The 230,686-nt window shown below is 41.4% G+C and carries 183 protein-coding genes, 1 tRNA gene and 1 pseudogene (1 of these 185 cut by a window edge); 78 read left to right on the top strand and 107 right to left on the bottom strand.

Annotation, left to right across the window (positions count from 1 at the left end; translation table 11 throughout):
* Positions 1–40 precede the first annotated feature (40 nt).
* Positions 41–1,225 carry a FecR family protein gene (locus J3P37_RS03115; protein ID WP_256009537.1) on the bottom strand — a complete coding sequence of 395 codons (1,185 nt, stop codon included), beginning with the start codon at positions 1,223–1,225 and terminating at the stop codon, positions 41–43.
* A gap of 75 nt (positions 1,226–1,300) precedes the next feature.
* Complete coding sequence (locus J3P37_RS03110; RefSeq protein WP_256009536.1) at positions 1,301–1,888, bottom strand: RNA polymerase sigma factor; 588 nt, start codon at positions 1,886–1,888, stop codon at positions 1,301–1,303.
* 173 nt (positions 1,889–2,061) lie between these two features.
* On the opposite strand from J3P37_RS03110, the gene J3P37_RS03105 reads away from it, so the two are divergent.
* From J3P37_RS03105 to J3P37_RS03080, 6 genes are all read left to right on the top strand, one after another.
* Positions 2,062–3,216, top strand: coding sequence for an acyl-CoA dehydrogenase family protein (locus J3P37_RS03105; protein WP_256009535.1), 1,155 nt, complete (start codon positions 2,062–2,064; stop codon positions 3,214–3,216).
* Positions 3,217–3,226: 10 nt separating this feature from the next.
* Complete coding sequence (locus tag J3P37_RS03100) at positions 3,227–4,687, top strand: sensor histidine kinase (protein ID WP_256009534.1); 1,461 nt, start codon at positions 3,227–3,229, stop codon at positions 4,685–4,687.
* Positions 4,688–4,864: 177 nt separating this feature from the next.
* The gene (locus J3P37_RS03095; protein ID WP_256009533.1) at positions 4,865–5,290 is read left to right on the top strand and encodes a lipocalin-like domain-containing protein; all 426 of its coding nucleotides are present in this window, start codon (positions 4,865–4,867) and stop codon (positions 5,288–5,290) included.
* Positions 5,291–5,488: 198 nt separating this feature from the next.
* A complete protein-coding gene (locus tag J3P37_RS03090) occupies positions 5,489–6,685 on the top strand; it encodes an ATP-binding protein (RefSeq protein WP_256009532.1) in 1,197 nt (398 codons plus the stop codon).
* A 201-nt stretch (positions 6,686–6,886) separates the two neighbouring features.
* Positions 6,887–7,525, top strand: coding sequence for an HAD family hydrolase (locus tag J3P37_RS03085; protein WP_256009531.1), 639 nt, complete (start codon positions 6,887–6,889; stop codon positions 7,523–7,525).
* A gap of 102 nt (positions 7,526–7,627) precedes the next feature.
* Positions 7,628–7,933: a phosphoribosylpyrophosphate synthetase gene (locus J3P37_RS03080; RefSeq protein ID WP_256009530.1), complete on the top strand. Its 306-nt coding sequence runs from the start codon at positions 7,628–7,630 to the stop codon at positions 7,931–7,933.
* A gap of 121 nt (positions 7,934–8,054) precedes the next feature.
* On the opposite strand, the gene J3P37_RS03075 is transcribed toward J3P37_RS03080, so the two are convergent.
* Positions 8,055–9,257 carry a proline dehydrogenase family protein gene (locus J3P37_RS03075; protein ID WP_256009529.1) on the bottom strand — a complete coding sequence of 401 codons (1,203 nt, stop codon included), beginning with the start codon at positions 9,255–9,257 and terminating at the stop codon, positions 8,055–8,057.
* 167 nt (positions 9,258–9,424) lie between these two features.
* On the opposite strand from J3P37_RS03075, the gene J3P37_RS03070 reads away from it, so the two are divergent.
* The 8 genes from J3P37_RS03070 to J3P37_RS03035 all read left to right on the top strand — a co-directional run bounded on the left by J3P37_RS03070 (position 9,425) and on the right by J3P37_RS03035 (position 16,605).
* Entirely contained in the window at positions 9,425–9,598 is a 174-nt protein-coding gene (locus tag J3P37_RS03070; protein ID WP_256009528.1) for a hypothetical protein, read from the top strand.
* The gene (locus J3P37_RS03065) at positions 9,595–9,801 is read left to right on the top strand and encodes an RNA-binding S4 domain-containing protein (RefSeq protein WP_256009527.1); all 207 of its coding nucleotides are present in this window, start codon (positions 9,595–9,597) and stop codon (positions 9,799–9,801) included. The genes J3P37_RS03070 and J3P37_RS03065 overlap by 4 nt, the downstream gene beginning before the upstream one ends.
* Positions 9,802–9,803: 2 nt before the next feature.
* Positions 9,804–10,868 carry a 3-dehydroquinate synthase gene (gene aroB, locus J3P37_RS03060; protein WP_256009526.1) on the top strand — a complete coding sequence of 355 codons (1,065 nt, stop codon included), beginning with the start codon at positions 9,804–9,806 and terminating at the stop codon, positions 10,866–10,868.
* A gap of 451 nt (positions 10,869–11,319) precedes the next feature.
* Positions 11,320–12,150 carry a prephenate dehydratase gene (locus J3P37_RS03055; RefSeq protein ID WP_256009525.1) on the top strand — a complete coding sequence of 277 codons (831 nt, stop codon included), beginning with the start codon at positions 11,320–11,322 and terminating at the stop codon, positions 12,148–12,150.
* A gap of 281 nt (positions 12,151–12,431) precedes the next feature.
* Positions 12,432–13,535 carry a bifunctional 3-deoxy-7-phosphoheptulonate synthase/chorismate mutase type II gene (locus J3P37_RS03050; protein ID WP_256009524.1) on the top strand — a complete coding sequence of 368 codons (1,104 nt, stop codon included), beginning with the start codon at positions 12,432–12,434 and terminating at the stop codon, positions 13,533–13,535.
* Position 13,536: 1 nt separating this feature from the next.
* Positions 13,537–14,799, top strand: a complete 1,263-nt coding sequence (aroA, locus tag J3P37_RS03045; protein WP_256009523.1) for a 3-phosphoshikimate 1-carboxyvinyltransferase — start codon at positions 13,537–13,539, stop codon at positions 14,797–14,799.
* Positions 14,800–14,879: 80 nt separating this feature from the next.
* Positions 14,880–15,971: a chorismate synthase gene (aroC, locus tag J3P37_RS03040; RefSeq protein WP_256009522.1), complete on the top strand. Its 1,092-nt coding sequence runs from the start codon at positions 14,880–14,882 to the stop codon at positions 15,969–15,971.
* A 346-nt stretch (positions 15,972–16,317) separates the two neighbouring features.
* Complete coding sequence (locus tag J3P37_RS03035; protein WP_256009521.1) at positions 16,318–16,605, top strand: GIY-YIG nuclease family protein; 288 nt, start codon at positions 16,318–16,320, stop codon at positions 16,603–16,605.
* Between the two features lie 586 nt (positions 16,606–17,191).
* On the opposite strand, the gene J3P37_RS03030 is transcribed toward J3P37_RS03035, so the two are convergent.
* Positions 17,192–18,031, bottom strand: a complete 840-nt coding sequence (locus J3P37_RS03030; protein WP_256009520.1) for an aminotransferase class IV — start codon at positions 18,029–18,031, stop codon at positions 17,192–17,194.
* A gap of 25 nt (positions 18,032–18,056) precedes the next feature.
* Complete coding sequence (locus J3P37_RS03025; RefSeq protein WP_256009519.1) at positions 18,057–19,097, bottom strand: RluA family pseudouridine synthase; 1,041 nt, start codon at positions 19,095–19,097, stop codon at positions 18,057–18,059.
* 126 nt (positions 19,098–19,223) lie between these two features.
* Here J3P37_RS03025 and J3P37_RS03020 point away from each other — a divergent pair, with 126 nt between their 5' ends.
* The 3 genes from J3P37_RS03020 to lat all read left to right on the top strand — a co-directional run bounded on the left by J3P37_RS03020 (position 19,224) and on the right by lat (position 22,857).
* The gene (locus tag J3P37_RS03020) at positions 19,224–20,300 is read left to right on the top strand and encodes a DUF6588 family protein (RefSeq protein ID WP_256009518.1); all 1,077 of its coding nucleotides are present in this window, start codon (positions 19,224–19,226) and stop codon (positions 20,298–20,300) included.
* Positions 20,301–20,377: 77 nt separating this feature from the next.
* Positions 20,378–21,283 carry a 1-aminocyclopropane-1-carboxylate deaminase/D-cysteine desulfhydrase gene (locus J3P37_RS03015; protein ID WP_256009517.1) on the top strand — a complete coding sequence of 302 codons (906 nt, stop codon included), beginning with the start codon at positions 20,378–20,380 and terminating at the stop codon, positions 21,281–21,283.
* 239 nt (positions 21,284–21,522) lie between these two features.
* The gene (gene lat, locus J3P37_RS03010) at positions 21,523–22,857 is read left to right on the top strand and encodes an L-lysine 6-transaminase (RefSeq protein ID WP_256009516.1); all 1,335 of its coding nucleotides are present in this window, start codon (positions 21,523–21,525) and stop codon (positions 22,855–22,857) included.
* 384 nt (positions 22,858–23,241) lie between these two features.
* Here the strand turns inward: lat and bshB1 are convergent, their stop codons facing one another.
* Together bshB1 and J3P37_RS03000 are read right to left on the bottom strand one after the other, a co-directional pair.
* Positions 23,242–23,967, bottom strand: a complete 726-nt coding sequence (bshB1, locus tag J3P37_RS03005; protein ID WP_256009515.1) for a bacillithiol biosynthesis deacetylase BshB1 — start codon at positions 23,965–23,967, stop codon at positions 23,242–23,244.
* 133 nt (positions 23,968–24,100) lie between these two features.
* A complete protein-coding gene (locus J3P37_RS03000; protein WP_256009514.1) occupies positions 24,101–24,730 on the bottom strand; it encodes a DUF4294 domain-containing protein in 630 nt (209 codons plus the stop codon).
* Positions 24,731–24,859: 129 nt separating this feature from the next.
* On the opposite strand from J3P37_RS03000, the gene J3P37_RS02995 reads away from it, so the two are divergent.
* From J3P37_RS02995 to J3P37_RS02980, 4 genes are all read left to right on the top strand, one after another.
* Complete coding sequence (locus tag J3P37_RS02995) at positions 24,860–27,091, top strand: RelA/SpoT family protein (protein ID WP_256009513.1); 2,232 nt, start codon at positions 24,860–24,862, stop codon at positions 27,089–27,091.
* Between the two features lie 101 nt (positions 27,092–27,192).
* On the top strand, positions 27,193–27,666 hold the full coding sequence (locus J3P37_RS02990; protein ID WP_256009512.1) for a Fur family transcriptional regulator: 474 nt from the start codon (positions 27,193–27,195) through the stop codon (positions 27,664–27,666).
* Between the two features lie 16 nt (positions 27,667–27,682).
* Positions 27,683–28,954, top strand: coding sequence for an adenylosuccinate synthase (locus tag J3P37_RS02985; RefSeq protein ID WP_256009511.1), 1,272 nt, complete (start codon positions 27,683–27,685; stop codon positions 28,952–28,954).
* A gap of 51 nt (positions 28,955–29,005) precedes the next feature.
* The gene (locus J3P37_RS02980; RefSeq protein ID WP_256009510.1) at positions 29,006–30,268 is read left to right on the top strand and encodes an anthranilate synthase component I family protein; all 1,263 of its coding nucleotides are present in this window, start codon (positions 29,006–29,008) and stop codon (positions 30,266–30,268) included.
* Between the two features lie 210 nt (positions 30,269–30,478).
* Here J3P37_RS02980 and J3P37_RS02975 read toward each other — a convergent pair whose 3' ends face one another.
* The 3 genes from J3P37_RS02975 to nadC are packed head-to-tail and all read right to left on the bottom strand — an operon-like array spanning position 30,479 to position 32,861.
* Complete coding sequence (locus J3P37_RS02975; RefSeq protein ID WP_256009509.1) at positions 30,479–31,267, bottom strand: M48 family metallopeptidase; 789 nt, start codon at positions 31,265–31,267, stop codon at positions 30,479–30,481.
* A gap of 22 nt (positions 31,268–31,289) precedes the next feature.
* Positions 31,290–31,952 (bottom strand): glycerol-3-phosphate 1-O-acyltransferase PlsY, encoded by a 663-nt coding sequence (gene plsY / locus J3P37_RS02970; RefSeq protein ID WP_256009508.1) that lies wholly within the window; start codon positions 31,950–31,952, stop codon positions 31,290–31,292.
* Positions 31,953–32,009: 57 nt separating this feature from the next.
* Positions 32,010–32,861: a carboxylating nicotinate-nucleotide diphosphorylase gene (nadC, locus tag J3P37_RS02965; RefSeq protein WP_256009507.1), complete on the bottom strand. Its 852-nt coding sequence runs from the start codon at positions 32,859–32,861 to the stop codon at positions 32,010–32,012.
* A 125-nt stretch (positions 32,862–32,986) separates the two neighbouring features.
* Here nadC and gpmI point away from each other — a divergent pair, with 125 nt between their 5' ends.
* The 3 genes from gpmI to J3P37_RS02950 all read left to right on the top strand — a co-directional run bounded on the left by gpmI (position 32,987) and on the right by J3P37_RS02950 (position 35,728).
* Positions 32,987–34,507, top strand: coding sequence for a 2,3-bisphosphoglycerate-independent phosphoglycerate mutase (gene gpmI / locus J3P37_RS02960; RefSeq protein ID WP_256009506.1), 1,521 nt, complete (start codon positions 32,987–32,989; stop codon positions 34,505–34,507).
* A gap of 1 nt (position 34,508) precedes the next feature.
* Positions 34,509–35,048, top strand: coding sequence for a hypothetical protein (locus J3P37_RS02955; RefSeq protein WP_256009505.1), 540 nt, complete (start codon positions 34,509–34,511; stop codon positions 35,046–35,048).
* Between the two features lie 125 nt (positions 35,049–35,173).
* Entirely contained in the window at positions 35,174–35,728 is a 555-nt protein-coding gene (locus tag J3P37_RS02950) for a CAP domain-containing protein (protein WP_256009504.1), read from the top strand.
* A gap of 114 nt (positions 35,729–35,842) precedes the next feature.
* Here J3P37_RS02950 and J3P37_RS02945 read toward each other — a convergent pair whose 3' ends face one another.
* A complete protein-coding gene (locus J3P37_RS02945) occupies positions 35,843–36,484 on the bottom strand; it encodes a tetratricopeptide repeat protein (protein WP_256009503.1) in 642 nt (213 codons plus the stop codon).
* A gap of 325 nt (positions 36,485–36,809) precedes the next feature.
* On the opposite strand from J3P37_RS02945, the gene lon reads away from it, so the two are divergent.
* Entirely contained in the window at positions 36,810–39,272 is a 2,463-nt protein-coding gene (lon, locus tag J3P37_RS02940) for an endopeptidase La (RefSeq protein WP_256009502.1), read from the top strand.
* A 380-nt stretch (positions 39,273–39,652) separates the two neighbouring features.
* Complete coding sequence (locus J3P37_RS02935; protein ID WP_256009501.1) at positions 39,653–40,690, top strand: lipid A deacylase LpxR family protein; 1,038 nt, start codon at positions 39,653–39,655, stop codon at positions 40,688–40,690.
* Positions 40,691–40,697: 7 nt separating this feature from the next.
* Here the strand turns inward: J3P37_RS02935 and arfB are convergent, their stop codons facing one another.
* A complete protein-coding gene (gene arfB / locus J3P37_RS02930; protein WP_256009500.1) occupies positions 40,698–41,111 on the bottom strand; it encodes an alternative ribosome rescue aminoacyl-tRNA hydrolase ArfB in 414 nt (137 codons plus the stop codon).
* Positions 41,112–41,176: 65 nt separating this feature from the next.
* On the opposite strand from arfB, the gene cmk reads away from it, so the two are divergent.
* Complete coding sequence (gene cmk / locus J3P37_RS02925; protein WP_256009499.1) at positions 41,177–41,869, top strand: (d)CMP kinase; 693 nt, start codon at positions 41,177–41,179, stop codon at positions 41,867–41,869.
* Positions 41,870–42,183: 314 nt separating this feature from the next.
* The gene (locus J3P37_RS02920) at positions 42,184–43,416 is read left to right on the top strand and encodes a glycosyltransferase (RefSeq protein WP_256009498.1); all 1,233 of its coding nucleotides are present in this window, start codon (positions 42,184–42,186) and stop codon (positions 43,414–43,416) included.
* A 53-nt stretch (positions 43,417–43,469) separates the two neighbouring features.
* On the opposite strand, the gene J3P37_RS02915 is transcribed toward J3P37_RS02920, so the two are convergent.
* Positions 43,470–43,658 carry a hypothetical protein gene (locus J3P37_RS02915; protein WP_256009497.1) on the bottom strand — a complete coding sequence of 63 codons (189 nt, stop codon included), beginning with the start codon at positions 43,656–43,658 and terminating at the stop codon, positions 43,470–43,472.
* A 179-nt stretch (positions 43,659–43,837) separates the two neighbouring features.
* Here J3P37_RS02915 and rpsA point away from each other — a divergent pair, with 179 nt between their 5' ends.
* From rpsA to J3P37_RS02865, 10 genes are all read left to right on the top strand, one after another.
* Positions 43,838–45,793, top strand: a complete 1,956-nt coding sequence (gene rpsA / locus J3P37_RS02910) for a 30S ribosomal protein S1 (RefSeq protein ID WP_256009496.1) — start codon at positions 43,838–43,840, stop codon at positions 45,791–45,793.
* Positions 45,794–45,966: 173 nt separating this feature from the next.
* On the top strand, positions 45,967–46,509 hold the full coding sequence (gene pyrR, locus J3P37_RS02905; RefSeq protein WP_256009495.1) for a bifunctional pyr operon transcriptional regulator/uracil phosphoribosyltransferase PyrR: 543 nt from the start codon (positions 45,967–45,969) through the stop codon (positions 46,507–46,509).
* Positions 46,510–46,587: 78 nt separating this feature from the next.
* A complete protein-coding gene (locus J3P37_RS02900; protein WP_256009494.1) occupies positions 46,588–47,523 on the top strand; it encodes an aspartate carbamoyltransferase catalytic subunit in 936 nt (311 codons plus the stop codon).
* Between the two features lie 146 nt (positions 47,524–47,669).
* Positions 47,670–50,696, top strand: coding sequence for a tetratricopeptide repeat protein (locus J3P37_RS02895; protein ID WP_256009493.1), 3,027 nt, complete (start codon positions 47,670–47,672; stop codon positions 50,694–50,696).
* On the top strand, positions 50,683–52,386 hold the full coding sequence (locus J3P37_RS02890; RefSeq protein WP_256009492.1) for a porin family protein: 1,704 nt from the start codon (positions 50,683–50,685) through the stop codon (positions 52,384–52,386). Before J3P37_RS02895 ends, J3P37_RS02890 begins: the two co-directional genes overlap by 14 nt.
* Positions 52,387–52,427: 41 nt before the next feature.
* On the top strand, positions 52,428–53,579 hold the full coding sequence (locus tag J3P37_RS02885; protein WP_256009491.1) for an SPOR domain-containing protein: 1,152 nt from the start codon (positions 52,428–52,430) through the stop codon (positions 53,577–53,579).
* Positions 53,580–53,584: 5 nt separating this feature from the next.
* Entirely contained in the window at positions 53,585–54,277 is a 693-nt protein-coding gene (locus tag J3P37_RS02880; RefSeq protein WP_256009490.1) for a MotA/TolQ/ExbB proton channel family protein, read from the top strand.
* Positions 54,278–54,343: 66 nt separating this feature from the next.
* Complete coding sequence (locus J3P37_RS02875) at positions 54,344–54,739, top strand: ExbD/TolR family protein (RefSeq protein ID WP_256009489.1); 396 nt, start codon at positions 54,344–54,346, stop codon at positions 54,737–54,739.
* A 1-nt stretch (position 54,740) separates the two neighbouring features.
* A complete protein-coding gene (locus tag J3P37_RS02870; RefSeq protein ID WP_256009488.1) occupies positions 54,741–55,559 on the top strand; it encodes an energy transducer TonB in 819 nt (272 codons plus the stop codon).
* 39 nt (positions 55,560–55,598) lie between these two features.
* Entirely contained in the window at positions 55,599–56,924 is a 1,326-nt protein-coding gene (locus J3P37_RS02865) for a bifunctional folylpolyglutamate synthase/dihydrofolate synthase (protein ID WP_256009487.1), read from the top strand.
* A 59-nt stretch (positions 56,925–56,983) separates the two neighbouring features.
* Here the strand turns inward: J3P37_RS02865 and J3P37_RS02860 are convergent, their stop codons facing one another.
* Both J3P37_RS02860 and J3P37_RS02855 read right to left on the bottom strand, forming a co-directional pair.
* On the bottom strand, positions 56,984–58,078 hold the full coding sequence (locus J3P37_RS02860; protein WP_256009486.1) for an agmatine deiminase family protein: 1,095 nt from the start codon (positions 58,076–58,078) through the stop codon (positions 56,984–56,986).
* A gap of 8 nt (positions 58,079–58,086) precedes the next feature.
* On the bottom strand, positions 58,087–58,956 hold the full coding sequence (locus tag J3P37_RS02855) for a carbon-nitrogen hydrolase (protein WP_256009485.1): 870 nt from the start codon (positions 58,954–58,956) through the stop codon (positions 58,087–58,089).
* Between the two features lie 137 nt (positions 58,957–59,093).
* Here J3P37_RS02855 and cmoA point away from each other — a divergent pair, with 137 nt between their 5' ends.
* Positions 59,094–59,852 carry a carboxy-S-adenosyl-L-methionine synthase CmoA gene (gene cmoA / locus J3P37_RS02850; protein WP_256009484.1) on the top strand — a complete coding sequence of 253 codons (759 nt, stop codon included), beginning with the start codon at positions 59,094–59,096 and terminating at the stop codon, positions 59,850–59,852.
* Between the two features lie 3 nt (positions 59,853–59,855).
* A complete protein-coding gene (locus J3P37_RS02845; protein ID WP_256009483.1) occupies positions 59,856–60,578 on the top strand; it encodes a methyltransferase family protein in 723 nt (240 codons plus the stop codon).
* Positions 60,579–60,661: 83 nt separating this feature from the next.
* On the opposite strand, the gene J3P37_RS02840 is transcribed toward J3P37_RS02845, so the two are convergent.
* Positions 60,662–62,077, bottom strand: a complete 1,416-nt coding sequence (locus J3P37_RS02840; protein ID WP_256009482.1) for an APC family permease — start codon at positions 62,075–62,077, stop codon at positions 60,662–60,664.
* Between the two features lie 168 nt (positions 62,078–62,245).
* Between J3P37_RS02840 and J3P37_RS02835 the strand changes: the two genes are divergently transcribed.
* Both J3P37_RS02835 and J3P37_RS02830 read left to right on the top strand, forming a co-directional pair.
* On the top strand, positions 62,246–64,465 hold the full coding sequence (locus J3P37_RS02835; protein WP_256009481.1) for a sodium-translocating pyrophosphatase: 2,220 nt from the start codon (positions 62,246–62,248) through the stop codon (positions 64,463–64,465).
* Between the two features lie 107 nt (positions 64,466–64,572).
* A complete protein-coding gene (locus tag J3P37_RS02830) occupies positions 64,573–66,033 on the top strand; it encodes an amino acid permease (protein WP_256009480.1) in 1,461 nt (486 codons plus the stop codon).
* A gap of 107 nt (positions 66,034–66,140) precedes the next feature.
* Here J3P37_RS02830 and J3P37_RS02825 read toward each other — a convergent pair whose 3' ends face one another.
* Positions 66,141–66,632 carry a D-glycero-alpha-D-manno-heptose-1,7-bisphosphate 7-phosphatase gene (locus J3P37_RS02825; protein WP_256009479.1) on the bottom strand — a complete coding sequence of 164 codons (492 nt, stop codon included), beginning with the start codon at positions 66,630–66,632 and terminating at the stop codon, positions 66,141–66,143.
* A gap of 82 nt (positions 66,633–66,714) precedes the next feature.
* Here J3P37_RS02825 and J3P37_RS02820 point away from each other — a divergent pair, with 82 nt between their 5' ends.
* Positions 66,715–67,281: a 2'-5' RNA ligase family protein gene (locus tag J3P37_RS02820; RefSeq protein WP_256009478.1), complete on the top strand. Its 567-nt coding sequence runs from the start codon at positions 66,715–66,717 to the stop codon at positions 67,279–67,281.
* A gap of 92 nt (positions 67,282–67,373) precedes the next feature.
* On the opposite strand, the gene J3P37_RS02815 is transcribed toward J3P37_RS02820, so the two are convergent.
* A complete protein-coding gene (locus J3P37_RS02815; protein WP_256009477.1) occupies positions 67,374–67,862 on the bottom strand; it encodes a hypothetical protein in 489 nt (162 codons plus the stop codon).
* A gap of 121 nt (positions 67,863–67,983) precedes the next feature.
* Here J3P37_RS02815 and smc point away from each other — a divergent pair, with 121 nt between their 5' ends.
* Positions 67,984–71,526: a chromosome segregation protein SMC gene (smc, locus tag J3P37_RS02810; RefSeq protein ID WP_256009476.1), complete on the top strand. Its 3,543-nt coding sequence runs from the start codon at positions 67,984–67,986 to the stop codon at positions 71,524–71,526.
* Between the two features lie 49 nt (positions 71,527–71,575).
* Positions 71,576–72,490, top strand: coding sequence for a M28 family peptidase (locus J3P37_RS02805; RefSeq protein WP_256009475.1), 915 nt, complete (start codon positions 71,576–71,578; stop codon positions 72,488–72,490).
* A 17-nt stretch (positions 72,491–72,507) separates the two neighbouring features.
* Here J3P37_RS02805 and J3P37_RS02800 read toward each other — a convergent pair whose 3' ends face one another.
* From J3P37_RS02800 to J3P37_RS02785, 4 genes are all read right to left on the bottom strand, one after another.
* Positions 72,508–74,169 (bottom strand): S41 family peptidase, encoded by a 1,662-nt coding sequence (locus tag J3P37_RS02800; protein WP_256009474.1) that lies wholly within the window; start codon positions 74,167–74,169, stop codon positions 72,508–72,510.
* Positions 74,170–74,338: 169 nt separating this feature from the next.
* On the bottom strand, positions 74,339–74,950 hold the full coding sequence (locus J3P37_RS02795) for an HAD family hydrolase (RefSeq protein ID WP_256009473.1): 612 nt from the start codon (positions 74,948–74,950) through the stop codon (positions 74,339–74,341).
* Positions 74,950–75,414, bottom strand: coding sequence for an ATP-grasp domain-containing protein (locus J3P37_RS02790; RefSeq protein ID WP_256009472.1), 465 nt, complete (start codon positions 75,412–75,414; stop codon positions 74,950–74,952). The genes J3P37_RS02795 and J3P37_RS02790 overlap by 1 nt, the downstream gene beginning before the upstream one ends.
* The gene (locus J3P37_RS02785; RefSeq protein ID WP_256009471.1) at positions 75,411–76,073 is read right to left on the bottom strand and encodes an ABC transporter ATP-binding protein; all 663 of its coding nucleotides are present in this window, start codon (positions 76,071–76,073) and stop codon (positions 75,411–75,413) included. Before J3P37_RS02785 ends, J3P37_RS02790 begins: the two co-directional genes overlap by 4 nt.
* 199 nt (positions 76,074–76,272) lie before the next feature.
* Here J3P37_RS02785 and sucC point away from each other — a divergent pair, with 199 nt between their 5' ends.
* A complete protein-coding gene (sucC, locus tag J3P37_RS02780; RefSeq protein ID WP_256009470.1) occupies positions 76,273–77,466 on the top strand; it encodes an ADP-forming succinate--CoA ligase subunit beta in 1,194 nt (397 codons plus the stop codon).
* Between the two features lie 51 nt (positions 77,467–77,517).
* On the opposite strand, the gene J3P37_RS02775 is transcribed toward sucC, so the two are convergent.
* The gene (locus tag J3P37_RS02775; protein ID WP_256009469.1) at positions 77,518–78,285 is read right to left on the bottom strand and encodes a hypothetical protein; all 768 of its coding nucleotides are present in this window, start codon (positions 78,283–78,285) and stop codon (positions 77,518–77,520) included.
* A 327-nt stretch (positions 78,286–78,612) separates the two neighbouring features.
* Here J3P37_RS02775 and J3P37_RS02770 point away from each other — a divergent pair, with 327 nt between their 5' ends.
* Positions 78,613–79,875 carry a phage integrase SAM-like domain-containing protein gene (locus tag J3P37_RS02770; RefSeq protein ID WP_256009468.1) on the top strand — a complete coding sequence of 421 codons (1,263 nt, stop codon included), beginning with the start codon at positions 78,613–78,615 and terminating at the stop codon, positions 79,873–79,875.
* A 60-nt stretch (positions 79,876–79,935) separates the two neighbouring features.
* A complete protein-coding gene (locus J3P37_RS02765) occupies positions 79,936–81,180 on the top strand; it encodes a phage integrase SAM-like domain-containing protein (protein WP_256009467.1) in 1,245 nt (414 codons plus the stop codon).
* Positions 81,181–81,208: 28 nt separating this feature from the next.
* On the opposite strand, the gene J3P37_RS02760 is transcribed toward J3P37_RS02765, so the two are convergent.
* A tRNA-Arg gene (locus tag J3P37_RS02760) sits at positions 81,209–81,283 on the bottom strand.
* A 257-nt stretch (positions 81,284–81,540) separates the two neighbouring features.
* On the opposite strand from J3P37_RS02760, the gene J3P37_RS02755 reads away from it, so the two are divergent.
* From J3P37_RS02755 to J3P37_RS02745, 3 genes are all read left to right on the top strand, one after another.
* Complete coding sequence (locus J3P37_RS02755) at positions 81,541–82,710, top strand: DUF5623 domain-containing protein (RefSeq protein WP_256009466.1); 1,170 nt, start codon at positions 81,541–81,543, stop codon at positions 82,708–82,710.
* Between the two features lie 144 nt (positions 82,711–82,854).
* Positions 82,855–83,442, top strand: a complete 588-nt coding sequence (locus J3P37_RS02750; RefSeq protein ID WP_256009465.1) for a hypothetical protein — start codon at positions 82,855–82,857, stop codon at positions 83,440–83,442.
* A gap of 64 nt (positions 83,443–83,506) precedes the next feature.
* Positions 83,507–84,277, top strand: a complete 771-nt coding sequence (locus tag J3P37_RS02745; RefSeq protein ID WP_256009464.1) for a hypothetical protein — start codon at positions 83,507–83,509, stop codon at positions 84,275–84,277.
* A gap of 29 nt (positions 84,278–84,306) precedes the next feature.
* Here J3P37_RS02745 and J3P37_RS02740 read toward each other — a convergent pair whose 3' ends face one another.
* From J3P37_RS02740 to J3P37_RS02635, 23 genes are all read right to left on the bottom strand, one after another.
* Positions 84,307–84,564, bottom strand: a complete 258-nt coding sequence (locus J3P37_RS02740) for a hypothetical protein (RefSeq protein ID WP_256009463.1) — start codon at positions 84,562–84,564, stop codon at positions 84,307–84,309.
* A gap of 264 nt (positions 84,565–84,828) precedes the next feature.
* Positions 84,829–85,098 (bottom strand): AAA family ATPase, encoded by a 270-nt coding sequence (locus J3P37_RS23015; protein WP_369414043.1) that lies wholly within the window; start codon positions 85,096–85,098, stop codon positions 84,829–84,831.
* A gap of 483 nt (positions 85,099–85,581) precedes the next feature.
* Positions 85,582–86,433 carry a hypothetical protein gene (locus tag J3P37_RS02735; RefSeq protein ID WP_256009462.1) on the bottom strand — a complete coding sequence of 284 codons (852 nt, stop codon included), beginning with the start codon at positions 86,431–86,433 and terminating at the stop codon, positions 85,582–85,584.
* Positions 86,434–86,488: 55 nt separating this feature from the next.
* Complete coding sequence (locus J3P37_RS02730) at positions 86,489–87,256, bottom strand: DUF4099 domain-containing protein (RefSeq protein ID WP_256009461.1); 768 nt, start codon at positions 87,254–87,256, stop codon at positions 86,489–86,491.
* 54 nt (positions 87,257–87,310) lie between these two features.
* The gene (locus J3P37_RS02725) at positions 87,311–89,278 is read right to left on the bottom strand and encodes a type IV secretion system DNA-binding domain-containing protein (protein ID WP_256009460.1); all 1,968 of its coding nucleotides are present in this window, start codon (positions 89,276–89,278) and stop codon (positions 87,311–87,313) included.
* 6 nt (positions 89,279–89,284) lie between these two features.
* A complete protein-coding gene (gene traN, locus J3P37_RS02720) occupies positions 89,285–90,121 on the bottom strand; it encodes a conjugative transposon protein TraN (protein WP_256009459.1) in 837 nt (278 codons plus the stop codon).
* A gap of 10 nt (positions 90,122–90,131) precedes the next feature.
* The gene (gene traM, locus J3P37_RS02715; protein ID WP_256009458.1) at positions 90,132–91,328 is read right to left on the bottom strand and encodes a conjugative transposon protein TraM; all 1,197 of its coding nucleotides are present in this window, start codon (positions 91,326–91,328) and stop codon (positions 90,132–90,134) included.
* A gap of 2 nt (positions 91,329–91,330) precedes the next feature.
* Positions 91,331–91,714, bottom strand: a complete 384-nt coding sequence (locus J3P37_RS02710) for a hypothetical protein (protein WP_256009457.1) — start codon at positions 91,712–91,714, stop codon at positions 91,331–91,333.
* Positions 91,692–92,312 carry a conjugative transposon protein TraK gene (gene traK / locus J3P37_RS02705; RefSeq protein WP_256009456.1) on the bottom strand — a complete coding sequence of 207 codons (621 nt, stop codon included), beginning with the start codon at positions 92,310–92,312 and terminating at the stop codon, positions 91,692–91,694. The genes J3P37_RS02710 and traK overlap by 23 nt, the downstream gene beginning before the upstream one ends.
* 43 nt (positions 92,313–92,355) lie before the next feature.
* Positions 92,356–93,495, bottom strand: coding sequence for a TraJ family protein (locus J3P37_RS02700; RefSeq protein ID WP_256009455.1), 1,140 nt, complete (start codon positions 93,493–93,495; stop codon positions 92,356–92,358).
* 2 nt (positions 93,496–93,497) lie between these two features.
* Positions 93,498–94,274: a hypothetical protein gene (locus J3P37_RS02695; RefSeq protein ID WP_256009454.1), complete on the bottom strand. Its 777-nt coding sequence runs from the start codon at positions 94,272–94,274 to the stop codon at positions 93,498–93,500.
* On the bottom strand, positions 94,271–94,942 hold the full coding sequence (locus J3P37_RS02690; RefSeq protein ID WP_256009453.1) for a hypothetical protein: 672 nt from the start codon (positions 94,940–94,942) through the stop codon (positions 94,271–94,273). The genes J3P37_RS02695 and J3P37_RS02690 overlap by 4 nt, the downstream gene beginning before the upstream one ends.
* The gene (locus J3P37_RS02685) at positions 94,939–95,595 is read right to left on the bottom strand and encodes a hypothetical protein (RefSeq protein WP_256009452.1); all 657 of its coding nucleotides are present in this window, start codon (positions 95,593–95,595) and stop codon (positions 94,939–94,941) included. Before J3P37_RS02685 ends, J3P37_RS02690 begins: the two co-directional genes overlap by 4 nt.
* On the bottom strand, positions 95,592–96,254 hold the full coding sequence (locus tag J3P37_RS02680; RefSeq protein ID WP_256009451.1) for a hypothetical protein: 663 nt from the start codon (positions 96,252–96,254) through the stop codon (positions 95,592–95,594). The genes J3P37_RS02685 and J3P37_RS02680 overlap by 4 nt, the downstream gene beginning before the upstream one ends.
* 10 nt (positions 96,255–96,264) lie before the next feature.
* On the bottom strand, positions 96,265–98,730 hold the full coding sequence (locus J3P37_RS02675; protein WP_256009450.1) for a TraG family conjugative transposon ATPase: 2,466 nt from the start codon (positions 98,728–98,730) through the stop codon (positions 96,265–96,267).
* Positions 98,731–99,009: 279 nt separating this feature from the next.
* On the bottom strand, positions 99,010–99,321 hold the full coding sequence (locus J3P37_RS02670; RefSeq protein WP_256009449.1) for a DUF4134 domain-containing protein: 312 nt from the start codon (positions 99,319–99,321) through the stop codon (positions 99,010–99,012).
* A gap of 90 nt (positions 99,322–99,411) precedes the next feature.
* The gene (locus tag J3P37_RS02665; RefSeq protein ID WP_256009448.1) at positions 99,412–99,777 is read right to left on the bottom strand and encodes a hypothetical protein; all 366 of its coding nucleotides are present in this window, start codon (positions 99,775–99,777) and stop codon (positions 99,412–99,414) included.
* Complete coding sequence (locus J3P37_RS02660; protein ID WP_256009447.1) at positions 99,774–100,121, bottom strand: hypothetical protein; 348 nt, start codon at positions 100,119–100,121, stop codon at positions 99,774–99,776. Before J3P37_RS02660 ends, J3P37_RS02665 begins: the two co-directional genes overlap by 4 nt.
* Positions 100,118–100,753, bottom strand: coding sequence for a ParA family protein (locus J3P37_RS02655; protein WP_256009446.1), 636 nt, complete (start codon positions 100,751–100,753; stop codon positions 100,118–100,120). Before J3P37_RS02655 ends, J3P37_RS02660 begins: the two co-directional genes overlap by 4 nt.
* Before the next feature lie 14 nt (positions 100,754–100,767).
* Entirely contained in the window at positions 100,768–101,916 is a 1,149-nt protein-coding gene (locus tag J3P37_RS02650) for a relaxase/mobilization nuclease domain-containing protein (RefSeq protein WP_256009445.1), read from the bottom strand.
* 3 nt (positions 101,917–101,919) lie between these two features.
* A complete protein-coding gene (locus tag J3P37_RS02645; RefSeq protein WP_256009444.1) occupies positions 101,920–102,288 on the bottom strand; it encodes a plasmid mobilization protein in 369 nt (122 codons plus the stop codon).
* 523 nt (positions 102,289–102,811) lie between these two features.
* Positions 102,812–104,002, bottom strand: coding sequence for a DUF8464 domain-containing protein (locus J3P37_RS02640; RefSeq protein WP_256009443.1), 1,191 nt, complete (start codon positions 104,000–104,002; stop codon positions 102,812–102,814).
* A 40-nt stretch (positions 104,003–104,042) separates the two neighbouring features.
* Positions 104,043–104,321 (bottom strand): hypothetical protein, encoded by a 279-nt coding sequence (locus J3P37_RS02635; protein WP_256009442.1) that lies wholly within the window; start codon positions 104,319–104,321, stop codon positions 104,043–104,045.
* Between the two features lie 222 nt (positions 104,322–104,543).
* Here J3P37_RS02635 and J3P37_RS02630 point away from each other — a divergent pair, with 222 nt between their 5' ends.
* Genes J3P37_RS02630 through J3P37_RS02620 form a run of 3 tightly spaced genes read left to right on the top strand, consistent with a single transcriptional unit; the run spans position 104,544 to position 109,540 of the window.
* On the top strand, positions 104,544–108,014 hold the full coding sequence (locus tag J3P37_RS02630; protein ID WP_256009441.1) for a tetratricopeptide repeat protein: 3,471 nt from the start codon (positions 104,544–104,546) through the stop codon (positions 108,012–108,014).
* Positions 107,995–108,450: a response regulator gene (locus J3P37_RS02625; protein WP_256009440.1), complete on the top strand. Its 456-nt coding sequence runs from the start codon at positions 107,995–107,997 to the stop codon at positions 108,448–108,450. The genes J3P37_RS02630 and J3P37_RS02625 overlap by 20 nt, the downstream gene beginning before the upstream one ends.
* Positions 108,443–109,540 carry a PleD family two-component system response regulator gene (locus J3P37_RS02620; RefSeq protein WP_256009439.1) on the top strand — a complete coding sequence of 366 codons (1,098 nt, stop codon included), beginning with the start codon at positions 108,443–108,445 and terminating at the stop codon, positions 109,538–109,540. Before J3P37_RS02625 ends, J3P37_RS02620 begins: the two co-directional genes overlap by 8 nt.
* Positions 109,541–109,989: 449 nt before the next feature.
* Here J3P37_RS02620 and J3P37_RS02615 read toward each other — a convergent pair whose 3' ends face one another.
* Positions 109,990–111,102 carry a hypothetical protein gene (locus J3P37_RS02615; protein WP_256009438.1) on the bottom strand — a complete coding sequence of 371 codons (1,113 nt, stop codon included), beginning with the start codon at positions 111,100–111,102 and terminating at the stop codon, positions 109,990–109,992.
* Positions 111,069–111,344, bottom strand: coding sequence for a hypothetical protein (locus J3P37_RS02610; RefSeq protein ID WP_256009437.1), 276 nt, complete (start codon positions 111,342–111,344; stop codon positions 111,069–111,071). The genes J3P37_RS02615 and J3P37_RS02610 overlap by 34 nt, the downstream gene beginning before the upstream one ends.
* Positions 111,345–111,803: 459 nt before the next feature.
* Here J3P37_RS02610 and J3P37_RS02605 point away from each other — a divergent pair, with 459 nt between their 5' ends.
* The 3 genes and pseudogenes from J3P37_RS02605 to J3P37_RS23010 all read left to right on the top strand — a co-directional run bounded on the left by J3P37_RS02605 (position 111,804) and on the right by J3P37_RS23010 (position 113,580).
* Entirely contained in the window at positions 111,804–112,217 is a 414-nt protein-coding gene (locus J3P37_RS02605) for a hypothetical protein (RefSeq protein ID WP_256009436.1), read from the top strand.
* An 18-nt stretch (positions 112,218–112,235) separates the two neighbouring features.
* Positions 112,236–113,399: pseudogene (locus tag J3P37_RS02600) on the top strand (transposase); the annotation flags it as partial.
* The gene (locus tag J3P37_RS23010) at positions 113,335–113,580 is read left to right on the top strand and encodes an ATP-binding protein (protein WP_369414042.1); all 246 of its coding nucleotides are present in this window, start codon (positions 113,335–113,337) and stop codon (positions 113,578–113,580) included. The pseudogene J3P37_RS02600 and the gene J3P37_RS23010, both read left to right, overlap by 65 nt.
* 530 nt (positions 113,581–114,110) lie before the next feature.
* On the opposite strand, the gene J3P37_RS02590 is transcribed toward J3P37_RS23010, so the two are convergent.
* The 10 genes from J3P37_RS02590 to J3P37_RS02550 form a co-directional block, all read right to left on the bottom strand.
* Positions 114,111–114,959, bottom strand: a complete 849-nt coding sequence (locus tag J3P37_RS02590; protein ID WP_256009435.1) for an RteC domain-containing protein — start codon at positions 114,957–114,959, stop codon at positions 114,111–114,113.
* 213 nt (positions 114,960–115,172) lie between these two features.
* Positions 115,173–118,016 (bottom strand): ATP-binding response regulator, encoded by a 2,844-nt coding sequence (locus tag J3P37_RS02585; protein WP_256009434.1) that lies wholly within the window; start codon positions 118,014–118,016, stop codon positions 115,173–115,175.
* On the bottom strand, positions 117,988–118,971 hold the full coding sequence (locus J3P37_RS02580; RefSeq protein WP_256009433.1) for an NAD-dependent epimerase/dehydratase family protein: 984 nt from the start codon (positions 118,969–118,971) through the stop codon (positions 117,988–117,990). The genes J3P37_RS02585 and J3P37_RS02580 overlap by 29 nt, the downstream gene beginning before the upstream one ends.
* Before the next feature lie 84 nt (positions 118,972–119,055).
* Positions 119,056–119,208: a JAB domain-containing protein gene (locus J3P37_RS23005; RefSeq protein ID WP_369414050.1), complete on the bottom strand. Its 153-nt coding sequence runs from the start codon at positions 119,206–119,208 to the stop codon at positions 119,056–119,058.
* Positions 119,163–121,493 (bottom strand): GH92 family glycosyl hydrolase, encoded by a 2,331-nt coding sequence (locus tag J3P37_RS02575; protein ID WP_256009432.1) that lies wholly within the window; start codon positions 121,491–121,493, stop codon positions 119,163–119,165. The genes J3P37_RS23005 and J3P37_RS02575 overlap by 46 nt, the downstream gene beginning before the upstream one ends.
* A gap of 48 nt (positions 121,494–121,541) precedes the next feature.
* Positions 121,542–122,834, bottom strand: coding sequence for an alpha-L-fucosidase (locus tag J3P37_RS02570; protein WP_256009431.1), 1,293 nt, complete (start codon positions 122,832–122,834; stop codon positions 121,542–121,544).
* Positions 122,835–123,134: 300 nt separating this feature from the next.
* Positions 123,135–124,790: a sodium:solute symporter gene (locus J3P37_RS02565; protein WP_256009430.1), complete on the bottom strand. Its 1,656-nt coding sequence runs from the start codon at positions 124,788–124,790 to the stop codon at positions 123,135–123,137.
* Between the two features lie 50 nt (positions 124,791–124,840).
* On the bottom strand, positions 124,841–125,989 hold the full coding sequence (locus tag J3P37_RS02560; protein ID WP_256009429.1) for a glycoside hydrolase family protein: 1,149 nt from the start codon (positions 125,987–125,989) through the stop codon (positions 124,841–124,843).
* A gap of 68 nt (positions 125,990–126,057) precedes the next feature.
* The gene (locus J3P37_RS02555; RefSeq protein ID WP_256009428.1) at positions 126,058–127,287 is read right to left on the bottom strand and encodes an enolase C-terminal domain-like protein; all 1,230 of its coding nucleotides are present in this window, start codon (positions 127,285–127,287) and stop codon (positions 126,058–126,060) included.
* 12 nt (positions 127,288–127,299) lie between these two features.
* On the bottom strand, positions 127,300–128,121 hold the full coding sequence (locus J3P37_RS02550; RefSeq protein WP_256009427.1) for an SDR family NAD(P)-dependent oxidoreductase: 822 nt from the start codon (positions 128,119–128,121) through the stop codon (positions 127,300–127,302).
* 308 nt (positions 128,122–128,429) lie between these two features.
* Between J3P37_RS02550 and J3P37_RS02545 the strand changes: the two genes are divergently transcribed.
* The 16 genes from J3P37_RS02545 to J3P37_RS02475 all read left to right on the top strand — a co-directional run bounded on the left by J3P37_RS02545 (position 128,430) and on the right by J3P37_RS02475 (position 156,744).
* Positions 128,430–129,332: an AraC family transcriptional regulator gene (locus tag J3P37_RS02545; RefSeq protein WP_256009426.1), complete on the top strand. Its 903-nt coding sequence runs from the start codon at positions 128,430–128,432 to the stop codon at positions 129,330–129,332.
* 528 nt (positions 129,333–129,860) lie between these two features.
* Positions 129,861–133,130, top strand: coding sequence for a SusC/RagA family TonB-linked outer membrane protein (locus J3P37_RS02540; RefSeq protein WP_256009425.1), 3,270 nt, complete (start codon positions 129,861–129,863; stop codon positions 133,128–133,130).
* A gap of 21 nt (positions 133,131–133,151) precedes the next feature.
* On the top strand, positions 133,152–135,065 hold the full coding sequence (locus J3P37_RS02535) for a RagB/SusD family nutrient uptake outer membrane protein (RefSeq protein WP_256009424.1): 1,914 nt from the start codon (positions 133,152–133,154) through the stop codon (positions 135,063–135,065).
* A 29-nt stretch (positions 135,066–135,094) separates the two neighbouring features.
* A complete protein-coding gene (locus J3P37_RS02530; RefSeq protein ID WP_256009423.1) occupies positions 135,095–136,336 on the top strand; it encodes a DUF5000 domain-containing lipoprotein in 1,242 nt (413 codons plus the stop codon).
* 24 nt (positions 136,337–136,360) lie between these two features.
* A complete protein-coding gene (locus J3P37_RS02525; protein ID WP_256009422.1) occupies positions 136,361–137,578 on the top strand; it encodes a DUF4998 domain-containing protein in 1,218 nt (405 codons plus the stop codon).
* Positions 137,579–137,724: 146 nt separating this feature from the next.
* Complete coding sequence (locus J3P37_RS02520; protein ID WP_256009421.1) at positions 137,725–139,770, top strand: alpha-galactosidase; 2,046 nt, start codon at positions 137,725–137,727, stop codon at positions 139,768–139,770.
* A gap of 66 nt (positions 139,771–139,836) precedes the next feature.
* Positions 139,837–140,853 carry a GntR family transcriptional regulator gene (locus tag J3P37_RS02515; RefSeq protein ID WP_256009420.1) on the top strand — a complete coding sequence of 339 codons (1,017 nt, stop codon included), beginning with the start codon at positions 139,837–139,839 and terminating at the stop codon, positions 140,851–140,853.
* 290 nt (positions 140,854–141,143) lie between these two features.
* Complete coding sequence (locus J3P37_RS02510; RefSeq protein WP_256009419.1) at positions 141,144–143,039, top strand: SGNH/GDSL hydrolase family protein; 1,896 nt, start codon at positions 141,144–141,146, stop codon at positions 143,037–143,039.
* A 272-nt stretch (positions 143,040–143,311) separates the two neighbouring features.
* The gene (locus J3P37_RS23000) at positions 143,312–143,662 is read left to right on the top strand and encodes an HPP family protein (protein WP_439648949.1); all 351 of its coding nucleotides are present in this window, start codon (positions 143,312–143,314) and stop codon (positions 143,660–143,662) included.
* A 256-nt stretch (positions 143,663–143,918) separates the two neighbouring features.
* Positions 143,919–144,494 (top strand): TetR/AcrR family transcriptional regulator, encoded by a 576-nt coding sequence (locus J3P37_RS02505; RefSeq protein ID WP_256009418.1) that lies wholly within the window; start codon positions 143,919–143,921, stop codon positions 144,492–144,494.
* Positions 144,495–144,895: 401 nt separating this feature from the next.
* Complete coding sequence (locus J3P37_RS02500; protein ID WP_256009417.1) at positions 144,896–145,789, top strand: NmrA family NAD(P)-binding protein; 894 nt, start codon at positions 144,896–144,898, stop codon at positions 145,787–145,789.
* 237 nt (positions 145,790–146,026) lie between these two features.
* Positions 146,027–147,148, top strand: coding sequence for an efflux RND transporter periplasmic adaptor subunit (locus J3P37_RS02495; protein ID WP_256009416.1), 1,122 nt, complete (start codon positions 146,027–146,029; stop codon positions 147,146–147,148).
* 32 nt (positions 147,149–147,180) lie between these two features.
* Entirely contained in the window at positions 147,181–150,336 is a 3,156-nt protein-coding gene (locus tag J3P37_RS02490) for an efflux RND transporter permease subunit (protein WP_256009415.1), read from the top strand.
* 43 nt (positions 150,337–150,379) lie between these two features.
* The gene (locus J3P37_RS02485; protein WP_256009414.1) at positions 150,380–151,765 is read left to right on the top strand and encodes a TolC family protein; all 1,386 of its coding nucleotides are present in this window, start codon (positions 150,380–150,382) and stop codon (positions 151,763–151,765) included.
* 390 nt (positions 151,766–152,155) lie between these two features.
* Positions 152,156–154,492: a glycoside hydrolase family 95 protein gene (locus J3P37_RS02480; RefSeq protein WP_256009413.1), complete on the top strand. Its 2,337-nt coding sequence runs from the start codon at positions 152,156–152,158 to the stop codon at positions 154,490–154,492.
* 41 nt (positions 154,493–154,533) lie between these two features.
* Positions 154,534–156,744 (top strand): alpha-galactosidase, encoded by a 2,211-nt coding sequence (locus J3P37_RS02475; protein WP_256009412.1) that lies wholly within the window; start codon positions 154,534–154,536, stop codon positions 156,742–156,744.
* A 567-nt stretch (positions 156,745–157,311) separates the two neighbouring features.
* Here J3P37_RS02475 and J3P37_RS02470 read toward each other — a convergent pair.
* Both J3P37_RS02470 and J3P37_RS02465 read right to left on the bottom strand, forming a co-directional pair.
* On the bottom strand, positions 157,312–158,067 hold the full coding sequence (locus tag J3P37_RS02470) for a helix-turn-helix domain-containing protein (protein ID WP_256009411.1): 756 nt from the start codon (positions 158,065–158,067) through the stop codon (positions 157,312–157,314).
* Positions 158,068–158,288: 221 nt separating this feature from the next.
* Entirely contained in the window at positions 158,289–159,107 is an 819-nt protein-coding gene (locus J3P37_RS02465) for an SDR family NAD(P)-dependent oxidoreductase (protein ID WP_256009410.1), read from the bottom strand.
* 284 nt (positions 159,108–159,391) lie between these two features.
* Here J3P37_RS02465 and J3P37_RS02460 point away from each other — a divergent pair, with 284 nt between their 5' ends.
* Positions 159,392–159,619: a hypothetical protein gene (locus tag J3P37_RS02460; protein WP_256009409.1), complete on the top strand. Its 228-nt coding sequence runs from the start codon at positions 159,392–159,394 to the stop codon at positions 159,617–159,619.
* Positions 159,620–159,908: 289 nt separating this feature from the next.
* Here the strand turns inward: J3P37_RS02460 and J3P37_RS02455 are convergent, their stop codons facing one another.
* The 39 genes from J3P37_RS02455 to J3P37_RS02265 all read right to left on the bottom strand — a co-directional run bounded on the left by J3P37_RS02455 (position 159,909) and on the right by J3P37_RS02265 (position 214,076).
* Complete coding sequence (locus J3P37_RS02455; protein WP_256009408.1) at positions 159,909–160,382, bottom strand: JAB domain-containing protein; 474 nt, start codon at positions 160,380–160,382, stop codon at positions 159,909–159,911.
* 1,096 nt (positions 160,383–161,478) lie between these two features.
* A complete protein-coding gene (locus tag J3P37_RS02450; RefSeq protein WP_256009407.1) occupies positions 161,479–164,265 on the bottom strand; it encodes a M16 family metallopeptidase in 2,787 nt (928 codons plus the stop codon).
* Between the two features lie 63 nt (positions 164,266–164,328).
* Entirely contained in the window at positions 164,329–165,726 is a 1,398-nt protein-coding gene (locus J3P37_RS02445; RefSeq protein WP_256009406.1) for a RagB/SusD family nutrient uptake outer membrane protein, read from the bottom strand.
* A gap of 12 nt (positions 165,727–165,738) precedes the next feature.
* Entirely contained in the window at positions 165,739–169,428 is a 3,690-nt protein-coding gene (locus J3P37_RS02440; protein ID WP_256009405.1) for a SusC/RagA family TonB-linked outer membrane protein, read from the bottom strand.
* A gap of 122 nt (positions 169,429–169,550) precedes the next feature.
* Positions 169,551–170,651, bottom strand: coding sequence for a FecR family protein (locus J3P37_RS02435; protein WP_256009404.1), 1,101 nt, complete (start codon positions 170,649–170,651; stop codon positions 169,551–169,553).
* A 55-nt stretch (positions 170,652–170,706) separates the two neighbouring features.
* The gene (locus tag J3P37_RS02430) at positions 170,707–172,983 is read right to left on the bottom strand and encodes a Gldg family protein (protein WP_256009403.1); all 2,277 of its coding nucleotides are present in this window, start codon (positions 172,981–172,983) and stop codon (positions 170,707–170,709) included.
* Complete coding sequence (locus tag J3P37_RS02425; RefSeq protein ID WP_256009402.1) at positions 172,980–173,918, bottom strand: ABC transporter ATP-binding protein; 939 nt, start codon at positions 173,916–173,918, stop codon at positions 172,980–172,982. Before J3P37_RS02425 ends, J3P37_RS02430 begins: the two co-directional genes overlap by 4 nt.
* A gap of 88 nt (positions 173,919–174,006) precedes the next feature.
* Entirely contained in the window at positions 174,007–174,591 is a 585-nt protein-coding gene (locus J3P37_RS02420; RefSeq protein ID WP_256009401.1) for an RNA polymerase sigma factor, read from the bottom strand.
* A 1,557-nt stretch (positions 174,592–176,148) separates the two neighbouring features.
* Entirely contained in the window at positions 176,149–177,051 is a 903-nt protein-coding gene (locus tag J3P37_RS02415; RefSeq protein WP_256009400.1) for a helix-turn-helix domain-containing protein, read from the bottom strand.
* A 61-nt stretch (positions 177,052–177,112) separates the two neighbouring features.
* Complete coding sequence (locus tag J3P37_RS02410; RefSeq protein WP_256009399.1) at positions 177,113–177,523, bottom strand: nuclear transport factor 2 family protein; 411 nt, start codon at positions 177,521–177,523, stop codon at positions 177,113–177,115.
* A 1-nt stretch (position 177,524) separates the two neighbouring features.
* Positions 177,525–177,797, bottom strand: a complete 273-nt coding sequence (locus tag J3P37_RS02405; protein WP_256009398.1) for an MSMEG_0570 family nitrogen starvation response protein — start codon at positions 177,795–177,797, stop codon at positions 177,525–177,527.
* Positions 177,790–178,755, bottom strand: coding sequence for a sll0787 family AIR synthase-like protein (locus J3P37_RS02400; protein ID WP_256009397.1), 966 nt, complete (start codon positions 178,753–178,755; stop codon positions 177,790–177,792). The genes J3P37_RS02405 and J3P37_RS02400 overlap by 8 nt, the downstream gene beginning before the upstream one ends.
* 28 nt (positions 178,756–178,783) lie before the next feature.
* Positions 178,784–180,049, bottom strand: a complete 1,266-nt coding sequence (locus J3P37_RS02395) for an MSMEG_0569 family flavin-dependent oxidoreductase (RefSeq protein ID WP_256009396.1) — start codon at positions 180,047–180,049, stop codon at positions 178,784–178,786.
* A 51-nt stretch (positions 180,050–180,100) separates the two neighbouring features.
* Positions 180,101–180,694: an MSMEG_0567/Sll0786 family nitrogen starvation N-acetyltransferase gene (locus J3P37_RS02390; RefSeq protein WP_256009395.1), complete on the bottom strand. Its 594-nt coding sequence runs from the start codon at positions 180,692–180,694 to the stop codon at positions 180,101–180,103.
* Positions 180,695–180,726: 32 nt separating this feature from the next.
* The gene (locus J3P37_RS02385; RefSeq protein ID WP_256009394.1) at positions 180,727–181,833 is read right to left on the bottom strand and encodes an MSMEG_0568 family radical SAM protein; all 1,107 of its coding nucleotides are present in this window, start codon (positions 181,831–181,833) and stop codon (positions 180,727–180,729) included.
* Entirely contained in the window at positions 181,830–182,801 is a 972-nt protein-coding gene (locus tag J3P37_RS02380; protein ID WP_256009393.1) for a Nit6803 family nitrilase, read from the bottom strand. Before J3P37_RS02380 ends, J3P37_RS02385 begins: the two co-directional genes overlap by 4 nt.
* A 36-nt stretch (positions 182,802–182,837) precedes the next feature.
* Complete coding sequence (locus J3P37_RS02375; RefSeq protein ID WP_256009392.1) at positions 182,838–183,320, bottom strand: MSMEG_0572/Sll0783 family nitrogen starvation response protein; 483 nt, start codon at positions 183,318–183,320, stop codon at positions 182,838–182,840.
* A 586-nt stretch (positions 183,321–183,906) separates the two neighbouring features.
* A complete protein-coding gene (serC, locus tag J3P37_RS02370) occupies positions 183,907–184,980 on the bottom strand; it encodes a 3-phosphoserine/phosphohydroxythreonine transaminase (protein ID WP_256009391.1) in 1,074 nt (357 codons plus the stop codon).
* Positions 184,981–185,403: 423 nt separating this feature from the next.
* Positions 185,404–185,649, bottom strand: a complete 246-nt coding sequence (locus J3P37_RS23230) for a hypothetical protein (protein ID WP_500793322.1) — start codon at positions 185,647–185,649, stop codon at positions 185,404–185,406.
* Between the two features lie 453 nt (positions 185,650–186,102).
* Entirely contained in the window at positions 186,103–186,357 is a 255-nt protein-coding gene (locus J3P37_RS02360) for a response regulator (protein WP_256009390.1), read from the bottom strand.
* Positions 186,324–188,006: a sensor histidine kinase gene (locus J3P37_RS02355; RefSeq protein WP_256009389.1), complete on the bottom strand. Its 1,683-nt coding sequence runs from the start codon at positions 188,004–188,006 to the stop codon at positions 186,324–186,326. The genes J3P37_RS02360 and J3P37_RS02355 overlap by 34 nt, the downstream gene beginning before the upstream one ends.
* Before the next feature lie 98 nt (positions 188,007–188,104).
* On the bottom strand, positions 188,105–191,050 hold the full coding sequence (locus tag J3P37_RS02350) for a PAS domain-containing protein (protein ID WP_256009388.1): 2,946 nt from the start codon (positions 191,048–191,050) through the stop codon (positions 188,105–188,107).
* A 122-nt stretch (positions 191,051–191,172) separates the two neighbouring features.
* Positions 191,173–191,757, bottom strand: a complete 585-nt coding sequence (locus J3P37_RS02345) for an RNA polymerase sigma-70 factor (RefSeq protein WP_256009387.1) — start codon at positions 191,755–191,757, stop codon at positions 191,173–191,175.
* A gap of 236 nt (positions 191,758–191,993) precedes the next feature.
* Positions 191,994–193,265: a ComEC/Rec2 family competence protein gene (locus J3P37_RS02340; protein WP_256009386.1), complete on the bottom strand. Its 1,272-nt coding sequence runs from the start codon at positions 193,263–193,265 to the stop codon at positions 191,994–191,996.
* Positions 193,266–193,310: 45 nt separating this feature from the next.
* The gene (locus J3P37_RS02335; RefSeq protein WP_256009385.1) at positions 193,311–194,657 is read right to left on the bottom strand and encodes a Gfo/Idh/MocA family protein; all 1,347 of its coding nucleotides are present in this window, start codon (positions 194,655–194,657) and stop codon (positions 193,311–193,313) included.
* A gap of 17 nt (positions 194,658–194,674) precedes the next feature.
* Positions 194,675–196,558 carry a glycoside hydrolase family 35 protein gene (locus J3P37_RS02330; protein ID WP_256009384.1) on the bottom strand — a complete coding sequence of 628 codons (1,884 nt, stop codon included), beginning with the start codon at positions 196,556–196,558 and terminating at the stop codon, positions 194,675–194,677.
* A gap of 22 nt (positions 196,559–196,580) precedes the next feature.
* Positions 196,581–197,432: a glycoside hydrolase family 16 protein gene (locus J3P37_RS02325; protein ID WP_256009383.1), complete on the bottom strand. Its 852-nt coding sequence runs from the start codon at positions 197,430–197,432 to the stop codon at positions 196,581–196,583.
* 106 nt (positions 197,433–197,538) lie between these two features.
* On the bottom strand, positions 197,539–198,429 hold the full coding sequence (locus J3P37_RS02320) for a LamG domain-containing protein (RefSeq protein ID WP_256009382.1): 891 nt from the start codon (positions 198,427–198,429) through the stop codon (positions 197,539–197,541).
* A 78-nt stretch (positions 198,430–198,507) separates the two neighbouring features.
* Positions 198,508–201,621: a glycoside hydrolase domain-containing protein gene (locus J3P37_RS02315; protein WP_256009381.1), complete on the bottom strand. Its 3,114-nt coding sequence runs from the start codon at positions 201,619–201,621 to the stop codon at positions 198,508–198,510.
* Between the two features lie 225 nt (positions 201,622–201,846).
* Positions 201,847–202,209 carry an SGBP N-terminal domain-containing protein gene (locus tag J3P37_RS02310; protein ID WP_256009380.1) on the bottom strand — a complete coding sequence of 121 codons (363 nt, stop codon included), beginning with the start codon at positions 202,207–202,209 and terminating at the stop codon, positions 201,847–201,849.
* A gap of 17 nt (positions 202,210–202,226) precedes the next feature.
* Positions 202,227–203,921 carry a RagB/SusD family nutrient uptake outer membrane protein gene (locus J3P37_RS02305; protein WP_256009379.1) on the bottom strand — a complete coding sequence of 565 codons (1,695 nt, stop codon included), beginning with the start codon at positions 203,919–203,921 and terminating at the stop codon, positions 202,227–202,229.
* 11 nt (positions 203,922–203,932) lie between these two features.
* The gene (locus tag J3P37_RS02300) at positions 203,933–207,241 is read right to left on the bottom strand and encodes a TonB-dependent receptor (protein WP_256009378.1); all 3,309 of its coding nucleotides are present in this window, start codon (positions 207,239–207,241) and stop codon (positions 203,933–203,935) included.
* Between the two features lie 295 nt (positions 207,242–207,536).
* Positions 207,537–208,757, bottom strand: a complete 1,221-nt coding sequence (locus tag J3P37_RS02295) for a FecR family protein (protein WP_256009377.1) — start codon at positions 208,755–208,757, stop codon at positions 207,537–207,539.
* A gap of 143 nt (positions 208,758–208,900) precedes the next feature.
* Entirely contained in the window at positions 208,901–210,070 is a 1,170-nt protein-coding gene (locus J3P37_RS02290) for a hypothetical protein (RefSeq protein WP_256009376.1), read from the bottom strand.
* A 121-nt stretch (positions 210,071–210,191) separates the two neighbouring features.
* Positions 210,192–211,394, bottom strand: a complete 1,203-nt coding sequence (locus J3P37_RS02285; protein ID WP_256009375.1) for a hypothetical protein — start codon at positions 211,392–211,394, stop codon at positions 210,192–210,194.
* A complete protein-coding gene (locus J3P37_RS02280; RefSeq protein ID WP_256009374.1) occupies positions 211,391–211,954 on the bottom strand; it encodes an RNA polymerase sigma factor in 564 nt (187 codons plus the stop codon). The genes J3P37_RS02285 and J3P37_RS02280 overlap by 4 nt, the downstream gene beginning before the upstream one ends.
* A 123-nt stretch (positions 211,955–212,077) precedes the next feature.
* Positions 212,078–212,593: a hypothetical protein gene (locus J3P37_RS02275; protein WP_256009373.1), complete on the bottom strand. Its 516-nt coding sequence runs from the start codon at positions 212,591–212,593 to the stop codon at positions 212,078–212,080.
* A 31-nt stretch (positions 212,594–212,624) separates the two neighbouring features.
* Positions 212,625–213,308, bottom strand: coding sequence for a DUF4397 domain-containing protein (locus J3P37_RS02270; RefSeq protein ID WP_256009372.1), 684 nt, complete (start codon positions 213,306–213,308; stop codon positions 212,625–212,627).
* 150 nt (positions 213,309–213,458) lie between these two features.
* Positions 213,459–214,076, bottom strand: coding sequence for a YceI family protein (locus J3P37_RS02265; protein WP_256009371.1), 618 nt, complete (start codon positions 214,074–214,076; stop codon positions 213,459–213,461).
* A 271-nt stretch (positions 214,077–214,347) separates the two neighbouring features.
* Here J3P37_RS02265 and J3P37_RS02260 point away from each other — a divergent pair, with 271 nt between their 5' ends.
* Together J3P37_RS02260 and J3P37_RS02255 are read left to right on the top strand one after the other, a co-directional pair.
* A complete protein-coding gene (locus J3P37_RS02260; RefSeq protein WP_256009369.1) occupies positions 214,348–215,397 on the top strand; it encodes a sensor histidine kinase in 1,050 nt (349 codons plus the stop codon).
* A gap of 4 nt (positions 215,398–215,401) precedes the next feature.
* The gene (locus tag J3P37_RS02255; RefSeq protein WP_256009368.1) at positions 215,402–216,184 is read left to right on the top strand and encodes a LytR/AlgR family response regulator transcription factor; all 783 of its coding nucleotides are present in this window, start codon (positions 215,402–215,404) and stop codon (positions 216,182–216,184) included.
* A gap of 50 nt (positions 216,185–216,234) precedes the next feature.
* Here the strand turns inward: J3P37_RS02255 and J3P37_RS02250 are convergent, their stop codons facing one another.
* The 7 genes from J3P37_RS02250 to J3P37_RS02220 all read right to left on the bottom strand — a co-directional run bounded on the left by J3P37_RS02250 (position 216,235) and on the right by J3P37_RS02220 (position 226,676).
* Positions 216,235–217,551: a DUF4982 domain-containing protein gene (locus J3P37_RS02250; protein WP_256009367.1), complete on the bottom strand. Its 1,317-nt coding sequence runs from the start codon at positions 217,549–217,551 to the stop codon at positions 216,235–216,237.
* On the bottom strand, positions 217,520–218,491 hold the full coding sequence (locus J3P37_RS22995) for a sugar-binding domain-containing protein (RefSeq protein WP_256009366.1): 972 nt from the start codon (positions 218,489–218,491) through the stop codon (positions 217,520–217,522). The genes J3P37_RS02250 and J3P37_RS22995 overlap by 32 nt, the downstream gene beginning before the upstream one ends.
* A 193-nt stretch (positions 218,492–218,684) precedes the next feature.
* Positions 218,685–220,163 (bottom strand): glycosyl hydrolase 53 family protein, encoded by a 1,479-nt coding sequence (locus tag J3P37_RS02240; protein ID WP_256009365.1) that lies wholly within the window; start codon positions 220,161–220,163, stop codon positions 218,685–218,687.
* Positions 220,126–220,680 (bottom strand): glycosyl hydrolase 53 family protein, encoded by a 555-nt coding sequence (locus J3P37_RS02235; protein WP_256009364.1) that lies wholly within the window; start codon positions 220,678–220,680, stop codon positions 220,126–220,128. Before J3P37_RS02235 ends, J3P37_RS02240 begins: the two co-directional genes overlap by 38 nt.
* Before the next feature lie 256 nt (positions 220,681–220,936).
* Positions 220,937–222,064, bottom strand: a complete 1,128-nt coding sequence (locus tag J3P37_RS02230; RefSeq protein WP_256009363.1) for a hypothetical protein — start codon at positions 222,062–222,064, stop codon at positions 220,937–220,939.
* A 45-nt stretch (positions 222,065–222,109) separates the two neighbouring features.
* Positions 222,110–223,582 (bottom strand): RagB/SusD family nutrient uptake outer membrane protein, encoded by a 1,473-nt coding sequence (locus J3P37_RS02225; RefSeq protein WP_256009362.1) that lies wholly within the window; start codon positions 223,580–223,582, stop codon positions 222,110–222,112.
* Positions 223,583–223,595: 13 nt separating this feature from the next.
* Positions 223,596–226,676, bottom strand: coding sequence for a SusC/RagA family TonB-linked outer membrane protein (locus J3P37_RS02220; protein WP_256009361.1), 3,081 nt, complete (start codon positions 226,674–226,676; stop codon positions 223,596–223,598).
* A 303-nt stretch (positions 226,677–226,979) separates the two neighbouring features.
* On the opposite strand from J3P37_RS02220, the gene J3P37_RS02215 reads away from it, so the two are divergent.
* Together J3P37_RS02215 and J3P37_RS02210 are read left to right on the top strand one after the other, a co-directional pair.
* Positions 226,980–227,912 carry a glycerophosphodiester phosphodiesterase family protein gene (locus J3P37_RS02215; protein WP_256009360.1) on the top strand — a complete coding sequence of 311 codons (933 nt, stop codon included), beginning with the start codon at positions 226,980–226,982 and terminating at the stop codon, positions 227,910–227,912.
* A gap of 118 nt (positions 227,913–228,030) precedes the next feature.
* Positions 228,031–230,686: the 5' portion of a hybrid sensor histidine kinase/response regulator transcription factor gene (locus J3P37_RS02210; protein WP_256009359.1), read on the top strand. 1,373 nt of this gene lie beyond the right edge of the window; only the first 2,656 of its 4,029 coding nucleotides appear in the window; its start codon is at positions 228,031–228,033; its stop codon lies beyond the right edge, outside the window.

Genomic DNA, 230,686 nt, shown 5'->3' with positions numbered 1-230,686 from the left:
GGGTGCTCGAACACTCCTGATTTTTTATTTTAGATAAATCTTACTCCATAACGATCACCCTCCTTCCTTCGATCTTAAAATGTACGACACCTGTAAGTTCTATGGTTTTCAGAAGTTTCCCGATATTTTTAAAGCGCGCTATGGTTCCGCCGATTTTTTTGTCGGCCATATCCCCCTGGTACTCGACCTCGATATCATACCATTGTGCAATAGTTTCCATCACCTCCTTTATGTTTTGGTCGCGAAACAGGAAATACCCGTTACGCCAGGCTATAGCGTCGGCAGCGTCTACATCCTGTACAAAGATTCCCTTGCCGTCACTAATTACGGTAGCCTCCTGGTCGGGCCTGATGACCACCTCGCGCGCTGCTGCCGATACTTTGACGGATCCTTCCAGCAAAGTTGTGATGGCTTTTGCCTGCGGGTACGCGCTGATGTTGAAGTGGGTACCTAATACTTGTACCTTGCTCAGGGCAGTGCTCACGATAAAAGGTTTTTTCTCATTCCTGGCGACCTCAAAATAAGCCTCACCGGTTACTTGCACTTCTCTTACAGCACCGGTAAAGGCAACCGGGTAGGTAAGAGATGAATTGGTGTTTAACCACACCCTGGTACCATCTGCCAGCACTACCTGGTAATTGGAGCCTTTGGGTGTAGCGATGGTATTATAAACGATGGCTTCCGGCGACTGCGCGGGTGTATCCTGATAGTACAAAGCACCAGCTTCCTGCGTGATGCTATAATCGCCCTGACGGGCTATAGTGCCCGAAGAATCCTTATCCAGCAGTACGCGTGAACCGTTAGCCAATACCAGGATCGCCCTGTTGCTTCCCATATCTATCTTATCGCCTTTGGTGTCAACGGCGATAGTGTTTTTTGCGTTTTTAAGGGGTGCGTCTTTGCTGAGGTAAAAAGAAAGTCCCAGGCCAAGTATGATGACAGCTGCAGCAGCATATTTCAGGAACGGGGGCCTAATTACTCGCCCCCGTTGTAAATCTGAAGAATGTATACCGCCAGCATTGATGATCTGATCATATAAGCGATCCTTTTCTTCAGCAGGCCTTACTGCAGGAGGTATAGCCAGTCCGGCTTCTTCAATAAGATCCAATAAGTCCGGTTCGGCAGACACATCATGCATGTAGTATGATAGCTCGTCCAGTTCATCCGAAGTTATACGGTTCTGTAAATATCTGTTAAGAAGGAAGGTTATTCGCTGTCGGTCCATGATCGGCTTTATATAGGGAATTCGCGTGTGCCGCTAACAAGGACTAGTGCTCTTGAATTTTTTTTTAATTATTGATCAGCGGGTGATGATCAAGAGCCACATGCATAGCAATCCATGCTCATTTAGTTGCAGTCGCAGATTTTTCAAGGCGGCCACCAGGTGATTTTTAACGGTATTTCGCGATAAGTTAAGCCTGTCGGCTATTTCATCAAATGAAAGTCCTTCGACGCGGCTTAATTTAAACACCAACTGTTGCTGAGGCGGCAAACGTTCAATGGCTGCATTGGTGATCTGTAAAGCGTCATGATACAGCACAGCTTCCTCGGTATCATTAGCCAGTTCCGACATCCTGGACATTAATTGCTTTTTTAACGCTGTCGTACTCGTCATCTTCCGGAAATGATCAAGTATCCTGCGACGGCATACCGTAAATAAAAAAGGTTCGATAGCCTTTGCTGTATCAAGCGAATCCTTTTGCATCCAAAGCGCCACAAAAGTTTCCTGCAGCACTTCTTCGCATAGCTGCTTTTCTTTTAAAAAGGAATATGCAAAACCATACAGCCCGGGATAACACTGTTCATACACGAACCGGAACGCAGATTCATCGCCGTTCTTTAAACGCAGAATAATATCAACATCCGGTTTAAATGTTTTTGAATACATCAATAAATGGTTAGTTAGGGCATGTGGCTGCCCAAATGTATTTAATATGTTACTTAAAACAAAAAATTGAAAGAATAATTTTGACTGCGGGGGATTGGCACACTCTAGAGATATCACATTACTCATCCGCTGTGCTTGTTAAACATTCATCCCGTTTTTCGTATTCTTATAGTATGACTGTTGAACAACTCTTAATAAAGGCAACAACGATAGCAAACGAAGTTGTGGTGCGGGAAGCTCCCAGGGCTGATAAAGAAGGCCTTTGGCTGGCAGAAACTATGCAGGCTCTTAAAGAAAGCAAGCTAACGGGCCTGGTTGTTCCCAAATCATGCGGTGGCCATGGCCATGGTTTATATGCTCTGGCCCGGCTTTCAGAGGAGCTGGGAAAAGCCTATTCTTCTGCAGGATTGTGTTTTGGAATGCATTGTGTTGGCTCCGCTGTGATCGCAGCAAAAGCCACCGCGTGGCAAAAAGAGAGTTATCTGGAACCTATTGCCCAGGGTAAACATATTACTTCGCTGGCTTTAAGTGAAACGGGCACCGGTGCTCATTTTTACTTTCCCCAGACCTCGCTGATTGCGGTTACAAAAGACGAGTTTATAATTAACGGATCAAAAACATTCGTTACTAATGGCAGCCATGCCGATTCGTACGTGGTTTCCACCATGGGTGCCAGCCATGATGCCGATCCGGATCAATTTTCCTGTGTTGTATTAGATGCTGATAAGCCTGGTATGGACTGGGGAAGAGAATGGGATGGCTTAGGCATGCGCGGTAACTCATCAAGAAGCCTGCTTTTAAACGATGTTCATATAGCTGGAAAGAGCATACTGGGAGAGCCAGGCGACCAGCTTTGGTATGTATTTAACGTGGTGGCACCATATTTTCTAATTGGCATGTCGGGCACCTATCTGGGTATAGCCGAAGCCGCACTAAAAGAAGTGATCCGCATTTTATCCCGCCGTTCTTACTCCTACAATGGAACAAATCTTTCCTCTGTTTCCATCGTTCAGCACCGTTTGGGTACTATTTACACAAAAGTGGAGCGTACCCGTCGCTTAGTATATCATGCCGCTGTAGCTGGTGATAACGGCGACGCTGATGCCTTGCTTGCTATTATGAGTGCAAAGGCCGACGTTGCCGACTGCGTAGTGGAAGTGGTGAACGAAGTAATGACTTTGGCCGGGGGGATAGGTTTTCAAAACAATTCCTATTTAGGAATGCTTTTAAGAGATGCTCGCGCTGCCCATGTGATGTCTCCCACCACAGATCTGCTTAACACCTGGATAGGAAGAGCTTTATTGGAACAACCCATTTTGGGTGATTAACTGTAAAGATTTGAAAATTTCTTATATAGGCTTTGGTGAACTAATTGACAGCCTGGAATCAAGATTTAAAAAAGCGGCTATCCAGGCAGTGGATTTCGTGGAGTTTGTAGATTCTGGTGTTAACACTGAGACGCTTAAAGAGTCGGACCTACTCCTGATTGGACCGCTGGCAGTGAACCCCGTAAAAATAATACACAATATCAGTCGCCATGATAGGTTATTAGCTATCGTGATACTACCTTTTCCGGAACAACTGGTAAAGGCAAAGCAAGCCATTTTGTTTAGCCCGGGAATCGGCACCAATGTTCTCATAACAGCTTATTCGGCGGACGATTCTGTTATTGCTGTATTGCAAAATGCGGCCCGAAAAACTGCTCAACGGAGAAGTTTTAGCCGTGTCCAGCAGCACATCAGCATGCCCGCACCTACCCAGGTAAACCACTTTCCGGTGAAGAACCTTGAAGTGTTTTTTGAAAAATTGCCGGTATGTGCGGTGATCTATGATGAAAATGAGGTGATTCTAAGTTTAAACTCGTGTGCTAAAGAGGTATTAGGGAAACATTTAACCCATTCGGACAAACATTATTTACATGAGTTTTTGTCTGTAAACCAGGATAAAGCCAATCCCGGGCAGTATGAACCAGTGGAGATCAACGGCAGGTTCCTGGATATTAAAGTAACCTCATTTAGTGATGAAAACAAGGAACGCTTTAACATTATGCTTCTTAACGATCTCACCGATAAGAGACTGACGGAACAAAAACTACACGAGCGGATAAACCTGCTCGAAATTGCAAACCAGGATATGGAGCAGTTTATCAATGTGGTGTCGCACGATTTCAAAACACCGATCACGTCCATATCTCTGTTAACTGAACTTATCTTAAAAGGGGGCATGCCCCAGGAAAAACAACTTGAGTTTATTAAGAAGATCAGACAGTCATCTGATAACCTGAAAGCTCTGCTACAGGGGCTGATAGTGCTTATCGATACCAAACGCGTTCCCTCTGATAAGCTTGAACACTTAAAGTTTGAAGACGAGCTGCTTTTTATAATGAAGCAATATGAAGATCTGCTGCAGGAAATAAACGCAGAAGTGGTATACGACTTTTCGGGTCGCGAAGAAATAATCTACCTGGAAGCTCATTTAAAAAGCCTGATCAGCAATATGTTGAGCAATGCGGTAAAATACCGGAGCGCAGAAAGACAGTTGCGGATAGTGTTTAAAACGCGTCAGGAGAAAGGATACGTAGTATTGAGTGTCAAAGATAATGGGATAGGAATTGACCTGAAAAAGAATATGGACAAATTATTCAATCCCTTTAAACGCTTCACTAACCAGGCTTCGGGAACCGGTCTGGGTTTAAGCCTGATCAAAAGAATGATTGAAAGGAACGGCGGCTATGTGGAAGTGTTGTCAAGTCCCGGTGAAGGAACTGAATTCATTATTTTCTTAAAAGAATACACCTAACCGGGGGTATGTTAGTGCTGTTTGTTCTGTTGGTTGTGCTAATTCTGTTGATTGTTTGAGGTGAACTTTGTCGTGAATTGACGTGAAAATACCGAAATGTGGGTATATAGAAAGCGGGAATAATGGTGTATCATTGCACCTTCGTTTTAGAATGATAATTTTTAACTAAAAAACACAATGAAAAAACAGAATTTCCTATTTCTGATGTTTGTTGCCGTGACGGTGGCTTTCTCTTCTTGCAAAAAAGATGACGATGAAAATAACAGTGCGAAAATCGTTGGAAAGTGGAACCTTAAGAAAGAGGTTGAGAAAGAGTATAAGAACGGTCAGTTAATCGAAACTGATGAGTATTCTTATGAAGCTGGAGCTTATGTAGAGTTTAAAAGCAACGGTACTGTGGATTGGAATGACGATGGATCTGATCCGGAAATTTATTCTTACCGTGTTGATGGGAACAAATTAACGCTTATTGAAGATGATGATACGGATGTTTATACGATTGAAGAACTAACCTCTTCGAAACTTGTTATATCTGAAAGTGATGAGTATACCGAGGGTAATGATAAGATAAAAGAGGTGTATCAGTACGTTATGGAAAAGTAATTGATTAAATTATTTATAGATAATAATGACAAAGAACGGGCGCCTGAATAAGGGGCCCGTTCTTGTTTAAAAGCTTAAAATGTATAGGCCTGCGAGGTAAAGACGTTCAAGGGGCAAGGACTTGCTCAAATAAAGCATTCATTATTTTGCACTTATTTAATTCAATTTTACTGTATTTTTGCACGAAATAAATGCAAAATGGAGACATTGCAAATTAAATCTAATATTGTAATTCAGGATCAGTCAATGGATATTATCCGGGAACAGGGCCGGCTAATAGACTGGAATGACCGTTTAATCGGCATTGTGGGCGCGAGAGGTACCGGCAAGACTACGCTGATGTTGCAGCGCCTTAAAGAACAATACGGCTTTAACAAGGAAGCTTTATATATCACAATGGATGATATATATTTCACTTCCCATACTTTGTCTGACCTCGCTGTTACGTTCAGGCAACAAGGAGGGAAAATACTATTTATTGACGAGGTACATAAATACCCCGACTGGGCGAAAGAAATTAAAAACATTTACGACTTCTACCGGGATCTGAAAATTGTATTTACAGGCTCTTCGGTGATTGACATATCGAGGAAAAATGCTGATTTAAGCAGACGTGCTGTCCAGTATGAATTAACAGGTCTTTCATACCGTGAATTTTTACAGTTTTCCGGAATCGCCGCTCCTAAAAGGAGCTCTTTAACTGACCTTCTGAAACACCATGTGGAGATCGCCCATGAACTCATGAAGGATTTTAAGCCTCTGAAACATTTCGGCGACTATCTCAAATTTGGCTATTATCCTTTCTTTATTGAAAACATTCACACTTATCACATGCGTATTGAAAGGGTGGTACGATTGATCATTGAAGAGGATCTGCAGTTTATAAGTGGCTTTAACCCCCACCACTCCAGGAAAGTCTATCAACTTTTATATATTCTGGCTACCAACGTTCCTTTTAAACCAAATATCTCGAAACTGGCAGAAAAGACCGGTATGAGCCGGAATATCATTGTAGAGTATTTGTACTACCTGGAAGGTGCTCGTTTAATTAATACGCTATCTGCTGCCGGGCGTAGTACAAGTATTTTACAGAAGCCAGATAAGGTATTCCTGGAAAATACAAATCTTTCTTATGCGTTAACACCTGAAAATGCAGACAGGGGAACAATCCGCGAGGCTTTTTTTATGGGGCAGCTTAAGAACTCCAAACACGATATAAAACTTCCTTCAAAAGGGGACTTTTTGGTTGATGATAAATATACTTTTGAAATTGGAGGAAAGGCAAAATCAGGCAACCAAATCAATGGCATTGAAGAGTCGTTTATTGTTGCGGATGATATAGAGGCTGGAATATCGAATAAGATTCCGCTCTGGCTATTTGGGATGTTGGGCTGAGGAGGGTGTTGAAGTGCCAGGGAGTCTGGAGACTCCTTTCATTTAAGAATCCTTAGACACCGCTGCGCTGAAGTCTAAGGACAGGGTTTAAGTGAGGAACAACGAGGACAGGGGGTGAGACAAGGGTGAGACCGGGCTAAATTTAAAATTTAACTTTAAAATTTAGCTTTAAACCTCAACTTCCCCCCTACCTTTGCCGTTATGAATTTCATTAAAAACATCATCTTCGATTATGGGAACGTAATCTTTAACATAGACTTCAATAAAACACAGCATTCTTTTACTGAATTGGGTATTAAAAATGTGGAACGTTTCTTTGCTCATGCAGGCCATGATCCTATTTTTAATGAATTTGAGAAGGGCAATATATCTTCGGCTGAGTTCAGGGATGGTGTGAGGCGCATAAGTGGGGAGCCCGGTTTAACTGACGATCAAATCGACAATGCCTGGAACACGCTGCTGATTGGGGTGCCTCCTGTTAACCATGAAATTTTGCTGAAAGCCAAAAAGCAATACCGCACCTTCCTGTTAAGCAATATCAATGAGATCCATATGGATTATATTAATGATTACCTGAACCGGGAATATCATATTGAGTCGAACGATGTATTTTTTGAAAAGGTTTACTACTCTCATCTTATCCGAATGCGCAAACCCGACCGCGAGATCTTTGAGTTTGTTGCAAGGGACAGTAATCTGATTCCTGAAGAAACCCTTTATATTGACGATAGTCCGCAGCATTTAAAAACTGCTCAAGAGATGGGTTTCAATACTTATTTGATGACAAAGGATGATAGTCTTGAAAAATACATGTACCGTGAAGGATTGTTAACAAGCTGATTGTCTTCAGTGAACTGAAAGACTCCCAGATAATGTGGAGGTCTTTGCTGCTTGATTTGAACGAGTGATAAACAAATTTCCTTCAAGCGATGTTATTTTGTCATGGAGAACTATCAAACAGTATCAGAAGCTCTAACCGATCTAAAGAATCGTGGCTTCAATTTGGATTTTAATCTTGCAAACGGGGTATTACATAGCAGCTCAGAAAATATATATCTTCAACCTGACGATTTTACCATTTCGGAACTGTACAGATTTGAAGGCATGTCTGATCCCGGAGATAATTCTATTGTGTATGGAATAGAATCTGACAAATATAATGTAAAAGGGGTATTTGTTAATGCTTATGGGGTGTATTCGGACGATATTTCTGAAGAATTGCTTAAAAAACTGAATACTCCAGGGTAGGTTTGGGAGTTAAAAGTGAAAAGTGATCACTCACAAGTTGAATACGTAAAATCATTGTGATTGGTATTCAAGTTGTGAGTGGTAGTTCTGAGCGGGACTAGTTTTTTCTCGTAATGGGAAATCAAATTCCCCTCCTTTTTCTCTCAGCAGCCAGCAGGCTAAGTTCACGTCCCATGTGTCCGGCAATAGCTGTGTTTTCTTCTGCCCTTCTGAAAAGATAAGGCAATACCTGCTTCACTGGGCCGTATGGTACGTATTTTACCACGTTATAGCCGAAATACGAAAGGTTAAAACTGAGGTTATCGCTCATGCCCAGAAGCTGAGCAAAGTAAATATGCGGATGATCTTCAGGCAGCTGCTGTTTTTTCATCAGCTCTGTCAGGATCATGCAGCTGGCTTCATTATGCGTACCTGCTACAATAGCAAGGTCATTGATATTTTCCAGACAAAATTCAAGCGCGTCATTATAGGCTTTATCGGTGGTGTCTTTGTTTTCCTGAATGGGCGAAGGGTAATTTAACCTCGCGGCCCGTGCCCGTTCTTTATCCATATAGGCGCCTCTTACCAGTTTGGCTCCCATAATGAACCCTTCGGACTGGGAGCGGTAATAATGCGATTGCAGGGATGACAACATGCCCTCGCGGTAAAGCTGGTAGGTGTTATAGACGATGGCCTTGTCGCGGTTGTACATCCGCATCATTTCCAGCGCCAGGTTGTCGACAGCGGGTTGAATCCAGGATTCATCAGCATCAATCATGAGGGGCACATCCATATCATAAGCGGTTTTGCAAATATGATTTACCCGTCCTTTTACTTTGAACCACTCTACCTGTTCTGCATTATCAAGTATTTTCCCTAAGCTGACCTTTTCCAGTAACTTAAACCGGGCTACTCCGCTGGGTTTGAACACGGCAAAGGGAACCCTGGGATCGTCTTTGGCCCTGGTGATGGTCCGCACAACTTCTTCTGCGGTATGGGTATAGGCGTTGCTGTTGAGGGCTCCTTCTACGGAATAATCGAGAATGGTGCCTACATAGGCTTTGGCAAGCGCTTCAATGGTGGTTTCGCATTCTTCGATGGTTTCGCCGCCGCAAAACTGCTTAAATAAGGTTCTTTTGATGAGGGCGCTTACAGGCAGGCCTATTTTTAAAGCGGACTGGGTGATGGATGGTCCTATTTTGGCGAGCGTACTATTGCTCATCAGCTTAAAGAGCCGGTAAGAGGCTTTTAGCTCTGCATCGGTTTTGCCTTTGAATGCAATTTCTGTATTATCAAAATCCAGCAAAGTGCTGTTAGTATGGAATTCGCCCGTCTTTTCTGCCATTAAGCAAACTTAAGGAAAATTGAAGAGGATTCAATGAGGCAGGGGCAGAGCCGGGTTGAGCTGTCGTCATGCCGAACTGGTTCGGCATCTCTTGAAGTATGCTTGCAAGACAAGTTCAGGCAAGAGGTCCTGAAACAAGTTCAGGATGACGACGAAACAAGTTCAGGATGACGACGAAACAAGTTCAGGATGACGACGGAAACGAATTTTGGAGGAGGACGGAACAAGTTCAGGATGAGGACGGAAACGAATTTTGGATGTCACTTTCAATTCATGTGCCCCTTACATGTATGGGCCGTCCTATAGCAGAAACAAATTTCTTTAGTAACTTCGCGGCATGATTGAATTTAAGCTTGAGGGTGAGTACATTCCTTTGATCCAGCTGCTGAAGGCGACAAATCTTGTGGAGACGGGTGGTCATGCTCAGATTGTGGTTACTGAAGGGCTTGTAAAATACAATGGCAAGGTGGATACCCGGAAGCGCTTGAAAGTAAAGAGCGGAGACATAGTGGAATTCGATAACAATAAAATTTTGGTTAAATAATTATGCTTCCTATACAAAGCAACGGCTATTCTGTATTTTTCGATACTGATCTTGGCGGCCTTAAAACTCTATTGGCTGAGTCAAACTATACGAAGATCTTTTTCCTTACTGATATTAACACTTCTGAACACTGTTTGCCGGTAATTAAGAAGTACTTGCCTGAACTTGACACTTATGACATCATTGAGGTTGATCCGGGTGAGGAAAATAAGAACATTGACTACTGTATCGGGGTATGGCAGAACTTGCTGGATTTTGGGGCCGACCGCAATAGTTTGATGATAAACCTTGGTGGAGGTGTGGTCACCGACCTTGGGGGCTTTGCTGCTTCTACTTTTAAGCGGGGGATTGACTTTGTTCAGATCCCAACCACGTTATTATCGCAGGTGGATGCATCGGTAGGCGGGAAAACGGGTATCGATCTGGGTAGCGTTAAAAACATTGTTGGAACGTTTGCACAGCCAAAAGCGGTTTTCATTTCTACGGAGTTTTTGCAAACGCTTGATCAGAGGCAACTGGTTTCAGGTTTTGCGGAGATCGTAAAACATGGATTTATAGCGGATAAAGATTACCTCGATAAATTAAAGGGCGTTAGTCCGGAGAATATTCCTGCTGAGATCATTTATCATTCAATTGAGATAAAAAACCATGTGGTAACCACTGATCCGTTTGAAAAAGGATTACGGAAAACGCTGAATTTCGGTCATACCATTGGCCATGCTGTGGAGAGCTATTCGCTGAAGAATGACAAGAATCCCTTACTGCATGGCGAGGCTATCGCTATTGGAATGATCTGCGAGGCTTATTTATCGCATAAATATAATTCGCTTAGTGAAGAGGGGCTGAATGAGCTGGTTGAGATTGTTAGGGGCATCTTTCCGGATTATAAGTTATCACCTTCGATGTATCCTGCGCTTATTGAGTTTATGAAGAATGATAAGAAGAACACGTCGGGGAATATCGGCTTTGCTTTGTTGAAGCGATTGGGGGAATGTGATTACAACAATTACCTGGAGGAGGATAAGATTGTGGAGAGTTTGGATTTTTACCGGGAGCTTGTTGCTTAGGTAAAGGCGAGCGGAGAGTCGGAGACTCTCTTTTATTTGGGAATCCGTAGAGCCGCTGGGGCGAACTCGACGGACAGGATGGGGAACTCGACGGACAAGATGGGTTCGTCAGCAATGAGTGGTCTGGAAAACTAGTTAACTGGCACGCGTGCGCCAGCAGCGGGGCTATGTTAGCGAATGCTAGCGCACGCGCGCCGTGTGCTTTAGTTCTGTACATCAACTTGCGAAACCAACATGTAAAGAACCCGGCTCGAAAATTATTTTAAAAATTAATTTTAAAATTCAGTTTCAGAATCTTACTTTTGGAACAGCAAAAAGAAATGACAAAAAACACTACATATTGGTTCGGTTACTTTTACTACTATCAGTAAGAGCCGGGACGAATATGTTTTGACAAAAAGAACTCATATATAAAGTCCCGGCCCAAAAGCCGGGACTTTTTTTTTAACCAATGGAGAAGAAAAGAGTAGCAATACAGGGAATTAAGGCTTCGTTTCACGAAGAAGCTGCCTTGAAGTTTTTTGGAGTGGACATCGAGACGACAGAATGTAACTCCTTTAAAGAAACTTGCGAAGTGCTTAAAAATAAGAAAGCTGACTTCGTAGTGATGGCTATTGAAAATTCCATTGCCGGCAGCCTGCTTCCTAACTATACGCTACTGCGCGACTACCAGTTTTGCATTATTGGTGAGGTTTACCTGCATATTCAGCTGAACCTGCTTGCTTTGCCAGGTGTTAGGTTTGACCAGATCAAAAAGGTGGAATCACACCCGATCGCTATCCGCCAGTGCGATGACTTTTTTAACGAGTATCCACATTTGAATGTAGTGGAGAGCACGGATACTGCGGCTTGTGCTAAAAAGATTCGCGACGGGCAATTAACTGATACTGCTGCAATTGCGAATAAGCTTGCGGCCCAACTATACGGACTGGAGATTATGGAGCGCCGTATTGAAACGAATAAAAAGAATTATACGCGTTTCCTGATACTCAGCGATAATAAAGACCTGGCGATCGAAAATGCCAATAAGGCTTCTCTTTCTTTCCAGGTAAGCGACGAGGTGGGTTCACTTTCTAAAGTGCTTACGGTGTTTGCAGAACATGAGGTGAACCTGAGTAAAATCCAGTCAATGCCGGTGTTAGGGAAACGGAACCAGTATAATTTCTATGTAGATATTGAGTGGGATAATCACAAGAATTATGAAGAGGCGATCCGGAAAGTACTTAGGCACACGGTGAATTTTACGATACTGGGAGAGTATCTGAAGAATGATACTGTGTAAGGAAGTTGTAAGTTGTAACACGGTCGTTAGGTTAAGCGGTAACACGACCGTCATGCCGTCCTGAATCAAGTTCAGGACGACATTTCGGCATCTCTTGAACTATGTTTAACTCAAGAGGTCCTGAAACAAGTTCAGGATGACGAAGAAAGCGAGTTGGGGATGACGAACCGGAGTTCAGGATGACGAAGAAACAAAGTCAGAGTGACGAAAAACCGGATTTGGAAAGCTTCATTGAAATATATAAGAACATTAATTTTGCACATTAAATAGAATAAAATAGTATGAAACTGAACTTGAATATAGAGCCATTAAGCGCGTGGTTAAAAGCATCTCATCAGCCTTTAGTAATTGCTGGTCCTTGCAGCGCTGAAACAGAAGACCAGTTATTGTCTACTGCACACCTTCTTGCTAAAACAGGCAAAGTATCTGTTTTACGTGCAGGTATCTGGAAACCACGTACCCGTCCGGGAGAATTTGAAGGTATCGGAAGCATCGGATTGGAATGGTTAAAACGTGCGAAAACTGAAACCGGCTTACCTACAACTGTAGAGGTTGCTAACGCAAAACATGTTGAAGAAGCTTTAAAAGCTGGTGTGGATATCCTTTGGGTTGGAGCACGTTCAACAGTTAACCCTTTTACCGTTCAGGAAATTGCTGACGCTCTTAAAGGTGTTGATATCCCTGTAATGGTTAAAAACCCTGTAAACCCTGATCTTCAACTATGGGTTGGTGCATTAGAGCGTTTCAATGGTGCTGGTATCACTAAACTGGCTGCTATATCACGTGGTTTCTCATCTTACGAAAAGTCTGCTTTCCGTAACGAACCAATGTGGGAACTTACTATTCAGCTTAAAACTTTATTGCCTCACTTACCCGTGATCTGCGATCCAAGTCACATCTGCGGAAACCGCGAATTAATTCCTTACATTTCTCAAAAAGCATTAGACTTAGAGATCGACGGATTAATGATCGAGTCGCATATTGACCCATCTGTAGCGTGGACTGATGCGAAACAACAGGTTACTCCTGCTGCTTTATCCGACCTGATCGACAACCTTACTGTTCGTCACCCGGAGGCTACTAACCCTGCGGTGTCTGATAAACTGGCTGAACTTCGTAAGCAGATCGATAAAATTGACGATCAATTGATCCAGAAACTTTCTGAAAGATTGAAGATCGTGGAGAAGATTGGTGAGTACAAAAGGGATAACGATATTACTATCCTTCAGCTTAACCGTTGGGACGAGATCATTCAGAAACGTGCCAGCTTTGCAAAAGCATTAAGCTTAGATGAAGAGTTCACTACTAAGTTCTTAGAGCTGATTCACGCTGAATCGATCAAGAAACAAACTGCTATCATGAACGCTAAACAAGTTGTTCAGTAAGATGGCGGAAGCATTAATCCTTTCAAAGCCCATTAAAGACACTTCTTGCACCATACAGCTTACTGGTTCGAAAAGTGAAAGCAACAGGGCTTTGATCTTAAATGCCTCCAGCAAAGGAAAGGTTGAGGTTAGAAACCTTTCCTCTGCTGATGATACGGTTACCCTTAACGGGATACTGGAAGGGCTAAGACCGGTAAATGGGGCTGCGGTTGCTTCGGTTTCTGAAGTACCTACTGTCAATATCGGTCCTGCCGGAACAGCCATGCGTTTTCTTACTGCTTATTTTGCCACAACCGGGCAGGAGGTAATTCTTACGGGAACGGAAAGGATGAAGCAACGTCCGATAGGGATCCTGGTAGATGCGGTGAAGCAATTGGGTGCAGAAATTGAATATGTTGAAAAAGAGGGTTTCCCTCCGTTAAAGTTCAAGCCTTCTTTTGAGCAAAAGACCAACAAGGTAAGCATTAAAGGAAACATCAGTTCGCAGTTTATCACTGCCCTGCTGTTGGTTGCCCCTTCCCTGCCTCAGGGATTGGAACTTACGATCGAAGGTGAGCTTACTTCCAGTCCGTATGTTCAAATGACCCTGGCTATGCTGGCTGAAGCAGGCATTAATCACACCTGGGATGGATCTGTGATCTCGATACCGGCGCAGGCGTTTCAACCTTCAGTGATTACGGTAGAACCAGACTGGAGTGCTGCTTCGTACTGGTATGCTATTGCTGCATTGTCTGATAAAAGTGAGATAAACCTTCCCTTCTTAAAGCAAAACAGTTTGCAGGGCGACAGCCGCATCAGCAACATCATGACAAGCTTCGGCATAACCACCGCATTTACGGATGAGGGATTGGTCCTGGTGAAATCAGCTTCAGAAATCAATGGTGACTTCTTTGATCTGAAAGATTGTCCTGATCTGGCCCAGACCGTGATCGTTGTAAGTGCAGCATTAGGTCACAATGCTACGTTTACAGGCCTGGAGACTTTGAAGATCAAGGAAACCGACCGTGTAGCGGCTTTGCAAAATGAGCTGGCTAAGATCGGGGTGAAACTGATCGAAGAAAATGAGCTATACCATCTGGATTGTTCCGGGCTTCATTTTCCTGATAAGATCACTATCAAAACTTACGAAGACCACAGAATGGCGATGGCTTTTGCCCCTCTGGCTTTGAAGATCAATCAGCTCGAAATTGAAGAACCTGAAGTTGTAGGAAAATCCTACCCTTCATTCTGGGAAGATCTTAGGAAAGCAGGCTTCGTTTTTTGAGTGACGAATGATGAGTGATGAATTTTTGACTCTGAACTTCCAACGCTAAACATAATAATACTTAGAATTTAAACTCTATAATGGCAGGTAACTCATTCGGACAATTGTTCCGCATTACAACTTTCGGAGAATCACACGGTGTGGCTATCGGTGTGATCATTGATGGTTGCCCTCCTAATGTTGATCTTGATCTGGAATTTATTCAGAGCGAGCTGGATAAACGTAAGCCAGGTCAGTCGAAGATCACTACCCAGCGTAAGGAGAGTGATAGCGCTCAGATCTTGTCGGGGGTTTTCGAAGGCAGAAGTACCGGTACGCCGATCGCTTTGCTGATCCCTAACGAAGATCAGAAGTCGAAAGATTACGATCATAACAAAGATATTTTCCGTCCTTCTCATGCTGATTATACCTACCAGTCGAAATACGGCATCCGGGATCATCGTGGCGGAGGCCGCTCTTCCGCTCGTGAAACTGCGGCTCGGGTGGCTGCGGGTGCTGTAGCGAAGCTTTTCCTTAAGCAGAAAGGCGTTGAGATCTTTGCTCATGTTTCTTCTGTTGGAACTATTGATGCTCCTAATATCGATACCAGCGCATTAGGTGAATTGCTGGAAGTTCGGGAGAGTAATATTGCGCGCTGTGCGGATCCGGCGACGGCGAATGAAATGATCGACTTCATTGATTCGGTTCGGAAAGCCGGGGATACTGTTGGCGGGAAGGTTTCGTGTGTGATCCGCAACTGTCCGGTTGGCCTGGGTGAACCGGTGTTTGATAAACTTCATGCTGATCTGGGCAAGGCTATGCTTAGCATCAATGCCGTACACGGTTTTGAGTATGGCTCTGGTTTTGCCGGTTCGGAAATGCGGGGTACACAGCATAATGATGTTTTTGTGCCGGCATCTGAAGGAAAAGGTGTTAGTACTTTAAGCAACTTCTCCGGAGGGATACAGGGTGGTATTTCAAATGGAATGGATATAACGTTTAAGGTAGCGTTCAAGCCTGTTGCCACCATCATGCATAACCAGGATACTGTTGATAAGACAGGTAATGCTGCAGAAATTAAAGGTAAAGGCAGGCACGATCCATGTGTTGTACCAAGGGCAGTAGCGATAGTTGAAGCCATGGCTGCATTGACCATTGCTGATCATTATTTGAGGCAGAACAGTTATTTGTAAGTAATATTAGCCAGTAACCTATTACTGGCTAATATATCAACCGGGCTCCCCATCCCGAATTCAGTCTCCTGGTCGTCATGCCGGATTCAGTATCCTGGTCGTCATCCCGAATTCAGTCTCCTGGTCGTCATGCCGAATTTATTTCGGCACCTCTTGAGCTATCCATAGAAACATTGTTAGGCAAGAGGTCCTGAAACAAGTTCAGGATGACGGAGAAACAAGTTGAGGATGACGAAGTAACAAGTTCACCATTCATCATTTGATTTTATACCGGCTGAAAGATACCCTTCTACGTCATTGACTGGTCGTAAGAAACATCCTTACTTTGAATCGCTAGATCCCAATTATGACAAAAGTAGGATACGTTTACATAGTTTCCAACATTCAAAGGAGTGTTTTTTACATAGGTGTTACCAGTGACCTAAGGCAGCGAATATTTGAGCATAAGGAGGAAAAAGGCTCAAAATTCACTTCTAAATACAGATGCACTTATCTTGTTTATTATGAAATCCTTGGGGACATAAGTTTCGCGATAGAGCGAGAGAAGCAGTTGAAGAACTGGCATCGAAACTGGAAAATAAACTTGATAAAGTCTATGAATCCAGATATGAGGGATTTGTACGAGGAGGTTTGAAGCTCGATAAACCGACTGAGATACTTAGAGTGACGCCCACTTAGGCAAGAGGTCCTGAAACAAGTTCAGGATGACGAGGAAACAAGTTCAGGATGACGACAAAGAACAAGTTCAGGATGATGAAGAAACAAGTTCGGGATGAACAAGTTCAGATGACGGACAAACTAATCTTATCTATGCTCCACGTCATGCCGAAGGATTTCGGCACCTCTTGAACTATGCTTAGGCAAGAGGTCCTGAAACAAGTTCAGGATGACAAGGAAACAAGTTCGGGATGACGAGGAAACAAGTTCGGGATGAACAAGTTCAGATGACGGACAAACTAATCTTATCTATGCTCCACGTCATGCCGAAGTATTTCGGCACCTCTTGAACTATGCTTAGGCAAGAGGTCCTGAAACAAGTTCAGGATGACGAGGAAACAAGTTCAGGATGACAAAGAACAAGTTCAGAATTACGAAGAAACAAGTTTAATATGACAAGGAAACCATCTGTGGATCGTGGATCAAATTTAGGAACTGGAAGTTTCAGCGGGCTTGAGGGAATTATAGTAAAAATACCCTCTTCAGGGCACTTTTACTATGTTTTAAACGATAATACTGTTCAGCTTATCAAGCAGCATTTTTGAGGTTTCGTTGAAATAACGTTTGTTATTAAATCCCATCACCCACTGTATTCCGCGGCTGGTATTGGTTAGGAACACTTCTTCCGCTATATTCAGGATATCGGGGTTTATTTGGGCTTCAACAATGGGGAGCCCGTTTTCTTCTGCCAGGTTCATGACTACGGTTCGCATTACCCCTTCTATACAACCTTCACTTAAAGCGGGGGTGTACAGCGTGTTATTATAGAGCACAAAAACGTTCGAACTCATGGACTCGCATAAAAAACCATGCTGGTTAAGGAGAAAAACCTCATCGAGATTATTCTGCTTGCGGTATATCCCTGCCATAACGAATAACAGGGAGTTGCAAGTTTTGAGATTGGAAAGGTAATTTACCGGCTTAGTCAGTTCATCAAAAACATCAACGATCAGTCCCTTGGCATTACTTAAGTACTGCGACTCCTGCAGTTCGCTCATCTCAAATGCATAACCCGCCCGGTTACCTGAAGGGCTGTATAAGCCTTCAGCATCCCTGAACACTGTTAAGCGCAAACGGGCATTATTTCTATATTGGTTACGGTGTAAAAGTTCCGCAGCTTTTGTCCTCAGGAAATTTTCATTAATTGCGGCAGCTCCATCAATCTTTAAAGCTTCCATTCCGCGTTTAAGCCTGTCGGCATGCAGATCTGCAAACATCAGCTTCCCATCCTTTAAGCGCATCGACTCAAAAAGTCCATCGCCATATTTGAAACCACGGTTGCCCACTGTCAATACCGCCTGATTTGCCGGCAGGATGTCACCGTTATAATTAATGAAATTCATAGATGTTGTACAGAATTTTATAACCTTAAATTATCGGGCTTGTTTGCTTAACGTAATTGCGCCATTTTTCGAGCACCCCGCTGAAATCGTCGGGCAGGCTCGATTCAAAGTAGATATGCTTTTTCGTTGTAGGATGTTCGAAACCAAGCGACAAGGCATGCAGCGACTGGCGCGGCATGATCTCAAAGCAATTATCTACGAACTGCCTGTATTTGCTGAATACGGTTCCTTTTAAGATCTTGTCTCCCCCATAGGTTGCATCATTAAACAAAGGATGTCCGATATGCTGCATATGCGCCCTGATCTGGTGCGTGCGTCCTGTCTCTAACTGGCATTCAATCAAAGTAACATAACCGAGCCGTTCCAACACTTTGTAGTGGGTAACAGACCACTTACCCCTGGTCTCATCATCATAAATGTCCATTACCTTGCGATCCCGTACACTCCTGCCGATATACCCTGTCACAGTGCCGTCTTCTGTAATATCGCCCCAAGCGAGTGCAATATATTTCCGGGCAATGGTATGTTCGTAGAACTGCTTAGCGAGGTAAGCCATCGAACGTTCATTCTTGCTGATCAGAAGCAGGCCGGAAGTGTCCTTATCTATACGATGGACTAAACCGGGGCGACCGTCGTTCCCTGGCAATTGGGGCAATTGCTGGAAGTGAAATACCAGTGCATTCACCAGGGTACCGGTATAATTGTTATACCCCGGATGAACAACCATGCCCGCGGGTTTATTCACTACCAGCACATCCTGATCTTCGTATACTATATCGATGGGAATGTCTTCCGGATAAACTTCCGTATCGCGGGGCGGGTGCGGAAGCACGACAGAGATCACATCAAAAGGCTTGACTTTATAGCTTGACTTGATGGGTTTTTCATTTACCAGGACGCTTCCGGCTTCGATAGCGTTTTGTATGCGGTTACGGGTAGCATTTTCGACACGGGTCATCAAAAACTTGTCTATACGAAGCAGGGACTGCCCTTTATCTACCACCAACCGTAAATGTTCGTATAAATCTTGTTCTTCCTGCTCAAGGATGCCTGTATCTTTTGACATGCCTGCAAAATTAATCTTTCATTTTTGAATTATACACAATTTTACAATTCAGCAGAATACCCAGAAATAGGTATTTTTGTTTTGATTATTTTTTCACAATTTTAAAAATTGAAATAAAACAGACATATGAGGATTTTTACAAAATTAAGTGCATTATTTTTAGTGGGTGGAATGACGTTTTCTAACGCCACTTTTGCCCAGGATGAGATAGGGGAATTGCTAGTTGGATCAAAAGACGATGCAACCCTTTTGACTAAAGCATACCTGGAACCTTTCTTCAAAGGATTTGGCTTGGGCTTAAACTCTGGCTGGACTAATACCGGAACAACAAAAAAATTGGGACGTTTTGAAATTCGTGTGGGAGCAACCGGCGCTTTGGTTCCTAACAGTGCAAAGTCGTTCGATGTCACAAAATTGGGCTTAACTTCTCTGAGACCAACTTCATCAAGCAATGTTATAGCACCAACAGTAGCAGGTGAAGAAGTAGATGGTCCAGAAATGGTCCTCTATAAGGATGGCTCACCAGTCGAAGGAACTGAATTTAAACTTCCTCAGGGCTTGAACCCTCCTGCAATTCCAGCTCCACAATTGCAAGCATCGATTGGTTTGATCAAGGGATTCGAGGTAACTGCCAGGTATGTACCTGAAATTGATGGAGGTGACGATTTCGGAAAGATAAGCATGGTAGGTGGAAGCGTTAAATTCCAGCCTTTACGCCTGATTTCTAAAAAATTAAATAAAGCAATGCCGTTTGACCTTGCAGTAGCTTTAGGATATAGTAAGCTGAAATACTCTTACAACCTTGATGTACAGCCGGAAGACGCTATCGCTAAAAACCCGACTGACGTTACTAAAGATTTTTCAAACCAAAAGTTTGAAGCAACTTTTTCTGGTATCAATGCAGAAGCAATCGTATCTAAAAAATTATTATTCTTCGTTCCCTTTGTTTCTGTTGGATACATGACATCTACAACTGATTTAGGTTTGAGAGGTAATTACCCAGTTACTACTGGTTTCAACGGTGTTTCTAAAACTTACGAGGTTTACACCAACCCAGTAAGCATTGACCAAAAATATGTAAACAACTTAAGAGCAAGTGCTGGTTTTGGGATCAACTTATTCCTTTTACATATCTACGGTTCATATAACGTTTCAACGTACAACTATGTTAACGTAGGCTTAGGTATTGGTTTCGGAAAATAAAGTATTTTTTATCTATCTAGGTATTTTAAAAGCTCCTGAAAAGGAGCTTTTTTTGTGAACGTTCAATTTCAAGGGAAATGCACAGCTTCAAGATCCACAGCCCAGTAGACGAGATTTCCACTCCGCTGCTTTCAGAAAAAAAAATCAGGTTATTCTTAAAAAGGGATGACATGATCCATCCCTTTATTTCGGGTAATAAATGGAGAAAGCTAAAGTTTAACCTGATCAAGGCTGAGCAGGAAGAAAAAACAAATCTGGTTACTTTCGGCGGTGCCTGGTCTAATCATCTATTGGCAACAGCCTGTGCAGCGGCAAGCTATGGCTTTAAGAGCACCGCATTTGTGAGGGGTGAAGATGTAAATAACGAAGTACTCTTTTTGTGCCGGATGTTTGGCATGGAGCTTCGGTTTTGCGATCGGGAAAGCTATCGTGATAAACGAAGGCTTTTTGAGGGTCACTTTGCAAATGATCTGCAGGCTTTTTTTATTGATGAAGGCGGAGCAGGTGCTGAAGCGGCAAAAGGATGTGCCGAACTGATTGAAGAACTAGACCGGCCTTTTGATCATCTCTTTTGTGCAGCAGGCACCGGCACTACAGCGGCAGGCATTATTAATGGAGCTGCGTTGGGACAAGCTGAAGCTGAGGTGCATGTGGTTCCGGTGTTGAAAGGAGCTGGATTTTTACGGGATGAGATTGATAAGTTATTGCTTAAAGAGCAGGACTATCATCCGGAGTATCATCTACACCTGGATTATCACTTTGGTGGTTATGCAAAGACCACACCAGGGCTGTTGGATTTTATTCGGGGATTTAGTGCTTCTACGGGTATCTTGCTTGATCCGGTATATACAGGCAAAATGATGTATGCGGTTTTTGATCTGATTGAGAAAGACAGGTTTCCTTCCGGAACTTCGGTTCTGGCTGTTCATACCGGTGGCTTGTTTGGTTTGCTGGGAATGAAGGAGAAGTTTAAGCTGGCTTGAGGATATGTTTTCAGAACTTAATTAGAGGGGCCCAAAAAAGCTTGTTTCTTAAAATGCAGGTTAGCTACACCTCTCAGTACATCCTCTATCTTGTTGAATAACACCCAACACCTGTACCATGTCTTTGTCTTCAGAATACATATAGAATGTCTTGCCATACATTTCTTAAGTGTTGCCGAAATAAATTCGGCATGACGCCCGGACATACTTATTTTTGTATTAAATAAATAAAAGCACCCATGTACAAGTTATCTGTTTCTGCTCAGGATGTTCATAAAGTATTGGGCAAACATATTCTCGCCGATGGCTACAACCTTACTTACGACATTGAGAAAAGCAGAGGCGTATACATGTACGATTCTAAAAACAAAAAGAATCTTCTCGACTTCTTCACCTGCTTTGCTTCGGTTCCTCTGGGCTACAATCACCCGGATATGCTGAATGATGAAGAGTTTAAGAAGAACCTGTTGCTGGCTGCTCTTGCTAATCCTTCAAATTCTGATATCTACACTCAGCAGTATGCCGAATTTGTTGAGACCTTTGCACAAATCGGTATCCCGGACTATTTACCTCATGCCTTTTTTATTGCCGGAGGCGGTCTGGCTATAGAAAATGCCCTGAAGACTGCTATGGACTGGAAAGTTCAGAAGAACTTCCGCAAGGGCTATACTCGGGAACGAGGGTTTAAGGTGATACACTTCGAACATGCGTTTCATGGTCGTACGGGATATACGCTGAGCCTTACCAATACTCATCCTGACAAAACGAAATGGTTTGCTAAGTTTGACTGGCCAAGGATAAGTATTCCGGCAATTGAGTTTCCACTTACGGATGCAAATACTGCATCTTTGATTCAACGGGAGGAGGCTTCGCTCGCACAGATCAGACAGGCTTTCGCTGATAACAAAGATGATATCTGTGCGATAATTATTGAACCAGTACAGGCTGAAGGTGGAGACAAACATGTCCGTAAGGAGTTTCTGGAGCAGCTGCGAGTGTTAGCTGACGAAAATGAATGCTTCCTGATCTACGATGAGGTGCAGACTGGTGTGGGATTATCGGGCAAATTCTGGTGTCATGAGCATTTCGGGGAACAGGCACGGCCTGATATTCTGGTGTTTGGAAAGAAGATGCAGGTTTGCGGAATCCTGGTGGGGAGAAAAGTAGAGGAGATTGAACATAATGTTTTCCAGGTGCCGTCGAGGCTTAATTCTACCTGGGGCGGGAATCTGGTGGATATGGTGAGGGCATCGCAGATACTGCGCATCGTGCAAAAAGATGGGCTTGTTGAGCATGCTGCGAAGGTGGGTGCGTACCTGCAGGCCAGGCTGACTGAGCTTTCTGAGAAGTATGGGCTGATATCTAACGTGCGGGGCCGGGGATTGCTGACTGCTTTTGATTTTCCGGATAAGATTAAGAGAGATAAGTTTATCAGGAAGGGTTTTGAGAATGATGTTATGTTTATTGGTTGTGGCGTTAGTACGATACGGTTTCGGCCTGCGCTGATTCTACAGGAGGGTGATATTGATAAGGGTATTGAGGTGATGGAGAGGGTGTTGGGGGAATTGGGTTAGTGGCGAGTCTGGAGACTCGCTTTTATTTGTGGATCCGGAGTTGAAAACTCCGGACAGCGAGTGAGTTAGGGGCAAGAGGTGCCGAAATAAATTCGGCATGACGGGCTAGTGACGACGAGCTAGTGACGTCGTGCTAGCGACGCCGTGCTAGTGATGACGGGCTAGTGATGACGAGCTAGCGACGTCGTGCTAGTGATGACGGGCTAGTGATGAGGGGCTAGTGACGACGGGCTAGTGACGTCGTGCTAGTGATGACGTGCTAGTGATGACGGGCTAGCGACGTCGTGCTAGTGATGACGGGCTAGTGACGACGGGCTAGTGATAAGCTGATCAAGACCTTTAAAAGTTCACCGCGATATTCTGTGAGCCATTTTATTAATTCTACTACCTCAGATTAAACAGATCATCCACCCCTAAGATCTTTTTGGAGACGAAACCTTCAGCAAAGGTAACTCCTATGTGTTTGCCGAATTCGCGGGCACGGCCTTCAACAACTTTAACAAATGCGGGAGTGGATATATAGGTCTGCTCCTCTCCTGTTTCTTCGTTGCCGGGACTGTAGAATTGAGTTTTGTAAGCCTGGATGGAAGCCATTTTCTGATCCCAGAAGTCGGTAACGTCTATTACAATGTCTGGTTTGATATAGGCATCCTGAATAAACTGCAGCAGTAAACGGGGCCTCCATGCTTTCTGATTTTCGCCATCCAGGTTTGTTTCGATCTTTGGCAAGCCTGATAAAAAAGCAGCGTCGTTAATTAAAGCCCCAGCCTTACCATGATCCGGATGGCGGTCGAACGGAGCGTTGCCAAGAATGATCTCCGGTTGGTACTGGCGGATCTTTTTGATCAGCTGCAGCTGATGTTCTTCATCGTTTTTAAAAAAAGCATCACGCATACCTAAGTTTTCGCGGATGTCGAGATTCAAGATATCTGCAGCAGCGGCGGCTTCTTCTTTCCGGGTGTCGGCCGTGCCACGGGTTCCCAGTTCTCCCCTGGTCAGATCAATTATACCAATCTTTTTTCCCTGGGCCTTATATTTAAGTAATGTACCTGAACATCCTAGTTCTGCGTCATCAGGATGAGCGGCGATGACTAATATGTCTAATTTCATTTAGAATGATGAGTTATGAATGATGAGTTATGAATTACTGCTCAACATTTTCAGTCGCAAACATAGCTATTGCCAGCTGCTAGAATGTCATGAAAAGATAAAACGAAGAAGTGATTGGGATATTACAAGTTTATTACATTCGTGCGGCGGCGTAGTAACCATACATCTGTATGATGTTCTCGATGTCCCTCTCCTGGTTAGGATCGTAGTGCTGTTTGAGGTTGTGACCTGCTACACGGGCTACAGACTGGTAGAAAAACGCTGTGAATCCGCCCTTCAGATCTTTCACCAGATCATAGGTACTGTTTCCGGTCTCGCGGTCTATCAGCTTGATCAGGATCTCGCCCTGAGTGATCGACATGTTCTTAATTTCGCGGTTAAACATGTCTTTTATTTCTTTTTCGCAAGCTTTAACCAATTTTTTCTGTTCTTTGCGGTTGCTGGTTTTGGTAAGCTCTTCGTTCAATCGCTGATACCGCTCGCGGGCAAATCTTGCATAAGGCAAAACTTTAAGTACATTATAACGAAGCCTGTTATATTTCATACGTGCCTCAGTACTTGCAAAAGTTCGCCTTCCATAGATATTGACATCTCTTAAAGGAATCCAGGGCATTAAATTTCCAAATTCATCACGTGTCACGGCCACACGAATGGTATCGTTTTTGCCCTTAACTTTTGGATCGAATGTATCCGCAGTATCCTGGGCAGACAGGGAAAAGCTGAAAAACAAAGAGAAAATAGCTAACAGCAAATAATTTTTCATAATTTAGAAAGTGTAATATTACACCTTATTTCGTATATAATTAATATCCAATATACGAAATTGTAACCCTAAAGGATATAAGAAATTTAAGTTTCAGATTTTTTATGACAGGAAACTTAAGAATTGACTATGAAGGAATTAGTGATTGATCTTGAAGCGGAGAAGAAAGAAATACTTAAACGGTACCGCGCCTTACTTAAAGCAAGCAAAGCCACCTTACAAAAAGGCGACAAACGCATGATCAGGCAGGCTTTCGACATGTCGCTCGATAGCCATAAAGACATGCGCCGTAAATCGGGTGAGCCATATATATATCATCCTATTGCCGTAGCTCAGATCGCAGCGGAAGAGATTGGCCTTGGAACCACCTCTATTGTATGCGCGTTGCTGCATGATGTGGTTGAAGACACTGCCATTACATTGGATGACATTGAACGGGAATTTGGGAAAAAGGTAGCCCGGATCATCGATGGACTTACAAAGATCTCCGGCGTATTTGACTATAACAGCTCCCTGCAGGCAGAGAACTTCAGAAAAATGCTGCTTACGCTTGCAGATGATGTAAGGGTGATCCTGATTAAACTGGCCGACAGACTGCATAATATGCGGACCATGGAGTTCATGCCCCGCGACAAGCAGCTTAAGATATCTTCCGAAACGGTATACTTGTACGCTCCTCTGGCGCACCGCCTGGGACTATACGCAATGAAGTCTGAACTGGAAGACCTTTCCATGAAATACATGGAAACGGAAACCTACAAATTCATTGCCCGCAAACTGAATGAGAAAAAAGCGGAACGTGAATTATATGTAAAGACTTTCGTTGAGCCGATAAAGGACATTTTAAAAGAACAGGGATTGCATGCGGAAGTCTATGGAAGGCCAAAATCTATCCATTCTATATGGAATAAGATGCGCAAAAAAGGAATTCCATTCGAAGAGGTGTACGACCTTTTTGCGATCCGTATCATACTCGACAGTAAGATTGAGAATGAGAAAGCCGACTGCTGGAAAGCGTATTCTATTGTGACAGACCTGTACCGGCCAAATCCTGACAGGCTTCGCGACTGGGTGTCATCGCCTAAAGCGAATGGCTACGAATCTTTGCATACTACGGTTATGGGACCTAAGGGACAATGGGTAGAGGTGCAGATCCGTACGCAACGCATGAATGAAATCGCTGAAAAAGGCTTTGCTGCGCATTGGAAATACAAAGAATCATCCTCAGACAGCGGACTGGACCAGTGGATCCAGAAAGTTAGGGAGATGCTGAAAAACCCTGAGTCGAATGCCCTCGACTTCCTTGACGATTTTAAAATGAACCTCTTCTCTGACGAGATCTTCATTTTTACACCGAAAGGAGCACTTATGCAGCTGCCTACGGATGCTACTGCCCTCGATTTTGCTTTCGAGATCCACTCAGACCTTGGTGCTAAATGTATCGGTGCAAAAGTGAACCATAAGCTGGTTCCCCTGGCGCATAAGCTTCAAAATGGCGACCAGGTGGAGATCATCACCTCCAGCAAACAAACTCCTAAGGAAGACTGGCTGAACTTCGTGGTAACGGCCAAGGCGAAGTCTAAGATCAAGTCGAGCTTAAAGGAAGAAAAGAGAAGAGTAGCTGAAGAAGGTAAGGAGATCCTGGAGAGAAAACTTAAATCACTCAAGATCACCTACAATTCAGACAATATAAACAAGATTGCCTTTCACTTCAAGTTCCATAATACGCTTGATCTGTTCTATAATGTAGCTATCGGCAAAATTGACCTGAAAGACCTGAAGGATTTCCAGGCCGCGGATAAAATACCCGAGAACCGCAGTCCTGAACGTATCGAGGCCAATCAGCTGGAAGGTATTATTAACAAGGTTAAAACCAAAGACAGCGATACCCTGCTGATCGGCGAAGACCTTCAAAAGATAGATTACAAACTTTCTACTTGTTGTAATCCTATTCCGGGCGATGACGTTTTCGGCTTCATTACCATCAACGACGGTATTAAGATCCATCGTACCAACTGCCCTAATGCCACTAAATTAATGGCAAATTATGGTTACAGGGTAGTGAAGGCGAAATGGACTTCGCAAAAAGAACTTGCATTCTTAACGGGGCTACGTATAACCGGCATTGATGAAGTGGGATTGATCAATAAACTTACAACGGTTATTTCAAACGACTTCAAGGTAAATATGCGTTCTATAATAGTTGACAGCAATGAGGGTATCTTTGAGGGTTCGATCATGGTTTATGTGAATGATACACTCCACCTGGAAAACCTGATCAAAAGATTAAGGCAAATTAAAGGTGTTACTTCTGTTACCCGTTTTGATTCAGAACCGAAGGGCCTGGTAAAGGCCTCTTAAGCTATTTTGAGAGGGAGCGGCGTCATATTAATGGCAGCAAATTCATTTAGTTTGATTTATTCTTATTTTTTTGGATAAATTTGGAGGCTGTTAACAAGCTTATGCCCGTACAAGAAACAATAGCAATGGTTAAGAAGATTTTCGAGGCTTACCTTGAAAATAAGAGTCTTAGAAAAACTCCCGAACGTTTCGCTATACTTGAAGAAATCTATTCCAGGACAGACCATTTTGATGTGGAATCTTTGTATATCCATATGAAAAATAAAAAGTACCGGGTAAGCCGGGCAACGGTCTATAATACCCTGGAGCTGTTGGTTTCATGTGATCTGGTGACCAAACACCAGTTTGGCAAGAACATGGCCCAGTTTGAGAAATCCTACGGATACAAGCAGCACGACCATATTATCTGCATTGATTGCGGTAAGGTAGTAGAGTTTTGCGACCCGCGCGTAGGACAGATCCAAAGCATGATGGGCGAGCTCTTGAAATTCGAAATTAAACACCACTCTCTAAACCTTTACGGTAACTGCAGCAGACTTAAAGCAGGACACTGTGAATCATATTTAAAAAATTAATAATTCCTAAATTATAATGGCTGTTGATGTACTCTTAGGGCTCCAGTGGGGCGATGAAGGTAAAGGAAAAATTGTTGATGTATTAAGTCCGAAGTACGACTTAATTGCCCGGTTCCAGGGGGGACCAAATGCAGGGCATACCCTTGAGTTCGACAATCAGAAGTATGTTTTAAATACTATTCCTTCAGGGATCTTCAACGATAAAACCATGAACCTGATCGGTAATGGTGTAGTGATCGATCCTATTATCCTGAAACGTGAACTGGATAACTTAAAGAAAAGCGGGTTTGACCCTGTAGCCGACGGTAAGCTGGTTATCGGTCGTAAAGCTCACCTGATATTACCTACCCACCAGCTTTTAGATGCGGCATCCGAAAGTAAAATGGGTGAAGGTAAGATTGGATCTACCTTAAAAGGTATAGGTCCAACCTATATGGACAAAACAGGCCGTAACGGATTACGTGTTGGCGATACGCTGCTGGTCGACTTCAAGGAAAAATACGATCGTCTGGTTAATAAGCATAAATCAATTCTTAGCCATTACGGCGAAATCCCTGATTTCTCTGAAAAAGAGCAGGCATTTTTTGAAGCAATAGAATACCTGAAGAGCATTCCTCAGGTCGACAGCGAACATTTTGTTAATCAATACCTGCGTGAAGGAAAATCTGTTTTAGCAGAGGGTGCTCAGGGAGCTATGCTTGATGTAGATTTCGGATCTTACCCCTTTGTTACATCATCGAACACTACTGCTGCCGGAGCCTGTACAGGTTTAGGAGTTGCCCCGAATAAGATCGGTGCGGTTATCGGTATTTTTAAGGCTTATTGCACGCGTGTTGGTGGTGGCCCCTTCCCTACTGAACTTTTTGATGAGACCGGCGAAGAACTGCGTAAGATCGGTCATGAGTTTGGGGCTACTACTGGTCGTGCCCGTCGTACCGGCTGGATCGATCTTCCTGCTTTAAAGTATGCGATCATGCTTAACGGCGTAACTGAACTGGTAATGACAAAAGCTGACGTATTGAGTGGCTTTGAAAAGATCTATGCTTGTACTCATTATCAGTATAATGGCGAAAAGATCGATTACATGCCTTACGATATCTGCTCGGTAGAAGCTAAACCGGTATATGAGGAGATTGCTGGATGGAATGAAGACCTGACAGGCATTAAGACCATCGGCGAGATTCCTGAAAAACTAAACGCTTACGTTAAGTACCTGGAAGAACAGGTTGGCGTACCGGTTAGGTATCTATCTGTTGGACCTGACAGGGTACAGACGCTGACTTTATAAGTTATAAGTTTTTGAGTTATACGTTCTGGGTTGAGAGTTTAAAGTTCAGTGTTGGAAACAATTAAACATTCTCCGGATGACATTACTCTTTTCAGAAATAAAGCATTGCAATGGGCTGCCTCTTTCGGGACAGCCTGTTGTTTTGATTCCAATTCCTACCACGATCCTTATTCGGCCTTTGATGTTTTGATTGCGGCGGGCGTCAGCTCGTTTATCAGTACAAGTTCACAAAATGCTTTCTCTGAACTTAGCTCGTTTTTAGAAGAAAAGAGCTGGGCTATAGGTTATTTGAGCTATGATTTAAAGAACGGCATTGAAGATCTTAGTTCAGGGAACTTTGATGGTCTGCTGTTTCCAGATCTGTTTTTTTTCAAGCCGCAGCATGTTATCAGGATCAGGGGCGGTATAGCTGAGATCTCGAGTGCCGACAAGGATGTTATCAGGCGGATTGATAGTGTAGAACTCGAAAAGGAAGTGCCGGTATTTCAAAATCAGATAAAACCCCGTTTTACCCAAGAAGAATATGTTGATACGGTTAACCGTATCAGGGAGCATATCCGTCGCGGAGACATCTATGAAATGAATTTCTGCCAGGAGTTCTATTCAGAGAAGACGTCTGTAAATGCATTAGCTCTCTTTAGAGCGCTTACTAAAATCTCCCCTACTCCTTTTTCTTCCTTTTTTAAACATCAGGAAAAATTTATCCTTTCTGCTTCCCCCGAGAGGTTTTTAAGCAGGCGGGGTATAAAACTGATCTCGCAGCCCATTAAAGGAACTGTAAGACGGAGCCCGGTTGAGGAAGAAGATCAGCGACTAAAACAGGATCTAAGGGATAATATTAAAGAGCAGGCTGAGAATGTCATGATCGTTGACCTGGTACGGAATGATCTTACGAAGTGTTCTGTGCCCGGCAGCGTAAGTGTAGAGGAGCTTTTCGGGATATACAGCTTCAGCCAGGTGCATCAAATGATCTCGACGGTGGTTTCCGAAGCTGATCCGGGGATGCCTAATCCGGATATCATTAAACATACGTTTCCAATGGGATCCATGACGGGGGCACCTAAGATCAGGGCCATGGAGCTGATTGAGCAGTTTGAAAGAACAAAAAGAGGGGTATTTTCAGGAGCGTTGGGGTATTTTGATCCTGAGGGTGACTTTGACTTTAATGTGGTTATCAGGAGCATTTTGTATAATGCTGGAAAGGAATATCTGTCTTTTCAGGTAGGAAGTGCTATAACTTTTGCTTCAGTAGCGGAAGAGGAGTATAAGGAGTGTTTGGTTAAGGCTGAGGCGATAATGAAGGTGTTGTCGTAAGGTGCTTTCGTAAGTGGTTCGAAGCACTGTCTGGAGTCTTGTGAGATGGGCCGTGCCGTGGCGGACTACGAATTATCTAATAAAGGCGAGCTCTGACTCGATTCGGCGGCAAGATAGCTAGCGAGTCGGAGACTCTTTTTTATTGATGAATCCGTAGAGACCCCTGCGGGAACTCTACGGACAGGGTTGTGCCTAATAAATATAGTTTAATTATTTAAAGTATCTCCTTGCCTCTGGCAGATTTTTCTGGATATTGGAGATCCGGGTCTGATCGCTGGGGTGAGTACTCAGAAACTCGGGAGGAGTACCATTACTTTCTTTTGATGAGGCCATTCTTTGCCAGAAAGAAACAGCATTATCAGGGTTGTATCCTGCCATAGCCATAAAGATCAAGCCAAGCCTGTCTGCTTCTGATTCCTGGTTACGACCATATTTTAGTAAAGCGAGCTGACCACCTAAACCGTATAACTGAGAGACAGTCTGAGAGCCGGTTGCCGCGCCAACTACTCCACCGATAGCCTGCGCCCCCATTGTTTGTGAATAGCGTTCTTCGGAGTGCCTTGCAATAGCATGAGCGATCTCGTGGCCCATTACGGTAGCTAAGCCTGCATCGGTTTGAGTTACGGGAAGTATGCCGGTATATACCGCTACCTTACCACCTGGCATACACCAGGCATTAATATCTTTGCTTTGTACTACGTTAAACTCCCATTTAAAGTTATATTGGTTGGCATAGCCATTTTGATTCAGGTAGGTTTCGATCGCCCTGGCTATTTTATTCCCAACGTTCCTTACACGTTGTACATCCGCCCCACTGGTGACAACTTTCGTGGAAGGATCGGATAAGAATTGCCTGTAAGCTTGTTCTGCTTCTTGCTGGATGGCCTCTGAGTTGGCGAGGTTTAACTGACGGCGGCCTGTAAGAGGAACGGTCGTACAAGCAGCGATTATAGCAATACAAATTGCTGTACCGATTATTTTCAGACGTTTTGATTTCATTAGTATGTGTTTTTATTCTTGCTTAACAGTTTTCTGAGTCGGCTGTTTTTTTCTTGAAAAAATTAACACGGTTTTCTTTTCCCTTAAGTAATCTCTCTATGTTCTTCTGATGCGTAACTAATATCAGAACACAGATACACATTCCATAAAGCACTATTGATCTCAGAGGTGAGTGAAATATAAATATAATGCTTAGCGGGAAAGTAAACCCTGCCATAATGGAGCTCAGGGATACGTATTTAGAGATAAGAAGCACCACCATAAAGACCAGTATGCATAACAATGCTGCATGTGTATGAACAGCCAGGATCATTCCACAAAGCGTTGCAATTCCTTTTCCACCTCTGAAACCTGCAAATACAGGGAACAGGTGTCCCATAACGGCGGTGATCCCTAAAGCCAGCTGATAATTGGTAAACTGAACAGAATGCAGGGGACCAGTTACGGAAAGTCCAATGAAATAAACAAAATTAGTCGCGGTCCAGCCTTTAACAATGTCGATCAACATCACAGCTATTCCCGGCTTCTTTCCCAGTACCCTGAAGGTATTGGTAGCGCCAGCATTCCCGCTGCCATATTCGCGTACATCAATACCATAAAAGGCCTGTCCTATCCAGACGGCACTTGGTATCGACCCACACAAATACGCCGCTATAAGTGCTCCAATTGAATATATTGATATCATTTAGCTTGCAAGTATACTAAAAAAAGAAAGGTCAGATCAATGTAAGAATTTGAAAACTTAGTTTCTGACGGCTTTAAGACTCATGTCCAGGCTTTTAACCGAATGGGTTAATGCCCCCATAGAAATGTAGTCGACGCCACATCTGGCATATTCGAGCACATTTTCTTCAGTTATGCCGCCTGAAGCCTCTGTAACAAACTTTCCAGCTACCAGGCGAACAGCCTCTTTTAGTGTTTCAAAATCGAAATTATCAAGCAATATCCGGTCCACCTGTCCTGACGCTATAACTTCCTGTAACTCGCCCAGATTCCGTACTTCGATTTCTATCTGAATATTTTTATTCTTTTGCTTTATGTAGTTCTTTGCAGCATCCAGGGCCTGTTTGATACCTCCGGCATAGTCTACATGATTATCTTTAATCAGGATCATATCATACAGGCCGAAACGATGATTAACCCCTCCCCCTATCTTTACAGCAGCTTTCTCGAGAAAACGCATATTTGGGGTGGTTTTCCTGGTATCAAGTACTTTTGTACCGGTGCTGCCGAGCAGCTTAGTGATACGCCGGGTAGTAGTAGCGATGCCGCTCATACGCTGCATGGTGTTCAAAACCAGGCGTTCGGAAGTAAGTATGGAATAGACACTACCTTTTACCTTCAATGCTACATCTCCTGGTTTTACTTCTGCTCCATCGTTTATCAGCACCTCAATCTGCAATTCGGGATCAACGGCTTTGAAGATCTCGAGCCCGACCCCGAGGCCTGCCAGAATTCCTTCTTCCTTGATAAGCAGCTGAGCTTCGCCCTCCATACCCGCCGGAATTGTGGAAAGGGATGTATGATCCCCGTCGCCGATATCTTCAAGTAGGGCATCTTTTATAAATTTTTGAAGTAAGTCTTTTTCTTCCATAAACGCTGCTAAAATAACAAATACATAAAATATTATGGTATTGTTCAAATTTTAAGAAGTGAATTAAAGAATGGAATGTGACTTAGAACATTTGCTGTTTATTAATTCGGTGTATATTTGCCTTCGTGGAAAATAAAAAATTAGCACTTATCATATTAGACGGTTGGGGTTATGGCAGAGCCGACAAGTCTAATGCAATCGTTGCAGCGAAAACTCCTTTTTTTGACAGCCTGATAGCTTCGTATCCCAATTCGAAACTTGAAGCCTCGGGTATGGCAGTTGGACTACCTGAAGGGCAAATGGGAAATTCGGAAGTAGGGCACATGAACCTTGGTGCGGGACGCGTGGTTTACCAGGAGCTGGGAAGGATCCATAAAGCTGTTGACGACGGGGAACTAATATCAAACCCTATTCTGAAGGAAGCTTTTGATTATGCTAAAAGTGAAAATAAAAATGTCCATCTGATCGGGCTGGTCTCCGATGGCGGCGTACATTCACATATAAAACACATCTATGGCCTATGTGATGCTGCGAAAGCACACCAGGTAAGTAACGTATATATTCACGCTTTTCTTGATGGCAGGGATACAGACCCAAACTCGGGAAAAGGGTTCATCGCCAACCTCGAAGCGCAGATCGCCGGATCGCCTGCGAAGGTAGCATCCTTAATTGGCCGGTATTATGCCATGGATCGCGACAATCGCTGGGAACGCGTAAAGCTTGCTTACGATCTGATGGTACTTGGTGCCGGCACACCTGCCACCGACCTGGTTTCTAGTATAGAGCAATCATATAAAGAAGGCGTTACAGATGAATTTATGAAACCGGTTATCAGAGTGGATGAGGACGGTAAGCCCCTGGCAGTTATCGAACCGGGCGATGTAGTGATCTGCTTCAATTTCCGCACCGACAGGGGGCGTGAAATCACCCTGGCACTTACTCAAAAAGCGTTCCCGGAATATAACATGGAGCCTCTTGCTTTGAACTACATCACCATGACAAGTTATGATGATACATTTAAAGGTGTGAAAGTGGTTTTCAGAAAAGATGACCTATCTGATACGCTTGGCGAAGTTCTTGAAAGACATGGAAAAACGCAGGTGAGAATAGCCGAAACTGAAAAATACCCGCATGTTACATTTTTCTTTTCGGGCGGCCGGGAGAAAGAGTTTGTGGGCGAAAAACGACTCCTTGTTCCTTCACCAAAGGTTGCCACCTACGACCTTAAACCAGAAATGAGTGCTGAGGGTATTCGCGACTCTATCTGTGCCTATTTGCCGGAAGGAAAGCCCGATTTTGTGTGTCTGAACTTTGCAAATCCTGACATGGTAGGACATACTGGTGTGTTTGAGGCTGTAGTCAAAGCGGTAGAAACTGTTGATAGTTGTCTGCAAAAGGTAGTTGAAACAGGACTTTCCCTGGGCTACTCGTTCATTGTAATTGCCGACCACGGAAACGCGGATTATATGCTGAACGAAGATGGCTCGCCAAATACAGCACATACCACCAATCTGGTACCTTGTATTTTAGTGGACAAAGACTATAAGCATATTAACAATGGCAAGCTTGGAGATATTGCTCCTACTGTATTGCAAATCTTAAATGTCCCGATCCCCGAGAAAATGACAGGCGACGTGCTCGTTTAACATGAGGATCTTTATCTATCTTCTTTTAACAAGCCTTTATTTACTGACGGCTTGCTCCAATGAGCAAAAAGCTTCTGATGCCGGTATTTATTTCGACATCAGGGGCTTTTTTAAATCGGAGGCAGTCAGATTAACACAGCAGAACTCTTATCTTTATAAAACGGTTTCTCATAACGGGAAGTCAGAGACGCAGCAGCTGATCATTGCGGACTGGCCGAATGAGTTTGCACTGTTCAGCGAGTCGGATCTTAATAAACCATCCTGGAAAAACAGCTACAATATTGCTGAGAAGAGTAAGTTTTTAATTGAGTACTCGGCAAAAGAGGATAAATTACGCACCAGAAAGATCTGCATCAGCAAATCTGCGTCCGGAGAGATCGATCATATCTATATCCTGAATGAAAATTCGAACTTTTTATATTCCTCTGAGGAGGAATTAAACTACTACCCTGATTCTCTTTACCAAATAATCAAGCACCAAAAAGTCAGCTTATTGGGTGCAAATACCTACATCATCTCAGGAAAATTTAAAAAAAACTAAACTTCTAATTATTATCTACGTCTAAGGTTCTTGAGGAGCAAGAGTGCTGGATTAAGTTCAGGATGATGAAGAACTCCATTTGAGTATCGTTCACTTCTGTTTTTTAGATAAGATGTAAGATGAATATGAAGAGTTTTGTGTATGGTTTGATCGTTTTTTTAACATTGTCGTCCTGCTACACTGGCAGGTCTGCTTCCGGCAGCCCCCTGGTTTCGGTAAACAAAAGTAAGGCCGGGCTATCCAGTTTTCAATATGAGTTCCTGGACAGGATCAATCAACTGAGGGCAAGGGGTTGTAATTGCGGCAAAACCTATATGCCACCAGTGCCAGCTTTAAACTGGAACAGTCAGCTTGAAATGGCAGCGTTGGGTCATGCCCAAGACATGAGCCGGAAGAAATATTTTGACCATGTGAGCAAAAACGGAAAAACCCTGAAAGACCGCATATTTGAGACCGGCTATACTTACAACGGTTACCAAAGTTATTTTATTGGTGAGAATATTGCGATGGGACAACGCTCTATAAGAGAGGTGATGGACGGCTGGATTGGCAGTGAGAAACATTGTAAAAACCTGATGAACCCTGATTTTAAAGAAGTTGGAATTGCGGTGGTAAACTCCTATTGGGTACAGGACTTTGGTGCAAGGAATCCTTTTAGTAAGAATTCGGCCAGGCGGTGAGGTCGAGGGCACGCGGCACGTGTTCGCCAGCAAGGGATTTAAAATAAGTTCGGTATGACGAGTAAACAAAAAAGGGCGTCAAAAAAATTGACACCCTTTTTTGTTTACTAGCGACTAATTATCCAGGTTAGCCATATATACTTTTGCTTTCTTCATTTCATCGGCAATATCTTTGCGGGCCGGGTTGACGTCCAGCAAGCGCTGCAAATCATTAATGCATGCCTTGAAGGAACTTACCGCAGCGGCTTTGTCATATAACTTGGGTATTTTCTGACCTTTTAATATCCCGTAGTCCCTGTAAGCGATAGCCCTGTTCTGGTATACTTTTATGTCGTCAGGACTAAGCTCGATGGCTTTGCTAAAATCGCGTATAGCGGCCGACAAGAGCTTTTCGCGCTCGACCGGGGTGAGCGTACTGTTCATTTGTGCTCCCAAAACATTCCGTGCCTTTCCGCGGTAATAATAAGCGGATGTTTCATTCGGACGAATAGAAACTACCTGCCCGAACGTGCTGACTGCTTTTGCATATTCACCTGAATGATAATATGAATAAGCTAACATATACAGTACCTGCGGATTGCTTTTTTCGGCTGGCATAGCTTTCTCTAAATGAATAACTGCCTGTTTGAACTTCCCGTCCATCACCGCTTTTTGTCCTAAACTGACGTAGCTGTTTTGATTCTCGGTCTTTTGCTGAGCATTCGAAAGACCTGTTACTAACAATAAAACAAATAAGATTGATGTACTTAATTTCATCTGAGAATTTTATAATGAACTCACCTATAACGGTCGAAAGGTAATATTATTTCCAATTATTTGGTATATTTAAATATTACGCTCCCTCAAAGATATGATGAGTATTAAGCATTCTAGAACAGCTTTTACTAAGTTTTGTTTAAAGAATTCGACAAGGCCGGTATATTATTTAACACGGCTGACTTTTTAACAGACAAAATTGTAAGTACTTTCGCATTTTGACCGTTTATATGTAATTGGCACAACCATTGCGATATTCGATTTTCTATATAATTTACACGTACTAAAAGTTCAACTGTCAGTATGACGTTGAGAAAGGACATGAATGACTAATTTTGATTTTAATCAATCGTTACCCATAATAAATGAAGATACTGAGTTCTTTCCCCTGATGTCGCAGGAAGACGAAGAGGAAATGAATAAGGAAGAAACTCCTGAAATTTTATCCATTCTCCCTTTACGTAACACAGTACTGTTTCCTGGCGTGGTTATTCCAATTACTGTCGGCAGGGATAAGTCCATCAAACTTATAAAGGATGCGTATAAAGGAGATCGTACCATTGGGGTAGTTTCGCAACGTGATGTGGCTATTGAAGACCCTACCTTCGAACAATTGAATTCGGTTGGAACAGTTGCTCTCATCATCAAGATGCTTCAAATGCCCGATGGAAGTACTACCGTAATTATCCAGGGGAAGCAACGTTTCCGCTTACGGGAAGAGGTCCAATCCGACCCCTATATTAAGGCTACGATCGATAAGTTTGAAGAAATCAGGCCGAAGGCTGATAGGGAATTTAAAGCCATGGTGGCTTCTATTAAGGAGATGGCCATGCAGATCATTCAGTTTTCGCCAAACATTCCGAGTGAAGCTGCCATTGCAATTAAAAATATTGAAAGCACTTCTTTTCTTATAAACTTCATTTCTTCCAACATGAATGCTGACGTACCGGTCAAGCAGCAAATGCTGGAAGTTGCCAATTTGCATGACAGGGCCAAAATGGTTCTGGAACACCTGACCACCGACCTGCAGATGCTTGAGCTGAAGAATCAGATCCAGTCTAAAGTAAGGACTGACCTTGACAAGCAACAGCGGGAGTATTTTCTGAATCAGCAGTTGAAAACTATTCAGGAAGAGTTAGGCGGAAATACACCGGATCTTGAACTTGAGAGCTTAAGAGCCAGGTCTGAAAAGAAGGGATGGAGCAAGGATACCGGAATACATTTTAATAAAGAGCTAGATAAACTTGCCCGCATGAATCCGGCTGCAGCGGATTACTCTGTTCAGGTTAACTACCTCGAATTATTATTGGATCTTCCATGGAATGAAGTAACCAAAGATAACTTTGATCTTAAAAGGGCTGAAAAGGTCCTTGACAAAGAACATTACGGACTAGATAAGGTTAAACGCCGTATTATTGAATATTTAGCTGTATTAAAGCTGAAAAACAATATGAAGGCCCCTATCCTGTGCCTTGCGGGCCCCCCGGGAGTTGGTAAAACCTCCTTGGGTAAATCCATAGCAAAAGCCCTTGGCAGAAAATATGTACGTATCGCACTTGGTGGCATACGCGACGAGGCTGAAATTCGCGGGCACCGTAAAACATATATCGGCGCCATGCCCGGCAGAATAATCCAGTCCCTGAAAAAGGCAGGAGCGTCCAATCCCATCTTTGTGCTGGACGAAATTGATAAAGTTGGCAATGACTTCAGGGGTGATCCATCTTCGGCGCTGCTTGAGGTACTTGATCCGGAGCAAAATAATGCTTTTTACGATCACTATGTAGAACTTGACTACGATCTTTCAAAGGTGATGTTCATTGCAACTGCCAATTCGCTCAGTAGTATTCAGCCTGCGCTGTTAGACCGGATGGAGATCATTGAAGTAAATGGTTATACCATTGAAGAAAAGATTGAAATTGCTAAACAGCATTTGCTTCCAAAGCAGATCGAACAGCACGGTTTGAAGAAAAAGGATGTTGCCCTAAAACCTAATGTCATTGAAAAGATCATTGAGGATTATACACGCGAATCGGGTGTACGGGGCCTTGAAAAAAAGATTGGATCTGTGGTCCGTGGCATAGCTACCAAAATTGCAATGGAAGATGAATATAATTCAAACCTAAACAAGGCTGAGGTTGAAGCTATTCTTGGAGCACCCGTATTTGATAAAGATCTGTACGAAGGCAACGATGTTGCCGGAGTTGTTACAGGTTTAGCCTGGACACAGGTAGGTGGTGATATCCTTTTTATTGAATCGAGTATTAGTCCGGGAAAAGGAAAATTATCATTAACCGGTAACCTTGGTGATGTGATGAAGGAATCGGCCAGTATTGCTATGGCTTACCTGCGTGCGCACTCAGAAAAGTTTGGCATTGATTTCAGGTTGTTTGACAAATGGGACGTCCATGTGCACGTCCCGGCAGGGGCTACTCCGAAAGACGGCCCTTCTGCCGGTATTACGATGCTTACTGCTCTGACATCGGCTTTTACGCAGCGCAGGGTTAAGCAGCACCTGGCAATGACCGGAGAGATCACCCTTAGAGGGAAAGTTCTGCCTGTAGGTGGTATCAAAGAAAAGATACTGGCTGCCAAGCGTGCCAATATCAAGGAGATTATTTTGTCGAAGTCTAATCAGAAAGACATCCTGGAAATTAAGGAGGATTATATTGCGGACCTTACTTTTCACTATGTGAGCGAAATGAAAGAGGTGATCGATATCGCCCTGACAAACGAAAGAGTGAAGGACCCTATTGATCTGACGATAAAGGACCTTTCTGAGGTTATTTAAGGTAGCTTTTGGAATAATCATTCACAATATTAAGGAGACCAAAAAGCGTTTCAAGGCGTCTTGCTGAATTCATTCGGCATCTCTTGAATAAGGTATGGAGCACATTGTCTGGCAAGAGTTCCTGAAACAAGTTCAGGATGACGAAGAAATTCAACTCGGTTACAGACTGTAGCCCACAGACGGTGGTTTCAGCTTCAGGGCTAGCTTTAATCCTCTTTTCGGATATGGGTCCTTTGTGCCTTTCGCTGGTTTAGGCTTCGGGTACAGTTTTTAAGTTGTACATTGCAAGCTTGAAACCTGAGAGGGTAATCCAAAAAGCCTGAGGTCGTCAGGCCCATCCTGAATCAAGCTTAGGAGGACGATCCAGCGACTCTTGAATAATGTATGAAGCACTTTTTAGACAAGAGATCCTGAAACAAGTTCAGGATGACGAAGAACTAACCATTTCTGGAAACCCTCATGCTAACACTACTATGAAAATCATTTATTTCTATCTAACTATCTTCCTTCTCTTACCCGGTCTATCCTATTCACAGCAGGAAAATTTTAGAAATGAATTTGGTTTCAGAAGTGATAACGATGCCTATCTCGCAATGGGGCAGGATAGATATTATACTAACGGACTATTTATCACTTTCCGGCATGCTTTAAGGGAAAAGTACCAGGAAGGAGCAAAAAAAATATGGGAAGCTGAATTGGGGCAATACCTGTATAACGCTGTAAGCGGGAACATTCCATCTCTTAACCTGGTAGACAGGCCATTTGCAGCATATTTATATACCGGGTTTAAAATGAACTGGTTTAAAGGCAATGAAGATCATTTTCAGGCTGGTCTTCAGATAGGAACTATAGGACCGGCTGCATATGGACGGGAAATTCAGCAGACGCTTCATGACATCGTTGGTTTTTACGAGATACGGGGATGGGAATACCAGGTAAAAAATGAGGTTGGGATAAACTCTTCATTTGGCTTCAACAAACTGCTTGTTAGAGGAGGGAATAACGACCTGAGCCTTCGAACTTATGCAAATCTGGGAAACACTTTCACGGGTGCTGGTGCAGGTTTATTATACAGAACAGGCAATATAAATAAGTTTTTCAAATCGGTTAGCGATAATAGCCGGATAAGTAATTCATTGAACGATAGTATTCCCCGGAAGGAAGCTTTTTTTTACGCAAGGCCGATGTTAAACTTCATAGCATATAATGCAAGCCTGCAAGGCGGTATGTTTAAAGAAGATAAAGGGCCTGTGGTTTTCACTCCTAACCGCTTGCTCTTTGCACAGGAACTGGGCGTGATGTATGCGAAGAACCGCTGGTCGCTTAACTTCTCTGTAATTTTTCAGAGCAAAGAACTTAAAGAACAAAGAAAGGCTCACCAATACGGATCGGCCAGTATTTTCTATAGGTTCAACTGATCGTTTTTTATTCGGCTCCCCAATTCCCCTTCCGGCCCAGCTTTTTAAAAGCTTGTTTCTGTTTGTTCAGGAGTCTTTGTTCAACGGCAGATCTGTGTGGTTTGGTAGCTTTTCGAGGCTTTTGGACAACCAGTGCTGCACGTAAAATAACATATAACTTATCTAACGCCCTCTCTTTGTTTTGTAACTGACTACGTGCCTCATCGCTAATAACCTGGATTGATCCGTTGGCAGTCATTCTGTTATTAAGTTTTTCAGCGATACGTTCCTTTTGCTCTTCAGTAAACAGGTCTGCCGAATGAAAATCGAAGTTAAGCTCCGCTTTGCTTGAAACTTTATTTACATGCTGTCCCCCCTTCCCTCCACTTCGGGATGTTTTGAAACTAATGTAAGGAAGCAAGTCTTCTCTGGAGAAAATCATCTGACAAAATAACCGAAATATGCATAGCTTGTTTAAAAATCATCCCGAAATTATACCTTTGTCAGGTGAGGTCAAAAAATATCGTTATTGCTATAGATGGATATTCGTCCTGTGGCAAAAGTACTTTAGCCAAAGCACTGGCTAAAAAACTTCATTTCATATATATAGATACAGGAGCGATGTACCGGGCAGTAACGCTTTATCTTCAACGTAATCGCATCAACTTTGAGGATGTGGAAAAAGTAGAACAAGCTCTGAATGACATCCATCTGAACTTTCACTCACGCGATTATCAAAGCCATATTACCTTAAACGGCGAAGAGGTTTCTGAAGAAATCAGACAGATGTCGGTTTCTGAACAGGTAAGTGAAGTGAGTGCTATAAAAGCTGTTCGCCGGGAAATGGTTAAACAGCAGCAACGAATGGGAAAATCTAAACATGTAGTTATGGACGGGCGTGACATCGGTACTACTGTTTTCCCTGACGCACAGATCAAAATCTTTATGACGGCAGATCCGAAGATCCGTGCAGAAAGGCGTTTTAAGGAACTGGAAGGCAAGGGAGAGGTCGTGACGCTTGAAGAGGTTTTTGAAAACATCGCACACAGAGATTACCAGGATACTACCAGGAAAGAAAGTCCGCTCACCCGTGCCGACGACGCTATTATTCTGGACAATACAGATCTTACAGAAGAGGAACAGCTTAATTTCATCCTCGAAAAGATCAAACGTTTCCTGCTGGAAAATCACCTGGAATAAGTACCATCCCGCCGGTTCTTAGAAAAAATTTGTCAGGTATATGATGTGAGTTCAAATGCATACATACATATATCTGTCAATTTCCTTAAAGTAAAAACTTTGTTCTTTCAATCCCGTTATTGTTCTTACTGTATACTATAGATCGTGAATAATCTTTAGCACTTTATTTGCTGATAGTTCTTGATCTGTTGTGAAGTTTTTGAACAATGAAACCGTCATGTACTATACATATAACCGGAATGAACAAATAATGCTATGCATGATGAGCTCATCGCCTTTAAACAAATTAACCCGATGAAAAACAAATTACTCTGATGAAAATATCCATTTCTACCATTGGAACACGAGGCGATGTACAACCCTATGCTATACTAGGAGAAGCCCTTGCAGCCAGGGGGCACCAGGTAACACTTTCTACGTCTAAAAATTTTGAAGAACTGGTGCGGAGTTATAATATCGATTTTCATCCCGTCAATGTCGATTACCAGGAAATATTGAATTCGGAAGAAGGAAGTAAGATCCTGAAGGTTAACATTTTTGCTATCCAGCGAAATCTAGATCGCCTGATCTATCCTCTGATAGAAAAATCACTCAACGAATGTTATCAGCTGGCTCAGAGCAGCGACCTTTATATCTACAGGCCTAAAACCTTATCAGACGTTTTTACAGGCCGGCTTAAAACTAAATCGATCAGAGCCGCCGTAGTGCCTGCAATGGAAGAAACAGCAGCCTTTGTTAACCCAATTTTCAGCGGTTTCTGGCTTCCACAGTTCCTTAATAAATGGAGCTACAAATTGAACAGTTTCAGATACAAGTTATTGAGCAAACCTTTGAACCAATTCTATCAGCAGAACGGATTGGCAGAATACAAACCGCAAAAAAACACTAACGAACTATCTCTTTACGGCATAAGCGAACATTTCCTGGAAAGACCTAAAGACTGGTCTGCTGACCATCAGCTAACGGGTTTCTGGTTCCCAAAACGTAAGCAGAATACACTTTCACCAGAACTAAGCCGCTTTTTGGATGAAGGCGAGCCTCCTGTGCTTATTACATTCGGAAGCATGCAAGTAAAAAAAGAAGTCGTGTCTATGATCATACACACCGCCTGTGAGATGCCAGACCGCTTCCTTATCGTTTCATGCTGGAGTGACTGGCAGACAGATATCGAAACGGCCGGCAAGGGTGTGATGATCATTCCAAATGCTCCATTCGAGCAATTGTTCCCGAAGGTAAAAGCCATTGTCCATCACGGTGGCATTGGCACAACAGCCGAATCCCTGCGTGCAGGAAAACCTATGTTTGTATGCCCTGTGCTCTACCCTGTAGGAGATCAGTTCTTCTGGGGCGACCTTGCATATAAAAAGAACCTCGCTGTAAAGCCAATACCCCTGCACCGTTTAACAGCATCCATATTCAGGGAAAGGATCTTCCAGCTAAATGAGCCGGGACTTATAAAGAATTGTGAAGAAATGGCTTTGCGTATATCCACAGAAAATGGAGTAGAGAATGCAGTGGATCTGATCGAACGGGCGGTTGAGGAGTGATGAATTATAAGTTATAAGTTGCGGGGGACAACTTATAACTTATAACTTACAACTTACTCTTCCTCAGAGTCCATTCTATCAAACATCTGTTCATCCTGCGGCTGCTGCCATTCCAATTTATGCTTTCTGTTAGCTGTTTTAAAGGCATCGTCAACTGGATTCTCCTTAACCCTGTTGTCGGCTGCATTCGCATCCATCTCATTTTCGTTTGGTTCCCTGTTTCCTTTTGTTTGGTTTTCCATATAAGTAGTTTTTGCTTGAATAGTATAACATAGTCTAACTTATATAGTTTCAGTAAACATATTATTGTAAATGCGCTATATATCAATAAAATAATTGGATATTTTTCTTTTGATTAGAATGAATTTGCATACCTTTGCAGTCCCAATTAGAAGTTGGGAAAAAGGAGATAAATTAATTAATGGCCAAAAAACAAGAAGCAGAAAAGGAGCTACTTGCTAAATCAGCAGAACTCCATGGCGAAGAAACCAACACGGTTACAAAAGAAAGCATTGAGTCAGAAGCTGATTCATTGTCAATTGAAGACATTAAGTCTAAAACCCTGGTAACACCTTCAGGTGATTTCGATTGGGACAACAACGAAAAAGGATTCGGAAACTACAGCAATGAAGAGCGCGCAAAGCTTGAAGAACTGTATGCCGGAACTTTCAACCAGATTAACAAAGGTGAGATCATCACCGGTACTGTTGTTAACATCAACAACAAGGATGTGGTATTAAACATTGGATTTAAGTCTGATGGTATGGTATCATTATCTGAATTCCGTGACACTCCTGATCTTAAGGTAGGCGACACGGTAGATGTTTTCGTAGAATCACAAGAAGACGCTAATGGTCAATTGGTTCTTTCACGTAAACGTGCTAAAACTCAGAAGTCATGGGAGCTTATCAATGAAGCTTTAGAACAAGATAAAATCATCACTGGTTTTGTTAAAAGCCGTACTAAAGGTGGTCTTATTGTTGACATTATGGGTGTTGAGGCATTCTTGCCAGGCTCTCAAATCGATATTAAGCCTATCCGCGATTACGACGTTTACGTTGGTAAAACAATGGAATTCAAAGTGGTTAAAATCAATCACGAGTTCAAAAACGTTGTGGTTTCACATAAAGTTCTTATCGAAGACGATCTTGAAAACCAAAAAACTGAGATCGTTGCTAAACTTGAAAAAGGACAGGTTCTTGAAGGAACCGTTAAAAACATCACAGACTTCGGTGTATTTATCGATCTTGGCGGTGTTGACGGATTACTTCACATCACTGATATTTCATGGGGCCGTATCGAGCATCCGAAAGAAGTATTATCACTTGATCAAAAAATCAACGTGGTTGTTCTTGACTTCGATGACGAGAAAAAACGTATCGCACTTGGCTTAAAACAACTTACATCTCATCCTTGGGAATCTCTTGATACAACTATCGAGGTAGGTTCAAAAGTAAAAGGCAAGATCGTTACTGTTGCTGACTACGGTGCATTCCTTGAAATCACCTCAGGTGTTGAAGGTTTGATCCACGTATCAGAAATGTCATGGTCTCAAAACCTGCGTAATCCTCAGGAATTCCTTAAAGTTGGAGACGAAGTTGAAGCTCAGGTATTAACTCTTGACCGCGATGAGCGCAAGATGAGCCTTGGTATCAAACAACTAACTCCTGATCCATGGAAAGATATCGCTGCTAAATATCCTGTTGGAAGCAAATACAAAGCTGTTGTTAAAAACATGACTAACTTCGGTGTATTTGTTGAAATCGAAGAAGGCATCGACGGATTGATCCACATCTCTGACCTTTCATGGTCTAAAAAGATCAACCACCCTAATGAATTCACTAAAGTTGGTGAAGAATTAGATGTAGTTGTTCTTGAACTTGATGAGGAGAACCGTAAGCTTAGCTTAGGACACAAACAATTAGAAGAAAACCCTTGGGAAACTTTTGAAACTATCTTCACTATGGATTCTATCCATGAAGGAACAGTATTAAAAGTAACTGATAAAGGTGCGATCATTGCTCTTCCTTATGGTGTTGAAGGATTTGCTCCAAGCAAACACACTGTAAAAGAAGACGGCAAAACGTTGAAAGCTGAGGAAACTGCTGAGTTCAAGATCATTGAATTCAACAAAGAATCTAAACGTATCGTTGTTTCTCACTCTCGTATCTGGGAAGAGGCTAAAGCTGAAGCTCGTAACGAAGAGAGATCTCAGAAACAAAAAGACGTTAAAGCTACAACAAGCGCAGTTAAGAAAGTTAAAGACTCAGTTGAAAAATCAACTTTAGGTGATCTAGGCGTGTTGGCTCAATTAAAAGAGCAAATGGAAGGTGCTGAAAGCAAAGCCAAAAAATCAAAAGAAGAAGATTCTGAATAATTAATTCAATGTCATCAAGCCCCGCTATGCAAATAGCGGGGCTTTTTTTGTGGTATGATTCTTATAATCAGCAAACGCACGTGTCACGGTTTCTAAAATCTACGCAGGCTTTTAGCGACTTTTATGTTTTTCAATCAAACATTCTTTTTTTACCTTTGCTCAAATCAAAACTGATGCAGAACTTAACACTCTTAGACGGTCCGAAATTCCAGATAACAATTAAACGACTTTGCCATCAGCTTATTGAAAACCACACTGATTTTTCTAATTCGGTAATTTTAGGTATACAGCCTCGCGGCATTTATCTGGCTGACAGAATTGCGTCTGAGCTAAAAAGTATTCTGCCTCAGGCCAATATTCTGAACGGAAATCTGGATATAACTTTTTTTAGGGATGATTTTAGACGGCGTGAATCGCCGCTGGTACCTAACACCACAAAGATCGACTTCATTATTGAAGGCAAAAAAGTGATCTTGGTGGACGATGTATTATGGACCGGGAGAACGATCCGTTCTGCAATGGATGCCATGATGGCCTTTGGCCGTCCCGAAAAAGTGGAGCTGCTGGTGCTTGTAGACAGACGTTTTTCGAGACATCTGCCTATTGAGCCTGATTATATCGGCATTCAAGTGGATTCTATTAATTCACAGAAAGTGCTTGTGAGCTGGAAAGAAACAGACCAGGAGGATAAAGTAATATTGCTATCTGGAAAATAGCAGAGAAGGAAATTAATAGGGCAATTATAATAAGGGTAATCACGAAACAATTACACATCCGGCAGAATAAAATATACAATGGCAGATAACAATCAGATTCTTGGCACAAGGCATCTTTTGGGTATAAAAGATTTGAATGAAAAAGATATTCAGCTGATTTTTGAAACTGCGGACACATTTAAAGATGTATTAAACAGGCCAATAAAGAAAGTTCCGTCTTTAAGGGATGTGACTATCGCAAATGTCTTTTTCGAAAACTCAACAAGGACCCGGTTATCCTTCGAACTTGCACAAAAAAGGCTTTCGGCCGATACTATAAATTTTGCAGCCTCATCCTCTTCCGTAAGTAAGGGCGAGACTCTGATAGACACGGTTAATAACATCCTTGCCATGAAAGTTGACATGGTAGTAATGCGTCACCCCTATCCGGGAGCAGGTATATTCCTGAGTAAAAAGGTGAATGCACAGATTGTAAACGCGGGCGACGGAGCACATGAACACCCAACCCAGGCCCTGCTGGATGCCTTTTCCATCCGGGAACGATATGGGGATGTTGCAGGGAAAAAAGTGGCTATTGTGGGCGACATCCTGCATTCGCGGGTAGCGTTGTCAAACATTCTTTGTCTTCAAAAGTTAGGCGCAGAAGTGATGGTTTGTGGTCCAACAACCCTGATCCCTAAATACATAAAGACTTTAAACGTCAAGGTTGAATATGATTTGATGAAAGCTTTGCAGTGGTGTGATGTGGCAAATATGCTTCGGATCCAGCTGGAGCGACAAGACATCAGGTACTTTCCTTCGCTTCGTGAATATTCCATGCTTTACGGCTTAAATAAGGAGATCCTGAATTCGCTGGATAAAGAGATTACGATTATGCATCCCGGCCCGATCAACCGTGGCGTAGAGATCACCAGTGACGTAGCCGATAGTAAACAATCTATCATACTTGACCAGGTCGAAAATGGTGTAGCTATTCGCATGGCTGTTTTGTATCTGCTTGCAGGTCAGCGATAAAGTTTAATTTATACTTAATACTTATCAACAAGGTATACCTTTTAGCCTTTCTAAACGTTATTTTAGGCAGATTTTCCACATTTGTTAGTTTCTAACGAGGATGATCCCCTGACTTTTACTGTTAACTTAGCGACAATCAATAAGATATGCTCAAGAAATACATCCTTACAACATTTATACTTTCATCCTCAATTATAATAAGCCAGGCCCAGCACACCGAATGGTATACCCTTAATCGTTCGTATAAATCGGGTCTAGAGCTACTGGAGAAGAGGAAGTTTGCTGCAGCAAGCGAGCAATTCAGTCGTGTTGAAGACTATCACACACTGCCTTCCACGCAGCCTGCAGACAGCCGGCAGGTTTCGTTATTAAAAGAAAACGCTCAATTCTACGTGGCTGTATGCGCCCTGGAACTAGGCAATATGAATGCTGAAAATTTGTTCCTAAAATATATCCGTGAATATCCTGCCAGCGCTAATACCAAATCGGCATATTTTCATGTAGGCCGCTCCTATTTCGACAAAAAGAACTATGAAAAAGCATTGGAGTGGTTTAAACAAATTGATGCAAACGGACTGACAGCTAAAGAAAGCGAAGAATACCGGTTTAAACTGGCGTATTCTTACTTTACTCTCAAAAAGTACCAGGAGGCAGAGCCTCTGTTTGCTAAACTAAAGGATGAGAAAGGTCCTTATAACGAATCGTCAATCTATTATTTTGCGTACCTCAATTACCTGGATGCGGATTACACCACTGCTCTGAGGGAATTTGAGCGCCTGCAAAACTCTGCAACGTACAAATCAAGTTATCCTTATTATATCTCTGCCCTGTATTTTCTTAACAAAAGGTATGATGACGTGATCAGTTATACCATACCGGCGATAGAAACTATCGATCAGAAATATAAGGCCGACATGTACCGTATTGTAGGCGCTACTTATTTTGCAAAAAATGATTATAAAACATCGGTTAGTTATTACCAGAAGTTCCAGGACCTGGACAGAGGTCAAACGCAGAACAACCAGGATAATTACCAGATTGGCTATGCTTACCTGAAACTGGGTAATCATAAAAGGGCTGTTAAGGAGCTGGAAAAAATGGGAAGTCCTGATGTTTTCTACCAGCATGGGATGATCACCCTTGGCGATGCGTTTATCAGGGATGGTAATAAGCAAGCTGCAAGGAATGCTTTCTTCCGTGCGTCGAAGCTCGAATTTGACCCCAAACTGAAAGAAGAAGGCTTGTTTAATTATGCCAAACTTTCATATGAGCTGGAGTTTCACTCTGTAGCCTTAGACGCGGTTCAGGATTTCCTTAAGACCTATCCTAAATCGCCGAAAATTAACGAAGCTAAGACCCTCCTTGGTGAAGTACTGCTTTCTACAAAAAACTACCGGGAAGCTGTTAATATACTTGAAACAATCACTAACAAAAATACTGAAACGAAATCTGTATACCAGCGTGTAACCTATTTCAGAGGTTTGGAGTTTTATAATGAACGTGCCTTTGAGAATAGTATATCCATGTTTATCCGTTCACAAAATAGTGCTGTGGACGAAGAAATTGAAGCGCTTGCTACCTACTGGCTTGCTGAAGCTATGTTTGAGGTGAGAAAATATGGAGAATCGGTTGATCAGTTTGAAAAGTTCCTGGCGATGCCCAGCGCGAAAAAAACTGACGTCTACAACTTCGCAAATTATGCTTTGGGCTATTCGGCATTTCAAAACGACAATTTCGGAAAGGCGGCAAATTACTATGAGCGCTTCCTTGTTGGTAATGATAAAGACAAAAACACCGTCAACGATGCTACGCTCCGGCTGGCAGATTCTTACTTCGTATTAAAACACTACGATAAAGCCATGCAGCAGTATAATAAGATCATTGCCTGGAATGCTTCGGGTGAAGATTACGCATTGTTCCAGAGGGGTATGATCCAGGGCTTGCAAGGTCAGAATGATGCCAAAATTAATACACATCAGTCCCTGCTTGCACAGTATCCTAAATCAAACTATGCGGATGACGCCGGTTTCGAAATTGCTTATACTTATTTTGTAAAGGGAGACCTGGAACGCGCGAAGACCGATTTAACTGCCCTGGTAGAAAAATATCCGCGTAGCAGCTACATTCCAAGAGCCTTAGTTACCATCGGACTGGTACATTATAACCAGGATAAAAGTGATGAAGCTCTGGTTGCTTTCCAGCGCGTTGTAAAAGAGTACTCTACCACGGATGAAGCAAAGCTTGCACTTGAATCTATTAAGAACATATACCTCGACAGAGCAGATGCCGACGGATTTTTAAATTATGCCAACACCACCAGCATAGGTAACCTGAGCACTGCGGAGCAGGATAATATCACCTTCCAGGCAGCTAACAACCGTTTCCTTAAAGGTGACTTCCAGGGTGCATTCGAAGCCATCAATGCCTATTTTGACAAGTTTCCCAAACCGATACATGAGAAACATGCCAGGTTTGTTCGTGCTGAAAGCCTTGTGAAGCTGAACCGTCCCGATGAAGCGATTCCTGATTATACCTTTATTCTAAACGACTGGACCAGCGAATACACAGAGCGGGCCCTGATCAGCATTTCAAAGCTTTACCTGGCTCAGAAAAAATATAATGAGGCTATAGTTTATCTTAAGAAGCTTGAACTTACTTCAGAATATAAAGCTAACTACGGTTTTGCTGTAAACAACCTGATGGAAGCATATTACCACATGGAGATGCATGATGATGTGTTCAAATACGTTAACTTAATTAAAACGTTTGATAAGGCTTCTACTGAAGACAAGTTCAGGGCAAGTCTGTATGCCGGGAAAAGCCATCTGGCAAAAGGCGATACCACTACCGCTTTAAAGGAGCTGACTGAAGTGGCTACCAAGACTACAACCGTTAATGGAGCCGAGGCTAAATATCTTACAGCTCTTATCCAGCACCAGCATAAAGAATATAAAGCTGCTGAAAAAACTGCGTTTGAGCTGATCAACAAAATGCCTTCGCACGATTACTGGGTAGCTAAGAGCTTCATTCTTCTGGCCGATAATTATGTTGCTATGAAGGATACATTCCAGGCTAAGAGTACCCTTCAAAGTGTCATAGACAATTATGAAGGAAAAGACGACATTCTGCCCACGGCTAAAGAAAAACTTAATCAGTTAAATGAGAAGAAATAAAAAAATGAAATTCAGATATATTCCATATACAATCTTTTCCTTGCTGCTAACTGTTGCTGCTCAGGCGCAAACCAAGCCAGAAGATAAAAAAACTGATCCGGCTAAACCGGCCTCAGGAACACTGACTGAAGAAATTGAAGTTGTTCGCCCCTATAAGCCCGTTTTGGCGGATGCTGCTAAGATCAGAAGAAGCCCCGACCTGAATAATCACAAGCCATTCAGGCCCAATCAAACTTATCTTATCTTAGATAAAAGGCTGGAACTGAACAGCGATATAAGACAGCTGGATGCGCAGGAATTAAATGCTGCTCCTGCGCCATTGTTTGAAAATAATTATGCTAAACTCGGCTTCGGCAACTATGGCACCGCGCTAGGCGAACTTTACCTGAATACCGGTAATGATGAGGCCCTGCAGGCTGGCTTTTTTATGAAGCACCTTGGGCAAAGCGGCGACCTCAATAAGCAAAGGGGCACCCGGCAGGAACTGGGTATCTATGGTAAAAGTATCATGGACAAAATCACGGTGAACGGTGAGCTGGGTTTCGACAGACTTTCGACCAATTTTTATGCGGTCAACCCAAATATTTCCAATTTCAATCCTGACCCCAAAAAACAACGGTTCAGCACTATCAGCCTGAAAGGTGAATTACTGAAAAACTACGAGCAGACTCAGTCTTCACTGGACTATGCCTTAAAGGCTGATGCCTACACTCTTTCGAGCAGGTATGGGTCAAAAGAAACCTCATTTGCACTAAGCGGCTTTTTTAACAATACCTACAAACAGTTTAACATCGGTGTAAACAGTTCTATTGACTTCACAAAAACGAAGGACTCTCTGGATATTGGAAACCACATTTTCAGAGCTAACCCCTATGTTAAATTCCAGGGTAAGAATTATAAAATATCCGTGGGCGTCAACTTTGTTCAGGAATTTGGAGAAAACAGCCGCACTAACATCCTTCCTGTTGTTATTGCTGAACTTCCTGTTGTTCCCGGATATGCTACCATTTTCGGAGGCTACACAGGCGATGTGCTAAAGTCGTCACTGAGGAACTTCGCCTATGAGAACCCTTACCTCAGAAAAAACCTGATTGAAAATGCTATCGAAAAAGCCAATGTATATGGTGGTGTTAAAGGTAATGCAGGAGCAGGTTTCGGATTTAAGGCCATGGTTTATTACAAAACCATCCAGAATATGCCTTTATATGCGAACAGCCCCGAAGGCCTTGAACGCTTTGAAATACGATACGATGGTGGTAATAGTAAAGTTATAGGCCTGGAAGGCGAATTAAATGTAAAAGCATCGGAAGTTCTCTCCTGGACAGGAAAGGTTGAGATCAACAAATATGACATGGCCACCGAGGAGAAAGCCTGGATGAAACCAGGTATTCGTTTACACTCAAATGCGCGCTTAGCTATCAACAAAAAGATCAGAATTGACGGTCAGCTAGTGTTAAACGGTGATACCGATGCCCTCACTTATGAATATGTCGAGGGCTTGGATCCTCAACGTCGTATTGTCACAATTAAGAGCTACCTTGACCTTAGTGCAGGTGCAGAATATTTGATCAAGGATAAGTTTGGTGTATTCGTAAGAGTTAACAATCTGTTCGGAAACGAGTACCAGCAATTTTTATATTATCCAAAGTTCGGAATAAACGCCATTGCGGGTCTTAATTATTCGTTCTGATTGTTTTTGCGTAAATTAATTTTTAAAGTATTTTTACCGGGATGGATGTAGGCCTGTATGTTTCTGAATTACTTGATGAGCTTAATGAGGTAAGTTTACCTGGAATAGGAACGTTTTCTAAAAAAAGGACGCCTGCATTCTTTGATAAAAACCAGGACCTGTTCTTCCCCCCGGCAGAAGAAGTAGTATTTGAAGATGGAGATGCAGAGGTTAGCGCCGGTTTAATTAAGCTTATCTGCCGGGAGAAAAATATCTCGGAGCCTTCAGCCAGGTACTTTACAGAGAAATATACAGATTCTATAAAACAATCCCTGCAAATCAAGGGATTTGCGCAGATCGGACCAATAGGCAAAATACGGTCGGGTGAAAACGGTATTATCTTTGAATCAGAAAGCATTGCGGCAACTAATGGTCATGCTTTCGGATTGAGACCGGTGAAAGAAATCAGGCCATATAAGACAGCTGACAAAGTTATACCTGAGGAAGTTAAACGGGACGAAATTACACCTGAGCAAGTTATCCTACAGGATATTGCAGCGGCTGAACCTGAAGTTGTGCCTGTACCACAGAAGGCCTCTCCAGGCACTCTTGACAGCAATACACATAGCGGTGTGAATACTTACACCGATACTGATACCAGGTCATACAAAACAGGGATTATTATAGTCCTTATTTTGCTGATTGCTGCAGCTATTGTAGTAGGTTCTTATTTTTACTACCCTCAGGTGTTCAATCAGATCCGAAGGTCTGATTCGGTGGCTGTTCCGGTTAAGAAGCAGTTACGTGTTGCGGCACCGGTAACTTTGAAGGATTCTATTGCGAAGGCTGATAGTATTATGGAGAAGAATTTTGAGGAGCTAAACGACGAAGCGATCTCCGTTGAGAAGTCAAGAGATACTATAGACATCAGTACTAAGGTTACCCCTATTCCACAGGACACTCTTCAGCCTGTTCCGGGGGTAAGATATGAAATTATTTGTGCTGCCTTTCACCGGCGATCGGAAGCCGAGGAATTTGTGAGGATCACCAGGCAGAAAGGAATAGATGCCAGGATTGTTGTTGATGAACGAAAGCCAAAATATAAAATAAGTTTAGCCAGCTTTAAAGACAATGAAGCGGCACAAAAAGAGAGAAGACGCATTCAGGAAAAGATAGCAAAGGATGCCTGGATTTTAACCATAAAAAACAAATAACACACATGCTTTTATTACAAGATACCATTTTACCTGATACAGTTGCTACTGCGGCCAGCCAATCAGTTCAAGCTGCAGAGGATTTGCGATTTATTGATCTGCTTATCAAAGGGGGTTGGGTTATGGTTCCGCTTGCCATCCTGCTCTTCCTGGGCCTGGTGATATTCATTGAACGTTACATGACAATCAGAAAAGCATCCCGCGATGAGTCGAGCCTCATGGTGCAGGTAAAGCAAAATATACTAAGCGGAAGACTGGATTCAGCAATCGCTATTTGCAGGAACAGTAATACTCCGCTTGGCCGCATGCTTCAAAAAGGACTGCTGCGCATTGGCCGACCGATTAAAGATATTGAAGGTGCAATTGAGAATATAGGAAAACTTGAAGTTTCGAAGCTTGAAAAAAACATCAGCATCCTGGGTATCGTTGCGGGTATTGCACCGATGCTTGGTTTCGTTGGAACTATCGCAGGTGTGATCCGCATATTCTATAATATCGCCCAATCTGATAATATTAGTATGGGATTGATTGCAGATGGTTTATATCAAAAGATGATCACTTCTGCTGCTGGTTTGATCATTGGTATCATAGCCTATGTGGGATATCATATTCTAAACATCATGGTAGATAAAGTGATCCTGAAGCTGGAAACAGATGCCATCGAATTTATTGATTTATTAGAGGAACCAGGAAGGTAATTAAAGCAGCCTGACGGATGAGCTTAACACCCGGGCAAGCTTTAATAAACGTACAAAATATTACAAATGAATTTAAGAAAACGAAAACGTCCCGCAGCGGAAGTACATACTTCAGCGATGAACGACATTATGTTTTTCCTGATGCTGTTTTTTCTTATTGCTTCTACTGTTACCAATCCTAACATCATAAAATTATTGTTACCCAAGTCTGATTCGGGACAATCTGTTTCGAAAAAAACCGTTAGTTTAGCAGTAACCAAAGATCTTGAGTATTATCTTGACAAGCAATTAATCAGACTGGAAGACATCCAGCCAAGATTAACTGCTTACAAACAGCAAGCTCCGGAACTCACCATAATACTTTCGGTTGACCGGACAGTTGCTATACAGGATGTCGTTCAAATTATGGACATCTCAAACAAGATGGGAATCAAACTTGTACTTGCAACAGAACCAAAATAAAATGCAGTACCGCGAAGAAAATAATTATCCCAAGGCACTGGCTTTTTCGGCGGCAACAATGATCCTGTTCCTTCTGATCAGCTATCTGATAAAATTTGCGGCTTCTTTACCCGAGGAAGAGATAGGAATGGGTGGAGTTGTAGTGAATTATGGAACAACAGAGGTAGGCATGGGCGAAGACTTCATGAGTATCGATGAACCTTCCGTAGCTCCGGTGCCTAACAACACACCTGTTACGGAGATTACTCCTACAGAAACAGAACCTACTCCCGCTACGGAAACAAGCGACAGAACTGTTGTTACGCAGGATGCGGAAGATGCTCCGGCAGTAGCTACAGCAAAAACAAATACCAGTAAGTCAGTTGCCCCGACTTCCGAGACCGCGAAACCCAGTAAGCCCACCGTTAATCAGAATGCCCTGTATAAGGGAAAAAAGAATGACGGCAAGGGTGCAGGCGATGGTACAGGAACGACTCCCGGTAACCAGGGAGACCCCGACGGTGATCCTATGGCATCTAATTATGGTCAGGGCGGATCTGGCTTTGGCAATACACAGCTTGATCTGAAGAACAGGAGTTTTGTAAGCAGACCAACAGTACAGGATGACGGACAAAGTTCGGGCAGAATTGCCGTTGAGATCCGTGTTGATAAAAATGGCCAGGTTGTTTATGCCAGGGCAGGAGTTAAAGGTACCACTTTAACAGACCAGGCCTTATACAGAAAGTGCGAACAGGCAGTGTTGGGTTCGAGGTTCAATGCACTCGAGAAGGCTCCTGATGTTCAGATAGGAACAGTGGTGTTTAACTTTAAAGTGAAGTAGATTGAATCAGACCGAAAGGTTTCCCATTCAGCTATCCTGATGACTTATACCGAGACTCTCGACTATCTTTATTCGAAGCTTCCCATGTTCAGTAAGATGGGAGCCCAGGCTATAAAAAAAGATCTCACCAATACCCAGCAGCTCTGCGATGGCCTTGGTAATCCACACCGGCGATTTAAAAGCATTCATGTTGCAGGTACAAACGGAAAAGGCTCTGTTTCGCACATGCTGGCCGCGGTTCTACAATCTGCAGGATATAAAACCGGCCTATATACCTCTCCGCATTTACGCGACTTCAGGGAGCGCATTCGCATTAATGGTGAAATGATTACCGAAGAGGCCGTTATCCGCTTTGTGGAAAGTCAAAGAACTTCAATTGAGCAAATAGAACCTTCATTTTTTGAAGTGACGGTGGCTATGGCCTTTAATCATTTCGCAGAGCAGCAAGTTGATATCGCTGTAATCGAAACCGGCCTTGGAGGGAGACTTGATTCCACCAATATCATCTTGCCAGAGCTTTCGGTGATCACCAACATTGGTTTCGATCATATGAATATCCTGGGCGATACGCTGCCTAAGATCGCCTTTGAAAAGGCTGGGATCATCAAGCCAGGTACTCCTGTGGTTCTCAGTGAAAAGCAGGAGATTACCGACTATGTGTTTATCAATAAAGCAAAAGAGTGCGGTTCTACTATTATTTTTGCTTCTGATGAATGGCAAATTGAAGATATTGGTCCGCAGGCTGAACCTGGTTTGGAACTAAGAGAAATCGAAGTTTCGACTATTGGCAATCAATTTCAAGCTTCAGGCTCATTTAAGATAGAACTTGACCTGACCGGCTATTACCAGTTAAAAAACGTCAAAGCTGTTTTAAGCAGTGTGAAGGTATTGAGGGAGAAAGGTTATGTGATAAGTGAGGAAAGTATTCTGAATGCATTAAAACAGGTCAAAACGCTTACCGGGCTGCAAGGCAGATGGCAAACCCTCAGTAAGGAAGGGCCACTTGTGATCTGCGATACAGGTCATAATGAAGACGGTATCAAAGAGGTGATCAAGAACATTGAGGCCACTTCATTTGAGCAGCTTCATATAGTGATAGGAATGGTGAAAGATAAAGATGTTTCGAAAGTACTTTCACTTTTGCCCACGAACGCCATTTATTACTTTTGCCAGCCGATGATTGAAAGAGCTAAGCCTGCAGCCGATCTGGCGTCGGAGGCTTCTTCATTTAATTTGAAGGGCCATGTTTATGCTTCTGTAGCCCTTGCTTTAGAAGAGGCCAAGAGAAATGCCGCAAAAGGGGATCTGATTTTTATTGGAGGAAGTACTTTTGTGGTTGCCGAAATTGTTCCTACCAGCATCTAAAAACAAAAAGTCCGGCATACAAACTAAGCCGGACTTCCTGTAAAATAGCAGAAAGATTATTAAACAGCCGGCTCCTGCTGACTCAGGCAATGGAAACTCCCCAGCCCCCATATGATATCTGTTGAATCAATGCCGACAACTTCTCTATCAGGAAAGCAGCCTCCTATGATATCAAGAGCCTGCTGATCAAACCGTGACCTGTATGTAGGTACGATCACGTGCTGATTGCTGATATAAAAGTTTGCATAGGATGCAGGCAAGCGCATATCGTCATAAATAACGGCTTCAGGCATGGGTAATTCAACAACATTAAGCTGCTTTCCATTCAGAAGCCGCATCTTACTAAGCGATTTCAGGTTCTGCTGGAGTAAGTCGAAGTTTTCGTCTTTTACATTTGTTTCTACCACAGACAGAACTGTATCTTCATTTACAAAACGGATAGTATCGTCAATATGACCATCGGTATCATCGCCGACGATCCCCTCCTCTACCCATAATACCTGGTCTATACCATAATAATCGGAAAGGTACTGCTCTATCTGCGTCTGATTAAGATGGGGATTCCGGTTCTGATTCAAAAGACAGCAGCTTGATGTAAGGACAGAACCCTTTCCATTGAACTCTACTGAACCACCCTCCATTACTATACCGGGATGAAATACAGGCAGATCAAAGTGTTTACCGATTAATGTAGGAATGACATCATCCAGATCGAAGGGAGGATATTTTCCGCCCCATGCATTGTATCCCCAATCGACAATAATCTTTTTAACACCGGCCGCCGGGTTAAGTAAAAAAGCCGGACCATGATCCCTGCACCAGGCATCATTTGTGGAGTGAAAGAAAAATTCAACCTGACTTAAGTCGACACCTGCTGCCTGCAGATGAACCAGGGCAAGAGCCTTTAAGCTCTCATCAGCGACATTTATCCGTACCTTTTCACTTTGAGTGAGAACTTTAATGAACTGGCAGTAGCTGGCATATATGCTATTCAATTTACCCGGCCAGCTTGCTTCTTTGTGCGGCCAGCTTAACCAGGTTGCTTCATGCCTTGCAAATTCGGCAGGAAAAGAATAGCCGAGCTCTTTCGGTGTTTTTGAAAGATCTATTTTAGTAGAAAAGTCTTTTAACTCTCCCGTTTGAAATGCTGTCATTGAAAATGTTAGTCTTCGTCTATGTAACGTTTGGTGATCGGCGAATAAGAGTCAATCCTTCGGTCGCGTAAGAATGGCCAGTGGGTACGATACCTGTCTGACTTGGACAGGTCTATATCCTGAACGATCAGTTCTTCCTCCGTATGGGAAGCCTGATAAAGCACGGTTCCGAAAGGATTTGCAACAAAAGAACCGCCCCAGAACTTCATAGGTCCCTCGTCTCCAATTCTGTTTACACTTACAACATGCACTCCATTGGCTACAGCATGACTGCGTTGAATGGTCTGCCATGCATTATATTGTTCGGTGTTGGTGTCTACATCCTGTGATGAAGCCCAGCCAATGGCGGTAGGATAGAAAAGGATTTCAGCCCCCATTAATGCAGTGATCCTCGATGCCTCGGGGTACCATTGATCCCAGCAGATCAGAACACCTAAGGTTGCAAATTTGGTTTTAAAGACTTTATATCCCAGATCGCCCGGTGTAAAATAAAATTTTTCATAATAACCAGGATCATCAGGAATATGCATCTTGCGATATTTACCGAGGTAAGATCCATCAGCATCCAGAACAGCGGTAGTATTATGGTATAATCCCTCAGCTCTTTTTTCAAACAAGGAGGCAATAATTACAACTCCAAGTTCTTTCGCAACCGCACTTAATGCATCGCTTGAAGGGCCCGGAATAGCTTCGGCAAGTTTAAAATTATCATAATCTTCTACATCGCAAAAGTAAAGCGAGGTAAAAAGTTCCTGCAAGCAAATGATCTGAGCCCCTTTTGCAGCAATCTCCCTTATCTTAGCAATTGCTTTTTCAAGGTTTTCCTGTTTGTTTGCAGTACATGATGTCTGCACCAATCCTACTTTTACGTTCTTCATCAATTCGGTCTGAGTTTAAACGGCTGCAAAAATAGTTAAAGCAATTGATAGAACATTCACAAAATTTTCAAGTTTATTCAAAGTATTCGTTATTTTAAACCCAAATTCCAAGCATACTATTTCAGGATATACTAAATATGACAGACAAGGTATCAGGTAACGATATAAAACCGAAAGACGAGTTTTTCCGGGAAGAAATAAAGCAAGCTTCCGATTTCAAGTTCGGATCTAAGGTGGCCAACGTTTTTGATGATATGGTTAACCGTTCGGTCCCTTTTTACGGAGAAATGCAAAGAATGATTGCAGAGCTGGCAGCAGACCATGCCCAGGAAGGGACAAATGTTTACGACCTTGGCTGCTCTACTGGCACTACTCTAATCGGCATGAATTCCATGATCTCTGAAGGCATCCGTTTTATCGGAGTTGACGACTCGGGCGAGATGTTGAAAAAGTGCGACGAAAAGTTGCAGGAAGCAGGCTTCAAACGCCCTTATGATCTGATCACCGCCGACTTGCAAACCGGGGTGAAAATAGAAAACGCTTCTGTGGCGGTATTATGCCTTACACTCCAGTTTATACGCCCCATCAGCAGAGAAAAGCTTCTTAAAGGCATATATGACGGACTAAATTCAGGTGGTGTACTTATTTTAGTGGAGAAGATCCTTACGGAAGAGAGCCTGTTCAACAGAGACTTTATTAAGTATTATTACGATATGAAACGCCGGAACAATTACAGCGAAATGGAGATCTCTCAAAAAAGAGAGGCCCTGGAAAATGTGTTGATCCCGTACCGAACTAGTGAAAATATTGTAATGCTAAGGGATGCAGGGTTTTCACATTGCGAGGTCTTTTTTAAATGGTATAATTTCACCGGCATAATCGCCATTAAAAAATAAAAGATGATTGCGATCGGAAACTTTTTCTTCAAATACAGGAACTTTCTTTTTGTGTTCCTATACCTGGCATTATTCATTCCCTCTCCGCCGATCTTCACAGAAGCCCACTTTGGTGAACGGTTCTACATTTTGCCGATAAGCATTGGTTTAATCATCACTGTGGCAGGGCAGCTTATCCGTGGTTTAACCATTGGGCTGGCGTATATCGTTCGCGGCGGTAAAGACAAAAAAGTTTATGCTGACAATCTGGTAACGGAAGGTATATTTAACCATTGCCGCAATCCTTTATATGTAGGTAATATCCTGATGTTGCTTGGCGTTGGAGTACTTGCAAACTCTTTATTATTTGTTGGAATATTGATGCCATTATTTCTTTTTATCTATCAGGCCATTGTGCTTGCTGAAGAAAACTTCCTTAGAGGCAAGTTCGGACAGCAATTTGACGCTTATTGCAGCAGGGTGAACCGTTGGATGATAAGTTTTAAGGGTATTGGCAGTACTTTCGCAAGTATGCGCTTTAATGCTAAACGCTGGGTCCTTAAAGAATACAATACCCAGTTTATATGGTTAACAGGTATCGTTTTATTGCTCTTATTGAATTACCCGGATATTATCAGCACAGACACTGATTTCAGGAACACAGTGGTAGGAATAATCCTTGCACTTCTGCTTATTGTGTACTTCTTTGTGAGGTATCTGAAAAAGTCGGGCAGGATGAGAGAGTAACAGGAATCAGGAACCAGATTACGATTATTGCACACACGGCACGCGTGCACATAGAAAAGGACGGAGCGTTGCTCCGTCCTTTTCTATGTGATTTTATTTTTTCCTTTCCAGAGAAAGTAAACCGGCAAACCGATCAAGACGATAATTAATCCAGGCCAGGTATATAAGGGCTTAAAAATAATGAGCAGCGTGCAGAAGCTTAGGCCCATGATGATATATAAAGCCGGCAATACGGGATACCCAATTGCTTTGTAAGGTCTTTCAGCTGCCGGCATCTTCTTTCGGAGTAAATACACTCCCAGAATAGTGAGAATATAGAAAATCACAGCCACAAAAGATATCATATCTAATAAATCGCCATACTTTCCGCTAATACAGAGGATACAAGCTACCAGACACTGAATCCAAAGCGCAAACTCAGGCACCGCATTTTCATTCAGCTGAGCTGTTTTCCTAAAGAACAAGCCGTCTTTCGCCATGGTATAGTACACCCTGGCTCCTGATAATATTAGTCCGTTATTGCATCCAAATGTCGATACCATGATCATCAGCGCAATAATTGTTGTACCAAGCCCCCCGAAGATCACCTTGGACGCTTCCACGGCGACCCTGTCTTTTTCGGCAGCTGCTATTTCATTTAATGGCAAAACAGCAAGATAAACGACATTGGCCAGTACATAGATCACGGTCACAATAAGTGTTCCCAGGAACAAGCTGAGGCCAATATTCCTTTTAGGGTTATGCACCTCACCAGCAATAAAGGTTACATTGTTCCAGGCGTCGCTACTAAAGATAGATCCTACCATGCCGGCGGCAATAGCTCCCAAAACAGCAATAGAAATATAATCTTCGAAAGAGCCATCTTTATTCAGCTTTCTGATATCCCAGGCATTTGACCAATTGGCATCCCATACATCTGTCTTTAACATAATAAAGCCGAATACGATTAGCCCAAGAAGACTTAGTATTTTCGCCAGGGTGAAGGCTGTTTGTATGATCTTTCCTGTTTTAACTCCCCTGGTATTGATGAACGTGAGGAAAACTATCAGTACAATTGACAGGATTTGTGCTGCGGAAACCTTAAATGTTCCTAGAGTAAGTAAGATGAGGTCTTCACTAACCTGCGGGATAAGATAGGCTGTAAATTTTGAAAAGGCCACTCCTACCGCAGCAATGGTTCCTGTTTGTATGACAGCAAATAGACTCCAGCCATACAAAAAACCGGTTAAAGGATTGTAAGCCTCCTTCAAATAAACATATTGGCCACCAGCTTTGGGGAACATTCCGCTCAATTCACCATAACTCAGGGCAGCTGTCAATGTCATAAAACCGGTGATCAGCCAGATTGCGATAAGCCAGCCGGCAGAGCCCACATTACGCGTAATATCTGCGCTTACGATAAAAATACCCGACCCGATCATACTTCCTGCGACTAATAGTGTACCATCAAGCAAACCGAGTTCGCGTTTCATTGTTAGGTTTTCCTGTGGTTCAGCCATTAAATGATTTAAAGTTCTCCTAATATATTTAAAAATGTTTCGATGTAATGAATTAAATAGTATGACTTTTCCTGAATGTAAATTATTTCTTAAAATAAGCCAACAAATATTTGCTTAAGCCATCTGCGCTTCTATATTTGAAAAACTAACTATAAACTAAAACCCTGTATGAATTTTTTTCTGCATAACAATTTAATCTACCTTATACCGGTATTTGGCCTGGCAGGCATCGCAGTAATGCTTTATAAATCAGCCTGGGTAAGCAAACAGGATGCTGGCGACGAGAATATGCAAACCCTAGCCGGATATATTGCCGATGGAGCTATGGCTTTCCTGAAGGCCGAGTGGAAGATCCTCTCCTATTTTGCTGTGATAGCCGCATTGATACTGGCATATTCAGGAACCTTGGTTGAAACTTCAAGTCCTGTAATTGCCCTTTCATTTCTTGTTGGTGCTTTTACTTCCGCACTGGCAGGATATATCGGCATGAATATCGCTACCAAGGCAAATGTAAGGACCACCCAGGCAGCCCGAACCAGCCTGGCGCAGGCTTTGAAAGTCTCCTTTACAGGGGGCAGTGTTATGGGTCTTGGGGTGGCAGGCCTCGCTGTTTTAGGCTTAGGCTCGCTCTTTATCGTTTTTTATAACATTTATGTAGTTCAAACCGGGGCTTCAGTCAATGGGGCGCAGATGGAAAGAGCATTGGAGGTGCTTGCCGGATTTTCGCTGGGAGCCGAGTCAATTGCCTTGTTTGCCCGTGTTGGCGGGGGTATCTATACCAAAGCCGCGGATGTTGGTGCAGACCTGGTGGGGAAAGTAGAGGCAGGAATTCCGGAAGATGATGTGAGGAACCCTGCAACAATTGCCGATAACGTGGGTGACAATGTTGGTGATGTGGCCGGAATGGGTGCCGATCTTTTTGGCTCGTATGTGGCTACTATCCTGGCAACCATGGTACTTGGCAGGGAAATCAGCTCAGAAGACAATTTCGGAGGCATAGCACCAATCTTGCTTCCCATGCTAATTGCAGGACTAGGCCTGGTATTCTCGATTGTTGCCACCTTCTTTGTAAGGATTAAAAATGAAACAGACAATGTTCAAACAGCGCTGAACATGGGCAACTGGTCGTCTATTGTGCTAACGGCCATAGCTTCTTATTTTGCCGTGACCTGGATGCTTCCGGACACGATGGAAATCAGGGGTTATACCTTTGGAAATCATGATGTATTTTATTCTATTCTGGTAGGGCTTACCGTGGGTACGCTCATGAGCATCATTACCGAATATTATACGGCAATGGGCAAGCGGCCGGTAATTTCCATAGTTAACCAATCCTCAACAGGACACGCTACCAATATTATCGGAGGTTTGGCCGTAGGAATGGAATCAACAATGTTGCCAATACTAGTACTTGCAGGAGGGATTTATGGTTCTTATCATTTCGCGGGTTTGTATGGGGTTGCCATTGCCGCAGCGGGAATGATGGCAACAACGGCCATGCAGCTGGCCATAGATGCATTTGGACCTATAGCTGACAATGCAGGCGGTATTGCTGAAATGAGCCAGCTGCCTAAAGAAGTCAGGAACCGTACAGATAACCTGGATGCTGTCGGCAACACTACGGCTGCCACTGGAAAAGGCTTCGCCATTGCATCAGCAGCCCTAACGTCGCTGGCGTTGTTTGCCGCATTTGTAGGCGTAGCTGGCATAGACAGCATCGACATTTACAAAGCCAATGTTCTGGCGGGCTTGTTTGTTGGAGGGATGATCCCTTTCATTTTCTCATCCCTTGCAATTTCTGCTGTCGGAAGAGCCGCTATGGAAATGGTTCAGGAGGTGCGCCGCCAGTTTCATGAGATCCCGGGTATAATGGAATACAAGGCTAAACCGGAGTACGAAAAGTGTGTTGCCATTTCAACTAAAGCATCCATAAAGGAGATGATGTTACCGGGGGCGATTGCACTTATAGTTCCGGTGATCATAGGCTTCGCTTTCGGCCCCGAGGTACTTGGAGGTTTACTTGCCGGAGTTACTGTATCAGGGGTGTTAATGGGGATGTTTCAATCAAACGCAGGCGGAGCCTGGGATAACGCAAAAAAATCCTTTGAGAAGGGGGCATATATCAATGGAGAAACTTATTACAAAAATTCAGAACCGCATAAAGCTTCCGTAACCGGAGATACCGTTGGAGATCCCTTCAAGGATACGTCGGGTCCGTCGATGAATATCCTGATCAAGCTCATGTCGATCGTGTCATTGATCATAGCCCCACATATTGCTGTAGTACCTGCTCATATGGAGGCAACCAGTATAATTAAGAAAGAAATCAAGGCCACTTCGGCTAAAACAATGGTAGTAGATACAAAAAACAGTGGAAAATTCAAATAAATACGACAAATGAAGGCTTTATACCAAAACACCCTTTCGTTTTATTGCGGAATTCTTTAGGTTTGAAGCAAAAGCGACACATTTCTGCAAAAAATATCTAAATATTTATGTTTTATAAAAAATCCCTGGAACAACTCTTCAAAGAATCCAAGTTTGAAGGAGGATTAAAGCGAACTCTGACAGCAAACAATCTCATCTCACTTGGCATAGGAGCTATAATAGGTGCGGGTATTTTCACACTTACAGGAACGGCTGCAGCTCTGCACACGGGACCTGCCGTGGTGTTATCCTTCGTTCTTGCGGCCGTAGCCTGCGCTTTTGCAGGATTATGCTATTCTGAATTTGCTTCTATGATACCTATTGCTGGCAGCGCATATACATATGCCTATGCAACCATGGGCGAGTTTATTGCTTGGATAATTGGCTGGGATCTCATAATTGAATACCTTTTTGCATCGTCGACTGTTGCTGTTTCATGGTCGGGCTATGTGGTAAGCTTTTTGAAGGACTTTAACATTCACATTCCGGAAAGTATCGCCCAGGCACCATATAACTACGATTCTGCAACGGGAGCCTTCACTCCCACCGGAGCCGTGATAAACTTCCCTGCCATGTTCATCATTGCGATCATTACGACATTACTTGTAATTGGTATCAGTGAATCGGCAAAATTCAACAATGTGATAGTAGTTTTAAAAGTGACTGTTATCCTTTTGTTTATCGGATTCGGAATCTCACATATAGATTCTGCGAACTTGACACCTTTCATCCCGGAAGCTCAAGGCCCCGGACAATTCGGTTTCGATGGCATTGTCAGAGGCGCCGGAATTATTTTCTTCGCCTATATCGGATTCGACGCTGTTTCTACGGCGGCACAGGAAGCGGTTAACCCGCAAAGAGATATGCCGCGGGGGATCTTGGGATCTTTAATCATCTGCACCGTGATCTATATTCTGGTTGGGATTGTAATGACCGGCATGGTTCATTATACAGAATTAAATGTACCGGATCCGATAGCTGTAGCGGTAAATGCAGGCGGGGAAGGGTTGTTCTGGTTACGTTTCCCGATAAAGATTGGAGCCATTGCAGGTTTAAGTTCGGTGATACTAGTAATGCTGCTTGGGCAACCAAGGATATTTTATTCGATGTCGAATGATGGCTTACTGCCAAAGTTTTTCAGTACTATTCACCCCAAATTTAAAACACCTTACATCACTACCATCATCACAGGAGTTATAGCTATGGCACTGGCCGGCTTCGGACCAATCAATCTCCTGGGCGAATTAGTTTCAATAGGAACACTTTTAGCATTTGTGATTGTTTGTGCAGGAGTTTTAGTATTACGATATACAGATCCTGAGATCAAAAGACCTTTTAAAACACCGTTATTCCCCCTGGTACCTATTTTCGGAATATTAGTATGTCTTTACCTGATGGCAGGTTTACCATGGCATACCTGGGAGCGATTGATCATTTGGCTGATCATCGGCATCATAATTTATTTTACGTACAGCCGGCACCATAGTAAAGTAGGAAAAGATCTGCGCGGGCCTCTGGCGGAACACTGAAGAGCTTAGAGCCTAAAGTTAATAAAAAAGCCGCTTTGAAGAAAAGCGGCTTTTTTGTGTGCGCCAAGCAGATTGGTGTGTGCTACAAGTATTTTTTGTGCTGTAGACTAAGCTATCAGATGCAAAACTTCACTTAATGGCTGATCTGAATCAATTAAAATTCCTTTAATGCCCGCAGCTTCGCCGGCAATAACATCCCGTTCACGATCGCCAATGAAGTAAGCTTGTTTCTTATCCACGTTAAAACGGGCAATCGCCTTTTCAAGCATCAGAGAACCGGGTTTGCGGCAAAGACATTTACCGTTATATTCCGGGTGATGGCGGCAGTAATAGATATCTTCTAATCGAATACCGTGCTGTGCATAAGTATCTTTAAGATGATGATGCATCTTACCAAGAGTTTCTTCACTGTACCAGCCTTTTGCTACGCCGCCTTGATTTGTTATGACTATCAATAAATAGCCTCTGTCCTGTAGGTCTTTTAAAGGTTTGAAATTGTGCTCCAGTACATGAAAATCTTCAAAGGTACACACATAATCACCCAGTTCTTTATTAATGACACCGTCCCTGTCAAGGAATACCGCTTTGTTCATATCCATCGTCCCAAACTTAAAAAAAATAATTAGCTCAATAAGAACAATTGAAAAACTAAATTAATTAGCAATTTATATCTTTGTTTGTATGAGTTTATACCTGACCGCCATTCTTCCTCCTACGGCTTTGTCGGAAGAAATAGACGATATCCGCAAGGAAATATCAGCACGTTTTAATGTATTTTCGGCCCTAAAACCCCCTGTTCACATTACATTATTCAGGCCGCTAAACGTAGAAACATCACTTGAAAAGCATCTTATAAAGTGGCTAAAGCCAATTACACTATTGCATAAACCCTTTGCTATTGAACTTGAAAATTTTGATTCATTTAATAACAAAACGCTGTTCGTCCATTGCATAAAAAATCCTTTACTACAAGCTTTGCAAAAAGATATCTCGGGAATTTTCAACACCAACAAAGTTTGCAGAGAAGAATTAAGTGGAAATAACCGGTTCCATCCGCACATTACGGTCGCCTTCAGGGATGTAAAACCAGAAGTATTCGATCAGCTTTGGCTGGAATTCAAAAACCGGAAGCTGAAAAGGAGCTTTATCGCAGACAGAGTAAGCTTGCTGAAGCACGACGGCCGAAAATGGAACCTGATGACGGAATTTATCCTGCAGAAAGGAGACGAGCTTAGGCTTTTTGAGTGATAATTGAAAGAATACTTGGGAACACACCCGGCACGCGTGCGCTAGCAATGGCATGCATGCGTTAGCAGAGGAATTATGAATTGAGTAATATTTTAAAATTTCGGGCGGTTTAGGATTGCTTCTTTAATTATTGCGTCTTTCATATCAAACTCATAAGCCGGGTGCTCTTCTTCGTGCTTTACCTTTGCATTAGCGTGTTTATGGGATGCATGAATCTTTCTGTTTTTAATAGTTTCCTCTGCGGGTTTTTCTCTGTAATAGGGTTCCGCTTCCGGGTATACTTCGGACTGCATACGCTGATAGCTTTCTTCTTTAAGTGCGGGCTTAACCATAGGTTCCTTATACGGATTTTTATACTGTGGTTCATAGCGTTCAGGGGTGTCTCTTTTCTCATCGTATAAGAAAGGCTTAGGTTTAGCCGTATCCTGAGCCTTTGAAGGAAGGGGCTCAGCTTCGGGATCTTGAGGCCGGGCTTGTGATATATTCCGTTTCCGGGTCTTTTCCTGCTCTGTCTTATAATTACTATATGTCTTATATACGAAAAAGGCCAGGCCGATTATTAAGGGAAGAAACTGTTCCATGTTCCAATGTACAAAGAATACGCAAAAACCCTCTATTTTTTTCGTTTATATTTCAATGATAATATATAAATTGCTGATTATTTTAAAGATGAAGTAGGGTTTAAATACCCTTAGAGAGAAGATGCAATTAAACCGGCTGGAAATTAAGGGCTTTAAAAGCTTTGGAGATAAGATTACAATAAATTTTAATGAGGGAGTAACCGCTATTGTTGGACCAAACGGGTGCGGAAAATCAAACGTGGTAGATGCTATCCGCTGGGTTTTAGGAGAGCAAAGTACGCGAATGCTGCGTTCGGAGAAGATGGAAAACATCATTTTCAACGGAACAAAAGCCCGGAAGCCGTCACAGCTGGCGGAAGTTTCGCTCACTTTCGATAATACCAGGAACATACTTCCTACTGACTTTTCCCAAGTCACCATCACACGAAAGTTATACAGAAGCGGCGAAAGCGAATATCGCTTAAATGATGTTCAATGCCGCTTAAAAGACATCACAGACCTCTTTCTTGATACGGGCATAGGACCTGATTCATACTCGATCATAGAATTGAAGATGATCGACGAGATCATTGCCAATAAAGAAGGTTCACGCAGAGCTTTATTCGAGGAGGCATCAGGAATTTCGAAGTACAAACTGCGAAAGAAACAAACACTGCATCGGTTAAAAGATACCGAAACCGATCTTAGTCGTGTTGAAGATCTTCTTTTTGAGATAGAAAAAAACCTGAAAACACTTGAAAACCAGGCTAAAAAGGCGGAGCGTTATTACAAACTCAGAGAGCAATATAAGGCATTAAGCGTTATTCTGGCTTCCTTCAAAATAATCAGCTTCAGAGATGCGCTTGAAACCCTTGAAGAACAGGAACAGCAGCATAATGCTTCAAAAACAGGTATAAGCACCGAAATCGATAAGCTTGAAGCTGCACTGCAACTGTACAAAACCGAAAACATTACCAAGGAGAAAAACCTTTCGGCACAGCAGAAAGCGGCCAATGAATATATTTCGAAGATCAGGGCCTATGAAAGCGAAAAAAAGATCAAAAATGAACAGCTTCGTTTTTTACAGGATAAGGAAAAGCGGTTAAGCGAGGAGCTCGAGAAGGATAAGAATCAACTAAATCATGTTCTTTATAACATCAAACGCTTAAACGAAGAACATCTGCAGGAATCCGAACATTTAGAAACTGTCAAAAACAGTTTGAACGATAAAAAAGAGGAGCTTGACGAATTGCGGCTTCAACAGCAGTCGGCGAAAGCTGGCCTGGATAGTTTTGTTAAACAAAATGGTGAAGTTCAGAACCGGTTATACAAAGTTGAAAAAGATATTGCTGTATTAAATATTCAAAGAGAAGCCCTGGTTCAGGAAAGCAGCCGGAATATCGCAGATACAGAATCGAAGGAGACGGAACTGAACGAATTTAATATAGCTATAGCAGAAGTAGAAGGTAAAGCGCTGGCTAAACGTCAGCAGCTTGAAGATATTATTAAATCCGAAGAAGAGATCGGTAAGAGTCTTGCTGCAACAGAAGAGCTGCTGGCTAAATACAGGGATGAATTATCGGTTGAAAGCCGTAAACTAGATGCAAAGCAAAATGAGTATAATCTCACCAAATCGATGGTCGATAATTTGGAAGGCTTTCCGGAATCCATCCGCTTTCTGAAAAAGAACACTGGCTGGGCTAAGCAGGCACCACTCTTCTCTGATGTTCTTTTTTGCAAGGAAGAATATCGCATTGCCATTGAAAATTACCTTGAGCCGGTTATGAACCACTATGTAGTGGAAACGCAGCATGAGGCGGTACAGGCGATCCGTTTGCTAAGCGACTCCTCGAAAGGCCGGTCCAACTTCTTTATTCTCGATACTCTCAAGAATACAGCAGAATCATCACGTCCGGATATTGTCAATGAGAATCTGATCCCGGCACTAAGCATCATTGATGTTGAAGAGCGTTACAGCCGACTTTGCAGACAACTTCTGCACAACGTGTATGTTTTGAAATCGGGCGACGAGGAAGCACTTAGTAGTGCAATGCCCGACAATAACATCGTCGTCCTTAGCGGTACCGGCAAATTTACTAAAAGTCGTATCAGTATGGCGGGTGGATCTGTTGGATTATTCGAGGGAAAACGTATCGGGCGGGCTAAAAACCTGGAAAACCTTGCCAAAGAGATCAAAGGTCTCGAAAATAAGATCACTGCTCTTAAAAAAGGCATGGATCAGGAGGGACAAAAGATAACAGAGCTAAAAGCGTCTTCAAAGAAACAAGACATCCAGCTTCTTCAACAAGACTGGAACAGGCTCAACAATGAGCTTATCTCACTAAAAACCCGCCAGGAACAGTATATTGCCTTCATTAAAAACAGCCAGAACCGCAAATCAGACATTGAAAATAAAATTCAGTCTATAAATACCGACCTGGCACAGCTTGAACCAAGACTTAGCGAGCTAAAGTCTCAGAAACAATCGATGAGTGATGAGCTTGTGGATAAACAGCAAGCCTATCATGAATTGTCTGAGCTGGTTACTGAAAAGTCAACGGCCTTTAACCAGGAGAACATCCGCCTGCATCAGCAGCAAAATAAAGTATCGGGTATTGAAAAAGACCTCGATTATCGGGAAAGCCAGCAGCGTAATCTTGACGGCCGCATAACCATTAATAGTGCTGATCTGGAAAAAGCAAAAGGCGAAATAGCTGATACCTTGCAGCATGTAGATCATAATGACGAAGGGCTGATAGAGATGTATGCTCAAAAAGAAGCGTTTGAAAATGGGGTTCGCGAATTAGAACAGGAGTACTATGCCTCCAGAGCTTTAATTGCTGAAACTGAAAACAAGATTTCGGTATTACGTAAGAATAAGGAGCAGTCTGATTTTATATCGAACGAAATAAAGGATAAAAAAACCAGTCTGAGACTTGACCTCAACGCATTAAAGGAACGGCTGTCTATTGAATTCTCTATCGACATCAACGATCTGCTTGACACCGAAATTCCGGAAAATGAGAATGAAGAAGATCTTAAAGAAAAAACAGAGCGCCTGAAGCGCCAATTGGACGATTTTGGAGCCATCAACTCAACCGCAATGGAGGCTTACCGGGAAATGAATGAGCGTTATACCTTCATTCAGAACCAGAAAAAAGACCTGCAGGAGGCTAAAGCATCTCTGCTTGAAACTATTAAAGAAATCGACGACAATGCAAAAGGCAAATTTATGGAAGCTTTTCTGCACGTACGTGAAAACTTTATCCGGGTGTTCCGTTCCTTATTTAACGATGAAGATAGCTGCGACCTGATCCTCGACAATCCTGAGAATCCGCTTGAATCCGATATCGACATTATTGCACGGCCAAAAGGCAAAAGGCCGCTGTCCATTAATCAGCTGTCGGGAGGCGAGAAAACATTAACAGCTACGGCCCTGCTTTTCTCCTTATACCTGTTAAAACCTGCACCGTTCTGTATCTTTGACGAGGTAGACGCACCGCTAGACGATACCAACATTGATAAATTCAATAACATCATTCGCAAGTTCTCAAATGAGTCGCAATTCATTATTGTCTCACATAACAAACGTACTATCGCGAGCACCGATATTATTTATGGTGTGACCATGGTAGAACAGGGTGTTTCGAGAGTTGTGGCAGTGGATTTGCGGGAAGTAGCTTAGCTAGTTATAAGTATTATTTGTAGGTGATAAGCTTTAAATCATCACAATTATGAGACGCTGCCTGATCATCCCGTTTTTTTTGCTTGCTATTTCTGCGAGCTGCCAGCCAAAAAAGGCGGGCAAGCCTGATCAGTTAATAGCTGATTTAAAGGAGCTATCCTCGGATAAATATCAGGGAAGGAAAATGGGCAGTGCCGGAAGTCAAATGGCAGCCAGTTATATTTCTGAGCGTTTTGCAGAAATTGGTTTAAAATCTTTTAATAACTCTTATCGGCATAAATTCAGCAACCTCAAAGCTCAGGGAACCAATGTGCTCGGGTATATAGAGGGAAAGAAAAAAAATGAGGTGATCGTGATCTCTGCACATTTCGATCATATAGGAATAATAGACGGTAAAATATATAACGGTGCAGATGATAACGCATCTGGTGTTGCTGTACTACTTTCTCTGGCCAAATACTTTGCCGCACATAAGCCTCAGCAGACCTTAATTTTTGCCGCTTTCGACGGGGAAGAAGCCGGCTTCCTAGGAGCAAGATATTTTGTTGCTCATCCCCCACTCTCACTTAATAAGGTCATTTTAAATATCAACATGGATATGGTGAGCCGGGCCGACAATGGAAAGTTATACGCTGCTGGCGCCTACCATTATCCTAACCTGAAAAAGTATCTGACAAGCACTAACAAAACGATCTCGCTGATAGCGGGTCATGATGATCCTAAGCTAGGGAAGAACGATTGGACAAAGCAGAGTGATCATTATGCTTTCCTCGAAAAAGGCATCCCATTCATTTACTTCGGTGTGGAAGATCATTCAGACTATCACAGCAATACCGACGACTTCGAGCGAATAGACACAAGCCGTTTCTTAAATTGTGCAGCAATTATACAGGAGGTAGTTCTAAAAATAGATGCCGGGCTCAGTCTTCAAAACACCTTCAGGGAAAAATTGATCTCTCAATAGTTCCGGAGAGCGCGTCACTACCGGCGGACAATTATCCTGTCCTCTATCATGCCCTTAAATTCTTTATCTGCTTTATTTAACTTTCCTGGGAGTTCCAGAGCTTTGACCCCATTACTTGAAACGTTGGTTGAAGACTTAGTTGACGCCAGCAAGCTGCCCTGTGTGAGATAGCTGTAAGCAGCTTTTAAAGAAGCTTCCCGAATGTCACCGAAATCATAAGCCGGATTGTCATTGTCGGCCGTTGAATTTCCGGTATCAGGTGTAATCCCTAGAAAATAGCCCCCTTCATTCCTCGCATTACGTGATTCAAACATACTTAAGTACATATCGTAATTATCGAACCGTATGGGGAAAAAGCCTACCGGCTTTCCATAAGTGGTTTCACCAACGATCTTCACATCAAGATAAGGTTCCAAACTATTAATCACAAGCTCACTGGCCGAAGCAGTACTACCAGATACAATGAAGACAACTCTCGATATATTATTTAGTGAACCCTTTTTTGAAAAGTGGCGTGTATTTGAAGCGATATCATAGGAAACATCGGCATAAGTATCAAGTTTTCCATCGTTGTTCGAATCCTGTGATTTCCCAAACGCATCCAGGATAAGCTTCCTGGATAAGATGGTTGCTTTGCCCGCCTGCATCAACTCGTTAAAATGTTCTGCATACATCACTTTCCCATTCAGGCTCGATGGTGCTATAAAATTGATCAGATATTCAGCAGTGGAAACATAACCGCCTCCATTATATCTTAGATCAATAATGAGGTCGGTTACGCCCTGGCTAGCAAATGTATTGAAGACCCTTGTGAACTCAGGCAAAGAATTCGTTAAATTAGAAAATCTGGCATAGGCCATATAACCGATCCTTTGAGAGCCAACGCCATTCAAGATTGCCTCTTTCAAAACAGGGCTGCTTGCATAAGACGTTCTGTTTATGGGTGGTAGGTTAACCTCACCCGATCCATCACCCTTTTGCACTGTAAGAGACACCGATGAAGATGATTCCAGAGAGCTCCAGATAAGATTATATTGGCTGTTATAATTCGTTCCTATTTCAGTCCCATTTATTTTGGAAATGTAGTCGCCCCTTTTCAAGCCCTTCTTAGCCGCGTCCGACCCTGGATAAACAGCTTCTATATACAACTTGTAATTTGTAGCCTCGCCATAGGCATCCGCTCTTATACCAAAATCCAAGCCATTCCCTTCAAGGTCTACAGCACTCTTTTTAGCCAAAGATAATGGAGCTGAAGGGTTCTGATCGTCCGCGTCAGTAAAATAAGAATATTTAGGAATCCCCGTATCAGATCCGTTAGACGCGGGTCTGAATTCGTAAGGTTTATTATTTGCAGGATTGATACCGTACCTTGTTATTGCATAAAGTTCTTCGTCAAGCGCATCGATCGGTGAAGAACCGGTAAATCTGCGAGGTTTAAAAGAATTATAATCTGGTATTTCCCTCCACCAAAGATAGATCTGTCTTGCATACAAAAAAACAGAATCTTTAATCATGTCATTTCGAGATCCGGTTGTGGGAGCAATGTCGACTGGAGTTTCTACACCATCAGTGTTAGTATCCTTATCATTGTCTTTTTTACATGATACGCTAAGAGTGCACAAAAAACCGGTCAGTACCAGCAGATGTATTACTTTAGAGAATGATGATTCACTTTTCATCTTTATAATACGTTAATTATTAATTGTATGTTACCCGTACTTACAGAATAGGGATCACAGTAATGCAATAAACAGACCATAAATATAAGGCTTATCACAATAACGGCAGAAAATGTGATAAGTGGATTTGAAAAGAAAAAACGTTACAATATTACACACTGCCTGCAAGTTACGTATTCTGCACCTTAACAAAATCGACACCTGCATTCATAGCAAAATCGAGGTCTGTTGTGGAAGCGCCGAATACAACAACATCTTCGGCTTTAAGGTTATGCTGCTCCATAATATGCTCTAAAGCATCCGGGGCCGGTTTCTGTGCAATTTCCTCCGTAAAATATACCCTAAGGTATTTCTCAAGACCATTCCATTCAATCTGTTTTATCTTATTAAGCTGCTGCAAAGGGTGGCCTTCAGTAACAATAAAGATCTCTTTTCTATCTACTACTATGTCCTGTAAAAGCGTTAAAACCTCTTTATATAATAGCAATTTTAAAGGAAGCCTTGCCTCAACATGCAGGCGGTCAAAGTTTTCACGATACTTCTCGTCGAAACCAAATACCTCCCTGGCTTTTTCAAAGATCAGTTCTGGTCCATGATTTTCATATGCCTTTTTAAAAAAAGCAGTCAAGTCTGAAGCTGCAGGGAAGGTTTCTATATACTCCAAAAAACTGGCAAAAAGATAATAGACCTGTAACTGGTAATCTTTTTCAGGGAACATCACGTTGTCCAGTTCAAAAACAAAAGCTTTTTTTGCCGGATCTATCTCAGTATAAGTTAGCATTAGTCAACAGTTAGTATTTGAAATTCAGGTTCTGCACCTGTATTAAATAAAAATGCTCCCCTATCAGTGGGGCTCGTCTGGTCTTGAGCACCCCGTTGCTCAGTATCTTTAATGACTACAGTGCCAGTTTTATAAGTTCCGAAATATTGATCCAGGTCTTCCTGTGCCGGAACCATAACCCTTATTCCGTATTCATCAAACAATTGTCTGGCTTCGGCCAAAGCCCTGATCTCTAATTTACGCAGCGGAAACACCCGCCGAATGTCTAAATCGAGACAGGTTGTCAAAAGCTGATGGGAAAAAGAGGCAGATGAGACCTCCGGTATCTTAATAAACTTCCTGCTTTTCAGCATTACAGCAGGTAAGTCAACGGAATCGGCAAATATTATATTGTGGGTCTCCGAAATTTCTTTCTCCAGTTTATATGCTTGTGCACCGGAAGCACCTGTTATTAATACATTCAAAGTGGTTCGTTGATTATCTGTCCATCCTTCATAATTACTTTCCGGTCCGCCATTTCAGCCAGGTCTTCATTATGAGTAACAATTATAAAGGTTTGCGAGAACTTACCCCTGAGCTCAGTAAAAAGCTTATGTAAACTCGCTGCATTTTCGGAATCAAGATTTCCGGATGGTTCATCAGCTAAAATAATAGCAGGGCTATTGATAAGGGCCCTGGCCACAGCTACCCGTTGCTGCTCCCCTCCTGAGAGTTCACTGGGTTTATGATCGGCCCTGTGAAGAAGACCCAACATCTCAAGCAATTCTCTTGCCCGGCTTTCTGCTTCTTTCTTACTTTTTTTAGCGATATAGGCAGGTATACAAACGTTTTCCAGAGAAGTGAACTCGGGCAGCAAATGATGAAACTGGAAGATGAAGCCGATGTGCTGGTTGCGAAACGCACTCAGCTTTTTAGCAGACAGCCTGGAGATATTGACTCCATTCAATATCACCTGGCCACTGTCAGGTTTGTCCAGAGAACCTATGATGTGTAGCAAGGTGCTCTTCCCAGCCCCTGATGCTCCAAGTATAGTCACTATCTCGCCTTTGTGAACGGCAAAGTCAACCCCTTTTAATATCTGTAACTTCCCGTAAGATTTCCTGATTGCATTAGCCTGAAGCATACAGCGAAGATAGTTTTTTACATCAAAAGGTTACAAGCGAATAATATTTTAAATCTCAATCCTTTGTAAAAATAATGGCGATCTATCTTCCGATCTGCAGAAATAATGAATAAGCATAGAATTAAACGCCTAAAACTTGCATAAACTTTTCGAAAGTTAAAGCAAAACCTTAGTTTTACGCTTCGAAACTTTCAAAACAATGAATATTCACGAGTATCAAGGTAAAGCGATATTAAAAAGCTTCGGCGTTAGGGTTCAGGAAGGCATTGTTGCCGATACACCCGAACAAGCTGTAGAGGCTGCTAAAAAGCTAAAAGAAGAATACAATTCAGACTGGGTTGTGGTTAAAGCACAAATTCATGCTGGTGGACGTGGTAAAGGCGGCGGCGTAAAACTTGCCAAAAACCTGGATGAGGTTAAAGAAAAATCAGAGCAAATCATTGGCATGCAGCTGATAACTCCTCAAACAGGTCCTGAAGGCAAAAAAGTGAACAAGGTACTTATTGCGCAGGACGTTTATTACCCTGGCGAAAGTGAAACAAAAGAGTTTTACGTAAGCGTACTTCTTGACCGGGCTAAAGGCCGTAACATCGTCATGTATTCTACCGAGGGCGGAATGGATATTGAAGAAGTTGCAGAACATACTCCGCATCTTATCTTCAAAGAAGAAGTAGATCCTAAGGTTGGCTTACAAGGCTTCCAGGCGCGTAAGATCGCTTTTAATCTTGGACTTAGCGGAGAAGCTTTTAAAGACATGACCAAGTTCATTGCTGCTCTTTACAAGGCTTATGAAGCTACTGACTCTTCTATGTTTGAGATTAACCCGGTGTTAAAAACATCTGATAATAAGATCCTGGCTGTTGATGCAAAAGTTAATCTTGATGATAACGGTTTGTTCCGTCATGCAGATTATGCTGCGTTACGTGATGAAACTGAAGAAGATCCAACTGAAGTTGAAGCAAGCAAATCAAACCTTAACTATGTAAAACTTGATGGAAACGTGGGTTGCATGGTAAATGGTGCTGGTTTGGCTATGGCAACGATGGATATCATTAAAATTGCTGGTGGTGAACCTGCCAACTTCCTTGACGTAGGTGGAACAGCTAATGCACAAACTGTAAAAGCTGCTTTTAACATCATTCTCTCTGATCCAAACGTTAAAGCAATATTGATCAATATCTTCGGTGGTATCGTTCGTTGCGACCGTGTTGCTCAAGGTGTTATTGATGCCTACAAAGAATTAGGAAACGTTCGTGTTCCAATTATTGTGCGTTTACAGGGAACAAATGCTGAAGAAGCTAAAAAGCTTATCGATGAGTCGGGCTTACAGGTTTATTCTGCTATCCTTCTTAAAGAGGCTGCGGAACTGGTAACGAAAGTATTGGCTAAATGAGTAATAAAAGATTTTAAAATAAAAAAGCTATCCTCGGATAGCTTTTTTATTTTAAAATCTTTCGTAACTGTAGGTTTGCTCGTGAAGCTTCGTACCGTCACTTAGTGCATTAAACTGTTTAACAGGAAGATTATTCTGATACTCGTATCGAATATTAACTTCCTGAACTGTGTCTTCGGGATATCTGGTGGTTTTGACCTTGATCAGATTGTTAACGGAATTATACCTGGCATTCCCTAAAGTAGGCATCAGGTTATAGAATGGATTGATTTTATTGTCGTATTTAAAAACTGCATCTTCCTTGAGCGTATTCTCAGGTATTCTAAAGGTTTTTTGCCGGCTGATATTATTGCCCTTATATTCAACAATAACATAGTAAGACGGCACGTGATTAAAATAATTGACGGTAATTTTGTTCAGCACCTCTTCGTTGTAATCGTAGACTTGTTCAAAGACTTTTTCGGCCCCTGTTTCCTTTATTTCGAAATATTCCTGGCGACGGAGTTTATCGCCCTCGTAGATATATTTTGTTTCAGCAACTCTGGCATGAGCTGAGTGCAGGCTGACACTACTTAAATGATTAGCTTCATATTGGTACTGCCTGGATGACATTAAAGCGCCATCATCCCTTCTGTCTTCATCACGGACTAATTGCCCACTTGCATCATAGTAATAATACTGGCGATAATAAGTTCCATCAAAATAATAAAACTTACTTTCCCTGACGCGTGACTGAGGATGAGCAGACTCTGAATCTTCTTTTTGGCAACTTGCTATCAGAACGCACAACAAGGCCCCGAGTATCTTTAGTTTTTTCATAAAAACCTAATATCCCTAATTACGTGAACACGCTCTAAGATGCTACAAAACCGCATCAAAAGAATTTTAAACAGCCAGGTGATTGATGGTGGATAGAAACGAAAAGTGCTCCCGAAGGGATTCGAACCCCTATCGATGGTACCGGAAACTCACATTCTATTCCGTTTTCTCGATTTCTAAATTCTCGGTGAAATCAGAAAATAGCGGACATTCCTATCAAAAAAGCACATTAAAGCTTTCCTTGTAATCTTTTAGCTTTACTTCTTTTTCAAACTTTTTTGCTAAATTTATCGTTATTGTTTTACAAATGTTTTACAAATCCTACCTATGTCAACTACCATTAAAGCTGTCGTCTTAGGGCATCACAAAAAAGGTGATGGAACTTATAATGTAAAAATAAGAATTACCCATCAAAGAGTAAGTCGCTATCTGAATACCAACCACTATGTCACTGATAAGCAGTTAAAAAAAGATTTGTCCATAAAAGATAACATCCTATTAATGAACTTAGACAAGATCATTAATGGCTACAGAAGAAAAATCAGTGAAATAGAGGACAGGCTAGATTATTTCGATTGTAAATCCCTTGTGGAATTTCTGAAAACAGCAGATGAGAAAATTGATATAATAAGCTTTGGCAGGAGCTACATAGACGAACTAAAGAAAAGTGGCAGAACTGGAAGCGCAGCTAACATTGGAAAAGTAGTAAATAGCCTCGAAGATTATTTTGGAAGAGACAAAATTAGCATTACGGAAATAACTGCAAAAATGCTGGAGAACTACGAAAGATTTCTCCGGTCAGATAGAGAGCTGATCAGAAAGCACCAGAACAAGAAGGAGTTTAAAATTCAAAGTAAAGGCCTATCTGATGCCGGATTGCATAATCACATGCGAGACTTGCGTTTGCTATTCAATGTGATAAGAGATCGGTTTAATGACGAGGATTTAGGGATCATAAAAGTAGCTCACTACCCATTCAAAAAATACAAAATTAAACCTCCCGCTGAAACCAGAAAAAGGAATTTAGATATTGATGCTATTCTCAAAATTCGCGATCATAATACAGAAGATAAAGATTCTCGGGTAACATTGGCAAGAGATTTATTTGTGTTATCCTTCTACCTGTGTGGAATAAACTCGGTGGATCTTTATTATTTAAACGAAAGTGATCTAAATAACGGACGTTTAGAGTATAATCGATCAAAAACTAAAGGCAAAAGAAAAGACGGAGCTTTTATAAGCATTAAAGTAATTGCAGAAGCAGAGCCTATACTAAGTAAGTATTTAGGTAAACTTTCCAGTCGATATTCTACTGCCTCAGGTCTTGCTACAGCTCTTGGCTTTGGCATGCGTAAGCTCCAAGAGCAGCTTAATATCTCTGAAGTGACCTTTTACTGGGCGAGACATTCCTTTGCAACCATTGCCAGAAATAAATGTAGAAAATCTAAAGATGATATTGCATTAGCATTAAACCATGTTGATGAAGGTAGAAAAACCACAGACATCTATATTGAAAAAGACTGGAAGATTGTTGATGAAGTTCAGGAAGCGGTAGTTGAACTTCTGAAATTATCAACTAGGAGTGCCTAGCAAACTTTATTGGTCGTTCACACAAGTTTTCCTAAAATATTTCACCCTAACCGTTTTAAAATGTCAACCACTATAAAAGCAACAATCCTTAAACATCACAAAAAAACAGACGGAACGTATAATGTCAAAATCCGTATCACTCATAATAGGATGTCAAGATACCTTGATACTAACCATCATGTAACGGATAAACAGCTAAAGAAGGATTTATCAATTAAGGATAGTGTAATCCTTTTGAGTTTGGATAAGACAATAAACGCCTATAGAAAAAAGATAAGCGAACTCAATGATAGGCTTTATTCTTTTGACTGCGATGCACTTGTTAAACACCTTACAGCTAGGACTGAAGAAATAGACATCATAGAATTTGGGAGGGCTTTTTACGGAAGATTAATAAAAGAAGGAAAACCGGGTAGTGCAGGAAACATTAGAGCTGTTGTATTTAGTCTAATTGATTTTTTCAAAAACGATAGTGTTCCAATAATTAACATTACCTCTAAAATGCTAGAGAATTACGAGAAGTACTTACGCACCGAGCGTAGCCTTACTCGCAATATTCCAGGCCGTAAGTCCTATATCATCAACAGCCCTCCCCTTTCGGATGCTGGTTTGCACAACCACATGAGAGATTTAAGACTTTTATTCAATGCGGCAAGAAATTATTATAATGATGAAGATCTTGGAATTATAAGAGTACCAAACTATCCATTTAAAAAATACAAGATTAAACCAAGACCAGAGACTAAGAAACGTAACCTTACAATTTCAGAAGTTTTAAAAATTAAAAACTTTAAGCCAGAAATGGTTGATGGGCGAGTTGAACTAGCCAAGGACCTCTTTATGCTGTCACTATATATGTGCGGAACTAACTCCGTTGACTTTTACTACCTGACAAGATCAAATATTGTAAATGACAGACTAGAATATAAAAGAGCAAAGACTAAGAGTAAGAGAAAAGATCAAGCTTTTATAAGCTTAAAAATAGTCGATGAAGCTAAGCCGTTAGTAGCGAAATATGTCGGTATACTTTCAGAACGTTATTCTACCCACACGGGCTTGTCTACAGCTTTGAGTTATGGCATGAGGAAACTACAAAAACTACTTGAAATTGAAGAAGTAACTTTTTACTGGGCTAGACATACTTTTGCAACGCTTGCGAGAAACAAGTGTAGAAAAAGTAAAGATGATGTTGCTTTGGCTTTAAATCATGTAGATGAAGGGACTAAGGTAACAGATATTTATATCGAAAAGGATTGGAGTATTGTCGATGAAGTACAAGAGGCAGTTGTAAAGCTATTTAGATGAAAGAAGAGCTTCGCTGGGAGCTCTTCTTTGGTGTTCCCGGAGGGATTCGAACCCCCATCAGTTGAACCGGAATCAACAATTCTATCCATTGAACTACGGGAACAGAGCGACAAAGATAGAAGATTGATTATGTAAAAAAAATAAAAAATTACAAGTCACTCTAACGCTTAAGAAATTTTAAGTGATGTCTATATTAATGGCGATCTTTTCTTATATTTGTTTTAAGCTCTAAACGGGAGCTTGACATTCGTCTTTGCAAAGCTGTTTAAGCACCGTTTTCAACCAAATTTATTGAACGCTTATTCTCGTTTCGGGAAGCGGTAGGCGAATGACGTTTTTCTAGCGAGTTTAGGAGTATCAATGAAAGTCAGAACAAACGTTCCTGATCCGGAGCGCATTAAACGTCAAGCAAAAAAATTACGTAGAACGGTTGAGATGTCCCATATGGAGGCATTAAATCAAGTTGTCAGGGAACATGGTTTTGATAATTGGAACAATTATCAAAACTGCCAGCCAACTAAATCCAGTGGGAAACATGAGATTAAAAGACCCGCAATACCCGCGACTTCCGCGTTAGATTATTATAATGTAATTACCGGTGCTATAATCGATCAACATCCAAACCGAAAGATGTCTGTTAAGAGACATAAAAAAGTAGGAAAATTAATTAAAGAGGTAATGGATGCCGTCGAATATTATAAACGAGCAAACAATGCTATCTTTAGCATACGATCAACTCTCGAAACATGGTTGGGAAATGAATATAACGAACGGGAATTGCCTACTGAAGAATTTAACAAGATTTACCTAGGTCGCAGTGGGCACGGCTTTGAAACTAGTCCTTCAAATACAAGGAAGGCAACACTGAAACGAAACTTAAAGATAGCATGGTCTATTCTCCTACAGTCTTACCATGATTGCAAACCTATGGAGAAACTTGAACATCGTTTTAAATTAGCATTTAAGGCTTTAGACAATTGGCCTGCTAGACTCAGAACTCCTATTTTTTACTATCGAGGTCAGCTAAGACCGGGTACCTTAGTGCGTATAAAAAATGGAAAAAACACGTTGGGTATCGTATTTCACCATGATTATAGGAGGAAACTTGTTGAAGGGTATTCTGACGGGGGAATTTTTCATGCTGCCCGCCACGAAGTAACTATATTGAAGAATCAAAGTACCGCTCGAAATTTCAAACCTATGCGACTTTACCTTCCTTATGGAAAATGGAGATGCGAGAGTGGCAAAGAGGTTTTATTTAACCGAGACTACTCTCCTATTTGGGAACGGTCTCCCAAAGGACGAGTGCGGGTTATATCCCCTAACAAGGAAATAGATTTCCTCGAACAGGAATTCTTCTATGATGATCGTTCGGCGCCCTATTATAACAATGAAGTAACTTTGCAGCGCTGTCAGTCAATTTTGATGGAATGGGGTGTGCATGAAAAAACACCTAAAGTTCTCAACATGTTGACCGAAGCATTGTCAGCTGGAGATGTTAGACTGCTTAGTCCTAAAGGTGTGTCTTAAGATCACTTCAATGCTAAAACTTAAAGAGCTCCACTTCTAACAAGTGGAGCTTTATTACTCATTACAATTGGAAATTATTATGAGATAATTATCTTTACACAATATAAACAGGGGCGCCACCTGGATAAAAACTGGTTATTTTTTATGGCACGTAAGTTTCCAAAATTCTTATGGACCAACCCGGACAATTCCAAGTCTGAAGGTCCATTTCTTATTCATTCCCAAGAACCACGCTTTATTGCTAAACCTAAGTTTACAGAGCAAAGATTTATGCACGAAGTTAGCATAATTGAAATGTGGGATGATTCTTGTGGGCCTTTTGACCCTCAAGTTGAGGAAATAAAAGAAGAAATTATTAAGTGGTTTAATTATTCCGGTAGAGGTACTTCTATTCATCCGGATGACAAAATCATTTGGGCCATTTCCAAACTCCCCTTTCTAAAGGATAATGAGACGGAGTTCTCCGTTGACAATGCCCGGGAATTAATTAGGATTCTATTTCCTTCACAAGCTAAGACAATTTATCAGACAAGTAGTTCCTATACCTTCAAGCACTTATTCGAGCGGATTAGCAGTTATGTCTCAAAGGGCCGTTACAAGTATTGCGGGAATGATACCATGATAACGGCATTCGAACTTGAAGGATTCAAGCTGAGAATGGATGGTCCTAATGCCTACATGAACTTGTTACCACAGGAAGTAGAAACAGCGAGAACATTATACCGCGGTTAGGATGGCCTTTTCTATTGACCAGAGATATTTAAAGCATATCAGTTTTTTAGAACCTCCAGGATGCATGAGGGAAATCCTCCTGCATCCTTTTCAGAGAGACCATTGTATTGAACTAGCCTTGTTTCAAGAGCATCGGTTTGCCTTTTACTATTGGCTAAAATGGACTAATAATTTACTTACTGAAATTCCTTCTTTAATCAGCTATGACTGGCACCAGGACCTGGCACCGCCTTACAAAGATGAATTGGAAGAACTTCAGGAGCTCGATACAACTAACAGGGCGGAGGTTGCTTTGTATACGTGGGCGAAGCTGTCACATTTTAATGATGTTCAAATTAGGGCTGCACTTCTGCTTAATAAATTAAAAGATGTTTACGTCATCTGCAGACAGGACGTCGGAAGAAAAGCGAAAGAAGAGATTAGGGACATCTATGGAAATGTCCATACGATCAATATATTTAGAAGCACGGAGGCCTTCGATGCTTATGTACCTTGCATAGAAGACCAAAAGGTATATTTGGATATTGACTTAGATTTTTTTACGTTCGGAAATCCGACGTCTGGAAAAAGCCCTTTCAACACTAAAGGGTACACTTATATGAAACAGGCTGCGATTAAGGAGCTTTTTTCGGCAAACAGTGAAACTCTGAGATGGATACTGAGACGTTTGGCAGGCTTTACAATCGCTACTGAACCAGAGTTTTGCGGTGGTCTGAAAAAATCCAATTACTTCCTCGGAATTTTGGATAACATCTTTTTTACACCGTCACTATTTCATAGGGACTTGCGTGGTGATGGAACCAAATGGAGGCAAGAAATAATTGACGCGCTATAGATTTTATAAAACTGGCAAACAGTGAAGGCTTATTCTTCAGCGCCATTATCGTCCAAACCCTCCTTTCCATTCCTAGTATAAAATCTTTTGATTATTTTAATTTCGTCTTTAAAACCTTTTTTGTCCAGCAATTCCATTAGTGATTCTCTTTCATACCCACAATTTAATTCTGCAGACTTAAACTTAGAAGTGTTCATCTTCGTAATGAATTCTTTCCCGTCTTTATAAAAATTAGCACTGGTTATATAAACTGCTTTCGGAGTCTTTCCCTTCTTTATCTCCGCCATGTAATCTTTAAACGCAAAAGGTAAGGTCCTCCTAAAAAACCATTTTAAAGAAGATTTTCTATCGATATCGCCAAGAGGAATATGTGCACCCGAATGATATCCTTTCAGTTCTAAAAAAATGATTTCAGGAGGATGTGAACTGTGGATAATATAATCAAACTCATATGTTTCCTTTTCTCCTATGTCATTTACTCTAGATATGATTCTTGACCTTTCAATATGGGAGTTAGGATAATTCTCGTCAATAGTGGGTACATCAGAAATTCAAAAAGAGCACCTCGGAGTCCTTTTAACGCATCTTCCTGGCCTGCTTGTGTAATAGATGTTAATATATCTTCTATTGTTCTCACTAAGCTCATTTTTCAAGTACCTCCCATGTGAGAGGCCAGAAAGAGCCAGATGTATTGCTTCGAGAATTGTTGATTTACCTGCTTCATTATTTCCAACTAAAATATTCAACCCAGCATTCAGCTCAAGGATGGAAGTTTCTTTAAAACATTTAAAATTTGTGATTTTTACTTTACTGAGATGCATGATAAGCGAATAGGATTTGCAGATTTAAATTTAGTAAAAATCGAAGAATTTTGAACTCCTTGGCTAATTTCATCTCCTAGAACTTCGACGAAGTTCTCCTTCCTCGTAGTAAAGAAACAGTCTATCTAACTAGATTTGGATGTCATTTCCATTTTCACTATCTTCATAATACATCATCGCCTATGAAAACCGTCATCCTCTTTTGCATTATTTGCCTCACCGCCACAGGAGCATTTTTATCTGGAATAAGCTCGCATAATCTTTTACCTGGCTTTACTACAGGCTGGTGTTTATGGCTCTTATTCTTTGTCTATATCTTCAGAAAATCAAGAAAAGCTGCTCAAAGGAAGGTACAAGAGAGATATTTCAGTGAGTATTATAGGCATCACAGAAATATGAATTCATGATTTGCAATAAATAAGAAAACCGCCACAGCCTCTTCAGCTGTGGCGGTTTTGCTAACACACGTAGGTGCTACCATTGTTAACGACCAACCTTCTTTTGTTGACCTTCTTCATGTTTTAGATCTGCCTGATGCTCTGAGCTATTCTCAGTAGACCTTGATTGTTGCTTAACTCGTACTTCTTGCGTTGAAGCAGAATCTTGCCATAATCCAGAAGCTTCATTCTTTTCTTTTGCCAGTTCCGGCCAAATGTGATAATCTCGAATGGGCAATAACTTTTTGTCAAATAGATTCACCGCTTTCATCTCGGGATTAGCAGCAATGTAAATTGAAGTCTTTTTACCTTGGAGTTGCAACTCCCCTGCCGCCAAGTCCCCCTTCTTTAAGCGATTGATAAGCTCTTCTTTCTTACTTTCATCGGCCAACTCCTTTACGGGATACTTGGCAAGGCTCTTCTCCAAATCGTAACCGTAATTAGGATAAAAATACCGGAAGGGATGGTTCCCTTTAGCGTCCTTAACATTGAGGTCTATTTTTGCCCAGACGTTAACTTTTTCCGATTGATCATCCCTTCTCAAATCCTTATTAACCGACCTTCCTGAAAGCAGGTTATAAGCTTCTTTAGCTGTAATCCATGGCTTGAATAACTGTTCTCGAGGAGGCGTGTCAGGTTTATTTAAAACAGCTTTAAAATCATTAAGAAAATACATGTCACTATTCTTGCCTTTCGCGAAATTGACCTCGTAAGCAATATGCTCTGCTGCTCCGGCATTTTCTTTTGATGCTCCTGGAGGTGTTACTGTATTGTTTAGACCCAACTTAAAGGCTGGCATTTCATTTCTAATCGCGCTTTCAAGCACCTCATTAAGCTTATCCCCAAAGCCCAGATATTTAAGACTTGACTTAAGGTACTCAAGATTTTTCTCGTTCATAAAATCAAAAAGATAAATGGTAGAAATAGATAGACTGGTAGAATGATAGCTTGAGCTATCTGGATGATGTCCTGGTGTAGCCTCTGCTATATTGCTTACTTTCTAGGTTTTCCGAGACTGAAACTTTTGGATCTTTAGCAAGTTCGAATTCACCTTTCTCGCCACTATCTCGTTTAAGGATATCCTTACCGGTAAAACTGTTTATGCCACGTAGTAGTAAGTACGAAACGCCGCCATCAAGTAAAACTGATAGGGTGAGAGCGGATCGGTCGGATAGCACACCTTTCTTCTCGCCTGCACGATGTTGAATGGAGGTCCCGTCCTCTAACTGAATCATCTCCCCTTTTTGAAAGGCTTCAATCTGATCATTCCGTAATTTTTTACTATTAATTGAATATGGAGGGATGACGTCCGCAGGGTCGTATGAGAGGAACTCTCGTGTTTCAGAATCATATTCAATAATATGCTTCTTCTCAACGCCGTGATCTTTGAAATCCTTTTCGATATGAGATAACTCCCCTTTGATCAATTTCTCAGCTTCAACCTCCGTCAGCAGCGCATGCTGATGGGCTTCTTTATAAATGGGATGAATTAGTACATCTACTTTATTACTTTCGTTCCTAACCAAAGATAGTTTGGCGTCAAGAGAATCAATAGTGATGCCATCCGAACTTAAATTTTTCAGTTTGACAAAATCTGTTCTCCGTCCGGCTAGCAGAGCTTGCTTATCATCCTGATTAAGGTTCAATGTGTCACCATCAACTAGTCCTAATCGTCGCAGCTCATTTAGCGGCAGCTCGCCTTCTTTAAATGCTTCTTTCATAAGTTAATATTTTAATAATGAATAGATAAATAAATTGATATCGATACAGCCGGATTAATTGAAGAGATTTGCAATTTCCATAACCTCTCTATTAATCCGGTCAAAATTCCGGCTTAGTATTTCTGATTTCCTACCTTGAAAGTCGTAGTAGACTGGCAAAGAGGGATAATTTTTCTCTTCTACTCGTATTGCTTCAAGGTCAAGGTTTAAACGGCAGTGAACTGCCGAGGTAGAAAAACGCCCAGTATATCTTTCTTCAACGTCATGAGCTAATAGCCCTACGAGTTCTCCCGCTTTTAAGGAAGCTATTTTTCCTGCAGGGATAAGTGGTTCAAGCTTTTCATTTATGGAAACAGAGGTTCTGGTTCGATCAATGCTTAATCCCTCCCCTTGTTGTTTAATCTTACCAAAAAGACGTTCCAGCCATTCCAGTGTTTCCTTACTCCGGACTGAACCAGCTAATACATTTCCAATAACGGAGGTTATTGTAGAAGCAGTGTCCTTCCCATATTGCTGCTTAAACTGAGGCAACTCTTGCAGCCCTAATAGAACGGCTACTTTATTACTTCTAGCAGTAGCTATCAGATTCTCAATTTTATGCATAAATAAGGTTGGTACTTCATCGATAATCAAAGCTGTCGGATTATTCCCCTTTGAGTTCACCAACCTTGTTAGCCGATTGATAATTACCGAGTAGCAAGCTGAATTGATATTTTGAGTAGCCGGATCATTTGCCAGAACGAGGCTTGAAGGAGTCGCAGGGTTACTGATCTTCAAATCGAAATCATCGCCGGAAAACACCCAGAATGTCTCCTTTGTAGCCATACGGCTTATAAAAATCTTGAGGGTCCCTACCTGACCTTCCAACTGCTCAAATGCCCGTGAATTATAGGCAGTTTTAAAAGGAGATAGAAGGGATGACAGCTCTGGCTCGGAAAATAGTGTATTAAATATCATTTCGTAAGACAGATTTAAAAAGGCTAGTACATGCGGAAGGCTGCTGTACTTCCCCTTATCATACCTGCTAAAGAAATAGATACATGCTGCCAAGAAATTGACCGCAGATTGAGTAAAGAATTGATCGCTCCCGCCTGATTTGTCCCCTTTTTTCAAAGCTTCTACCAAAGCCTCAGCCGTTTCAGATGCATCTGCTAGGCTTGATATAAATTCGCTCTTCCAGGGATTTATTCGTCGGCTCTTTTCAACCTCAATTAAGTTTATAACATGAAACTCATGCTTGCTTTCAAAGTTGTCGCTCTTCGCCTTCAGAAAGTGGGAATACGCAATGCTAGCCAAATCCGGGAATTTGAAATCGTATATACATAGGGAGAAGTTCTTAGCAGACAATTGTCGGATGAAGGTGTTAACCACCCCAAAGGATTTCCCCGATCCAGGAGTTCCGATTAACAACGTTCCTCTAAATATATTGTCCAAATTTATCCAACCATTCCGCACCTTACCCTTATAGTAAAAAAGCATAGGGATATTCACAGATGAAGGCGTTAAGACTGGCTTTACTGGCTGCAGAAATGCTTCCTCCTCAACATTCCATTTGTCCTTACCTAATTTCGAACTAATAATTTTACTGATATTATCCATTGAGATATGAACCAGAATAGCTCCCAGGAACGAAGAAAGAATATATACCGCCTCATATAATACCCCATTTGCGGTTGATCCTTTTGCCTGAAAGTACAACCCGGAGAAAAGGATGGCAAGACCAACGGTGAGCGGATAAATTATACTCGTTTTAGGATCTAGATCCTTCTGTTTTCTACTCAAAGTACCAATCGAAGCCAGGAAGATCAGGAATAAGGTAAACAGTTTGCTATTGAGCAAACTATGGTAAAATGGAAGTCTGGAAAGCCGGTAGCTAAAATCAATCAACAATCGACTGGGTAAGTGTTTAGTAAGGACATTCCCTTCCAAATAAAAGAATAAAAATATCTCGGTAAGTACATGGAAATAGATATAACACTGGAGGAAGCGGAGCAAAGCTTGTTGTCCTTTGGTTTCTTCCATTATTTACTAGTTTGGCGGTAGTACATCAGCTTCCAAAATTTCCTTATAAGGTATTTTGAGTTGGACATTCCTCCCGGAAATTTGCTTTTCGGTAAGAGAAACGTTTAGGATTTTACTTCCAGGATAAGTGAATTTCTTAAACACGAATACGTTACGATAATATCGCTTGAACTTTGAGTTTGGGAACAAGGAAAGGACTGGAGTAATTTCGATTGATTGAGAATTTGTCGCTTTTGTTATTTTCTTATCTTCGATTTTAAAACGCGCTTCGTCAATTTGAAATGGGAGATTAGTTTTATTAGAATAACTTACATCTAGAAAAATATAGTCTCCTACAGAATAGACCTGGTTCAGCTCAGCTTCAAGTTTTTTATGAGATTTTTTTACAATAGGTTTATCCCGTCGATTTCTGAACACCTCGTATGCATACCTTTTAAGTGTAGATGAGGAAAGTTCTATCCGATCTATATCCAATGGAATTGTTTTATCAGGCGTAATTTCTATTCTCGTTGGTAGCGTATCTGTAATTCCTCCCTTATAACACACTTGGTATTGAGTCAAGTAGGATTCTCCGGCGATAGTGATAACAACATTGCCCGGGCTAAAAGGCCACTTCGAGATTGAATCAGGACGGGCACGCAGCCGGAGGATATTTTTTAAAGGGAGATCACCGACAATTTCATTACTGGAAATATCTACATATTGTATGGATTCCGGCGAAATGAAATGTAATGTAGAATTTGGATTAGCTTCCACTAAAGGAAGTTTTTCTAAAGGTCTTGTCTGAGCAAACAACCCAAACACGGCAAAAAGCAAACTGAATGTTAAGACGATACTTTTCATGGTAGGTGATCTAATAGTTCTTTTGATTATTTTTTAATTCGGCGGGATCGACCAAGAAGACTTGTGTGTTGTATTTTATTTCCGCCTTGTTCTGCCTTATCAGCTTAGACAGAGCCGCGGAAGAAGATTGAAACACCTTCTGCATCAAACTCATAAAAAGCTGACTATTATTTTCGATCTGATTCTGAAGGTTTATTCCCTGAACAGAACTGTTTCCAAGTTCCTTTTGAAATTCTCTAAATGCTGATGCCGGCACAAAGAGTCCAGGCATTCCATCCCGATCATAAATCTCCAGCTTAACAGGCAGGATAAGATTATTTACAAGTATGGAATTTATAGTGAGACTCACCCTCTGAGCATTGAAACCAGAAATCTGAGCATAGAGATAAGTCCCTGATTTAACAACTACCCTTCCCACCAGTAAATCTTCCAGTAAGCGAATTCTAAGTCGTGAGCCAGCGTACCCTTTTATATCTTCGTCGACAATAGCGGTGATTAGTGAACGATTTTCGTTGGGCCTAACAGTATTGAAAGCTTGCAATCCTCCTTCATACTTTTTAACCGCCAGTACCTTCTGCTCCTTTTTTTCTTTTTCAGCCAGTTCCACTTGCCGCTTCCTTGCCTGTTCAGCTTTAAACTCAGGATCATTCGCTTTTCCCATACTGTCTATCAACGCCATCTGCTGCCGAAAAACAGCCATTGGATCCTGTTCTTGAGCAGAAGCTTTTAGCTGCTTGTTTTGATTCATTGCTCGAAGCAGTCGTGAAAGCTCATTATTACCGCTGCTTGTCGAGTTATTTCCATTGCCGTAATTCATTCGCGAGCCTTTCCGGCTTGAATAACTTTCTTCAGTTCCCCATCTTGTTTTAATAGACTGGTTAATAGAGTCTAAAAGCCGCTTTTCCTTTTGGCTTTCTAAGTCTGGTAGCGGCGGATCTTTTGAATGCTCATCTTCTTCGATCTCACCTAAGGCAGATAACCCATCACCATCTTTGTACCTTTGCCGGAAGGTCGCTAACTTATCTTCGAGACTTTGCTTCTTGACTTCCTCGGAGACATCCGAGATGTTCTCCTGTAGGGCCACCTTCTTGTTCTTTTTTTCCTCCGGCTTGTCAAAATTTCCTTTGTAGAGATAGAAAAAAATGAAAATAAAAGGCAGCACAATGACTGGCAGCACGTACTTAGGCTGCTGAAAATTAATTTTCATAGCTAACGATATTTTTTAAAAGTGGATTGGATAGAGTGTAATTGGTCGATCGATGACCTGAGTAGCAGAGTATCAGCTACTGTTACTGAATCTTTTGCTTTTATAGCGGAAAGCTGTGACTGAAGATTTATTATTTCTATCAAGGAGGTAAAAGCGTTTATTGGAACATCTCCTCGGGCAAAAGGAAATTCAATTTTTTGTTTAGCTACCGAAGATTCTGTATGAGGATTAACGAAAAAAGACATATAGGCGGATACAAGTAAAACCGCTAACATAAGGCCAATAATCAAATTCTGCTTATTCTGGGTTAGGTTTTTCTTTAGTGGAGCAAACGCCCCTCCAACCTGGCTTGTTAATTTTGATTTAAAAGTTAGTTTTGGGCACATTTTCCAAATCTTTGTTTTCTAGAGTTTTCCAATTAATAATTAAAGTGGCATGAGGATTATTATCCGACCTGACTTCCAAATCTTTCAGATAACCTTCAGTGACAAGTGATCTTGTAATAGTCGAGCTTCTGCGATCAATTTTTTGTTTGCCATAGTATCTGAAATATTTCCTGGCCTCGTTGAGATAAATAGAATCAGTGGTAATGGTAAGTATAGCACTTGAAGATAGGATAGAATTAAAATACCCTTTCTCCTTCAGGTTGTTGTATTGCATAATGCCACTTTCGTCTACAAGATACATTGCCCTCTTCATTTGATATTCGATGTACTTCTCATCTGGAGTTAGAGAAAAAAAGAGCTGATGAAACTGATTTATATGGGATCGATATTCTGCAGCCCGGTTCAACTTGACATCTACCTGTTTAACCAGCAAAGGAATACTGTTAGCATCTAATACATATACCGATTTTCGGGCATCAGCAATTTGACGGAAGGAGAAATAAGAAACGATGGCTACTATAAGCAGAGAGACAAATATGCTTCCAGCCGAGACAAAGGTAGCCAGCCGAATTTTAGATTCGATGTTTTTTATAATCATAGGAGTTGTAGGGACAATGAAATAAATTTAATTACGAACAATATCACTTCATCATTTTGGCACCAATCCTCGTCAAATTGGTTGCGCCTCTGCTAAATGAAGAAACAGCACTGGATATTCCGGAGGTAGATATAACCCAGGTGCTAATACTGGGAACGGTTAGCATTGTCAAAGCACCAATAATAAAGGTTCCTATTACTATTCCAAAAGAGAAAATACCGTTACTGGCGAACGCTCCTAACTTTTCCATACTTGCTCCCGTCGTATCAACCAGCTCTTTATACCTCGTAATCTCAGCTTCCATTGCATAATGCTGCAATAGCGACGAAACATATAATACTAAAAAAGCGATGCCCGAATACAGATTTACTGAAACAAAGCGAGCAATCCATGCAGTAAATGAATCTCGGAATGCCGGAAGAATACTAACAGCAACGCTAAAAGGTCCGAGAATTATTAAAATGGTTGAAAAGATGATTTGAATGATAAAAATGAAGTAAACGCAAATCCTTAAGATCCACAACGCAATAGTCTCCAGCAAGGACGTTGCAAATAGTTGAAGACTTATTTGCATTCGATTTCGAAGATCTATAATAGGATTCCAAACATCGGCAAAGCCTTCTTTTACTGAGGATTTTACTGATTCCCACGCATTTTCATACCAAGTATCCGCTTCGTGCTTGGCGACTTCTGTTTCCGCTTGCACTTTAAATAATTGATCCGCCAACTCAGCCATCAGTTTAGCTCGTTCCAGTCTTAAGGCATCTACATCAGATTGACTATCCTCAAACATTTCTTCCGTTTGTGCCGCAACCAGATCGGTTGGCAAAGCCACTAGTTTAATAAAGCTTCCCCACCAAATAATAATCATTGCTAACCCAAATGGTCTTAACAAAGGCATTACTTCCAGCTTTTTGTCCCCAGCAATCATCTCATATGATCTAATACCAAAATAGATAAGCATGAAAATTGCGGCCAAAGCTTGAGCATCTGCGATAAAGGAATCATAATGAGTCCATACAGTTTCTTTCATCGCCCTTAGAAAGTACATCATACCTTCTTCATAAACAGTACCTCCTTGTAGAAAGCTGAAGGTATCTTTGTAAGAGTCGGAGGCTGCAACCGAAGGCTGATTAAGAAAAAAACCGGCAACGCCGGTTAAGGATTCAAGAGTCAAATTCATACTTACAACTTTGATTTGGATAAAATAGAATTAGCTATATCAATGTCCGACTTCTGGAAATCAGCTCTGGAAAGACTGCCTTCCTTCCCCTTTAGATTCTCATGAATTCTAAACAGATTGAGTTGCTTTCTGGCGTTCTGCTTTTTGGCTTCCCAGGCTGCTAACAACCTTCGATAATCCTTCAGGATTCGATGGTAGGAAATAATCCTAGATCCTCGATCAAAAATAGAAGACCTGGCCAAGTTCAGTCGTTCTTTTAAAATATCAATTTCCTCCAGATACCAATTCAAGCCTCCGTTTCGGGTTAAATAAACCTTAACGTCTTCGCCTGCTCCGTTTAAGACATCTTCGGAAAAATCAGTCAAGGAGCTTAGCTCAGACTGGTAGTACATAAGCCACAAGGGATCAGCATCCGAAAGTAGCGGAGAATAATTCACCGCCTCAGAAATAGCGGTTGTACTTAGCGTATCAGACTCTAACTTATACTGCCTTGCCGTGTTTGCCATTGCGGTTAATAAAGCAAGTCTTTGAGTTTGAGGTCCGACCGGCCCCAAGGGTCTTTTATCCGTCTTCGGGTAGTCTGGATGTAGTCCCCAGGTAAGCCAGTACAGAGGATTTAGTCCCAGGAATCCTTTATCCGGAATAAATTTATCTTTATCCCACTGCTTATAAACCATCCTCTCCTGTTGGTATTTAATCGCCTCATCAAAGATGAGTCTCTGTGCAAAAAGATTAGATACCTGGAGGCATAAAATGCAAGCGCCTAATACCTTTTTCATAAGTTACTTTTTAAAATGTTTTTATCGCGGAGTATTTGGTCGATGAGATATTTATCCCTGTTGATAAAATTCCGGTAGGGATTTGCTGCCTGCAGGATTCCATTTACTTTTGCCCAATACATAGATTTATTGACACTATAGCATAAAGCTCTCATTACTTTAAGCTCCAGAATAGTTTTATTTAAGAGGGCATCCCGTTTCTCATAATTCAATAGGACATCATCCCCTTCTTTGAGGACGATCTCAGATACTTCAGTAACAAGTCTTACTCCTCTGGACTTCAGTTGCCGTGCAGACTCTTCTGCAAACAGCAAGAGATATGGTTCATTACCGGCTGTTTTTAACATCCTACTACCTTCCTCTACAACTTCAGCAGAAATTTGCATAACCTGCTTAATTTGCAGTCCACTTCGTAAAGCCTGATCAATTTGTGTCAGAGATTTCCTAATCATCGATTGTACGAGAATTACAGAAGTGAGATTTAGATTGATATCGTTCAAGCTCCTATCAACGGTCTTCAAATTATTATTATAGTTCATTTCGGCGATGTACCTTGAAATACCGTTTGCAGTCACCGTTTTAAAATGGCCTTCATCAAAAATTACTACCTGGGCTTTGATTGAAAGAGATAGCACAATAGCTGTTATTAGAATACAAAGCGCTTTCATAGATCATTTTTCAAGATTGCTACCTTGTTCATAATACCTTTCACAAACTGTTTATCTTTATTCACAAACTGCCGGAATGGGTTCGGCTCACTTTTGCGATTGCGATTAATGAGACAAATGGAAAGTCCTTTTGAAGTCCCGGATATCTGATTCAGTTCGTCGATCACATGCTCAAACAACTCCTTTCTATCACTTACCTTCATCTGGTTGATATCACCCACACTGATAGTTAAGGCAATCAAAAAGTTAAAAAGAGACTTCGCTCTTTTGATTAAGTCAGCTTCAGAATCAAGGGCAATAGGAAGTAGCAATGGGTCTTTCTCGGCCTCCTGAATAATAGTAGCCTGGTGCCTTACAATGTCATTTACGATTGGATCTGCTCTTACACCTACTTGAGCGGCATCAATTACAACACCCAGAAAATGAAACCGTTGCTGGAGCTCCCGGTAACGACCTTTAAGTTTCCCCAACTTTTGCTTGTTCAATTCCTCCGTCGCAGTCACTTTCGACTGGCGATCCCTTGCTGTTACTTGCTTACCGTGCTCCTCTTTGTTTTCGCTCACCAGCTGGTGCAGCAGTTGCACGTTAATCTGGCACCATCCCTTGTTAATCACGAGAAAGGTGCAAATAAATAGAAAAATACAGTATTTCATCGTTTGAGATATTTCGCGTTTCGAACTATATCTTGGGCAATTCTTTTATCCAAGTTGATATATTTCGCGTAAGGATTTAGTGAATTGAGAACTCCTCTTTGTTTAGCCCAGAACATAGATCTTTGCATGCCATATGCGATACCTCGCAGTATCATCAAGTCGTTCCGGATTCTATTTAACAGCTTAGCTCTTTCACCTGAGTCCATTAAATTATCCTTTCCTCCAAGCAACACAAACGAACTTACTTCTGCGGCTAGGGCTGTTGAACGACTTTTGAATTCCTTCGCTCCCTTTTCGGCAAATAATAGTAGTGCTGGATTTCCTGAAGAATATTGAATTGCTTTATCTACGTCGTCTACTATGTCCAGGCTTATTTCGTAGATATCTTGTACAGCAAGTAAGGATTTTACTGCGCCTGCAACTTCACTTAAACCCTTATAAAGCTTATCCTGAATCTCATTTACGATAATTAACTGTCCCGTCACTGCTAACTGCCCTTTCTGGATAAGTGTAAGATTTTCATTAGTCTTGTTCAACTGGCTATTGATAATGCCAGAATGGGCAGCCATAGCTCCGGCAGTAGTTGGATCAAAATATATTTGTGCAGATACATTATGGCAAAAGCCGATTACAGCGACTGCAAGAAGATACTTTTTCATGCGTAAAGAATTAGGTAAAAATTTGATGACTTGAGGAGTTTATTGTTTTAACAAAGGCTGACAGGTCTAACTTACTTTGCTGAAAATCCTGGATGAATCTCGTGAGCCCCTCCTGATAAGAACTATATCTATCTACGTAACTTTCAACTGCGCTCTTCTCGGGCTTTTCCGTGGTGTAAGTAAGATATTGAAATAATGAGACCTCAATTCCATAAACCTCACCCGTGCTCCCTCTTCGAATATAAACTTCTTTAAAGCGAGCCCTTCCTTCTTTATTATCGAGCGTATTTATTGTAAAAATTTTACGCCTCTCGACTTCGGTAATTGAGAGCAATCGTGCAATCTCATCATAGCTCTCTTTGAATTTGGACTGATCCAGAAGAAAAACTGTGTCGGAGTTATTTAGAATGCTATCTTTAACTATTGTATTCCCTAAAATATCTGAAAGTTCCTGAGTAACCACTATAGCTTCTCCCCAGAACTTCCGGACCGTCTTATAGAGATAGAGAATATAGCCTGCCATCATAGGTGATGCAATAGCCTTCCAGGCTTCCTCAATGATCAATGCCTTTCGTTGATCTTTCCGACGACGCATCTTCTGAATAAAAACATCCATAATGATGAGGGTCACGATTGGAAACAGTATCTTATTCTCCTTAACTGCATCAATTTCAAATACAATAAATCGCTCTGAAAACAAGGAGCTATCAGCCGCCTCATTCAAAATTGGTTCGAATTCACCTCCCCTATAAAACTTTTTTAAAACATATCTGAACTCATCCAGATCGAAGGCTATTCTTTCTTCCTGCTTTATTATTGGGATCCGAGCTAACGCAAATTCATAAAAACTATTGAAGCTTAGCTTTACAAAACTTACTTCACGTTTTGGAGGATTGAAAAAGTTAGAATAATAAGAACTAATCAGATTAGAGATAACATCCCGTTCGACCGAACTCAGCTGGCCATCTACTCCCTTCCAGAGCAATCCAATTAACGTACATAAAAAATCCTTCTTCTCAATATTATACTCCTCCTCCTCGATTTGGAAAGGATTCATCGTGATTGGTTTTTCGTCAGTATAGGTGATGTATTTCCCAGCAAAATAGTCGCATAGACCTGAATAGGAATGACCAGTATCCACAATAACTACATCGGTATTGTAATACATGTACTGTTCAACAAAGGCATTCATTAGGAAGCTTTTTCCAGACCCTGAAGGACCTAATACAAATCGGTTCCTGTTATTGATGCGATTAGTATTAATCGGAAAATCAGAAGGATCAATACCTACGGGAACTCCTTGCCTATCAGTAAAATGTATCAAAAAATTTGAAGGATCATCTTTCACTAACGACTCCTTAAAGAAAAAACAAAGAGCAGCTTCGGGAGTAGTTAAGAACCAATCGTAATGCTTTAGTTCAATTGCATTGCCGGGCAGAAAAGCCCGAAATAATTCAAGCTGATTATAGGCATTGCTCGAAGGTATTATGCCCTGTTGGAAAAGAGCACTTTCAACAAAATTTGCGGCTTTATCAATAAATTCAGGGGCAGCCGATATAAGTATAGAAAAATGAGCATTTACCAATATCTGGCTTTCTCTCGCCAAATCTTCCAAAAGACTTTCTATGTCTTTTACGCAAAAAGCGTTTGCCGGATCAGGAACACCAGAATGACGTTTCTTTTTAAGTTCCAGGTTATTAATAGTAAGCTGTTGAGGAGGAACTTCTATAAGCTGGTTGTAGATCACCACTTCCGTTTCAGGCATCCTGAAAAGACACTCCAAATTGTCCATCGGAAATTCTTTCAAGTTCCTGTTTTCTTTATTGAATATGTACGGACTCACTTTTTCGGGAAGGTCTACCGTTTCAGTATCGACTAGACTAATAATCCTTGTTGAAACGTCCCCGATCTGAAGTTGCCTTTCACCTGACCTAATATTATTTAAAGAAAGGGTTTCCCGTGAGAACTTCATTCCCAACAATTGTATTACAAAAAGATTAATCTCTTCTTTCTTAAGTAATGAAGATGAAATGCCTCCAATGTTTAGAATGTCGGTAATCTTTGCAATAACTTCCAGAAAGTCCAACAAGTGATTCTTGTTAAAAACATAGAAAGCGCTTTTCTTTACCTGGCGTGTGATGGTAAAATAGGTACTTAGAGCTGTATACTTTCGCCCCTGGAAATGTTCGTTATACTTTTGCTTCAAAAACTCTATTGAAGGTTTTGGACAGAATTCTTTTCTAATGAAAACGTCTTGTTTTTGGATGATAAAGCCTTCTCCTAAAATCTTAACCACGTTCAACAATATGTTATGATAGGAATTGTAGGCTTCCGCATCAGCTCCATATTGAAGTACAGGATTTTCAATTTTTAGCACTACTGAATAATCGCCCCTCTTGCTATACAATATTGCCACTCCATCGAGCTCATCGATTCCGGCATATGGGATTTCGAACAGCTTCTTTTTTCGTTTCATAACTAATCTTTAATTTGTTTCCATAGATAAATATTCCGGGTTTTCGGCTCTTTGAGTAAAGACCTCGTTTCTGTGAATAATATGTAGTCACTAACCCGCCTGCTATAAGTGAAATAGTTAATACAGCTCCAGCATACATATTGAAAACAGCTACCGTAACACCCCCAAGAACTAATCCCAGAACAAGCGAAGCTATTCCCCAAACGATAAATCGACCTTTAAAACCTCGAAAAATAAGGGGCTTCTGCAGCCCCTTATAAATGGGATACTTTCCGGCCATTACACTCCAAAGAATGCTTTAATGACCACAGAAACCAACACCAGGAATAAACATGAACCACCCCATGACATGATTTCCTTGTTGATGTCCTGATCTCCCGAGTTCCATTTAATATAAACTCGCACTCCACCAATCAATCCCACTACCGCACCAATAGCGAGAATTAAAGATGAAACAGGGTCTACGTAACTGGTTAAGGAGGAAGTAGCCGCATTAATTCCTGTTGAACCACCGCCTTGAGCAAAGGCATTTGAAGTTGCTATTGAGAGCATAGCAATTCCAGTAAAAAGCTTGTTGTACTTTCTTTTCATAAAAAGTAATTAAGGGTTGAAAAATTAGAGGCAGATACCTCCAGTGAATTTTATAGTGCGGGTATTACTTAGGGTGGTTGTTATTTATTATTAACTGAAGGATATCGGACGAGTCTTATGGATCATATCGGCTTTGACTAGCATGAATATATCCTTCATTACTGTCCCTCCTGTTGATTCAATTTTTAGATAGGGCAGAGAATCCAAGGTAGCCTGAGGTGCTTCTATGGCTGCTACCGTTTCTTCTTTTATTTCTGTAATTGCTGATTGTGACTCAACCACCTCTTGTACCACGGGAACGAGTGTGGGAACAACATCATCGGCAAAGAACAAGGTATCGTCTACCCTCGCTGATTTCCTCCAGCCTCTGGTTTTAATAATATCAATACATATATTAATAGCATAGTAAAATAGGTAGAGCGCCGAAACATTGATTAGAAATTTTGACCAATTCATAATTCTATAGTTTTAAGTGATTCTTTAATGTAGGCAGTAAGTTCAGGCTTACTTTCCAGGAAGGATTTGATAAAAAAGGCAATAGCCTTATTCATATCAATTCCCTTTTGAACCTTTAGCTGCTTTAAAACAAAAACTGTTCTTTCATCCAGTCGGATAAGTATCTTTTCGGTTCCCGTAAGCTGATATTCATCCAACGACTGAAACAGAATTGCCAGATCTCCGTTTACAGCTCCTTGAGATCTGGTATTTTTTCTGGCCTTCGAGGGTTTTAGCTTTTCAGTTGGATTGCCACTTTTAAGACTTTCTCTCAACTCATCAGCAAGACTTTTTATTCCCGTCATACCTCCTCCTCTTTCATCAGATATTGATCATAAATAAGATCCAGTATAGGCATTATGACCGGCGCCAATCCAAGAGGAATATGATTGATGGTAATCCTTTGAAAATCTATCCTATCCGGTATAGCCGGTGTTACCGCACCAAATGTTTGAAGCAACTTATCGACCTCTACCTTGGTCTCATATTTCACAAGCGGCTTAAGACGGTTTGGAATAAATACCAGCGCTGGTTTACTGTTAATTTTCTTAATCACCATACTAAAAAGCACGGTAGAATCAACGGAAAACTCATCATAGGAGAATGGGCAAATAATCAATTCAGCAGCATGAAATATGGGTATTAATTCATCATCATCCATTTTCCCTGGCAGATCCAGCAACACTAATTCCGATGGCTTGCTTTGCATCAATCTGTACATTTCAGGAAAATGGGATAGATCTGCAGGTACAACATCATAGCTTGGCTGTTGAAAGGACTCCTTTTCCTTCTCCGCCTTACCTGCTATCGATTGCTGATAGTCCATATCCACGACTGTTACTTTCCGGTTCCTGATTTGGCTTAAATAATTAGCCAAAAGCAGAGTTAAGGTACTCTTCCCTGCTCCACCTTTCTGGTTTCCAATTAATATTATCATATGAGTTTGATTGATTATCGGGACCTTCCCCCTCTTAATTTCTTCCTTTGCTGCCGGTAGATAATCGCATCATCAGCATCGGGTGTAATTTGAATAGCCAGGAGGTCCGAAACGTTGAGGAATGTATTATCCTGTTCCAGAGTAAAACTATCTGTATTCTTAAAAGAATTACGGGTATTAGCTTTAGTAGTCGGCGCTGTTTGTTCAGTTAAACCAGCTTCTGACAATGCATTAGTAAATACAGCTAATGGCATTACCAATCCTCCTTTCAGCACTTGTTGGTTACGATGATCTATAATAGTATAACCGTAGGGAGGCTGCTTTCCCTTGTGATGAAATATAATTTCAAGTGAAAGTTTTTCCTCCAACGCTTGGCTAAATGGAGAGTAATATTTAACGGCAGGATTCTTCTGATGAGGATTTATTGTTTGAATAACCTTCTGCTGTAACTTCCGATCATAAACTTCTGCATACTTATACAACATCGCTTTAAGCTGCTGCAACCGGTTTTCGTTAACCCGATAAGAGAGAATCTTTCTATCAATAATTGAAGTTTGGATCTCTGCCTGCTTTCTACCATACTTTAATATCTGATACAGTTCTTTCTCTTTAGAAACCTTATAGCCTTTTAATTCTAGGAGCATCTTGAATTGCGCATGAGTCGAAAAGCTGTATTTTAACGCTTGCTGCAAGTGCTTTTTAGCCTGTAGGTCTTGCTGCTTGCCGAGAATTTTATGTAAGATTTCATAGGATCTTATCTTCTCAAATGAATCTGAAATTTTCTTCCCATCTCTTCCAACCCTGGTACTTACCATATGAATATGGTTATTGGCCGTGTCCTTGTGAAAAATTAAGAGATAAGGATTTTCTCCGTATCCCATTTCTCTTAGCCATTGTTCAGCAATAGACAGCAGCTCTTCTTTCGACTTTTCCTTGCCTTTACATGATAACACTGCGTGCAACTGAGGGTATTTGACTTTGGTATTTCCTGCAGAATAAGTCTTTAAATAGTTGATATAATCCTGAGGCTTCAGCTTCTCGATGCCCTGTAATGCACCGAAATTGGCGACCTTCAGCAACTCACCTTTTTCCTTTTCAACCTTGTTTGTGTTATAGCGAACGCCATTGAAAGTAGCAGATCGACTAAGGATCTTTATAATCATCTATCAAATATTTCCCATCAGACGAATAAGGTTTCTCATCAACTTTTCAATCTCCTTCTGTTGTCTGAGGTGATTAGAAAGCAGCTTGTTAAACTCCTCGACAGTTGAAGCAGGAATCAACCCAAGCTTATTCAAAGCATTTGTGTGTTTTGCTAGCTGATTTATATTATTCCCGGACCGACCCATTTCTGTACCGATCTTATCCATTTGCGCCAATAGCTCTCGCCCCTGGACCAATACCTTTCCCGAATCCTGTAGCACTCTACGCCGAACTAATTCCGTCTTGCTTATACCCAGCTCCCTCTCCAATTTCAAAAGTTGCAGGTGCTCGTCTTCTGTGAGGCGAAGCTCAAAACGTTTAATCTTGTTCATTAGCAAATTCTATCGGCTTTCAAGGAGTTGCGAGCTATTTCCTACGGGAGCTGGGCGAAAGGAAAATTGAGTTAAGAGTAATTGGAGTCAGATTTTGAGAGAAATCTGTACGGACAAAGACACAACTTGCAATTAAAAAAATTCAAAATCAGCCCAGGTTAATTAGAGATAAAACTCTTCTTATTTTGCTGTTTGGGAAATGTATACATGTAGATAGTAATCTAGTTGAATAACCACTTGGACAGATAGAGCTATAGGAAAATAGCTGGATAAAACAGTAAGCAGATAGACCGCTATTCATATAGTTGTTTATTCAGCTTGTTCGATAGAAGACTAACGGAAAAACTAACTATTCATATAGCCAACAGTTGAAGTATCCACCTAAATCTTTACCAAGATTTATAAATAGAAACATATTTAAATAGATATATAACTCAATAAAAAAAGCTATTCAGCTATCCATATATTCAACTTAGAAACTAAACCTATAGGTATCTAAAGGATTAGATACCTATAGGTTTAGCTATCTACAGAATCCAACCTTCAATTTAGCCATGAATGGCTCCCTTGGCTCCTGAAGTTTCTCCTGTACCTGGTTCTCGGCTTGAATTTTTTGGTTGTAATCCTGATATCCATAGTAAACATTTGAACAATCAGTAGCTGCAGGGACAGCAGTTAAAAACTTTTTGGTAGCCTCGCGGCCTGCTGTGTCAAAATCAAAGTAAATCGAAATACTCTGATACGATTTCGTACGCCGAATTGCTGCTTCCAAAAGTGCAATGGAGTTAAGAACTAGGATACTATCATTCGCTCCCCGGTTTTCAAACTTCCAGCTAAGAAAATCCATGTACCCTTCAAATATGTGGATATGGTCGCCAAAACCAGGGATCAAAGTTAAACCCTTCCGCCCCAAACACCCTTTAAAGTAGGGATTTCGGACCTCCCATCCCCCGTTCTCATTCTGCCACCCTGCTGAAAAGAAATGCTTCCGTTGTTTCTTCTCATTTTCCACATAGTAGTAAACTTCCTTCAAACCGAAGCCAACCTCCCAAACCCCTCGTTGCTTCAAATATTTAGTGATGGAATAATTATTCCCCAGGTTCTTCACTTCCTGCACTTCATAATTCTGCACTTTCTTTGGGAGGCGAGGTCTGGAAAATTGCGGTAGAGTTTTCCTAACCGCAATATCTTCTGAAATCCCCGAAAGATCTGCAAGACGTTGAAGTACTACATGGAATTCTGTTGGCGTCCAGAGTTTCATGCAAAGATCAATTACATTCCCCCCTTCGCCGGACCCATGATCGTACCATACGCCCAGGTGATCATTCACTGTAAACGATGGCATTGTATCTGACTTTCTAAGCATCGATAAATAAAAATGCTCTTTTCCTGATTTCTTTACCGGCTGAAAGCCCAATCTCGAAAGTAGCCACACAATCGATATTTGATCTTTAATCTCCTTAGCATCAATAAAATTTTTCATAGCATGATTATGTCTTTTATTATTTTGCAGCCGGGGGAGATGAGGAATAGAAACGAAAAAGGGGCTTTCGCCCCAGATATATTGGTAGATAACCTCTGATTCCAATATCAAATTTTCGGGATTACTCACGTCAGTTCGTACGAACCGGGCCATTGCCTGCCAATGCGTTTTCGGTAAATCTTTTTGATCTCCTTCGCAAAATTTCCGGTTCCTCACCGGATAATGCTTCATCCCCAGATGTCAAAGAACTAGTGAAAAGGCAAAGCCTTTCCTATCTTTCCGCCACAGGCAGATAAGTTATTCGGTTGCTGGAATGCGCAATGGCTTCCAACTTAGACCGGTCAATACATTTATAGAGAACTTTGCCATTTGCAGAACGCAAGTGGATGAGACCTTCTTGAACCCAACGATCTACATTAGATCTTCCAAAAAGTCTGTATGCTTCAGATTTACTTATCTGATCTGCTAAAACACCAGCTTGTGTCAGGGCTTTTGCAGCTCCGATGGTTGTGGTGTTTTTGAGGATAGATGTTAGATCTGATAGATTCATAATTCTCCATCGCTGTTTTTCGGTGGCGACGGAGCAAAGGTGGGGAGAAGCTGAAAGCCATTTTGGTGTCTTGTTGGGTGGAGACTAAAATTTAAGATTTTATTTTTTCTTAATACTACTATTTAATTAAATTGACCTGATTTAAGTCACCCATTGCAAATTTCAGATATAAGTGAATGTTATTATTGCTGAATTTGCACGAAAACCAAGAGAAAAAGAGTAATGACTGTAGACGAATATAAGAAATTATTATTTCATCCCAAGACGGACAAACACCAATTGGTGTCGCATCTTAAGGCGGAGAATGATTTTAACAAGATTGTTAAAATTTATAAACATATTTCAAAGTTACCCTTCATTAAATCTCTATTAGCTTCTAACATTAATCCAAAAACTTATAATCAAATTAGAGTTAGTAAGGGAATCCCACCTTCTGGTAGCTTTATTGGAGAGGTTACATGGAATCTTATCGTATTTGAGCAATATGCAGATCTGCTAAGAGACTTTACCCAATCAAAAGAAAACTTTGAGCGTGAACTACTTTTAGCTAATTATGAAAAAGCAGAACAATTGCTCAACAAAATTGACCTAAAATTTGGAAAATCTCTTTGGCTCATTGAAAACCTCCTAATTCTTAAAGAATTAAAAGACGGGGTAAATGAGAACTGGAACGTGTTGAGCCAGCTTTCGATAACGATTCAAAATCCGCTAATTCTCTTTTTTCTTGAAAATTTAAGTAAAAAAGCTGAGTCCAAAATATCTTATTTCAGATACAAAAATATATTTAACAACCAGGTTGATGAGGCTCTATTGCCGTTACCAATCGTTGAATATCTTTTTTTCAGACTCAATTACAACGGTTATGCAGATTATACACATTATGAATCAATAGTCGCATTTGAGAACGAATGGACTTTAATCGACAAATATTTACATGTTAGAGATGTTATCATAGACATATTTAGCAGAAATAGAGTAGCTGAAAAAGATCTGCTTTTACCTGTAATCGAAAAGCTTACTGAATTATTTCCAGATGATAGTCAACTTAATCAAATAAAGGCACTCGATGATCCAAGATACATCAATCGGCTAACGATCTCCTCTGATCTTGAAAATCTTATTGACCAGTATACGCTCGGGAACTTCGATTATTGCATCGAACATGGATTAAGTTACTTGCTAAAAGAACCTACTATAATAGAGGCATATGAGATTTACGCTAAGTCATTAGTCGAAAAAGGAATAGTATTTCCTGACCTTCCAGCAACACCTTTAATTCAAGGAATTATTGAAATTTTTTACAAGGCCCTGATATGTGATATTGACTTCGAACAAGTAATGGACTCTGCCTTAAAGCTGTCAACAACTTTTGGCTCTTGCAGTTGGGCAAAGCAGCTCTTAAGCTTCGTTAAATCTGCATCATTAACACAAGATTCAAAGAATTCAATTTCGATAGCATATATAATTAATTCTCAAGTCCGAAATCCGAGAATTCTTAATTTCTCTTCCCCGACAAAGATCCAAGAATACCACTTCTACATTACAGATAGCAGTCAGAATAAATTAGAAACTTCTACTACATTAATCAAAAACATTTTACAAGGAAATTGTGAAGAAATTGTTGCATCTAATTCGTATGATAAATTAAGGAAACAGGTCTATGTGGGGCGAGCATTAATCAATGCCAATCATCTACCGGAGGCGAAGGCTCACTATGAGAATCTAATTTCGAGGGACGAAATTTCCATATCAACGAAGGAAGAAGCCTTGTCAAATCTTTTCAATTGCTACCTTCATCTTGAAGATTTAGAAAATGCCTGTAAACTATACGTCAGCTACTTTTTGAACAATCCTCAAATTACTAAAAGGTTAGATAAGGAAAGGCTTTTAGCTGCCCTGGAAAAAGAGGGTATTGAAACTTTAGGACATTTAATTGAAATACCGATATTTTATAAAATTACCTCTAGCGATCCATATCAACAGTATGTAGCTTATGATACCTATTTGGAAGGCCTAGAAATAACCCGCCCGAGCCAACTAATCGAGCAGAAAAAAAAGTTTTCTCCGAAAGACTTATTTTTTTTATCTGAAGTTTGTTCGACTGAAATCATGCACTACTCTTATCACTTCATTGGAACGGACGATTTAGAGGATGAACGATTGTTTATTTTAAACAACCTTATTGCAGTTGACTTTCAAAACGAGGATAAATATATTAAGGAACTCTCCGAACTAAACCAAAATGCTCAAATTCGCCGAGCTATTAGGGAGGTTAATAAAGGTCGCATTTCAGTTAACATCCAGCAATTAAGAAATGCTGAAACAGCGAATTTAAAAGAGGCCTTCGCTAGGTTTAAAGAAATTGAATCCTTTAGCAAAAACCGTCCGGTTGTTGGAATTGATTCTTCTATCAACTTATTTTCTGAGATAAATCAAAGTGAGGATTCTCAAAACAAAATCGTTTACACAAGTGACCCTGCGTTTATTTCCTTCAAAGTTATTCTACTTGAGTTACGTGACAAATTTATTCTAAGTAAGGAATTCGGATTAGATGGCTACCTAAGCACGAGAATAAGACATGGGACCTTATTAAACCATATTAGAAGTATTTTTGAAGCCGAGAATATCATTTCACAACGAGATAAAGAGGGTAATTATTTAGAGAACGATCTTTGGAATATACAAATGCCTCATTATATTTCAGATAAAGGAAGTGAAATCCAGAAAGCTATAAAAAGGTTTTCTCGAGCTATCGACGAGTACACCGACTACATTATCCGCGAGTTACTTCAAGTCAAGACCGAAAAATACAACAAGAAGCCCAACGCTCTTTTTGACTATAGCCTTGGAAATCAAGAAATCGGTTCGTTATTTACGGTAGCACGGGAAGATGTGAAAGAATACAACTTTTTCATTAGCTGGCTCCTTGACTTTTTGCAAAAATTCACCGAAAAAGTCTTATCTAAAATTCGAGATACTTTTAATAATGAAATCAAGAACAACTTCAATCAAATATTACAGGACTTCAATACGGAGGTGAAGGAGATAATTGGAAACACTCCTTATCCTGAATTAACCACTTCGATCAATCTATGTGGAACACGACTTCAAAATGAACTCAGGAGCATTTCAGAGTGGTTTTACTTGTCCAGTACTAGTAAAGATTTGGAACTCGACATTCGCGTGCTGATTCAGACGGCAATTCAGATTACCAACGCGATTTACCCGAATTATCAATTAAATCCTAAAATCGTTGAAAAATATGATCCTCCATTAGTTGGTACTATTCATTTGATCTACATATGCAGAATACTTTTGGACAACATAATAAAGCACGCACAGCTAATTTCTAGTGAGCTGAATGTTGAAATTGACTGTGAGCTGGAACATCCAGATCTATTAAAATTGACATTTAGGAATAATCTTTCAGCAGACCTTAATAAGCAGTTATTAATTAATAAATTGATTCAGGTTAAAGAAAAATGGAAAAATGAGTCCAATGATTTTGAAAACGTCAATATTGAAGGAGATAGTGGCTTCGATAAAATCAGGAGAATTATTGTTGTAGACCTAGCGTGCGAGAATTATAGTTTTGACTTTAGTATTGATAAAAATGTGCTCTCTATTTCCATATCAATCGATTTCATAAATGTTTTAGAGTTTAATGAAGATCATGAAAATTTTATTAATTGAAGATGACGAAAAGAAAACGGAGGATATCCGAGAGTTTGTCACGAAAAGTCGATGTGTTTCGAAATTTGAAGTGAAAGAATCTTATCAAAGTGGAATTAAGGAACTATTGCGAGAGAGGTATGACCTTCTATTATTGGATATGAGTATCCCAACTTTTGATAAAAGTTTAGAAGAATCCGGGGGATACTACGAAAAGTTTGGGGGGTACAAAGTACTTAAGGAGGTCTCAAGAAAAAAGAAGGCGATAAAGACCGTGTTAATAACAATGTTTGATGATTTTGGTGAGAGTGATGAATCGGTAACTTTAAATCAAATTGATGCCTCGTTAAAACAAGAATTCCCGGATTTTTTTCTTGGATCAGTATTTTACCACGCAACTGAGAATAAGTGGCAAGAAGAATTAAACAAGATAATTACTATTAATTCTAATGATTAAAGTTCTAATCGTTGATGACAGCAATGATAAAATAGCAAAGGTTATTAAAACTCTTCGGGAAGTGGCCGACAATATTAAAGCTGAGGTTGTGATTGATCTAATCGGCGCTCAAAAAAATTTGCTGAAATCACAATATGATCTCCTAATACTCGATATGAACCTCCCAGTGAGACAGGGAGAATCCCCAAGTACTAATAACGGTAAAAACTTATTATTAGAAATTACACGTAAGAAAACTTTTTTCTCTCCAAGATATATCGCTTTTCTTACACAGTACCCGGAAGAATGTCAAGGCTTGAGCACGGTATGGCCAATTATAAAATACACAGCAGATTCTGATGCCTGGACAACTCCCGTTGTCGAATACTTAACTCATATAAAAAAGACCAAGATACATGAGTTGCAAGAAATTAAAATTCAACCAGCTATTTACCTAGAAGGCAAAACTGATGAAGCTATTATTTTAGAAGCAATAAAACTGCATAGACCGGAACTACTAGAAAAGGTAGAGTTGAAGTCTGAAAAAAGCGGAGGGGCAAGCTGGGTTGCAAGACAAGTTATAGCTTGGTCTCACATGCTCCACAGAACCGACAAAGGAGAAGAAATAAAAAGTGTTGGATTATTTGATGGAGACAATGCAGGAGCCCAAGCGATCGAAGAAATAAACAGAGTGGTAAAATTGAATTCAGCAGAAGGTCGTACCTTTAAAACATTCAAGCTTTCTGCAACTTATGCTAGACATTTAATTCCGATTAAGCAAAAAGGTATTGACCTCCCTGTTTGTTTGGAGGAAATGTTCCCCTTTGAACAATGGAAGTTTGCTGAGGCGCAAGGGTGGGTTGAACAGCGAAATAACGGAGATCATCTTCTTTCTGATCCCAAACAGTGGAACAAATATACAACTACTTTGATCGACCACTTCAACAATTTAGGTTTGACTTCAGAGGAGAAGGTTTTTCTAAATTGTTTCAAACTTGAAAGCAAAGAAAAATTTGCCGAATACCTTTTAAACCTAAATGAAACTAGTAAAATTAAAGCATTTCAATCATTCAAAACGTTGATTGAAGATTTTAACAATTTTCTTTTTTGAGAGTAATATTGGAAATTTTAGTGATTCTGCCCCAGTACTGGGAATACTGCTGCCATATCTGGTTTTAGCGTTCCAAATGTTCAGAGAGGTAAGTATGTTCCACTACGCTTTTCCGGCAGCATTTCTATTGGCCAAATGGCCTTCGTCTTGAATCGTCAGGATTCACGAGTTGCAAAGCGTTCTTTTTTTGAAAGCAAAAGAACGTTGTTATTAAAAGTATTATGGTATTAAGTTCCTCGAACTACCGGACAAATGATTTAGAACTCAAGTGCCAGAAGCCCACTTAACATCAAACTACCGGACAATCTCATTTAAATTTTACTTCCACATCTCCCCTTATCAAACTACTGTACATCACCATCAATTTAACGTACATTAATATCAAAAAACCGAACAAGCAAATCAAAATACAAGACATGCAACTCGAAAAGCCGGACAAGCAAATCAAACTAACGGACATCTATTAGTCGATTAACAAATGACTCCGCTTGAACTAAATCTCTTGCAACAGCAGCAGAAAGCGCTTTAGAGTAAATCTGATAATATACAGTAACCAAAACATTAGCTTTCGATGCTATGTCCACACCCCGACTTGTCAGCCAGCACTGAAAAGGATCTTTCTCGTCTGGCAATCCTATTTTCTGGTGAGCTTTCTGAAAAACGAGAAACATCGCTTCAATCAACCGGCAATAAAAGTTATGTTCTTTTATTAACATAGTCTTCGAGAGACCACCTATGAAAGTCAGTGTAACCATATAACTATCTCGTCCGGTTGGAGTTCGAAAAGTAAACTCAAAAGGAAAGCTACCTTGCGTCTGGAGGTAAGTAAGGGTTCGAATTAGGTTCTGTTTCTTGTGATGGGGCTGTGCATCATTAATATTAGCTAAATAACAAAGCCTATCCAGCGGGATTACGATAGAATTCGTATTATTAACTGAAGTTAATACGTGATTAATTTTTGAAAGGTAAAGCAGTAGGCGCTTTCGGCCGTCGCCTCCCCTACCTTTGCCTACCTTCCGGTAGCATTCTGTGTTTACTGTATAGTAGCGATATAAAAATCCTGTTAGCAATTCATCTGACAGCCGAACATCATATACCTTCTGCTCCTTAGCTTTCCGGTTGAAATTCAGCTTCAGATCCTTTAGTATGGGGAAGTTTTGCATGTGGATCACCTGTCCATTACCCTTTACTTCGTACTTAGTAGAAAAAATAATATTTCTCTCCATCATGCTATACAAAGCAAAGTCAAAAACGGTCGAGAACTCAAAACCTTCAATTTTAGGAGGTTTCCGATCACCTCCAGTGAAATCAGGATGAATAATGGCTAACTCTTGCCTTCGGCGCCCTGTCGCATGACAATATTCCTGAAGGGTAAACCGGGTGTACCCAAACAAGTCTGTTTTGAACTTGCTGGTAATGAAAATAATAAAGTCTTGCACAATGCCAGCCTGACTCCCGAAGGAACGTTCAATATCTTTAATATTATCCGCGACTGCCCTGTCTATTCTACTAATGTTAGGATCAATCATCACAGATATCTCAAGAGTATTTTTGCCCTGCATATTGCTTCTAGTTCCATGCGATCAATTCGCCATGCCGCAGAATCGCTACCATCTTTACGGGGAGTAATCAAACCTCTCTCAATCCACAATTCTACATTCGCTCTTCCATAAATCCGAAAAGCCTCTGACTTCTTAAGGTATGGTTTAACTTTACCTACCTTGGTTAATGCACATAGGGCCCCCATTTCTGAAGCATGTTGCAAAAGCAGCTCCAAATGAAAACTTGATATTTCAATATTCATAGGTAATAACTGTAAGCCTGTTGGTTTAAAGGCAAATCTTAAAAAGAGGTATAGATATATTAGGTGGCGAAATGGGTGGACACCAATTTTTTATATAAAGAAAGCATCGCAAAAAGAAAACGCCATATCGGCCTTGAATTATGGAATCACAGGTGGGCATTCACCTACCTCTTCAAATAAGAGCTCCAGCTCCTCTTCAAAAAATTCACGGTCTTTTCCACTGTCAGGGGCTACCACTACTTTCGCCGTAATTATAAGGAAACGATACAAGCTGTAAACGGAAAATAACAATGTACACGCTTCGGAAAATAAGGATGTACATGATCGGAAAATAAGAATGTACAAATTCTGAGAAATCGGAAAATAAAGATGCATGATTAATTTCTATTGCGGAGCATGCTCCGCAATAGAAAAACGCCACTTTCGCGGCAGATTTAATTTTAAGTTAACTGCCCAAAAATGGATAAAAAAACCATTAATCAATGGATCATATATCATCAAATTCAAAAAATGTTAGTGGAGGGCTCAACCTTCACAGAAGTGGCCAACTATCTTGGCCTGGATCGCAGAACGGTAAAGAAATACGCCGAAATGAGTCAGCAGGAATATGAAGAGTTCCTGTTGGGAATGGATAATCGGCGAAAGCTTCTGGCTCCCTATGTAAGCTTTGTTAGAGACAAGCTGCAAGCGCTACCTTCAGCCAGTAGTGCTCAGATCCACGATTGGCTCAAGGAACATCATCCTGATTTTGCAGCCAACAGTCCCCGCACCGTTTATAACTTCGTGATGTGGGTACGTCAGAAGTACCAGATCATCGTCGAAGAAAAAGTAAGAGATTATTTCAGGGTAGAAGAGTTACCTTACGGAGCATAGGCACAGGCAGACTTTGGGCAGTATATTCTTAGAGGCAATGAAGGCAGGAAGAAGGTATACTTCTTCAGTATGGTGCTCTCAGCCAGTCGTTATAAGTATGTTTATTTCTCGGAACGTCCCTTTACCACTAAAACAGCTATCCAGGCACATGAGGCAGCATTTGAGTACTTTAAGGGACTTCCCAAAGAAATCGTTTATGACCAGGACCGGCTTTTTCTGGTGGATGAAAACCTGGGCAACCTGCTGCTTACCAAAGACTTCAAGGAGTACATCTTTGAGCGGGATTACCAGCCTTACTTCTGCCGTAAGAATGATCCGGAGAGCAAGGGAAAGATTGAGAATGTGATTGGCTACATCAAAAAGAACTTCCTTTACGGAAGGCTCTACCATGATCTTGATATTCTGCAAAGAGAAGCCCTGGCCTGGCTGGAACGAACCGGAAATGCCATGGTACATGGTACTACAGGAGAAGTTCCAATGGAGGAATCGCGACTGGAAAGAGCACATCTTCAGTCCTGGGCACCTATTGGCCTGATGCCAGACTATATCACCGGAATGGTATTGAAAGACAACATGTTCAATTATCAGGGAAACACCTATTCCTTACCCCAGGGAACCTATTCTGCAAGAGGATGTTCAGTTAAGCTTCGGCTGGATGAGAATGGCTCACTGGCTGTCTATGACCAGAATGAGCAACTGCTTTGCAAGCATCAAATTCCGCATGGCAGAGGGAATACGATCATTAATACCGATCATAAACGGGATAAAAGCAGCAGTATACGGGAGCTAATGCGCCAGATAGCCAGCATGTTTGAGGACCAGCAGCAAGCAACCCTGTTTCTGGAGAAAGTACGTGACCAGAAGCCCCGCTACGTGAGGGATCAGCTTTTATCCATACGGGATTCCGCTGGTGGGCATGACCATTCAGCCTTGAGGGCAGCGCTAAAAGAATGCACGGGCCGGGAACTATTTGATGCCATCGCTTTCCGGGAAGTGTTACGCCAGATCAAAGGCAGCACAGAAATATACCCAAAGGAAGCTGTAATCAAGCTCCTGGACCCTGCCAATCTGAAAAAAGCAGCTTTGCAAAGCTCATCTGATTATCATCGACGATATCATGATGATCTCCAATTCAAAGATAGAGGCAAACCTGTTCTTGAACTTTGTAAACGGCTTACATGAAAAGGCATCTTTTGTGATCACCACCAATAAATCTCTAAAGCAATGGGTGGAGGTAATGGGTGATGAGGTAATCACAACTGCGCTTTTAGACAGACTTTTGTATCGCTGCGAAATCATTCAGCTCGCTGGAGAAAGGTACAGGATGCAGAATAGAAAATCAATTTTTGAAACTTCAAGTTAACACCCTACCTTTGCCTTAAATCGAGCATCCTTATTTGCCGATTCTCTCTTATCAGATCAAGCAGGATGTACATCCTTATTTGCCATTAAATGTACATTGCTAATTTCCGATGACATACAAGCCCAGTACTCCCAGTTGCTTAAATCTTTACATTGTAAAAAACGTTAAACTTCATAATTGGAAAATTTGTACCAAAGTCGAAGAAGTTGAGAAAAATGAGAAATTAAGTTTTCAACGATGAGATAGGTTGTAACAAATACAGAAAGCTTTAAATAGAAACAAAAGCTTGTAAACAACCCTTAGAATCTCCTATTTCATGTATTGAAGTCTTTGCCAAGCCTGCGCTCAACATATCCCAAAGATAATCTCGATAGTAAGGTAGGGAAATATTGTTAAAAAGATCTTGGCTCGCTCTTGCAAGTGTGGTTCTAGGCTGCTCGTCCCTTTCTATTATAACCCAGGCGGCTTCTCAATTGTTTTGGGGAAAGAGGCTGCAAAAACAGCCTCTTTTAATTTGATTAATAGCTCAGCTACTTCTTCAAATCTAACTCTCCGTCAATTCTTTGCAAAATCGCTTCCTGCATTTTGTCCAGATGCCTAGTATGGCTTTCTCTCTTCCTTTGTGCTATTTCTGTCCAACGCCTGTGTGCTCTTCCTATCTTCACCTGAAACGAGTCCTCCAAAAACCTTACAATTTCTGAAATACCCGCATTTCCGTTATTGAATTGGCCGGTTAGCCAAATTCCATAAGCAATTTCTACAAGATTAATTGAATCTCCAGTCCACTTTAGGCTTGTCCTGGAATCGCCAGAAGACAATGCCGTTTGATTAGGAGTCTGAAGATTGTGAAGCTTACTAACTATGGTTAATCTTACTTTCTCATAAGCGATAAACTTTGCAAAATGATAATCTAGGCTAGTTGAAAAATCAGGATCGCTTTCAGGTATCTCAAGAGTAAGATTGACAGGCTTAACATTCCTTAAAAAATAGCTATGGTCTAACTCGGTAAAACCTAGTTTGTAGTATTGGTAATAAAAGGAGTACGCTTGAAAGAAGCGCTGTATATACTGTAACTCCGCTTCAAGAAAACCATCCACTGTTTCCGATTTACCCAAGGGCAGGTCCGAGTTTAAAGCATGTAACTCTACTACATAAATTTTATCAGAATAAAATTCAGGCTTTACATGCTTGAAAAACTGTATCTCTTCCTCCACATTCGGGAAACCAGCCTTCGCAATGATTTTCAAATGATCTAGGTTTTTCTGTACTAAATCCAGAGACCCTCGCAGTTTTTGAGTAGGATTAGCGTTTGCATTCTGAATTAGGTTTAGCTCGTCGCGTTGTTGTTCGAGCAAAAAGTCGTAAGGTTGTTGTAACATGTCTTAAATAGGTTTGACTTGCATAGCCGGTTAACTGGCGTTTATTCTCACTCTGCTAACAACAAATGTGAAGGAATTCCACATTTGTGTAAATACGCAAACCTCTGTATTTTCATACGTAAACACTACGTAGACCATTACGAAACCTAATAATCAACACAATAGAAGCAATACGTAAAACAACGTAGGGATATACATAACCTTACGTACTGCCTACAGGCTACCCTGAAGCTTCTTTATCATCTCGAGTCGCCCAGAAACATCCAGCTTTTGATAAATATTATGAAAATGAGTAGTAACAGTACGCTCTGCAATATTTAATTTATCAGCAATTTCAAAACTATTTAATCCATCCATCACTAGAACTGCAATTTCTACCTCGCGCTTAGTAAGGCGATATTTTGTACAATTCTCCTCGAACCGGTCGTAATACCGATCCTGTAAAGTTGATGGTTCCCCAGCAAGTTGAGCTCTTGCCGGAATGGAAATCTTACTGATAATGGCCTCAATCTTGAGCCTTAATTCACCAAAGGAGTATGGTTTATTAATGAAATCTACTGCCCCCAGCTGCAAACCTTTCAGTTTGTCAATTGCTGTATTCTTGGCTGTGAGGAATATAATAGGTATATGAGCTAATCTTTTATTTTCTGACAAAACCTTCGCAAATTCATATCCGTCCATTCTGTCCATCATAATATCAGAAACAATTAGGCTTGGTAGAGCCTCGAGTCCCTGCAAAGTTTTTATAGCTTCCACTCCGTTTGAAGCCGTATGTACGTTATACTCTAGGCTTAGCTTATTATTAAGATAATTCAGCATCAAAACATTATCTTCCACAACTAACAAATTGTGACGATCCTTTTTATGCTCTTGAATGCTAATTTTCAAATTATCCAATAATGGTTCTGAAATTGATCCCGCAGCAATTCTCTCAGAACCTTTAGCTCTTACAGGTGCTTCTACAGAATAAGGTAAAGAAACAGTCACAGTTGTTCCCGCATAGGATGCTGGATTACTATCGATGGCAATTTCCCCCCTTAAACTATCGATCACTTTTTTAACAATTGGTAACCCCAACCCCATTCCTTGAAAACTTTCCTTTTCATGATTGATCTGGTAATAGGGCTCAAATATTTTTTTTTGTAGCTTTCGAGGAATCCCTCTTCCTGTATCCTTAACCGTAAACTCCACCCGGTCTCCAACTTTCAGCAGCAGTACCGAGACCAACCCTTCGTCAAATGAATACTTTATGCCATTATCAATGAGATTGTTAATCAATCTATTCAAAGCAATTGGGTCGGCGGTTATGAAAATATTGGGTTCTATATGTGAGTCGAATCTTAAATTCCGCTTCTTCAGGTAGGGTTCGAAAAGCAACCAGCTTTCCTGCAAAATCTCACTAAAGTTACACTCTTTGTCATGCTTATAAATTTCTAGCCCTCGATTGTAACGTTCAATATCAAAAAGTGCGGTCATGTCCATAGTGAATTTATTTACGGCAGCTTTTATGATCTCGAGCTCTTCAACGCTTCCATATTTTTCGATGTATTCTTCAAGATAATTATTAGCAATTGTTAACGGTGTTCTGGTTTCATGTACCAGATTCACAAAAGTGTTTCTTTGCAGCTCATTTGCCTTTTCTAACTGCTGTGTACGCTCAGCAACTTTCAGTGTCAACGTTTCATTAAGATCATGGATTCGGTCATTGCTCTCTTGTAGATCTTTCACAAGCCTTTCTGCTTGTTCCGCGCGGGCTATAGCATTCTTCTGCTGCATCATAAGAGAATCAAACAGCTTTATTCGTTCTAGCTGATCACTCTTATTTGTTTTTGAAAAAAGCAATATCTGATCCCAAACTTTCCACAAGTTCCGGGCTGAGTTCTTATTTACATAATTAATCCCAAATAAGTTATAGGGAGCATTGAACACTTCACCCTTTTCAACTACAATTCCTGATCTTGGATTTATGGTATCGTAGATGCTATAACTATCGAAAAGCGTTTCATCAACTAAATACACGACAATCCCATCTCTCGATGATATCAAATTATCTAGTTCTCCCTTGTTGACCTGATCTAATTCAACGGGAGAAGTATAATCGTAAATATCCGAGTACTTGTGAAATTTGTAGCTAGCCAGCAGCTTACCCGTTAATTTCGAAGAGGATGAGAAATTAGCATTAACTCCCTTGCGTTTCAATAGCGCCTTATGGGCTAGTTGCTTTCCGTTTACAAAAATCGGTTCAGTTACACCATTTCCAACAGTTACCTTTAAACCTAAATAAGAGTAATCTGCAGTAAGTACTTTGAATAGATCGTATTGATAATAATAAGGCTTTATGTTTCCGAAAACGCCTCTGTTCTTTCTTGCCACCAAACCTGCAAGGGTACCAAAGACTTGAAATTCGTGATCGAAATGAATATCTCTGCTTAAGCCGAAATTATTGATATATTTTGTCTGAATAAGAGTTTCAAAACCTTTATCCAACACTTGAGTAGTAACAGGACGCATAATCATATCGTAATTCATCTTCCTGATCTCCAAATGCATCAACTCAAGACATGATCTTAGATTAACAAGACTTAACCGGATGTTAGCAGTATTAAGGAGGTTATTATTAAGTAAATAAGTGCTTTTACTAATATTAAATATTGTTCTAGGATTTAAATTGCCGTATAATTGCCTCGCTTTCATGGCACAAAGATTAAAGGCTCCCAAATCCACCCACCGGGAACCATTTCGAAGGAAGGCTTTAGTGTAACGTCGGTTATACCGTTCAAGTTCCTGGTAAATTTCTTCATCAAGTCCGTGGCTCTCTGCAGCAACAGAATCACAAATATTAATGATATTCACACTGTTAGTTTGCCTGTCAGGATTCAATCCTCTAACAAAAACATCTTTTGTGATGTCAATTTCGTCTTCATTGACTTCATGAATATCCTTCACAACTACAAACCTCTGTTGAATATCAATTTTTAGATCTGAAAAGGAATAATTGCTTTGTTCGGGATAATTTGTTCTAATAAAGTTAAGAATTGCTTCGTCGCTTAATATCATTGTCAACTACTTCTTTCAGGGATAGATTAAATGGAGGAATTTTATAATTCAGCTCTTGTTGAGCTTTGGTTGAGTCTATAAAAGTAAAATGATTACCGGTGATAAAATTATCGCGAGTTAATATATTCTTTTTAAAAAGCGGGTTCAGGAAGCAATCATTAGCAATGCTTAAAGCATTTAAAACATTGTTCCTGATAACTTTTGTCTGCCTATAGTCCAACTTCTTAAAGCTTGCGAATACATCAATGAACGTCAAGTTGTTACCACCCAAATTAAATATCGCATGTACTTCTCTTGTCAATAATAAATCAATTCCAGAGACATAAGCCTTTGCAACTTCATCGCGAAGAGCAAAGCTTGCCCCCCCCTTTAGTTCCGCCACAAAGCCTTTCTTATAGAACTTGTAAAGTTTCGTAAGTGTAGAAATCAATGTGCCAGGCCGAAAAATTATGTAAGGAATTTCAGAAGCCTGAACAATTTGGTCCGCTAGAAACTTTGATTTTGCATATTCACCTTTATAAACTTGTTCTAAAGAATCCCCCTCCTTGAATATAACCGGATTAGAGGAACTTCCATAAGCAATAGCGGAGCTGGAATGAATAAGTGGTTTCTTGAACTTGTTACAGGCTGATATTATGCTTTTTATACCTTCAACGTTAAGCTTATGCAAACGCCGCTTATCATTTTTCAAATAAGAAACTAAGCCGCTACAGTTTACCACAACATCGGCCCAACTAAACGGTAAAGTCAAATCATCTTTTAAAATATCAGCGATGAAATTTTGGCAACCTAGATCAAGGAGTGGCTTACGCACTAACAACCTAACTTCATACTTATGCTTTTCTTTAAGGAGTTGATCAAGAACGCTACTTCCAAGTTTTCCAGTAGCACCTATTAATAATACTTTAGGTTTAAGTCCAGCTGATGGCCCAGCTAACTTGTTTTCTGCATTCATGGTAAAGGATAGATTCAAAGCAAAAATATGAGAAAAATCATAAGAACACATTTCACAGAGTTTTCTTAGAATAAATAAAAGGGGCTATAGAAGCCCCTCCTCTGCAAAGGAAAGATATCCTTCGGAAGTGAAAATTAGATGATCTAATACTGGTATATCAAAGATGTTACCGTCATCATTAAAATTATAATTTAATAAGCTGTGATTCCTGGCCGATCCCCTTTCCTTGTGCCCCAGTTTCTATTCGGCTTTGGCCCCATTATAAAACTTAATTCTCCCCCTTGCTCAATATCCTTATGCAGTAGAAATGTATGGAAGTAGGGTTTGCCATTTAGTAGAGCCGACTGAATATAAATATTATCCTTGGAAAGACTCGATGCTTTTATAATAAATGTATTGCCATTTGACAATTGGATCTTTGCTTCATCAAACGCTGGGCTACCTATTGAATAAATACCGTTTGCAGGATTTACGGGATAAAAACCCATACTACTAAATATATACCAAGAGGACATTTGTCCACAATCTTCATTGCCCACATATCCCGCAAAATCATTCGTATACAGTTCATTAATTATCTTTGCGACATAGAACTGGGTTTTCCAAGGCTGACCAACATAATTATAGAGATAAGCAACATGGTGGCTTGGTTCATTTCCATGAGCATATTGACCTATAAACCCTGAGACATTTCCGTTCACTTCAGAAGGTTTGGCATTAAGAGTAAAAAATGTATCAAGCTTCGCTCCGAAAGCTCTATCTCCTCCCGTCAACTTTATCAAATCATACACGTCATGCGGTACGTACCAATAATACTGCCATGCATTCCCCTCAGTGAAAGGATTTCCACCATTTGCACCATACTTTATTGGGCTAAACGGTTCAATAAATTTCCCAGCATCACTTTTAGCTCTAAAGAAGTTGATTTTCTTATCATATAGGTTTTGGTAGTATTGTGATCTCTTGGAAAATCTTTCATAATCTTCGATTTTACCAAGTTTCTTCGCTAACTGAGCTACACACCAATCATCGTAGGACATCTCTAAAGTTAGCGAGACGGATTGTGACTGTAAATTTTCCGGCATATAGTGGTATTTTTCCCATGTCGAAAAAGGAGCGTTAATATGGCTGCGAAGGGAGGAATTTCTGATTGCTTCATAAGCTTTTTGAACGTCGATGCCGGGCATATCTTTCATAACGGCATCCACAATTACAGGTATTGCATGGTTACCGATCATACAGTAATTTTCTTGCCCCCACAACTGCCAAATAGGCAAATAGCCATAGTCGTCGTATTGTCGAATCAAATTATTAACAAATTTGATATTTTTATCCGGCTCAATTAATGTATATAAAGGGTGGGTAGCACGATACGTGTCCCAAAGCGAGAATGTCGAATAATGACTATTGTCATTCGCCTTCTTTATGCTAGAATTCACAGCAGCATACTCCCCGTTTACATCAGCTAAATTATTGGGTTGCAGAAGCGCGTGGTAAAGTCCCGTATAGAAAATCTGCTTTTTATGTTCAGACCCGCTAACTTGTATCTTGTTGAGCTCCTTTTCCCAAGCAAGGTCTGCATTCTGAGAAACTAAATCAAAATCCCATCCGGGTATTTCCCTTTCAAGATTCAGTTTTGCATTTTGCGCGCTCACTGTTGATAAGCCAACTTTTACAATTAGAGGACTTGAAGACTTCGATTCAAAGTCTAAAACAGCTCTTAAATCCGTTCCATTTATTGTTTCATCGGAATATTGGTTGTCTCCGTCATAAAGATGTGCTTTTTGTATGCGACTTGAGAACTCAGCATAAAAATACACTCTCCTGAGCTTTACCCACCCCGTAACTAAACGATATCCCTCAATAGCATGATCATTAACGACCCGAAATTGCGAACTAACGACTTTGCGCCATGTAGCTGCATGATTAAGGTCTACAACTAAATGATTACTTTCTGAATTTAAAAAGCTATACCTATGCATGCCTCCATGTTCGGTAGCCGTAAGCTCTGCATTGATGTTGTAATCCAGAAGTTTGGCCTGATAATAACCTGGTCTCGCTTCTTCCTGACTGTGCGAGAATCTCGATCGATAGCCGCTGCCTGGTTTAGAGGCGTCTCCTGGCCTGGTTTTTATTTCACCAGTTGTGGGCATAAAAAGGATATCAAAAAGATCAGCGACTCCCGTACCACTCATATGTGTATGACTAAAACCGACAATTGTATTATCATTATGGTCATACCCTGAGGTTGCGGTCCATCCAGGATCCTCACGCGTATCTGGACTTAACTGAACCATTCCAAAAGGAACGGTGGCCCCCGGGTAGGTACAGCCAGCTAGAGAGTTTGTAAGTGCTCCAGTGCCAATAAATGGATTAACATAGGAGGTTAACTTAGTACTCCTATTTTGAGCGAAAGCGAAATGGGAAACTGAATAAAAGCTTATTACGCTAAAAAAAAAGGTTCTAAAAATTGTGGAAATCATAATAGCATTAATCGTTTTACTATAAGTATCACTAAACATAACTTATTTGAGGTGCAGGCCGATGTAACTACTCACCTCCCGATTGCATTAAAGCTTGATTACACTTAGTTGCCCTGCGTCTCTATCGATATGAATAACAATAACGGTATTCTGTGTAAATGTCGAATTGTCTAAAGCCTTGACTTTGACAGTTTTTCCTTGGATTAGAAATTGTAAGTCCGAACCGTCTAGATTCTGTATTCTCTTTATGCAAACATCTGGTATAGCAGGTAGTTCAATAGTTTTTAGGCCACTCTTAAAAACATGTACATAAATCTTGTCTTTCCTTCTGGTACTCCCGAAAACCTCATTAGGAACGTAAGGTCCTCCTTTCGTATTGAAAATGCTTTCACCATTCTTATGGACCCACTTTCCTACTTGAGATAGCAATTTTATCTGCCTTCCCTCTATTCTTCCATCCATCATTGGTCCTATATTAAATAACAAATTTCCATTTCCACACGCTGATCTAACTAAAGTTTGGATACATTCAACTTCCGATTTAAGCTTGTCGTTTGGTTTCCACGCCCATTGCTGGCCAATTGTAATGCAACTCTCCCATGGTTCGTTCAAATTCAACTGACCGATTCTCTGCTCTGGCGTCAAGAAATCGCCTATGGAGTGCTCGTTTAACACTTCACTCTCTTTCCCCAAACGATTATTAACGATAATATTAGGATCTAAACTTTTAATATATTTATAGATTTCGCGACCATGCTCGTTTGTCCAAGGCTTCTCCCAATAACCATCATACCAGAGTAAATAGGGGTGATAACGATTAATCAGTTCCTTAATTTGCAACTTCATTGTTGCTTTAAAAGCCTCCATATTGCCAGGAACGTTTTTACTTTGATCATTAGGATCTTGAATCGGGTAATTCGGGTCATGCCAGTCAAGTACCGTCATATAAATCCCTAAAGTTATTCCGTGCTTTTTACATGCTCTGGCTAATTCGCCGACAATGTCCCTTTTAAAGGGAGAACTCATGATATTATAACCTGATGAATGGGTTGGCCAAAGGCAAAAGCCATCGTGATGTTTGGCGGTGATCACCAAATATTTCATACCTGCTTTTTTTGCTACCCTCACCCAGGCGTCCGCATTAAACAGCACAGGATTAAATTCCCGGAACAAGCTGTCATAATCCTCTTGACTAACCTCTTTGTTTCTGCTCCATCCAATCTCTGTACCCCTTAATGTTACGGGGCCAAAATGAATGAACATTCCAAACCTCTTACTCATAAAATCAGCTAGTCTCGGATTATCATTGCTTTGAGCTTTACTTGAAAGAGTAATTAATATCAAAGTAAAAAATGCAAAAGTTTTTCTATTAATAATCATAAAGAACTGTTTTGTATAATTATCCTTTTTAGGATTACCTAGGGATAAATTTTAAAGTGGTTATGAATAGTCTACAATATCTTTTGTAGATATTGACTACTGTTTCCTGATAAATTATTGCATGGGAATTTCGACGTAGAACTATACTCGACCCTCTTTGATAATAGAAATTTCAGTTGACAAGCAGGCATATCATCAAAGCAAAAAACGTAATTTTCAGCTATGAACTATGTTGCGTGACTCGTTGCACATCATTTAGTCCGAGTTGCACTTATTTAACCAAATATCCTAGCTTGTAATTTATCTGAAAACGTAAAATAGAAAACCCATGATAACAAGCAATAATACGGAAAGTGCTTTGTAGTTCCCTATACCTGGCCAACCTTTATCAGAAATAGCCTCCAATGGAGAGTTCCAATACAGGGATCGACTTTCAGCCGTGTGTTTCGCTGGATAAAAAACAGAAAAAGAAACTTGGATTAACACACAAACACAAAAAAGGTAGAACGCCATCATCATAAACGGAATATTTCCGAGAATGGAATTTGGAGCCAGCTTGTTTAAAGAAAACACCAAAACGCCCAGAGCAGAGCCAATCCATAAAGTATACTTCGCTGACAAAGCAGAAGCGCGCTTCCAGAATACACCCACCACAAATACACAAGTAATTGGAGGAGCTATGTGTGCTATTATATCATTTAGTCCGTTAAATATACTTTCATAATGATTTAAAAGTGGAAGTAAAGTTAGTGAAACTACCAGAGATATCGCTGCCGCTATTTTTCCTGTTTTTATTAAATGTTCATCAGATGCGTTAGGCTTGTACCGCAGGTATAAATCATAACTAACCATCGTTGATATAGAATTCAAAGCCCCAGATATTTGACTCATTAATCCTGATAGGAGTGCTGCAACGAGAATCCCAATTAACCCAGTCGGCAATAATTGCGTGATCATAAGGGTATATATACCCTTACTGTTCACCAGAGGCTTTCCATTAATTTGGGTAGTAATAGATGAAAGATCGATTTTTCCTGAGGATGCAAGAGTATAGGCAAACAGACCTGGAAGTACGAAAATAAAAACAGGTAATACCTTTATAAAGCCACAGAAAATAGCTCCTACTCTTGCATGGTTTTCATCCCTGGCTCCTAAAACCCGTTGAACAATCGTTTGATCTGCACACCAGTACCAGATACCTAAAACCGGATATCCTAAAAATACCGAGTACCATGGCATCCCACTAGGATCTCCTTCCGACCGCATCATTGACAGCTTATCTAATTGCCCGTTCGCATGTAGTACGTTAACCATCGGTTCCCAGCCTCCCATCTTAATATATGCAGCTACACTTATCACCACTGCTCCAAAAAGTAAAACAACAGTTTGAATTGATTCAGTAACTACAACAGCTGTTAATCCACCCACAATTGTATATATAGCTGTTATGATGGATATCACTATTACACTTGTATACATATTTACTCCAAACAAAGTCTGCAGAACAATACCCCCTGCAAGCAATGAAAAAGAAATATGTATGATTATAGCAGAAACTACAGATACTATAGCCAACCAATCTCTGCTCGCCCGGTCGTATCGTTTTTCTAAAAAATCAGGCAGTGTTGATACGCCTGATTTAATATAAAAAGGAATAAAAAAAAGCGCAAGAAGAATCAGAGTGAAAGAGGCCATCCATTCAAAATTCCCGTTTAGAAGGCCACTATCAAAACCGCTCTGAGCTAGGCTTACCAAGTGTACACAAGATATATTTGTTGCGAAAAGAGCAAGACCAATCATGGGCCACCTCAATGTTTTACCTGCAAGAAAGTATTCTCCAGCACTATTATTATTGAGACTAGTCCTGCGTTGATGTCTTAGACCAGCCCAGAGTCCAATAACAAAGATTCCTATGATGTATATCGCACTTATAGAAAGGTCTAATGAGCCTATCATGATTATTGATTAATTGATTAGTTTGTGGAACCGAGGAAATCAGCTTTAACTCATTTTCCTTTTTGCCAATCTATTTTGAATACATAAGATTCAGAAACCTTTCCTCCATTCACATTCAGATCAGCTGCAGAATAAAAATATGCTGGTTTCCCGTTTTGAAATAATATTGCTGGACGCTCCAATTTACCTGTAGCATCACGAATAAAGTGCCCTGGGGTACCTTCAAGCTTTTTGTGATCTACTTCTGAACCCCAATAATCAAGAATATTACCCATTGCAATTTTAGCATCTGCCAGTTTAAAGTCTAAACCTGTCTTTGATTTCCATAGGATAATATCTCCGTAGATCCCCGTATTACCTCCAAGGTTGTCAGTTGTCAATAAATAATAGTTTTTCTTCCATGCAAACGCCTGTGCATCTTCTAAATAAGAAACATTATCTGTAATAGGAGCATCACACATAACATAAGGGCCTTCTATTTTATCTGACACTGCGTAACCATACTTTGCCTTCATGTGTTCTGGAGTTCCACATTTATAATAGATATAATATTTTTTACCTATTTTCAGAAAAGCAGGGTTATCGGCACCAATTGCAGCTCGGTAAGTCCAATGATTAGGATCACTTGAACGAGTTACCATTATACCTTCATTTTTTCCTCCAAATCTCCATGGCCCGTTTATATCATCAGCTATCATCATACCTGTCCGCTGAGCATACTGACCACTTGGATCCTGGCAGATGTATAACAGTATATATTTTCCATCTACATATTCAATTCGCGGATTATGTGGTCCTGCCATTGTCTTTGGATCAGGAAACATAGCAGTTTTCATAATAGTACGCACAAATTTAAATGGCCCTTCAGGTCTGTCTCCAACAAAATGAGCAATTTCAGCATTAGGCCCAGACCATCCATCCATGCCTTCTACTGCAGGCCATCTACTTGCAAACAGATGTATCTTTTTATCCTTTCCCTCTATAGGAGATATACACCAATAATACCAGTTGGAATCGGCTAAAGCTGCTCCGATAAATTTTGCATTAAGAGCCATTTTGGCATAAGGAACCTTCGTAGGCTTTCCCTTTGCTGTTCGTAATGTTTTATCCGGATCTTTTACCGATTGTGCGCTAACGAAGAGTCCGCACAACATCATTACACAAATAGTAAAGCAAATTTTTTTAAATTGATTTATCATAATATTTATATCTAAGTGGCTAGTTTGAAAACTTATTCAAGCGATTAAAAAGCTTAAAAGATACCTTTCTAATTTAAGCTAAGAAGATCACAGCTGCTACCCGCTTCCATTGGGGTTTGATATGCGCCATTTTCTATTTTTACCGGATGTTTGAAATATTTCTGAAGATGAGGGATATGCTCTAAAAACAAGGCCTCATGACTAAGTGAGATGTGGTTAAATAGAACTAGATGTTGATGTAACTGCCCCATATCTCCAACATGGGGCACAACAGGTATCCCAAACTTTTTACATAGAAGACTTATAGTAATAAATTCGCTCACTCCACCTACCCGCACGGCATCTACCTGAATGAAGGAAGCTGCCCGAGCCTGAAGATAGTTTTTAAAGATAACCTTGTTAGGAACATGCTCTCCTATTGCTACCTTTATCGGTGATATCGCTTCGGCTAAGGTTTTATGTGCAAGAACATCATCAGGATGAGTAGGTTCTTCAACCCAATATGGATTAATGGCTTTAAGTTTATCACAAATACTAAGGGCCTGGGGAAGTGACCATTGCTGATTTGCATCAAGCATTACCTTTACCTTTTCGCCTGCAACTTCCCTAACTATGTTAGCTCGCCTTATATCCCGCTCAGCATCCTTAGACCCAACTTTAAGTTTCATAGCCGTAAAACCCTCCTCGATTGCCTTATAGCAATTCCTTCTAACCTCTTCGTCAGAGTAGTTAAACCACCCTATTGAAGTATCATATCCGGGATAACCGCTTGCAAGAATCGGAAGCCTGTTGGGTTGTGTTAACTTTTGTAAAGAAATGAGCTTAACTGCCTCTTCCCGAGTAAGTACATCCTCAAGATACGATAAATCAAGGGTATTAACCAGCTCTTCTGCTGATAAATCTATTAATAGTTTCCAAAGTGGCAATCCACTGCTTTTTGCCCATAAATCGAAACATGCATTGGTAACAGAAGCGAGAGCTAAATGCACTACTCCCTTATGAGGCCCAAGCCAGCGAAATTGCTGATCGTTCGATAAGTTTCTAAACAAATCACCAAAGCTTGACATTATTTCATAAATGTCCTTCCCTTTTAATTTCTCTGCATAATACTTCGCAGCTTGGCATACTAGATCATTACCCTCCCCAAGAGTAAATGCGAATCCAACTCCGACATTACCTTTTTCGTCATATAATTCCGTTACTGCGTAAGAATATGTAGGATTCAGGTGTACTGCATCACTCCCTGCATTTCCATCTAGCTTGTAACGTTTGTCACTAACTCTAATTTTATGTATCATCGTTCTTAAAAATCAGCTACGGCAAGTATGTTTTTCAACCGTTTGAGCTTGGTGTTCAATAGGCTTGTTTCTTTTATACCCTAATTCGGCTCCCCCAGAAACCGGAAGAATACAACCTGTTATAAATCTTGCGTTGTCTGAGATTAAAAAAAGGCAAGCGTCAGCTATTACATCACCTTCAGGGCAATATCCTAATGGGTGAATATTGTTCAGATAATCTTCAATTGATGAGGAATTTGGCTGATCTAAACTCCAGCTTCTTAACATCGGTGTCCAAACACCTGCAGGCGCTACGGCATTTACCCTTATTCCGAAATAAGAGTAATCAAGGGCCATAGACTTTGTAAGTGCATTTATAGCGCCTTTAGTAGCGCTATAGGCCGCATGGATTTCCTGACCTATTGAACCTACAAGACTTCCCGTATTTAAAATATTTCCTTTTGTTTTCTTTAAAGCAGACAAAGCCGCTTTTGTAGTATTGTAAATACCTTTGACATTCACATCAAAAAGTCGCTGCCACTCCTCTTCTGTCGTTTCATCCAGCCTTTTCGAGGGATTAGAAATCCCTGCATTATTATGAACAACATCCAAACGACCATAAGTTTCCAATGTTTCACTGATAGCTGAATTTACTTGGTCAAAAATAGCAACATCTGCTGCAAGAAAAAGAATGTCATCATTATCAAAGGATTTCTTGGCAAATTCTAAACTCTCTTTAGAATTTGACACAATTGCTAATTGTGCACCTGCTTTTAGATATGCTTTAGCGCATTCATAACCTATTCCCTCCGTGCCTCCGCTTAAAAAAATAACTTTATCTTGTAGTGGTAACATCTTCAATTAATCTGTGATTATCCATATATATTGACGGAGAACTCGAATCAAGAAACTCTCCCTTTTAATTTGGTACAATTCCTTGTACTGATTATTGCAAACAGCCCATTTCCGTTGAATCAAAAGTATGTCTATCCTAATATGTATCCAATGGGCTATTCCTTGGTTTTAATGGACAATACCATTATTGACTTTTTTGCTCATTCAATTATTTTTAATAATATTTGCATGATTTCAAAAATCTTTAGAATGACTGCCTTCTCAATCAAAGCAGCCCGCCAATCATTAATACCAATTTCATAAGAAATATGAATAGTTACATTAAAAGAAGAGATGGATTTGAGGGTGAGAGATTAATAAGCATACCTGAAATGGTCTGGAAAAAAAGTAGTAGGCGCAGTCCCGGTGTTTTCAATCTATATATTAGCCATATAGGCTTTTTTCCGAATGCAAAAAACCATTATCGCGAGCGAAAACGAGGCTGTATTGATAATATCTTGATCTATTGCATCAAGGGAAAAGGTCACTACATTGTGGGGGAAAAAGAATTCACGGTCTCACCGAATCAATTTATACATCTTCCAGCAACCGATGAATACCTTCGCTATTGGGCAGACAAAGAAGATCCTTGGAGCATCTACTGGGTACATTTCACAGGACCAGATGTAAGGAAAATGAATGAATCTCTAAATATTCAATTACTTCAAGGGCCTGTAGATATACCGGTCAATAACAAGATTATAGAAATTTGGAAAAACATTTATAATAGCTTGGAAATGGGATACAGTACTGATAACTTGTGCAACGCAATTTTCTGTCTGTATCATTTAATTGCGATCTTCTTATTCCCTGATAAGCACTTCAAATCGGAAGGTCCTGAAGCAAAAGACATAATTAACGAAACAATAATGAGAATGAGGTCTAACTTACGGCTGAAACTTACCGTAGAAAATATGGCCGAGTGGCACAACTTATCCGCTTCTCATTTCTCAAGCCAGTTTCGTAAAAGTACGGGAATTCCTCCAATAGATTATTTCATCCATCTGAAAATGCAGAAGGCCTGCCAATTATTGTGCAACGAGGATCTCAAGATTAAAGAGGTCGCCTTTAGATTGGGGTATGAGGATTCATATTATTTTTCACGAATTTTCAAAAAAACTATCGGATCCTCACCTGAAGTTTACAGAGCCAAATCGAAGAAGGGAATGTAACCTCCAACATTTCGAAGCAGCTATTCTATATGCCAATAAGCCTCTCTATCGGATGAACGCTGTGTCTGTCCGAGTAATCGTCAGTTAAAGAACAATCTATAATAAATCAATTCACAACCTTAGTTGTGCATATCCAAAGGGAAGGAGTACTAAAAATAAGTCCGTTCCACTTATTGTAAATGCACTAATGATCCAGATTTGGATATCAAAGGCTGTTTATTTTACTCAATTCCTGATTTCAGGTATAAAAACGCCCCCGCATAGAATAATCCATCATGTTTAAGGCTTAGTCCATTTACCTCACGAAAATTCAGACTTAACTTTAATTTTCTAAATAAACCAATTAAAATGCTAACTCACCAGTTCAAAGTATGTACCTATTATGTGGTAGTCTCCCCTTGGAGCGTCAATCAATTTTGCTTTATCAAAAATTTACGCAAAACACAACAATTTAAAGTCTTCAGTCCAATGTTAATACCTAAAAGGATATGCAGTGAGGCTTATCCACATTATCTTAATTAAGCTATTATGAAGTTATTTTGCGAATCTAAAAAAAGTATCGGCCTGGTGTTGCCAACTCGGGGATTTAAACTTTTGTTCGTCCTAATCTTCCTGATAATAAAAGGAGAGCTTTACGCACAAGAAAAAGTTACTGTCACCGGGACCGTCCGTGACACCACAGGAGAAACACTAATAGGAGTGTCAATCACTGCTGTCAATAAAAAGGGAGTGGGAACCACAACAAATGATGCAGGCAAATTCATCCTTGAAGTTGAATCGGGAACTTTATTAAGGATATCCTATGTAGGTTTTAATGAGCAAACAATCACAGTTTCACCTAACAATAGAGTGTTAAATATCGTAATGAAGGATGCCGGAACGCTCGAGGACGTAGTTGTGGTGGCCTATGGAACGAAACAACGTAGAGAGGCCATTGTTGGCTCTGTTACATCAGTACGGCCAGGGGACCTGAAAATTCCTGCAAGTAATTTAACAAATGCACTTGCTGGCCAGGTTGCAGGAGTAATTGCTTATCAGCGTTCGGGGCAACCAGGGCAGGATAACGCAAGCTTTTTTATTCGTGGAGTGACCACTTTCGGTTACAAAAGGGATCCGTTGATACTTATTGATAACGTTGAGTTAACTCCATCTGACCTTGCAAGGCTACAAGTTGATGACATAGAAAGCTTTTCCGTACTGAAGGACGCCAGTGCTACTGCGTTATACGGAGCACGGGGAGCTAATGGGGTTATCCTTGTAAGTACAAAACAAGGAAAAGAAGGGAAAGCAACAATAAGTTTTCGGTTGGAGAATTCACTTTCTCAGTCAGCTCAGACGCTCGAACTTGCAGATCCGATTACATTTATGAGGTTGTTTAATGAAGCTACTGTTACAAGAAACCCTCTAACTCCGCTACCTTTTAGCCAAAATAAGATTAACAACACTTTAGCTACTATAAACCGTAGTCCAGGATACAATGAATATGTTTATCCTGCCGTTGACTGGTTGGATTTGCTATTTAAAAAAAGAGCAGCGACGCAACGAGCAAACTTAAGCGTAAGTGGAGGTGGTGGTGTAGCAAAATATTATGTATCTGGCTCTTATAACGTAGACAATGGAATCCTGAACCAGGATGAGAGGAATAATGCTAATACTAACGTCAAATTTCGTAACTATCAACTTCGCTCAAACGTTAATATAAACTTAACAAAATCAACCGAACTAGTTGTAAGACTGGCTGGTACTTTTAGCGATTACAATGGCCCCATTGCAGCAGATGGAGGATTTTCGACTGACTTATATAATGTTGCGATGCATACTAGCCCTGTTCTCTTTGCTCCTTATTATCCGGCAGATGAAGCAAATCAAAACAGTAAGCATATTTTGTTTGGAAATGTTGGAGGTAACAACTCTATAGAAGTAAACAATCCATATGCACTTCTACTTCGAGGTCATAAAAATTCTACCGAATCCAGAATGTCGGCCCAACTGGAATTAAATCAAAAAATGGATTTTATTACCAAGGGTTTATCTTTCAGAAGTATTTTTAGCACAAATAGATATTCCTACTTCGACTCTCAAATGGCCTATGGACCGTTTTATTACAACATTGGAAATTACGATAAAGCTGCTAATCAATATACTCTTGCCTGGCTAAACCCAAGGCCTAATGACGGATCCGGAGTACCGAATGTAGCACAGGAATATTTGTCGTATTATCCAGGAGAACCAAATTTAAATACATTTCTTTATGGACAAGCAGCCGCTGCCTACGATAGAACTTTTGGAGATCACAATGTAAGCGGCACTATTATAGGAACTGCTCAGCAAACTATCTACTCAAATGCTAGAGATCCGAAGACAAATTCAAGAACTCTACAATATTCGCTCCCTTACCGTAATCTTGGAGTGGCAGGAAGATTAACTTATTCTTTCAAAAATAAATACTTCTTAGAAGCGAACTTCGGCTATAATGGTTCTGAGAGGTTTTCCGAAGATCACCGTTTCGGATTTTTTCCCACAATTGGAGGAGGTTGGGTCTTATCCAACGAACGGTTCTTTGATAATCTAAAGAGTGTAATTGATAGGTTTAAAATCCGCGCAAGCTATGGGCTAGTAGGAAATGATGCAATTGGTTCACAAAGGTTCTTCTATCAATCTGATGTAAATTTAAACGGAGGCGGAAATTACTCATCTTTTGGTACAAACCTCGAATATACACGTACTGGTGTTTTCATCAACAGTTACGAGAACAGAGCTATCACATGGGAAACTTCCCGTCAGACTAATCTAGCCTTTGAACTTTCACTTTTAAGAAGATTCAACTTAACAGCAGAGCTGTACAGGAATTTCCGATATAACATTCTAATGGATCGTTCTTCCATCCCGCAAACCATGGGTCTGGAATCTTTAAGTCCGGTTAGCGCTAACATCGGAACTGCAAAATCTAAGGGAATTGACTTACATCTAGATTATTCCGGAACTATAGGCAGAAAGGTGTCCATAAGGCTATTGTCCAATTTCACGTATTCGAGCAACAAGTATGTGCACTACGAAGAACCGCAATGGGAAGAACCCTATCGTTTTCGTTCGGGACAATCTATTGACCGTAACTTTGGCTATATAGCTGAGCGTTTGTTCGTAGACGACAAGGAGGCCATTAACTCTCCAAAGCAAATTTTTTCTACAGGAGGAACGCCTCCCAAAGGAGGAGATATTAAGTACCGTGACTTAAATGAAGACGGTGTTATTGATGGTTACGATCAAACTTTCATCGGATTTCCTCAAACTCCAGAAATTGTATATGGATTTGGGCTCTCCTCAAGGTTCAAAAACTTTGATCTTGGTGCTTTTTTTCAAGGCCAGGCACGGGTTTCCTTATTTATAAATCCGGGACGCGTTAGCCCTTTTATACAAAGTCCTGATGCAAATATTTATGGCAACACCCAGCTTCTTAAAGCCTTTGCTGATGACCATTGGTCTATCGACAATCAGAACTTATATGCCCTTTATCCACGACTTGGAACTAATGGAGGCGAGATAGAAAACAATCGCCAAAATAGTACTTGGTGGATGCGTAATGGTAGTTTTATGCGATTGAAATCCTTGGAACTTGGTTATACTTTGCCATCGAAGCTATCGAGAAAAATTCAGCTAAGATCAGCCCGAGTATATTTTAACGGATTAAATCTGGTAACCTGGAGTCCGTTTAAATTATGGGATCCTGAACTAGGGGGAAATGGTTTTGCTTATCCAATACAAAAGGTATTTAATCTCGGAGTAAACGTAAGTCTTTAATACCTCACTAAAATAATAAAAATGAAATTATTTTATAAATATCTCAGCATAATTGCTCTTCTCTTCTCTACCGTGTCCTGCAAGAAATATCTGGATATTACTCCTGATAATTTAGGCACATTAGAATATGCCTTTAGAAACAGAAATGAAGCAGAAAATTATCTATTTACCTGTTATGCATACTTACAGCGCCTAAGTGACATTACAGCAAATCCAGCTTTTACCACCTCAGGAGAAATTATTTATCCGGACAATTTAACTTCTTATTCAGATAATACGACAGGTTTCTTCATGCTAAAGGGAACTCAAACTGCGAGTAACCCGGGACTGAATACTTGGGACGGAGCTAATGGAAGTTATAGTTTGTTCAGGTCGATTCGTGCCTGCAATACCATGCTTGAAAATATTGATCAACCAATTGATCTTTCTGCTACAGAAAAAAAACGATGGATAGCTGAGGTTAAATTCCTTAAGGCATACTATCATTACTACCTAATGCGAATGTACGGCCCTATCCCTATTGTAGATGAAAATCTACCAATAACGAGCACAACAGAAGAGGTTCGCGTAAAAAGAGCCCCTCTAAATGAAGTTGTTCAATACATAGTATCATTACTTGACGAAGCAGCTCCGGATCTACCGCCAGTGATTCAAAATCAATCAACTGAATTGGGACGTGTCACCAAGTTAATAGCGCTTGCAGTTAAAGCTGAAGTGTTAGCAACTGCGGCAAGTCCATTGTTTAATGGAAATGCGGATTATGTAGATTTGAAAGATAAAGACGGAGTAGCGCTTTTTCCGATAACATATGACCCTCAAAAATGGAAAGCTGCCGCAGATGCTTGTTTGATTGCTATTAATGAATGCGCAGCACAGGGATTAACTCTTCATCAATTTATACCACCAGCAAACATTTCCCAACTTTCCGATTCTTTGAAAACCGTATTATCTATCCAAACGGCGGTTACGGAAAAATGGGAATTAAATGATGAGTTAATTTGGGCACATGCACCTCTCTTTGGGTGGGAGGGCAGAGCAACCCCGAGATTGACGTCAAGATCAGTGAACAATGCATTTTCCAATCCTGGAACTTTTTCTGTACCCATCCAAATGCAAGAACTATTCTATACAGATAAGGGAGTTCCTATTAATGAAGATCTAACTTGGGATTATAATAACCGCTATACGTTGAAAACAGGAGATCGACAATCTAGATACTTCATTAGAGAAGGATACGAAACAGTCAAAGCTCACTTCGGCAGAGAGCCACGCTTTTATGCTGATGTTGCCTTTGATGGAGGGATTTGGTTTGGTAATGGCATATATGATCAGAATAACGCCTATGCCGTTCAGGCCAGGGGAAGCTCCTCATATGCGGGACCTCACGATTTAATCAGATTCAATAATACAGGATACTGGCCTAAAAAATTAGTTAACTATTTATCCGTTTACGATGACGGATTTCAACCAGTTTACTATCATTTACCAATAATGAGGCTTGCCAGTCTATACCTTTTATATGCCGAAGCTCTGAATGAATTTGAAGGTCCGCAGAATCAAGATATTTTTGAATATATAGACCTTGTACGGGCGCGTGCAGGATTACCAGGAGTTAAACCAGCCTGGAGTACTTATTCAAAGAATCCAAATAAACCTAATACAAAAGAAGGTCTTCGTCAAATTATTCATCAGGAGCGACGGATAGAGTTATGTTTTGAAGCTCAAGCCGGTTGGGATCTTCGAAGGTGGAAGGAATTACAAACAGTTCTAAGTAATCCTTTATTAGGCTGGAGTGTCTATAACGAAGAAGCAATTAATTACTACAGGCCAACTGTCAAGCTTACACCTGTTTTTAGTCTTAAAGACTATTTATGGCCAATTCGAACCGAGGATATTATTACAAATCCAAACTTGGTTCAAAATCCTTATTGGTAATCTTTTATAGGAACCTAGCAATTAACATTATGAAAAGGAATTTACAGTACTCGACAATACGAATATTCTATTTAGCAATATTCCTTCTTACTGCCATTACTGGCTGTAAAGAAGACAATGGATACAATGATCCAGTAACAGGAGATAAAACAAAGCCTGGTACAATCACCAATGTAAAGATAGATAATTTTAATGGAGGAGCTCATATAACCTACGATCTTCCAAACTCCAAAAATTTACTTTATGTACTAGCAAAGTATAAAATTAATGACCAAACGGGCAGGGAAACCAAATCCAGCTATTACTCTGATAGTATAACGGTAGAAGGTTTTGCTAATAACCAGGAGTATGAGATCACTCTCTATGCGGTAACCCGTGCCAATATTATGTCCGATCCTGTTACCGTAAAGGTTCATCCACTTACACCTTATTATAAGCTGATAAAACCTACAGTGATCGCCACACCGGATTTTGGGGGAATAAACATTACTGCTTCAAATCCAAATAGACAACCAGTAGGAATGATTTTGCTAGCATTAGACTCTGCAACTAATACATTGGAGATCGAAGATCAGCACTATACTAATATCGATGACATCAAGTACTCTGTAAGAGGATATTCACCTGTAGATAGGAAATTCGGCGTATATGTCACTGATAGGTTCGGAAACAACTCTGACACAACAGTTGTCACGATTCGCCCCTTGCCTGAATCGCTAATAAACAAGAACTTATTTTTTACCTACCGTCTTCCATCCGACGCTGATCTTTATCCGGGTTGGAATGTTGAAAATCTGTGGAACAATAAAACTGACGATTACTCAGCCGGATGGCATACACAATCATCTTCTAAAGGCTTCCCTATCATTGCCACATTTGGATTAGGTCAATCGGTGAAGTTTAGTCGCTTTTTACTCTTTAATCGTCCTGGTGGCTATTCCTATAGCCATGGTAATCCAAAAGTCTTTACTTTATGGGGCTCAACAAAAAATCAACCCGCAGATACCCCATTGCCTAGAACATCACCAGAAGGTACTGTTGTTGGCGATTGGGTTAATATGGGGAACTTCGAATTCCCAAGTCCCCCTTCCGGACTCGCGCCGGGGGCAGCAAACGCCGCTGACCAAGCCTATGTTGCAGCTGGCGTGGATTTTAATGTTCCGATAAGCAGTCCGGCAGTCAAATTTGTACGATTTGCTGTAGCACAAACATGGGGTGGTGGTGATTTCGCACACACTATGGAACTCACTTTCTATGGCAACCCTCAGTAAAACCTTTAAATTAAAGAGTTAGAGATGAAGAAACATATATTTCATGCAGTTCTCCTATTATTGGTAGGCATGTTTATCACAAGTTGTGAAAAGAAAGACACAGATTTCAAAGAATTCTTTGATAATCAGGAGATAGTATATCCCGGCATAGTGGCCAAAGTAACGGTTCTCCCGGGGAAGAACCGCGTTGGTCTTGCTTGGAATCCTAGTCCCGACCCAAGTATATCAGGCTATATTATTTATTGGAACAATGGCCGTGACTCACTTAAGGTCAATGCTACAACTCATAGTCCCCTGGACACAATCAAGGCTATTGTTCCAAACCTAAATGAGTTCACGTACTCTTTTACTATTTTTTCCTGCGATGCTGACGGTAATAGATCTATTCCCACAATGATTGACAACGTGAAGGTTTATGGTGAAAATTATCAATCACTTCTATTAAACAGACCCTATAACGCAAGTACTCCATACGCTCTTGATGAAAACACAAGTGCGGTAACTCTCAATTTTGACACTCCAGACACCATCAACATCGCGACAGAGATAAGATACACTACCCTTTCAGGGGTACAGGCTACAAAAGAAATCAAACCGACGTCAAGTTCAATAACATTGACAGATTATAAGCCTTCAACAGATATCTTATATCGATCTTCATATATTCCAGCAAAGGGAGCTATTGATACTTTCCAGGTTTCAGACTACGACACTTTTCCGAGAATATTCAGATATGTTCAGTGTGACAAATCACTCTTCCGGGAAGTTAATTTGCCTAATGACGTTGGAACATACAGTTCAGAAACTAGCATTAGCAAACTATGGGATGGTACTACAGGTCCGCAAGGCTTTCCTAATATCTTCCACAGCGACGGAGCATACAACCCGCATGTTCTTACGTTTGATCTAGGCAGATCGTATAGCCAACTCGCCCGGATAGAGGAAACAGGAAGAGATTGTTGTAATAACCCTGACAAATTTGAAGTTTGGGGAATTGAAGATATCACAAACGCTGCTACAACCTTAAGACCCGACAACGCAGGATGGAAAGATGAAGCAATTTCAAAAGGCTGGACCTTGTTGAAAGAGGTCACGAGAACGGATGATGGTAAAGCACCGATGAAGTTTGATCTAACAGATAATCTCCCCCCTGTAAGGTATATTCGCATCAGAGTGTTACATACAACAACGGGATCCGCTTACAGTAATATGAGCGAAATAACATTATGGAATAAAGAATAAAATGAGACGGGAGCTCCAAAAACGCTCCCGTCTTAAGCTAGTGTAAAAGAATCTATTCATTCAAAAACTCTTGCAGAAACACAAATAAATTTAAAAATAAATAGACACGTCCCTCCCTTCCAACAAAATTTAATAGAACTGCACTCATGAAACTATTTAAATTTCTGCACACTATGCTAGTTGCAGGTTTATTGTCATCTTCCATCTCTGGTATTGCCAGCATGAAAATGTCTCCTCAAAACATCACAATTCCCTACGGATCGTCAGGAAACATACAGTATGATCTAAAGTCCGGGAGCTTTCAGGTCCTTCAATTGGGAAATATAATTTTTTCTAACGCTTATTTTCAAGCAAAAAATAACGGATCATTTCTACTATTCAGAGAATACAAGACGAGAACATTTACAAAGAAAATCATTAGGGATAATTTCGGCAGTGGTACTAAAAATGTTATCGAATATAAGTCAGCAGGACTACCAACTTTAAAACACATTATCTACACATATCATGATAAAAATTATTTTCTTATCGAACTTATTTTGGAGGGGAAAAACGTCAGATCAAATTATCTTGCTCCCTTCGTTTCTGACTTCAAAAATATAGATTCAGGCGCCCAACGGTCACTTTTTGTCCCTTTCGATAATGATGCGTGGATAAGATATGATGCAAAAGCATTTAAAGAGGGCGTTGAAAACGTAAGTTCGGAAGTGGGTGCTATTTACAACGAAACATCTCAACAAGCAATAATTGTTGGCTCAATCGAGCACCAAGTTTGGAAGTCAGCTATAAAAACCAAGGCAGAAAGATCCCATAATAAGTTAATTGCTTTTTCGGGTTACACAGATAAAGAGGTGACAAGAGACCAACAAGAGCACGGCTATCTGCAAGGAGACGAGATTCGATCATCAAAGTTTTTGATAGGGTATTTCAGTGATTGGAGATTTGCGATGGAAGAGTACGCTAAAGCCAACCGTATTGCTGAAAGGCCATTTGTTTTTAATTGGACAAACGCAACTCCTGTAGGATGGAACAGCTGGGGCGTGGTGCAGCAAAACATTAATTATTCTAACGCTACTAACGTAGTTAATTTTTTTGCGGATAGCTTGAAGGGTTTCCGCAATGGGAACGACTTTTACGTTGATTTGGATTCTTACTGGGATAGTATGATTAAAGGTGGTTATGAAGGGGATTTTTCAGAACTTAAAAACTTTGCTGATTACTGCTTAAAAAAAGGACTTCAACCAGGAGTTTACTGGGCACCTTTTACCGACTGGGGATTTAAGTCTGGAGGAGAGCGAAGAGCAGAAGGTAGTTCTCACACTTTTAGGGAAATGTGGACAAAGGTGAAGGACGGATATCACGACTTCGATGGCGCTCGAGCATTGGATCCAACTCATCCAGGTACACAGGAACGAATTAAACTGGTAATTGGCAAATTAAAAGAATGCGGCTTTAAGATGATTAAAATAGACTTTCTTGGCCATGCATCTATCGAAGCAGATAGTTTTTACGATAAAAATGTCCACACCGGAATGCAGGCATATAAGGTGGGGATGGAATATTTGCTGAAACAACTGGATGATAAAATGCTGATTTATGCCGCCATTTCGCCAACTATGGCATCAGGGCGATATGTGCATATCCGCCGTATAGCATGTGATGCTTTTAAAGCGATAAACGAAACAGAGTATACATTAAACAGCCTAAACTACGGCTGGTGGCAAACGTATCTATATAATTATGTTGATGCAGACCACGTAGTTCTAGGAACTCAGACTCTTGGCGAAAACCGTGCTAGAACACTTTCAGCAGTTATTACAGGTACCTTTATAACTGGTGACGATTTCTCTGTGTCAGGCCCATGGACATCCAGAGCAAGAGAGCTTTTTCAAAATACAGAGTTATTAAAACTGGTTGCAAAAGGAACATCATTCAGGCCTTTAAATGGAGATAGCGGCAAATCAGCAAGTGAGATATTTTGGAAAAGTGTAGATGGCTTCCTCTATCTTGCCTTGTTTAACTACTCAGATTCCGAGAAGTCAGTAAGGGTTGATCTAACCAAGGCGGGGTTAGCGGCAGAAAGTGAGTACTCCGGTTCTGATATTTTTTCTGGCAATCAATACAAAGTGGGAATGAATCAAGAAAGCCGGATACCAGCTAAAGATGCTGTTATGCTTAAAATTAAATTATAAATTCAAGAATAATGCATGAGATTTCTTTGGATTTTGCTGTCCATTTAAACTACAATCGTACTTTCAATGAGTAATCTATTTAACGAGATAAGAAATCTGGAAGATGTAAACGCCCTTTCAAAGCATGAAAAGCTGGTTCAAGGAGTTATAAATGCAATAGATCAAAAAATAATTTCAAAGGGAGATATGCTGCCATCGGTAAATGAGATGATCAAGGAGTTCACGTACGCCAGGGAAACCATCGCTAAAGCCTATAGGGAATTAATAGCGAGAGGTATCGTTGAATCAAAGAATCGCCAAGGATACTTTGTTTCTACAGAAGATACAGAGCAGCATTTGAAAGTTTGCTTGGTACTATTTGCTTTCGACACTTTTCAGGAAACCTTTTACCAGAGTTTCAGAAGCCATTTAGGTGAGAATGTGCATCTGGATATCTTCTTTCACCACAACAACCTGCAGATCTTGGCAACTATCGTTGAAAGCATTAAGGGTAAATATGGAATGTATGTAGTGGCACCAATTCCGCAGCCTGCTTCTGTTCAATTGCTCGGGGAGCTGCCAATGAACAAATTCCTGATGGTGGACCGTTATATCAAGTTGAAGGAACCCCATTCTTTCATTGTGCAGGAGTTTGAGAAATCTTCCTATAGTGCCTTTGCTTCTCTTGCCGATCGAATCAAGGAATTCGACGAGTTCATATTTTACTTTAAGCCATCTTCGGCAGAGCCCAATGACGTTTTCAAATCTTTCGAGAAGTTTATTAAAGATTTCAAAATTAGAGGGGTAATCAAAAGCAGCTACAAACCCGGAAGTATTGCGGCCGGAAAGGTGTATTTTACTATTCACAATTTGGAACTTTGGCAAATGCTGAAGGATACCAAGAAAAAGGGATTGACTTTAGGAAAGGATCTAGGCATCTTGTCTCACAATGATGATCATGTAAAGGAAATCATCTTTGACGGTATAACCACTTTCTCCATTAACTTCGCTGAAATGGGAAAGAAGGCGGCTGAGTTTGTGCGGAGTAGGCAACCGGTACAAGACGTGATGAAAAATGACCTTTTCAGAAGAAATTCTCTTTAAGTGAACCCAATGATCGGTCTAAGCTTTCTATTTTTCCCTTCTTAACAGCGTTTAACCCATTTCAGAAGTGGTTAGAAAGCGTAGAACCTGGCAGATACCGGCGGTGGAAACACGAACGCCAACATAATTGAAATACTCCGCGAAATAAGTTATAAAAAAAGACCCATGGGTAACACTTTCGTTATGCCCAGTTTAATAAATATTTAAGATATCGAATGTTACGAGGTTTAATTATTTCCTTAATTTGTTGTTTTTGTAACACTTATATTCTTACTGCCCAGCCAATTAAAATGGAGCAGAGAGATCGGTGGAAAGGTTTTCAAAGGGTTAATTTGACACTTGGGAATCATAAGGCCTACTACGTAAAGCCACTAAATCCACTTCCCGGTAAGCCTTGGGTGTGGCGAGCATCGTTCCCGGATTGGCACACAGAAATGGACAGTCTGCTACTTACCAGAGGTTTTCATATTGCTTATGTTAGTGTCGATGACCAGTTTGGTAGTCCTTATGCTATGTATATCTGGGATCAGTTCTACAGTTATCTTACCACTGAAGCACAGTTTGCGACCAAAGCAGCATTGGAAGCAGTAAGTCGCGGAGGATTGTATGCTTACGGCTGGGCAAAAAGAAATCCCGATAAAGTAAGTTGCGTTTATGCAGAGGCCCCTGTTTGTGATTTCCAAAGTTGGCCTGGAGGAAAAGGTAAAGGTTCAGGTGATAAGGAAGAGTGGCTCAAGTTGCAAAATGCTTATAATTTGAATGAGGAGCAACTACCAAAGTTTACTGACAATCCTATCGATAATCTGGAAGGCCTGGCTTCTTTTAAAGTCCCACTTCTACATGTGGTGGGTTATGATGATAAATTAGTGCCATCATCTGAAAATACTTTCATCCTTTTTCAAAGATACGTTGCTTTAGGCGGTCCAGCTTCCGTCTACCCAGTTAACGATGGCCCTCAGCAGTTGAATGGACATCATTTCCCAATCAAAAAGGCGGCAGCCTTTGCTGATTTTATTTACCAAAATTCCTATCCTACTGATAAACCCTTAAGTTATAAGAATTACTTTAATATCCGTGGTGGCATTACTAATGCTTATGAAATATTTACAGCAAAAAAACATGCAACGATAGGATTTGTGGGCGGATCAATTACTCATAATCCTGGTTGGAGAGAGAAGGTAAGCCGATATATCAGCGAACGCTTTCCAAACACTCAATTCCGTTTTATAGAAGCAGCAATTCCATCTTTAGGAAGTTTATCGCATTCCTTTCGTTTACAGCAGGACCTGCTGGATTCGGGTAAAGTTGACCTAATGTTTCTCGAAGCTGCAGTTAACGATCGAGGGAATGGAACAGATAGTATAACTGAAGTTCGAGCTTTGGAAGGAATTGTTCGACGCGCAAAAAAGGCAAATCCATCAATGGATATTATCATGATGTGCTTTGCAGATCCTTATAAAACGGAAGATTATAACAATGGGAAGGTGCCCTTGGAAGTACTTAACCATGAGCTTGTTGCTAATCGTTATAATTTACCTTCTATCAATCTTGCTAAAGAAGTAGCGGACAAAATGAGGAATAAGGAGTTTTCCTGGAATGAGGATTTCAAGGACATTCATCCTTCTCCATTCGGCCAGGAATTATATTTTGCTACTATAAAAAGCTTGCTTGGAGAGTCCTTTAAAGATGACTCGTCAGGAAGAATCGTCAAACATCCAGTTCCTCAGGCATTGAACCATTTCAGTTTTATTAACGGCCATTACTACAACATTAAGAATGCAAAAACCGACAGAAGCTGGGACTACGTTTCGTCGTGGAAACCTTCAGACGGGTTATCAACCCGAGATGGTTTTGTAAATGTACCAATGCTGGTGACAGAAAAAGCCGGCAGTAAACTAACCCTTCCCTTTAAGGGAACGGCTGTGGGAATGGCAATAATATCCGGAGCTGATGCTGGAATAATTTCTTACTCAATAGACGGAGGACAAGCTAAGGAAATTGACCTTTATACTGAGTATAGTACCTGGTTGCATTTACCTTACTACATACTTTTCAGTGGAGATTTAAAGAAAGGTTCGCACACTCTTACATTGAGGATCTCTGATAAGAAAAATAAAATCAGCAAGGGGAATGCATGTAGGATAGTAAACTTTTTTATCAATGAAATAGACTCGAGTAATAAATGAAGTGAGCCCCGTGGAATGCTTAAAGATTGTAGCCTAGTTCAGTAAATTCTATTATTAGAACCATTAAATCCACTAAAGCTACCACAAGGAAGCTTTAAGTAGGACGTAGTTTTGTCCTTCAATGGGATTTTTATTATAACATGGTTGTTATTTGTAAAAAATATGAAAAATTATCTTCTGAAGTTTAAGACAGCGGACAGAACTCCCGGACGTAACAGTTTTCATTTTACTCTGGAATTGGAGGACTACTGGCAATATCTATTATCGCAATAGTGACCGAAAGAACTGCAATTCCGCTCATCATGGCTCCCTTTGGTGCATCTTGTGTGCTCGCGTTTGGTGTTCCGGATAGTCCATTGGCCCAACCAAGAAATATTTTAGGGGGACACCTTATATCAAGCTTAATTGGTGTCTTATGTTATACATACTTTGGTAGTACGTGGTATTCGCTAGTGATAGGAGTTGGTGCCGCTATCTTTATTATGCAACTAACCAAAACAACTCATCCTCCAGCTGGGGCAGACCCGTTAGTAATTATATTCGCAGGAGCATCGTGGAAATTTATTTTAAATCCTGTTTTGTCTGGTTCATTGATCTTGGTTTGCTGTAGCAGTAATTTTTAATAACCTTCACAAGAAACGTAAATATCCGAAGTATTGGAGGTAGCCAACAATTGCGAGTGGAATAATTTAGGGCATACCAATAATTATATCAAGATTCAAAAGTAAGGAAAAGCTCAGGAACTTGAATTCACTGAGGAGTAGATAAATGTTGTGACTGTCAGATTTTTCCCATAATTTATTTAAATAAATATGTCGGCAGGGGATTTTGCCTATATTTGAACCAGTTAGTTCAGAATATAACTTTTGTATTGTAGTTATGGCAAGAAAGATTGCGTTTATACCCGAAGAGAAAGTTTCAGAGGCAATGAATGTGTTTTGGAGTGAGGGATATACAGCGGCTTCACTATCGGATCTAACGGAAGCAATGAAAATTAACAAAAGCAGCCTTTATAATAGTATAGGTGATAAGCATACCCTGTTCAAAGAATGTTTGCAAGCCTACTATAAGATGGTGGAGCAAGATTACTTCATTGCTATACGAAAAGGTAAAGATGCTTTGGAAAAATTAGACAACATTATTGATAAAATTATAGAAGTTACTATTGAAAGAAAGCATACTTGTCTGGGTATTAAGAGCTCATTTGAACTAGCAGGCGAGGACAAAGAAGTAAAAGGAATTATTAAAGCTGCCAATGAAAAAACAATGGCAGTTATAAAATCTCTAATTAAAGAAGCTCAGGTGCATGGTGATATAAACGCCGAGAGAAGTGCTGATATTATGTCTCAATTCTTCTTTTACTCTTTTTCTGGGCTACAACAATCATTTGTTATTCATGACGGCAAATTAGTAAAAAATATCGGGAATGAGTTAAAAGCCTATTTAAGAAGTTAATTCCTGCAGCAGCTTCTAAACTGATAGGGTCCAAATTAATGCTTTGTATTATTATTAAAGTTTGAGAAACATTTATGAAAAAAGTGAAAACTGCATTTCAAGATGGCGAAGCCAAAACTCTTCGCTTTGTTCTCTCCTGCAAGGCGAGTAAATTTGGAACATAAATGGTAAGAAGCTTTGTGAGAAAAAGGTTAAACCTGCTTCAGAATTAATTCTTTCCTCCTATCATTCCATTTTCAAGTTCTGACGAATGCCCCAGCATTGCGGGAGGTCGGTTGGTCAAACACAGAGAGCATCTGAAAACGTGAGACAAAAGCTATTTTTTTTCTTTTTCTGAACCGAGTGGTTTAGAAAAACACACATATTTAATTACATAAAATAACTATCAAACGAACTAAAACATGGAAAAAGAAATTGAAACACCATTAAAAAAAGGTGCGACGAATGCGCCTCGAATCGTTCTCACTGGCACTACCGGTCGCCTTGGATCCAGAATACTTACAAGCATTCTAGAAAAGAAGTTAATTTCTCCTAGTGATTTAATCATCTCATCCTCTAATCCCAAAAACGTTCCTGGTATTGCCAAGGAAAATGGTGTTGAGGTACGTTATGGAGACTTTGCAAACCCTCGCTCCCTCCATTCGGCGTTTGAAGGAGCTTCCGCAGTGTTTATAATGTCACATCCGGACGCTGGTATCCAACGTGTGCAATTTCATAAGAACGCCATAGAAACCGCCAGAACACTTGGAATTAAGACTATAATTTACTCAAGTATGATGCTTGGAGGGGAAACTGGAATGGAAAGCGTAATAGGTATTCAGCAGGGCCATTTGCAAACAATGAAGTATTTACTTTCAAGCGGTCTTGAACATATCATAATCCGCCAAGGGATCTACGCACAAGCTTGGACCCCTTATGCAGGGATCCGCTCAACCGGTGATCCAATGGAATGGGTGATACCTAATGATGGAGCAATCGCTTGGACAGATCTTGACGAACTTGGGGAAGGTAATGCCCTGATTCTTGCCGATTACAGGAAGTACATTAATCAAACTTTACGTCTGACGGGACCACGTGCTACTGCAATAAGTACAATTGCGCAGATTATCGAAAGGAAATTAGGCCGTAAAGTGAACTTGTATTTCACAGGTAACCACGCCAGAGATGGTTGGGGCAGGATATATGAAGGGTTAGCCAATGGAGAAGGAAAGGTTGTAGATCCGCTTCTTGCACAACTTTTAGGCCGACCAGCAAAAGGTATAGAGGAGGTTTTAACGGGATCGTCTACAGAATAAAAAACACTGAAGGCTAAGAAAGATAGCCAAATTTTTTTAGGTATATCTAAACCGATCGGTTCAAATATACCTATTAATAGAGCCTCTGCGTGTGAAACGCATAGCCTGAGCTTCAGAAGAATCTATCAAGAGGTCATATCTAGGGGCAATTGACGAAAACAGGTTACAAGGTCGTTGGGGAGACTACTAGATGATATTTTAATTTTTATAGACAATTTAACCAATAAGTATTATACAATGAAGCATGTATATTCAATTTATCTAATTACAATTGCACTCTTAATTTATTCCTGTCGGCAGAGTGAAACCAAGCAGGGACCGGCACCAGGAGCTGTTAAATTGCCTGTTTACACTGTTTCTGCCGAAAATTCGTTCACTTCTCAGGAATTCCCAGTTAAGCTTGAAGGACATGCTGATATAGAGATACGTTCCTTGGTTGACGGCTATTTGCAGAAAATATACGCAGATGAGGGGGATTACGTATCAGCCGGACGCGCTCTTTTTAAAATAGAAGATCACCGATACCGTGAGGCATTAAATATCGCCAATGGGCAGCTAACCGCAGCCAGCGCCGCAGCGGTCTCTGCTCAACTAGAAATAGAAAAGCTTACTCCTTTGGTAGTCGAGGGAGTCGTATCCGACTACCAACTAAAAACTGCGACGGCAGCGCTTGAGATAGCTAAAGGCAACAAAAAACAGGCAGAAGCAGCCGTAGAAGCAGCTAAAATTAATCTTGGCTACACTATTATTTGCGCTCCTGTAAACGGGTTCATTACTCGTTTACCAAAAAAACAAGGAAGCCTGGTAAGCGCCAACTCTATGGAACCTTTAACAATACTGTCGGATAACAAGACAGTGTATGCATATCTGACTTTAAGTGAACAGGACTTTTCCACATTTAAAGAGCAGTATACGGGCAACACATTAAAAGATAAGATAAAGAAAGTGCCACCGGTTACACTTGTCCTTTCGGGAAACAAAGAATATCAGCACAAAGGACACATTGATATGGTGGATGGCCGCGTGGATAAAAGCACCGGAGCTATAACCTTAAGAGCGACTTTTCCTAATCACAATGGCTTATTGCGTTCTGGAAATACCGGTAGGGTAAAGATAAGCATACCGACGATGGAGTCATTACTGGTACCTCAGGAAGCCACAGTAGAGGAACAGGGGAAAGTGTATGTTTATAAGCTGGACAAGGCGGGGAAAGTAGAAAAAAGCCTTATTTCTATAAACGGTAAAACAGAAACAGCATACCTAGTTAGTGGTGGAGTACAGGATGGTGATTTAGTTGTCTACAAAGGCTTCGAAGGGCTTCAGGACGGCACGTTGATTACACCAGAAAAAGTTAACTAAGGAAGTAGTTGATTACGCAAAATAACTAGAGGATGTTAAGAAAAATTATAGACAGGCCTGTAATGGCTACAGTGATTTCAGTTGTTCTGGCAATTTTGGGAATAATAGGACTTAAAACTTTACCCTTGAGGCAATTTCCCGATATAGCGCCGCCAGCTGTACAAGTCTCTACTCAGTATCCGGGTGCTAACGCTGAAACCGTCTTGCGAGCTGTTGCACCTTCTTTGGAAGAGTCAATAAACGGAGTAGAGAATATGAGTTACATGACTTCCACTGCTAATAATGATGGATCTTTGGCAATCACAGTTTATTTCAAGCTCGGCACCGATCCCGACCAGGCTGCAGTGAATGTTCAGAACAGAGTAGCACAAGCTATGAGCCAGCTTCCTCCCGAGGTCATCCAAGCGGGCATTAATACTAATAAGCTGCAGAACAGTCAGGTGATGGTTATTGATCTTTATTCTGAGGATGAGTCACAATACGATCAGGCTTATATTACCAATTATGCGCAAATCAATATTATTCCTGAATTAAAACGAATACCGGGGGTAGGTCAGGTAAATTCCTTTGGAAGCAGTTGGGATTATTCGATGAGAATCTGGTTGAATCCTTCGCAGATGGCTTCTTACAATATCACGCCGCAGGAAGTAGCGAGAGCCATTCAGCGAAGGAATATTGAAGCTGCTCCCGGGAAATTCGGAGAAAACAGCCAGCAGGCATTTGAGTATGTAATTAAATATAGAGGCAAGTTCAGTAAACCGGAGGAGTATGAAAATATGATTATCAGGTCAAATACTGATGGGAGTATTTTACATCTGAAAGATATCGCACGGGTAGAATTCGGTTCCCGTACGTATAATAATATAGTGCGCGTAAACGGGAAGCCAGGTACGAATATTTCAATCCTACAGCTTCCAGGGTCGAATGCAAATGAAATACAAATTGCAGCGGAGGAGCTGATGAAAAAAGCATCTAAAAAGTTCCCCAGAAACGTGAAGTATGTAATGTTGTATAATACCAAGAATCTGTTGGATATGTCCATTGATCAAGTAAAGCATACCCTCGTTGAAGCATTTATTTTGGTATTTATTGTAGTGTTCATTTTCCTTCAGGATTTTCGATCTACCCTCATTCCTGCCATCGCCGTTCCAGTTGCCTTACTGGGTACATTCTTTTTCATGTCGATCTTTGGTTTCTCAATCAACCTGCTCACGCTATTTGCGCTTGTATTGGCCATTGGAATCGTAGTAGATGACGCAATTGTAGTGGTAGAAGCTGTGCATTCGAAAATGGAACATGCCCGTCTTTCGCCAAAGGCAGCTACTACATCCGCTATGAGTGAGATTACAGGTGCAATTATCTCCATAACGCTTGTTATGTCAGCCGTTTTCCTTCCTGTAGGATTTATGAGTGGATCTACTGGGGTTTTTTATCGTCAGTTTGCTTTCACTCTGGCAATTGCAATTATAATATCAGCTGTGAATGCTCTAACATTGAGTCCGGCGCTCGCTGCATTATTCTTAAAAGAACCCAGCTCATACCAGAAAGCAAAAAAGAGTGGACTTAAGGATCGCTTTTTTGCCGGCTTCAATGTTAGCTTTGAAAAGTTAACCAGGCGGTACATCGGAGGATTGCGTCTCCTGATTAAATTTAGATGGCTGACCCTTCTATCCTTAGCTCTAATTATTTTAAGTACAGTTTGGATGGTGCATAAAACTCCTTCAGGATTTATTCCCAGTGAAGATATGGCTTTTGTTGCTGTATCTGTGTCGTTGCCGGCAGGAAGTTCTCTCGATAGAACTACTAAAGTGATGAAAGAAGTAGAAGATCTGCTGATGCCTATTGAAGCCAGGGATAATCTGATGAGTAGAACAGGTGCAGATATCTTTACAGGCTCCCCGAGCTCCTCAAGTGGCGTAGTTTTTATTAATCTTAAGCGGCAAGAAGATCGGGGCAAAGTAAGCGACATTAATGCTGTAATGGAAGATGCTAGAGCAAGACTTTCTTCTTATAAAGGCGCGAAGTTCTTTGTATTTACCTTTCCTACTGTTCCTGGGTTCAGCTTTGTGGATGCCCTAGACTTTGTTATACAAGACCGCCTTGGCAGACCTTTCAATCAGTTCAGTGAAGTAGGAAGTAAATTTATTGCCGAACTGTCCAAACGACCCGAAATTCAAACAGCTTTTACTTCATTCAGGACAGACTATCCACAGTATGAGATGGAAGTTGACTATGATAATGCAGAACAATTGAACGTTGAATTGGACGACCTGATGCAGACATTGCAGGACTATTATGGCAGTGCTCAAATTAGTGACTTTAATCGCTTTGGAAAATACTATCGTGTAATGATTCAAGCTGACAAAGATTTTCGTGCAACCCCGGAGTCTTTTAGTAAGATCTTTGTAAAAAACAGAAATGGCAAGAGCGTTCCTGTAAATTCTATAGTTAAACTTAACCGCGTTTATGGACCTGAAGTTGTCTCCCGTTACAACTTGTTTAATTCAATTTCTATTAATGCTACGCAAAAACCAGGTTACAGCTCCGGCGACGCCATTAAGGCCGTAGAAGAAGTTGCAGAGCGTTTCCTACCTTCAGGGTATTCGTTTGAGTTTTCAGGTATTACAAAAGAAGAGATTTCATCTGGGGGACAAGCCTTTGTAATATTCAGTTTGAGCCTGATTTTCATATATTTCCTTTTAGCAGCCCAATACGAGAGCTATATTTTGCCACTTGCTGTAATTCTCTCAATTCCGACTGGAATATTCGGTGTATTTGCAGCTATCGGCTTAACCGGTATTGCCAATAATATTTACGTTCAAGTTACTTTAGTCATGCTCATCGGGCTTTTAGCCAAAAATGCCATTCTTATCGTTGAGTTTGCTGTGCAAAGACGAAGAGCGGGTAAATCTCTGCTTTCTGCTTCCCTTGAAGCTGCGAGACTGAGACTGCGACCGATCATTATGACATCGCTTGCCTTTATAGTTGGTCTTATACCAATGATGGGCGCTACGGGACCTTCAGCAGAAGGAAATCACTCAATTAGTATTGGTGCAGCCGGAGGTATGTTATCAGGAGTGGTGCTGGGACTCTTTATTATTCCTGTACTGTTCATTGTATTTCAGTACCTGCAGGAGAAAGTTTCTCCAAAAAGAATCAATACGTCCATTGAGAATGAACATGAATAACCGTAAGAAAATAATGAACAGGTATAGCATATATATAGTAGTGATGATTTTTGTAATTGTATTTGGCTCGTGTGGGGTCTCAAAAGATATAATCGCATCATCACCTATCATTGAGGAGTATAAGAAATCTTTCACTTATAATCGCGATACTGTGGCGACAGTTGCGTGGCAGTGGAAGCACTTTTTTCCGGATTCTAAGCTGCAGAAACTGATTGAGAAAGCTGTTATAGAAAACTATGACATGCAAATAGCCCTGCAGAAAATTGAGATTGCACGCTTACAGTTAAGACAGTCAAAGTTGGGACAAACACCGCAGTTGAATGCCTTTGTGAATAACAGTACAAGTATCCCCTCAGAAAACAGTTTTAACGGGTACAGTATTAATAATTTTCTGGGAAAAAGTCATATCGAAGATTTTAGCTTAGATATATTTTTTTCATGGGAAGCGGATATATGGGGCAAGATTAATAATCGAAAAAAAGAGGCTCTGGCATCTTACCTTCAAACGCAGGAGGCAAAAAAAACAATACAAGCTGATATTGTTGCATCTGTAGCTGTTGGATACTATAATCTGGTAATGTTGGATGCTCAGCTAGAAATTGCCAAACGAAATCAGGCATTGAGTGAAAAAACTTCCCACATTATTTCGCAGCAGTTCAAGGCAGCGCAGGTAACGCATTTGGCAGTAGAACAGGCAGAAGCTCAGCGGCTACAAGTTAAGGGAATAGTTCCGCAGATAGAAAAGGAAATTACATTGCAGGAAAATGTATTAAATCTACTTACAGGCGCTTTACCTGGAAGAATTGAGAGAGATAAAAAGCTTCAAGATATTGTTGAACTTGGCAGCTTACCTACAAGCATACCCTCTTTACTACTAAGTCAGCGTCCTGATATAAAGTCACTGGAGTATGAATTAAATGCCTCAAATGCCCGAGTAGGGATTGCCAAAGCTTCTCTTTACCCGGCATTGAATATTACAGCTACTGGAGGCGTTAATTCACTACTTGCAAGTAGCTGGTTTAATATGCCATCTTCTCTGTTTGGTACTTTAGCATCGAGCATTAGTCAACCTTTGCTTCAGGGGAAACGACTTCGAACAAACTATGAGATAGCAAAAATTGAAAGGGAGAACGTAATACTTGCTTTTAAGAGACAAATATTGGTTGCTGTTAGTGAGGTTTCAGGAACCTTAGTGGAAATAGAAAAACTTAATGAGGAAGCGAGTATTAAAGCACAAAGGGTAACCAATTTACAAAAAGCGGTGGGTAACGCAAACAAGCTTTTTATCAGTGGCCTAGCCACCTATCTTGAAGTAATTACTGCACAAGGTAATGTGTTACAGAGTGAACTGGAATTGGCTGGCATAAAAAGAAATCAATTGGGAGCCCAAGTGAAATTGTTTAAAGCAATAGGGGGCGGCTGGAAGTAAATTAATATGAGAACTTCCCATATAGGTACTTATTGAAATACTGTAATTGCTTTTAAACCCAATACCAAATATATTTCAGCTTGAGTTGTACAAATTTAAGACACAGCAGGGTTATGTAACCAATATTAATGCATCAAGGACATTAACGATAGAATAATCTATTTCTTCCAATGATTTATCCATTGCATATTCCTCTATGGAACGATAGCTTTACAAAATCAAGCTATTAAGAGTTGGTCTAATTGAATCTAGCGTATAAACTTATTGAAAATACTTAAGCACTTAATATTGGTTCGACTGAAAGAAGGGCGCCCATCGCCCTTTTTTTTGGATAGTTCAACTAACAAGGAATATAAATACACACTTAAATATTATAACTAGTAAAATTTTATGAAAGGAAAGCCAAATCTTAAACTTCTTTTTATCTCAGTCTTAGTTATCCAGTTCGCCTTCGCCCAACAACCCTTAAAGTTGAGGTACGACAGGCCCGCGCAGATGTGGGAAGAAACACTTCCTCTTGGGAACGGTCATTTAGGAATGACTCCGGATGGAGGTATTTTCTCCGAAAAGGTCACACTTAATGATATCACCCTATGGTCAGGAAGTCCTCAGGATGCCAATAACTACAACGCTTATAAAGTACTTCCGCAAATACGTAATTTGATCATGGAAGGAAAAAATGACGAGGCACAGGCTCTGGTGAACAAAGAATTTGTTTGCAAAGGCCCAGGATCAGGAGGCCGCCAGTGGGGCAAATTCCAAGTGCTGGGAGAACTACAGATGAATTATGACTACGGTCTGCATTCAACAGGAATCCCTGCCGCAATAGATTATCACAGAGAGCTCGACTTAAACAATGCTGTGGCCACGAGTTCTTACAAAATCAAGGGTGTGAACTACACAAAAGAGTACTTTACAAGCTTTGGCGACGATGTAAGTGTTATTAAAATTACTTCAGACCAGCCCGGCAAACTAAATTTCACACTTGGATTAACCCGGTCCGAACGCTTTGAGACTGCTGTGGAAGACGGAGAACTGGTGATGCGAGGACAGTTAGATAATGGGACAGACGGTAAAGGCATGTGTTACATCGCTCGGGTAAAACTCCGTCTAAATGGGGGAAGCCAAAGCAATACATCCAGCACTCTTGAAATAAAAAACGCAACTGAAGTCGTTATCTATATTTCGGCTTCTACAGATTATAAAAATCCCCGTTACCTAGAGACAGTAGCGAAGTCTATCAATGCTGCTTTAAAAAAGGATTTTGAGGGGCAGAAGCAAAGTCATATTACCGCTTACCAGAAGCTATTCGCGCGTGTAAGCTTGAATTTGGGCCAAGGTGAAAATGGGAACCTGACTACAGAGAAACGGCTAGCTGCGTACTATAATAATCCCCAAGCAGACAAAGGCCTCCCTGCATTATTCTATCAATTTGGGAGATATCTGAGCATTAGCAGTACTTTCGCGGGACTGCTTCCTCCTAATCTTCAGGGTTTATGGGCCAATCAAATCAATACCCCCTGGAATGGGGATTATCACTTGGACGTCAATGTGCAGATGAACCATTGGCCGTTGGAAGTTTCCAATCTATCAGAATTAAATCTGCCGTTAGCAGAATTGGTGCGGGGACTAGTAAAAAATGGAGAAAAGACTGCAAAGGCTTATTACGGAGCTGATGGCTGGATTGCTCACGTTATTACCAACGTCTGGGGTTATACAGAACCTGGAGAAAGCGCTTCTTGGGGAGCATCGAATGCAGGTTCTGGTTGGTTGTGTAATAACCTCTGGGATCATTATGCTTTTACGGGAGATAAAGAGTATCTGAAAAGTATTTATCCGATCATTAAGGGTTCGGCAGAGTTTTATAACGACGCGCTTGTAAAAGAACCTAAAACAGGCTGGCTGGTTACATCTCCATCCGTATCTCCTGAAAACTCCTTTTATCTTCCAAATGGAAAAACTGCGAGCATCACGATGGGTCCAACCATTGATAATCAGATTGTTAGAGAACTGTTCGGAAATGTAATTACAGCTTCAAAAGTATTAGGTAAAGATGAAAGCTTCAGAAAGTTGTTGGAAGCAAAGGTGAAACAACTTCCTCCGGTTGGCCAGGTATCTGCCAACGGAAGGATTATGGAATGGATCGAGGACTACAAGGAGACAGATCCCCAGCATCGCCACATATCACATTTATATGGTCTTTATCCGGCAACGATGATTACACCCAAATCAACCCCCGAATTGGCAGAAGCCGCCAAGAAAACCTTAGAGGTAAGGGGGGATGATGGACCTAGCTGGACGATTGCTTACAAGCTTCTTTTCTGGGCAAGGTTACAAGATGGAAATAGAGCCTTTAAGTTACTTAGAGAAATACTAAAACCAACCCTTAGAACAGACATAAATTATGGAGCAGGAGGAGGCGTATATCCAAATATGTTATCTGCAGGGCCTCCATTCCAAATTGATGGCAATTTTGGAGCTACAGCAGGAATCGCTGAGATGCTTATTCAAAGTCATGACGGATATATCGACCTTCTTCCCTCAATTCCTGACCTATGGAAACCGTTTGGTGAGGTTAAAGGCCTGAAAGCAAGAGGAAACTATACAGTAGATTTCAGCTGGAAGGATGGTAAAGTAATCAGCTATAAAGTCGTCTCTCCTACAGTATCAAAGTTGAAAGTTAAAGTTAACGGAGAGATTAAGGAAATTCATTCAAGAAAAATTTAAAGAGGAAAATAAAAGCCGGATATAACCGGGAGAATCAATTTATGAATTTTAACCAACGAACAACTACAGTTATTCTTGGATTTTCAATAGTCCTATTGTTAAAGGATATTATTGTAACAAAATCCTTTGCTCAAACTCTGATACCCATCGAGACGCAGAACAACGCTTTCGTCCTGGAAGCAGAAAAAGATAAAGACCTAAGCTCAATATACTTTGGTAAAAAGCTAGTCGACATAAACGAATATAAACTCGTTTCGGGATTATACAAGCAAACGGAAGAATATACGGGCTTGGCGAATGCCGCGTATACTCCTTCTGGTTCCAGAAATCTCCTTGAACCAGCGATCACTGTAACACATGCGGACGGCAATAATTCATTAGACTTACGGTACGTTAGTCATAAGCAGGCTAAAGTGAATGATAATGTAAGTTTGTTAAGCATTGTTTTAAAAGATCCAGTCTATGATTTTGAAGTAAAGCTTTACTATAAATCTTACTTCAAAGAAGATGTAGTTGAACAGTGGAGTGAAATTAAACATGGAGAAAAGGGCGATGTGGTATTGCAGAAATATGCATCAGCTAATCTACATTTAAAAGCCAAAAGTTACTGGCTGAACCAGTACCACGGCGACTGGGCAAAGGAAATGCAGCCAGAGGAAGCGCGCTTAACTCATGGAATTAAGACTATTGATTCCAAACTTGGAACAAGAGCCAACTTATTCCAGCCTTCGGTGTTCATGATCTCTCTGGATAAACCCGCAACAGAAGATGAAGGCAATGTATTGTACGGGGCATTAGAATATAGTGGTAATTTTAAGGTGGACTTAGAACTTGATTATCAGGATAACCTGAGAATCATTGCCGGTATCAATAACTATGCTTCACCTTACACTCTAAAACCAGGTGACACCTTTACCACTCCACCCTTTTTATACACCTTTTCAAATCAGGGAAAAGGCAATGCCAGCCGAAAACTGCAGAGCTGGGCTAGAAAGTATAAGTTGCAGGATGGAAACGGTAATCGTCTGACACTCTTAAATAATTGGGAAGCCACCTATTTTGATTTCAATGAGAACAAATTGGCCGAGCTGATCGGAGATACAAAGAAGCTTGGTGTTGACATGTTTCTATTGGATGACGGCTGGTTTGCTAATAAATATTCTCGTAATGATGATCGTGCCGGTTTAGGTGACTGGCAGGAAAACAAAGCGAAACTTCCTAACGGAATCGGTTCTCTAGTTAAAGAAGCAACCGCTAATGGGGTAAAATTTGGGTTATGGATTGAACCGGAGATGATAAACCCGAAAAGCGAGCTATACGAAAAGCATCCAGACTGGGTAATTAAACAACCAAAACGAAATGAACATTACTTTAGAAATCAGTTGGTACTTGATCTAGCCAACCCTCAGGTTCAGGACTTTGTCTACGGGATCGTTGACAGACTATTTACAAAAAATCCAGAGCTAGCTTACCTAAAATGGGATTGTAATGCAGTGATCTATAATGCCCATTCCGCTTTTCTTAAAAATCAGTCACATTTCTATATAGAATACATGAATGGGCTGTATAATGTTTTAAAGCGGATCAGAGCTAAATTTCCCAACGTGCCGATGATGCTTTGTTCTGGTGGCGGTGGCAGGGTAGATTATGGTGCTTTACAATTTTTTACAGAGTTTTGGCCCAGCGACAATACAGATCCAATGGAGCGGATCTTCATCCAATGGGAATACTCCTACTTCTATCCTGCCATCAGCTCATCCAATCATGTAACCGATTGGGGAAAGCAACCTATTAAATTCCGTACCGACGTAGCTATGATGGGAAAACTAGGGTTCGATATTGTAGTAAATAAATTACCGGAGAACGATTTGAAATTCTGCCAGGAGGCAATTAAGAACTACAACGGGTTGAAAGATGTGATTTGGCACGGTGACCAGTATCGCCTTGCAAATCCAAGAGAAGGAAATGTTGCATCGGTAATGTACGTAGACGAAGCTAAAGCTAGAGGGATTATCTTTAATTACCTAGTAAACAACCGCTATGGTTCAAATAGTGCCTCCCCGATCAAGTTGAAAGGCTTAGATCCCCGCAAAAAATACAGAATTACCGAAATTAACTTATTTCCGGGGACGTCCTCTACTCTTGATGTAAAGAAAGTTTTCTCCGGAGATTTTCTAATGAATGTTGGTTTCAATCCGGACGTGAATACGTCCAGGACAAGCGTTGTCCTGGAATTTAAAGAAGTGAAGTAATTAAGGAGCTTATGTCCTGATATTTGTTGATTGTTTGAAAGTTGGAGGCTGTCTCGAAAGATCAGCCTCTTTTTAAAGATCAATAACATTTATAAACAGATACTCTTAAATAACAGGAAATTCTTTTACCTAACCTTCCCCTTTTACTATTAACGAAATATATAAATACTTAAGGATAAATGAAAAGAACAATTAGCACACTCTTTTCTATTGTCTTTGTAACGACTTCAACTACACGGTAAGGAGAAGCATATCGAAACAGGGAAGTATGATTTATGGGGCAAAGCATTACGACCCAGTAATAGCTAGGAGGAATACTATTAATCCTTTTGCTGAGCAATATAGATATTGTTAAAATTATACACTGAGCAATCAATCCCTTTTATTAGCCCTCACACAGTTTTGGCGAGAATTGCGTCTTGAGATTCAACTTTTTTTGCCGGTGAAAATGGTTGTTTCAGTTAGGAAACAACGTGAATGGGAAGAGGCATAAATATAAGGGCCTTCCATTAGTATTGATTAAAACAAAAAAGCTGTCTGAACCAGCTTTGATTCAAAAGAACTGTACTAATTAAGAAACTGCTTCCTGAACTGTAGGGGACTAACGCCAACTTCTTTTTTAAATAATCTTGAAAAATAGGGCGGGTTATCAAAGCCTAACGAATAGGCTGTTTCAGCAACATTACAATCAGACCCTGTTAATAGATTTTTAGCTTCAGAAATCAAGCGGATATGGATCAATTCAATTGCCGTCTTCCCTGTTTCCCGTTTCAATAGATCGCTTAAATAACGCGGCGAAAGGTGGAGTTGTTCAGCCATAAACTTAACGGTAGGCAAGCCATTGGCTGGTACATCTCCCTTTTCCAGGTAGGCCGAAAGTATCTCGATGAATTTAGAGACGGTTTTACCTGTAGCCGTATACCTGTCTTCGAACTGTCGTTTGTAAAAGCGTTGTGAGTATTTAAGTATAGAATCAATATGACCGATGATAATATCGCGCGTGTACTCGTCTTGATTATTGTAATATTCAAATTTGATTTTACTATGTAAGTCCCAAATGATCTTTTCCTCTATTGAAGACAGATGTAGCGCTTCATTGACTTCGTATTCGAAAAAACCATATTTCTTAATCTCGGAGTGAAGCGGGTGCCCGTTTAAAAAATCCTCGTGAAAGAAAATGAGGAAGCCGTCTTCCTCAAAATCCAGGTTCTTCATTTCCACCACCTGCCGCGGCTTAACAAAAGACATCGAGCCTGAATTATGATCGTACTTAGTACGGCCATACAAAAACACACCGCTCCTAAGCTTCTTTATCCCAATCATATAAAAATCAGTCGTAAATACCCGGTCGCCAAGTGGGCAGGTTTTATTGCACTGAAAGATGCTCACTAAAGGATGCTATGGAGGCGGCATTCCGTTTGATCGGTTCAGGTCGGCCATGCTTTTGAAATGCTTCATCGTACAATTTTTTAACTGCGATATCGATACTATAAAATTACAGAAACCACAGCATAATCAAATCCTGCTATTGTAATTAATTTAGCTTACTTTCCGTGAGCGATAGCCGCTACCTCAGCCCATTCTTCCCATTCGGCTAATCGACCTTGATACACTTGTTTAATCCATGGCAGTGCAAGCTTCCCCAAAAATAACCGCAATGGAGGGTGGTTAGAATCTATAAGTTTGAACATAGCAGCGCTTGTTGCTTCTGGAACTCCAAACGCATCGGATTTAAGGCTGGCTTTAAAAGCATCTTTTACCGGATTATAAGCTTCAATCCCGGTAGTTTGTACAGCGGATGTACCTGCCCAATCTGTTTCGAAGCCGTTTGGTTCGAGTAGTGTAACGTTAATACCGAAGCCCTTAACTTCACTCGCAAGAGTTTCGCTTAAGCCTTCCACGGCAAATTTAGACGCGTTATACAACCCTAGTATCGGTAGAGTAGCTATACCTAAAATGCTCGATACTTGTATAATATGGCCATGGCCTTGTTGCCTCATAATTGGTAATACTGCTTGAGTAAGCCATAGCAAACCAAAGAAGTTTGTTTCAATTTGGTCGCGCGCTTGCTGTTCACTGGTTTCTTCAACGGTGCCAAATAATCCGTACCCCGCATTGTTAATTAGCACATCGATAGTACCGAAATGTTCTTTTGCTTTCTCAATAGCTGCAAAATCAGCATCACGATCGTTTACATCTAGCTGAATAGGCAATACTGCCTCGCCGTAAGTCTGAATTAGATAATCGAAGTTTTCAGAGTTTCTCGCGGTTGCTATAACATTATCGCCTCGTTTTAAAAATGCTTCTGCCCAAATTTTTCCAAATCCGCGTGAAGAGCCTGTAATGAAGATTGTTTTTGACATTGTTTTAATCTGTAATATTGTCCAAAATTATCAGACTCATCTCGGAAAAATTTATACATAAGTACCGAATACTGATACATATCACGTATTCTGTATTCTAGTTGCGAAACAAACACCTATAGCTCCTGAACTACATTTTGCTGAGACATACATAAGTTAAACTTAAGTATTCAAAGCGCAAAACGAGCGTTTGCCTTATATATCTGTTTCCTTCAGGTTAAAGAGACCGCCGCATTAGGACGTTATTTTACCAGAACGAACTCTTTTTCATATTTTTGCCGCTTATGAGTTTGCCACTAAGAACTACTTTTGGAAACCGGGACTATACTTACAGGATACTTACCAGGGTGATTAATAAAGAGACGACCAGTATCAAGTTTAGCCTGGAAGAGGAAGAGTTTACAATGGAAAAGGGCGGGAACGGTAATTGGCAAATCAGGGAAGCTTCTTTAGGAGATTATCAGTTACTTGAAGCAGTAGCTAAATCCATCTGCAAACGTTACGCGATCTGAGAAAAAAGAAACGTTGTCCAAAACGTTGTCAAATTACACCTTTCAGGTGAAATCACTTTTATCACCTTTGCCTCCGAGATACAAGACAGGTAAATTAAAAATATCCTGGAGGAGTCAGAGGGGCAGCCTTCTGGCTTTTTTATGCTTTTCCCCTTTCGCAAACAACAGTCTGAAATAGATTTTTCTTATAGGGTATGGCGAAAGCATACCATTTACATTGGCGACAATGTTGACACGGCAAGCCCTGCAGACAGATATAACCTGGTCAATTTAGTAAAAGAATAAAGGGCTATAAAAGCCCCTCATCTGCAAATGAATAATAAGAATCCTCAGGAGAAAGTATAATATGGTCTAGAACGGCTATATCAAGCAGCATCGCTCCTTCTTTAATCTTACAGGTAAGATTAATATCAGCCTGACTCGGTTTAAGGTTTCCTGAAGGATGATTATGGGCCAGAATAATTCCTGCGGCATATCCCTTCAAGGCAGCTGCAAAGATCAACTTAGGATCAGCTACTGTGCCTGCCATACCACCTGAAGATACCTCATAAATTCCAAGCACTTTATTAGCTCTGTTTAATAACAGGATCTTGAACTGTTCCACTAACTGAATTCTGTTCATATCCCAACTTTGACGAAAAACGTTAAATACATCTCTCGAACAGCTTACCGAAAATCTTTCTGAAGCCTTTATCTTTGGCTGATAAATAACTTTAATTTCTGAAACCTGAAACATTGCCAATTGATTCTGAAGCTTTTTCATAATTAGATTTTTTAAGTGATGAATGAATTAATTATGGCGCATCAGCAGGCTGAGGGCGATCAAGGGCAAAAGGAAAAGGAATAAATGGACACAGGAGCAGGTGGGAATGAGGGTTTATGCCGGACGCTTTTGCCCGCTTCAGCAGCCTTCAGCCTAACTTTGTGACATTAATGGCTCATGAGTTCCTTTTTATCCATCGCGCTTTTAAAAAATCTTCCGGGTGTCTACCAGAAAGGCAGCAGATAACGGCAAACTTGGCCCTTTCGTAGCAATGAAAAAACTTTAATAAAATCGAAGCAGATTAACTGAAAACGATCTCCAACTATTGAAACAGGAGCTTTTCGAGTGTATACGACAAAAATCAGATAGAGAATCTTAGGACTCTTGAATGCTTTGAAATAAAGGAGTAGGCACTATACGAAAATCTGTCCCGGAACCCTCCCAAGCCTAAATATTAGCAGCACTATCAAATTCAATAAGATTGGCGAAGTGATTTATTACTCAAAGGATGAGATGATGGACCTTTAAGCAATGGATTATAATCAATTAGATAGATTCTCTTTAAACTCTCTAGATGCATGCCTCATTTAGCTGGTCAACAAACGCGCTACTGTCATTTTTTATGCCCTAGCCCTTCAAGGTGAATATCGTTGGCCTCAGTACCAGTTTTGAGCAGAACAACCGCCTATACTACTCCTAAAAGTATTCTCCGAGAATAGTCTAACCGGGAGAATACTTTTCTTTACAGGTATTTTTTTCCGCTTAACAAAGCTTCTATTTCTATATCGGAGTGCAGCATCGGATAAAAAACTCTCAGACAGACTATTGTGAAGTGTGCATTCACCTTAGATATAAGGTTCCAAAAATATCAGATCAATGGGCTTAATCCAGCAACCTTATTGAAATAAGCAGTAAATAAAGCGAAACTTGTATCCTAACTTAGGTTAAGCAAGAGTTCGCGTTTACGTTCCAGTATTGCCGCCACAAAAGCTTTCTATCAGGATAAAAAAACGCTTTCCATTTTCTGGAAAGCGCCGGAGTAAATATTTCTTGTTTTAGCAAAATAAAAAGTTGTCATTACTCAACAGCAGAGTATTTAATGAGCTTCGGGCATTAGTGTGAATTTTATAAGATTACCATTCATAAGACACTGCCTTGCAATATTTCTTATAGCTACTGCATCAACAGCATCTACTATTTTTTTATCAGCTGCATACTCGTTGAGATCTTCACCTAACTGCAATTGCCCTGTTATGTAGTTCAGCCACCAGTTATTCTCGCGCAGTTCAAGTTCGCGCTGCCGATACCATTCCACCTTCCATTTGCTGATGTTTTCTGCTTCTGGTCCTTCAGTTGATAGCCGGTGTACTTCTGCTCGTGCAGATGCGGCCAGCTTTTCCGCATTCGCCGGATCGCAACTGAACTGGACTGTTAACGAGAACCTTTGGGCAGGATATTTAGCAACACTGTAATCAACCCGGGGACTATAAACGCCGCCTTCCTTTTCTCGTAGTGTTTCTATTAGCCGGATATTTAAATTTTCCTGCAGGGCATCAAACACGATATTGTTCCGGCTATTAAAATCATACTTGCCGGAATACATCATAACGACCGTGGCTTTAGCTTCTCTACCTTTTTTAACCATTTTGGCTATTTCGCCTGCTGGCGGATCGATAATCAAATCACGGGCGTTTTCCGTCTTAGAGGTTGAAGGCAGCGAACCAAGATATTTTTCAAACAAAGGTTTTGCTGCTTTTACATCAATATTGCCTGTGAATACGAAAACCATATTAGCCGCATTAGTAAAACGTTCTTTATAGATATTGAAAACCTTGTCAAGATTTACCATATCAAGTTTTTTAAGCGATGGCCCTGTACGGCGGAAAGTATAATTTCCCAACACTGCGCTAACCGTATCATTAAAATCAGCACCAGGATCATTAGCGCGATTAACATAGCGCGCCTTTGAGCGTTCCATTATACTGTTATAGAGAAGAGGATCTTTTTGCGGCTGGGTAATGTAAGCGTGTATCAGTTGCATGGCGACATTAAAATCGTGGACAGAGCTGCCGCCAGTTATACCCTGATATCTTTCTGCTATGTAAGGCCGTACTTCCACTTGTTTGTCAGCCACAAAGCGGTCAAGCTCAGCAGCAGTTAAATTACCTACGCCTGCTGCAGCTATTATTGAAGCCGCATTTGCGGCCGACGGATAATCAGCATCTGCATACAAAGATGTTCCACCCGCTGCAAAACTTTTAAATATTATCTGATTGCTTTTAAAATCCGTTGGCTTAATAACTATTTTCACTCCATTTGATAATTTAAGAGTGGTTATGCCCCCCTTAGCGTCATACTGCTCAGTCGTGATCTTACCGGCAATGGGTTGCATTGTTAATAATGATGATAAAGTTGTTTGTTCTTCAAAGGCCTGCATTTGCATGGCCTTCACTTCAGTTATCCATTGTTCAACCTGCTCGTTATTAGGTAAGGCTTCAGCGGAGTTAAACGGTGCGTTAATTATAATGTCACGGTTTTTATCGCCAAGATATTCGAGTATTACCTTTCGGATATCTTCCTGATTAACCAAGGGCAGATATTCTTTCATTAACCTGTACTCCCCTTCAATGCCTGGCGCCGCTTCGCTTCGTAAAAAATGGGCGATATATTCCTGCACATAACTTTCTGAAGGATTGTTATTCCGTTCGCGGTAAACATTCTCAAGATGTTGTAAAAGAATGCTTTTTGCCTGTTCCAATTCCGGAGAGCTAAAACCATGCGCTTTTATGCGTTCGTATTCATACCACAAAGCCATAAATCCTTGCTTTAGCATACCGGGCTTGCAGACTACCGTCGTCCGGTAGGTATCCAAACTTCCAAAAAAATCTTTTATTCCAGCATTAGCTGATATAAATGGTGGCTGAGTACGAGAGAGCCGTTTGAACCTGTCGTCAAGCATATTGTTAAATAGTTGCTTTGTCAAAAGCCTCCGGTAATCTTCCGCCGTAGTTAACGGTGTTGCTTTGTGCTTTATAATTACTTCGGCAACCGTATTTGTTATTTCTTTATCGGTTAAGGCTATAAATTGGTTTTTATCGGTTAACGGTATAGTATAATCATTCCGGGACCGTTGTCTAACAGGATTTTTAAGATCGGAAAACAGGGCTTTTACCTGCTGTTCAATAGCTGCTACGTCGATATCGCCAACAATTATCAGAGCCTGTAAATTGGGGCGGTACCAATCGTTATAAAACTTACGTATCACCTGGGGCTTGAAGTTTTTTAATACCTCGTCGGTACCTATTGGGTTACGCTCTGCATAGCGTGAATGATTAAGCAACAGCGGGTAATATTGTTGTTGCAGCCTATCGGACGCACCTTTGCCCAGGCGTTTCTCTTCAAGTATTACACCGCGTTCGATATCGATCTCACGGGCATCGAGAGTAGCGTTCTGCGCCCAATCCCGAACGATTAATAAACCATTTTTTACAAGGGCTTTATCATCAGTAGGTAGTGGCAACTGGTATACTGTTTCGTCATAACCGGTATAGGCATTGACATCGGCACCAAAACGGACGCCTGCCTTTTGCAGGTAATCCATCATCGTGTTCTTCGGAAAGTTTTTTGAACCATTAAACGTCATATGCTCAACAAAATGAGCCAGGCCTCGCTGATTATCATCCTCCAAAACCGAACCCACCTTGTTCACTAAATAAAACTGAGCCCTTTTTTTCGGAGTATTATTATACCTGATATAATAGGTAAATCCGTTCTTAAGTTGACCGGTATGGACGGCGGTATCCAGCGGAATTAGCCTGTCTTGCGCTGTTGCAAAAGCCACGGTAAAGCATAGCAGAAAAGCTCCTATGATATTTTTAAGCATAAAACATAGTAAATAAAACCACTTGCCGCATTATTTGCGGCCAGTGGTTTGAATAAATAAAAGTTAGCGTGTATTTTGCTGTAGTTTTGAGTTGGTGATAACTTCCTGCGGTATAAGCAGTGTATACCGGGAGTCGTTTGCTGGCAGAGTGTATGTAGTACCGTTAATGGTACGGGAAATATCTGTTGCGAACCGGGGGTCTTTGTTTAACCTCCTGAGGTCGGTCCATCGCAAACCACGCATTAACAATTGCTTGCGGCGTTCGACTAATATCTTTCTAAGGGCATCTTCAGCATTGACTGCGTTAAACCCTGCATAAGTACCGGTAGCAAAACGAGTGGCAAGCAGGGTATTCATATCAGCAACTGCGCTGGCGGTTTGGCCAGAGCGGGCATAACACTCTGCCCTTATCAGATACAATTCGTCGACGGCCAGACCATTAAACAGTACCGATGAACCAACAGCACCTTCATAGTTACCTACAAAACGGTAAGTACCTGATGGCTGGGGTACATCCAGATTTTCTTTAACCAGCACCTGCTTGCGCAAGTCGTCTGGTTGATAAGCTTTAACAATATCCGTGGCAATAAGCGCCTTATCCTCATCACCATAACCAACCTCAAGTACGCTATTCTGCTGAAGAATAACCGAGTGAAATATTACTTCCTTATTAAAACGCTGAAAGGGGTTATAGCTTCCCAAGTTCAGCGTATTGTAATCGATCAGGTCCTTTTTTATAGCCAAAGCGGCATCAGCAGTTGCTAGCGCTTTTGGATAATCTTCCATTGAAATATAAACCCTTGCCAGCATGGCATAGGCAGCCGCTTTATTCGGCCTTGACGAAATGCTGGATGTATGGTTTAATAATACTGCCGCCCGGGTAAGGTCGTCTACAATAGCAGCGTAAGTTTCCTGAACAGTGCCACGGCCAGGAACATCATTAATGTCTGATTTGGTATGGATAGGCAAACCTGGTTCCTCCAGGTTGTTTGCATCATAAGGCTTGATATACAATTGTGCAAGCGGCCACAAAGCATAAGCCCTTAGGAACAAGGCAGTGCCTCGCAGATTGTTTAGTACAGTTTCGTTACCGGTACCATTTAGTTCATCAAGCGCCTCAAGCACCAGATTGCAGTGGTATATTTTATTGTATGACGAAACCCATTGAGTAGCGCTGGAACGCATTGCAGTAGCCTGCCAGGTGTACAGGGCCTTATCTTCAGAAGTGATCACATCGGCATTATAACGCGTATCATCCATGTAATAATCGTCGCCCGAAATTTCTCCATCCAAGGGATAATTAATATTGAACAGATCGTAATTATCCAGGATGAGCTGACAATCGTCGGTTGTTTCTATAAATGATTGAGAACCGCTTTTCTTGATATCTACAAACTTTTGGCAAGAGCTCAGGGCAACAATGAAAACAAGTGCAAGTATATTTTTTATAATTTTTTTCATGACTCCGGGAGATTAAAAGTTAGCTGAAAAACCTAAACTATAAGTACGTGGCAATGGATAATCGAACACTTCCGGGTCGATACCTTTATCATTAGCGCGCCATACAATCCCTAGATTACTTATGTTAGTATAGAACCTAGGTTGTTTAATGCGGCTTTGAGGGCCTACCCTAAGCGTGTATGACAAGTTGATCTCCTGCAACCTGATATGGTCACCCTTAATAACGTTCACTGCAGAGTAGTAATAGAAATTATCACGGTTCATGAAATTGGTTGACGCAACCTTTGAAGGTACGTTGGTACTGACCTCGTCGCCGGGTTTCTGCCATCTGTCATTGTATTCGATTCCCTGCAGCGAGTTTCCAGAGTTAAGCGAACTGTAATTCACCACTTGCGAGGTTGGCCTGCGAACAAAGTAATCAAACTTATAGAGCAGGTTGGCAGATATCGCAACCGAACCATAAGAGAATGTATTTCTCAAAGAACCATAGTACACAGGTACCGCGCTACCAAAGTATTTGAGTGTGCCTATTGGTGCATTTTGTATAGCCCGATAGTTTTCTTCGCCCTGAGAGTTGTTTGATATAGTAACAATATTTCCATCAACATAACCGCGAGGGTCGCCGGTTTGAGGGTCAAGTCCAGCCCATTCATAACCAAACAGACGCGACAAGTCATAACCTTCATTGTAAGATCCTGAGCTGTTATTTACTGCTGCCCCTGCTTGACTGGTAGCAGTTGCATACAGCTTTGTTACCTTTACCTTATTGTAAGCGAACAGAAAGTTGCTGTTCCACCTGAGTTTGTTCAGTTCAAGGTTTAATGAGTTTAAGGTAAACTCTACTCCTTGACCTTTCAAATTACCTGTGTTATACGTGATATTGGTATAACCGGTACTTGGGTCGAGAGCGCCCCCAGCAACAAGGTCGGTTGTTTTCTTATTGTAATACTGTACGTTGCCCGACAGCCTGTTCTTCTTGAAAACAAAATCAAGTCCTACGTTCATTACGCCTGTACGTTCAGGACGAAGTTGACTGTTACTAATTCCTGTACCAAAGCTGGTGTATGCATAAGGAAGATTATTGGTCCCGTTAAAAATTGAATATGTAATTAATGGGCGTGCAATTATTGACGGATTAACGTTGCCATTGAAACCATAAGTTGCCCTGAAAATTAATGACTGCAGTAAATCCCAATTATAAAAGCTTTCGTTGTTAATGTTCCAGGCAGCGCCCACTGAGTAATAAGGCGTACCATTCTGGTTGGTACCCCGGCCAAACTCGCTCGATAGATCCTTACGCAAGCTGGCAGACAAAGTATATCGCCTGTCGTATGTATAGGCGGCATTAGTGTAATAGCTAAAGGTTCGTACTTTATTGTCAATAAAGCCTGTTGAAAGATTGGGTATATACTCTCCGTTGTAACCGCTGAAATCTTCCGCAAAAGCTATTGGAATCATTGTTTTATAGTCCAGCTTATTATTGCTGGAAAGCGTTGACTCATTGTACCCATAAAAGCCATCAGTTTTAGCTATACTGTATGATTGTGCTACATCCAAACCTGCAATAGCCGATACCTCGTGCTTTTCGTTCCAGGCATGCTCAAAATTCAACTGCCCACGTAGGGTGTGATTATTACTGTTGGTAAGCAAGGTAGTGTATTGCCCGCCAAGCGGAAGTTGCCTGTTGTAGGCTGGAACCGGATCATAGGTCATTGGGTTTACAGACACTGGCGAGGTAGTGAAATAATTCATCATGTTCCGCATGTAAAATGAGTTTTGACTGTACAGGGTATTATCATTGTTGCGGCCAGTGTTGTAGTTGTAGGTGAATTGTGCCGAAAGGCTATGAAGCACTTTGTAATTAGCGCTAAAATTCAGGTTTAGGTTCTGTGATTTCAGCTTGTTATAGCCTTCATTAATATCGTCTAACGGCACGTAACTGTAACTTAAAAAATTACTCCCGTAAGCCTCAGCTACCGCCGCTGCAAAGCCTTGCCTGTACATCTTCGCAAGTTCCAGGTGGCTTCCATTATCATCTACCAGGCGGCTATATGGGTAAAAGGTAGCGTCGGTAGCGCCGGTTATTCGGTTAAGTGGCGCCTGTTCATTATTTTTTTGCACATTATAGCTGATATTACCCTGCAACTCAAGGCGGCTTAAAGGCTTTATTGACATGGAGTAACCTATGGCTAAACGATTGTAATCAGAATTTTCAGTATTGTTAAGACCCTTATCCAAACCACCAGAAACACGGTAATTAAACTTATCCGAACCTCCATCCAGAGCTAGTGAGTAGCTTTGGGTGACCGCGTTGCGCAGAAAATACTTTTCATAATCTTGCCTGATGTCGTTATTTCTTAAAACGTCTAATTGCCTATTAGCTTCGTCGTCTGTAAGCGTACCTTTAAATTTCCAGGCGTTAATGATCTCTGCCACTGGTGACTTTATCTCCTGGCCATACAAGTGCGTGATACTTAAGTCGGCCAGCGGTCGCTTCTGACTTTCAAAGTAAGTTGCCTGCGCATCGATAAAGTCGGACACACTCATGGTTTTGTTGTAAAACAAGTCGACCTTCTCAGTAAGATTAGCATTACTATTAAAGGTGATGCGGGGTGCATGATTGTAGCTCCCACGTTTTGTTTTGATGACAATAACGCCATTTGCCGCTCTCGATCCCCAAATAGAAGCAGCTGCTGCGTCTTTCAATATGGTTACCGATTCAACATCATTTGGGTTAACCTTATCAATTGAATATGGACTGGCAATACCATCAATTACAACAAGTACCTGTCCGCTATAATTGCCATTAAGGTCAGCAGTCATAGCATCATTCAATGTATTTTTCCCCCTGATGGTGAGGTTTGCCAAAGGCGATTGCCTTGCATTTGGCGAAGCTGAATTATTGGGGCGAAGGTCATTTCTGAAATCAAGCGACGTGGTGATACCTTCCAAACGCCTGACAAGGTTGGGGTCTGTACTATGCAGAAGTTGTACCTTGCTGATCACTTCGAACGAACCTGTGGCACGTTCCTTAGGCAAGTCCTGTAAACCTGTTGATACGATGGAGACCGGCCCCATTTCTGATACAACCTCCTTAAGGACCACGTTTATTGTTGTCTGCCCGGTAATGGAAATGGTATCAGTGCGATAACCAATGTACGAGAAAATCAATTTACCATCATCAGGAACACGCAACATCTTATAGTTACCGGCCTGGTCTGTAGCTACCCTTATCTGCGTACCCAAAAGTCTCACTGTAGCACCCGGTAACCCTGCACCCAAACTGGTTGACACGTTTCCGCTTACATCAATAAAATTGATAGGTACCGCAGAGGTCGCAGCTATTTTTTCTTTTAATACTATCGTATTGTCATCGATTGTATAAGTAAGTGGCTGGTCTTTAAAAACCAGATTAAGCACGGTACGAATATTGGCCGATTTCACGGAAATACTCACCTTACCGATGCTTTTAAGCTGCTGGGCAGTATACACGAAATCATAATTGCTTTGCTGCTGAATTTTGGTGATAATAACTTTTATCGGAACGTTCTTCTCGTTTAGCGAAATACTTTGGGCCAAGGTTGCCCCGGACACCCGGAACAGCATAATAAACATTATAAATATCGTCAATCGCATAATCAGCAACACTTTATGAACGGGTGTATAGGGCACGCCGGATTTGATAGTATAAATTTTATACATTTGTTAAGTCTGGTAAAAAGTTGATACAAACAGGAATTTTATTGACCATGCCTGACATTGGCCAGTTGTGTTGCAACCACTACTGGCCTTTTTATTAAGGCATATCGAAGAGTAGGTATAGTTTATTTCGTTACGATTATCCTCCTTCCTGCAACTTTAAAGTGCACCTTATTTGTTAACTCCAATTTTCTAAGCACCTGGGATACATAGGCCTGTCTGTTTATCCGGCCGCCGAAGTCATCCACAGGCAACTCCCCCTCGTAAGTAATATCGACATCGTACCAGCGGCTTATTTTTCGCATAACGCCTTGTATGCTTTCATCTTCAAAAACAATGTAATTATTTTTCCAGCCTACCACACCTGCCGTGTCAACCTCATGCACAACGAGGCTTTTCCCTGTATTTTGTGCCTGCTCTCCGGGTTTTAATATCTTATTGCTAATACGAATGCTGCCCTCAAGTAAGGTAGTTTTGGTTAATGGCTCATCCGAATAACTGTTTATATTGAAATGAGTGCCTAATACTTCAACCTGCTGGCCTTTACTTTTTACAATAAAGGGTTGCTGTTTATTTTTCGCAACCTCGAAATACCCTTCTCCTTCCAGCTCAACCACTCGCTGTTTCTGTTTATGGAAAACCGATGAAAATACAAGCTTCGAGGCCGCATTAAGCCATACTACAGAACCATCGGGCAAGGCTAGTTTATAAGTACCGCCCTTAGGTGTAGTTAAGGTTAGCATGCCCGGATTTTTGATCAAAGCATCAGTACCTTTTACTGTTCTGTTGTTATCGTAAATAACTGAAGTCGACTTTACCACAATGCCTGCACTTGATGAATCGAGGGATAATATACCCACACCATCAATGGTTAACGTAGCCTTATTGTATCCCGGAGCTATATCCTTGGATGTCTTAGCAAGTTCACTTACGCTAACCGGTTGTGGTCGCCATAAAAAGTAACTGCCAGCAACCAGCACGATAAGAGCAGCTGCGGCAAAAGATGTCCACTTCCACATTTTTTTAACCGGGCGGTATTCGTTTTCGAGCTTCATCCAAACGTTATCAACGGCGGCAAAGCGCTCGGCCAGTTCGGGATCATCAGTACCTTCTTCTGTATAGGTTAGATACCACGACTCCAGCAATGCCTTTTCCTCATCTGTTGCCGTTCCAAGTCGGTAATTTTCCAGTATGCGTTTGATTTCCTGATCGTTCAGTTCACTCATAACCTTGATATATACGTAAGACAATTAATTACCTATGCAGGAGGTATCCGTTTTTTTATTTTCTTTTTCTGCTTATTAAAAGTACAGCTCCTGCAATAATTATTAGAAGCGGTATTCCCCATAAGTTGGCCACACGGTAAATTGATAATTGGGGGCGATTAACCAACAATGCATCGTCAAGTGCTGGTGGGCGACTTACATCAACAGGGAATAGTCCTTTACTGTACCACCTAAATATGCTATTTATAAATGTAAAGTTGTAGGCTGAGCCCACTAGATTGTCGCTCATAAAATCGGCATCACCACTTACCAGTATTTTTTGTTGATGGTTGCCACGAGCTCGAGTAAGGGCCACCATGAGTGGTTTGCTACCTTTATCATCCCCCTGCTGCCGCGAATAAGTAACCGTTGCCGACGATGGGTCGAAGCCCTGTTTTTTATTCCAGCCGCCCGGCTCACTCTGAACTAATGTGTCAACTTTAAATTCAGTTTTAGATACTTCAAGCATAGCTGCCGTCGGCATTGCTACGCTGGCATTTGGACGAGTCATCTGCTGAAAGTAAGGAATCTCTTTCCTTTTAAATCTAGCCTGAATAAGTTCAGGTGTACTTCTTTTATCTGCACTTACCATCATTCCCTCTGCAAGGCTCACTCCTAAGTGCTTAAGCAAAGGATTTATGATATCGCGATGCCCGGGTTCTGCCGTTATCAACATATCGCCACCCCCACTTAGGTATTGTTGTATTCGTTCAATTGCTTTCGCAGTCAGCTGCTTTGCAGGATCTGCCAACACCAGTACAGTGGTTCCTGCCGGGACGTCATCCTTGTTTAAATTCGCGGGCAAAACATCAAAACCCTGGTTTATAAGTGACTTACGCGTTTTACGGTCATTAGCGAACAATCGGTAACTTCTATCGGCCTTTACGTTAATACTTCGCTCGTTGTCTCCATATATAAAAGTTACTTTTTGTGAGGGAGATACCAGTTTCTTTATTGCTGCAGTTATTTCGGCTTCTTCAGGAAACTGATTATTTTCATTATAAAGCCTTAAGAAACTGTTCCTGCCCTGATAACTCAGTTGCCGCACAAAAGTGTTGTCTTCTGGCTTAAGGTCGATTTTTTTCCTTATCTGCCCGGGCGTTAAAAAACTATTCAGGTTAACCTGTATGTTTCCGGCCACCTTTTCCGCAACCTGCTTTATGGTAAGGCCTTTTATATCCCCCTGGTAAATCATGTTTGGATTATTGGCCAGGTCGGTAGCATCGTAATAGTAAACATAGTCCATTTGTATATCGGGAATGAACCTGCGAAAGCTTTCGAAGCGAGCCAGGTCTGTATTCCTTGAAACAGGAAGGCCCGAGTACACATGTTGATCGAGTAGATTTACATAGGTGGTTATTTGCAATGGTCCATTTATTTCCTTTGCCACAGCTTGACTGGCCTCTGTTAAGGTTTCAGCCTTTAGGGATGTAACGTCCCGGTAGAGAATATTGCCAGGCCTTGAACTAAGGTACCCACACAAAAGTATAAGGGCTATTAAAGCGGTATACCTTGCAATGCGAACGCGTAAAGACCAAGCTTCCCGCCCAGCCTTAAGGGATAAAATAGTAAGCTCCAAGAACAAGGTGATAAGCAATAAATAATACAATACATCGCGTGAAGAGATCAGACCATTTAGCATACTTTCAGTGCGACCTGATATCGAAAGGAAATAGGTGATATCACGCACAAAATCAACGCCTTGCCCTATACCGCCAACAAACTTCAACGCAGCAAATACAGCAAGCGTACTTATAGCCGCCACTACCTGGAATTGCGTGAGGCTCGACATAAACAGCCCTATAGCAGCATAAGTGGCCGTAAGCAGGAACAGTGCTAATAATCCCGACAGCAACAGACCTGTATCGGCATTTTTGATAATGATGACTCCAAGTAAACTAAAAATGCCTAAAACGCCAATTAACATCAAGACGTAATATAACATGGCCAGATACTTACCAAGTATTATCTCCGTTATTTTTACTGGCGATGACAGCAGAAGTTTTATCGACCCGCTGCTAAGTTCGCGGCTTACCAGGCCCATGGTTAGGAGCGGAATGTACAGGTAAAGGGTTTGCAGAACCTTATCAAATAATCCGTTAATGCCAGGAAAAAGCATGCGTGTTAAATTGTCGACCTTTTCGCCCATCATGAAAAGCTCCTGGAAACTGCTCAGCATCCCAAAAAACCCAGTCCCCGCCTGCACCATAAAAACGACAAGCACAAGCCAGGCCACAGGCGAATAAAAGAGTATACTAAGTTCAAGCCTGGCTATTTTTAATATTTTTATCATGTTAAGGATTGTGCGGTATAATTAGATAATTGAGCAAAGATTTCGTCGAGGCTGCTCTTTTCGAGCATTATTTCCGTGAGTCGCCAATTGTTGCTTACTGCCATTTCAATAATTGTTGAAGATACCTTTGTACTGGTGTCGAAATGCATACGTATACCGCCATCGGCCAGCTGTTCAATTGACGTAATGCCATTTATCGATGCCAATGTTTCCATTGGAGGCGGGTTTTCCATATACACCAGTAGTGAGTTGGGCAGTATGTAGTTATTAAATGCCGTCATAGTATCAGCAAACACCATGCGTCCACCCTCTATCATACGTACCTCGTCGCAGGTTGCCTGAACTTCAGAAAGTATGTGTGATGAGAATATCACGGCCCTCTCGGTCGCTATTTCCTTTATAAGTTTCCGGACTTCCAGGATCTGGTTTGGATCGAGCCCGTTTGTGGGTTCATCAAGCACCACCAGCTTGGGTTGATGAATAATGCTCTGTGCAATCCCAACCCGTTGCCTATAGCCACCGCTTAGGTTATTTATCACCCTCGATTTGAAATGGGACAGTCCGCACTTTTCCATTGCAGCATTAACTGCGTCTTTAATGTTTCGCTTACTTATGCTACGCAGGTAAGCGCAATAAGTAAGGTATTCTCCAACGGTAAGGTCGAGGTGCAACGGAGCATTTTGCGGTAAGAAACCTATACGGGTTTTCGCTTCTTCCGGATGCTTTCTCAAGTCGATTCCATCAATATAAACCTTGCCTTCAGTTTGACTAAGCACCCCACACAGAATGTTCATGGTAGTTGATTTACCTGCTCCGTTTGAGCCAAGCAAACCTAAAACTCCGACTTTATTTATTTCCAGATTGATATCCCTGATTGCCCAGTCGCGACTGTATTTGTGAGACAGGTGCGATGCCCTTAAGATGCTATTTTCCAACTTATCTAAACAGTGATTTAACTGTAAGACAATGCAGCAAAGGACTGGGAGTATTGCGAATTAAAAAAATATTTAAGCAGGGAGTTGCTTATTGTTTGAGTGTCCAAAGCAGATACAGGTATAACACAAGGCCAAGCTTAGTTCGCAAGTGTTTCAGGGCATTGGCTACCTGCTTCTTTACTGTCTGCTCGGTTGTACCCATTATTTCAGCAATTTCTTTATGACTGAGGTGATGCCTGCGGCTTAATATGAAAACCTCGCGCATCTTGGGAGGGAGTTGGGATATTTCCTTTTCAATCAGCTCTCGCAGCATTGATTCGCGCACCCTGTGGTCGGTAACATTCGCGCGCTGCTGTGTGTATTGCTGTATTGATTGTATATACTTCTCCTTCAATTGTTTCCTTGCAAAGAGGTTGAGTATGTGGTTCCGTACCGCACGGTAAAGATAACCCGACAAGTTACTACCTATTTCTAGCACTTCTCTTTTGGTCCAAAGATTTGAAAAAACCTCCTGGATGGCATCCTGCGCTTCTACGGTATCACGTGTTTTATTCCAGGCGTGATTGTGCAATATCAACTTATAACGATTGTAAATCTCCGCAAAAGCCCGCCTGTCGCCTGCTTTAAGTAGCACGGTAAGGTCAGCATCAGAATATACTTTATAGTCTGCCAAAAGCTATATTAAAAAGAAGGAAGTACTAAAACTAAAGTATGAAAACTTTTCAAATATTAAAATAATCTTAACAAATTATTATGGATATCTTAGATAAATTGATTAATTCGTAAATCTGCATACTAACCTCCTCGAAATACCGAGCCGGCCAACATTAACCCTACTCACTTAATTTGACTTCTTGTTACTGTTTTAACAAAGGAAGTAAGAGCACGGAGAAGTTACTCATCTTTAAAGAATTTTACATAGCATGTTAAACGACATAATTCCTATACTTTCAACTAGGGCTTTAGCTACATCAATTGTAAACTAAGTGTTCCAATAATTGCAAGGCCTTCTTATTACACATTTGTTAGTAGCTTGCCTTTATTTAAGTGCCAACTCGGTCTTATAGTCCGAAACCTAATTTTTCGACAATAATTAAGCACGGAATCGCTACTACCATATCTTAATTTCTTTTAACAAAATCTTGAGGTGCCTACCAGAAAAAAACTAAAGAAGGTCTCTGGTCTTCCTTTTTTAGTGATCAAGAAACTTTAATCAATGGAAGCAAACGAAATACTAACTAAAAAACACCTTGAATTATTCAAACTCGAACTATTGGAATTATAAGACAACATAGTCAAGAAAACAGTTCAATGGATCATGCAGGCTAAGAGCAAGGAAGTGGGACTTTGCTAAAGATTTCCCGCAACATAGCGCATTTCAAGGATTGCTGGCACGCTCATATACGCAAAAATTGGAGGAGTTATTTATTCCTCAAGGGATGAAATAAAAGCTTTTAAACGATGGCATATAGGTATTAATATTAAAGATAAAAATGGTTAAGCAACAAGAAAAAATTCACGCGCGATTAAGCGTGCATCAATGACACCAGGCTTCAAAGGATCTATATGAGCCTTTATTTAGCTATTCTTACGGCTCTGGAGGAAAACAACTTTAACATGAGGTTCTTTAGCAGCCGAAAGATAATCATGACTCTCAGTCACATCAGATCCTACAGTACTCTGCACCCAACCATCAATTGTAATCCTCAGATAGATTAAGACTTGGCCACTTTTGTAACTACTTCTTTTTTTGAAACAAGAAAGCATACTGCAATTCGTTTTCATGCACTTATTAAGATTAATAAATGTCGCATTGCAGCCCGAGAAAATCAAGATATCAAACCATCTAACCTATTGAACCCTCAAATTTACACCAAATTAGGTGGGCATTTTTAAAATTAAATATTGCTCATTGAAACGCTCACCTTTTTTTAAGAAAAATATTGAATAAGCTGTCTTTCTTCGTAAACGCAGAAGACCTATAAACTTCTTATTTACAGCCTTTTTCATTTTTTGAAATAACTACCAGCAGAGAGAATTAGAGGCAAACCTTGAGGAACAAGAGGTTTCCCACCCCCCAATATACGAGCTAAGTTGGCAGCAATTAATAGATGCTTCTGTCGTATCTGCAAATCCGACAGAGGGCATTCTGCCTCAAAAATTTTAAGACAGGAGTAAGGCCATTCTTTGATAGTTTTAGCCAACGTTACAGTAACATCAGCCGTCCTTATTATTTGAGCCAAACCTTCTTCTGAGTTTGTTTAACTGCTTCCTTCCTGAACTCGTCTGGTGTTAATCCAGCCTGTTTCTTGAAGAATTTAGTAAAGTAGGAGTTGTCATCGAAATTAAGCTTATAGGCTATTTCTGCTACTGTAAGGTCCAGATTAACCAGTAGTCTTTTTGCTTCCAGAACAATCCGGTTTCTAATAACATCGCCCGCCTGCAGTCCAATAAGATCGCGGCAGAGAGAATTCAGGTGGTTTGGAGATATATATAGAAGTTCTGCGTAATCCTTTGGTAGTCTTAGATTGAAATAATTTTCCTCGATAAGTTTCTGAAAGTTACGAAGGAGTTTGTAATTATGATTGGTTGCACGCTGGCGCTGCTCGTCATAAGTAAGCCGGGAAACGGAAATAAATAACTGGATGAGGATAGAGCGAACCATATCTAAAGTATAGGGCGATCCACTCTCACTTTCCCTAATCAATTCCTCAAAGTAATATTGAATTTGCGGCTGAATATCTACAGGGAGTTCAATAACTGATTCCGAGATTATTCCATTAAAAAATGGAAACTGCTCCAGATAGTCAGGCTTGGATAAAAAAGACTGGAAGAACTGTTCTGAAAAATTTACCACATAACCGTCTACGAAGTTTTCGAAGCTCCAGCTATGCACCTGCCCTGGTATCATAAAATAAATTTGAAAAGGCTTAACGGGGAAAGTTTCAAAGTCAATTTCATGTGTTCCTCCTCCCTCGATAAAGAGGATAAGGTGATAAAAAGAATGCCGATGGGCCAGGTGCAGGTTCTTATGTACTGCAAGATAAGGAGCAAACCGGCTTACCTGAATATCTTTTTGATTAGACTGAGATAACTTATCTATAGTATAAACTGGAATATCTTTTTTAATCATGCATTAGCCCTTATTTTTTAGCTCTAACAATTTATATCAGACATTTAAGCAAAAGCCGTATTTACAGGCGCCTTTCGCTTTCTTCGATGGGCAAGTCGTTTATACTTGCAAATCTCTTCTGCATTAGACCCTGCTCATTAAACTCCCAGTTTTCGTTACCATAAGCCCGGAACCACTGCCCAGTCTCGTCATGATACTCATATTCGAAACGTACGGCAATCCTGTTTCCTGTAAAAGACCATAGCTCCTTCTTCAATTTATAACCCCGTTCCTTTTTCCACTTTTCTGTGAGAAAAGCCACCACTTCTTCCCTTCCGTTAACAAATTGAGAGCGATTGCGCCATTCAGTATCTTCTGTATATGCGAGTGATACTCTTGCCGGATCTTTTGAATTCCAGGCATCTTCCGCCATTTGTACTTTTAAAGTGGCTGTTTCGAAATTAAAAGGTGGCAAAGGAGGTCTTTCTGTCATTTCATAAAATTTTAATAGTTGCGTTCTTGTCGTTAATACCGGATGTTATGCGTTTAATCCTGTTTAGCTCTCCGATTGCTGACGTACACTCGTAGCCGTAACGTTCGTAAACTCGCTGACTTGCTTTCCCGAGCGCTTCTGAAACTTTCAATTCAAACTGAGCTACAGTCAATTCCATGCCTCTTTCAAAATACTGTGTAATTACCGTCGAAGGAGAATAGATCTCATCCTGCTTATTCCCAGGCCATTCTACTTTAAGATATACTTCAGGCATAATATGCAAAATTTAAATTAATGTCTACTTGTTCTTTATTATTAATGATGCTGATATGTCTTGAATCATTGATTTCACCTATAGGTTTGCAGGAAATGGCGGCAGATTGGAAATGAGCCTCAATCGCGCCGCAGTTTTCCTTACTACAGGTAAAAAGATAACCGAAGCTTGGGAAACTGATAAGCCACTTTTCCCATTCAATTCCGGTAGGACAAGGGATAGCTTCCAAATTTACACTAGCCCCTGCTGAAGAATTTTGAAGGAACATAGCCAGCGTACCGATAATACCTCCCATACTAATGTCCTTTGCCGCTTCAGACCAATCCCTTTCCCGCAGCTCATACATCAATCGCATGATTCCTTTTAGATAAGCAGGATCGGCCATGGTAGAGGCATTCCAGAAGGGATAGTCGCCATAATAATCTCCTTTAAGATCTACTGCCATCATCAGTATTTGACCGGGTTTGGCGGCTGTGTCCTGCAATAACTTTGACGCCTTTCCAAGTATCGATACAGCCAGCTGGCTTTTTTCAGAGCGGTAACAGGTGTGACCGCCTACTATAGGAACGCCATAAGCGTCTGAGGCAGCCTTCATACCTTCCCAAATTTCCTTTCCCGCCTCCTCATCTTTCAGCCAAAGAACATCGGTTACAGCTAAGGGAAGACCACCCATTGAACATACGTCATTAATATTTACCATTACCGAAGAATATCCGGCAAACCAGGGAGAAGCTTCCACAAAAGCAGAAATAATGCCTTCGGTCGCAAATAAAAGGAAGCCTCCTGTGCCGTCGGGGATAGCAGCACAATCATCACCTATCCCGATGGTGTGCTGCATCATACTCAGCGGATCCTGATAGTTCACCTGGTTACCAAGAGCTGAATGTGTATTAGCTATAGCTACTTTATCCCTGACGCTTTGCGTTGACAGTACTTTATCTATTATAGCTCTCAACATATAATCAGAAAATTATTAGGGGTACAAATCAAACCGCCAGATCTACGCTATTTCCTACACTAGGTTCACGCTGCTTTTCGATTGCCTCCAGCAGGTGTTCTGCATCTTTCCCCACCCCTGAAAATCTTGCAGAGCCCCATGTGTGTTGCCAAGTTAATCCCAGGAAATACAGACCTAGCTGAGAGGTGATTCCTCGCTCATGTACTGGAAGACCTCTTTCGTTAAACACCGGAAGTTTAATCCAGGAATAGTCGAAGCCGAAACCGATACACCAGATCACCGAGGTAATATTGGTATCCGAGATAGCAAGACTTCCAGGTTCTTCTTTAGGTTCCCAAACCGGAACATAGCCCGGCTCAACAGGAGCTACGATACCATTTTCAGCAATGTATTTATCTATCTTCCTCTTAATATTCTCAGAGACCTGATCAGCGTAGTCCAGGTTCTTTTTCAAATCAGGAGCAAATTGTAATTGACCTGCCTCTATATCCGTTAGAACTCCATATAATTTCATTCCCTCCAGTGCAAATTTGCGGAGGTCAATTTCCCGCCCGCCATCCCGGCCGGTCACGTAATGATTTGTCTTCTCGCGAACACCTTCACCTTCAGGATGTTTGTCTACTGGTAAGTGGTAATACTTCATCATATCCAGCCATTCTACAACATCTTTTCCGCGGTAGAGTCGAGCGCATCGAGGAGCGTTTCCTACGCACAGATGCACTTTTCTACCTGCAATATGAAGGTCTTCTGCTATTTGGGCTCCTGACTGTCCCGTCCCTACAATTAACACCTCTCCTTCAGGAAGAGATGCAGGGTTTTTATAATGCGCAGAATGAACTTGTGCAATATGCTTTGGGAATTTATTTGCCACTTTCGGAAGCGGAGCAGAATGGAAGTTTCCGACACATATTACCGCTTGCTTGCAGGTAAACACTCCTTTTGATGTTTTTACTATAAAGGCATCCTGAAGCTCGTCCCTAACTACAGATAATACCTCTATATCTTCTTCAACAGGCGGATCAAAGCTTTTTACATAACCTTCCAGAAATTCTACGATTTCGTCTTTAACCATAAAACCATAGGGGTCTTTACCTGTATAGGAATAGCCAGGAAGATTACATTGCCAGTTAGGAGTAACCAAACTAAAGGTATCCCAGCGGAAGCTTCTCCATGAATCAGCAATTCTTTTTTTTTCAAAAATGACATGATCAATGCCTTTTTCTTTGAGGAGGTAACTCATTGACAGTCCCGCCTGGCCACCGCCAACTATAATTATTTCGTAGTTTGTTTTCATCTCTTGATACTTATGCAGACAGATAGCTGCTAATGATTTATTACCGCAGCTTTAAGCCGCTTTTCTGATATTTAATTGAAATATGGATGGCTGTGAAGGAGCGTAAAAGTCCAGTTCGCATCGCATGAAATGGTGGGTGCGGCCGAAAAGGTCCTCAGTTCCCAGGCTTTTCCAATGCATTCGGGAAAAGAAATTTACATTTTGTTCCTGTACGTAGGCGTAGAACTCCTGGCATCCGAAAGCGAGTGCCGTAGATACAGCTTTGTAGATTAATGCTCCGCCAAGGTTCATCGTAAAAGGATGTACGGGGTGGGAGGTGTTAAATAGGCCAAAAGTGTTAAAGCGGGACATTTGCCGGTATTGCTCAGCTACTCCCAGTCTGCTTCCCCACCATATTCCTGGTTCCCGTTCATCTATTCTTACCACACCCACAACCTGATCCAACTGCCCGCCATAACTGCATTCTGCAATTATGGGTAAGGCCTTATCGTCAATTTCATCCTTGTCTGATTCGGAAAAAATTTGCTGTTCCTGGCAAAAGATTTTTGTACGAAGCTCCCAATACTGGTTTAACTGCCATTTCTCTCTGGCAAAATCAAAGGTGATATAATTAGCCTTGTACGGCTGCGGACTCTCTATGATCATAAAAACAGGATTTAATTAGTGTGAACAATATCTTATGCAGCCTGATGAACAGCTTTCTTTTCGAAAGATTTAAGAGTAGAACACGCTCCGCACTTTCCACAGCCTGCCTTCATTTTATCAGAAGTAATGTTTCCTTCAGTAATAATCTCTCCAACCTGTGAAAGCACCCTTTGCATGAAGTTCTTGTCGGGGGTGCGGTAATTTTCTAAAGGTGTACCTTTTACCGGGACAAAGGGTACGATGAATGGATACACTCCAATAGCTACGAGCTCTTTGCTGATATTAATCAGCGTCTCTTCCGTGTCTCCCAGTCCGGCTAAAAGGTAGGTGGACACCTGACCTCTTCCGAACACTTCTACTGCCGCCTTAAACGCCTGCATATAGTAGCTTACAGGCACTTCTGCCTTGCCTGGCATAATTCGTTTGCGCACTTCTTCATCGGCTGCTTCCAGATGCATTCCGATAGCTTCTGTCCCAACATCCTTCAATTTTTGGAACCAGGAGAAATCATCCGGTGGTTCGCATTGTACCTGGATAGGAATGTTGACACTTGCCTTAATTGCTTTCACACTTTCGTAAAGCACTTTTGCGCCACGATCAGGAGTTGATGGTGTTCCGGTGGTAATAACGAATTGTTCCACTCCATCCAGTTCTACTGCCGCTTTTGCAACTTCTGCCAACTGAAAAGGTCTTTTATAGGAGATGGTTTTGTTACTTTTTAAGGATTCTCCAATTGCACAAAACTGACATGAGGTCGATTTGTCGCCATACCTAACACAATTTTGCAGAACGGTAGTTGCAAGTACATTATGACTATGCAGCTGCGCTATTTTCCAGAAGGGAACACCATCGGACGTACTTTGACCATAAAATCTGGCCTGCTTGGGAAATAAAACCTCCCCAACAAATTCATCATTCTTAAAGATCCTGGCTACTCCAAGATCGTCGGGTTTTTCTGAACGATATGGTGAGTGGACAGAAGCGAAATTATGAACCGGAACCATGATAGTAGTATCTCCAACACGAATCGCCCGGTGATCCGTAGGCCCGGCACCTCCTTTTCTTCCAACATCTGTTGAGGAAGTATCGAGACGAAGACCGAAAGCCTGTAATTCTGTTAATAGCGCTGCTGTTGTCATATTTCCTCCAACTTTTCAGGAATAATTAAACTTGAATCTGTAATACTTGCATGCTTGTATCCCGTTTTATCGATATTGATCGACAGGAGTTCGGGGCGGGAATAATGCCCTACGGAATCCATCATCCTCTTCCTTTTGTCAATAAGCTTCATATCCAGCTCAGCATAGATAATTCCCTCACCCTCCGTTAATGGAGCAACTAAATGTTTGCCTTCGGGCGAGATGATCATTGTATTGCACCCTCCTCGAAGAGCTTTTTGAAGCTTGTCATCTGCGGTGATGCTTTTAATCTGCTCATCATCTAACCAGCCGGTTGCATTAATTACGAAACAGCCACTTTCTAGGGCGTGATGACGCATGGTCACTTCCATCTGGTCAGCGAATATTTGCCCTACCAAAGACCCCGGGAATTGACTGCAATGGATTTCTTCATGATCAGCCATCAAGGCATACCTGGCTAAAGGATTATAATGTTCCCAGCAAGCCAAAGCACCAATGCGGGCAATTCCTGTGTCGACAGCTTTTAGTCCGCTACCGTCTCCCTGGCCCCAAATCATTCGCTCATGGTAGGTAGGGGTGATTTTTCTGCGTTTCAATACTATTTCGCCGTTAACGTCGAAAATGAGTTGCGCATTGTAAAGTGTGCCATGATCGCGCTCGTTAACTCCTAATACCACCACCATCTCACTTTCCCGTGCAGCTGCCGAAACGAGGTCGGTTAAAGGCCCAGGGATTACTACAGATTCCTCATAGAGCTTTAGGTGATCAGCACCCTGAAGAACCGGCGGTTGTATAAACGAAAAGTATGGGTAGTTAGGAACGCAGGTTTCGGGGAAGACAATTATATCTGCACCTTCTGCTGCACTTGCACGAATCATATCACAAATTTTGCTGGTTGTTCCCAGCCCATCGTTCAATACAGGTTTTAGCTGTGCAGCAGCTGCTTTAATGATTGCTTTAGAGGCCATTTTAAAGGATAAAAGGATGAAGGATCTGAGTGAAAATTACAATGTCCAGGTATCGAAAATGAATGATTTCTCTTTCCGGTGACTCAATTGAATGTCAAGGACATCAAGCGGACTTATTGGGGTGATGCCTGGCAAAAGATTAGGTTCTCCCATACCGTAGAGTGCTTGAAGAGCAAAACGGCATGCATAAACTTTACCACCTTCAGCAATGAATTTAGTAAGACGGTCTGAGTAAGCCATATGACCAGGAAATGCTTCATCGCCAATCTTTGGAAATCCTCTTTGAACACCTAACGTTACACCTGGTCCGTAAAGAAGAATAGAAGTTTCAAAACCTTTACGAAGAAGACGAGTAGCTGTAAGAATATTAACCAAACCAATGGATCCTTCGAAGGCAACGGTATGAAAAGTGATCAAGGCCTTTTGCCCCGGCTCTGCTTTTACATCTTCGAATACTTTTTCTTCAAAATCAACAAAAAAATCTCCTTTTTGATTAGATGATAGTTCTACTTTTGGCATAATTGCTTTTATTTTTTCATCAAATGATTTATTTCATTTGCTTATTGTAAAAATAGCTCCATTTTATATTAAAAAAACATCAATATGTGGATATTTTAGTGAATTTAATGGATGTTTTTCTATAAAACATGCTAATATTTTATTGTTTGATATTATAATGACTGTTTTTTATAAAAATTGAGTTCTTTTTTTCGGTTTATCTATTTTAAAACGGCACGAATCCAGTGTGTTTTTCTTTTTGCCGCTATTTTACTATTGATTCGACCTTAAACCTTCTGTGAAGGTTTGTTTTTTTTTAAAATAGTGTGGTAAATTGAAGGAAAATGAGTAAATTAAGGCGGATTGTTCTATTTGTGGAGCTGAAACTGTTCCGTTGTAGGGAATTACATTAATAACGAACAATACAGATTGATCTAGCAATGCGAATTGTACTGATAGCAACAACTTTTGCCGGTGTAAAGAGTTAGCCGTACTATTGAGATTTCGATAAACGGTATAGGCGTGTGGATGTAAGAAAAAAGAGATTTAACAAAAAAGGGAGCAGAAAACTCTACTCCCTTAGGGAAACATCAACCATAAAATTCTTCTAACCTATCTCATCCGTAAAGTCTTTCATTGCCTGAGTCAAAACAGCGACAGATTCAATAGGCATTGCATTATAAATAGAAGCTTGAAATCCCCCAACACTTCGATGCCCATTTATTCCGATTATTCCTCTTTCCTTTGCAAACGACAGAAATGCGGGCTCAAGACTTTCATCGTTCATTCTAAATACGACATTCATTTCTGACCTGGATTCTGGAGAAACAGGCCCATAAAAAAGTGGATTACTGTCAATCTGCTCATAAAGTATTTCTGCTTTCTTTTTATTTAGCTTTTCAACTTCCTTCACTCCGCCCAGCTTTTGAAGCCAGGCAAGAGTTAGCATCAAGACGTAAATGTCAAAAACCGGAGGAGTATTATATAAGGAGCCAGCTTTAATATGTTCCTTATAATCAAGCATCGCTGGGATTACTCTATTCGTTTTGCCTAAAAGATCATCTTTCACTATGACTACTGTTACCCCTGCAGGCCTGATGTTCTTTTGAGCTCCTGCATATATCAATCCATATTTTGCTACATCAATTTCATAGCTTAAAATGTCAGAAGACATATCAGCCACTATCGGTACATTAGTTATCAGGAAGAACTTTAGATTGTGTGCCACAAAAATTATATTGTTCGTCGTGATATGAAGGTAACTGGCATTAGCAGGAACTGCATGATCAGTTGGAACAGCAGTAAATTTTGTGTCTTTACCTGTGGCAACAACATCTACGTGACCATAATGAAGAGCTTGCTCTATTGCCTTTTTTGCCCATATACCTGATTCCCCAAAAGCAGCAGCCCCTCCAATGGGAAGAAGACTAAGAGGGATCAGGGTGAATTGCAGGCTAGCGCCGCCGCCCATGAACAGAATTGAGTATCCTTGAGGTACGGAAAGCAATTCACGAAGCAGTGATTCTGCCTCGTGGATCACCTTCTCAAATTTCGGCGAGCGGTGGGAAATTTCTAGAATAGAAAGTCCCATATCGTTAAAATTCTGGACAGCTTGTGCTGATTCCGTAAATACTTCTCCTGGTAAGATTGCCGACCCCGCTGCGAAATTATGTAACCTCATGTTTTTTTATTAAAAGATAAAGTTGAATGCCATGCCAGCGCTTGTACAAAACATGGGATTAATGGTGTTTTTTAGAGATATTAGAACTTACTTAATTTTATCACCTTCCTGAATTTGCATATTGAGTTTGGATATAATAGCGTCTCCAGCCTGTAAGTTACTGAAAACCTCCACCTTCATTTCTAGTTCACGCCTTTCCTCACAAATACCTTTTGTGCTTTATTATCAACCACCTTGATTAAATATAAGCCTTCATCTGAATTAACAAGAGCCGTTCTTGGGACAATTATATTTGCTTTCTCGCCGGTAAGGGGGGATATGAGCTTCTGCAATCATTCCCGGAAGTAACTCCTTACTTGAATTTGGAATATCAATTTCTATTTGTTCAGATCTTAAACGCAAGTCTAGAGCACCTGCTTCTTGCTATTTTCCATTATAAAGCTTTTGAGGCATACTTCTGACCATGAAAGTTACGGGCTGACCGGCATTGATAAACGGAAGATTTGCTTCAGGAATAGAAACTTTTAATCTTAATCTTCTTTGTTCCTGAAGGGTGATCAAGGGCTGTTCAGATCCTTTTCCTGCTGGGCCAACATATGCTCCCGGATCAACATTTCGAATGGTGACAATTCCATCAAACGGAGCTCTTAGTTGAAGATACTGCTCCATCGCTTTTACTTCTTCATATACTGCCTTTGCCGCTTGGTATTGGGCATAGTCTGAATTCTTCTTTGCAGTAATTTGATCCAGAGCGTCGTTGGAAATAGCACCAGGGGTTTTTGCTGCTTCAACTACCCGGTCGTAGGTTGCTTTGGCGGCGGTATAGGTAGATTGATTGGATACTAATCTTGCTTTTGCTTCCGCTACTTTGGAAGTTCTTGTAGTTGTTTTCCTGGAGCATAAAGAAACACTGATTGTTTTACAACTGTTTTACAGGAAAAAGCTAGAATTTAGAAAGCCTTTGAAAACGAGGCAATTGAAATTAGAAACTAAAAGAACCGGAAACCATAATTCTATCCATTGAACTACGGGAGCAGAGGCGCAAAGATATAACAATGTTCAGGAAAATAAAATATAATAAAGGAGATTTAGAACGGACATCTTTGTCGTCACCAATACTAATTACAAGTTATTATAATGACATATTTTTGAGTACAGCTCATCCGGATTAAAAGGCTTGGCCAAAAAATCATTCATTCCGGCCAGGATCATTTCATCTTTCACCTCAGACATCACGGCTGCTGTCAAAGCAATGATTGGAAGCCGCTGGTATCTTACGTCCGGCAATTTCCTGATTTCCATACTAGCAGTGTATCCATCCATTTCTGGCATCTGAAGATCCATCAATACCAGCCGGTAAGGTTTTTTTTGAACCATTTCTGCAATTCTAAAAGCCGCTTAGTTATAGCCAGTCCTAGTCCTGTACCTCCAAACTTTCTGGTGGTTTCTGAACTTGCCTGTGTAAACGACTCAAAAATAAAATGATGTTTATCCTTGTCAATTCCTATACCCGTATCCACAACTTCAAAATTAATGGTAAGACCAAAAGAAGATGCTTCCACTAGTTTAGAAGTGAGGGTTACGCTGCCTTTATGTGTAAATTTAACCGCGTTACTGACTAGGTTCGTTAAAATCTGTGTAAGCCTTACCGGATCGCCCTGAACCATATGAGGCAGCTTGTTGTCGATAGAGAGACCTAGTGAAATTCCTTTATTTTCAGCTTCTAATAATAACCCACCCTTGATGTTTTCCAGCAGTTCGGGAAGGTCAAAATCAATGCTCTCAAACTCAATTTTTCCAGACTCGATTTTATTATAATCTAAAATATCGTTGATCAGCACCAAAAGGTTCTCGCCTGAAAATTTGAGCATTTTCAAATATTCCAATTGGTCTTCCCTTGCATTCTGAAGTAAGAGATGAGTAAAATTGATAACCGCATTCATTGGAGTACGGATTTCATGGCTCATGGTGGAAAGAAAGTTTGTCTTAGCAATAGTTGCTTGTTCAGCTTCCTCCTTCGCCCGGATCAATTCCTCCGTGGCATGTTTTTGGGAGGATATATCATGAATCTGTGAAATAAAAAACACCGGGACCCCGTTTTCTCTTACCAGGGAAACATGGAGACGGGCATGAATATAATGCCCGTGCTTACTGAGATACCGCTTTTCAATAGCGTATTTATCTATAGTTCCCGCAAGGGTCATCTCTAGATAGTGCAGATCCAGTTTCAGGTCATCCGGGTGAGAAAGGTCCTGAAAAGTAAGTTTAATAAGTTCTTCCTTCGAGTAGCCCAACATATCACACAATGCAGGATTGACATCCAGCCAGTCTCCCTCCGTGGATACCATGGCCATACCTACGCCCGTATTCGTAAACGAGATAGAAAAAATACGCTCACTGAGCTGCAACTGCTGATTTGCTAGTGACTTTGCACGGAAGACCTTGTAAATAAAGTAAAACAGCAAAGAAAGGCACACAATCCCGAGAACCGTACTTGCTATGATCAGGTACTGGATTTTCAATTCGTTTTTTCGGCTGACAAACTTTCTGCTGATCAAATACTGATGTTCATCGGCAACAATCTTATGGATTTGGGAATTACACTGATCTAAGGAGGCACTAGCCATGTAAATCGTATTATCCGTCTTTTCAACGATATTTGCTTCCGCCAAACTTAGAAATTCGCACACACATCGTTGAAGAAGTTCGATCTCCTGAAGGTTCGAGGACTTATCTTTAGCAACTAAGATTAGATGATTGACATCGTCCTTTACAGCAGCAACCAGCTTACCGGAATCCCGCCGCTGGTGCAACCTGCTTTCGTTATTGAGAAAAGCCGCTTGATATACCTGACTCAGTTTTGATGAAATAGCGAGGGTTTTCTGAATAACATGATGGGTATGGTCAACCCGGTCTGATGACGACTTAAGCTCTACAATTGCTATATACGATATAAAAGCAACGAGAAGGATCATCACAGCTGAAAGAATAAAGCAAAAGAAAGCCTTCTGTTTATAAGACATCATCTGATTTATACGAATCGGGAAGCCCTATGTTTCAAACCTCTCCAGACCATCCAAAAAAGCCTCCTTCTGAAGGTCAATATACGTCCTATTTCATACTCTCACGCAGACAACGGTAAAGTAAAACAAAATGTACTTCCTTTACCACTTTCACTTTCCACCCAAATTTGCCCATCATGTCTTCTAACAATTTCGGCGCTCAAATAAAGACCTATACCAAACCCTGAAATGTGGCGGGTATCATCTCTCTCGATCCGGTAATAGCGATCAAATATTTTAGCCTGATCTTCCGGCTTAACACCTATGCCCTCATCGCGAACACTCACCTTAACCTTTCCGTCTTCCAGTTCGCAAGTTACGGTAACCTGTTTTCCATTGGGAGAATATTTTATGGCGTTGTTGAGCAAATTAGATACAACCGAATTTATTTTATCCTGATCGCCATTAATTGTTATTGAAGTACACGGCGTGAGATGAATTTGGTGTGAGCCAGCAGTCAGCTTAAGCTCCTCAATAACCTCCAGGATAAGCTCTTTCATATCGAACTGGTGCCGCTCGATCACAATATTCCCTGATTCAAGCCTGGAAATATTAAGAAAACCATTGATCATGCTGCGCATTCTCTTTACCTGTGCCTGAGCTTTTTCCATTGCACCGACCAGGAATTCATCATTGCTGTTTTTTAGTTTTAAGCTGGCCACCTGAATAATTGCCGTTAGAGAAGTCAAAGGGGTTTTAAGCTCGTGACTTGCAATACCGATAAAGCCATCCTTTTGTCGCTGAATCTTTTTCCCGGCTTCCAGCTCCTGTTCCAGTCGCTTTTTGGTTTCTAATAACTGCGCTTCATTTTCTTCGATTCTTTTTCTTGCAAGGACCTGTTCTGTGACATCTATCGTAATAGCAATTATACCTAAAATTGAGCCATCTGAATCCTTGTATGGCTGATAAACAAAATTCTGGTAAACAGTATCGGGAACGCCGTTCCGGATAAGATTGACGGGCATCTCCGCAGCATGGAACGTTTTTCCCTTATAATAAACATCTGACATCAGCTGTTCGAGGCCTTGCGCCCTGGCATCGGGCAAAGCTTCAAAAACCGGTTTATTGATCACTTCTTCAGCTGGCTTACCCCAAATTTCGATAATACGGGAATTAGCTACAGTAATGATGTGTTCAGGCCCCAGCAAAATACACATTGCCACAGGAGCCTGTAAGATCATATTGTGCAGGTTTCGCTCATTTTGCTGTATTTGCTGTTTAGCGAGATTAAGATCCGTTACATCGGCAGCAGTATTCATTACCCCGTAAATATTGCCTTGCAGGTCATACAGAGGAGTAAAGCTGTAATTGAAATAAAATGTCTTTAATTTTCCATCTACCACAAGATCGACCTGTTGATTGCGTGCATGGAAGGGAATGCCCGTTGAATACACCGCATCCAGCTGCCCAAATATTTCCTGATTTTCCAGTTCTGGCAAGATTTCAGAATAAAGCCTGCCTGCCAAATCATAGCCCTTACCCCAGACATCCATCATAGAACGGTTAGCCAGCGCAATACGCATTTCCCTTCCCTCATAGACTCCGATTGGAAAAGGGGCACTTTCAACCATGGCTCGAAGCTTATTTTCACTCCGCTCGAAGAAATTAACCATTTTCTCCAGGTCCGCTTGCGTTCCAAGCAACTCCTCATAAGTGGCCGACATCTCTTCATTTACAGCGGCAAGTTCTTCATTGGTTGAAGAAAGCTCTTCGTTCAGGGTTTGTTGCTCCTCGTAGCTATCCTGAAGCATCACCCTTGATTTAACTCTCTCGGTAACGTCCTCACATGCAACTACAACCCCTGTAACATTGCCATTAACATCCCTGGTAGGGTCGTAATAGAAACTGACATATTTTTTCACTGTACCCTCTTCAGTTTCGATGTAAAGAACTTCTTCTTCCTGGCCATATCCATTACCCGTTTGGTAAACGTTAGTCAATAAGGCAGGAAAAGGTTGATCCTTCAATTCCGGAAGCACCTCGAGTAATGTTTTACCAGTGATATCCTGAAGAGTTTTTTGCCAGAGATTCGCAATTTGCTGATTCACAATTTCAATGCGCATTTCTTTCCCCTTTAAAATCATCAGACCGTAATGAGAGGCCATCACCAGACTACGAAGACTCGATTCTTTCTCTTCTACTGTTTGCCTGTTTAATACATTATCTGTTACTTCAATCACAAAAACCAGGATACCGTCAATATTATCCTGTGCATCAAACCTGGCCTGATAAATAAAGTCAAAGTACCGGTCGGCAACCTTGCCTTCTACTGTATATGCTAGAGGAACGTGCAGTTCCTTCCCTTCAAATGTTTCTCCAGTCTTATAAACACGCTGCAGGATATCCCATACGGGCTTACCTGTGAGTTCTGGAAGCGCTTCTAAAATAGGCTTACCCATAAGATCTCTGCCTGGAAAGAACTGTTGATATAAGGGATTCACGAGCTCGAATACAAAGTCGGGACCGTCTAAAATACAGATACCGGCAGGGGCTTGCATAAAAAACCGCCGCACTCTATCATGCTGAGATTCCTCTGTACTGTTTTTTGCGGAGAAAAATGCGTTGAGACTCGGATCAACTAACGACGCATTGTCAGCAGAGTGGTGGTCCCGGCCATTCGTGCCTTTCCTTAAAACCTCTGTTGCAGTGTGTAATATGCCAAACACTTCGCCGGAATTGTCCTTAACAGGCTGAAAATCTACAACATAATAGCGAATGCTGACTGACTTTCCTGCGGTATATACCGGCACTTCGTTCAAACACAAGGCTTGTCCCGATTGCCAGACCTTTTCAAGCTGATCTGTAAATGGTTGATGTACGAATTCCGGTACCACATCCTTTAATGGCAAACCGATCACGCTTTTGTCTTTTTTCCATAGAGCCAGCATTGCTTCGTTGGCTTCTTCGATGATAAAAGCCTCGCTGGTATAAATAGCTGTCGGAAATTTTGACAAATTTAATATATCCAGTATCTGGCTGGTATTTAATGATTGCCCAGGTAGATTCATTGCGTTAACTTCAACCCGCAAATGTAAGGTATATGAAAAGAATGCACAAGTTTCTCAAAAATGTTACAAATTGTAACGTCGTAACTGTACCGGAAGGAGAGAATGTTTCGTTTACCTAGTTATTAATCATTTGTAAAGTACAACATCAGCAAAATGAAGATCTCGGGGTTAAGGCGCAGTCGTAATAATTGAAGCGCCCGTTGTTTTTGTGTTTTTACGGTGTTGACTGAGATGCCCAGCTCGTCGGCGATTTCCTGGTTCTTCATACCTTCCAGATAGCACATTCTTGAAATACGACGACAGCTAGCCGGTAAAGTTTCAATTGCGCGATATATTTCACCGCTTACTTCCGCCCTGATGATCTTATTTATCGTACAGCTTTCTTCGGTGGGGTCAGGATCAAGGATCTGCCTGTGTTTATCTACCACCTTGTCGTGGCGAATAATTTTCAGGCAGGCATTTTTTACGGTAAGATAAAGGAAATTTCTTCCCTGCACTTCTGGAGGAGCGTCAAATTCGAACGACTTCCAATAATTTACAAAAGCTTCCTGAACGATATCTCTGGCTGTTTCTTTGTCGTGTATAAACTGCCAGGCAAAATAAACAAGGCGATCATAATAACTTAAGAACAGCTGTTCAAAGGCTAATGATGAAACAGTTTTATTTCCCTTCTCTAAAGTTCGTTCAGCACTAAAAAAACTTTTCATAAGTTATTGGCTTTTTGCTATCTATGATATCGTATGGGTAACAACTCACTGAAAGTGCCCGCACACAAATTTAATATTTTATAGATAGATTCAAAGAGAATTGGATTTTTTTTGGCTAGCCACAGAACAGCGCAGGGAAGCCACCGGAGATACGGAAGATATTACTATTACTCTGTGTCTTGTAAATTCTCCGTGTTCTCCGTGGTAACTAAGTGCATTTGCGGTTCATGTTCAATCTACTCAGAGGTATACGGCCCAAAACCGTTCTTAATCTTCAACTGTCCGTTTACTGTGTCAGCAATGATGACCCGGAACTGATCGCCTCCGGGCAATACCCTTAATAATACATGCCCTTCCATACTTTTATAAGCATTAACGAACCAGGAGCCATAGGTAACTTTGGTTTCAGGATGAATATATGTGGCAAAGACATCGCGATTGCCGGGATAAATGCTTTTTGAGCCCAAGCGGTGCGCAAGCTCCTGACCGGGATGATCTGAGCACCAGGTTTGCTGGATCAGAACCTTTGCAGACAGACCTCTCAAGAAATTTTCATTCATCGCATCCCGGTTACCGTGATGATTAAATGTAGTGGCTTCCACTTTACCCACAGATGCAGCCATTGGTGTTTCAACGTCAAACCAGGGAGGAGTTTCGTAATTATCCAGACCGGTATTATCTCCCCCGGTAAAATAATCGAACTTTCCGTAACTTATCTTAAGAGCTAAACTAAGCGGGTTCTCATTAAACCAGCCCTGGCGAAATATATCTTCAACTTTGAGTAACTGGTATGTTTTGTCTGTTTTACTTTCCCACAATGATCCGCCCGATTTAATGCCCCTTACTTTAAAAGTTGGGTAATTCCTTGACTTTCTCAGTAATTTTATCTGGTCTGTTGCCCCAACCTTTAAGGTATCGGCTTTCATTCCCTGCCGAGTGGAATGTTCAACAAAGGAAAGATAATTAAAAAAAGTACTGTCACTGCCGTAATGCTTTCTCAGGTCAGTAGGAAAACCATAAAGGGGGAAACCTCTGTCTATGAGATTTTTCACTGGAATCTTTTCAGCCACTGCGGTGATGCCAGATAATCGGTATTTTCCAGAAGGCGACCATTTTGAAGTGCTTGTGACATTGCCGTAATGGTCTGCATGAAAATGAGTGATCAATGCATAATCGATAGCAGGCTTCCGCCCCTCTGGCATCAGTTGCCGGATATAAGCAGCTACCCATTCGCCGGCACTCAGGGAATCGTTAGGATAAGCCGGCGAAATGTGAAGTGTTTGTCCAGGACCAAAGCTTTCCCCGATTTCCCCAGCGTCGACAAGCATGGTTGTGCCATCCGGAAAAATGAAAAAAGCGGCATTTCCACGCCCGGTATGGAAATGGTGAATATCAAGATACCCCTCTTTCCAGCGAAGTAAAGTATCAGCAGTTTGCGCAACGCTTTTGGCAGGTAAGATTATCAGGGTGATACCTATCAGAAAAAGATTGTAAATAGACTTGGCCATAATATACTCTGTGAAAAGGGAAAGGCATACTTATATTGACTTTATTTATAAACCACTGTCATCCAGAGCGAAAATATTTTTCCTCTTGCTCCATTTCCCTCTGGTAAAATCAGGAACATCCTGGGGGCTATTTCCTTCCAGTATCGACTTTTCTGACAGGGGCAGGATCACATTCATGGTCATGGAATCATACACATCGATCGGGGTCTGTTTCTTTTGCTTTGCCGCTTCAATAAAAGCGTTAAGCACAAACCAGTCCATACCGCCATGTCCCGCACCTAAAGCGTCGTTCTCATGTTTCTTCCATAAAGGGTGATCATACTTTTCCAGCCATTCTTTTGCAGGGTCCCATACGTCATAGGTCTTAGATTTACCCTCTACATAAATAGATTCAGCCACATCCATCCAGATACCTTCGGTACCCTGCACCCTAAAACCAAGTGAATACGGGCGCGGAAGATGCGTGTCGTGTGTTAAAGTTACCGTTTCGCCGTTTGCGCAATTGATCATGGTAGTGACAATGTCACCATTTTTGAAATTGATCTTAGCATTAGGATGCCCGGGAGAAACCTTTTCTACGTAAGCATTTAATCCCCTTGACTTTGAAGCAAAAGAAACCAGGTTAGTGAACCTGTTTCCGCGGTTAATGCTAATATAGTTCATCAGGGGGCCAACACCATGGGTAGGATAAATATCTCCGTTCCTGTCAATATTAAATTGAGTACGCCACTGTGCTTCACCCGAAGCTTCAGCACCATACTCAGCACCCTCGCCACTTCCGGCTTTTCCTGTAAACAGCACTCCCCGCAGATCGTGCTGATAACCACCTTCCAGATGTACTATTTCGCCAAAAACATTCTGCCTTACCATGTTAAGAACCGCCAGCACGTCGCGGCGGTAGCAAACATTTTCAAGTGTCATGTACGGCATTTTCGTTTCTTCACTTACATTCACTATATCCCAGTGGTCCTGAACGCTTAATCCGGCTATCACCTCACAGCCGACATATTTTCCGGCACGCATGGCGTCAATAGACTGGTCACGATGAAATTGCCATGGAGTAGCTATGATTACGGCATCGATATCCTTTCTTTCAAGAAGTTTTTTATAGGCATCCACGCTGCCGGTGTACTCTTTTGGAAGTTTCTTTCCAGCCTTTACAAACTGTTCCCGGCAGGCCTTTAATGAGCTTTCCTGAGTATCGCATACGGCAATAACTTCTGAATCTTGCCTCGGTGTTATGCTTCGAAGCAGTTGTCTGCCCCGGCCGCCCACTCCTATAACTCCAATTCTAAGCTTGCCACGGTCTTTAGCAAATAACACGCTTGAAGGCAGAATACTAAATCCGGCCGCCGCAACTGTAGTATTTCTTACAAAATCTCTTCTGTTCATCTTCTATGATCATTCTTTTAATTTTCCGACTTGATTGATGCAGCTACCCTGGGTTGATCTAAGATTGGTCCATTAAGGGTTGAAATGTTTTTATGACCGCTCCTTAGCTGATCAAAAACAACCAATTCGTTCTTTCCCTTATTAAGCCAGCAGGCGGGAATATAGGTGGTTTGTGTAGGACCGATCTCCCAATATTTACCCAGGTTATGGCCGTTTAAAAAGACAAAGCCTTTTCCGAAAGCACGCATGTCTAGATAAGTATCGCCCGTTTCGTTCAGGTTGAATGTTCCTTTGTAAAAAGCAGGAGCATTAGCAGGGCTTTTTGAAGAAAATTTAAAATCTTTAAGATCAGTAAAGGGGAATTTGAACATTTCCCAGCCCTTGAGCTCTACGCCATCTAAACTCACATATTCAGTAATTCCATGCCTGTTATCCGTTAAATAAGGGCCATAATTAACTCTTCCGTTGTTTTCTACCATGATATCCAGAACAGCATCAGAGGGGATTTCAGAAAGGTTTAAAGAATCAAGTTTTAAGCGCCTGTCTAAAACACCTATACGTTTCCCGTTCACATAGACGGTAGCGTAATCCCTCAATTGTTTGACCTTTAGCAAGCCAGAGGGGTTCTTTCCTAATTTGGTACGATACATCACTATACCATAAGCCTGGTCAAGGTCTTCGAAACTTAAGGGAAGATCATTTTTTACAGGCTTGCCAATATTTCCAAATAATGGACTGTAGCTATTTAAAGCGATGTTGTTTATTGCAATAGTTTTACGCTTTGCCGGGACAGCAGGCAATTCCGTTCCTGCAGGAAGGTGTTTTTGAATCACTTCCCGGAAGATCCTGAATTTTTCTGTGGGATTACCCGCCTCATCGAGGGGAGCATCATAGTCGTAACTCGAAGTTTGGGGCAAGTAGGGCTGCTTATCATCAAAATTAGCTCCGTTCATAAAGTCTCTTGTCGTGCCGCCATGGAACATATACATATTTATAGATATCCCGGCTGCGAGCACCTCGTCTAGCTTTTTAGCTTTTTCCAGCGCCGAAACCACATGGTGTTTATTGCCGCCCCAGCTGTCGAACCAACCGGGATACCACTCAGCTATATAGAACGGTCCTTTATCATTATGATGTCTTTTGATCAGCTCCTTTACCTCGGCCACATTATCCAGGCCATTTACTGCTGGCAGATATCCCGGAAGATAACCGGCCGGCATTTGCGGGGCTCCATCACAAGTAAACAATACACCATCAAAACCGGCTTCCCTGAACAGCTTACGGTTGATGTCCATATATACTTTATCATTACTGTATGAGCCGTACTCATTTTCAATCTGGATCATCAGTATATTGCCGCCCTGGGTTACCTGAAGAGGCTTCAGCTCCTTAGCCAGCTCGTTAATATATTTCTTGTAAGCATCCAGGAACTTAGGGTCCCTGCTACGCACCTTCAACGTTTTGTCTTTCAGGAGCCACCAGGGATAGCCGCCAAATTCCCATTCGGCACATACATAAGGACTTGGACGCATTACTACCCACAAACCTTCTTCGCCAGCAATCCTTACAAATTCAGCAATGTCATTATTGCCGCTGAAATCATATTTACCCTGCACAGGTTCATGCGCATTCCAGAACACATAGGTACCGATCGTGTTCAATCCCATCGCCTTTGCCGCTTTCATTCGGTCGCGCCAATACTCCCGTGGGATGCGCGCGCAATGCATCTCCCCCGAAATCATTTGTAAGGGCTTTCCATCGAGTAGAAATGTAGAGTCGCCTAATGCGAAAGTGTGTTTAACACCCAGTAGCTGTTTAGCCTGCTGGGCTTTTAATTCTGCAGTTAGTCCTGAAAACAGCACTAATCCCAGTACCGCAAACATTATTCTTTTCATCATCATCTAAGTTTGTTTCTTTTTTATTTTACTTCACATTATAAACATGTACCCAGTCAATTTGAAAGTCTGCAGGCAGATCAGCATCCCCTGGCTGTCCGGCATGTCCTTCGATACTTAAAATGACCGGGCGTAGCTGCGTTACATAAGCAGGTGTGGCTGAAACATCCGATTCGCGGTACATTACGCCATCAAAATAAAACCTGAGTTTTGTGCCCCGGCGCTCCACACCATACAAGTGGAAGTCCTCATCTAGATCCCAGGAAGAATAGTACGATGTAGAAATCGCCTCCGTATTGAGATTACCTGGTTTAGGCCAGGTAAGAAGACTGGTAAATAAGAGATGGGGTTTAGTCCTGGCCCATTTGGTTTCCTGCAGGTCAATTTCAATATTGGGATTTTTTTCCAGCACTGGATCATCACCCAGCCAGATTGCTGCACAAACATTTGCAGGAGCTTTGATCATTTTAGCTCTTATCTCGATATAGGTATTACCACCTACCTCGAATTTGGATTTCAGGCAGCCAGCGGTATAATGGCGTGGTTCGTCAGGTCTATTGGCATAATCCTCTTTCTTAGCCCAAAGGCGTGCAAGACCATCGCGTACTTCCGTGTTTTCAGGGCGATAAACAAATCCTGTGGGTAAGGCTCCCGACACCCCTCCATAATACCATAAAGGAGCAGCAGTCCATTTATTGCTGTCAAAACTGTCGAACTCATCGCTCTTTGCTGCATCGAGCACCCACTCTACCCCCGGGGGAGTGATAGATTCGGTCGGAAAGTTCTTTTCAAATGTCATAGAAGAACTGTCTTCTTCTTTACACGAATAGAGGCCTGTTACAATTAATAACATGGAGGCCAGGAGATTTGTCTTTCTCATATACTACAGTTTAATCTTTAGTTTTCATTCTATTGAGGCAAAGGAATACAGATCGTGATCTGTATTCCAGTAATGCCAATTATTTTAAGCCGCGTAGCTTTATTTGTTATTGTGCGTTATACACTCTTACATAATCGATGGTAAACTCAGCTGCGGAGTTGACTGGTATAACAGGTGCTCCGGGAGCATGCCCTTCGATGCTCAGAATTAGCGGTCTTAGTTGAGTAACAAAGGACGGTTGTACTGAAGCATCCCAGTCATGGTACATATGCCCATTAATATAAAGACGAACTCGTCCGTTGCGACGCTCAACTCCATACGTATGGAAGCTGCCGTCCACAGAACCAGACAGCAGATCATAGTGAGCAGTCCCTCTATGGATATTACCGCTTGTGTCCTTGATATAGGGCATTGGCCATTCAAGCAAGCCGCTAAATACTCTTTTGCTGTGGTCTATTGGCCATTTGGTTTCCTGAAGGTCTATTTCTACATTGGGATTCTTAGCTAAGGTAGGCTGATCTCCTAACCAGATCGCAGCACATACATTGTACTGTCTCCAGATCATCTTAGCTCTAACTTCGGTATAAGTGTTCGCTCCAATTTCAAACTTTGATTTCAGACAACCCGCAGTATATTCACGAAAAAAATGAGAGTTACTCGTATTATTATGAGGTTCTTGCTTGGCTTTAAGGCGGGCAAACCCTCCGTTTACTTCCGCATTCGCGGTTTTAAAAGCAAAATAAGGGCCAGTGACACCCCCATCATACCAGAGCGGTGCTGCACTCCATTTATTACTATCAAAGGTGTTAAACTCGTCGCTTTTTGCGGCGTCAAGCACCCAGTTAACTCCTGATGGAAGTGAAGAAACTTTATTGACATTTTTTACAGGATTTCGATCTGCTTCCAGGGCATTTGTCGACGATTCCTTTGTGCAAGAACTTACAATGCCTACGGTTAATGCAATTAACAAAATTGGTAGTTTGCTTAAATTTTTCATAATTCAGAATTGATGTTAGTTTTTACTCCTTTGTTTATATAGCGGCTTAAACTTAATTCGATCTGTATTTATTCAATTTTATTTAAAGCGGGATACTTCCAGCAGCCAGCCCTTCCTTGGTTCCACTGCAATGGGTTTTCCAGCAGGAAAGACAGTCTTCTTTTGAAAGCCCTCGATTTCCTTGGCTTCGATCTTAAATCCTTGAACTTGCTTAGAACCTGCCGTATGCCTGAAAGCAGGCGTCACATATTGCACAGAATCACTAAAATTTCCGACAGCCAGCAGGAGCTTATCCTTATGCTCATACACCGTGATCTTTACCTTATCATTATTGCTGCTAACCGGTATATCGTTATCCCAGTACCCATACATCTTTGCACTGGAAATATCAAAGTCTTTCCAGTACTTCCATACAGGGGCAGGAGATTCCGATCCCCAGGAATGCCGAACAGACATCCCGAAAACCATACCCAGCCATTTATTTCCTCCACCTTCCAACATTTCGCCCATCAGTCCGAACGGAATTCCAGAAACCTGCACCAGCCATTGTTCCGGCGTCATTTTGTTATACTTAAAGAACTCGCCAAACCAAAGTCTGTCTATATATGGGAAGAATGCAGTATATTGATTAGCCGGCCCTACTGAATAATTATTATTGGAATGCAGATCAAGCAGGGCATTTGGATTATGACGGATCAAAACCCTTCGCAACCGTGCGATCACTTCCCGGTCGTAAGCCACATCATCCAGGTACAGGCCATCTATTTTGTAGGTTTCAAGCATCCATCTCAGGCCTTCGATATAATAATTGATCCACCTGGAAAAGCCATTTGTTACAATAGACGCGTCTGCGGTCTGATCAGGAAAAGGCGCATACCATGCTGCTTTATACCCGGTATTTAAATGCTCCCATAACCAGGGTGATCCCTGCCCGGACCCTGCAGGGAAAATTTCATTTCCCAAGCTTTTTAAAGCGTAAATCTCAGGAGCGTAGTTAGTCAGTTCCCTTATGGTATAATACAGTTTAACCCTTCTCCCCTCCTGGTGCTGTTTGTCGATGTAGGCAACTAGGTTATCCCTCTCAATGAAGGGATAATTGATATAAGGGTTTAGGGTAGTGTTATGATGAATGTTAATGACGTTGGCACCGTCCGCGACTGCAGTCCTTTCTACGGTTAGTGGGTTACCCTGGTAATAACGTTCCGAAAAATGCTTTCGAGTATCAAGGTCTTTTACGGGGGTGATCAGCAGTTTAAATCCGAATTCCAATGACCGGCCAGGCATAAGGACATGCTCGCCGGTAGATGCAGCAAACAGGATATTTCCCCTGCTCTCTTCGCCTATAGAAACTTTTCCCCGTCCATTATTAGCCCAGGCCAAAGGAGGTTCAGGTTTATAATCATTCAGCAGCGGACCATGATAGCTTCCTTTCTGAAATTCTAGATGCAGGCCTGCATGTGTATTGCCAGCCCAAAAGCTATCGTAGGGGCCTTTCCAGTTCCAGGTATATGGGAGAGCCGGAAGCTTCCCTCCTTCCTGTCCTATGCCCATGAGTAAGGGAACATCCTTTTCCTGGAAACGTAGTGCAAGCTGGATATCCGAAAGGCTGATCTGCTTTGCTGCATCCAGGTTGAAAGAATAAGCCACCGACCCTTCAGTGGTCATCGTTGCTTTAACAAGCACCCTTAAATCGTTTGCAGTCCAAACAGTAGTCCAGCTGATCTTTCCCGCTGTTTCAGTAAAACCGATCTTTCCCGCTTGCAACTTTATGAAATTTTCCTTTGTCTTAACAGTAAGACTTAAAGGCGCCGAAAGCAAGGCAGTCGAATGGTTAAGGATCTGCGCCGGTAGGCCGAATTCGTTAAGCATTAACTGCTTTCCACTTGCTAAAAGCTTGTTTCCTTCCCTTTTCAAGGGCAGATAAGGGGCAACCGGCTCTTCCTTTAACCCAAGGGTTGAGTTTAACCATCTCAACCTTGAATGGCGCCAAAGTTCACCGTCTCCCCTGTCTGTTATAAACTGATCAATAACGTTCAACCGCACTCTGATCTTTTGTTCCTCAGCATGCTCTGTCTTTACTATCGCCCATCCTTCATAAATTCCCGGCGCGGCATTTGCTGGAACAGACACACCAATCCATAAGGCCTGCACTTTACCTTCCGGCACATCAATTTTAAAACTGAGCGGATCTCCATCCCAGCCGGTGCCTTCCTGGTTGAAGCAGGTTATGCTGTCTCGTGCAATTGTTATCTGAGTGCCTTGCAGAGCCAGGTCAGAAAAACTTATCCTGACCTTTTTCAATCCCTTTTTATGAGCAAATACCCCTACCTGGAACGTATAATATTCGTTCTTCAAAGCCTGTCCGCTAAACGACAAGTCAGACTTTCGATTTTTGATCCAGTGAAACGGAAGGCGGTCAGCCAGGCGGATGGGAAATGCTCGATCCTCGGGAAAAAGCATAAAATCTCCTGAAGCTGCAGCTCTGAGTTTATCTTCTTCAACCCTCGTAGCAATTAAGCCCATAGACGTGAAGAGATCTTCCTGCTTGCGGGCTTCAAATCTTAAAACCTTTGCTTCCGGGAGTGTCAGAAACTGAACCTTCGCGGACTTAAGCCATGCTTCATCTGCATGATACTCTGGGCTCAAATAGTCATTCCAGGGAGCACCGTAACGGGCATCATCCGAGTTTTTCCGGAAAATATAAGGGAGGTAATAAATTTCATAGTTTCCGGGTACTGTGGTGGGTTGAAAGGCCAGCGCTCCTTCTTCTGAAGAAATATTTTCGATGTAAATGTTCTTTACTTCCTGACGGGTTGTGGCATCCACGACGATGATCCGCTTTATTTCAGGGTTAGGATCAGGTCTTCGCCAAGGTAGCTTTACGCGTACTGCATTATGCCGGGTTTTTGATATGGATATTAATGCCCTGTGATTACCGCGGTTGTTTACATCCCAGCTTGTGTTTGCAAGTGTATGGGATATTCCGTCCGCAATGACAGGTTCATACTGGCTGTTGCCATTGAGTATCGAGGATAGTTTGTTTTCGAGGGTGTCCGATAAGCTTGAGGTCGTCATGCCGAATTCATTTCGACACCTTTTGAATAGTGTATGATGCACTTTCTCAGGCAAGAGATCCTGAAACAAGTTCAGGATGACGAAAAAATCGACGTTTGAGCATACCCTATAGTTCATTTCTGAATCCGTAGAGCCCTTCGGAACTCTAGCGGACAGGGAGCCTCTATTCAACTGCGCGAGAGCAGGCTGTTGAAAACCCCAGATAAGAAGCAACAGTAACAATGTTTTGGGCATAAAAATTCTGTACCGGCAGAAAATCACTCCGGTTATTTTCGAAATCATAACTAAACCAATGAATTACCTCTTCCCGGCCTCGGCGGAAAGAGGTAAAGAACACGAAGCTTACTGAGCCACCGTAACCGTCCAGACCTTCCGGACCTGCCGGTTACCGGCAACAACCGTATACTCCACGGGCTTACTAAAGTCGTTATACACTCCCAGAGCCGGCTGCACGATAGCCCCTTCGGAAATAGTAGCTGTGGGAAATAAGCGATTTAATGAAACCCCTGACACCGGCGTGATAGTAACGGTCCTTTTTATGGTGTCTATACTTACATTAGCCGCAGCATTTACGCCTGTTTCCGACACCAGCCGGAATGTTTGAAAATTTGCAAGAGGGCTTTTTGTAGCTGGATAGATCTCCTCATCCTTTGAACAGCTGTAAGCCAGTACAGCACATAAAATCAGCAAAAGTATATTCTTCATTTTGTATGCTTTTAAAATTACCAGTTAGGACTTGGGGTTAAATTCGGGTTATTTCGTATTTCATTCGTTGGTATCGCCCAATTGTAATAGCGGGGATAAACAAGGTATTTGGTTTCCATAGGCCTGGAGACTTGCCCAAAAGGCTCTCTTCTAAATCCGTAAAAAACGGCTCCATAAGGCATGGTTTCTTCCAGATCTCTCCAGCGTTTATAATCGTAATACAACACTTGCTCGGCGATCAGTTCGATCTTCCGCTCATGTTTGATGATCTCAAGCAATACATTCTTATCTGCTGTATTGACCTGGGGCATTCCAGCCCTTTGTCTTACATCGTTAACATAAGGCAGAGCGTCTGCTGTCCGGTTGATCTCATTTAAGGCTTCTGCATAAAGCAGCAACACGTCGGCATAACGGATCAGGGGGTAATTGTTACCACCGTTCCAGGGCTCATAAACTGGAGTGAATAAGGAGGGCTCCACCATCTTTTTAAAAAAGTAAGCGTCATTATCCTGGTCCACCCAAAATGTTCTATCAGCTTCTGCCCAGAATTCTCCACTCTTAGTGATCGCCCCCCCGGATCCTTTTATGTTAGGGTTAAAGAAGGTTTGGTTTAAACGCGGATCGCGGTTACCGAACTCATTTTGTGGATTATAGTCGGGGCATTTGCCTGCCAGCGGACTTGGAAGCGCTTTTGTATCCCGGTATTTGTTCATTTCGGCAAAGCTGATACCATGAGCCTGCCATCCATGCTTGCATTCAAACATATCGATATAGTTCTGGTGTGCCTGGATACCTTTCCATCCATTTCCTGCAAATACCGTACTGATGTTATTGCGCTGGCCTGCTATCGTCCCTACAAACTGCAGCGATAACAGGATCTCTTTATTTTCGCTGCCTTCGTTCTCCTCCCTGAAAAGCATTCCGAAATCCCGGTTAGGATCCATGTATTTCTGGAAAAGATCAAACTTTCCGGAGTTAACTACTTCCTCCAGGGCATCCGCCGCCACCTGGTAATATTCCGGCCGGTTATAAAAACCCGCAACATACATTGCTGCCCTGGCTTTTAACACATACGCGGCATATTTGGTTAGGCGGCCATGTTTAGCATCGGAAGGCTCGGCTGGCAGCTCGATGACCGCCTGGTCCAGTTCAGACATGATGAAATTGATGATGTCGTTTGCCGGGCTCTCTTTAGGTAATTCGTTCACTGCAAGCGGTTTAGTGATCAAAGGAGCATCACTAAAGATCTGCAGCAAGCGGGTATATAAAAAGGCGCGTATCGCCCTGGCCTGCCCCTTATAGTTATTCAGCTCAGTATCAGGGATCTGTCCGCGAAATTTATCGATATTCTCAAATAAAATATTCGCGTTTCGTATGTAGATATACTTATTATTCCACATCCTGTCCCTGGTCCACCAGTTGTCTGTAGTAAGCGAGCCATTGGTCGCGGGAAAAAAGCCCACTTCCCATGAATTCCGGAGAAAAAGGAGATCGGTCAAGATGTCCATATAGGGTGCGGGAGAATCTCCGCCTTCAAGTTCGAAGAAAGCATCATACATCCCGTTCACGGCATAAGCAGCATCACCAGGCGACTTATAGAAAGAGCTTTCAGAAAGTTCCGACAAGGGCGGAGTGTCCAGGAAATCCTTACACGATACCGAAGTAAGAATTAAGGTTACTAAGAATATATAAAGTGCACTAATCTTTTTCATAACGTATCAAATTAAAATCTCAAGTTAAGTCCTAAAGAAACCACCCTAAAGTTCGGATACCACCAATCGATCATATCACGCTCCGGATCAAATCCATCTACATAGTTCGGTGCATACGTAAACAAGTTGGAGGCTGCTACATAAGCACGTAAACTTTGAATTTTCAAGGAACTGACCGCTTTGGCTGGTAGGTTGTATCCCAACTGCACGTTCTTCAAACGCACATATTCACCCGATTTTATCCACCAGCTGGAGTTTTCGCGGTTATGACCATAATTCATCAGCGACCTTGGATAGGCAGCTCCCGCATTTTGGTTTGCGGGCGTCCAGCGATCCAGGTGGATCTCCAGGGGTGAATTATAATTCATGATATAATTCTTCACATAATCCGTCATGATCCTCTCGGTATTGAAAGCACCCTGAACAAACACTGCCAGATCGAAAGCTTTATATTGCATGCCTAAATTGATCCCGTACTGGGTTTTGACATACCTGTTCCCAATCTTAACCTGGTCCATGTAATCAATCTTTCCGTCTCCGTTCTGATCCTTATACATCAGGTCACCTAAGCCTATTTGAGGAGGTACACCTTCAAGATTTCGATAATTGATCAGCTGTTCTGGCGAATTGATAATACCTGTTGCCTGATAGCCATGATAATCACCCAAATCGCCGTTAGGCCGGTATTCCCCAAAAGGAGTAGCTTTATCCTTGAGATCAACCACCCAGCTTCTCCATCCAGAAATGGTAAAGGAAGCGTTATACCGCAGATCTTCATTTATCCGGTTATTATGCGAAAGCACGAGATCGAAACCATGACTGGCCACTTTGCCTGCATTAGTTGTCATCTGAGCAGTTGGTAAACCTATTATTGTAGAAACCGGAACAGTGAGCAAGATATCGTCGGTATGTTTTTCCCAGATATCTGCTTCAAAACCCAGTAATCCGTTCCTGATACTTCCATCAAGACCCAGGTTATAAGTAGTAGTTGTTTCCCAGGTTAAGTCGGGGTTGGCTGGATTACCATATCGTACTCCCACCACCTGAGTATCGTCGAACGTGTAATGAGGCCCCACTGATAATCTTGGATACGGCTCATAAAGACCAAGCTTCTCCGCATTACCCAACTGACCGACAGAAAAGCGAAGTTTGAGCAGGTCAAGCCATTTCACGTTCTGCATAAAACTCTCCTTCTGTATGTTCCAACCCGCGGAAACAGAAGGGAAAAAATCCCAGCGATTGCCCTTAGAAAGCCTGGAAGATCCATCGTAACGTCCGGTAAACTCGAACAGATAGCGTTCTTTGAAGTTATAGCTTAAACGACCGAAGCCCGACATAAATGCCCAGTGTGCCGAACTCCCCCAGTTGATCTGTGTGGCGGCATCGCCAGCGTTTAATTCAAATAATTCATCATTAATGAAGTCCTGTCTTTCGCCCCGTATCCAACTCTGTTTAAAAGACTCCTGAGAATACCCACCCAGCAGGTTGAGATAGTGATTACCGAACTTCTTTTCATAGGTGGCTGTCGCCTGAATGTCGTATTTGTTGGATTTTCCCCATCTCTGTTTAAGGCCGTTACGGCCAAGCTCTACAGTACGTTCAAAAAAATCGTAGGTCTCAAACTGCTGCTGGTAGGAACTCGAATCGCCAGTACCGGCCTGGTAAACACCCATTAATTTAAGGGTAAGGTCTTTGATGGGCTTGTACTCGAGGCTTCCGTTCACAGAATAATTTGATGCCCGGTTATCGACAGGCCCATAGTTTTCAATTACCTGCACCTGGTTACCTACTCTCCATAGATAGTTTCCATTGGCAAACATCGTTCCCGCATAGTATCCGTTTGGATAGCGAATAGCTGCAGCGGGAGAGTTGCGGAGAACATTACTGAATATAGCCATTGTGCCGGCTGCATCCCGTTTAGTATGCTGATAGGAAGTTAATACCTGGAGCTGCAGTTTTTCGCTCAGCTTGCTGGTAACATTGGCCCGAAGATTTACCCGGTTGTAATGGTCGATATGTTTCACTGAACCTTTCTGGTACATATATTCTCCCGAAAGGAAATAACGTCCAATCTTACTGTTCCCGCTGGCGCTCAGGTAATTGTTCACGATGGGAACATGTTTCTGGGTAACCGCCTCGAGCCAGTTGGTATTCGGATGCATAACAGGATCAGTCCCAGCCTGAAAAGATCTGAGATCGTTCTCTGAATAGACCGGTGCTTTACCCTCATTGGTAAGCGCCTCGTTTATCATGGTAGCATATTCATAAGAGCTTACTGTACCCGGGAAACGGGTAGGCGACTGAATACCGGTGTACGTATTAAATTCAATCACTGCTTTATCCATTTGGCCGCCCTTTTTAGTGGTGACCAGCAAAACGCCATTAGCAGCGCGCGCACCATAAATTGCGGCAGCAGCAGCATCTTTTAACACCGAGATACTTTCAATATCGCCGGGCGCCAGATTGGAGAGGCCGGTACTCGGACTTCCGTCGATCAGTACCAGGGGACCGGCGGGACTGGTATTATCACCTGGAATTGTCGCTACACCCCTTACAAGCACTTCGGGTGCTGAACCCGGCTCACCGTTGGTTTCATGCACAGTTAAACCCGGTACCCTGCCCGCAAGCGACTGAAGCACATCAGGCCTTGGAGTATTCCGGATATCTTCCATCTTCACCGTGGAGACAGCAGCCGTCAGGCTCGATTTCCTTTGCGTACCGTAGCCTACCACTACCACTTCGCTCAAGGCTTTCAATTCTTCCTCGAGGGTTACATTCAATGTCAATCCCTGAGAGAGAGGCACTTCTTTCGTGATAAAGCCAATATAGGTAAAAACCAGTATGGCATTATCAGCGGGAGCAGATAGCGTAAAGTTACCATCGGATGCCGTGCTGACGGATTGATTTGTACCTTTTACCTTAACGCTTACCCCAGGCAGAGGCAGGCCTTTAGCGTCCGTTACTGTTCCCTTTACGATGACGGGCGGCGGCAGCTCTGATCTTAGGGTTCCCGCAGCTTTGACCCGCGGCTGAACAATAATCGTTTTCTCTTTGATGGTATAGCTTAAAGCCTGGCCTTCAAAGCATTTATCCAAAACTTCTTTTATAGTAGCATTACGAAACCTCACACTAACAGGTCTGGCATTCGACACTACTTCATCTCCATAAAGGATCTTATAGCCCGACTGGCTTTGTATCTTCCGGAGCACCTTCACCAATGAGGCATTTTCTTCCGAAAGGCTGATCCGCTGCCCGTATCCGGCTACACTGATCTGTAAAAATGCTGTTATCAGTACAATGAACGTGAGATTGATTCGCATTATAACTTGTCTTTTTCTTTCCTTGCAGAGCCTGAAACAACTAAGAAGTTGTGTTACAGGAAACAAACAGGACTTACAGCCTCTTTCTGCTGAGTAAAGAGCATAAAATTTCATACATTTGAATGTTTGGGTTTATTCCTAAGGATTTTATTCAATTTTTGGTATAGCTGAACCCGGACGAAACTTCCCGATGGCGGTCGGGGATTTATAACCGGAAGTGTAACACGCTTCCGGTTTATTTCATTTTCCGGTCTCTCTCTGGCATCTGCTTAAGAAGGAGCAACGGGAGTACATTTTACTTCATTACAAGGATCCTCCTTCCGTCTACCTTAAAATGTACTAATCCGGTTAATTCAAGCATATTAAGAACTTCAGTTACATTCTCATACCTTGAAATGCTTCCCGTAAACTTCCTGGAAGCTATATTGTCGATATATTGAACATCAGTGTCATACCATCGCGAAACGCTGCGCATAATACTTCCAAGATCCTGGCTGTTAAACATAAAGTTCCCATTCACCCAGGCCACTGCCTCTTCTGTATCAACCGCAGAAACACTTAATGTTTCGTTGCTTGCTAAAAGCGATTGTTCACCAGGTCTGATATCTACGCTTCCCCCGGATGATTTCACCCTGACAGCTCCCTCTAGTAAGGTCGTTTTGGTAACGCCCTCTTCCGAATATCCGTTGATATTAAAATGGGTGCCCAATACTTGAACTGTTTGATTGTTGCAGGAGACGATAAATGGACGTGCCTTATCTTTGGCCACTTCGAAATATGCCTCGCCTGTCAGCTCAACCTTTCGTTGTTTACTTGCACTAAAGCTGGTAGGATATTTCAGCGAAGAAACCGCATTTAATAACACGCTGGATCCATCGGGAAGAATTACCTTGTATTGTCCGCCGCGAGGTGTCGAGATGGTATTATAGGCAATTGGTCCGGAAGGATCAGTATTATTGCTATTATTATCTTTTATCTGGTAAACGATCTGTCCGCCGGCTGTTTTAACAATACTGATATTTTCAAGCTTAGCCAGTTCTCCGTTTGCGGCATCGTCCAGGGAGATCTGGCGTCCATCGGCCAGGGTAAGCATAGCTCTGTTTCCTCCCGGCTTGATCTCTTGTTTCTTCACTGCAATCACCTCCTGCTGTTTTTCTTTCTTAAGCAGGAAGAATGCTCCAAAACTCAGGATCAGCAGAACCGAAGCCGCAGCGGCATACCTTAAGAGACTTCGATAATTACTGCTGTGATTACTTCTATCCTGCTCTGCCCAATACCCCACCGGCTCAAGCTCCTTTGTTATTTCATCCCATGCTTCGTCACGGCGGGTCGACTGAAAAAAAGCAAGTTCCTCCTGCAAACCAGGCTCCTTCATCAGCTTATCAAAAAATTCTTTATTCTCCTGGTCCTCTTCCAGCCAGCTGAAGAGTTCCTGCTCTTCCGCTTTACTGAGCTCATTCCTCATAAATTTGAGAATCAGCTCAGCCTTTTGAAAACCTTGTTCATTAAATTCCATACTATAATAATCCGCAGAGGGTCTTAATGGGTGAAAGAAAAAAATAATTTTTTTAAAACATTTCATTCGTAAGATCGTCATGCCGAATCCTGAATCAAGTTCAGGATTCGGCATCTCTTGACGACCATGTATGGAGCACTCGCTTAATGAATTAGTACTTTCCGGGAAATCCTTGCAACCGGAGTGGTAATTGTAGCTACGTTAACACCCGTATTCACTGTCAACGGAAATCTAATGATCTGTTGACCGGACACCAGGTTCAGCGGACTGTTAATCAATATTCTTCCGCTAATATCGGTTAGCACAAATTGGGAAGTGGTATTTCGTTCTGAATAAACATATAGTTCAATAGCATTTCCCTGCACAGCATAAACACTGAAATCAGTATTCTTCAACTTTATGTTCACACTTTCAAGCCCCACTTCTTCAGATGTACCATCCAGGTCAACCTGTACTAATTTATAATAACTTATTCCTGCCAATGGGTTTCTGTCTGTCCATTTGTAAGACTTAGGGGCATTGGAATTCAGACTTCCAGTAATTGTAGCTACTTTGGTAAACGCTGATCCTTCAACAGAACGGTAAATATCAAAATGAGAATTATTTTGTTCGGAAGCAGTTACCCAGTCCAGTTTAACCGTCTGTCCGGCTTCCGATGCTTTAAACCAAATAAGTTCTACAGGAAGCGTCGCGCCTGTTAACTGCACCTGCACATATTTTGCAGCCGGGTTCCAGTATTCCGGCATGGAAGAACCATTCGGGGTACCATCGCCTGGAATAATAAACTGAAAGCTTACCGTATTACTTGTAGCTCCAAGAAATGACTTTTCAATAGAAAACTCGAAAGCTTTTTTCCCGGTTAAACTAATCACATTCGACATCTGCAAGCACTCACTAAAGTAACCCACTACCCCTCCTGAAAAGTCCCATCCCTGGTTGAGTCCGGAATGACGTAAAACTGCGCCCCCTCCCATAGTATTCCCTTCGAAATACAGATCAGCACCGGTAGTTCCGTCAGGAAAGTTCCCTGACTTCCAACCTGTCTGAGCATTATTATCTGTGTTAAAGTACAGATCAAATTTTGGAAGTGTCAATGCTGTCGTACCTTCAAAGTAAAAATAAAGATTTGTCGCATCACCGTAGGTTTTACAGGCAGTAAGATTTCCTGCAGTATTATTGTCGACGGTATTGGTATGAGCATAAGGAATACTCTCCCATTCAGAGAAATTTCCATCTACGCTAAAAGTCTGTGATTTAGCAGACAGGCCTATCATCAGTGAAAGCCCCAATAAATAAGTAAAGTTTCTTTTCATGTTGTACGTTTTGTTAGTAAGCCCTAAGAGTTTTGAAAGCATTTTGGTATAGTAATCCCGACAGAAGAATAAAGGGTGACAGGAAATAAAAATTTTATGAGTATTTGCATCGACAAACGCATCAAAAATCCAGACTCAGCCTGAATCCTCCTTGTGTAAGTTTTATCCTCTCAGACGAGACAGTACCGAACGGAACTTTAATAAAGGGTCCTATGTTAAGATGATCGCTGCCGAATGCTTTTTTGGTTCCTAACGAAAAGTTATAAAAACCAATGTGGTCCATGATCTTTTCCCGACTTTTTTCAGTTGATTCCCGGGACACTACCCTGATAATTTCCCTGGGCACCCCGCCGCTCACAACGGTAATCGTTTGTGTGGTTTGTGTGAGGTAATTGTATTCAAGCCGGTTGCTGATCACAGACATACCAGAAATACTTGCTGAGGCGTAAAACCCACCTTTCGTCTGATATTGCAGGCCTACGGGTATCTCAAGACCGGACACGGAAAACTGCACATTCTGCAGTGTTTTGTCACCCGGCGCATTAGTGTCGCCGGATCCTTTTGCATTCATAGATGAATATAGTAAGCCACCACTTAAGGATAACTTATCGCTGATTTTATACGCGACTTCCAGGCCTGTACCTAGATTTAGTTTCTCACTGCCCAAAGAAGGTGATAGTACCAAAGAATACACCAGGTTTTTCCGCTCTTTTTTGCGAGCCGGTTCAGGATCTGGTTGACTGGCTAAGCTATCAATGAAGCTATCATAAGGCAGAATATCAACTTTTTTTGCGTCCTTGCTTCTGACAATAGCGTTTCCAGCCAGCGGCAGAGTAACATTAGCAGAATCAGGATCATCTTCCCTCAAATCCCGAACTAAGAGCTTACTGTCATCATTTTTAGCACTGTCGTAGCCTGATACTTTGGCCCTAAACCGTTCTTTCAGTTCTTTGGTAATGAGTTTATTCTCCCGATTCTCCCCAGCTTTCTCTGGTTTCAATTTTTCAAGTTGCAAACTTTCTAAAGCAATTTTCGCAGAGTCATGAACTGATTTATTATGGTATTCGCCACCGCTGATGCTATCATTTTCGAAAAAGATTTTCTTCGCGATACTATCAGGCGGCACATCCATCATGAAAGTTTCAAGTGAAACATAAGCAATTAACAATACCGCAGCAGCACCCGCCAGTCGCCATATCAATAACGCCCGTTTCCTGTTCTTCTTCTCACGCGAAAACTCCTCCCATGCTCCGGTAGGATACTCCTCCTCATAAGAATGAAGGACATGCTCTATTTTTTTGAGAAATTCTTGCTCCCTGTTCATCGTAGATCTGCCTGATAAAATGCAACTAGTTTCTTTTTCGCCCTTTTAAGATATACCCGGCTGGTATTGGGGGGGATACTTAACTTGACAGCTATTTCTTCATGCGAAAATCCCTCAATAACATGCATATTGAAGATCAATTGCTGAATGCGCGGTAATACATCAAGCAGTGTCATCACGTCTTTAAAGGAAAGGTTATTCTCCGGCTCCACAGCGATCTCTGTTTGGCTTTCAGAAGACATGTCATCTATATACAGCATAGTTCTGTTGAGCCTGATCTTGTCAATAGCAGTGTTCGCCGTGATCCTCCCGACCCAGCCCTTAAATGCCCTGGGGAATTCTTCGTCAGGGCCACTAAAAGAAAAGCTGCCCATTTTTCGAAAGATCTTTAAGAATGAGTCGTTGACCAGTTCTTTCATCATATTTCTTTCTTTTATATACCTGAAGGCCACTCCAGACACATAACCATAAAAAGTTTTGTATAAAAGTTCTTCGGATCTGAAGTTTTTTCTTTTGCACCCTTCAATAATATCTTTCAGGTCAGGTTCATGTATTTGCACATTCCGTAGTTAAGAGAGCCATTGGAGCTTATCGCGCACCTTTAAAAACCTTTAAACCCGAGCCTCTGCCTTACGACAGAAACTCAGGTGGCAAAATTGAATTATAAAATAATTAATATTCTGTTAGTAATTACTGGAAGGATTATAACTTTTTTCTTTCTTGGATGAGGCATTGATCACTGAAAATACCGTTGCCTTGTCTGAGGCGAAATCACCTACATATTCATTAAGATCAATTTTGATTTCTTTGCTAAGTTTTTGCTGATCTTCACTGCACTTGTCAGCGTTCATTTTAAGGACAAGATCGACCTTGTAAGGATAAGTCATCATCACTCTGCCGTCCCATATAACATCAAAAGAGGGAGCAGAGCAAGCAGCAGAATAAATAACCTTCACAACAAGGATATTACCTTCCCTGGAGATTTTCTCAATATCAAAGGCCTTCCCTCTATCTTCCCCCGCCGAAAGTTTAACTTCGTTAAATAGCTTTTTCTCAGTGAGCATAACAAAACCGTCTCCTGTTTTTGGATCTTTGGTAATGTATTGCCCGCCCTCTGACCCGTTTTCCCCGGCAGACTTCTGACAAGCTGTGAAACAAAGCAGTAGTGAAGCAACTGCCATCATCATAGTACGTTTCATAATTTGATACTTTTAGAATAGTTATTAATGATTAGTAATTTCGTATGATCTTAGCGCCCGGTGCTACTTCTCCACTACCCTCTTTCAAGCCACTTGCCCAGATGGTATAGATATGTCCAGCTTCAAGGGTCACCGGATTAAGGCTTACAACGTCCTGGTTATCAGAATGATTCCTGATCACAAAATTATACTTCTTGTCACCTTCCAGGCTGATAAAATCACCGTTCTCCTTGTACATTTTGTTGGAAATGAGGGTAGATCCTTCGCTCAGGCCGAGATCAAATGCCGGAGCATCAGGGATCATATTGAGAAATCTCAGATGCACTTTACCTTCTTCCGGATTAGTCAGGCCATCTTCCAGCAAGATAAATTCGGCTTCATCCCATTTGCCGGCCAGAAAGAGTGAGTACATTTTCCCATCTTCCATGCTGATTTTGCCGGAAACCTTTTCCTCGCTGTCCTCATAGGCATAAACGCTCCGGTTTCCGGAGTATGCGTTCAGGTAATCAATATGGTCGCCGAAAGAAAAAAAATCATCATTTACACGGTTCTGGTCTACGAATAAGTTGACAGACGGAGCATCAGGGGAAGCATTGATAAAAGAAAGACCTGATACATTCGGAGCAGGTGTATCTTTATCCTTTAAACAGCTTGTAATACTTAAAGCCAGGGGTAAGGTAATTATAGCTATCGCAAATAATTTTACATGTTTCATCGTTTACAGTTTTAATAAAAATGGCTAGCTAACCTGTTTATCGATGAAACGAGATGCCGGATAATTCCGTGACAACCGCTTCAAATCTTTTTCGCAATTGTACCTAAAAGCAAAAAGGGAGTCAACTTGACCCCCTCCTGACTAAATATTTTATTTCTTCTTAGCCGATAGTTTCAACTGCAGGTCAACATCCGGCAGAATATACATACCTTCATTCGGGTCGGATGCATACGTCATTCCCCAGTGCAGCCTGTTGATCCGGATCAGTGCTTCGGCATCCAGATTATCATTTTTAACAGTAATTTTAGCAGGGAAAGATATCTCTTTTGTTGTTCCAAGTAATTGCAGATCACCGGTAACAGTGTAATTAGCGCCGGCAATAATTCCCTCCTTTTCAGCTTCGGTAAACGGTGTCACTAGTTTTATATTGAACGTTACATTTGGATGCAAAGCAACATTGAAAAAATCGGCGCTTAGAAGATGGTGCTCCAACTGTTCCTTTAAATCTCCTTCCAGGTTTATCACGTTAACCGATGATATTGGAATTGAAAAAGCTCCTCCGGTTACCTTACCATTTTCAGTTTTGATTTCATCATTATTAAGAGAGAACGTTCCGTGATTGTTACCCTCGCGTAAGTATCCCCACCATTCTACATGAGAATCTGCTGCGCTGATTTCATAATTTACAAGAGTTTTTTTGTCATCATCATTCTCACATGAGGCGAAAAACAGGATAGCGATTAAAGAAAAGATAATAGATTTTTGCATGATCATAATTATAGAGTTCTGAATATGCAGGCAAAGGTGCAACTGGAAACTAACGTTTAAAACCATAAGCTGTCTGAACTGAAAATCCTGATACCTTAGCTGAAAGATGGGGCGTTTGAACGGTACCCCACTATTTCATCTCTCCCGGATAACTGTTATTTAGTTGGTTTTATGACTTTTTACGGTTCAGGCATTAATATTCACAATTCAATCCTTACACAGGAACCTTCAATTAAAAGAGTAGTATCTTTACAGTCACGACGCTATTAAAATGGGAGTCTTATCGAAAAAATATTTTGTTTTTAACAGACAGGATACATGGGTACTTATGGTGGTAGTTTTGCCTTACCTGGTTATCGTAAACTACTTCCTGATCGGGTCGATGTATTTCAGCTTTCCGCTTTTTATCTGGGCAACACTAGTCAGTTCTGTTATCGGCACCTGTTCGTGGGCATCCCACATTATCGCGGCAAACGTTTTAAAGCACACTATTACAAATTACTCACAGACCGGTAAACGACTTTTAATTCAGGTCCCTGTTTATATACTATTGACACTAATATTGGGATTGAGCCTCTTCAGTGCATTTTACGGACTGGACTTTATAACAGCCCCATTCTCATGGTTATCCTTTAAGCCAGTCTTTATTTCCGGCATCATGTTAAATGTGGTTGCCACCAGTTTTCACGAAGGACTTTTCGCTTTTGAAAAATGGAAAGCCTCTACCCTTGAAGCGGAGCAGCTAAAAAGAAATTATATACAAAGTCAATTTGAAGGTCTGAAAAGCCAGGTTAATCCTCACTTCTTATTCAACAGCCTAAACAGCCTCTCCGCACTGATCTACAGTGACCAGGAAAAAGCCGGTAGTTTCCTTGATGAGATGAGTAAAGTGTACCGGTACCTTTTAAGGTCAAACGAAAACGAACTGATTCCTCTCAGTTCAGAGATCCATTTTGTACACTCCTTTTTTCATATGCTTAAAACAAGATATGACGAAGGAATAGAACTTAAACTCAATATACAAGAGCAACATATGCAGTATCTCATACCGCCACTTACTTTGCAGATGCTGATCGAAAATGCCATAAAGCATAATGTGATTTCCCGCGAGCGTCCATTGAAAATCGAAGTAATGACAGACGTAAATGATATGCTGATAGTATGCAACAATATACAAAAAAAGTCAACAAAGGTATTATCCAACGGCATAGGCCTGCAGAATATACTAACCAAATACCAGTTGCTCAATAATTCAGCTGTCAGTATCTATAACGACGATGTATCTTTCGTTGTGAAACTGCCACTTTTTAAAAATGTTTAGTTCAATGAATATACTGATTATAGAAGATGAGAAACTCGCAGTAGATAAGCTTGTGCAAGTACTGGCTAAAGTAAGACCTTCAGCCCGGGTTATTGGTGTTGCCGACAGCATAACAGCATCTGCTGACTGGCTGAATAAACACGGTGATGAACCAGACATTATCCTGATGGACATAGAACTCGCCGACGGACAAAGTTTCGCAATTTTCGACCGGGTCAGGATTAAATGCCCTGTTATTTTCGTTACCTCTTATGACGAATATGCATTAAAAGCCTTTAAAGTAAATAGTATCGACTACCTGCTTAAACCTATCCAGCAGGATGAACTAACACAGGCCTTTACTAAGTTTGACGAAATGCAGTCTTCTTTCAGATCGTCTGAAAAGCAGTCTGTGAATATACAGGAACTGGTAAGGCAACTGCAAAAACATACAGGAGACTTAAGGGAGTATCGCCAGCGCTTCCTGGTAAAACATCTTCAAAAACTGATCTCCATAGAAGTTTCTTCTATCTCCAGCTTCTTTTATGAAGACCGGGTAACTTTCTGCCGCACTTTCGACGGCAAAAACTATATCCTGGATTATTCTCTGGATGAGATTGAAGATGCCATGGACCCGGTAATGTTCTTCCGTATTAACCGAGGACTGATTGTATCTATTAAAAGCGTAGACCAGATCCAGGCTTATTTTGGTAACCGTCTCGCAGTAAAACTGGTAGCCGATTATGAAAGGGAGGCTATAGTTAGCAGGGAGAAAGTAAATGATTTTAAGAAGTGGATGGGAAAATAGTAACATAACCCGGCAATAGGTGTAAATTCGGGTTACACCTATTGCCGGGGTTAACGTGATTGAATCTGCATACCAGCAGCTTTTAATCCCTTTGCCTCAACCTTCAATTGGATATTGCCAGCCACATCCGTCGATTGCACCAGAACAACCAGCTTACCATTAAATAATTTCATTGTTGGAAGATGAAATTGCTCCAGCGATGTTGCGTCACCATTGCAGGCTGCCCTGTATACACCCTCACCACGTACTTTAAAATTAAGCTGATTGTTAGCAGTTGGGCAAGGATTACCTTTATCATCAACAACAGTCACAGTCACGAAAGAGATGTCCATTCCATCCGCATTTATTACCGAGCGGTCAGCCTCTAAATGCAGGGCGTATGGCTTACCTGCAGTTACTACGCTTTTTTCGATGACAGGTTTTCCATTATTATCAAAAGCCACCACCTTAATGGTTCCTGGTTCGTACTTCACATCCATCCACATTAACCGGTATTTACTTTGGGGACTTGAATCATTTTTCTTCTGCACACCCATACTTATTCCATTAATAAAAAGCTCAGCGCTTTTATGATTGGTATATACAAACACCGGGGTTACCTGTCCTTCCCTTCCCTCCCAGTTCCAGTGAGGTAAAATATGAAGCGTATTGTCGCTTGTATTCCATTGGCTTCTATACAAGTAAAATCTGTCTTTAGGCAAGCCCGCCAGGTCATTAATTCCGAAGTAAGAACTTCGGGAGGGCCATTGATTATCGTAGGGGGTAGGTTCACCCAGGTAATCAAACCCGGTCCAAACGAACTGACCAATAGTCCAGTCCTTTGTATCCTGCAGGATGAAATCCTCCTCGGGGAGATTCGACCAGCTACAGTATTCTAAATCGTATGAAGAACACTGGTGATCATCGTAAGTCTTTTCAATGCCCTTTACTACCGGAAACTTGTATATTCCTCTTGAGCTAACGGTGGAAGCTGTTTCTGAACCCAGAATAAAGCCCTGTGGAAACTGTTTGTAAGCCTCTTCATAAAGATGTGTACGGTAATTTAAACCAGGAACGTCAAGCACAGCACCAAAACCGGAAGCCATGGTTGCCTTTACCTGATCCATCCCTACCGTAACAGGGCGGGTTGGGTCTTCGCGGTGAAAAATATCCTGAAGCCATTTTGCACGTTTTACTCCCTCCGATCCCCATTGGTCGGGAACCTCATTGCCGGAGCTCCACATCACGATACAAGGATGATTTCGGGTTGCGTGTATAAGGTTAACAACGTCCTTCTCTGCATCGGTATGAAAAAATCGGTTGTAACCATTTTCTACCTTGGGCTTTGCCCATTCATCAAAAGTTTCGGCAAGGAACATAAAGCCCATGTCGTCGCATAGTTCCAGCTGCTCCAGAAGGCATATTATGTGAACTCCTGATCGCGTCGCAGCCCATATCCTTTAAGATCCTTAATTGTCTCCTTAAAGCCGCTGTATTCACAGCAGAACCAAGGGGACCTAGATCATGATGCAAGCAAACACCCTTAAACTTACGAGTTTTGCCATTCAGTTTAAAGCCTTCCCCGGGTTTGTAACTGATCTCCCGGATACCGAAACGAGTGGTAGTTTCATCCTTCAGTATCCTCCCTCGATACAAACGTGTTACTGCCTTGTACAGATAAGGTGTTTCCGGGCTCCATAGTTTAGGATTATCCACGGCAATGTCCTGATCAAACTCTTTTCCAAAAAGGGTATTAGTTTCAGCAGAGGCGACTGTATCTCCTGCGGCATCAAAAATATACGTTTTTAATCGAAGATCATTTCCAGACACTTTTGTTTTGATGTTCACCTTCGCCAGATCATCTGAGATATACGGAGTCGTGATATTAGTTCCCCACTGGTCAATACTGTCTTCATTCTTTACTATGATGCGAACGTTGCGATATAAACCAGCCCCCGGGTACCATCGCGAAGAAAGTCCTTTGTTAGCTAACTGAACAGCCAGGGTATTTTGTTCTCCAGCCAATACGTGTTTCGTGATATCGAAATAGAAATAACTGTATCCGTAATTCCATTCACCTGCCTTCTTTCCATTAACATAGATCTTCGGTTCACTCATTGCGCCTTCAAAAAGGATCAACACTTTTTGCCCTTTCTTGTAATCAGGGAGGGTAAAATGGTTTCGGTACCAGCCTTCGCCAATATAGGGCAAAGATCCTGTACGTCCCGTTTTCTCAGTCGGAATACTCTCGCCATTTTGCAAAATGGCAACCACTTGTTTATCTATTTCCTTGTCGAAAGGCCCATAGATGGCCCAATCATGGGGCACAGATACCGCTTGCCAGCTTTTATCGTTAAAATCTTTCTGCCAGCTATATTCATTTTTCCCCCTTTAAAATTTCCATCCTGTATTTAAGACCATTTCAGTACGGGTCTGGGTGGCGCCTGGAAAGCACAATAGGATCAGAACTAAAGAAAGTGCACAAAATCTCATGAAATACTTAATAATTTACTTCTTAACACTAGTTATTGACTAAGAGCGGTCTTGAGCTAAAATAACCGGGATAAATTATTTTCAAGAAATACAAGCCAGCATTAAGCCCCTGAAGATTCAGTCGCGTAACATCTTTTCCGCTGGCAATATTTTCGGCTGAGACAAGTTCTCCTCTGGTAGAAAACAGCTGGACGCGTATCGGATCAGCCTCTGCCTCAGGAAACTTGATAAACACCTCGTTCCTGGCTGGATTCGGATAAATAACCGGTATCTGCTCCTGTTGGCGCAGCCCACTCACTGAAGTTAATCCAAGTAATTCCTGATGCCCGTTAAAATCAACCTGGCTGAGCTTATAATAATTTGATCCGGCTTTTGACTCGTGGTCTGTAAATTGGTATTCGGAGAAAGAAGTTTTATTACCGTTTCCTTCTAAAAGGCCTATTTGCTCAAAGTCTTTTCCATTCGAGCTCCTTTCAAGAATAAAGTATTGATTATTTTGTTCCGACAACGTTTGCCAAACCAGGTCAATACCATTTGCTTTTCGGTTGGCTTTGAAAGACTTCAGTCGTACCGGCAAAGTGGTATTAACAGTTAAAGAGACTTTGTCTATATTCATCCAGCCGCCAGCATTTGCATCCGAGTGAAAGCCGATAGTTATCTGACCTGTAGTAACGGTAATTACTGGAATGCTCACTTCTTTCCAGGTAGAACTGGCGGAAATATCGATTGAAATATCCTGGCTTCCGAAGCCTTTAGCATACATCTGAAATTTATTAAAGTTAGCCCCGCCAACCGCAAAGGCACTTAGTTTATAAGTTCCATTAGGAAGAAAGATGGTTTGGTAGGTATCTGCCTTATAAGCTGTAGCCAGCCAATGTCCAAGTGAGTAATTGCCTTCCGGGTTCCAGCCATTTCCCCATTTGGTAGATGAAGCAGCAACTTCACCAGATTCCGTCCAGGCCTGAGGCGTTTGAGTAGCGGAATTATCGGCGTCAAAACCAGGGTTAAGCACATGGTTTACTAAGGGAACGTTTTCCAGGAATGCATCCATGGCAATGGTCGGTTTACCAGTATCATCAAATGCCCCTTTACCATAGCCCTGCCAGCCATTATAGGCCTGAGGTTCCCAGTAAAAAACGCCCAGCGCTTTTCCTTCCGGAACAGACCTCACTTTGGTTAAAAGATCAGCAATGAACGCCTTACTTTCGGTAGCTGAGCTTGCCGGCATTCCGATCTCAGCGATCATCACCTCTTTCCCATACCTGGAAACCATATCATTCATATTAGCCAGACATTGAGCATTTAAAGTTTGCCAATCGTTCGCAGAAGGATATAAAGACATCCCGATCACATCCCATTTGGCCGAGTTATTTTTCAGGCCATCAAACATCCAGCGAAATAGAGTATTATCGTATCCGTTCGAAAGGTGAACAATCACCTTAATTAAGGGATCAATAGCTTTAACCGCATCATAGCCAGAATTGAGAAGCTGCGCAAAGTTGTTCATTAACACTTGCTTTACCTTCTTCCCAGAGCATTCCGTTATTGGTTTCATTGCCCACCTGAACCCATTCAGGGGTGATCTGATTTTCCTTTAATGTATTTAACACACTATACGTATGATTATATACGGAAGCCTTTAACGCAGCTAAGTTTTGCCCTGACCAGTTTGCTGGCTTAAGCTGATCCCCAGGATCAGCCCAGGTATCGCTGTAGTGAAAATCGATCATGATCCTCATGCCGTTGCTCTTGGCCCTAATGGCTTTAGCAAGAACATCCGCCATATTATTCCAGCCATCAACGGGGTTCACCCATACCCTCAGCCGGATACTGTTCATACCCTTCTCTTTCAGGATAGGAATCAGATCCTTTTGAACACCGGCGCTATTATAGAACTTTATATTTTGTGCTTCCATCTGGGTCAGCCAGCTGATATCGGCCCCCTTAGCCAAGGTTTGAGAAAACGAGTAATGCCTTATGAACAGGCATAAAAGTACGAGCATCAGAGTTGACAGGAGTTTCATAATTTTTACTATTTAACACAAATAAAACCTAAAAAGGATATATAAAAATTGTGAGGACAAGCAGGCAAAGAGCAATAATCAGAATAAAGGTGAAGACAAGTTTCAGTAGTTGAAAGCCCATTGTTCTCAGGTTATATTGTAAATTATTAAAAACTGCCAGGAGTTTTACCTGCCTGGCAGTACAGACACCCGTTTTTCATCCATTCATCAGGCACTGTGAGCAGTATCATTCTAAAAACTATTTATATTACTGTAGCTAATCTTTCGCCCGCTTCATTTTGACATCATCAAGATAGATCCATGTTTCGGACCAGATCTCCTCTGTGACAACAAAATGATCTTCAAAAGTGAGCAAGCGGATTCCCATTGGCTTTCCGTTTAAAGGCGAACTTTCGGGAATATCGATTACCTGGGAGAATTCATTAAACCCTATCGGGGTTTTAGAGATACCCAGATTATGATCTTTAGTGGAAAGAACAGTGATATTGTTCAGGTCGCCTGTGGCTCCGTTAAATACGATCACTTCGGCACGTACAAAAGTATTAAACACCGCTCCTGTCCAGTTTGCCGGACTTGACTGAATATCAGCCTTAAAGCTCAAAGTATATTTGCTGCCAGGATGTACAGTTTCCTTTAGTTGCTGCCATATAGGATTTATATAAGCCCCCGTATAAAGTACCAAACGCCCGTCCGGTGCATTTGACACACTTACAGATCCCGCTACTTTCGTCAACCAGGCGAATTTCGGCCCGGCTGAATTCCAGCCTGGTATACTGGTAATTGGCATCGGGGTACCCACTCCTTCAAAACTGTTATTGACTATTTTGACATTTACAGCACCGGCGATCTTCCCTTCGAACGTGGTAAAAGCTAGAAGAAGATCTTCATATAAAATGTTTACCTGCTTTTGGGTTAATCCTCCTTTTTCTGCAGCATCCTGTGCTTTTAATATTTCAGCTTCGAATACTGCTTTTGCGCCCGGTTCAACCTCACCCTCCGAGCTGCCTTCATGAGTATTATCAAGAAGTTCTCTGGACTCAGTTACAAGGGTACGAAGAGCGCTCACATAAGGGTTCATAAAATCGTTGAACGCTTCCATGTCTCTCTTCAGCTTAAAGTACGCACTGTCTGTTTCAGCCTGACTGCTACTCTGATTTGAGTAGACGGCCTTTGCTTCATTTATACCAACAAGGAACAAAGACTTCGAACCTGGTTTATATTGACCTTCTGAAACTCCCTCAACTATCTTTTCATGGAAATTTTCAGCAGAATCTATTTCAAAAGCCAGGTAAGTCCGGAAAACCCTGTCACTGTAGTCTTCTTTTTTGCAGGCCAGTAAGCCGCAGAAGAAAATTAATAAGATAAGTAATTTTTTCAATTTCATAACCTGTGTTATAAGCTTATTCTGGGTTTATCGTGGTATTATCTTTTATTTGAATCCTGGATTCTGTTTCAGCGCCGGATTAGCACTCAGAGCTGAGGTAGGCAGCGGCAAGAGGAGATATCGCTCCGGATCGTCGCCTGCATCAGCTGACACTTTTTTAATATGCTCGAGCAGTGTTCCGAATCTCGTCATGTCACGCTTACCATGACCCTCAAAGTAGAGCTCCCATCTCCGTTCTTTATAAATATGATTGCTCAGGCTGATTTTATCAAAATCAGCAGTTTCCAGTTCCGGTAGATCTGCACGTTCCCTAACTTCGTTAAGTACCTCAATTGCATCGTCGAGCCTACCTAATTCATTTAAAGCCTCCGCCCTCATAAGCAACACATCGGCATAACGTACCACAATATAATCTGTTGATGAAATTTCCTTGTCTGAATTGGTAAGATCTTCCGGGTATTTTATCATCATAACCGGATTACTGATCCTGGTTGCGCCGCTTTGGTCTCTATATTCACGCACCAATAACTTCCTTCTCTCGTCATCAGCACTAAAGGATTCATAGAACTCATTTGAAACAGCCATGTTTCCTCCCCAGGAAGAGTAACTACTATATGCCGGATAACCTGGCGCTTTATACAAATACACCTGGAGGTACATTCCATTTATACGTACACCATTTTGCATACCTCCAAAAGCCAGGGACCACAATATTTCTTCATTCTTAAATCCTTCATTAGCAAGGGAAAAGATGTTTGTGTAATCTTCGATAAGACGATATTCCCTGCTCGCTATAATGTCGGAACTCATCTTTTCAACTTCGGACCATTTCTTTTGCTGCAGATATGCCCTTGCCAGTAAGCCTTGTGCACCACCTTTAGTTAGCCTGCCGTATTCCCTTTCACCCGCAGCAACTAAGGTACTCTTAGAGGGTAGCAGCTCTATAGCCTCGCTAAGATCCCTTTCAATTAATGCATACGTTTCGGCAGCAGTTGCCCTGGGAATAGAAAGGGGTACCTCTACGGAACTTGTAACAAGAGGCACCCCTCCAAACCAATTAACTAAATTAAAATACGTAAACGCACGCAAGGCCTTGGCTTCAGCAATAAACCTTCCTTTTGCATCTTCAGGAATATTTGCTGACTCTGCCTTATCAATTATTTTATTACAGTAACTAACTCCCTGCCAGAGATAGCTCCACAGCCCCCAGTCAATAGATTGAGGATTTGAGGACGACCAGCCGGTATAGCTGGAATAAGGACGGGAATCGGAATAACCGCCGTATCCATAATCAGTACTAAGATCTTCAATGGCGAACTGCCATAAAGAAAACCCTTTCCAGGGAGTTCCCAAACGACCATAAGCTGAATTTATCGCAATCTTAAAATCGCCTTCAGTTTCCCAGAAGTTCGTATCGTTAGCATTTCCGTAAATTTTTTCTTCAAGGTTCTTTTTACATCCGGCAAAAAACAACAGGGTAAAAAGAAAAAAAAGATTTTTAACTATTAACTTGTTCATCGTTCGTTATTAATTATAAGGAGAAGTTAACACCCAGCGTCCATGTCCTCGAAAAAGGCAGTACGTTCCATTGATTATCTATTCCGGCAATATCTGGATTTACACCTTTATACCGGGTTATGGTGAATACATTATTGGCCGAAGCGAACAGGCTGACATCTCTAACAAACCGGCTTGTTTTTGCAGGCAGTTTGTATGAGACAGAAAGTTCTCTTAATCTTGCAAAAGAAGCATCCTGAACACTCCAGGAACTTGTGATCAGTTCCTTTTGCGGAGCCCTGGTCAAAGCCGGAATGTCGGTATCCTGGTGATCGGGAGTCCAGCGGTCAAGCGCTTCCGTTGAAAGGTTTGCATAGCCCCTGAAATATGGATTAGTATAAAACAAGCGGTTTGAGTTGATGACTTTTTTATCAAACACACCATCTAGCATAAAATAAAGCTGGAAGTTTTTGAAGTTGAAAGTGGAAGAAAATCCGGCCAGATACTTAGGGTCAGCGTTTCCAAGGTACTGCTTATCATCATTATCTATTTTTCCGTCATCGTTTAGATCCCGGTATTTCGGGTCGCCAGGCAAGGCCCCATAGCTCTGCGCCTGCTCTTTTTCTTCTTGTCCCCATATTCCGGTAAAATTATATCCCCATAATGTGTTTAGCGGATATCCCTCCTGCCTTAAACCTGTATTGCCAGCATTCCATTCTTCAAGCCACACATTATACGAATTGATCTTGTCACCATCAAGGTTGGTGATCTCGTTACGGTTATACGAGGCCCAGATACTAGGTTTCCAACGTACAGCTCCGCCAAACAGATCTAAGTAAAAGTCAATTTTCCCTTCAATACCGTGATTTCTCATCTCGCCTTTGTTCAGGGTTATAGTGGTATAACCTAACTCTGTAGGAACCTGCCGGTCAAGGATCAGGTCTTCAGAATTCTTCGAATAATAATTAAGCTCTGCAAAGAACCGTTTATTTCCAAACTCAATGCCCGCATTGAGCATCCTGGTAGTTTCCCATTGCAGGTCAGGGTTCGGAATAAAACCGCCCTGCCATTGAATGGCATTGACAGTCTGATCACCGAGATAGGTAGGCCAAAATTCCAGGATAGCCTGAGTACGGCCAGTCGGGACATTGGAGTTGCCCGACAAGCCATAACCCAGCTTCAGTTTTAGGTTATTGATGTATTCGTTCTTACCAAAAAACTTTTCATTACTGATCTTCCATGCCGCGGCAACGGAAGGAAAATATCCTAACTTATTCTCCGAGCCATATTGTGTTGCACCGTCCACCCGGAAGTTCACGGTAAGCAGGTAAGTATTCTTAAAATCGTAGTTAAATCTGCCAAAGGCAGACTGGGTGGTCCTTTCATCCCAGGAACTTCCAAATTCTCTTATTTCGCCTGTTGCTGCTCCTATATTATAGTAGGAGATTCCAGGTTCCGGAAACCCGTTAGCCCTGATCCATGAGTCGCGGTTGATAAAAGTCTGATAGTTAGTTCCGGCCATTGCAGATATGGTATGATCTCCAAGTTTGGTATTATAGTTCAAAAGAATGTCAGCAGAAAGATTTGAACTGTTTGCATTGTCAATCCTAACCTCCTCCAGATTGGTCAAAAAGGCCTGATTTTCTCTGAATTGCTCAAAGAAATTCCTGTTCCAGCCCAACCGTCCTTCAACCGCGAGGCCTTTAAGTAACTCATATCGCGCAGTTCCAAACAGGCGTACAGCATTGTTTTCGGAGGTGTTATCAAGATACCTTTCGCTGGATAAAGGATTAGCCAGCCAGTTGGAATACTCAGCAATTGGATGGAGAGTCAAATCGCCGCCCTGATCAAAAGGACTAGTTAGAGGAGTATATCGAAGCGCCTCAGCATAATTGTTTTTAACATTATTTCGTTCTTCCAGGGAATAGTTAAGATCCAGGTTTAAGCTAAGTTTCTTTCCTTTATACCCAATTCTGGACGCAAAATTTTTCCTGTTATATCCGGCGGGTCCAATAATGGCATTGCCATCAAACAGGTTTCCGGATACCCTGTACGTCCAGTTGTCCTTACCGCCTGATATAGCCAGATTGTGTTCCTGATTAAGATTACTATTTTGAAGCTCTTTCTGCCAATTGGTATTAGCTGTAGTACCCAGGCTGGTTAAGGGAGCAGGATAGAAAGCACCGTTATAAGCCGGAGAAAAAGTATGCGCAAATGACGGATCATGAGCTAGATCATAGTAAAAACGGATATACTCGTCTGCATTCATCATTTCCATTTGTTTTGCAACCGTTTGAGTAGAGAGCTTAGTACCGTAATCAATTTTAAGTTTCCCGGCACTGCCGCTTTTTGTCGTTACTATAATAACGCCATTCCCTCCCTGTGCTCCGTAGATCGCGGTAGCGGAAGCATCTTTCAGCACATCTATTTGTTGTATATCTGCCGGATTGATCCTGTTAATTGAAGCAAGGTCTGGCATAGGGAAGCCATCAATAATTAATAAGGGCTGAGTATTGCTCGAAAATGAGCCAATTCCCCGCAATTGCATATTCGGCGTAGTACCCGGGTCCTGGTCGGCACTATTAACATACAAACCAGTAACCCGCCCTTGTAACATCTGTGCGGCATTACTAAACGGGTTATTTCCCAGATCTTCGGGTTTTAATGATTGAACAGTGCCCGTAAGGTCACTTTTCTTCACTGTACCATAGCCAATAACAACAACTTCGTCCAGCTCCCCAGCTCCTTCCCTTAAAATAACATTTAAATGGATCGTATTATTAAAAGCTCCGTCAAACAATACCTCCTGCGAACTAAAGCCGATAAAAGAAAATACCAGCGTACCTTTTTGTTGGTTCAACCTTAGCTTGAAAGTCCCGTCAGTCAAAGTGCTTGTTCCCTGATTGCTTCCTTTTACCTTTATAGTCACCCCAGGCAAAGCTTCGCCATTCTGTGCCTTCACGTTTCCCGAAAGGATCACAAGCGGTTCCTGCGCTGAAACCCTAAGTCCGAACATGATAGCCAGCATAACAAACGCTGCTTTTATCATCACAAACCTGTGCCAGCAGGTAGAGCTGAATGGACTGATCGAAATCATTTTTGTTAAAAAAATCATACTATTATAGAAATAACAATTGGTTCGCTTCCTTGTCATCTGACAATTTGTATCAGAATGTTCCAAAACTACCCAGCTTCAGCAAATACGGTGTGTTACATTTCTGTTTAAAATGAGTATAAAATCGTTTTCATGAGAAAATAAAAGGCTGATCGAAAGTAGAGTAGCTGCTGACTAAAAAAAACGAAAATAACGCTATTGTTTGAAGGAAAAGTACACGTGCAAATGTGCTAATTTCCCGTCTTTAGCGAGAATATAATCGCTATAAGCATCACAACCTTTTTATTCGGCACAATTATCATCATGAAAATACTAACATTCGTTATCTCCTTCCTCCTGATTATTTCCTGCACTAGAAGCTTTTCAAATTCTATAAATTTTCAGGATAGCACTGAACCTGATCGACTCGAAACGCTGATCGACTATCTCCATCGGCCCAACCACCCTTATGTCTTTGTGATATCTCATCGTGGCGATTGGAGAAATGCTCCCGAAAATTCGCTACAAGCAGTAAAAAACTGTATTGATATGGGAGTAGACATAGTCGAAGTAGATGTGCAGCGAACAAAAGACGGCCAGCTTATTATTATGCACGATGAGTCACTTGACAGAACGACTGACGGAACGGGAAAAGTTTGGCAGAAGACGTTTAAAGAAATCCAACATCTTCGCCTGAAAGATGGATTAGGCATAGTAACCGAACATAAGATCCCTACTCTTAAAGAGGTGCTTGTTTTGGCAAAAGGTAAAGTACTCATTAATGTCGATAAAGGATACAATTATTTTCATGAGGTATTCCGGTTGCTAGAGCAAACCGGAACGACACAACAAACCATTATCAAAGGCTGGATGAAAACATACCAGGATGTAAGAAGAGATCTTGGTGAAAACGTAAGGAAAGTAAATTATATGCCAATTGTAGATCTGGACGACCCTAAGGCTGAAAAAATCATTAAAGATTACAGAGAAAACCTCAAGCCATGCGCCTACGAGTTCAACTTTAAATCGGATACTCTTCCGCTTGAAAGTCTGTTCATGGAGATAAAAGCTTCGGGCGCACGAGTTTGGGTGAATTCATTATGGCCTTTTTTCAATGGCGGCCATCATGATGAGCGTGCAGTTTACGATTTGGACGGAAGTTATGGCTGGTTGGTTAAAACAGGAGCAAACATGATCCAGACAGACCGCCCCAAACTCCTGATCGAATATTTAGGAACCTTAGATGTTCGAAGATAAAATTATAGTATATTCAACCTCGAAACGACTACTATTCGCAGTTATCAAAAAAAGCTCTTTTGATGAACTAATCTGGAACCCTTTAAAATAAGTGAATTGAATTCTTAAGCCTATTGTTATGGCCAGAAATAGACAAGCTTTATTTGTATTATCATTTTTGCAGGTTTTATTTGCTTTTACATCTTTAAAGCTGAAATCTCAACCCATTACGTCCAGCCAGCTGATTTTTAGACACATCAACCAGGAACGAGGCATGTCTTATGGAACCGTTACTTGTTTCGCCCAGGATAACAAAGGCTTTCTATGGTTTGGAACAAAAGATGGCTTGAACAGATACGATGGGATGGAGATCAAAGTATTTAAAAAGAGCAGCAGTGGCATGACAAGCAACGAGGTCTCCGCTCTTTTAGCTGACAAAGAACAGCTTTGGATAGGACACTGGGGCAACGGCATCAGTATTTATGATCTAAAGCCTGATACCTTTTCAAGATACCAGACTGCAAGCCATTCCCTTTCTTCGAATAAAGTTAATGCTATAGTAAGGGATAGAAATAATACCATTTGGGTGGCCACAGATAAGGGAATTAACCAATTTGACCGGAATAAAAAGAAATTCACACAATGGCATTTTTTTAATGACAGTAATACGAAGGAAGAAGTTCATGCTAAATGCTTTTTTACAGACTGGCAAGGGAAATTATGGGTTGGAACATGGGGCAAGGGCCTTTTAGAGGCAATTCCTGGTAAAAAAATCTTTTATAAAGCCAAACATATTAAACAGTCTGAAAGCAATACCGGCGCCCCACCTTATATCACCGCTATCTCCCAGCTTAGCGATACTCAACTCCTTCTTTGTACCCGGTATAACGGTCTTTTAACGTATAACATTCAGGAGAAAACATATCAGAACTTTTTCAGGAATCCTTCCTTTCAAAGGTTTAAAAGCTTAAAGAACTTTACTGCAGTTATCCGTGACAAAGAAAGCAACATTTGGGTAGCAACCGACGGAGACGGCTTGCTTCGTATTAAAAGTCAAACAGATCAAATTGACCAATACCTCCATAACAGGTTTCTAAACTTTTCCATTGCCAATAACGCGCTCTACTCATTGTTTGAAGATTCAGAAGGTAACATCTACACCGGCACATACTGGCGCGGGGTTTCTGTGATCGACAAATCTGACACCAGGGTTAATTTTTTTCCAAGTGATATCTCAGGGATAACCCCCTATCCGGTTCTTTCGATACTCAGGGACAAAAGCTCCCTGTATATCGGAACTGATGGAAATGGTTTGACCCACTACAAGATCTCCGGCGGTACCTTGCACAAGCAGGTAACTGTAGCCCGCAATGATTATATACAATGCATCACTAAAGACTCAAAAGAAAGGATCTGGGCCGGCACGTTTAAAAATGGCGTGATGATTCTTGATGAGAGCGATGCTGTATTGAAAAAACTGACACATAGCTCAGATAGATCGAAAAGCAGCTTAAGCCATAACGACGTTCGCGGTATAATAGAGGCTGGCGATGGTGATTATCTTATCGGAACCTGGGGAGGTGGATTAAACCGGTATAATGAGCACACTGAGCAAGTTACTTCCTTTCAGCATCTGCCAGGGAACCGGGAATCCATAAGTAGCAATAACATAACCTGTATGCTCGCAGAACCAGGCAAAGTTTGGATCGGTACTTTCGGCGGGGGCTTAAACCTCTTCGAGCCTGCGAAGAACAAATTTAAACGGATCAGTCTGGCACAACAGGTAGAAAACATCCTAAGCATTCATAAAGACAAGCGTAACATTTTATGGATCGGCACACAGGGAAACGGATTATTTAGCTACAATACCCGTTCTGCCGAACTAAGAAGTTATAACAATAAAAACCTTCGGGATAACACGATCAAAGCTATCAGGGAAGATCATGCAGGAAATATCTGGCTGAGTACCAGCGATGGAATTTTCAAAGTCGATCAAACAAATGGTAACGTAAGCAACGTAAATCATCTAGGAGCCCGGTTCAATAAGGAATATCACATTAATTCAGCGTTCAGGGATGATCATGGAGTGCTGTACTTTGGCGGCACGGAAGGAATCCTCTGTTTTAATCCTTTGAATACTGAAACGCCGGGAAATGCACCGGCTGTTCGGATAACGGATTTTTCCCTATTCAATCAGAAAATCTCGCCTGGACCAACATCTGCAATAAACACCAGTGCGGCTTTTAACCCGGAAGTGAAACTTAACCATGATCAAAATGTCATAACCTTCGATTTTGCAGCCCTAAGCTTCCCTTTTTCTGATAAAGCTGAATTCCTGATCCGGATGGATAACTTCGATGAAAACTGGCGGGCTATAGGAACAAGCAGGACTGCCACCTATACTAACCTTCCTCCCGGAAACTATAAGTTCAATGTGAAAGCCAGACTAGGCAATTCAAACTGGAGCAAGGAAAGTGCAAGTGTGCACCTCACCATTTATAAGCCATTATGGGCAACCTGGTGGGCTTACCTTTGTTATTTAGCCCTGTTAGTTCTACTGCTTTACCTTTTCTCCAGGAATATTGTGAACTGGGAAAAGATGAAACAAAACCTTGAGTGGGAGAAACTTAGCAAAGAAAAAAACGCCGAACTGCATGAACTGAAGCTTCGGTTCTTCACCAATATTTCGCATGAGATACGTACACCGGTTACATTAATCCTTGGATACATCCAAGAGCTGGAAGAAAGTGCAATTGCCCGAAAATCGGCTCTTAACACCCTTTCGATCATCAGGA

The sequence above is a fragment of the Desertivirga xinjiangensis genome, assembly GCF_024436435.1.
Taxonomy (GTDB): domain Bacteria; phylum Bacteroidota; class Bacteroidia; order Sphingobacteriales; family Sphingobacteriaceae; genus Desertivirga; species Desertivirga xinjiangensis.
The sequence above is the reverse complement of the archived record's forward strand: the minus strand, read 5'-3'. Positions and strand labels throughout refer to the sequence as shown.

Excerpts from the sequence above, each read along its gene's own strand:
- J3P37_RS02875 (WP_256009489.1), top strand. The coding sequence starts at position 54,344 with ATGAATTTAAGAAAACGAAAACGTCCCGCAGCGGAAGTACATACTTCA.
- cmoA (WP_256009484.1), top strand. The coding sequence starts at position 59,094 with ATGACAGACAAGGTATCAGGTAACGATATAAAACCGAAAGACGAGTTT.
- J3P37_RS02695 (WP_256009454.1), bottom strand. The coding sequence starts at position 94,274 with ATGAAAAAGGTATTAGGCGCTTGCATTTTATGCCTCCAGGTATCTAAT.
- J3P37_RS02485 (WP_256009414.1), top strand. The coding sequence starts at position 150,380 with ATGATTTTTGTAATTGTATTTGGCTCGTGTGGGGTCTCAAAAGATATA.
- J3P37_RS03110 (WP_256009536.1), bottom strand. The coding sequence starts at position 1,888 with ATGTATTCAAAAACATTTAAACCGGATGTTGATATTATTCTGCGTTTA.
- J3P37_RS02465 (WP_256009410.1), bottom strand. The coding sequence starts at position 159,107 with ATGTCAAAAACAATCTTCATTACAGGCTCTTCACGCGGATTTGGAAAA.
- J3P37_RS03000 (WP_256009514.1), bottom strand. The coding sequence starts at position 24,730 with ATGAAAAATTATTTGCTGTTAGCTATTTTCTCTTTGTTTTTCAGCTTT.
- J3P37_RS02650 (WP_256009445.1), bottom strand. The coding sequence starts at position 101,916 with ATGATTATAAAGATCCTTAGTCGATCTGCTACTTTCAATGGCGTTCGC.
- J3P37_RS02915 (WP_256009497.1), bottom strand. The coding sequence starts at position 43,658 with ATGGAAAACCAAACAAAAGGAAACAGGGAACCAAACGAAAATGAGATG.
- J3P37_RS03085 (WP_256009531.1), top strand. The coding sequence starts at position 6,887 with ATGAATTTCATTAAAAACATCATCTTCGATTATGGGAACGTAATCTTT.
- J3P37_RS02815 (WP_256009477.1), bottom strand. The coding sequence starts at position 67,862 with ATGGAACAGTTTCTTCCCTTAATAATCGGCCTGGCCTTTTTCGTATAT.
- J3P37_RS03075 (WP_256009529.1), bottom strand. The coding sequence starts at position 9,257 with ATGGCAGAAAAGACGGGCGAATTCCATACTAACAGCACTTTGCTGGAT.
- J3P37_RS02355 (WP_256009389.1), bottom strand. The coding sequence starts at position 188,006 with ATGATGTCTTATAAACAGAAGGCTTTCTTTTGCTTTATTCTTTCAGCT.
- J3P37_RS03015 (WP_256009517.1), top strand. The coding sequence starts at position 20,378 with ATGCACAGCTTCAAGATCCACAGCCCAGTAGACGAGATTTCCACTCCG.
- J3P37_RS03080 (WP_256009530.1), top strand. The coding sequence starts at position 7,628 with ATGGAGAACTATCAAACAGTATCAGAAGCTCTAACCGATCTAAAGAAT.
- J3P37_RS03070 (WP_256009528.1), top strand. The coding sequence starts at position 9,425 with ATGACGACGAAACAAGTTCAGGATGACGACGGAAACGAATTTTGGAGG.
- J3P37_RS02735 (WP_256009462.1), bottom strand. The coding sequence starts at position 86,433 with ATGAACGAGAAAAATCTTGAGTACCTTAAGTCAAGTCTTAAATATCTG.
- J3P37_RS02665 (WP_256009448.1), bottom strand. The coding sequence starts at position 99,777 with ATGAATTGGTCAAAATTTCTAATCAATGTTTCGGCGCTCTACCTATTT.
- J3P37_RS02880 (WP_256009490.1), top strand. The coding sequence starts at position 53,585 with ATGCTTTTATTACAAGATACCATTTTACCTGATACAGTTGCTACTGCG.
- lon (WP_256009502.1), top strand. The coding sequence starts at position 36,810 with ATGACTAATTTTGATTTTAATCAATCGTTACCCATAATAAATGAAGAT.
- J3P37_RS02240 (WP_256009365.1), bottom strand. The coding sequence starts at position 220,163 with ATGAACAACTTTGCGCAGCTTCTCAATTCTGGCTATGATGCGGTTAAA.
- J3P37_RS02415 (WP_256009400.1), bottom strand. The coding sequence starts at position 177,051 with ATGATTAAAAAAGATATTCCAGTTTATACTATAGATAAGTTATCTCAG.
- J3P37_RS02510 (WP_256009419.1), top strand. The coding sequence starts at position 141,144 with ATGGAGCAGAGAGATCGGTGGAAAGGTTTTCAAAGGGTTAATTTGACA.
- traM (WP_256009458.1), bottom strand. The coding sequence starts at position 91,328 with ATGAAAATTAATTTTCAGCAGCCTAAGTACGTGCTGCCAGTCATTGTG.
- J3P37_RS02480 (WP_256009413.1), top strand. The coding sequence starts at position 152,156 with ATGAAAGGAAAGCCAAATCTTAAACTTCTTTTTATCTCAGTCTTAGTT.
- J3P37_RS02975 (WP_256009509.1), bottom strand. The coding sequence starts at position 31,267 with ATGAAATCAAAACGTCTGAAAATAATCGGTACAGCAATTTGTATTGCT.
- J3P37_RS03030 (WP_256009520.1), bottom strand. The coding sequence starts at position 18,031 with ATGAATTTCATTAATTATAACGGTGACATCCTGCCGGCAAATCAGGCG.
- J3P37_RS03035 (WP_256009521.1), top strand. The coding sequence starts at position 16,318 with ATGACAAAAGTAGGATACGTTTACATAGTTTCCAACATTCAAAGGAGT.
- J3P37_RS03105 (WP_256009535.1), top strand. The coding sequence starts at position 2,062 with ATGACTGTTGAACAACTCTTAATAAAGGCAACAACGATAGCAAACGAA.
- J3P37_RS03095 (WP_256009533.1), top strand. The coding sequence starts at position 4,865 with ATGAAAAAACAGAATTTCCTATTTCTGATGTTTGTTGCCGTGACGGTG.
- J3P37_RS02955 (WP_256009505.1), top strand. The coding sequence starts at position 34,509 with ATGAGGATCTTTATCTATCTTCTTTTAACAAGCCTTTATTTACTGACG.
- J3P37_RS02855 (WP_256009485.1), bottom strand. The coding sequence starts at position 58,956 with ATGAAGAACGTAAAAGTAGGATTGGTGCAGACATCATGTACTGCAAAC.
- J3P37_RS02610 (WP_256009437.1), bottom strand. The coding sequence starts at position 111,344 with ATGAATATTGAAATATCAAGTTTTCATTTGGAGCTGCTTTTGCAACAT.
- J3P37_RS02220 (WP_256009361.1), bottom strand. The coding sequence starts at position 226,676 with ATGATTTTTTTAACAAAAATGATTTCGATCAGTCCATTCAGCTCTACC.
- nadC (WP_256009507.1), bottom strand. The coding sequence starts at position 32,861 with ATGGAAGAAAAAGACTTACTTCAAAAATTTATAAAAGATGCCCTACTT.
- traN (WP_256009459.1), bottom strand. The coding sequence starts at position 90,121 with ATGAAAAGTATCGTCTTAACATTCAGTTTGCTTTTTGCCGTGTTTGGG.
- J3P37_RS02640 (WP_256009443.1), bottom strand. The coding sequence starts at position 104,002 with ATGAAGCATTATCCGGTGAGGAACCGGAAATTTTGCGAAGGAGATCAA.
- J3P37_RS02890 (WP_256009492.1), top strand. The coding sequence starts at position 50,683 with ATGAGAAGAAATAAAAAAATGAAATTCAGATATATTCCATATACAATC.
- J3P37_RS02605 (WP_256009436.1), top strand. The coding sequence starts at position 111,804 with ATGGATAAAAAAACCATTAATCAATGGATCATATATCATCAAATTCAA.
- J3P37_RS02625 (WP_256009440.1), top strand. The coding sequence starts at position 107,995 with ATGAAAATTTTATTAATTGAAGATGACGAAAAGAAAACGGAGGATATC.
- J3P37_RS02410 (WP_256009399.1), bottom strand. The coding sequence starts at position 177,523 with ATGACAGAAAGACCTCCTTTGCCACCTTTTAATTTCGAAACAGCCACT.
- J3P37_RS02300 (WP_256009378.1), bottom strand. The coding sequence starts at position 207,241 with ATGCGAATCAATCTCACGTTCATTGTACTGATAACAGCATTTTTACAG.
- J3P37_RS03055 (WP_256009525.1), top strand. The coding sequence starts at position 11,320 with ATGGAGAAGAAAAGAGTAGCAATACAGGGAATTAAGGCTTCGTTTCAC.
- J3P37_RS23010 (WP_369414042.1), top strand. The coding sequence starts at position 113,335 with ATGATGATCTCCAATTCAAAGATAGAGGCAAACCTGTTCTTGAACTTT.
- J3P37_RS02690 (WP_256009453.1), bottom strand. The coding sequence starts at position 94,942 with ATGAAAGCGCTTTGTATTCTAATAACAGCTATTGTGCTATCTCTTTCA.
- J3P37_RS02775 (WP_256009469.1), bottom strand. The coding sequence starts at position 78,285 with ATGAAAAAACTAAAGATACTCGGGGCCTTGTTGTGCGTTCTGATAGCA.
- J3P37_RS02290 (WP_256009376.1), bottom strand. The coding sequence starts at position 210,070 with ATGAAAAGAAACTTTACTTATTTATTGGGGCTTTCACTGATGATAGGC.
- J3P37_RS02805 (WP_256009475.1), top strand. The coding sequence starts at position 71,576 with ATGAGACGCTGCCTGATCATCCCGTTTTTTTTGCTTGCTATTTCTGCG.
- J3P37_RS02825 (WP_256009479.1), bottom strand. The coding sequence starts at position 66,632 with ATGGATATGAACAAAGCGGTATTCCTTGACAGGGACGGTGTCATTAAT.
- J3P37_RS02870 (WP_256009488.1), top strand. The coding sequence starts at position 54,741 with ATGCAGTACCGCGAAGAAAATAATTATCCCAAGGCACTGGCTTTTTCG.
- J3P37_RS02765 (WP_256009467.1), top strand. The coding sequence starts at position 79,936 with ATGTCAACCACTATAAAAGCAACAATCCTTAAACATCACAAAAAAACA.
- J3P37_RS02350 (WP_256009388.1), bottom strand. The coding sequence starts at position 191,050 with ATGAATCTACCTGGGCAATCATTAAATACCAGCCAGATACTGGATATA.
- J3P37_RS02250 (WP_256009367.1), bottom strand. The coding sequence starts at position 217,551 with ATGGGCTTTATGTTCCTTGCCGAAACTTTTGATGAATGGGCAAAGCCC.
- J3P37_RS02645 (WP_256009444.1), bottom strand. The coding sequence starts at position 102,288 with ATGAACAAGATTAAACGTTTTGAGCTTCGCCTCACAGAAGACGAGCAC.
- J3P37_RS02430 (WP_256009403.1), bottom strand. The coding sequence starts at position 172,983 with ATGATAAAAATATTAAAAATAGCCAGGCTTGAACTTAGTATACTCTTT.
- J3P37_RS02985 (WP_256009511.1), top strand. The coding sequence starts at position 27,683 with ATGGCTGTTGATGTACTCTTAGGGCTCCAGTGGGGCGATGAAGGTAAA.
- J3P37_RS02730 (WP_256009461.1), bottom strand. The coding sequence starts at position 87,256 with ATGAAAGAAGCATTTAAAGAAGGCGAGCTGCCGCTAAATGAGCTGCGA.
- J3P37_RS02345 (WP_256009387.1), bottom strand. The coding sequence starts at position 191,757 with ATGAAAAGTTTTTTTAGTGCTGAACGAACTTTAGAGAAGGGAAATAAA.
- J3P37_RS02835 (WP_256009481.1), top strand. The coding sequence starts at position 62,246 with ATGAATTTTTTTCTGCATAACAATTTAATCTACCTTATACCGGTATTT.
- J3P37_RS02260 (WP_256009369.1), top strand. The coding sequence starts at position 214,348 with ATGGGAGTCTTATCGAAAAAATATTTTGTTTTTAACAGACAGGATACA.
- J3P37_RS03020 (WP_256009518.1), top strand. The coding sequence starts at position 19,224 with ATGAGGATTTTTACAAAATTAAGTGCATTATTTTTAGTGGGTGGAATG.
- J3P37_RS02520 (WP_256009421.1), top strand. The coding sequence starts at position 137,725 with ATGAAACTATTTAAATTTCTGCACACTATGCTAGTTGCAGGTTTATTG.
- J3P37_RS02635 (WP_256009442.1), bottom strand. The coding sequence starts at position 104,321 with ATGAATCTATCAGATCTAACATCTATCCTCAAAAACACCACAACCATC.
- J3P37_RS02585 (WP_256009434.1), bottom strand. The coding sequence starts at position 118,016 with ATGATATTAAGCGACGAAGCAATTCTTAACTTTATTAGAACAAATTAT.
- J3P37_RS02405 (WP_256009398.1), bottom strand. The coding sequence starts at position 177,797 with ATGCCTGAAGTATATCTTAAAGTAGAATGGCCTGGGAATAAGCAGGAT.
- J3P37_RS02330 (WP_256009384.1), bottom strand. The coding sequence starts at position 196,558 with ATGATGATGAAAAGAATAATGTTTGCGGTACTGGGATTAGTGCTGTTT.
- J3P37_RS02950 (WP_256009504.1), top strand. The coding sequence starts at position 35,174 with ATGAAGAGTTTTGTGTATGGTTTGATCGTTTTTTTAACATTGTCGTCC.
- J3P37_RS02710 (WP_256009457.1), bottom strand. The coding sequence starts at position 91,714 with ATGTGCCCAAAACTAACTTTTAAATCAAAATTAACAAGCCAGGTTGGA.
- J3P37_RS02990 (WP_256009512.1), top strand. The coding sequence starts at position 27,193 with ATGCCCGTACAAGAAACAATAGCAATGGTTAAGAAGATTTTCGAGGCT.
- aroB (WP_256009526.1), top strand. The coding sequence starts at position 9,804 with ATGCTTCCTATACAAAGCAACGGCTATTCTGTATTTTTCGATACTGAT.
- J3P37_RS02215 (WP_256009360.1), top strand. The coding sequence starts at position 226,980 with ATGAAAATACTAACATTCGTTATCTCCTTCCTCCTGATTATTTCCTGC.
- J3P37_RS02455 (WP_256009408.1), bottom strand. The coding sequence starts at position 160,382 with ATGAAAAAGCTTCAGAATCAATTGGCAATGTTTCAGGTTTCAGAAATT.
- aroA (WP_256009523.1), top strand. The coding sequence starts at position 13,537 with ATGGCGGAAGCATTAATCCTTTCAAAGCCCATTAAAGACACTTCTTGC.
- J3P37_RS02845 (WP_256009483.1), top strand. The coding sequence starts at position 59,856 with ATGATTGCGATCGGAAACTTTTTCTTCAAATACAGGAACTTTCTTTTT.
- pyrR (WP_256009495.1), top strand. The coding sequence starts at position 45,967 with ATGCAGAACTTAACACTCTTAGACGGTCCGAAATTCCAGATAACAATT.
- J3P37_RS02865 (WP_256009487.1), top strand. The coding sequence starts at position 55,599 with ATGACTTATACCGAGACTCTCGACTATCTTTATTCGAAGCTTCCCATG.
- J3P37_RS02540 (WP_256009425.1), top strand. The coding sequence starts at position 129,861 with ATGAAGTTATTTTGCGAATCTAAAAAAAGTATCGGCCTGGTGTTGCCA.
- J3P37_RS02265 (WP_256009371.1), bottom strand. The coding sequence starts at position 214,076 with ATGCAAAAATCTATTATCTTTTCTTTAATCGCTATCCTGTTTTTCGCC.
- J3P37_RS03065 (WP_256009527.1), top strand. The coding sequence starts at position 9,595 with ATGATTGAATTTAAGCTTGAGGGTGAGTACATTCCTTTGATCCAGCTG.
- J3P37_RS02575 (WP_256009432.1), bottom strand. The coding sequence starts at position 121,493 with ATGTTTAGTGATACTTATAGTAAAACGATTAATGCTATTATGATTTCC.
- J3P37_RS02230 (WP_256009363.1), bottom strand. The coding sequence starts at position 222,064 with ATGAAATTGAAAAAATTACTTATCTTATTAATTTTCTTCTGCGGCTTA.
- J3P37_RS02335 (WP_256009385.1), bottom strand. The coding sequence starts at position 194,657 with ATGAACAGAAGAGATTTTGTAAGAAATACTACAGTTGCGGCGGCCGGA.
- J3P37_RS02900 (WP_256009494.1), top strand. The coding sequence starts at position 46,588 with ATGGCAGATAACAATCAGATTCTTGGCACAAGGCATCTTTTGGGTATA.
- J3P37_RS02505 (WP_256009418.1), top strand. The coding sequence starts at position 143,919 with ATGGCAAGAAAGATTGCGTTTATACCCGAAGAGAAAGTTTCAGAGGCA.
- J3P37_RS23230 (WP_500793322.1), bottom strand. The coding sequence starts at position 185,649 with ATGGAGCAGTATCTTCAACTAAGAGCTCCGTTTGATGGAATTGTCACC.
- plsY (WP_256009508.1), bottom strand. The coding sequence starts at position 31,952 with ATGATATCAATATATTCAATTGGAGCACTTATAGCGGCGTATTTGTGT.
- J3P37_RS02670 (WP_256009449.1), bottom strand. The coding sequence starts at position 99,321 with ATGAAAAGAAAGTACAACAAGCTTTTTACTGGAATTGCTATGCTCTCA.
- J3P37_RS02660 (WP_256009447.1), bottom strand. The coding sequence starts at position 100,121 with ATGACGGGAATAAAAAGTCTTGCTGATGAGTTGAGAGAAAGTCTTAAA.
- J3P37_RS03090 (WP_256009532.1), top strand. The coding sequence starts at position 5,489 with ATGGAGACATTGCAAATTAAATCTAATATTGTAATTCAGGATCAGTCA.
- J3P37_RS02525 (WP_256009422.1), top strand. The coding sequence starts at position 136,361 with ATGAAGAAACATATATTTCATGCAGTTCTCCTATTATTGGTAGGCATG.
- J3P37_RS02470 (WP_256009411.1), bottom strand. The coding sequence starts at position 158,067 with ATGATTGGGATAAAGAAGCTTAGGAGCGGTGTGTTTTTGTATGGCCGT.
- smc (WP_256009476.1), top strand. The coding sequence starts at position 67,984 with ATGCAATTAAACCGGCTGGAAATTAAGGGCTTTAAAAGCTTTGGAGAT.
- J3P37_RS02500 (WP_256009417.1), top strand. The coding sequence starts at position 144,896 with ATGGAAAAAGAAATTGAAACACCATTAAAAAAAGGTGCGACGAATGCG.
- J3P37_RS03115 (WP_256009537.1), bottom strand. The coding sequence starts at position 1,225 with ATGGACCGACAGCGAATAACCTTCCTTCTTAACAGATATTTACAGAAC.
- J3P37_RS02385 (WP_256009394.1), bottom strand. The coding sequence starts at position 181,833 with ATGACAACAGCAGCGCTATTAACAGAATTACAGGCTTTCGGTCTTCGT.
- J3P37_RS02225 (WP_256009362.1), bottom strand. The coding sequence starts at position 223,582 with ATGAACAAGTTAATAGTTAAAAATCTTTTTTTTCTTTTTACCCTGTTG.
- J3P37_RS02325 (WP_256009383.1), bottom strand. The coding sequence starts at position 197,432 with ATGAGAAAGACAAATCTCCTGGCCTCCATGTTATTAATTGTAACAGGC.
- J3P37_RS02620 (WP_256009439.1), top strand. The coding sequence starts at position 108,443 with ATGATTAAAGTTCTAATCGTTGATGACAGCAATGATAAAATAGCAAAG.
- J3P37_RS02495 (WP_256009416.1), top strand. The coding sequence starts at position 146,027 with ATGAAGCATGTATATTCAATTTATCTAATTACAATTGCACTCTTAATT.
- J3P37_RS03050 (WP_256009524.1), top strand. The coding sequence starts at position 12,432 with ATGAAACTGAACTTGAATATAGAGCCATTAAGCGCGTGGTTAAAAGCA.
- traK (WP_256009456.1), bottom strand. The coding sequence starts at position 92,312 with ATGATTATAAAAAACATCGAATCTAAAATTCGGCTGGCTACCTTTGTC.
- J3P37_RS02295 (WP_256009377.1), bottom strand. The coding sequence starts at position 208,757 with ATGGAATTTAATGAACAAGGTTTTCAAAAGGCTGAGCTGATTCTCAAA.
- J3P37_RS02680 (WP_256009451.1), bottom strand. The coding sequence starts at position 96,254 with ATGAAAAAGTATCTTCTTGCAGTCGCTGTAATCGGCTTTTGCCATAAT.
- J3P37_RS03025 (WP_256009519.1), bottom strand. The coding sequence starts at position 19,097 with ATGTCAAAAGATACAGGCATCCTTGAGCAGGAAGAACAAGATTTATAC.
- J3P37_RS02700 (WP_256009455.1), bottom strand. The coding sequence starts at position 93,495 with ATGAATTTGACTCTTGAATCCTTAACCGGCGTTGCCGGTTTTTTTCTT.
- J3P37_RS02530 (WP_256009423.1), top strand. The coding sequence starts at position 135,095 with ATGAAAAGGAATTTACAGTACTCGACAATACGAATATTCTATTTAGCA.
- J3P37_RS02840 (WP_256009482.1), bottom strand. The coding sequence starts at position 62,077 with ATGGCTGAACCACAGGAAAACCTAACAATGAAACGCGAACTCGGTTTG.
- J3P37_RS02390 (WP_256009395.1), bottom strand. The coding sequence starts at position 180,694 with ATGATCATAGAGAGTCCGCAGCCGTACAAGGCTAATTATATCACCTTT.
- J3P37_RS02820 (WP_256009478.1), top strand. The coding sequence starts at position 66,715 with ATGAGTTTATACCTGACCGCCATTCTTCCTCCTACGGCTTTGTCGGAA.
- J3P37_RS02555 (WP_256009428.1), bottom strand. The coding sequence starts at position 127,287 with ATGATACATAAAATTAGAGTTAGTGACAAACGTTACAAGCTAGATGGA.
- J3P37_RS23015 (WP_369414043.1), bottom strand. The coding sequence starts at position 85,098 with ATGCATCTCAGTAAAGTAAAAATCACAAATTTTAAATGTTTTAAAGAA.
- J3P37_RS02895 (WP_256009493.1), top strand. The coding sequence starts at position 47,670 with ATGCTCAAGAAATACATCCTTACAACATTTATACTTTCATCCTCAATT.
- J3P37_RS02630 (WP_256009441.1), top strand. The coding sequence starts at position 104,544 with ATGACTGTAGACGAATATAAGAAATTATTATTTCATCCCAAGACGGAC.
- J3P37_RS02475 (WP_256009412.1), top strand. The coding sequence starts at position 154,534 with ATGAATTTTAACCAACGAACAACTACAGTTATTCTTGGATTTTCAATA.
- rpsA (WP_256009496.1), top strand. The coding sequence starts at position 43,838 with ATGGCCAAAAAACAAGAAGCAGAAAAGGAGCTACTTGCTAAATCAGCA.
- J3P37_RS02590 (WP_256009435.1), bottom strand. The coding sequence starts at position 114,959 with ATGTTACAACAACCTTACGACTTTTTGCTCGAACAACAACGCGACGAG.
- J3P37_RS02375 (WP_256009392.1), bottom strand. The coding sequence starts at position 183,320 with ATGCCAAAAGTAGAACTATCATCTAATCAAAAAGGAGATTTTTTTGTT.
- J3P37_RS02255 (WP_256009368.1), top strand. The coding sequence starts at position 215,402 with ATGAATATACTGATTATAGAAGATGAGAAACTCGCAGTAGATAAGCTT.
- J3P37_RS02750 (WP_256009465.1), top strand. The coding sequence starts at position 82,855 with ATGGCACGTAAGTTTCCAAAATTCTTATGGACCAACCCGGACAATTCC.
- J3P37_RS02535 (WP_256009424.1), top strand. The coding sequence starts at position 133,152 with ATGAAATTATTTTATAAATATCTCAGCATAATTGCTCTTCTCTTCTCT.
- J3P37_RS02545 (WP_256009426.1), top strand. The coding sequence starts at position 128,430 with ATGAATAGTTACATTAAAAGAAGAGATGGATTTGAGGGTGAGAGATTA.
- J3P37_RS02580 (WP_256009433.1), bottom strand. The coding sequence starts at position 118,971 with ATGAATGCAGAAAACAAGTTAGCTGGGCCATCAGCTGGACTTAAACCT.
- J3P37_RS02795 (WP_256009473.1), bottom strand. The coding sequence starts at position 74,950 with ATGCTAACTTATACTGAGATAGATCCGGCAAAAAAAGCTTTTGTTTTT.
- J3P37_RS02740 (WP_256009463.1), bottom strand. The coding sequence starts at position 84,564 with ATGGCGGAGATAAAGAAGGGAAAGACTCCGAAAGCAGTTTATATAACC.
- J3P37_RS02450 (WP_256009407.1), bottom strand. The coding sequence starts at position 164,265 with ATGCTTAAAAATATCATAGGAGCTTTTCTGCTATGCTTTACCGTGGCT.
- J3P37_RS02920 (WP_256009498.1), top strand. The coding sequence starts at position 42,184 with ATGAAAATATCCATTTCTACCATTGGAACACGAGGCGATGTACAACCC.
- J3P37_RS02440 (WP_256009405.1), bottom strand. The coding sequence starts at position 169,428 with ATGTATAAAATTTATACTATCAAATCCGGCGTGCCCTATACACCCGTT.
- J3P37_RS02270 (WP_256009372.1), bottom strand. The coding sequence starts at position 213,308 with ATGAAACATGTAAAATTATTTGCGATAGCTATAATTACCTTACCCCTG.
- J3P37_RS02785 (WP_256009471.1), bottom strand. The coding sequence starts at position 76,073 with ATGCTTCAGGCTAATGCAATCAGGAAATCTTACGGGAAGTTACAGATA.
- J3P37_RS02725 (WP_256009460.1), bottom strand. The coding sequence starts at position 89,278 with ATGGAAGAAACCAAAGGACAACAAGCTTTGCTCCGCTTCCTCCAGTGT.
- J3P37_RS02945 (WP_256009503.1), bottom strand. The coding sequence starts at position 36,484 with ATGAAATTAAGTACATCAATCTTATTTGTTTTATTGTTAGTAACAGGT.
- J3P37_RS02935 (WP_256009501.1), top strand. The coding sequence starts at position 39,653 with ATGTATGAAGCACTTTTTAGACAAGAGATCCTGAAACAAGTTCAGGAT.
- J3P37_RS02685 (WP_256009452.1), bottom strand. The coding sequence starts at position 95,595 with ATGAAATACTGTATTTTTCTATTTATTTGCACCTTTCTCGTGATTAAC.
- J3P37_RS02995 (WP_256009513.1), top strand. The coding sequence starts at position 24,860 with ATGAAGGAATTAGTGATTGATCTTGAAGCGGAGAAGAAAGAAATACTT.
- J3P37_RS02755 (WP_256009466.1), top strand. The coding sequence starts at position 81,541 with ATGAAAGTCAGAACAAACGTTCCTGATCCGGAGCGCATTAAACGTCAA.
- arfB (WP_256009500.1), bottom strand. The coding sequence starts at position 41,111 with ATGATTTTCTCCAGAGAAGACTTGCTTCCTTACATTAGTTTCAAAACA.
- J3P37_RS02490 (WP_256009415.1), top strand. The coding sequence starts at position 147,181 with ATGTTAAGAAAAATTATAGACAGGCCTGTAATGGCTACAGTGATTTCA.
- J3P37_RS02745 (WP_256009464.1), top strand. The coding sequence starts at position 83,507 with ATGAGGGAAATCCTCCTGCATCCTTTTCAGAGAGACCATTGTATTGAA.
- J3P37_RS02675 (WP_256009450.1), bottom strand. The coding sequence starts at position 98,730 with ATGAAACGAAAAAAGAAGCTGTTCGAAATCCCATATGCCGGAATCGAT.
- J3P37_RS02655 (WP_256009446.1), bottom strand. The coding sequence starts at position 100,753 with ATGATAATATTAATTGGAAACCAGAAAGGTGGAGCAGGGAAGAGTACC.
- J3P37_RS02305 (WP_256009379.1), bottom strand. The coding sequence starts at position 203,921 with ATGAAAAAGATTAGTGCACTTTATATATTCTTAGTAACCTTAATTCTT.
- J3P37_RS02860 (WP_256009486.1), bottom strand. The coding sequence starts at position 58,078 with ATGACAGCATTTCAAACGGGAGAGTTAAAAGACTTTTCTACTAAAATA.
- bshB1 (WP_256009515.1), bottom strand. The coding sequence starts at position 23,967 with ATGAAATTAGACATATTAGTCATCGCCGCTCATCCTGATGACGCAGAA.
- lat (WP_256009516.1), top strand. The coding sequence starts at position 21,523 with ATGTACAAGTTATCTGTTTCTGCTCAGGATGTTCATAAAGTATTGGGC.
- J3P37_RS02570 (WP_256009431.1), bottom strand. The coding sequence starts at position 122,834 with ATGATTATTAATAGAAAAACTTTTGCATTTTTTACTTTGATATTAATT.
- J3P37_RS02310 (WP_256009380.1), bottom strand. The coding sequence starts at position 202,209 with ATGAAGAATATACTTTTGCTGATTTTATGTGCTGTACTGGCTTACAGC.
- J3P37_RS02770 (WP_256009468.1), top strand. The coding sequence starts at position 78,613 with ATGTCAACTACCATTAAAGCTGTCGTCTTAGGGCATCACAAAAAAGGT.
- J3P37_RS02550 (WP_256009427.1), bottom strand. The coding sequence starts at position 128,121 with ATGTTACCACTACAAGATAAAGTTATTTTTTTAAGCGGAGGCACGGAG.
- serC (WP_256009391.1), bottom strand. The coding sequence starts at position 184,980 with ATGAGGTTACATAATTTCGCAGCGGGGTCGGCAATCTTACCAGGAGAA.
- J3P37_RS02560 (WP_256009429.1), bottom strand. The coding sequence starts at position 125,989 with ATGATAAATCAATTTAAAAAAATTTGCTTTACTATTTGTGTAATGATG.
- J3P37_RS02885 (WP_256009491.1), top strand. The coding sequence starts at position 52,428 with ATGGATGTAGGCCTGTATGTTTCTGAATTACTTGATGAGCTTAATGAG.
- J3P37_RS02340 (WP_256009386.1), bottom strand. The coding sequence starts at position 193,265 with ATGGCCAAGTCTATTTACAATCTTTTTCTGATAGGTATCACCCTGATA.
- J3P37_RS02380 (WP_256009393.1), bottom strand. The coding sequence starts at position 182,801 with ATGGCCTCTAAAGCAATCATTAAAGCAGCTGCTGCACAGCTAAAACCT.
- sucC (WP_256009470.1), top strand. The coding sequence starts at position 76,273 with ATGAATATTCACGAGTATCAAGGTAAAGCGATATTAAAAAGCTTCGGC.
- J3P37_RS02360 (WP_256009390.1), bottom strand. The coding sequence starts at position 186,357 with ATGGTTCAAAAAAAACCTTACCGGCTGGTATTGATGGATCTTCAGATG.
- J3P37_RS02275 (WP_256009373.1), bottom strand. The coding sequence starts at position 212,593 with ATGAAACGTACTATGATGATGGCAGTTGCTTCACTACTGCTTTGTTTC.
- J3P37_RS02800 (WP_256009474.1), bottom strand. The coding sequence starts at position 74,169 with ATGAAAAGTGAATCATCATTCTCTAAAGTAATACATCTGCTGGTACTG.
- J3P37_RS02400 (WP_256009397.1), bottom strand. The coding sequence starts at position 178,755 with ATGTTGAGAGCTATAATAGATAAAGTACTGTCAACGCAAAGCGTCAGG.
- J3P37_RS02515 (WP_256009420.1), top strand. The coding sequence starts at position 139,837 with ATGAGTAATCTATTTAACGAGATAAGAAATCTGGAAGATGTAAACGCC.
- J3P37_RS02615 (WP_256009438.1), bottom strand. The coding sequence starts at position 111,102 with ATGCAGGGCAAAAATACTCTTGAGATATCTGTGATGATTGATCCTAAC.
- J3P37_RS02830 (WP_256009480.1), top strand. The coding sequence starts at position 64,573 with ATGTTTTATAAAAAATCCCTGGAACAACTCTTCAAAGAATCCAAGTTT.
- J3P37_RS02435 (WP_256009404.1), bottom strand. The coding sequence starts at position 170,651 with ATGAGTGAACTGAACGATCAGGAAATCAAACGCATACTGGAAAATTAC.
- J3P37_RS02460 (WP_256009409.1), top strand. The coding sequence starts at position 159,392 with ATGAGTTTGCCACTAAGAACTACTTTTGGAAACCGGGACTATACTTAC.
- J3P37_RS02285 (WP_256009375.1), bottom strand. The coding sequence starts at position 211,394 with ATGAACAGGGAGCAAGAATTTCTCAAAAAAATAGAGCATGTCCTTCAT.
- J3P37_RS02320 (WP_256009382.1), bottom strand. The coding sequence starts at position 198,429 with ATGAAAAATTTAAGCAAACTACCAATTTTGTTAATTGCATTAACCGTA.
- J3P37_RS02395 (WP_256009396.1), bottom strand. The coding sequence starts at position 180,049 with ATGAAAACAAACTACGAAATAATTATAGTTGGCGGTGGCCAGGCGGGA.
- J3P37_RS02565 (WP_256009430.1), bottom strand. The coding sequence starts at position 124,790 with ATGATAGGCTCATTAGACCTTTCTATAAGTGCGATATACATCATAGGA.
- aroC (WP_256009522.1), top strand. The coding sequence starts at position 14,880 with ATGGCAGGTAACTCATTCGGACAATTGTTCCGCATTACAACTTTCGGA.
- J3P37_RS02235 (WP_256009364.1), bottom strand. The coding sequence starts at position 220,680 with ATGAAACTCCTGTCAACTCTGATGCTCGTACTTTTATGCCTGTTCATA.
- J3P37_RS02315 (WP_256009381.1), bottom strand. The coding sequence starts at position 201,621 with ATGAACTATAGGGTATGCTCAAACGTCGATTTTTTCGTCATCCTGAAC.
- J3P37_RS02445 (WP_256009406.1), bottom strand. The coding sequence starts at position 165,726 with ATGAAAAAAATTATAAAAAATATACTTGCACTTGTTTTCATTGTTGCC.